This is a genomic window from Undibacterium sp. MH2W (genome assembly GCF_049340215.1).
Taxonomy (GTDB): Bacteria; Pseudomonadota; Gammaproteobacteria; order Burkholderiales; family Burkholderiaceae_D; genus Undibacterium.
In genome coordinates, this window is the sequence record NZ_JBMPPA010000003.1 from 229,965 (window position 1) to 460,650 (window position 230,686).

General features: G+C 47.0%; 196 protein-coding genes, 2 tRNA genes, 2 pseudogenes and 1 CRISPR repeat array (2 of these 201 only partly in view). Of the genes and pseudogenes, 104 read left to right on the forward strand and 96 right to left on the reverse strand.

The window, feature by feature from the left end; translation table 11 throughout:
• Positions 1-247, reverse strand: the 5' portion of a protein-coding gene (locus ACO0K2_RS09025) for a hypothetical protein (RefSeq protein WP_423017900.1). The gene continues 98 nt to the left of window position 1, outside the view; 247 of the gene's 345 nt are visible here — the first part of the coding sequence; it begins with the start codon at positions 245-247; its stop codon lies off the left edge, out of view.
• A gap of 619 nt (positions 248-866) precedes the next feature.
• Between ACO0K2_RS09025 and ACO0K2_RS09030 the strand changes: the two genes are divergently transcribed.
• Positions 867-3,107, forward strand: coding sequence for a hypothetical protein (locus ACO0K2_RS09030; protein ID WP_423017902.1), 2,241 nt, complete (start codon positions 867-869; stop codon positions 3,105-3,107).
• Positions 3,108-3,185: 78 nt separating this feature from the next.
• Here the strand turns inward: ACO0K2_RS09030 and ACO0K2_RS09035 are convergent, their stop codons facing one another.
• The 3 genes from ACO0K2_RS09035 to kbl all read right to left on the reverse strand — a co-directional run bounded on the left by ACO0K2_RS09035 (position 3,186) and on the right by kbl (position 6,878).
• A complete protein-coding gene (locus ACO0K2_RS09035; protein WP_423017904.1) occupies positions 3,186-4,568 on the reverse strand; it encodes an L-serine ammonia-lyase in 1,383 nt (460 codons plus the stop codon).
• A gap of 79 nt (positions 4,569-4,647) precedes the next feature.
• The gene (locus tag ACO0K2_RS09040) at positions 4,648-5,619 is read right to left on the reverse strand and encodes an NAD-dependent epimerase/dehydratase family protein (RefSeq protein WP_423017906.1); all 972 of its coding nucleotides are present in this window, start codon (positions 5,617-5,619) and stop codon (positions 4,648-4,650) included.
• Between the two features lie 53 nt (positions 5,620-5,672).
• Positions 5,673-6,878: a glycine C-acetyltransferase gene (kbl, locus tag ACO0K2_RS09045; protein ID WP_423017908.1), complete on the reverse strand. Its 1,206-nt coding sequence runs from the start codon at positions 6,876-6,878 to the stop codon at positions 5,673-5,675.
• Positions 6,879-7,024: 146 nt separating this feature from the next.
• On the opposite strand from kbl, the gene ACO0K2_RS09050 reads away from it, so the two are divergent.
• The 6 genes from ACO0K2_RS09050 (at position 7,025) to ACO0K2_RS09075 (ending at position 14,255) form a co-directional block, all read left to right on the forward strand.
• Positions 7,025-7,597: a helix-turn-helix domain-containing protein gene (locus ACO0K2_RS09050; protein ID WP_423017910.1), complete on the forward strand. Its 573-nt coding sequence runs from the start codon at positions 7,025-7,027 to the stop codon at positions 7,595-7,597.
• 252 nt (positions 7,598-7,849) lie between these two features.
• Positions 7,850-10,156 (forward strand): FdhF/YdeP family oxidoreductase, encoded by a 2,307-nt coding sequence (locus ACO0K2_RS09055; RefSeq protein ID WP_423017912.1) that lies wholly within the window; start codon positions 7,850-7,852, stop codon positions 10,154-10,156.
• A 6-nt stretch (positions 10,157-10,162) separates the two neighbouring features.
• A complete protein-coding gene (locus ACO0K2_RS09060; protein WP_423017914.1) occupies positions 10,163-10,465 on the forward strand; it encodes a hypothetical protein in 303 nt (100 codons plus the stop codon).
• Between the two features lie 3 nt (positions 10,466-10,468).
• On the forward strand, positions 10,469-11,368 hold the full coding sequence (fdhD, locus tag ACO0K2_RS09065; RefSeq protein ID WP_423017916.1) for a formate dehydrogenase accessory sulfurtransferase FdhD: 900 nt from the start codon (positions 10,469-10,471) through the stop codon (positions 11,366-11,368).
• A gap of 109 nt (positions 11,369-11,477) precedes the next feature.
• On the forward strand, positions 11,478-12,938 hold the full coding sequence (gene thrC, locus ACO0K2_RS09070; protein WP_423017918.1) for a threonine synthase: 1,461 nt from the start codon (positions 11,478-11,480) through the stop codon (positions 12,936-12,938).
• A gap of 117 nt (positions 12,939-13,055) precedes the next feature.
• A complete protein-coding gene (locus ACO0K2_RS09075) occupies positions 13,056-14,255 on the forward strand; it encodes a hypothetical protein (protein WP_423017920.1) in 1,200 nt (399 codons plus the stop codon).
• A gap of 86 nt (positions 14,256-14,341) precedes the next feature.
• Here the strand turns inward: ACO0K2_RS09075 and ACO0K2_RS09080 are convergent, their stop codons facing one another.
• Both ACO0K2_RS09080 and ACO0K2_RS09085 read right to left on the reverse strand, forming a co-directional pair.
• The gene (locus ACO0K2_RS09080; RefSeq protein WP_423017922.1) at positions 14,342-16,036 is read right to left on the reverse strand and encodes an AMP-binding protein; all 1,695 of its coding nucleotides are present in this window, start codon (positions 16,034-16,036) and stop codon (positions 14,342-14,344) included.
• A gap of 150 nt (positions 16,037-16,186) precedes the next feature.
• Complete coding sequence (locus ACO0K2_RS09085; RefSeq protein WP_423018472.1) at positions 16,187-17,089, reverse strand: EamA family transporter; 903 nt, start codon at positions 17,087-17,089, stop codon at positions 16,187-16,189.
• 238 nt (positions 17,090-17,327) lie between these two features.
• Here ACO0K2_RS09085 and ACO0K2_RS09090 point away from each other — a divergent pair, with 238 nt between their 5' ends.
• From ACO0K2_RS09090 to ACO0K2_RS09110, 5 genes are all read left to right on the forward strand, one after another.
• The gene (locus tag ACO0K2_RS09090; protein ID WP_423017924.1) at positions 17,328-18,203 is read left to right on the forward strand and encodes a PhzF family phenazine biosynthesis protein; all 876 of its coding nucleotides are present in this window, start codon (positions 17,328-17,330) and stop codon (positions 18,201-18,203) included.
• 131 nt (positions 18,204-18,334) lie between these two features.
• Positions 18,335-19,450 carry a bifunctional 3,4-dihydroxy-2-butanone-4-phosphate synthase/GTP cyclohydrolase II gene (gene ribBA, locus ACO0K2_RS09095; protein WP_423017926.1) on the forward strand — a complete coding sequence of 372 codons (1,116 nt, stop codon included), beginning with the start codon at positions 18,335-18,337 and terminating at the stop codon, positions 19,448-19,450.
• A 139-nt stretch (positions 19,451-19,589) separates the two neighbouring features.
• Positions 19,590-20,087 (forward strand): 6,7-dimethyl-8-ribityllumazine synthase, encoded by a 498-nt coding sequence (ribH, locus tag ACO0K2_RS09100; protein ID WP_423018474.1) that lies wholly within the window; start codon positions 19,590-19,592, stop codon positions 20,085-20,087.
• Between the two features lie 142 nt (positions 20,088-20,229).
• Positions 20,230-20,691: a transcription antitermination factor NusB gene (gene nusB / locus ACO0K2_RS09105; RefSeq protein WP_423017928.1), complete on the forward strand. Its 462-nt coding sequence runs from the start codon at positions 20,230-20,232 to the stop codon at positions 20,689-20,691.
• A gap of 120 nt (positions 20,692-20,811) precedes the next feature.
• Positions 20,812-21,981 (forward strand): pyridoxal phosphate-dependent aminotransferase, encoded by a 1,170-nt coding sequence (locus tag ACO0K2_RS09110; protein ID WP_423017930.1) that lies wholly within the window; start codon positions 20,812-20,814, stop codon positions 21,979-21,981.
• A gap of 121 nt (positions 21,982-22,102) precedes the next feature.
• Here the strand turns inward: ACO0K2_RS09110 and ACO0K2_RS09115 are convergent, their stop codons facing one another.
• Positions 22,103-23,035: a transglycosylase SLT domain-containing protein gene (locus ACO0K2_RS09115; RefSeq protein ID WP_423017933.1), complete on the reverse strand. Its 933-nt coding sequence runs from the start codon at positions 23,033-23,035 to the stop codon at positions 22,103-22,105.
• 483 nt (positions 23,036-23,518) lie between these two features.
• Between ACO0K2_RS09115 and ubiD the strand changes: the two genes are divergently transcribed.
• Complete coding sequence (ubiD, locus tag ACO0K2_RS09120) at positions 23,519-25,003, forward strand: 4-hydroxy-3-polyprenylbenzoate decarboxylase (RefSeq protein WP_423018476.1); 1,485 nt, start codon at positions 23,519-23,521, stop codon at positions 25,001-25,003.
• 137 nt (positions 25,004-25,140) lie between these two features.
• On the opposite strand, the gene ACO0K2_RS09125 is transcribed toward ubiD, so the two are convergent.
• From ACO0K2_RS09125 to ACO0K2_RS09155, 7 genes are all read right to left on the reverse strand, one after another.
• Positions 25,141-25,914 carry a peptidylprolyl isomerase gene (locus tag ACO0K2_RS09125; protein ID WP_423017935.1) on the reverse strand — a complete coding sequence of 258 codons (774 nt, stop codon included), beginning with the start codon at positions 25,912-25,914 and terminating at the stop codon, positions 25,141-25,143.
• Between the two features lie 50 nt (positions 25,915-25,964).
• Positions 25,965-26,237 (reverse strand): BolA family protein, encoded by a 273-nt coding sequence (locus ACO0K2_RS09130; RefSeq protein ID WP_423017937.1) that lies wholly within the window; start codon positions 26,235-26,237, stop codon positions 25,965-25,967.
• Positions 26,237-26,857: a septation protein A gene (locus tag ACO0K2_RS09135; protein ID WP_423017939.1), complete on the reverse strand. Its 621-nt coding sequence runs from the start codon at positions 26,855-26,857 to the stop codon at positions 26,237-26,239. The genes ACO0K2_RS09130 and ACO0K2_RS09135 overlap by 1 nt, the downstream gene beginning before the upstream one ends.
• Before the next feature lie 172 nt (positions 26,858-27,029).
• Positions 27,030-28,532 (reverse strand): protein adenylyltransferase SelO, encoded by a 1,503-nt coding sequence (locus tag ACO0K2_RS09140; protein WP_423017941.1) that lies wholly within the window; start codon positions 28,530-28,532, stop codon positions 27,030-27,032.
• Positions 28,533-28,747: 215 nt separating this feature from the next.
• Positions 28,748-30,610: a chemotaxis protein CheA gene (locus ACO0K2_RS09145; protein WP_423017943.1), complete on the reverse strand. Its 1,863-nt coding sequence runs from the start codon at positions 30,608-30,610 to the stop codon at positions 28,748-28,750.
• A complete protein-coding gene (locus ACO0K2_RS09150) occupies positions 30,610-31,374 on the reverse strand; it encodes a protein phosphatase CheZ (RefSeq protein ID WP_423017945.1) in 765 nt (254 codons plus the stop codon). Before ACO0K2_RS09150 ends, ACO0K2_RS09145 begins: the two co-directional genes overlap by 1 nt.
• Before the next feature lie 244 nt (positions 31,375-31,618).
• Positions 31,619-32,101 carry a putative toxin-antitoxin system toxin component, PIN family gene (locus ACO0K2_RS09155; protein ID WP_423017947.1) on the reverse strand — a complete coding sequence of 161 codons (483 nt, stop codon included), beginning with the start codon at positions 32,099-32,101 and terminating at the stop codon, positions 31,619-31,621.
• A 23-nt stretch (positions 32,102-32,124) separates the two neighbouring features.
• On the opposite strand from ACO0K2_RS09155, the gene yaaA reads away from it, so the two are divergent.
• A complete protein-coding gene (gene yaaA / locus ACO0K2_RS09160; protein ID WP_423017949.1) occupies positions 32,125-32,898 on the forward strand; it encodes a peroxide stress protein YaaA in 774 nt (257 codons plus the stop codon).
• A gap of 81 nt (positions 32,899-32,979) precedes the next feature.
• Here yaaA and ACO0K2_RS09165 read toward each other — a convergent pair whose 3' ends face one another.
• Entirely contained in the window at positions 32,980-33,783 is an 804-nt protein-coding gene (locus tag ACO0K2_RS09165) for an outer membrane protein assembly factor BamD (RefSeq protein ID WP_423017951.1), read from the reverse strand.
• 43 nt (positions 33,784-33,826) lie between these two features.
• On the opposite strand from ACO0K2_RS09165, the gene ACO0K2_RS09170 reads away from it, so the two are divergent.
• The 6 genes from ACO0K2_RS09170 to rimO all read left to right on the forward strand — a co-directional run bounded on the left by ACO0K2_RS09170 (position 33,827) and on the right by rimO (position 40,908).
• Positions 33,827-34,867: an RluA family pseudouridine synthase gene (locus ACO0K2_RS09170; RefSeq protein WP_423017953.1), complete on the forward strand. Its 1,041-nt coding sequence runs from the start codon at positions 33,827-33,829 to the stop codon at positions 34,865-34,867.
• 5 nt (positions 34,868-34,872) lie between these two features.
• Positions 34,873-35,667: a peptidoglycan editing factor PgeF gene (gene pgeF, locus ACO0K2_RS09175; protein WP_423017955.1), complete on the forward strand. Its 795-nt coding sequence runs from the start codon at positions 34,873-34,875 to the stop codon at positions 35,665-35,667.
• Between the two features lie 329 nt (positions 35,668-35,996).
• Entirely contained in the window at positions 35,997-37,718 is a 1,722-nt protein-coding gene (gene phaC / locus ACO0K2_RS09180) for a class I poly(R)-hydroxyalkanoic acid synthase (RefSeq protein WP_423017957.1), read from the forward strand.
• A gap of 43 nt (positions 37,719-37,761) precedes the next feature.
• On the forward strand, positions 37,762-38,502 hold the full coding sequence (locus ACO0K2_RS09185) for a 3-ketoacyl-ACP reductase (RefSeq protein WP_423017959.1): 741 nt from the start codon (positions 37,762-37,764) through the stop codon (positions 38,500-38,502).
• A gap of 333 nt (positions 38,503-38,835) precedes the next feature.
• On the forward strand, positions 38,836-39,393 hold the full coding sequence (phaR, locus tag ACO0K2_RS09190) for a polyhydroxyalkanoate synthesis repressor PhaR (RefSeq protein ID WP_423017961.1): 558 nt from the start codon (positions 38,836-38,838) through the stop codon (positions 39,391-39,393).
• A 132-nt stretch (positions 39,394-39,525) separates the two neighbouring features.
• Complete coding sequence (gene rimO, locus ACO0K2_RS09195; RefSeq protein WP_423017963.1) at positions 39,526-40,908, forward strand: 30S ribosomal protein S12 methylthiotransferase RimO; 1,383 nt, start codon at positions 39,526-39,528, stop codon at positions 40,906-40,908.
• A gap of 98 nt (positions 40,909-41,006) precedes the next feature.
• Here rimO and ACO0K2_RS09200 read toward each other — a convergent pair whose 3' ends face one another.
• From ACO0K2_RS09200 to ACO0K2_RS09215, 4 genes are all read right to left on the reverse strand, one after another.
• A complete protein-coding gene (locus ACO0K2_RS09200; RefSeq protein WP_423018479.1) occupies positions 41,007-43,109 on the reverse strand; it encodes a RelA/SpoT family protein in 2,103 nt (700 codons plus the stop codon).
• A gap of 265 nt (positions 43,110-43,374) precedes the next feature.
• Positions 43,375-43,578: a DNA-directed RNA polymerase subunit omega gene (gene rpoZ, locus ACO0K2_RS09205; RefSeq protein ID WP_423017965.1), complete on the reverse strand. Its 204-nt coding sequence runs from the start codon at positions 43,576-43,578 to the stop codon at positions 43,375-43,377.
• A gap of 30 nt (positions 43,579-43,608) precedes the next feature.
• On the reverse strand, positions 43,609-44,253 hold the full coding sequence (gmk, locus tag ACO0K2_RS09210) for a guanylate kinase (protein ID WP_423017967.1): 645 nt from the start codon (positions 44,251-44,253) through the stop codon (positions 43,609-43,611).
• A gap of 118 nt (positions 44,254-44,371) precedes the next feature.
• Positions 44,372-45,289 (reverse strand): YicC/YloC family endoribonuclease, encoded by a 918-nt coding sequence (locus ACO0K2_RS09215; RefSeq protein WP_423017969.1) that lies wholly within the window; start codon positions 45,287-45,289, stop codon positions 44,372-44,374.
• Between the two features lie 136 nt (positions 45,290-45,425).
• On the opposite strand from ACO0K2_RS09215, the gene ACO0K2_RS09220 reads away from it, so the two are divergent.
• The 24 genes and pseudogenes from ACO0K2_RS09220 to ACO0K2_RS09335 form a co-directional block, all read left to right on the forward strand.
• Positions 45,426-46,436, forward strand: a complete 1,011-nt coding sequence (locus tag ACO0K2_RS09220; protein WP_423017971.1) for a serine/threonine protein kinase — start codon at positions 45,426-45,428, stop codon at positions 46,434-46,436.
• A gap of 109 nt (positions 46,437-46,545) precedes the next feature.
• Positions 46,546-47,487, forward strand: coding sequence for a PP2C family protein-serine/threonine phosphatase (locus tag ACO0K2_RS09225; protein ID WP_423017973.1), 942 nt, complete (start codon positions 46,546-46,548; stop codon positions 47,485-47,487).
• 4 nt (positions 47,488-47,491) lie between these two features.
• Positions 47,492-48,229, forward strand: coding sequence for a ribonuclease PH (gene rph / locus ACO0K2_RS09230; protein WP_423017974.1), 738 nt, complete (start codon positions 47,492-47,494; stop codon positions 48,227-48,229).
• Positions 48,230-48,240: 11 nt separating this feature from the next.
• Positions 48,241-48,825, forward strand: a complete 585-nt coding sequence (gene rdgB, locus ACO0K2_RS09235; protein ID WP_423018481.1) for an RdgB/HAM1 family non-canonical purine NTP pyrophosphatase — start codon at positions 48,241-48,243, stop codon at positions 48,823-48,825.
• Positions 48,822-50,099 (forward strand): radical SAM family heme chaperone HemW, encoded by a 1,278-nt coding sequence (gene hemW / locus ACO0K2_RS09240; protein ID WP_423017976.1) that lies wholly within the window; start codon positions 48,822-48,824, stop codon positions 50,097-50,099. The genes rdgB and hemW overlap by 4 nt, the downstream gene beginning before the upstream one ends.
• A 164-nt stretch (positions 50,100-50,263) precedes the next feature.
• Positions 50,264-51,457: an EAL and HDOD domain-containing protein gene (locus ACO0K2_RS09245; protein WP_423017978.1), complete on the forward strand. Its 1,194-nt coding sequence runs from the start codon at positions 50,264-50,266 to the stop codon at positions 51,455-51,457.
• Positions 51,457-53,478, forward strand: a complete 2,022-nt coding sequence (locus ACO0K2_RS09250; protein WP_423017980.1) for a putative bifunctional diguanylate cyclase/phosphodiesterase — start codon at positions 51,457-51,459, stop codon at positions 53,476-53,478. The genes ACO0K2_RS09245 and ACO0K2_RS09250 overlap by 1 nt, the downstream gene beginning before the upstream one ends.
• A gap of 53 nt (positions 53,479-53,531) precedes the next feature.
• Positions 53,532-53,621 (forward strand) — tRNA-Ser (locus ACO0K2_RS09255).
• 164 nt (positions 53,622-53,785) lie between these two features.
• Complete coding sequence (locus tag ACO0K2_RS09260) at positions 53,786-55,051, forward strand: tyrosine-type recombinase/integrase (protein ID WP_423017982.1); 1,266 nt, start codon at positions 53,786-53,788, stop codon at positions 55,049-55,051.
• A 131-nt stretch (positions 55,052-55,182) separates the two neighbouring features.
• A complete protein-coding gene (locus ACO0K2_RS09265; RefSeq protein WP_423017984.1) occupies positions 55,183-56,082 on the forward strand; it encodes a hypothetical protein in 900 nt (299 codons plus the stop codon).
• Positions 56,083-56,251: 169 nt separating this feature from the next.
• Positions 56,252-56,488, forward strand: a complete 237-nt coding sequence (locus ACO0K2_RS09270) for a helix-turn-helix transcriptional regulator (RefSeq protein ID WP_423017987.1) — start codon at positions 56,252-56,254, stop codon at positions 56,486-56,488.
• Positions 56,489-56,585: 97 nt separating this feature from the next.
• Positions 56,586-59,003, forward strand: a complete 2,418-nt coding sequence (locus ACO0K2_RS09275) for a DUF3987 domain-containing protein (RefSeq protein ID WP_423017989.1) — start codon at positions 56,586-56,588, stop codon at positions 59,001-59,003.
• A gap of 2 nt (positions 59,004-59,005) precedes the next feature.
• A complete protein-coding gene (locus ACO0K2_RS09280) occupies positions 59,006-59,425 on the forward strand; it encodes a hypothetical protein (RefSeq protein WP_423017991.1) in 420 nt (139 codons plus the stop codon).
• Positions 59,415-60,011 (forward strand): hypothetical protein, encoded by a 597-nt coding sequence (locus tag ACO0K2_RS09285; protein ID WP_423017992.1) that lies wholly within the window; start codon positions 59,415-59,417, stop codon positions 60,009-60,011. The genes ACO0K2_RS09280 and ACO0K2_RS09285 overlap by 11 nt, the downstream gene beginning before the upstream one ends.
• Before the next feature lie 425 nt (positions 60,012-60,436).
• Positions 60,437-63,208, forward strand: a complete 2,772-nt coding sequence (gene cas3 / locus ACO0K2_RS09290; RefSeq protein ID WP_423017994.1) for a CRISPR-associated helicase Cas3' — start codon at positions 60,437-60,439, stop codon at positions 63,206-63,208.
• Between the two features lie 2 nt (positions 63,209-63,210).
• Positions 63,211-64,860 carry a type I-E CRISPR-associated protein Cse1/CasA gene (gene casA / locus ACO0K2_RS09295; RefSeq protein ID WP_423017996.1) on the forward strand — a complete coding sequence of 550 codons (1,650 nt, stop codon included), beginning with the start codon at positions 63,211-63,213 and terminating at the stop codon, positions 64,858-64,860.
• Positions 64,861-65,007: 147 nt separating this feature from the next.
• Complete coding sequence (gene casB, locus ACO0K2_RS09300; RefSeq protein WP_423017998.1) at positions 65,008-65,523, forward strand: type I-E CRISPR-associated protein Cse2/CasB; 516 nt, start codon at positions 65,008-65,010, stop codon at positions 65,521-65,523.
• 46 nt (positions 65,524-65,569) lie between these two features.
• Entirely contained in the window at positions 65,570-66,625 is a 1,056-nt protein-coding gene (gene cas7e / locus ACO0K2_RS09305) for a type I-E CRISPR-associated protein Cas7/Cse4/CasC (protein WP_423018000.1), read from the forward strand.
• 3 nt (positions 66,626-66,628) lie between these two features.
• Entirely contained in the window at positions 66,629-67,390 is a 762-nt protein-coding gene (gene cas5e, locus ACO0K2_RS09310; RefSeq protein WP_423018002.1) for a type I-E CRISPR-associated protein Cas5/CasD, read from the forward strand.
• Positions 67,391-67,395: 5 nt separating this feature from the next.
• Positions 67,396-68,097, forward strand: a complete 702-nt coding sequence (cas6e, locus tag ACO0K2_RS09315) for a type I-E CRISPR-associated protein Cas6/Cse3/CasE (RefSeq protein ID WP_423018004.1) — start codon at positions 67,396-67,398, stop codon at positions 68,095-68,097.
• 3 nt (positions 68,098-68,100) lie between these two features.
• The gene (cas1e, locus tag ACO0K2_RS09320; protein ID WP_423018006.1) at positions 68,101-69,012 is read left to right on the forward strand and encodes a type I-E CRISPR-associated endonuclease Cas1e; all 912 of its coding nucleotides are present in this window, start codon (positions 68,101-68,103) and stop codon (positions 69,010-69,012) included.
• Positions 68,993-69,295, forward strand: a complete 303-nt coding sequence (gene cas2e, locus ACO0K2_RS09325) for a type I-E CRISPR-associated endoribonuclease Cas2e (protein ID WP_423018008.1) — start codon at positions 68,993-68,995, stop codon at positions 69,293-69,295. The genes cas1e and cas2e overlap by 20 nt, the downstream gene beginning before the upstream one ends.
• Positions 69,296-69,395: 100 nt before the next feature.
• Positions 69,396-71,804: direct repeats of the CRISPR family, unit length 29 nt; unit sequence GTGTTCCCCATGCCCATGGGGATGAACCG.
• Between the two features lie 95 nt (positions 71,805-71,899).
• Positions 71,900-72,028 (forward strand): hypothetical protein, encoded by a 129-nt coding sequence (locus ACO0K2_RS09330; protein ID WP_423018010.1) that lies wholly within the window; start codon positions 71,900-71,902, stop codon positions 72,026-72,028.
• A gap of 1,838 nt (positions 72,029-73,866) precedes the next feature.
• Positions 73,867-74,229, forward strand: a pseudogene (locus ACO0K2_RS09335) (Arm DNA-binding domain-containing protein); the annotation flags it as partial.
• Positions 74,230-74,875: 646 nt separating this feature from the next.
• Here the strand turns inward: ACO0K2_RS09335 and ACO0K2_RS09340 are convergent.
• Both ACO0K2_RS09340 and ACO0K2_RS09345 read right to left on the reverse strand, forming a co-directional pair.
• A complete protein-coding gene (locus ACO0K2_RS09340) occupies positions 74,876-76,372 on the reverse strand; it encodes an ATP-binding protein (protein ID WP_423018012.1) in 1,497 nt (498 codons plus the stop codon).
• 351 nt (positions 76,373-76,723) lie between these two features.
• The gene (locus tag ACO0K2_RS09345; RefSeq protein WP_423018014.1) at positions 76,724-77,581 is read right to left on the reverse strand and encodes a hypothetical protein; all 858 of its coding nucleotides are present in this window, start codon (positions 77,579-77,581) and stop codon (positions 76,724-76,726) included.
• A 414-nt stretch (positions 77,582-77,995) separates the two neighbouring features.
• Between ACO0K2_RS09345 and ACO0K2_RS09350 the strand changes: the two genes are divergently transcribed.
• Positions 77,996-78,640 (forward strand): GNAT family N-acetyltransferase, encoded by a 645-nt coding sequence (locus ACO0K2_RS09350; RefSeq protein WP_423018016.1) that lies wholly within the window; start codon positions 77,996-77,998, stop codon positions 78,638-78,640.
• A 10-nt stretch (positions 78,641-78,650) separates the two neighbouring features.
• On the opposite strand, the gene ACO0K2_RS09355 is transcribed toward ACO0K2_RS09350, so the two are convergent.
• A complete protein-coding gene (locus ACO0K2_RS09355) occupies positions 78,651-79,079 on the reverse strand; it encodes a (R)-mandelonitrile lyase (protein WP_423018018.1) in 429 nt (142 codons plus the stop codon).
• 64 nt (positions 79,080-79,143) lie between these two features.
• Positions 79,144-80,202, reverse strand: a complete 1,059-nt coding sequence (locus ACO0K2_RS09360; protein ID WP_423018020.1) for an alpha/beta hydrolase — start codon at positions 80,200-80,202, stop codon at positions 79,144-79,146.
• Positions 80,203-80,477: 275 nt separating this feature from the next.
• Here ACO0K2_RS09360 and ACO0K2_RS09365 point away from each other — a divergent pair, with 275 nt between their 5' ends.
• Positions 80,478-81,386: a LysR family transcriptional regulator gene (locus ACO0K2_RS09365; protein ID WP_423018022.1), complete on the forward strand. Its 909-nt coding sequence runs from the start codon at positions 80,478-80,480 to the stop codon at positions 81,384-81,386.
• Positions 81,387-81,401: 15 nt separating this feature from the next.
• Here the strand turns inward: ACO0K2_RS09365 and ACO0K2_RS09370 are convergent, their stop codons facing one another.
• The gene (locus ACO0K2_RS09370) at positions 81,402-82,361 is read right to left on the reverse strand and encodes an alpha/beta hydrolase (RefSeq protein WP_423018024.1); all 960 of its coding nucleotides are present in this window, start codon (positions 82,359-82,361) and stop codon (positions 81,402-81,404) included.
• A gap of 341 nt (positions 82,362-82,702) precedes the next feature.
• Between ACO0K2_RS09370 and ACO0K2_RS09375 the strand changes: the two genes are divergently transcribed.
• A complete protein-coding gene (locus tag ACO0K2_RS09375) occupies positions 82,703-85,924 on the forward strand; it encodes a PAS domain S-box protein (protein WP_423018026.1) in 3,222 nt (1,073 codons plus the stop codon).
• Positions 85,925-86,195: 271 nt separating this feature from the next.
• Here ACO0K2_RS09375 and ACO0K2_RS09380 read toward each other — a convergent pair whose 3' ends face one another.
• Positions 86,196-87,131 (reverse strand): LysR family transcriptional regulator, encoded by a 936-nt coding sequence (locus ACO0K2_RS09380; RefSeq protein WP_423018028.1) that lies wholly within the window; start codon positions 87,129-87,131, stop codon positions 86,196-86,198.
• A 210-nt stretch (positions 87,132-87,341) separates the two neighbouring features.
• On the opposite strand from ACO0K2_RS09380, the gene ACO0K2_RS09385 reads away from it, so the two are divergent.
• Positions 87,342-88,331, forward strand: a complete 990-nt coding sequence (locus ACO0K2_RS09385; RefSeq protein WP_423018030.1) for an MBL fold metallo-hydrolase — start codon at positions 87,342-87,344, stop codon at positions 88,329-88,331.
• Between the two features lie 92 nt (positions 88,332-88,423).
• Here the strand turns inward: ACO0K2_RS09385 and ACO0K2_RS09390 are convergent, their stop codons facing one another.
• Positions 88,424-90,100, reverse strand: a complete 1,677-nt coding sequence (locus ACO0K2_RS09390) for an alkaline phosphatase family protein (protein ID WP_423018032.1) — start codon at positions 90,098-90,100, stop codon at positions 88,424-88,426.
• A gap of 442 nt (positions 90,101-90,542) precedes the next feature.
• On the opposite strand from ACO0K2_RS09390, the gene ACO0K2_RS09395 reads away from it, so the two are divergent.
• Both ACO0K2_RS09395 and ACO0K2_RS09400 read left to right on the forward strand, forming a co-directional pair.
• Positions 90,543-91,181, forward strand: coding sequence for an NAD(P)H-dependent oxidoreductase (locus ACO0K2_RS09395; RefSeq protein WP_423018034.1), 639 nt, complete (start codon positions 90,543-90,545; stop codon positions 91,179-91,181).
• A gap of 223 nt (positions 91,182-91,404) precedes the next feature.
• Positions 91,405-92,151 (forward strand): zinc-dependent peptidase, encoded by a 747-nt coding sequence (locus ACO0K2_RS09400; protein ID WP_423018036.1) that lies wholly within the window; start codon positions 91,405-91,407, stop codon positions 92,149-92,151.
• Positions 92,152-92,220: 69 nt separating this feature from the next.
• Here ACO0K2_RS09400 and ACO0K2_RS09405 read toward each other — a convergent pair whose 3' ends face one another.
• From ACO0K2_RS09405 to dapC, 7 genes are all read right to left on the reverse strand, one after another.
• Positions 92,221-94,209 (reverse strand): ATP-binding cassette domain-containing protein, encoded by a 1,989-nt coding sequence (locus ACO0K2_RS09405; RefSeq protein ID WP_423018038.1) that lies wholly within the window; start codon positions 94,207-94,209, stop codon positions 92,221-92,223.
• Positions 94,210-94,375: 166 nt separating this feature from the next.
• Positions 94,376-95,278: a 50S ribosomal protein L3 N(5)-glutamine methyltransferase gene (gene prmB, locus ACO0K2_RS09410; protein ID WP_423018040.1), complete on the reverse strand. Its 903-nt coding sequence runs from the start codon at positions 95,276-95,278 to the stop codon at positions 94,376-94,378.
• Positions 95,279-95,300: 22 nt separating this feature from the next.
• Complete coding sequence (dapE, locus tag ACO0K2_RS09415; protein ID WP_423018042.1) at positions 95,301-96,428, reverse strand: succinyl-diaminopimelate desuccinylase; 1,128 nt, start codon at positions 96,426-96,428, stop codon at positions 95,301-95,303.
• The gene (locus ACO0K2_RS09420; RefSeq protein WP_423018044.1) at positions 96,425-96,817 is read right to left on the reverse strand and encodes an arsenate reductase; all 393 of its coding nucleotides are present in this window, start codon (positions 96,815-96,817) and stop codon (positions 96,425-96,427) included. The genes dapE and ACO0K2_RS09420 overlap by 4 nt, the downstream gene beginning before the upstream one ends.
• A gap of 29 nt (positions 96,818-96,846) precedes the next feature.
• The gene (locus tag ACO0K2_RS09425; protein WP_423018046.1) at positions 96,847-97,989 is read right to left on the reverse strand and encodes a PilT/PilU family type 4a pilus ATPase; all 1,143 of its coding nucleotides are present in this window, start codon (positions 97,987-97,989) and stop codon (positions 96,847-96,849) included.
• Positions 97,990-98,056: 67 nt separating this feature from the next.
• Positions 98,057-98,884: a 2,3,4,5-tetrahydropyridine-2,6-dicarboxylate N-succinyltransferase gene (gene dapD, locus ACO0K2_RS09430; RefSeq protein ID WP_423018048.1), complete on the reverse strand. Its 828-nt coding sequence runs from the start codon at positions 98,882-98,884 to the stop codon at positions 98,057-98,059.
• Positions 98,885-99,098: 214 nt separating this feature from the next.
• The gene (gene dapC / locus ACO0K2_RS09435; protein WP_423018050.1) at positions 99,099-100,322 is read right to left on the reverse strand and encodes a succinyldiaminopimelate transaminase; all 1,224 of its coding nucleotides are present in this window, start codon (positions 100,320-100,322) and stop codon (positions 99,099-99,101) included.
• A 503-nt stretch (positions 100,323-100,825) separates the two neighbouring features.
• Here dapC and ACO0K2_RS09440 point away from each other — a divergent pair.
• From ACO0K2_RS09440 to def, 6 genes are all read left to right on the forward strand, one after another.
• Complete coding sequence (locus ACO0K2_RS09440; protein WP_423018052.1) at positions 100,826-101,428, forward strand: hypothetical protein; 603 nt, start codon at positions 100,826-100,828, stop codon at positions 101,426-101,428.
• A 308-nt stretch (positions 101,429-101,736) separates the two neighbouring features.
• Positions 101,737-105,261 (forward strand): chromosome segregation protein SMC, encoded by a 3,525-nt coding sequence (gene smc / locus ACO0K2_RS09445; RefSeq protein WP_423018054.1) that lies wholly within the window; start codon positions 101,737-101,739, stop codon positions 105,259-105,261.
• Positions 105,258-106,436 (forward strand): cell division protein ZipA C-terminal FtsZ-binding domain-containing protein, encoded by a 1,179-nt coding sequence (locus ACO0K2_RS09450; protein WP_423018056.1) that lies wholly within the window; start codon positions 105,258-105,260, stop codon positions 106,434-106,436. The genes smc and ACO0K2_RS09450 overlap by 4 nt, the downstream gene beginning before the upstream one ends.
• 12 nt (positions 106,437-106,448) lie before the next feature.
• On the forward strand, positions 106,449-108,836 hold the full coding sequence (gene ligA, locus ACO0K2_RS09455) for an NAD-dependent DNA ligase LigA (RefSeq protein WP_423018058.1): 2,388 nt from the start codon (positions 106,449-106,451) through the stop codon (positions 108,834-108,836).
• 3 nt (positions 108,837-108,839) lie between these two features.
• Positions 108,840-109,715 carry a UTP--glucose-1-phosphate uridylyltransferase GalU gene (gene galU / locus ACO0K2_RS09460; RefSeq protein ID WP_423018060.1) on the forward strand — a complete coding sequence of 292 codons (876 nt, stop codon included), beginning with the start codon at positions 108,840-108,842 and terminating at the stop codon, positions 109,713-109,715.
• Positions 109,716-109,884: 169 nt separating this feature from the next.
• A complete protein-coding gene (gene def / locus ACO0K2_RS09465; RefSeq protein WP_423018062.1) occupies positions 109,885-110,382 on the forward strand; it encodes a peptide deformylase in 498 nt (165 codons plus the stop codon).
• Between the two features lie 124 nt (positions 110,383-110,506).
• Here the strand turns inward: def and ACO0K2_RS09470 are convergent, their stop codons facing one another.
• The 3 genes from ACO0K2_RS09470 to map form a co-directional block, all read right to left on the reverse strand.
• Complete coding sequence (locus ACO0K2_RS09470) at positions 110,507-111,253, reverse strand: pseudouridine synthase (RefSeq protein WP_423018064.1); 747 nt, start codon at positions 111,251-111,253, stop codon at positions 110,507-110,509.
• Between the two features lie 166 nt (positions 111,254-111,419).
• Positions 111,420-113,969, reverse strand: coding sequence for a [protein-PII] uridylyltransferase (locus ACO0K2_RS09475; RefSeq protein ID WP_423018066.1), 2,550 nt, complete (start codon positions 113,967-113,969; stop codon positions 111,420-111,422).
• Between the two features lie 15 nt (positions 113,970-113,984).
• Positions 113,985-114,803, reverse strand: a complete 819-nt coding sequence (gene map, locus ACO0K2_RS09480) for a type I methionyl aminopeptidase (protein ID WP_423018068.1) — start codon at positions 114,801-114,803, stop codon at positions 113,985-113,987.
• Positions 114,804-115,143: 340 nt separating this feature from the next.
• On the opposite strand from map, the gene rpsB reads away from it, so the two are divergent.
• The 19 genes from rpsB (at position 115,144) to ACO0K2_RS09575 (ending at position 136,129) form a co-directional block, all read left to right on the forward strand.
• Positions 115,144-115,890 (forward strand): 30S ribosomal protein S2, encoded by a 747-nt coding sequence (gene rpsB / locus ACO0K2_RS09485; RefSeq protein WP_423018070.1) that lies wholly within the window; start codon positions 115,144-115,146, stop codon positions 115,888-115,890.
• 136 nt (positions 115,891-116,026) lie between these two features.
• A complete protein-coding gene (tsf, locus tag ACO0K2_RS09490) occupies positions 116,027-116,908 on the forward strand; it encodes a translation elongation factor Ts (RefSeq protein WP_423018071.1) in 882 nt (293 codons plus the stop codon).
• Positions 116,909-117,201: 293 nt separating this feature from the next.
• Entirely contained in the window at positions 117,202-117,918 is a 717-nt protein-coding gene (gene pyrH / locus ACO0K2_RS09495; RefSeq protein WP_423018073.1) for a UMP kinase, read from the forward strand.
• Positions 117,919-118,001: 83 nt separating this feature from the next.
• Positions 118,002-118,562, forward strand: a complete 561-nt coding sequence (gene frr / locus ACO0K2_RS09500) for a ribosome recycling factor (protein ID WP_423018075.1) — start codon at positions 118,002-118,004, stop codon at positions 118,560-118,562.
• Between the two features lie 366 nt (positions 118,563-118,928).
• Positions 118,929-119,744, forward strand: coding sequence for a phosphatidate cytidylyltransferase (locus ACO0K2_RS09505; protein ID WP_423018077.1), 816 nt, complete (start codon positions 118,929-118,931; stop codon positions 119,742-119,744).
• A 22-nt stretch (positions 119,745-119,766) separates the two neighbouring features.
• Positions 119,767-120,939, forward strand: coding sequence for a 1-deoxy-D-xylulose-5-phosphate reductoisomerase (ispC, locus tag ACO0K2_RS09510; RefSeq protein WP_423018483.1), 1,173 nt, complete (start codon positions 119,767-119,769; stop codon positions 120,937-120,939).
• Positions 120,939-122,333 carry an RIP metalloprotease RseP gene (gene rseP, locus ACO0K2_RS09515; RefSeq protein ID WP_423018079.1) on the forward strand — a complete coding sequence of 465 codons (1,395 nt, stop codon included), beginning with the start codon at positions 120,939-120,941 and terminating at the stop codon, positions 122,331-122,333. Before ispC ends, rseP begins: the two co-directional genes overlap by 1 nt.
• 69 nt (positions 122,334-122,402) lie before the next feature.
• Positions 122,403-124,757: an outer membrane protein assembly factor BamA gene (gene bamA / locus ACO0K2_RS09520; protein ID WP_423018081.1), complete on the forward strand. Its 2,355-nt coding sequence runs from the start codon at positions 122,403-122,405 to the stop codon at positions 124,755-124,757.
• A gap of 92 nt (positions 124,758-124,849) precedes the next feature.
• Entirely contained in the window at positions 124,850-125,326 is a 477-nt protein-coding gene (locus ACO0K2_RS09525) for an OmpH family outer membrane protein (protein WP_423018485.1), read from the forward strand.
• 3 nt (positions 125,327-125,329) lie between these two features.
• Complete coding sequence (gene lpxD, locus ACO0K2_RS09530) at positions 125,330-126,391, forward strand: UDP-3-O-(3-hydroxymyristoyl)glucosamine N-acyltransferase (RefSeq protein ID WP_423018083.1); 1,062 nt, start codon at positions 125,330-125,332, stop codon at positions 126,389-126,391.
• Positions 126,388-126,852 (forward strand): 3-hydroxyacyl-ACP dehydratase FabZ, encoded by a 465-nt coding sequence (fabZ, locus tag ACO0K2_RS09535; protein WP_423018085.1) that lies wholly within the window; start codon positions 126,388-126,390, stop codon positions 126,850-126,852. Before lpxD ends, fabZ begins: the two co-directional genes overlap by 4 nt.
• Positions 126,852-127,640, forward strand: a complete 789-nt coding sequence (lpxA, locus tag ACO0K2_RS09540) for an acyl-ACP--UDP-N-acetylglucosamine O-acyltransferase (protein WP_423018087.1) — start codon at positions 126,852-126,854, stop codon at positions 127,638-127,640. The genes fabZ and lpxA overlap by 1 nt, the downstream gene beginning before the upstream one ends.
• Before the next feature lie 7 nt (positions 127,641-127,647).
• Positions 127,648-128,817, forward strand: a complete 1,170-nt coding sequence (lpxB, locus tag ACO0K2_RS09545; protein ID WP_423018089.1) for a lipid-A-disaccharide synthase — start codon at positions 127,648-127,650, stop codon at positions 128,815-128,817.
• Between the two features lie 107 nt (positions 128,818-128,924).
• Entirely contained in the window at positions 128,925-129,704 is a 780-nt protein-coding gene (locus ACO0K2_RS09550; protein ID WP_423018091.1) for a TatD family hydrolase, read from the forward strand.
• A gap of 105 nt (positions 129,705-129,809) precedes the next feature.
• Entirely contained in the window at positions 129,810-130,508 is a 699-nt protein-coding gene (locus ACO0K2_RS09555) for an ankyrin repeat domain-containing protein (protein WP_423018093.1), read from the forward strand.
• A 426-nt stretch (positions 130,509-130,934) separates the two neighbouring features.
• Positions 130,935-132,668, forward strand: coding sequence for an ABC transporter permease (locus ACO0K2_RS09560; protein ID WP_423018095.1), 1,734 nt, complete (start codon positions 130,935-130,937; stop codon positions 132,666-132,668).
• 99 nt (positions 132,669-132,767) lie between these two features.
• Complete coding sequence (locus ACO0K2_RS09565) at positions 132,768-134,072, forward strand: nitrate/sulfonate/bicarbonate ABC transporter ATP-binding protein (protein WP_423018097.1); 1,305 nt, start codon at positions 132,768-132,770, stop codon at positions 134,070-134,072.
• A 281-nt stretch (positions 134,073-134,353) separates the two neighbouring features.
• Positions 134,354-135,409 carry a transglutaminase domain-containing protein gene (locus ACO0K2_RS09570; protein ID WP_423018099.1) on the forward strand — a complete coding sequence of 352 codons (1,056 nt, stop codon included), beginning with the start codon at positions 134,354-134,356 and terminating at the stop codon, positions 135,407-135,409.
• A 51-nt stretch (positions 135,410-135,460) separates the two neighbouring features.
• Entirely contained in the window at positions 135,461-136,129 is a 669-nt protein-coding gene (locus ACO0K2_RS09575; RefSeq protein ID WP_423018101.1) for a thiol:disulfide interchange protein DsbA/DsbL, read from the forward strand.
• Between the two features lie 55 nt (positions 136,130-136,184).
• Here ACO0K2_RS09575 and ACO0K2_RS09580 read toward each other — a convergent pair whose 3' ends face one another.
• The 4 genes from ACO0K2_RS09580 to imuA are packed head-to-tail and all read right to left on the reverse strand — an operon-like array spanning position 136,185 to position 143,088.
• Positions 136,185-137,435 (reverse strand): MFS transporter, encoded by a 1,251-nt coding sequence (locus ACO0K2_RS09580; RefSeq protein WP_423018103.1) that lies wholly within the window; start codon positions 137,433-137,435, stop codon positions 136,185-136,187.
• 44 nt (positions 137,436-137,479) lie between these two features.
• A complete protein-coding gene (locus ACO0K2_RS09585) occupies positions 137,480-140,689 on the reverse strand; it encodes an error-prone DNA polymerase (protein ID WP_423018105.1) in 3,210 nt (1,069 codons plus the stop codon).
• Between the two features lie 48 nt (positions 140,690-140,737).
• Positions 140,738-142,276, reverse strand: coding sequence for a Y-family DNA polymerase (locus ACO0K2_RS09590; protein ID WP_423018107.1), 1,539 nt, complete (start codon positions 142,274-142,276; stop codon positions 140,738-140,740).
• A 50-nt stretch (positions 142,277-142,326) separates the two neighbouring features.
• Complete coding sequence (imuA, locus tag ACO0K2_RS09595) at positions 142,327-143,088, reverse strand: translesion DNA synthesis-associated protein ImuA (RefSeq protein ID WP_423018109.1); 762 nt, start codon at positions 143,086-143,088, stop codon at positions 142,327-142,329.
• 310 nt (positions 143,089-143,398) lie between these two features.
• Here imuA and ACO0K2_RS09600 point away from each other — a divergent pair, with 310 nt between their 5' ends.
• Positions 143,399-143,626: a hypothetical protein gene (locus tag ACO0K2_RS09600; protein WP_423018111.1), complete on the forward strand. Its 228-nt coding sequence runs from the start codon at positions 143,399-143,401 to the stop codon at positions 143,624-143,626.
• A gap of 74 nt (positions 143,627-143,700) precedes the next feature.
• On the opposite strand, the gene ACO0K2_RS09605 is transcribed toward ACO0K2_RS09600, so the two are convergent.
• Complete coding sequence (locus ACO0K2_RS09605) at positions 143,701-144,327, reverse strand: 4'-phosphopantetheinyl transferase family protein (protein ID WP_423018113.1); 627 nt, start codon at positions 144,325-144,327, stop codon at positions 143,701-143,703.
• Between the two features lie 20 nt (positions 144,328-144,347).
• A complete protein-coding gene (locus tag ACO0K2_RS09610; protein ID WP_423018115.1) occupies positions 144,348-148,394 on the reverse strand; it encodes a Pls/PosA family non-ribosomal peptide synthetase in 4,047 nt (1,348 codons plus the stop codon).
• Between the two features lie 522 nt (positions 148,395-148,916).
• Between ACO0K2_RS09610 and ACO0K2_RS09615 the strand changes: the two genes are divergently transcribed.
• The 3 genes from ACO0K2_RS09615 to ACO0K2_RS09625 all read left to right on the forward strand — a co-directional run bounded on the left by ACO0K2_RS09615 (position 148,917) and on the right by ACO0K2_RS09625 (position 151,096).
• Entirely contained in the window at positions 148,917-149,369 is a 453-nt protein-coding gene (locus tag ACO0K2_RS09615; RefSeq protein WP_423018117.1) for a cache domain-containing protein, read from the forward strand.
• A gap of 233 nt (positions 149,370-149,602) precedes the next feature.
• The gene (locus tag ACO0K2_RS09620; protein ID WP_423018119.1) at positions 149,603-150,178 is read left to right on the forward strand and encodes an OmpA family protein; all 576 of its coding nucleotides are present in this window, start codon (positions 149,603-149,605) and stop codon (positions 150,176-150,178) included.
• Between the two features lie 9 nt (positions 150,179-150,187).
• Positions 150,188-151,096 carry a patatin-like phospholipase family protein gene (locus ACO0K2_RS09625; RefSeq protein WP_423018121.1) on the forward strand — a complete coding sequence of 303 codons (909 nt, stop codon included), beginning with the start codon at positions 150,188-150,190 and terminating at the stop codon, positions 151,094-151,096.
• Positions 151,097-151,301: 205 nt separating this feature from the next.
• On the opposite strand, the gene ACO0K2_RS09630 is transcribed toward ACO0K2_RS09625, so the two are convergent.
• From ACO0K2_RS09630 to ACO0K2_RS09660, 7 genes are all read right to left on the reverse strand, one after another.
• Positions 151,302-152,435, reverse strand: a complete 1,134-nt coding sequence (locus ACO0K2_RS09630) for an MBOAT family O-acyltransferase (RefSeq protein ID WP_423018123.1) — start codon at positions 152,433-152,435, stop codon at positions 151,302-151,304.
• Positions 152,435-153,295, reverse strand: a complete 861-nt coding sequence (locus tag ACO0K2_RS09635; protein ID WP_423018125.1) for a hypothetical protein — start codon at positions 153,293-153,295, stop codon at positions 152,435-152,437. Before ACO0K2_RS09635 ends, ACO0K2_RS09630 begins: the two co-directional genes overlap by 1 nt.
• Positions 153,288-154,595, reverse strand: coding sequence for an AMP-binding protein (locus ACO0K2_RS09640; protein ID WP_423018487.1), 1,308 nt, complete (start codon positions 154,593-154,595; stop codon positions 153,288-153,290). Before ACO0K2_RS09640 ends, ACO0K2_RS09635 begins: the two co-directional genes overlap by 8 nt.
• Positions 154,544-155,101 (reverse strand): AMP-binding protein, encoded by a 558-nt coding sequence (locus ACO0K2_RS09645; RefSeq protein ID WP_423018127.1) that lies wholly within the window; start codon positions 155,099-155,101, stop codon positions 154,544-154,546. The genes ACO0K2_RS09640 and ACO0K2_RS09645 overlap by 52 nt, the downstream gene beginning before the upstream one ends.
• The gene (locus tag ACO0K2_RS09650) at positions 155,098-157,779 is read right to left on the reverse strand and encodes a class I adenylate-forming enzyme family protein (protein ID WP_423018129.1); all 2,682 of its coding nucleotides are present in this window, start codon (positions 157,777-157,779) and stop codon (positions 155,098-155,100) included. Before ACO0K2_RS09650 ends, ACO0K2_RS09645 begins: the two co-directional genes overlap by 4 nt.
• Before the next feature lie 585 nt (positions 157,780-158,364).
• Positions 158,365-159,546, reverse strand: a complete 1,182-nt coding sequence (locus ACO0K2_RS09655; protein ID WP_423018131.1) for a fatty acid desaturase family protein — start codon at positions 159,544-159,546, stop codon at positions 158,365-158,367.
• A gap of 18 nt (positions 159,547-159,564) precedes the next feature.
• Positions 159,565-160,638, reverse strand: coding sequence for a ferredoxin reductase (locus tag ACO0K2_RS09660; protein WP_423018133.1), 1,074 nt, complete (start codon positions 160,636-160,638; stop codon positions 159,565-159,567).
• 154 nt (positions 160,639-160,792) lie between these two features.
• Here ACO0K2_RS09660 and fabR point away from each other — a divergent pair, with 154 nt between their 5' ends.
• The 3 genes from fabR (at position 160,793) to ACO0K2_RS09675 (ending at position 164,531) form a co-directional block, all read left to right on the forward strand.
• Positions 160,793-161,446, forward strand: a complete 654-nt coding sequence (gene fabR, locus ACO0K2_RS09665; RefSeq protein ID WP_423018134.1) for an HTH-type transcriptional repressor FabR — start codon at positions 160,793-160,795, stop codon at positions 161,444-161,446.
• A 309-nt stretch (positions 161,447-161,755) separates the two neighbouring features.
• Positions 161,756-162,733: a sensor domain-containing diguanylate cyclase gene (locus ACO0K2_RS09670; protein ID WP_423018136.1), complete on the forward strand. Its 978-nt coding sequence runs from the start codon at positions 161,756-161,758 to the stop codon at positions 162,731-162,733.
• A 97-nt stretch (positions 162,734-162,830) separates the two neighbouring features.
• On the forward strand, positions 162,831-164,531 hold the full coding sequence (locus ACO0K2_RS09675; RefSeq protein WP_423018489.1) for a methyl-accepting chemotaxis protein: 1,701 nt from the start codon (positions 162,831-162,833) through the stop codon (positions 164,529-164,531).
• A 201-nt stretch (positions 164,532-164,732) separates the two neighbouring features.
• Here the strand turns inward: ACO0K2_RS09675 and ACO0K2_RS09680 are convergent, their stop codons facing one another.
• Both ACO0K2_RS09680 and ACO0K2_RS09685 read right to left on the reverse strand, forming a co-directional pair.
• Entirely contained in the window at positions 164,733-165,041 is a 309-nt protein-coding gene (locus tag ACO0K2_RS09680; protein WP_423018138.1) for a hypothetical protein, read from the reverse strand.
• A gap of 470 nt (positions 165,042-165,511) precedes the next feature.
• Positions 165,512-165,588, reverse strand: a tRNA-Pro gene (locus tag ACO0K2_RS09685).
• Positions 165,589-165,833: 245 nt separating this feature from the next.
• Between ACO0K2_RS09685 and ACO0K2_RS09690 the strand changes: the two genes are divergently transcribed.
• Both ACO0K2_RS09690 and ACO0K2_RS09695 read left to right on the forward strand, forming a co-directional pair.
• Positions 165,834-166,970, forward strand: coding sequence for a M14 family metallopeptidase (locus ACO0K2_RS09690; RefSeq protein WP_423018140.1), 1,137 nt, complete (start codon positions 165,834-165,836; stop codon positions 166,968-166,970).
• A gap of 188 nt (positions 166,971-167,158) precedes the next feature.
• Positions 167,159-167,623: a CYTH domain-containing protein gene (locus ACO0K2_RS09695; RefSeq protein ID WP_423018142.1), complete on the forward strand. Its 465-nt coding sequence runs from the start codon at positions 167,159-167,161 to the stop codon at positions 167,621-167,623.
• A 106-nt stretch (positions 167,624-167,729) separates the two neighbouring features.
• On the opposite strand, the gene ACO0K2_RS09700 is transcribed toward ACO0K2_RS09695, so the two are convergent.
• The 7 genes from ACO0K2_RS09700 to ACO0K2_RS09730 all read right to left on the reverse strand — a co-directional run bounded on the left by ACO0K2_RS09700 (position 167,730) and on the right by ACO0K2_RS09730 (position 174,946).
• Positions 167,730-169,019 carry an MFS transporter gene (locus tag ACO0K2_RS09700; RefSeq protein WP_423018144.1) on the reverse strand — a complete coding sequence of 430 codons (1,290 nt, stop codon included), beginning with the start codon at positions 169,017-169,019 and terminating at the stop codon, positions 167,730-167,732.
• Positions 169,020-169,343: 324 nt separating this feature from the next.
• The gene (locus ACO0K2_RS09705; protein WP_423018146.1) at positions 169,344-169,796 is read right to left on the reverse strand and encodes a MaoC family dehydratase; all 453 of its coding nucleotides are present in this window, start codon (positions 169,794-169,796) and stop codon (positions 169,344-169,346) included.
• A 9-nt stretch (positions 169,797-169,805) separates the two neighbouring features.
• The gene (locus tag ACO0K2_RS09710) at positions 169,806-170,270 is read right to left on the reverse strand and encodes a MaoC family dehydratase (RefSeq protein ID WP_423018148.1); all 465 of its coding nucleotides are present in this window, start codon (positions 170,268-170,270) and stop codon (positions 169,806-169,808) included.
• A 64-nt stretch (positions 170,271-170,334) separates the two neighbouring features.
• Positions 170,335-171,474, reverse strand: coding sequence for an acyl-CoA dehydrogenase family protein (locus ACO0K2_RS09715; RefSeq protein ID WP_423018150.1), 1,140 nt, complete (start codon positions 171,472-171,474; stop codon positions 170,335-170,337).
• Between the two features lie 10 nt (positions 171,475-171,484).
• Complete coding sequence (locus ACO0K2_RS09720) at positions 171,485-172,675, reverse strand: acyl-CoA dehydrogenase family protein (protein ID WP_423018152.1); 1,191 nt, start codon at positions 172,673-172,675, stop codon at positions 171,485-171,487.
• Positions 172,676-172,934: 259 nt separating this feature from the next.
• Positions 172,935-174,161, reverse strand: a complete 1,227-nt coding sequence (locus tag ACO0K2_RS09725) for a DUF2863 family protein (protein ID WP_423018154.1) — start codon at positions 174,159-174,161, stop codon at positions 172,935-172,937.
• Positions 174,162-174,253: 92 nt separating this feature from the next.
• A complete protein-coding gene (locus ACO0K2_RS09730; RefSeq protein WP_423018491.1) occupies positions 174,254-174,946 on the reverse strand; it encodes a glutathione binding-like protein in 693 nt (230 codons plus the stop codon).
• Positions 174,947-175,072: 126 nt separating this feature from the next.
• Here ACO0K2_RS09730 and ACO0K2_RS09735 point away from each other — a divergent pair, with 126 nt between their 5' ends.
• Entirely contained in the window at positions 175,073-175,999 is a 927-nt protein-coding gene (locus tag ACO0K2_RS09735) for a DMT family transporter (RefSeq protein WP_423018155.1), read from the forward strand.
• 32 nt (positions 176,000-176,031) lie between these two features.
• Here the strand turns inward: ACO0K2_RS09735 and ACO0K2_RS09740 are convergent, their stop codons facing one another.
• The 4 genes from ACO0K2_RS09740 to mfd form a co-directional block, all read right to left on the reverse strand.
• The gene (locus ACO0K2_RS09740; RefSeq protein ID WP_423018157.1) at positions 176,032-177,291 is read right to left on the reverse strand and encodes an acyl-CoA dehydrogenase family protein; all 1,260 of its coding nucleotides are present in this window, start codon (positions 177,289-177,291) and stop codon (positions 176,032-176,034) included.
• 119 nt (positions 177,292-177,410) lie between these two features.
• Positions 177,411-178,487 (reverse strand): phosphotransferase, encoded by a 1,077-nt coding sequence (locus ACO0K2_RS09745; protein WP_423018159.1) that lies wholly within the window; start codon positions 178,485-178,487, stop codon positions 177,411-177,413.
• Between the two features lie 186 nt (positions 178,488-178,673).
• On the reverse strand, positions 178,674-179,534 hold the full coding sequence (gene serB / locus ACO0K2_RS09750; protein ID WP_423018161.1) for a phosphoserine phosphatase SerB: 861 nt from the start codon (positions 179,532-179,534) through the stop codon (positions 178,674-178,676).
• 56 nt (positions 179,535-179,590) lie between these two features.
• Positions 179,591-183,022, reverse strand: a complete 3,432-nt coding sequence (mfd, locus tag ACO0K2_RS09755; protein ID WP_423018163.1) for a transcription-repair coupling factor — start codon at positions 183,020-183,022, stop codon at positions 179,591-179,593.
• A 128-nt stretch (positions 183,023-183,150) separates the two neighbouring features.
• On the opposite strand from mfd, the gene ispD reads away from it, so the two are divergent.
• The 3 genes from ispD (at position 183,151) to ACO0K2_RS09770 (ending at position 184,793) form a co-directional block, all read left to right on the forward strand.
• On the forward strand, positions 183,151-183,843 hold the full coding sequence (gene ispD / locus ACO0K2_RS09760; protein ID WP_423018165.1) for a 2-C-methyl-D-erythritol 4-phosphate cytidylyltransferase: 693 nt from the start codon (positions 183,151-183,153) through the stop codon (positions 183,841-183,843).
• 75 nt (positions 183,844-183,918) lie between these two features.
• Positions 183,919-184,428 carry a 2-C-methyl-D-erythritol 2,4-cyclodiphosphate synthase gene (ispF, locus tag ACO0K2_RS09765; RefSeq protein WP_423018167.1) on the forward strand — a complete coding sequence of 170 codons (510 nt, stop codon included), beginning with the start codon at positions 183,919-183,921 and terminating at the stop codon, positions 184,426-184,428.
• Between the two features lie 92 nt (positions 184,429-184,520).
• On the forward strand, positions 184,521-184,793 hold the full coding sequence (locus tag ACO0K2_RS09770) for a DUF4404 family protein (RefSeq protein ID WP_423018169.1): 273 nt from the start codon (positions 184,521-184,523) through the stop codon (positions 184,791-184,793).
• Between the two features lie 143 nt (positions 184,794-184,936).
• On the opposite strand, the gene ACO0K2_RS09775 is transcribed toward ACO0K2_RS09770, so the two are convergent.
• The gene (locus tag ACO0K2_RS09775) at positions 184,937-185,680 is read right to left on the reverse strand and encodes a hypothetical protein (protein ID WP_423018171.1); all 744 of its coding nucleotides are present in this window, start codon (positions 185,678-185,680) and stop codon (positions 184,937-184,939) included.
• A 482-nt stretch (positions 185,681-186,162) separates the two neighbouring features.
• On the opposite strand from ACO0K2_RS09775, the gene ACO0K2_RS09780 reads away from it, so the two are divergent.
• The gene (locus tag ACO0K2_RS09780; protein ID WP_423018172.1) at positions 186,163-186,684 is read left to right on the forward strand and encodes a hypothetical protein; all 522 of its coding nucleotides are present in this window, start codon (positions 186,163-186,165) and stop codon (positions 186,682-186,684) included.
• A gap of 27 nt (positions 186,685-186,711) precedes the next feature.
• Positions 186,712-187,146 carry a hypothetical protein gene (locus tag ACO0K2_RS09785; RefSeq protein WP_423018174.1) on the forward strand — a complete coding sequence of 145 codons (435 nt, stop codon included), beginning with the start codon at positions 186,712-186,714 and terminating at the stop codon, positions 187,144-187,146.
• Positions 187,147-187,969: 823 nt separating this feature from the next.
• On the opposite strand, the gene ACO0K2_RS09790 is transcribed toward ACO0K2_RS09785, so the two are convergent.
• Positions 187,970-188,416 (reverse strand): hypothetical protein, encoded by a 447-nt coding sequence (locus ACO0K2_RS09790; protein ID WP_423018176.1) that lies wholly within the window; start codon positions 188,414-188,416, stop codon positions 187,970-187,972.
• A 316-nt stretch (positions 188,417-188,732) separates the two neighbouring features.
• Here ACO0K2_RS09790 and ACO0K2_RS09795 point away from each other — a divergent pair, with 316 nt between their 5' ends.
• Positions 188,733-189,287 carry a GbsR/MarR family transcriptional regulator gene (locus ACO0K2_RS09795; RefSeq protein WP_423018178.1) on the forward strand — a complete coding sequence of 185 codons (555 nt, stop codon included), beginning with the start codon at positions 188,733-188,735 and terminating at the stop codon, positions 189,285-189,287.
• Between the two features lie 84 nt (positions 189,288-189,371).
• Here ACO0K2_RS09795 and ACO0K2_RS09800 read toward each other — a convergent pair whose 3' ends face one another.
• Positions 189,372-189,539, reverse strand: a complete 168-nt coding sequence (locus ACO0K2_RS09800; protein WP_423018180.1) for a DUF2474 family protein — start codon at positions 189,537-189,539, stop codon at positions 189,372-189,374.
• A complete protein-coding gene (locus ACO0K2_RS09805) occupies positions 189,526-189,900 on the reverse strand; it encodes a cytochrome d ubiquinol oxidase subunit II (protein ID WP_423018182.1) in 375 nt (124 codons plus the stop codon). Before ACO0K2_RS09805 ends, ACO0K2_RS09800 begins: the two co-directional genes overlap by 14 nt.
• A gap of 155 nt (positions 189,901-190,055) precedes the next feature.
• Here ACO0K2_RS09805 and ACO0K2_RS09810 point away from each other — a divergent pair, with 155 nt between their 5' ends.
• The 4 genes from ACO0K2_RS09810 (at position 190,056) to ACO0K2_RS09825 (ending at position 193,457) form a co-directional block, all read left to right on the forward strand.
• A complete protein-coding gene (locus tag ACO0K2_RS09810; RefSeq protein ID WP_423018184.1) occupies positions 190,056-191,411 on the forward strand; it encodes a site-specific integrase in 1,356 nt (451 codons plus the stop codon).
• A gap of 35 nt (positions 191,412-191,446) precedes the next feature.
• Complete coding sequence (locus tag ACO0K2_RS09815; protein ID WP_423018186.1) at positions 191,447-191,857, forward strand: H-NS family nucleoid-associated regulatory protein; 411 nt, start codon at positions 191,447-191,449, stop codon at positions 191,855-191,857.
• Between the two features lie 48 nt (positions 191,858-191,905).
• Positions 191,906-192,739 carry a DUF4344 domain-containing metallopeptidase gene (locus tag ACO0K2_RS09820; RefSeq protein WP_423018188.1) on the forward strand — a complete coding sequence of 278 codons (834 nt, stop codon included), beginning with the start codon at positions 191,906-191,908 and terminating at the stop codon, positions 192,737-192,739.
• A gap of 154 nt (positions 192,740-192,893) precedes the next feature.
• Entirely contained in the window at positions 192,894-193,457 is a 564-nt protein-coding gene (locus ACO0K2_RS09825; RefSeq protein WP_423018190.1) for a hypothetical protein, read from the forward strand.
• Between the two features lie 439 nt (positions 193,458-193,896).
• On the opposite strand, the gene ACO0K2_RS09830 is transcribed toward ACO0K2_RS09825, so the two are convergent.
• Entirely contained in the window at positions 193,897-194,280 is a 384-nt protein-coding gene (locus ACO0K2_RS09830; RefSeq protein ID WP_423018192.1) for a hypothetical protein, read from the reverse strand.
• A gap of 505 nt (positions 194,281-194,785) precedes the next feature.
• On the opposite strand from ACO0K2_RS09830, the gene ACO0K2_RS09835 reads away from it, so the two are divergent.
• Together ACO0K2_RS09835 and ACO0K2_RS09840 are read left to right on the forward strand one after the other, a co-directional pair.
• Positions 194,786-195,226 (forward strand): plasmid mobilization protein, encoded by a 441-nt coding sequence (locus ACO0K2_RS09835; RefSeq protein ID WP_423018194.1) that lies wholly within the window; start codon positions 194,786-194,788, stop codon positions 195,224-195,226.
• 12 nt (positions 195,227-195,238) lie between these two features.
• Positions 195,239-196,843 (forward strand): hypothetical protein, encoded by a 1,605-nt coding sequence (locus ACO0K2_RS09840; protein ID WP_423018196.1) that lies wholly within the window; start codon positions 195,239-195,241, stop codon positions 196,841-196,843.
• 315 nt (positions 196,844-197,158) lie between these two features.
• Here ACO0K2_RS09840 and cydB read toward each other — a convergent pair.
• The 3 genes and pseudogenes from cydB to ACO0K2_RS09855 all read right to left on the reverse strand — a co-directional run.
• A pseudogene (gene cydB / locus ACO0K2_RS09845) lies at positions 197,159-197,803 on the reverse strand (cytochrome d ubiquinol oxidase subunit II); the annotation flags it as partial.
• A 5-nt stretch (positions 197,804-197,808) separates the two neighbouring features.
• Positions 197,809-199,245: a cytochrome ubiquinol oxidase subunit I gene (locus ACO0K2_RS09850; protein ID WP_423018198.1), complete on the reverse strand. Its 1,437-nt coding sequence runs from the start codon at positions 199,243-199,245 to the stop codon at positions 197,809-197,811.
• 142 nt (positions 199,246-199,387) lie between these two features.
• Positions 199,388-199,789, reverse strand: a complete 402-nt coding sequence (locus ACO0K2_RS09855) for a DUF2946 family protein (protein WP_423018200.1) — start codon at positions 199,787-199,789, stop codon at positions 199,388-199,390.
• Between the two features lie 236 nt (positions 199,790-200,025).
• Between ACO0K2_RS09855 and ACO0K2_RS09860 the strand changes: the two genes are divergently transcribed.
• Together ACO0K2_RS09860 and ACO0K2_RS09865 are read left to right on the forward strand one after the other, a co-directional pair.
• Positions 200,026-200,166 carry a hypothetical protein gene (locus ACO0K2_RS09860; protein WP_423018202.1) on the forward strand — a complete coding sequence of 47 codons (141 nt, stop codon included), beginning with the start codon at positions 200,026-200,028 and terminating at the stop codon, positions 200,164-200,166.
• Between the two features lie 146 nt (positions 200,167-200,312).
• Positions 200,313-201,788, forward strand: a complete 1,476-nt coding sequence (locus tag ACO0K2_RS09865) for a pyridoxal phosphate-dependent decarboxylase family protein (RefSeq protein ID WP_423018204.1) — start codon at positions 200,313-200,315, stop codon at positions 201,786-201,788.
• Positions 201,789-201,881: 93 nt separating this feature from the next.
• Here the strand turns inward: ACO0K2_RS09865 and ppsA are convergent, their stop codons facing one another.
• Positions 201,882-204,299 (reverse strand): phosphoenolpyruvate synthase, encoded by a 2,418-nt coding sequence (gene ppsA, locus ACO0K2_RS09870; RefSeq protein ID WP_423018206.1) that lies wholly within the window; start codon positions 204,297-204,299, stop codon positions 201,882-201,884.
• A 333-nt stretch (positions 204,300-204,632) separates the two neighbouring features.
• Between ppsA and ppsR the strand changes: the two genes are divergently transcribed.
• A complete protein-coding gene (gene ppsR, locus ACO0K2_RS09875; RefSeq protein ID WP_423018208.1) occupies positions 204,633-205,481 on the forward strand; it encodes a posphoenolpyruvate synthetase regulatory kinase/phosphorylase PpsR in 849 nt (282 codons plus the stop codon).
• Between the two features lie 141 nt (positions 205,482-205,622).
• On the opposite strand, the gene ACO0K2_RS09880 is transcribed toward ppsR, so the two are convergent.
• The 16 genes from ACO0K2_RS09880 to ACO0K2_RS09955 all read right to left on the reverse strand — a co-directional run bounded on the left by ACO0K2_RS09880 (position 205,623) and on the right by ACO0K2_RS09955 (position 218,450).
• Positions 205,623-206,411: a TrmH family RNA methyltransferase gene (locus tag ACO0K2_RS09880; protein WP_423018210.1), complete on the reverse strand. Its 789-nt coding sequence runs from the start codon at positions 206,409-206,411 to the stop codon at positions 205,623-205,625.
• Entirely contained in the window at positions 206,408-207,004 is a 597-nt protein-coding gene (gene rnhB, locus ACO0K2_RS09885; protein WP_423018212.1) for a ribonuclease HII, read from the reverse strand. Before rnhB ends, ACO0K2_RS09880 begins: the two co-directional genes overlap by 4 nt.
• A 1-nt stretch (position 207,005) precedes the next feature.
• Positions 207,006-207,257, reverse strand: coding sequence for a glutaredoxin family protein (locus ACO0K2_RS09890; RefSeq protein ID WP_423018214.1), 252 nt, complete (start codon positions 207,255-207,257; stop codon positions 207,006-207,008).
• A gap of 146 nt (positions 207,258-207,403) precedes the next feature.
• Positions 207,404-208,873: a DegQ family serine endoprotease gene (locus ACO0K2_RS09895; protein WP_423018216.1), complete on the reverse strand. Its 1,470-nt coding sequence runs from the start codon at positions 208,871-208,873 to the stop codon at positions 207,404-207,406.
• A gap of 42 nt (positions 208,874-208,915) precedes the next feature.
• Positions 208,916-209,905, reverse strand: a complete 990-nt coding sequence (locus tag ACO0K2_RS09900; RefSeq protein WP_423018218.1) for a MucB/RseB C-terminal domain-containing protein — start codon at positions 209,903-209,905, stop codon at positions 208,916-208,918.
• Between the two features lie 32 nt (positions 209,906-209,937).
• Positions 209,938-210,609, reverse strand: coding sequence for a sigma-E factor negative regulatory protein (locus ACO0K2_RS09905; RefSeq protein ID WP_423018220.1), 672 nt, complete (start codon positions 210,607-210,609; stop codon positions 209,938-209,940).
• Between the two features lie 54 nt (positions 210,610-210,663).
• Complete coding sequence (gene rpoE / locus ACO0K2_RS09910) at positions 210,664-211,266, reverse strand: RNA polymerase sigma factor RpoE (protein WP_423018222.1); 603 nt, start codon at positions 211,264-211,266, stop codon at positions 210,664-210,666.
• Between the two features lie 143 nt (positions 211,267-211,409).
• Positions 211,410-211,862 carry a protein YgfX gene (locus tag ACO0K2_RS09915; protein WP_423018224.1) on the reverse strand — a complete coding sequence of 151 codons (453 nt, stop codon included), beginning with the start codon at positions 211,860-211,862 and terminating at the stop codon, positions 211,410-211,412.
• Between the two features lie 68 nt (positions 211,863-211,930).
• Positions 211,931-213,172, reverse strand: a complete 1,242-nt coding sequence (gene fabF / locus ACO0K2_RS09920; RefSeq protein ID WP_423018226.1) for a beta-ketoacyl-ACP synthase II — start codon at positions 213,170-213,172, stop codon at positions 211,931-211,933.
• A gap of 35 nt (positions 213,173-213,207) precedes the next feature.
• Complete coding sequence (gene acpP, locus ACO0K2_RS09925; RefSeq protein ID WP_422988606.1) at positions 213,208-213,447, reverse strand: acyl carrier protein; 240 nt, start codon at positions 213,445-213,447, stop codon at positions 213,208-213,210.
• A 151-nt stretch (positions 213,448-213,598) separates the two neighbouring features.
• Complete coding sequence (gene fabG / locus ACO0K2_RS09930; RefSeq protein WP_423018228.1) at positions 213,599-214,351, reverse strand: 3-oxoacyl-ACP reductase FabG; 753 nt, start codon at positions 214,349-214,351, stop codon at positions 213,599-213,601.
• Positions 214,348-215,280 carry an ACP S-malonyltransferase gene (gene fabD / locus ACO0K2_RS09935; RefSeq protein WP_423018230.1) on the reverse strand — a complete coding sequence of 311 codons (933 nt, stop codon included), beginning with the start codon at positions 215,278-215,280 and terminating at the stop codon, positions 214,348-214,350. The genes fabG and fabD overlap by 4 nt, the downstream gene beginning before the upstream one ends.
• Positions 215,281-215,310: 30 nt before the next feature.
• Complete coding sequence (locus ACO0K2_RS09940; RefSeq protein WP_423018232.1) at positions 215,311-216,297, reverse strand: beta-ketoacyl-ACP synthase III; 987 nt, start codon at positions 216,295-216,297, stop codon at positions 215,311-215,313.
• Positions 216,294-217,370, reverse strand: a complete 1,077-nt coding sequence (gene plsX / locus ACO0K2_RS09945) for a phosphate acyltransferase PlsX (protein ID WP_423018234.1) — start codon at positions 217,368-217,370, stop codon at positions 216,294-216,296. The genes ACO0K2_RS09940 and plsX overlap by 4 nt, the downstream gene beginning before the upstream one ends.
• 248 nt (positions 217,371-217,618) lie before the next feature.
• Positions 217,619-217,801 (reverse strand): 50S ribosomal protein L32, encoded by a 183-nt coding sequence (gene rpmF / locus ACO0K2_RS09950; protein WP_162018712.1) that lies wholly within the window; start codon positions 217,799-217,801, stop codon positions 217,619-217,621.
• A gap of 124 nt (positions 217,802-217,925) precedes the next feature.
• On the reverse strand, positions 217,926-218,450 hold the full coding sequence (locus ACO0K2_RS09955) for a YceD family protein (protein WP_423018236.1): 525 nt from the start codon (positions 218,448-218,450) through the stop codon (positions 217,926-217,928).
• Between the two features lie 139 nt (positions 218,451-218,589).
• On the opposite strand from ACO0K2_RS09955, the gene ACO0K2_RS09960 reads away from it, so the two are divergent.
• The 3 genes from ACO0K2_RS09960 to ACO0K2_RS09970 all read left to right on the forward strand — a co-directional run bounded on the left by ACO0K2_RS09960 (position 218,590) and on the right by ACO0K2_RS09970 (position 221,306).
• Positions 218,590-219,207, forward strand: coding sequence for a Maf-like protein (locus tag ACO0K2_RS09960; protein ID WP_423018238.1), 618 nt, complete (start codon positions 218,590-218,592; stop codon positions 219,205-219,207).
• 98 nt (positions 219,208-219,305) lie between these two features.
• On the forward strand, positions 219,306-220,061 hold the full coding sequence (locus ACO0K2_RS09965; protein ID WP_423018240.1) for an SAM-dependent methyltransferase: 756 nt from the start codon (positions 219,306-219,308) through the stop codon (positions 220,059-220,061).
• Between the two features lie 84 nt (positions 220,062-220,145).
• Positions 220,146-221,306, forward strand: a complete 1,161-nt coding sequence (locus ACO0K2_RS09970) for an iron-containing alcohol dehydrogenase (protein WP_423018242.1) — start codon at positions 220,146-220,148, stop codon at positions 221,304-221,306.
• Between the two features lie 86 nt (positions 221,307-221,392).
• Here the strand turns inward: ACO0K2_RS09970 and ACO0K2_RS09975 are convergent, their stop codons facing one another.
• The 5 genes from ACO0K2_RS09975 to ACO0K2_RS09995 all read right to left on the reverse strand — a co-directional run bounded on the left by ACO0K2_RS09975 (position 221,393) and on the right by ACO0K2_RS09995 (position 225,031).
• Complete coding sequence (locus tag ACO0K2_RS09975) at positions 221,393-222,616, reverse strand: hypothetical protein (protein WP_423018244.1); 1,224 nt, start codon at positions 222,614-222,616, stop codon at positions 221,393-221,395.
• A gap of 91 nt (positions 222,617-222,707) precedes the next feature.
• On the reverse strand, positions 222,708-223,466 hold the full coding sequence (locus ACO0K2_RS09980) for a hypothetical protein (RefSeq protein WP_423018246.1): 759 nt from the start codon (positions 223,464-223,466) through the stop codon (positions 222,708-222,710).
• 8 nt (positions 223,467-223,474) lie between these two features.
• Positions 223,475-224,071, reverse strand: coding sequence for a hypothetical protein (locus ACO0K2_RS09985; RefSeq protein WP_423018247.1), 597 nt, complete (start codon positions 224,069-224,071; stop codon positions 223,475-223,477).
• Positions 224,068-224,346 carry a DnaJ domain-containing protein gene (locus tag ACO0K2_RS09990; protein WP_423018249.1) on the reverse strand — a complete coding sequence of 93 codons (279 nt, stop codon included), beginning with the start codon at positions 224,344-224,346 and terminating at the stop codon, positions 224,068-224,070. Before ACO0K2_RS09990 ends, ACO0K2_RS09985 begins: the two co-directional genes overlap by 4 nt.
• A gap of 205 nt (positions 224,347-224,551) precedes the next feature.
• On the reverse strand, positions 224,552-225,031 hold the full coding sequence (locus ACO0K2_RS09995; protein WP_423018251.1) for an FKBP-type peptidyl-prolyl cis-trans isomerase: 480 nt from the start codon (positions 225,029-225,031) through the stop codon (positions 224,552-224,554).
• A 301-nt stretch (positions 225,032-225,332) separates the two neighbouring features.
• On the opposite strand from ACO0K2_RS09995, the gene ACO0K2_RS10000 reads away from it, so the two are divergent.
• Positions 225,333-225,908, forward strand: a complete 576-nt coding sequence (locus tag ACO0K2_RS10000; RefSeq protein WP_423018253.1) for an SAM-dependent methyltransferase — start codon at positions 225,333-225,335, stop codon at positions 225,906-225,908.
• A gap of 52 nt (positions 225,909-225,960) precedes the next feature.
• On the opposite strand, the gene ACO0K2_RS10005 is transcribed toward ACO0K2_RS10000, so the two are convergent.
• The 4 genes in view from ACO0K2_RS10005 to ACO0K2_RS10020 are tightly spaced (at most 23 nt apart) and all read right to left on the reverse strand, a layout consistent with a single transcriptional unit that may run on beyond the window.
• Positions 225,961-226,422 (reverse strand): type IV pilin protein, encoded by a 462-nt coding sequence (locus tag ACO0K2_RS10005; RefSeq protein ID WP_423018255.1) that lies wholly within the window; start codon positions 226,420-226,422, stop codon positions 225,961-225,963.
• 23 nt (positions 226,423-226,445) lie between these two features.
• The gene (locus ACO0K2_RS10010) at positions 226,446-229,847 is read right to left on the reverse strand and encodes a PilC/PilY family type IV pilus protein (RefSeq protein ID WP_423018257.1); all 3,402 of its coding nucleotides are present in this window, start codon (positions 229,845-229,847) and stop codon (positions 226,446-226,448) included.
• A gap of 16 nt (positions 229,848-229,863) precedes the next feature.
• Positions 229,864-230,526: a pilus assembly PilX family protein gene (locus tag ACO0K2_RS10015; RefSeq protein ID WP_423018259.1), complete on the reverse strand. Its 663-nt coding sequence runs from the start codon at positions 230,524-230,526 to the stop codon at positions 229,864-229,866.
• Between the two features lie 5 nt (positions 230,527-230,531).
• On the reverse strand, positions 230,532-230,686 hold the final stretch of the coding sequence (locus ACO0K2_RS10020) for a PilW family protein (protein WP_423018261.1). The gene runs 739 nt beyond the window's last position; the window shows 155 of its 894 coding nt (coding positions 740-894); its start codon lies beyond the right edge, outside the window; it ends in the stop codon at positions 230,532-230,534.

Below are 230,686 nucleotides of genomic sequence, written 5' to 3' on the forward strand. Positions count from 1 at the left end.
TTGACTGCATCAGAATTTGCAAATGGACAGACGCACGATCAACGCCACTACGATCCCACGTGTAGGCTACTGGCTGCTGGTTTTCGCTACTGGTTGTCGGTACTTGGGGTGTTTCAGGTAGATTTTTCTCTTGCTGGCCTTGCGGGATCGACAGAGAGGCGGTCGCACAAGCATTATCAAAATAAGAGGCAGATAACACCAATAAAGCGGTAGTGATGAGGCCAGAAAATGTTGATCTGATGTGCATGATTGCCTGCGTTTTTAAATGTATGAGCGACTAAATTCAGAGAGCGTAGCAAGGTGATTGCTGTGTTGTTGAACGCACTCTCTATCCCTGAAATTGAGCAATCTTTAACTTCGTCCTCTACTAAAAGACTTAAGCTAAAAGAGCATGTTTTCCGTGTTAATTCGTGGCGGTACGCCAGATTTTACTATCAACCTGATTGTTTGCAAGGTTTTGTTCAGGTTTAAGACCATTTTCTTAGGTTACTTGGCTTGCACTTAAGTCATCTTTTGGTCGTTTGTCCATCGGACTTCTCCACACAGTGGTCGTTTCGCTTGTATTGACAGTGTTTTAACTGTTTTTTTCAACTGTTTGTTTCTTAGGCGTACTGTAATCCTGCAAAGGTGGCAAGTCGATCCTTATGCGATGAAATGCGTTAATGATGGGATGAAAATATCCAAAATGGGCTTGTAATGCAGTTAGTCCCGTCTTTTCAAGCATTTGATTGTATGGGGTGACGCTAAAATAGTCGTGGAGTTAGCCGATGGCTGTTGCCCAGACGTGGTGTGGCAATCTGTCTTATCATTTTGATCATTGACGTTCTGATTGTGAACGCTTCGTTCAATTCTACCGAAGGATATCAATGCAATTACCTTTCCGTTTATCGCTTTTCTTGCCGCTATGGTTGATGAGTCTGCCGGCGCATGCCCAATTGCAGGTATGGGGCGATTATCCTCCTGTGCCGAGGGCGGAAGCGGAGGGCGTTCAAACGGGTCTTCAAGATCTCCGTCAGATCGATCCTTTGCGCGCGTTAGAACGGTTCAATGATACCCAGGTGCAGATATGGCTGAAAAAGCAGAACGGAGTGACCGACCGCGTGCTCTCAGGCGTGCAGGGTATCCAAGCATTAGCGACCCGGCTCCGGGAACTCGATAGTGCTGAAAAACTCCAGCGACAACATCAGGAAAAAAACGTTTCCATGATGTCTGGCACCACAACGCCGCTTGCCGCATCGCATCGTAGACCGTCTTTCAAGCCGTCAAAAGAGGCACCCGTTGAATTCCGAACGAAAGAAGCATTGTTTTATACCTATAGCGGTGCCGACAAACGCATTCGTCTCATAAAACAAAACCTGTCGATCGGCAGCGAGCAGGTGATTTACCTTACTAATGCAGGTGAACGTGTTGCGCAACTGCTCGTGTCGCCCGATATGAAAAAGATAGGGATGTTGATTGCGCAGAGTGATGGCGCGATGTCGGTACGTTTTGTGCGCATGGAGAATGGTGAACTCTTGCCTGACGGCATTCATGCACTGGTAGTCGATGAGCCAGACGATGTCAGTCTGCAGTGGAATGGTGACAGCAACGCATTACTGTACAGTCGCAACGTCCACGTCGGAGAATTCAAGAAATCTGAAATATGGATGCACGAGCTGGATAAACCGGAGAAGTTTGACCGCGCCATTATTGGTGTTGATCTACGAGCGAGCACGGTCCAGGCATTGAAATTACAACCTTCTGAGAGTGTATCGCTGAGCAGTATCATAGGGACTTCCTTGGTCATGCTTTCAATCGCACCTGCTGATGAGGGCTCAAAACGGTATTTTTATACGCCACAATCGGATCTCAAGGGGCTCGCGACAAAATGGAAACCCATCGCTGTGCCAGCCGATAAGCTACAAGCGGTCGCGCAAGTCGGTGATGCCTTGTTCCTCTTGTCGAACAAAAAAAGCCAGCAAGGCGAGATCCTGAAATTGCCGCTAAGTAGCTCAGCAACGCAGTTGCAGCTCAATGAGGCTAAAGAGCTGATCAAGTCGGGGAATGAAAAGATTCGCGAATTGATTGCGACAAAAAGTAGCTTGTATTGGACCACGGAAGCAAATGGGGTCAATAAGCTATTCAGATTCGATGTGAATAGTGGTGCGACAGAAGAAGTGCGCCTGCCAGTAAAAGGGAAACTGAGTCACCTTGCTGCAGACGTCGCCACAGATCGTCTTTCTTTTGAACTTGCTGCGCTCGATGCTGTGGTAAGTATTTATGCGGTCGATGCGCAGGGAAAAATCACAGATCTGACGCCAGTCAAGCCAGAGCAAGCTGTTGCGAGCTCAACTGCTTCCTCGTCATCCAAGTCGGATACAGAGGCCAATAAACGGCCTTCTGTGTTGCATAAGGAATTGTCTGTTCCACTGGCGGACGGCAGTGCATTACGTGTCAGACTCAGTACTCAACTGGGAGTGGAGCCGGGTGGCGAACATCCTGTCTTGCTCCGTGTGTCAACAATCGACGTACCGAACGATGATATTTATGCGCAAGTATGGGCAGAGCAACATGGGATTGTCGTTGATATGACCTTACGAACACCCTCTGTGAAAAAAGAGACGAAGGCGATTGACCCTGCTGATGATGTCGTTTCAGTGGCGAACTTTTTGGTTACTCAGCATTATGCGACACCTAAAACCTTGGTCGCCGAAGAACTATCGGTCGGTAATAGCGCATTGATCAGAGCAGTGATGAAACAACCAGCATTATTTGCAGCCGTTTCTATTCATGACGTTGCGAGTGAGATGCCGATTGAAAAACGCAAACTGCAAGCAATGAAGCCAACCACCTCGAAAACACCGTATAACGACTTGCGTGCAGGTGTTGCCTATCCAGCGATCTACCTGACAGCCAATGAGGCAACGACGTCGCCGCCGGCGTGGATGTCTGCCAAACTTGCAGCCGCACTGCAAATTCTTTCTACGAACAAAAATAAACCGATTTTGTTGAAGACGTTTTCGTCCACCAATCCAGATGATGCGATACAGCGAACGGCGTATCGTTGGGGATTTTTCTTCTGGCAGCTTGGTGAGAAAAAATGGATGCTATCACCTAGTAACGAATAATCACATAGATAGGTAAAGCAGATACAGTTGACAAGGTACGCGCATTGCTCGCGTACCTTGCATTATTTTGAGTTGAAATCAGCAGGCGGCGTAGTTGACTGTGACAACGTGGATTGCCAATCCACCCAGCGACGTTTCTTTATATTTTGCCTGCATGTCATGCCCCGTTTGACGCATAGTCTCAATGGCATCATCGAGTGTGACTTTGTGGGTGCCATCACTCCGTAACGAGAGCGATGCTGCGGTAATTGCTTTGACCGCTCCCATGCCATTGCGCTCAATACATGGAATTTGTACTAAACCGCCAATTGGGTCGCATGTCATACCAAGATGGTGTTCGATACCGATTTCGGCGGCGGCTTCAATTTGTTCGTTGCTGCCACCGAGTGCCGCAGTGAGCCCGGCTGCTGCCATGGCACAGGCAACGCCAACTTCCCCTTGGCAACCAATTTCCGCACCGGAAATCGATGCATTTTTTTTGCACAGCATACCGATCGCTGATGCCGCTAATAAAAAGTTTCTGATGCCTTGCTGGGGATTGGTGGGTTTGCAGTCCTCTGCATAATAGCGTAGCACAGCAGGAATAATGCCTGCCGCGCCGTTGGTTGGTGCAGTAACCACACGACCACCTGCCGCATTTTCTTCATTGACTGCCATTGCATACAAGCTGACGCGATGTAAGCCATCATGAGGTAATACATCCGCTGTTTCGTTGGCGGTACGCCATAATTTTGCCGCTCGGCGTTGTACGTGAAGACCACCGGGTAATTCGCCCGTTAATTGCAAACCGCGGGAAATGCAGTTTTTCATGACTTCCCAGATCTTGTCGAGGCCCGCATTCAATTCATCATCTGTGCAATGCGTGATCTCATTGGCGCGCAACATAGTCGTGATCGACAATCCGGTTCGCCGTCCGTGGGCCAATAGATCTGCCATCGTCGAGAAGGGGAAAGGGACCTTTTTATTTCCATCATCTTTGACGATTGTAGGTTGCCCGAGCTCGTCGGCGGAATAAATGAAACCGCCACCAGTGGAGTAATAGGCTTGTTCTTCGGTTGTGCCGTCATCGTAAGTCATGATAAATTTCATGCCATTGGGATGTCCGGGCAGTACTTCTTGCTTGTGCCAAAGAATATCGATTGCTGGGTCAAAAGTGACAGGGTACTCGCCGAGTAAATGCATCTGGCGTGTGCTGCTCAGGTTGGCAAGCTTTTCTTCTACCGTTTCAGGTGCGACGTCTTGTGGTGTTTCTCCCATGAGGCCGAGCATGACAGCTTTGTCGGTTGCATGGCCTGTGCCTGTTAACGCGAGAGAACCATAGAGTGCGACTTGCACTTTTTTCGCGTGAGGAAGCTGTTTGCATTCAAGCAAAAAACGACGAGCCGCTAACATGGGACCCACCGTATGGGAGCTCGATGGACCCACGCCTATTTTAAATAAATCGAATACACGCATGTCCATCGTTTGTTCCTCTTTGTCTCTGTTTTTATTGTAAATCAATGAATTTGAATCGCAGCGGCATGGTTGCCTTGATCGTCCGTTAGGCTGCTTTATTGAGCTCCTTCGCTTCGACACGGACGTTTTTCAACATGTCCGATACCAAGTGCGCTAAGCCAACTTGCGCTTCCCAACCCCAATCGGCACGGGCTTGGCTATCATCGAGGCTTTGCGGCCATGAAGCAGCAATCGCCTGACGACTATCAGGTGCGTAGTGTATTTCAAATGCAGGCAAATTTTGTTTGATTGCAGCAGCTAATTCCCGCGGATTAAAACTTAAACCAGCGACATTGTACGAAGAACGTATAGAAAGTTTGGTTGCTGGCGCATCCATCAGGGAAATCGTGGCACGAATGGCGTCTGGCATGTAAATCATTGGCAATGTTGTTTCCGCTTCCAAGAAGCAGTTGTACGTTTCGCCACGTAAAGCTGCATGGAAAATGGCGATCGCGTAATCCGTGGTACCGCCACCTGGTGGTGATTTAAAGCTGATGATGCCTGGGTAACGAATACTTCTGACATCTACACCATATTTTTCATAGTAATACTCGCACAGACGTTCGCCCGCTAATTTGCTGATGCCGTAGATGGTGCTTGGGTCCATCACTGTATATTGCGGTGTGTTGACGGCAGGTGTGTTAGGACCAAATGCGGCAATCGAAGATGGCCAAAATACTTTCAACGGTTTCCCAGCTTCCTTACGAACGCGAGCGAGTTCGAGAATGTTGAGTAAGCCATCCATGTTCAGCTCCCAGGCTTTTAATGGTGCTTTTTCGCCGGTTGCTGATAGCAATGCTGCGAGTTGATACACTTGTGTTACTTCATATTGTTCAACCACGTCGGCAATACGTTGCGCATTGAGAACGTCAATGACCTCGTAGATCGCAGCGCCATACAGGCTTTTTGGCGTAATGTCCGCCGCAATCACATTGGCTGCGCCATGCTGAAGCGCGAGTGCTTCGACGAGCTCACTACCGATTTGGCCGTTCGCGCCGATGACTAAAATTTTTTCCATGTTCATTCCTGATGATTCTTGATAATTCTTGATAATTCGTTGCTGCATTCAAATTACTTGATCAAGCCCAGTTCGCGACCTGCTTGAGCAAAAGCGGCGAGGGCGGTGTTGAGTTGGTCGATACTGTGCGCAGCGGACAATTGCACGCGTACACGCGCCTGACCCATCGGTACCACGGGATAAAAGAATCCAGTAACAAAGACACCTAATTCATAGAGACGTGCTGCGAATTGTTGTGCAATGGGTGCGTCAAACAACATGACAGGGACGACAGGGTGCGTGCCTGGCTTGATCGTGAAGCCAAGTGCCACAATCTCGCGACGGAAATGTTCCGTATTGGCATGGAGACGATCACGTAATTCTGTTGATGAAGATAAACGCTGCAGCACCGAGAGTGATGCGCCAGCAATCGATGGTGCCAAGGTGTTAGAGAACAAATAAGGGCGTGATTTTTGACGCAATGTGTCGATGACTTCTTTGCGTCCAGCGGTAAAACCACCCATAGCACCACCGAGCGCTTTGCCCAATGTGCCAGTGATGATGTCGATTTTACCCATCACATGATGGTGCTCGTGTGTTCCGCGACCAGTTGCACCCATAAAACCGGAGGCATGGCATTCGTCGATCATGACTAATGCGTCGTATTTCTCTGCTAATGCGCAAATTTTATCTAGCTGAGCGATCGTGCCGTCCATTGAAAACACGCCGTCAGTCACAATAATGCGATGACGCTTATCGGCTGCCGCTTGCAATTGTGTCTCTAGATCCGCCATATCATTGTGCGCATAGCGGAAGCGCGCTGCCTTACAAAGGCGAATCCCGTCGATGATCGATGCGTGATTCAATGCGTCAGAAATAATGGCATCGTTCTCATCAAATAATGGCTCAAAGACACCGCCATTGGCATCAAATGCCGCTGCGTACAGGATGCAATCTTCTGTACCTAGGAAAGTCGCAATTGCGTGTTCCAATTGCTTATGGACGGTTTGTGTGCCGCAGATAAAGCGGACCGACGACAGGCCATAACCAAATTTTTCCGTCGCCTCGATAGACGCTTGCACCATGGATTCATCGCCTGACAAACCCAGATAGTTGTTCGCGCACAAATTGATGAGTGTACGGCCGTCATCACAAACAACTTCAGCACCTTGGCGGGAGGCAATAATGCGTTCTTTTTTGAACAATCCCTGATCGCGCAACTGATCGAGATTTCCCGCAAGCTTATTGATAAATTGTTGTCTTGACGTCGTTGCGCTCATGTTGATCTCCGGAGTGTAGGTGTCTGAACTATCTGCTGTTACACTAATGTCAGAAAGTTTCAATCATTCTTGAATATTCGATATTTAGAACTAAAATTCGATATATCGAATATTAATCTTACTTTTTTAACGGTGCAATAGTCTTTATGAAAAAAGTTTTGTCCAATACGCCGCCGGAAGTGGGCGCGACTTTGCAAAAAATGCGTCTGGAGCGGGGACTGACGTTGGAGGATTTATCTCGAACAGCGGGTGTTTCTAAATCAATGCTGTCACAAATTGAAAGAGAGAAAGCAAATCCGACGATTGCCGTTACATGGCGCTTGGCGAACGCGCTAGGGGTGTCTATTGCAGAATTGTTATCGTCCGAAGGGCCAAAACTCGATGATATTCGCATTTTAGAAGCACACGAGACACCGACGCTACCCGGTGAACACGCTGGATACACGCTGCGGATATTGGGCCCGATGGAGTTGGCTGGAAAATATGAATGGTATGAAGTCACATTGGCACCAGGTGGTGCCTTGGTGTCGAATTCGCATGATCCAGGTGCGGTGGAGCACTTGACTGTGTTGCATGGCAGTATTGAAGTGGAAGTGGAGGCAAGTCGTAAAAAAGTGAAGGTTGGTGCAACAGCGCGCTACGATGCGGATAAGAACCATGCCATTCGCAACACTGGTAAAACAGAAGCAAAAGCATTGTTGGTCGTTATTCACCGCTAGTCGCCGAAAGTAAGCTCAAGATCTGCGCCGTCTGGTTCGCCATTGCGGGTTTGCTTGTCGTGGAAGGCGGCGTTGTTACATCTACTCACAAATATCCGTCGAGTGAACAGTGAATTTTGATGTTGTCTGTATTGCACTTTTATCCTATTCCGTCCATGATCATCGTCAAATCCAAAAGTGAGACGATGGCGTGAATAAAAGCCTGTCACGAGGCTGCTATCACGGTAAAAGAGAAGGGTAAAAGAATAAGCAATGAGTAAAAAGACGATTGAAATCTATGACCGTCCTGCGGGTGGTTGGGGGGCATTGAAAAGCGTTGCTCAGCAGATTTTTGAGCAGGGTATTCCCGCAAAAGGGGTGCGCACCTTGTTTGCCGCTAATCAGCCTGACGGGTTTGATTGTCCCGGCTGCGCATGGCCCGATGCGGACCATACATCGACGTTTGAGTTTTGTGAAAACGGTGCAAAGGCAGTTGCTGCCGAATCAACAGGACGCCGCGCGACGCCGGACTTGTTTGCAAAAATGTCGGTAACCAAGCTTGCCGAGCAGACAGATCATTGGCTGGAAGGGCAGGGGCGATTAACCCATCCGCTCCGCTATGATCCCGCAACAGATCATTACAAACCGCTATCATGGGATGCCGCGTTTGAGATCATTGCGACGCATCTCAATGCACTTCCTTCGCCAAACGATGCGATATTTTATACATCTGGCAGAACCAGCAATGAAGCTGCCTTTCTGTATCAATTGTTTGTGCGCGAGTTTGGTACGAATAACTTTCCTGACTGCTCTAACATGTGTCATGAGCCGTCTGGCTATGCGATGCGCGAAGCCGTCGGTGTTGGGAAAGGAACGGTGCTGCTTGAGGATTTTCAACACGCCGATGCCATTTTTATCTTCGGTCAAAATCCAGGAACAAATCACCCTCGCATGTTAGGAGAGTTGCGGGCGGCGTCAAAACGGGGCGCGGCCATCGTCTCTTTTAATCCTCTACGTGAGCGTGGTCTAGAGAAGTTTCAAAATCCTCAAGATATGAAAGAAATGCTATCGGGGCAATCAACGGTCATTTCTTCACAATACCTGCAAGTCAAGATCGGCGGGGATCTCGCTGCGGTCAAAGGCATCATCAAATACGTACTTGAACAAGATTTGCTCGCGCAGCAGCAAGGACAGCCTCGCTTACTTGACACCGAGTTCATCGCGTCACATACCGCAGGTTTTGATGCGTTTGCCGATGATGTGTTAGCAGAACCATGGGAGACGATCACTGCTGGGTCGGGCTTGAGTCGAGAGCAAATTGAAGCCGCTGCAACGACGTATCTTCGTGCCGAAAAAGTGATCGCGTGTTGGGGGATGGGGATTACGCAGCACAAGCATGCCGTAGCGACGATACGCATGATTAGCAATTTATTGCTTATTCGTGGTCATATTGGTCGTCTGGGTGCGGGGCTTTGCCCTGTCAGGGGACACAGCAACGTGCAGGGTGACCGTACGATGGGTATCGACGAAAAACCGAAAGCGGAATTTTTAAAACGTTTAGGCGCTGTCTTTGATTTCAATCCACCTCAAGAGCATGGTTATGACACCATCGGTGCTATTGAAGCGATGCTTGCATCATCCGATAAAGTGTTCTTCGCTTTAGGCGGCAATTTTGCCGTGGCGGCTCCGGATACTGCGGTTACCGAACGCGCTTTGCGTCACTGTGCGTTGACGGTGCATGTGACAACGAAACTTAATCGTAGCCATCTGGTGCATGGGCGCGATGCGTTGATTCTGCCTTGTTTAGGTCGAACGGAAATTGATATGCAGGCATCCGGACCCCAAGCTGTCACGGTGGAGGATTCCATGAGTATGGTGCATTTGTCGTCCGGCATTAATCCTCCCGCCTCGCCGGATTTGCTCTCAGAACCGATGATCATTGCCCGTCTTGCGTCTGCAACACTCAAGCATAGAAGTCGTACTGATTGGATGGGAATGGTGGCGCATTATGATGTGATTCGTGACAAGATTGCGGATGTGTTTCCACAGTTTGCGAACTTTAATGCAAGGGTGCATGTACCTGGTGGATTCCATTTGCGTAACACAGCACGCGAGCGTGTCTGGAATACACCAACACGAAAAGCGAATTTTTTTGCTTTCCCTCTACCAGTCAATGCGTCTCCATCGCACACAGCGCAATCGCTGTCGTCACCGGTATTTACCTTGGCAACGATTCGATCACATGATCAATACAACACAACAATCTATGGTCTCAATGACCGCTACCGCGGCGTTTTTGGAGAACGCCGTGTGTTGTTCATCCATGAAAGGGATATTACCGAGCTTGGTATGCAGGCAGGTGATTGGGTTGATATATCGAGTATCAGTGATGACCCCGTGAAACGGTGCGTGAAGCGCTTTATGCTGGTCGCCTATGATATTCCTCGGGGGTGTTTGGCGGCCTATTTTCCAGAAACAAATGGCTTGGTTCCTTTATCGAGTTATGCTGATTTTGCAAGAACGCCGACCTCAAAGTCGATTCCTGTGGTGTTGTCACCGCACCATCCTGAGACACCGTGAGCGACGATGGCAACAACGATTCTTGAGATCTTGGCAAATGACCCAGCGCTGATGCCGTTGGTCGAAGGAGTCGTACGCGAGTTAGCATTATGTTCAGAGCCTGTGTCGGCGCTGAAGGTCAGCAAGCGTCTTGGTGTCAGGATGAGTACTTTGCTGCGCTGCCTTGCTTTTCTGGGAGATGGTAATATTGGCGGGTATCCAGCCTTGGGATGGGTCGTGTCGCAGCAAGACGGTGATCGTTTATTGTTGCGTCTGAGCCGCCAAGGACAGCTGGTTTTCGAAGAAATCGCTAATAACCGGAATCATTGAGTCATGAAGTTACCTACAGCGACAACGTCCGATGTCCCTTCAGAGGCGGGCGGGGAGCCACACGTTGCCATCGCCATTACTAACGTTGATATTGAGCGGCATTCTTTTTCCTCTCAGGATGCAGTTGTTGAATCTGACGTGGTGTCTCAGGAGGTACCGATTGCGTTGGTATTTAATGGGATATCCCACGCGGTCATGATGGCAAGTCCCATTGATCTTGAAGATTTTGCTTATGGTTTCGCGCTCTCTGAAAACATTGTCGATTCTCTCGCACAAATTTACGATATGGAAGTCGTGCAGTCGGCCGCCGACGAGGGTGGTCAAGCCGTGGGCGTTGAAGTGCATCTGCAGATTGCGCAAGCTTGTTTCATGAGACTGAAGGAAAAGCGTCGTACATTGTCCGGCCCGACGGGATGTGGTTTATGTGGCATTGAGAGCTTGCAAGCGCTCGATCTTACGGCTGGTTCTTGTCAATCGATACCGACAACCTTAACGATCACAAAATCAGTGTTGCAGCGCGCCTTTGCACACATCAATGAAAAACAGGTGATTAATGCAATGACTGGATCCATGCATGCGGCAGCGTGGGTGGATTTGCAAGGTGATATTGTCTTGCTGCGCGAAGATGTGGGGCGTCATAATGCATTGGATAAACTCATCGGTGCTATCGCACAAAGGAAAGCACTTGCTGATCGTGCAGGGTTCGTCATTATGAGCAGTCGTGCCAGTTATGAATTGGTACAGAAGTGCGCTCGGGCCGGCGTTTCGGTGCTGGCGACGGTGTCAGCACCAACGAGTCTGGCAATTTCAATGGCGCGTGATGCCGGAATTTGTCTCATTGGGTTTGTGCGACGCACTGGTTTTGTCGTCTATACTCATCCAGATCGCCTTATTGCCGAATGAAACTCGCAATTTAATAGGATTGCGCCGAATTTGCGTTGGTTTTGAGGCCTTAAGGACGATATAATAGAGAGAATATTCGACTTTCACCTTCATTCTTCTCTGTCATCTTATGCAATACGCTTCTACACGCGGGCATACCGCAGCGCAGTCTTTTTCTGAAATCTTGTTAGGTGGTCTGGCGCCGGACGGTGGCTTGTATTTACCGCAAGTGTACCCTCAAGTTACTCACGAAGAACTCAACGAATGGCGCACGCTGTCTTATGCTGATCTTGCATTTGCAGTGTTGAGCAAATTTGCGACCGATATTCCAGCCGCAGATTTAAAAGCAATTACAGATAAAACGTACACCGCCGCTGTTTACCGCAATGCCCGTGCTGGCGAGGATGCAGCGCAAATTACGCCGTTGCGCACCCTTGAATCAACAGCTGACCGCACATTGGTATTGCAGGCGCTTTCAAACGGACCCACATTAGCATTTAAAGATATGGCAATGCAGTTGCTGGGTAACTTGTTTGAATATACCTTAGCGAAAAATAATGCAGAGTTAAATATTTTTGGTGCCACCTCGGGTGATACTGGTAGCGCGGCAGAATATGCCATGCGTGGCAAGAAGGGCATCCGTGTTTTTATGCTATCACCGCATAAAAAAATGAGCGCGTTCCAAACAGCGCAGATGTTCAGTTTGCAAGATCCTAATATTTTTAACATCGCCGTCGAAGGTGTGTTCGATGATTGCCAAGATATGGTGAAGGCCGTATCCAATGATCTAGCCTTCAAACAGTATCAAAAAATCGGCACCGTCAACTCCATCAACTGGGCGCGCGTAGTGGCTCAAGTGGTGTACTACTTCCGGGGCTATCTGAGTGCAACGACTGACAATAGTCAACGTGTCTCATTTACGGTTCCTTCTGGCAATTTTGGTAATATTTGTGCCGGACACATCGCTCGTATGATGGGACTGCCGATTGCTAAGCTGGTTGTGGCGACGAACGAGAACGACGTGTTAGACGAATTTTTCCGGACAGGGATCTATCGCGTTCGTAAGTCCGCTGAGACCTGGCATACGACAAGCCCATCGATGGATATTTCTAAAGCCTCTAATTTTGAGCGTTTTATTTTTGATTTACTTGATGGTGATGCTGCGCGTGTAAAAGCCTTGTTCAATAAGGTGGAAAAAGAAGGGGGCTTTGATTTATCTGGTCAGCCAGGTAGTGATGGCGATGAATTTAAAAAAGTCGCTCAATTTGGTTTTGTGTCTGGCAAATCAGTTCATGCCGATCGCTTACAAACAATCAGAGCCGTCGAAAAGCAATACGGCATCACCATCGATACCCATACGGCAGATGGCATCAAAGTCGCACTGGAACATGTGGAGCCAGGAATTCCAATGATTGTGTTGGAGACCGCATTGCCTGCTAAATTTAATGAAACCATTAAAGAAGCCCTGGGGCGCGACGCTGAACGTCCAGCAGGGTTTGAAGCAATTGAATCGCTGCCGCAGCGTTTTGAGGTCATGTCAACCGATGTCGCGACGATGAAGGCATTCATCGCAGAAAAAACGGGACTCTAAATTAATCTTCGTGTTATCGATTAGACGAATCACGAAAAAAGGGCGACAGTGGTCGCCTTTTTTTATTTTTAAGTTATTTCCATGCATAATGCCTCATCCCCTCGACAACAGGTTGCCATGAATTTTCCGTCTTACCCCATCGTTTTTCGCACACCTGTCTGGCAACGCTTGGTGATTATTTGCGTTGGCATTTTCCTCTGCTTTGTGGGTGCGGTGATGCTCACTCTGTTGCGCCATGATAGTGGTGTCGGCCTCATCGTTGGGTTGGTCATCCTTATCCTTGGCGTAGTATTGCCGCTTTTATCCATCACATCTAGACTGGAGCTGTATCACGATAGGATTGCGCAGTCGAGCGCGTTTGGGCAGCGAGAATTGTATCGTCATGACATCGACGGTTATCGTCGTCGCATCGTCAAAAACGCCACAATGATCGATGTGATGCCACTCCATCAGAGCCAAAAGAAAATCACTGTTTCCAAGCCTTTCTCGACTGATCCACAATTTATTTCATGGTTGATGGACTTACGTAATCTCGACGAGATCGATGAACGCTTGGCGCAACAAGAGATAGCACATGATGTTGATCTGGGAGCTACGCCGGAAGAGCGCATGTTGACGCTTAAAAATTGGCGCCGTACGCTCAATGTTGTTGGCTATGGATTTATTGCGCTCAGCATCGGCATGTTTTTTCTGCCCGTGCCATCGTCCATGTTGATACTTTTTCTGCTCAGCGGCCCGTGGCTGTGTATCGGACTACTTGCAAAGTCGCGCCACTTTACCTTAATTGAATTGGATAAAGTGAATTTGCTGCGTAAATTGAATTTGCAGCCACTGATGATGTTTTCATCGGTCAGTTTTTACATGCTTTTGCTTGGCATTCGTCCGGGTTTGGCGACTTTTCCGCTGCATTGGCAAAAACCGCTGATCATGGGCTTAACGGGCGGTTTATCGATGCTTTTCTTGGTGATCTGCTTATCGCGTGGTGCCAAGCTCACGTGGACAGGGATCTTCGGATTTTTCCCATCATTGGTGATCTATGCGGGTGGGGCCGTTATTTTGCTCAATACCACGCTCGATCATCATGAAGCAACACGCTATGAGCTCGTGGTCGTCGGGAAACACATGACAACCGGAAAAGGCGCGGCGAATTATCTTGACGTGAGAAGTAGAGATGAAACCTATCGGGGTGACACCTCATTCAAGGTTTCACGTTCCGCCTATGACGCTACTCCAATAGGCAACAGCGTCTGTGCCAGCATTCATCCGGGTACTTTTCACATGCCATGGGAAAACCTGGTGCCGTGCGACACGCCTTAATTTCTTAGCGGAGCACCGTTTGTGCAGTTCCACTCCTACTAATACAGGAGTGGAATGTTTTACGATTACGGCTCAAAGTCGCTCTTCTAGGCAGTTTTGCTTTCTTCTAGATTGAGTAGCTCTCGCATCATTTCACGCATCTTAAATTTCTGCACTTTTCCTGTGATGGTCATCGGAAATGCATCAACAAAACGGAGATAGCGAGGGATCTTGTAATGCGCGATTTGACCTTGGCAAAACGTACGGATGTCTTGCTCCGTCACTTGTTCACCAGGTCGCACAATGATGAGCGCACATAATTCCTCACCGTATTTTTTATCCGGAACACCAATCACCTGCACATCTTGAATTTGAGGGTGACGATATAAGAATTCTTCGATCTCACGTGGATAGACGTTCTCACCACCACGAATCACCATGTCCTTCATGCGACCAACGATATTAACGTAACCTTCATCATCCATCGTAGCAAGATCACCTGTATGCATCCAGCCCTCGGTATCGATCGCTTCCGCTGTCTTTGCTGGGTCGCCCCAGTAGCCCTTCATGACCGAATAGCCTAAGGTGCACAGTTCGCCAGTTTCTCCCCTCGGTACCACATTGCCTGTATTTGGATCGACGATTTTGACTTGTAAATGCGGTTGCACCTGACCGACGGTGGAGACGCGTTTTTCTAATGAGGTTTCAACATTACTTTGACAACTAACAGGACTGGTTTCGGTCATGCCGTAGGCAATCGTGATTTCGCTGATGTGCATATCTCGAACGACACGTTTCATCACTTCGATGGGGCATGGTGAACCCGCCATGATGCCGGTGCGCAGCGTGGATAAATCGAATTCTGCAAAACGAGGGTGGTCGAGCTCGGCGATAAACATTGTTGGCACACCGTGTAGACCCGTACATTGTTCGTTTTGCACAGCCTCTAACACCAGCAAGGGATCAAAAGAGGCGTTCGGGAAAACGATGCAAGCACCGTGTGTGAGGCATGCGAGATTGCCTAAGACCATCCCGAAGCAATGGTAAAGCGGAACCGGAATGCATAAGCGATCGTGCTCTGTGAGGTGCATTGCTTCCCCAACAAAGAAACCATTATTCAGAATATTGCGGTGAGTAAGTGTCGCCCCTTTGGGGAACCCCGTCGTGCCACTAGTAAATTGAATATTGATCGCATCGTCATTTTTCAATGAAGCACCAATGGTTGTGAGGCGCGTATCGCTTGGTGATCCACGTTGCATCAAATCCGCAAAACGAAGCATGCCAGTTACCTCTTGTTCGCCCAAGTGGATCACCATTTTTAATGCAGGGAGTCGCGCCGCAGTTAAGTGGCCTACTGCGCATTGAGATAATTCGGGTGCTAATTCATTGATCATTCCAAGGTAATTACTTCCCTTGAAATCGCACATGGTGATAAGCGCTTTACAACCTACTTTATTTAACGCGTATTCCAATTCGGAGACGCGATAGGCGGGATTGATATTAACGAGGATGACGCCAATTTTCGCTGTTGCAAGTTGCGTCAATAGCCATGGTGCGTTGTTATTAGACCAGATCGCCAATCGGTCACCCACTTCGAGACCTGATTCAAGCAATGCACTCGCTAAGCGATTTGATTCTTGTTGCAATTCACGGTAACTCCAGCGAATGCCCTCATGACACGAAACCAGTGCAGGACGCTCTGGGTAGCGTTCTACCATGCCGTCAAAAAAATGTCCTAACGACTGCTCGATGAGGGGTTGTTCGGTACTACCTATGTCAATGCTTAAACGCGGTGTTTGCATGCAAGTGTCCCTTTGCAAAAGTCAGTAATAACAAGTTCTGTTGGTAAGGCTTTCGTTGTTCAATGGTGGAATCATTCCATCATATGCGAAGTTATTTTACGTAGATATACCGATGTCGCTTTCTCGTCGTTTTGCGAGTGCTGGAGCCTTCTAGGGATGTGCTTTGATATTCATCATGGCATTCCATAACTTCAGACCAAACACATTGACCAATAAACCTCCCATGACAACCATGGCACCGATGACCTGTAAAAACGTTAGCGCTTCTCCTAAAATTACCCATGCCGTTGTGAGTCCCACGACGGGCACAAGCAGGGTCAAGGGGGCGACGGTATGCGTCGGCAACGCGGAAAGCAGCTTGCCCCATAAGGTGTACCCAATCAGGGTGGCAGCAAACGCAAGATAAGCCAGCGACAATGCCGACGGTAAGGTCATGTGCCGAAGACTAAAGGCAATGGCGTCTTCGCCTTCAAAATAGAAAGAAAGAGCAAAAAAGGGGAGGATAGGGACAAGGGCACTCCACGATACCAAGCTGAGTACCGCCGTTGGACCGATCTTTTTATTGATCACGTTACCCGTGGCCCAAGAAGCCGCCGCGCATAGGGTCAACAAAAAACCGATGAGCGTTACATGGCTGCCTGTTTGATGAATACTGATACTCCCCAATAGCGCCAGTCCTAGGCTCGCGATCAGCATGCCGATGAGATTGCTTGTACGTAATCTGTCGCCAAAGACCATTGCTGATAGCCCAACAGTAAAAAATGCTTGTGACTGCAACACAAGCGACGCCAGTCCCGCTGGCATGCCGAGAGACATTGCAGAAAATAAAAAAGCAAACTGTCCGAGACTAATCGTGAGCGCATAAGTCACCAGCAGTTTCCAAGGCACTGTTGGCCTTGGGATAAAGAAAATCGACGGAATCGCCACAAGCGAAAACCGCAACCCACCCATCAACAACGGAGGAATGCCTTTTAAACCAATCTTGATCACGACAAAGTTCATCCCCCATAAAAGAACGACGATAAGGGCGGTCATGAGGTGGCGTGGGGTCAGGGTTTGCTCGGACATTGTTGATTGTTTTCGATGGTGTTGGATGGTCTTAGCTTACCAGTGATCTGTCGTCGCAGTCTGCGTCCCTTGTTTTTTTGTCCGATCGTTATTGCTGGGGCAAACGGCATTTTTCTGTATTGTGAACTGAAAACTTGACGCGAAACTTTCAATGTTGGCGATATGGCAAATAAAATCGTCATACAATGCGTCCTTGTCAAACATTTGGCGTCAAACTACCCCCATGGATCTGAAAAGAACTTTTCCTTACCGTCTTTTGAATGTATTTGCTGAGTCTGTCTTCGGTGGTAATCCTCTCTGCGTCGTTGAGCGGGCGGAGGGGTTATCTGACGAAGAAATGCAGGCATTAGCATTGCAATTTAATTTGTCTGAAACCTGCTTTATTCTTCCCTCAGAAAAAGCCACGGCGAGGATGCGTATTTTTACCCCCGAGACAGAAATGGCGTTTGCCGGACATCCAAGTATCGGAACGGCGTCTGTCGTTCAAGCGTTATTCCAAACGGGAGATGCATTGACACTCGAATGTCAGGCTGGAATTGTTCCGTTACACCTCAACGATGGGATATGGACGTTTGCAGCGCCGAAGGCCCCACAAGTGGCCCCTTGCCAGATCAGTAGCGCCGAACTGGCACCGATGCTTGGTTTGTCGAGGGAAGATATAGCGGGAGAGCCTCTTTGGATCAATACGGGATCTGACCAATTGCTTATACCGCTGGTGAGCGTTGATGCGGTTCATCGGGCAAAATTAAATAGTCACCTGATGGATAAGTGGCCGAAAAGTAGCCTTGGGCGACAAACGGGATATGTCTTTGCGATAACAGAAGGGACGTCGCCAAGCACGTCGGCAGTTCAGGTGACGGCGAGATACTTTTTTGTTCGTCATGGTGGCTGTGGAGAAGATCCAGCAACGGGATCTGCCTGCGCCAATTTGGGTGGCTGGTGGTTGCATCATCACCGTGCTATTCCCGTCAAAATGACGGTAACGCAGGGTGTTCAAATGAAACGCCCAAGTCAGCTTTATCTCGAATTGCTGAGTAATAAGACCATACAAGTCGGGGGTAAAGTGATAGAAATTGGGCGCGGCATGATCCAAATCTAGGAAAAACGCTTTAAAAGAACAGAAAGCACGGGAAGTGTAGGGCGAAATCCTTTAAAATAACGGCTTCTTTCAAATGCAGTTGGCAGTGCTCGTGCAAAGCACTTGAGCAAAGACCCTTCAGGATACCCCCTATGAGCATGTCTAATACCCAAGAAATCGTCGCAGAGCTGCGGGCTGGCCGCATGGTCATTCTGGTTGACGAGGAAGATCGTGAGAATGAAGGCGACCTGATTATGGCCGCCGAGTTCGTGACACCTGAGGCCATTAATTTTATGGCAAAGTTTGGTCGCGGACTGATTTGTCTGACCTTAACCGAAGAACGCTGCGATGAGTTAAATCTCGCGATGATGACGACACGTAATGGTACGTCGTTTGGTACCAACTTTACGGTGTCGATCGAAGCAGCTGAAGGCGTAACGACAGGGATCTCAGCAGCCGACCGTGCGCGGACAGTGCAGGTTGCTGTTAATAAAAAGTCAACGGCGAATGATATCGTCCAGCCAGGTCACGTGTTCCCTTTAAAGGCGCAAAAAGGCGGCGTGTTAATGCGCGCTGGTCATACTGAGGCGGGCTGTGATCTGGCAGAGCTGGCTGGTTTAACACCGGCTTCCGTGATCTGCGAGATCATGAAAGACGACGGCACGATGGCACGTTTGCCGGATCTGATCGAATTTGCCAAAGAACATCAATTAAAAATCGGTACGATTGCCGATTTAATTCACTATCGCAGCCAAACTGAGAGTATTGTTGATCGTGTCGCAGAACGCGAAATGCAAACAGTACACGGTAGTTTTAAAGCAGTGGTATATCGTGACAAGCCGAGTGGTTCGGCACACTTGGCATTAATTCATGGCGCTATTTCGCCAGAAAAAGAAGCCTTGGTCCGCGTTCACCAGCCTGTGTCGATTTTAGATTTGCTCGAAAGCAAAGCGACCACCCATTCATGGAACATTGCTGCTGCAATGCAAGCTGTGCAAGCCGCAGAATCGGGCGTGATTGTTTTATTAAATTGCGAAGAAACGGCTGAGCAGATGTTTGACCAGTTTAAGGCGCTGAATGCACCTGAAACAAAGCCGGTCGGACGTGCTGCTAGCATGGATTTGCGCAACTACGGCATTGGTGCGCAGATTTTGAAAGATGTTGGCGTCGGTAAAATGAAATTGCTGGCAAATCCACGTAAGATGCCATCGATGATGGGATTTAATCTGGAGGTCGTTGGCTACCTCGATAAGCCTTGCAATCAATAAGAAGCTTGCTTATTGAAACTTTGGCATTGCACTTTGCATTGATAGCATGACATCGCTGCGGTGCATGCCGTTTCAATTGAATAAAAATACACATAATTTTGAATAGAATGAGGCGCACGAGCGCAGAAGAGAGAATATGATGACAGTTGGACACTACGAATCAAATCTGGATGGCGCAGGTGTACGTATCGGTATCGTACAGGCACGCTTTAACGAAACAGTTGGCAATGGCCTCTTGTCTGCGTGTTTGGCGGAACTGACACGTCTTGGTGTCATGAACGAGGACATCCTCCATGTGACGGTACCTGGTGCGTTAGAAGTACCTCTGGCGCTGCAAAAATTAGCAGAAACCAATCAGTTTGATGCCTTGATCGCTCTTGGCGCAGTGATTCGTGGTGAAACTTACCACTTTGAGTTGGTATCGAACGAATCTGGTGCTGGTATTACACGTGTTGGTCTGGATGCAGGCATTCCGATTGCTAACGCCATCTTGACGACCGAGAACGATGAGCAGGCAGAAGTGCGTATGCATGAAAAAGGCGCTGACGCTGCACGTGTGGCAGTAGAAATGGCGAATTTGACGCTGGCGCTGGAGGAATTGGCGGAAGCGACAGAGGATGTCGACTACGACGCCTAAATCAGGGTAGCATCTTGCTGAGTGAGAGGTTCCACCACTCGGCAATGATGATGAAAAACGCAAGCGCGAACCGTTCTCAAGATTTAGCGAAGTCGGCGCAAAGTAGTTATGCTTGCAGGAAATAATTTAGTAAGAGAAAACAATGAATAATAAAACGCAACACGCCAATCCAAGTAAAAGCCGCTCGCCGCGCCACCGCGCCCGCGAATTCGCGCTGCAGGGTCTCTATCAGTGGTTGCTCAATAACGAAGATTCTGGTGTGATTGACGCGCATATTCGTCAGGCGCACGGATTTGATAAAGCTGATCGCGAGCATTTTGATGCGTTATTGCACGGCGCCATCAATCATTCCATCGCACTTCGCGAAGAATTCGTTCCTTTGATCGATCGTGGCATTCAAGAATTATCACCGATTGAGCATGCAGCATTGCTGATCGGTGCCTATGAATTAAAAAATCATATTGAAATTCCCTACCGCGTCGTCATCAATGAAGCTGTTGAATTGACTAAATCATTCGGTGGTATCGACGGACACAAATACGTCAATGGTGTACTGGATAAGCTAGCCGTCAAGCTGCGTCCACAAGAGGTTGGTGCGAAATAAACCGCGCCGTCCTCGCAGTTCTGTATCACAGACGATACCGCCTTTTTTCTTTGAGAAAACTGGCGGTTTTTTTATCAATATTGATTGTCGCCTTGTACCACTGGTGACTAAGAAATGCTTATGGAAAATCAACTCGCCTCACGTTTAGATCACATCGCACCGTTTCACGTTATGGAGTTAATGAAAATGGCCGCCGCCCTTGAGTCGGAAGGACGTCATTTGATTCATATGGGAATTGGAGAGCCGGACTTTACTGCACCACAACAAGTCATCGATGCAGCAGCAAAGGCGATGGCGGATGGTCGACTTCAATATACGTCAGCATTGGGGGTGCCCGCATTACGTGAAGCGATTTCAGCACATTATCGCGATCAATTCGGGGTCCATGTGCCTGCGTCGCGTATTGTTGTGACCGCCGGTGCGTCAGCGGCACTGCTGTTGGCATGTGCGGCGCTGGTGGAAGCCGGTAGTGAAGTGCTGATGCCAGATCCGTCTTACCCATGCAATCGACATTTCGTCGCTGCATTTGAAGGGCAGGCGAGGCTGGTGGCAAGTGGTCCTACACACCGTTTTCAATTATCGGATGATATGGTGCGTGACAACTGGACAGAAAAGACCGCTGGCGTTTTACTTGCTTCGCCATCCAACCCAACCGGTACCTCGATCGAGCGTGGTGAGTTGAAAAAAATTATCGCTAGTGTCAAAGAGCGTGGTGGTTTTACGATCGTGGACGAGATTTATCAGGGGCTTTCTTATGATGCTGCGCCATTTTCTGCGCTGTCATTAGATGACGATGTCGTTGTGATTAATAGCTTCAGTAAATATTTTAATATGACCGGGTGGCGACTGGGGTGGCTCGTCATCCCAGAGCGCATGGTGCCAGCGCTTGAGAAGTTGGCGCAAAACCTCTTTATTTGCCCATCGTCTGTGGCGCAGTATGCCGCGCTGGCTTGCTTTTCTCCGGATGTAATCGCAATCTATGAGCAACGAAAAGCAGAGTTTAAACGTCGTCGTGACTTTATCGTGCCTGCACTCCGAGAATTAGGATTTGGGATCCCTGTCATGCCTGATGGTGCTTTTTACGTTTATGCCGATTGCTCACGATTCACAGAGGATGCGGACGCGTTTGCCAAACAGGTCTTAACAGATGTTGGTGTTGTCATTGTTCCGGGTCTCGATTTTGGGCCCGCCACAGCCACATCATATGTACGTTTGTCGTATGCCAACTCATTTGAGAATCTTCAGGAGGCTGTCGCTCGTCTGAGAAAATTTCTGCTTGCAAGGGGATGACGCCAGTAACATCGGACTCGATCAGTTGTTGTCTGTATTGAGGATGTAAAAAAAGCTGCCATGACGTGATGTCGTGGCAGCTTTTTATATGACGTTGATGACGAGGGCTATTGAGGGTCCATCAAAGAGCGGCAACTTGATCTTTTGATTCCGTCTTCAGTTTTGCCTCATTAGGGTCATTTCTGATAACAGGAACAGCAGGATGTGCGGCTGGTGCTGTCGTAACGGGGTTAGCAAACACGGTCGGCACGTTTTTTCCAGCTGATACGTCTTTTAAACGTTTGTACTCAGTCATGACACGTGTGCCGTAACCTGCATCGTTGTCAAAGGCGCCTGCGCCGACATACAGTTTTAGACCCGCTTCGACCGATCCAGCGCGAGAGACGTAATCCTTGAGGATTAAGGCACCGACTTTGATGTTGGCGACTGGGTTGAGTGCGGCTTTGATGCCACCCATGTCTTCAAATTTTTCTTGATGCACTTTTGACATCACTTGCATCAATCCTTGTGCGCCGACAGGGCTTTCTGCGAAAGGATTTAAACCCGATTCAATGGCCATGACGGACAAAATCAGCAGCGGGTCGAGTTTGATATCCTTGGCTGTCAGATAAGCAGCTGAAACCAGCATGTTTGTCGCATCTGTGGCAACGCGATAGCGCTTAGAAAGCCAGTTTGTTACCCATTGCTGTTGGCGTTGTGTGCCGACCAATTTAAGATCGTCTTCACTTGTGCTCGCGGTGCGGATCGTCGCAGGTTGTGCGGCTTGATTTGGTGCTTGCATCAGCATTGCCAGGCTTGGTGGCGGTACTTCAGCTTCAGCCAGTTGTTCTGGCTCTGCAAACGGGGATAAATTTTTAAATTTATCTGCTAACTCTGGTTTGATAAACATCAGTGTTAGTAAGACGATGGCTGTGACGCCTGTCATTACCAGCAAGTGGCGCAAAATTGTGATGAAGCCACTTGTTGTATCACGTGCAACTGCATTGAGCGCAGCGCGTTTTTGTTCAGCGGATAATCCGCTTTGTTGTACAGCTAAAATAAAACGTTGAATCATGTAACCTCCTGAATCATCGCGATGTACGTACCTAAACTCAAGCGACATACAAAAACTACTTCACGAATCAGAAACATCGTCCTCGTCGCATGGCGCGATCTGAAGACGCCGGAGTTATTTATCTGTTTAAGTTCGTCACACTTGGTACTGGAGCCTCCAGCGATAAATAACTTTTTTTCGGGTGAAGGCAGACGCCTTTTGAAAACAATCCTTACAATGTCATGTGGGGCCCGATCCCCGTGAATGATGTTACCGTTATTGGTGAGACCCTCTTCGCACTTAAGGCGGTTGAACCCTACGTCTCTTCATCAAGTTGGGCGAATTGTAGGGGCGGTTTTATATCACGTCAATACTATCAAAATGAAATATCATTACTTTTAAATATAAAGAATTGCCTGGTTTCACATCAAAGTTCAATAAAATCAAATACTTAGATAAAAAAGCTTCACTAACTAGTTTAGACATACGAAAACGAGAAAAATGATTAAATATTCCGATTTGAGAGATTTTATTTCTCAATTGCAAGAGATGAATGAACTAAAGCAGATTGATATTCAGGTTTCTCCGCATCTAGAGATGACTGAGATCTGCGATCGCACTCTACGTGCCGAAGGACCTGCCCTGTTATTTAATAAACCGACAGGACATTCCATCCCTGTTTTAGGAAATTTATTCGGCACGCCGCGTCGTGTGGCGCTGGGAATGGGGGCTGATAATGTCACGGAGTTACGGCAGATTGGACATCTTTTATCTGCACTGAAAGAGCCAGAACCACCGAAAGGATTTAAAGATATTCTCGGTATGGGAAGCTTGGTCAAAGCAGTGTGGGATATGGCACCCAAAGAGTTACGTGGTGCGAAATGTCAAGAAATTGTCTGGGAAGGAAATGATGTTGATTTGGCGCGCTTGCCTATTCAGCACTGCTGGCCTGGTGACATCGCACCTTTGATTACCTGGGGCTTGGTTATTACGAAAGGGCCTAATAAGAAGCGACAGAATCTAGGTATTTATCGTCAGCAGGTGTTAGGGCGAAATAAAGTGATTATGCGTTGGTTGGCGCATCGCGGAGGCGCGTTAGATTTTCGTGAGCACTGCATCGTGAATAAAGGGAAACCGTACCCCATCGCAGTCGCATTGGGTGCTGATCCAGCAACGATCTTGGGTGCTGTCACACCGGTCCCTGATAGTTTGTCTGAATACCAGTTCGCTGGTTTATTGCGCGGAAGTCGCACTGAGCTTGTGAAGGCTATCGGGAGCGAGTTACGCATTCCAGCGTCGGCCGAGATTGTTTTGGAAGGGCATATTTATCCTGACGAGTCCCATCCGACCGGCTATGAACATGCCTTAGAGGGGCCGTACGGTGACCATACTGGATACTACAATGAGCAAGATTGGTTTCCTGTATTTACCATCGATCGTATTACGATGCGTCGTGACCCGATTTATCACTCAACGTACACAGGCAAACCACCTGATGAGCCTGCAGTGCTGGGGGTTGCATTAAATGAGGTGTTCATTCCTCTTTTGCAAAAACAATTTAGTGAGATTACTGATTTTTATTTGCCCCCTGAAGGATGTAGTTACCGCATGGCGGTCGTGCAGATGAAAAAGTCATATCCCGGCCATGCCAAGCGGGTCATGTTTGGTGTGTGGAGTTTTCTGCGCCAATTCATGTACACCAAATTTATTGTCGTGGTCGATGAAGACGTGAATATTCGCGACTGGAAAGAGGTGATCTGGGCGATTACGACACGTGTTGATCCTAGCCGTGATACCACGTTGGTCGATAACACACCGATCGATTACCTTGATTTTGCGTCGCCGGTGAGTGGCTTGGGGAGCAAAATGGGGATTGATGCGACAAATAAGTGGCCCGGTGAGACGGATAGAGAGTGGGGAACGACGATTGTGATGAGTGATGAGGTAAAAGGGCGGATAGACGCGCTTTGGCCCGATTTGGGCTTGTAAAACTTGTGCAGGGCAAGAGAAGTGACATTGCCCTGCCTACTTTTTGCGCACCAAAGTAAAAAGGGTGTACGTCTAACAACGTACACCCTTTTTTATTCAGCGAATCAGCTTCATTAGATCAGCTTCACTGAGTCAGCTTATTTGATTGTCGCTTTTTTCAACAATGCTTGTTGATAGTTTTGTACTTTTTGCTGTTGCAAACCATCGATAATTTGTGGTTTTACTTCTTCCAGCGTAGGGAATTTCAATGGGCGAACATCATCCAACTTGATGACGTGGAAGCCAAATTGGGTTTTCACAGGTGTTTCTGTGAATTGACCTTTTTGCAGTGCAACCATTGCCTCAGAGAACTGAGGAACGAAAGTGGCTGGTGTTGCCCAATCAAGATCGCCGCCTTTTGTTGCAGAACCAGTGTCTTTGGACTGTTTTGCCAGTTCTTCGAATTTAGCGCCTGCTTTCAACTTGGAAATGATGACTTTTGCGTCGTCTTCTTTGTCGACCAGAATATGGTAAGCGTGGTATTCCTTGTCGCCAGCTTGTGCTTTTGCTTTGTCGTATTCCGCTTGGATTTCAGCGTCTGTTACTGGGTTTTTCTTGATGTGTTCGATCATCAATGCGCGAATCAACAGAGATTGGCGTGCGATTTCTAACTGGTTTTTGACTTCTGGATTAGATGCTAAGCCGGATTTTTCAGCTTCTTGCATCAACACTTCGCGACTGATCAGTTCTTGTTTTACTTTAGCGCGAAGGTCTGGGGTGTCTTGTTGGCCTTGGGATGTCAATTGTTTGACAAGTGCATCAACGCGAGAAGAAGGAATGGCTTTACCATTCACTACAGCGAGATTTTGGGCCATTGCTGGCAAAGCAGTTGCAAGAAGTGCTACCAGCAAAAGAGCAGGTTTAAAAGTCATTGTCTGTTCCTAAATAACAAAATAAAAAAAACGGATTGTAAGTAAACTGCTTAGGTCGGTATCTCTGACGGTGCCAACGCGACAATTGCTAGCGCGTGAACTTCCGTGTGCATCATATCGCCAATGGCATCATACACCAGTCGATGACGAGAAATGCGATTTAACCCCTCAAAATCGTGAGAAATTATTTTCAAATTGTAATGCCCCCCTCCAGATGCGGCGCCAGCGTGTCCTGCGTGTGCTGCGGAATCGTCTTGAAGCTCGCACACCAAGGGTTTTAGGGCAAGTGTCAGTCGTGATTGCAGTTGATCTAAGCGCGACATTATGGCGTCTCCTCCATGTATTTTGATAAAAACAAACTTTGCACAACGATAAACGCTGGCGTAATCCCCACCATGGAAATCAGTTTAAAGTTGGCCCAGGTATCAGTCGAAAATTGAAACGCAACATAAATGTTGAGTAAGCCCATAACGAAAAAGTACCCAGCCCAAGCAAGACTCAAATTACTCCAAACCTGTTCTGGTAACTTGACTTGCGCCTCCATGACGGTACGAATCAGGTTTTTCTTGAAAACAAACTGTGCAAGTACAAATGCACCACAGTAGCACCAGTACAAAACCGTGGGTTTCCATTTGATGAACGTATCACTATGGAAGTAGATGGTTGCACCACCAAAGACCATGATGATAATGAAGGAGATCCACAACATAGCGTCCACTTTTTTTCGTCTGATCAGCAATGAAGAGATCTGAACGATCGAGGCAATTAATGTGACGGCCGTTGCGATCAATATTGGTGCTAAAGCCGGATCGCTGATGCCACCGGACACAAAACTTGAGAGGTATTTTTCCACCAGAGACTGCGCGGCGGGAACGTGTCCTTCGCCCCACTTGAAAGTCACGAAAAACAGAATTACTGGAAATAAATCAAAAAGAAATTTCATTCAATGCAGACGTCGTTGATGAGTTAAATAGCGAATTGGGTTGCTGGCGTGTGTGACCAGCGACCTCACTGACGCCGCACAACTGAGCGTCGCAGATGGTACACAATATTCTGATGTACGTCATGTGTTGATGCCTAGTTTTTAGCGGACGTTAGTGAGGTTTTGTGAACATTTATGATGAACAACTAACTTCGAGGTGCTTTGCCCAGTCAGGAGGTAGTGCTGCATAGGCTTCGTGTTCTGGTTGTTCATCAAAGGGTTTCTCTAATATGGCTAATAATTTGGCTATTTCAGAAAAATCTTTGTTTTGCGCCTTTTCGATCGCATTTTGGGCTAAATAGTTCCTTAAAATATATTTCGGATTGGTCGCCCGCATCCTCGCATGCCGATCGGATGCATCACTTGATTCCAAGTTGAGCCGCTCTCTATATCGTTCTAACCATGCTTTTAATGCTTCTCTGTCAATAAAGAGATCGAGTAGGGCGTTATCGTTCGTCGTCGAATGATTGTCAACGGCAGATAATGCGCGGAAACTTAGCGTGAAGTCGGCATGATTATTTTGCAATAACGTAAAGAAGTCATCTGTGAGCGCTTTGTCTGTCTCGTGGGGCGTGATGAACCCGAATTTCTTGCGTATCAACTCGGCCCACTTTGTCGTAAAACTTTTCGCATAGTTTGCCAGCGCCGCTTGCGTGTCTTCAACTGAGCCGATTAGTGGCAGTAGCGCCTGTCCAAGCGCATGTAGGTTCCAGTTACCGACGCTGGGTTGATTTCTGTATGAGTAGCGGCCTTGTTGGTCTGTGTGATTGCAGATGTGGTTCTCGTCGAATGCTTCCATGAAGCCAAAAGGACCGTAATCGATCGTTAATCCCAGAATCGACATATTGTCTGTGTTCATGACGCCATGCATAAACCCAACTGATTGCCACTGAGCCATCAATTCTGCGGTACGAAGGCTGATGGCCGCCAGTAACTGCTGATAAGGGTTGTCGGTGTCGTTGCATTCTGGGTAATAATGTTCAATGACAAAGTCAGCTAATGTCTTCAGGTCTTCATGGCGTCGGTTGTAATACCAGTGTTCAAACGAGCCAAATCGGATAAAGCTAGGGGCGAGACGGGTGACGACTGCCGTGGTTTCTGGTGCTTCACGGAAGACGTAATGATCAGAACCAGTCACGCACAATGCTCTTGAGGTGGGGATGCCCAGCGCATGCATCGCTTCGGAGCACAAAAATTCCCGAATTGACGATCTGAGAATAGCGCGTCCGTCTCCCGATCGAGAATACGGAGTGGGACCGGCTCCTTTGAGTTGAACCTCCAGTCGTTGCTGGTTTTTGTCGATGGCATCACCCAAGAGGATCGCGCGACCATCACCGAGTTGTCCCGCCCACACACCAAACTGATGTCCCGAGTAGACGCTCGCTAAGGGGGATGCCGTTGCTGGGACAAGGCTGCCGGTCAACAATCCAATAACGTCAGAGCGATCAAATTGCATTGGCGAGATGTGGAGCGCCTCAGCCTGTGCGACGCTCAGACCTACAAGATACGGTGAGGGAAGCGGCGTGGGCTGTAAATACGTATAAAAAGCAGGTGGAAGCGCGGCAAAACGACTCGTTTTTAAAAAAGTGTCGATGTCCAAGGCGTCGTCTGAAATCAAAGGTGTTGTTGCTGACATGGGAACGAGTTCTGAGTGAGAATGGCGTTCATTCTGCCAGAGTATGTCAACTTGTGTTGTCCAGCCCCATCGTTTGAAAAAAACATGGGTAAATCAGGGCAATGCTACGCACTCTTGTTGGCGATATCCGCTTTCTTAATGGGCTGTCGCTGCCAAAGAAAAAGGGCTTATTCCTTCCGAAATAAACCCTTTTTAGATGACGTTTTCGCTGATGCTTAATTTGTCATGAGTTCACGCACTTTACAGCCATCAATGAGGAAAGATAGGCTGATCACAAGAACGAGCTCACCCTCAGCAGAGCGCGCCGTACCAGTAATCCCTGGCGTGCTGATGCAAGTCAGAGGTTTAATCACGAGATCGGCAGTGCCATCAACAGAGTCGACCGACAAAATGTAAGGGTTCGGCGCTGCGATAACAATACCAACGCGTTCTGATGATGGAGAATAACCCAGTGTTTTACCCAGCGATTTGATCGGTAACGGACGACCCAGATCCCGCAGGACAGGCTGACCACCCACGCTTTCAAATGTTTCCGGGAGCTCGACCACACGTTGCACAGTTGCCATTGGCAAGGCGAGAGACGCACCGTCGGTACGAACGACCATGGTTGGTACAATGGACAATTCGATTGGCAGTCGAATCAAGAACGTTGTTCCTTTTCCGAGTTCTGAGGCGATACGAATTGCCCCGCGATGGCGCTCCACGGCTGTTTTGACCACGTCCATGCCGACGCCACGTCCGGACACGCTCGATGCCACTTCTTTTGTTGAGAAACCAGGCAGGAAAACCAGCTGGAAGGCCTCATCATCGGTGCGCGCATCGTGAGAATTGATCAAGCCTTTTGAAATCGCTTTATCGCGGAGTCGCTGTGCGTCCATGCCTTTACCGTCGTCAGAGACTTCGATCATGACGCTGCTGGCTTCTTGCCAAGCCTTCAAAGAGATGGTTGCGCGTGGGGACTTATTGGCAATGAGACGCTCTTCGGATGTCTCAATACCGTGATCAAGTGCGTTACGAAGCATGTGGACCAACGGATCATATAGGCTGTCAACCACAACACGATCAACCTCAGTCTCAGCACCTGTGATGTTCAGATCAACATCTTTACCCAAGTCACGTGCTAATTCACGCACCAATCGGGGAAACTTTTGAAACAAGCGACCAACAGGCTGCATGCGAGTCGCCAGTGTGGCGCGTTGCAGTTCGGTGGAGTATCGCGATGCGCGCGTCAGTGTCTCTGTCAGTGCAGCCATTAATGGAGCAGCTTGGCCTTCAAATTTGAATTGACCGAGTTTTTCCAGGAGCACTGCCGCTTGGTTCGCTGCTTGTACTGATTCGCCCGCGACCTCAAGCAAGACATTGAGTTTCACGGCATCAATACGAATGCTTTCTTCTTTTACCGGTGCATTTTGTTTAATGTCAGCATTAGAGAGCGACGTTTTCACTGCTTCGGTCTCTTCGCGGACACTCGCCGGCATCGGTGCACTTTCAAAAACCGGCGCCGCCTTGACTTCGGGTAGTGTCCCTGGAGGTGTTACGGCACGGTAATAGGCTTCCCAGTCGACATTGTCATTTTGTTCTTGAGCGGGCGCTGCGAGTGCTGCAGTGACAGCGGCAGCAACCGGTGCGGCAGGTGCAGGTGCTGGTGCTTTTGCGGGATTGGCTGCAGGCTCTGCGGATTTTTTGCTAACGCCTTTACTTTCGATCGCATCGGTCAGCATGGTTTCCAACGATTTTGGCATCGTTGAGAGCTGCTCAGGTGGAACGCCGTTGTTGAGCGCTGTTAATTGGTCTGCGACAAACCCGCTTGCTTCGAGTGCAGCTTCAATTGCTTCCGGTGTGACAGCCACTTGTCCGGTTCGCAATGCATCAAATAAATTTTCCGTCAGGTGGCATGCAGAGACCATCGCGGTCAGGTTCATAAAACCTGCGCCGCCTTTAATGGTATGAAACGACCTGAAGACCGCATTGAGCGTATTCATGTCGCCAGGGTTGCGCTCAAGTGAGAGCAGATGTTCTTCTACATTTGTCGCCAGATCGAGCGCCTCGACGACAAATTCTTTGAGCATGTCATCCATTAGAAACCCAAGCTATCAAGAAGATTATCGACGTCATCCTGTTCCAGTGCTGCATTAGGAACGGATGGCCCCTCCATCAATTCTACTGCTTTCTCTTTTAAGTCTGACGGTGCGTTGTCGAGCAAGATTTGCGCTAACTCCCGTTCAACCGTTTTATTAATTGCGACTACTTTTTTGATTAATTGACCTGTCAGATCCTGGAAGTCCTGCGCCATCATAATATCAAGGAGGCGCGCTTTTTCGGCATCTGTGGCGCTCATCACAATATTGGCAAAGGCTTTTGAGTCTGCAGCGAGGGCTTTGAACTCATCGATGCTGAGTTTGCCCGCGAAGAGGTCATCCCAACGGGCATCCATGCTTTTGGCTTTTTTTGCCAACTCATCTTGCTCAGGCATGCCGAGATCTGTCGCGTTCAATACTTTATTAGCCGCCTGTTCGGTCAGAGTAGCGACGTACTCGAGACGGTCTTTTGCGTCAGCAACCTGGATAGCGACATCTGACAAGGACCGATCGTAGCCAAGTTGACGCATCGAATCGTGCAACATGCGAACGACGTTACCGAGCCGATCAAACATTGGCTTCGTAGCATCTTCGTCAGTATTGTGGGGGTTAAGCTTTGCTAGGGGTTCGCCGACGGCTGCAGAAGTATCGGCGACTGCTTCTTGAGCAGATTGGGCAATCGGTGCGGGGGCTGCAGTTGTTTCTTGGCGTTGGGTTGCCATCTCTTCAAACAATGCATCCAGATCATCTGCTGAATCGGTCATAGTTCTTCATTCTCCATAATCGCTGTGACTTTTGTGCATTTTTCCACAAATATCATGGTCTGTCGTTACTTCTAAGCAAAAAAAGTGAGAAAAGGTGATCTCAAGAGTGGTTTTTAAAGCAACGGAGATTTTGAAATTTTATTTTCATTAACCTATGACATTCTTTTTCATCGAATGTGCAAATTGGGTCTCGCTCTATACTAGCAGGACTTTCGGAAAGAGTAACCTATGCTTTTAAAAATTGTCATTCTTTTGATTGATTAAATACAGTTTGAGGTGAATTTCCATCGTCGTTCGCCAGAAAAGCCTCAGGGGTCAACACACTAAACAAGCCAAGTTTGCGAATTCTTTTCGCCAGTTTAAGCAGAGCTTTGTCCTTCGTAATTAAAAAATGAGATTCTGTGTCTCGTGCGATTTCGAGAAATTTCTGGTCGTCTTTATCTGTGCAAATCGGCAATTTGATCTCGGCGCGAGACTCGGGAGAAACACACTCAATATAGTGATCGTGTTGTATTTTGATACTCTCAACGTTTTCCGCCGTGATTGGTAAGTGCGGATATTTCAGAACAGCGAGCCATTCATCCCTACATTCAGGGCGAGTAAACGCTTTCAAACTGCCATTTTGCAGCCCTGCAAGCAGTCGCTCCCAACGTGGATCCTGAAAAACAAATAAATCGAGGCAAACATTGGTGTCAAGGATGATGCGCTTAGGTATGATGGAGTTCATTATGTTTTAAGAAGTCAATAACTATGCTCATTGTATTATCTCCAGCAAAAAGTCTCGATTATGAAACACCAGTCAGTTCAACTATTTTTACCCACCCAGAATTTTTAGACGACGCCGAGCAGCTTGTCGGTGTCGCCAACCAGCTCTCAGCAGCGGATTTAAGTGCGCTGATGGATATTTCTGCCGATCTTGCGGAACTGAATGTTACGCGATTTAAAGAATGGAAAAAAAAGCCAAGAAGTAAAAAAAATAGGCAGGCCATTTTTGCTTTTAATGGCGATGTGTACGAGGGACTTCGGGCATCAAGCCTGACAGAGACGCAACTCGATTATCTACAGACAAATTTGAGAATATTATCGGGATTATATGGTGCCTTACGACCCTTTGATATCTTGCAGCCTTACCGGCTCGAAATGGGAACGGCGCTGGCTAACCCGCGGGGTAAAAATTTGTATGCTTTTTGGGGCGAGAAGGTCACTGATGCGCTCAATCGACAATTAAAGAGGACTGGGGCAGGGACCTTGTTGAATCTGGCGTCAGAAGAATATTTTAAGGTTGTGAAGCCAGTGTTGTTAAATGGCACAGTAGTGACTCCCATTTTTCAAGACTGGAAAAACGGCAAATACAAAATCATCTCGTTTTATGCCAAACGCGCGCGGGGATTGATGGCGCGCTACTGTGCTGAACATGCCATTACACATGTTCAGGATATCAAAGCATTTGATATCGAGCAGTATGCGTTTTGCGAAGAAGAGTCTGATGACAAACACTGGGTGTTTCGTCGCCGCATTGAGTGAGTTGGCGGGTTTGTTTCGCAATGAACGTGCACATAAAAAACCGATCAATTGATCGGTTTTTCTTTGTTGGCGTCACTTCATTTACCAGATTTTCCACCAAGCGCTTTTGTTTTTTTCAATTCCTGTCACAAAGCTGCTGTTCGGGAAATTTTTGACTAAGACGCGGTTGGCATCGTCGCGAAGGTCTGTCATGCCCATCGCATTGTAGGCTTTAACGAGAATAAACAGCGCTTCTTCGTTTGCTGGTGCGTCAGGATATTCCTTGATTGACGATTGAGCACGATTTGCAGCTGCCAGATAGGCCCCGCGGCGCATATAATAGCGGGCGACGTGAACGTCGTATTGAGCCAGTGCATTGACCAGGTATTTCATGCGTGCTAACGCATCCGGCGTATACTTACTGTCTGGGAACTGCGTTACTAACTGTTTGAAGGCGTCGAATGAGTCTCGTGATGCCTTTGGATCGCGTTCAGTGATGTCTTGGCGTGCAATGAAATTCAAGATGCCAAGCTGATCATTGAAATTAATCAATCCACGCAAGTAGTACATGTAGTCAACGTTGGGATGATTTGGGTGCAGCTTGATAAAACGTTCAACCGCAGCCAGTGCCTGCGCCTGGTCGCCTTGTTTGTAGTAAGCGTAAGCAGTGTCCATTTGCGCTTGCTGCGCGTAGGTACCAAAAGGAAAGCGTGATTCCAATTTTTCGTAGTACTGGACCGCTTTTTCGTAGCCGCCATTAGAGAGTTCGTCTTTTGCTTCAGCGTATAATTTTGATGCTGACCATGTTTTGGTCTCATCAGCTTTGTCACCAAAAACACCGCAGCCGCCCAATGTAAGCGACGCGGCCAGAGCCAAGACCAGCAATTTCAAAGATTTAATGTGCATAAATGTGTGCGTAAGCATGAAAACAATTTACGGATTATAGCCGATGACAAAAAATGTGAAACCAACTACAACAGTGATTTTGTCAGATTCTGACCTTGACACAGAAGCAGAAGTAGTGAACGAGGATGGAGATATCGATGAAGAGTATGTTTCTGACGTCGATCATATCGAATTAAAACTGACTTCCGCTGCGTGTGGTGAACGTTTAGACAAGACAATCTCTAAACTGGTTCCCCAATATTCGAGAAGTCGTATCCAGCAATGGATAGAAAACGGTTTCGTCACTGTGGATGGTGTACCGGGGCGTGGAAAAATGACCATGCTTGGGGATGAAAAAATCGTTATCGTTCCTCAGGCCGCCCCAGATGAGGGCGCTTATGAACCGGAAGACATCGCGCTCGACGTCGTCTACGAGGACGACTCACTGATCGTCATCAATAAACCAGCCGGTATGGTTGTGCATCCCGCGGCTGGCAACTGGACTGGGACGTTGCTCAATGCCTTATTGTTCCGTTGGCCTCATCTCATGGGAGTGCCTCGTGCCGGGATTGTGCACCGATTAGATAAAGACACGTCTGGCCTGATGGTCGTGGCAAAAACATTAGTCGCGCACACCGACCTCGTTAGACAACTGCAAGATCGTAGTGTTAAGCGCGAATACTATGCCTTGGTGTGGGGCACGCCAAATGTATCCGGCACGGTCGATGCGCCAATGGCCCGCCACCCGCGGGACCGGATCAAAATGGCGGTGTCACGCAGTGTGTTAGCAAAGCCAGCCGTGACGCATTTTCAGCGCATTGCGACGGGGATGTTAGAAAAATTTCCGAATAGCCTTGTCGCGTGTCAGTTGGAAACCGGTCGGACACATCAGATTCGTGTTCATATGCTATCACTCGGCTTTCCGCTGGTTGGCGATCCTTTGTACGGAAAGCAACATCTAGCACGGTTCTTCCCGCGTCAGGCATTGCAAGCACGTAAGCTCGGCTTAATCCACCCTGAGACTGGCGAGCATGTCGAGTGGGAAGTCCCGGTTGCCGCTGATTTTCAGGCGTTGATCGCACAATCTGGTATTTCATTGCCATGATGAACATGAATCCTCCTGCGCCAATCGCCGTGTTGCAACCAGATTGGCAAGGGTTGTCAAGCCAAGTTAAAGCCTTTGCGACCTTGCGCTCAGGTGGCGTCAGTACCGGTGTGTATGGTGGTCCGGCAGGGCTGAATGGATTGAATCTAGGGGATCATGTCGGTGATGATCCTCTTGCCGTGGAGGCAAATCGCCAGAGGGTGAATGCGTTATTACCTTCTGATGTCATATTCTTATCACAAGTTCATGGCACTCTTGTCGTTGATGGCACGCAATTACGTCCAGGTGTTTGCGCTGATGCGGTGGTTACTTCGATGCCGGGCGTGGTTTGTGCAGTGCTGACAGCGGATTGTTTGCCGGTGCTTTTCAGTGATGCTGAGGGGCGTGTCGTCGGCGCGGCCCATGCCGGCTGGCGCGGCTTGGCAGCAGGTATCCTAGAAAATACCGTCAACGAAATGCGGTCGCGCGGTGCGCAAAATATTTCTGCATGGATGGGCGCAGCGATTGGTCCGCAAAAGTTTGAGGTGGGTCAAGATGTTTATGATGTTTTCACCGCACAAGACGGTGAGGCGGCGCGTTTTTTTGTTAAAATATCATCAAATGATGTGAACGGTTTGCAACAAAAATATGTCGCTGACATCTACCAACTTGCTCGTCTTGCGTTAAGTAAAGTGGGGGTGGTGAATGTTGTTGGTGGGGAATATTGCACAGTGAGTGATGCGCAGAAATTTTATTCGTATCGCAGGGACAAAGAGACTGGCAGGATGGCCAGTCTGATCTGGATTGAACCGACTGCCTAAACCGGCAATCTCATAATTTTTTGTGTAGCAGAACTATCATTCATTTGTTTTTTTGCAGTGCAGCTAAATTTTCAGCGCGTTGCCGCTTGCGCTGTGCGGCGCGCATCAGGTATAAAAGTATCGTGAGTGGGAAAACACAGTAGAAGACGAAAGTCATTACCCCTGCGACGATGGATGTTTCCGTGATGGCCATCAGCAGTACGACGTAGACCCATGCAATAGCAACAATGTACATAAAAGATAGTTGGAAGTAATCGAAGTTTCCGTCATTTTAAAGCATGAAAGCTAAAAATTAATCCGAAACGTTACGCGAAAATCAGGAGGCACGCATGAAGACTTTTGATCCTCAAGCTATGTACTCCGAATGGATGTCACAGCTAGTGAATCACACCCCTTGGCAGGATTGGATGAAGCCTGCCACTTCTGTTGCAGAATTGCCGGTCCTTGATGTTTTGAGGGAGGCTGGTGCAACAATCAATCCGACGGTATTGACGCAATTGCAGACTGACTACATTCGTGAATTTGGTCAGCTTTGGCAAGACTTTGCGGTATCGAAGTTACCTGAACTCAAAGATAAGCGTTTTTCATCGGGCGACTGGCATAACCACGCGATGCATTCATACAGCGCGGCAAGTTATTTGCTCAATGCGCGGTTTTTGATGTCTTTGGCAGAGTCTGTTGAGGCACCAGCAAAAATAAAACAAAAGATTAGTTTTGCGGTGCAGCAAATGATCGACGCCTTGTCGCCAGCCAACTTTTTGGTGACGAATCCAGAAGCGCAATCCAAACTCATCGAAACAAAAGGCGAAAGTCTTGCAAAGGGCATTACGCAGATGCTTGCTGATATGCAAAAAGGGCGTATCAGTCAAACAGACGAAACGGCGTTTGAGGTCGGTAAAAACGTAGCGACGACCGAAGGTGTTGTGGTCTTTGAAAACCGTTTATTTCAACTGATTCAATACACGCCACTGACCAAAACCGTTCACCAACGTCCGTTGTTGATGGTTCCGCCGTGCATCAATAAATTTTACATCCTCGATTTACAACCAGAAAACTCTGTCGTGCGATATGCCGTTGAGCAGGGGCATACCGTGTTCCTCGTTTCTTGGGCGAACCCAGATGCGAGTATGGGAGATGTGACGTGGGACGATTACGTTGAGCAAGGTGCAATAAAAGCCCTTGAGGTGGCGCGTGCCATCAGCAAGCAAGACAAGGTCAACGCATTCGGCTTTTGCGTTGGTGGGACTATTATCTCCACCGCACTTGCCGTTCTTGCTGAGCGAGGCATTCATCCAGTGAGTAGCCTCACGCTATTAACCGCGTTACTCGATTTCTCGAACACGGGTGTGTTAGATGTGTTCGTTGATGAGATGCAAGTGTCCATGCGCGAGAAGACAATCGGTAGTGGCGGTTTGCTACCTGGCCGAGATTTGGCAAGTACTTTTTCTAGTCTCCGTGCCAACGATCTCGTGTGGAACTATGTGCAGTCGAATTACTTGAAGGGCGAGGCACCACCGCCGTTTGACCTTTTATATTGGAACGCAGATAGCACCAATTTACCTGGTCCGATGTTTTGCTGGTACTTACGTAATACCTATCTCGAAAATAAACTCAAAGAACCTGGTGCATTAACGGTGGCAGGAAATAAAGTCGATCTCGGCAAAATCGATGCACCCGTATTTGTCTATGGCTCACGTGAGGATCATATTGTGCCGTGGCAGGCAGCGTTCGCGTCAACAAAGCTGCTCAATCCACAAGGTAAAAACAAAAACACCTTCGTTTTAGGGGCTTCTGGGCATATTGCTGGTGTCGTTAATCCACCTGCAAAGAAAAAACGAAGCTATTGGACCAATCCTGCTGCCGTTGGTAAAGATGCCGAGAACTGGTTTTCTGGTGCCACCGAGACGCCGGGAAGCTGGTGGCCTGTCTGGGCCGAATTTTTGGCGGAGCATGGTGGTCGCATGGTGAAAGCGCCAACGACTGCAGGTAATAAAGATTTTGTTCCTACTGAGGCGGCGCCGGGTCGTTACGTCAAGGTAAGAGCGGATTAAACGTTGTTGTTTTGGGTTTTATATTAAAAACAGGAGAAACAGTATGGCGAAGCGTATTGCGTATGTAACTGGCGGCATGGGTGGAATCGGAACTCCAATTTGCAGACGTTTGTGCAAAGATGGCTACACAGTTGTTGCTGGATGTGGCCCAAATTCAACCCGTAAAGATAAATGGCTGGCGGACATGCGTGCGGAAGGTCTTGATATCCATGCTTCCGAAGGTAACGTGTCTGACTGGGAATCAACGAAAGCTGCCTTTGATAAAGTGAAAGCAGAAATCGGTGAAATTGATGTGTTAGTCAACAATGCAGGTATCACCCGTGATGGTCAGTTCCGTAAAATGAGTAAAGCGGATTGGGATGCTGTGATGGACACCAATCTGAATTCCTTGTTTAACGTGACCAAGCAAGTTATCGAGGGCATGGTCGACCGTGGTTGGGGACGTATCATTAATATTTCTTCCGTGAACGGTCAAAAAGGACAGTTCGGTCAGACGAACTATTCGACTGCGAAGGCTGGTATTCATGGATTTAGTATGGCATTAGCGCAGGAAGTTGCGACAAAAGGCGTCACTGTCAATACCGTGTCACCAGGTTATGTCGGTACAGATATGGTGAAAGCGATTCGCCCAGACGTACTGGAAAAAATCGTGAGTGGTATTCCTGTGAAGCGTCTCGCAGAACCAGAGGAAATCGCTTCGATCGTTGCTTGGATCGCGTCTGACGAAGGTGGTTACGCAACGGGCTCTGATTTCTCAATTAACGGCGGTTTGCACATGGGTTAATGGCGTGGAGGTCTTCATGACCTCTGTTCTTTGTCTTCTGATTGTCCGTATTTTGCGACTGAACATTGCAATTAAGTAAGTTTGGCTCCGCTTAATTGTGATGTTTTGATGATTTTTTTCTGCAATGCAGTAAAATGAGTTCACTAGGATGTCGAACATCTTAGTGAACGATAAAATTGCGGTTACAAAAAACAACGCAATCCAAAAAAAGGGGACAAACAAATTCGGTGTTTAAAGTAATTTGAACACCACGTTTGCTTGAGTGAGTCTGTGCTTTGACCATTGTCTGTAATATGGCTAGGCAAGATGTCGAAGTTATCAATTGAGATTTCAATGAATAGCGCAAAAAAAACCACGCAGCATTTGATCAAAAAATATCCAAACCGCCGCTTGTATGACACACAAACCAGCAGCTACATTACACTGGTCGATGTAAAGCAGTTTGTGCTCGACAATGACGACTTTGCGGTCATTGATGCTAAAACCGGTGAGGACTTGACACGCAGCATCCTGCTGCAAATCATTCTCGAGGAAGAGGCGGGTGGTACACCCATGTTCTCAAGCGTCGTCCTGTCGCAGATCATTCGCTATTACGGTCATGCAATGCAAGGCATGATGGGTAATTATCTCGAAAAGAACGTCCAAGCGTTTATCGATATTCAGAATAAGCTGGCTGAGAATTCTAAAGGGATCTACGAAGGCAAGCCTTTCAGTCCTGAAATGTGGACGCAGTTTATGAACGTCCAAGGGCCAATGATGCAAGGAATGATGGGTAATTACATCGAACAGAGTAAGAATTTGTTTGTGCAGATGCAGGAGCAAATGCAGAGTCAAGCAAAAAATATTTTTAACGTGTTCCCATTCAATCCAGAAGACGTCAATAAAAAATAATTATAAATAAACAATTAATCGAGTTAAGCTGCTGATTTTTCAGGAAATTTCACTGAAGCTGAAGCAAGTCAGCTTGTCAAAGGGTACAATAGCGGCTTCGCTTTTGTACCTTTTTGTTTTTACGCACCCTCTATGTCTATTACTGAAATTCGCCGCCAAGAAACTGCCGCATCACCCAAAGTGGGATTTGTCTCCCTCGGTTGCCCTAAGGCTTTAGTTGATTCTGAACAAATTTTGACGCAGTTACGCGCAGAAGGGTATGACACTGCTAAATCCTACGACGGCGCGGATTTGGTGATCGTCAACACATGTGGTTTTATTGATGCAGCGGTGCAGGAATCCCTCGATGCCATTGGTGAGGCGCTCGCAGAAAACGGCAAAGTCATCGTAACAGGATGTTTGGGTGCCAAAAAAGATGCCGAAGGTAAGGACATGATTCAGTCCATTCACCCGAAGGTGCTAGAAGTGACCGGTCCGCACGCCGTGGGTGAAGTGATGGCTGCTGTGCATAAACATCTGCCAAAGCCCCATGAGCCATTTATTGATCTGGTGCCAGCGCAGGGTGTCAAACTCACGCCGAAGCATTATGCGTATTTAAAAATATCCGAAGGTTGCAACCATCGTTGTAGTTTTTGCATTATCCCGTCGATGCGCGGTGATTTGGTCTCACGTCCGATTGCTGATGTCATGCTAGAAGCAGAAAATCTGTTCAAAGCAGGGGTAAAAGAGTTATTGGTGATCTCTCAGGATACCAGTGCATATGGCGTTGATGTGAAATTCCGCACAGGCTTTTGGAATGGTAAGCCAGTTAAAACGCACATGACGCAGTTGGTTGAGGCGCTCGGTGAATTGGCGAAGCAGTATGACGCTTGGGTACGTTTGCACTACGTTTACCCTTACCCACACGTCGATCAGATTATTCCGTTCATGAACAATGGACATGTCCTGCCTTACCTCGATGTGCCGCTTCAACACGCCCATCCAGACGTGCTCAAGCGGATGAAACGTCCAGCAAGTGGTGAGAAGAACATTGAGCGGATTAAAGCGTGGCGCGAAATGTGCCCTGAAATTACCATCCGCTCTACGTTTATCGCCGGCTTCCCAGGAGAGACAGAAGAAGAGTTTGAGTACATGCTCGACTTTTTAAAAGAAGCGCAAATCGATCGTTTGGGATGTTTTGCTTACTCACCGGTTGAAGGCGCGACGGCAAATGAGATCGAAGGGCAGTTGCCTGATGACGTTAGGGAAGATCGTCGCCGCCGCGTGATGGAATTGCAGGAAGGAATTTCAAAGCAGCGCTTGCAAGCCAAAGTAGGTAAGACAGTGCGTGTGTTGATTGATAGCCTTGATCGTAGTGGCGGTGTTGGCCGTAGCTCTGCGGATGCCCCTGAGATTGATGGTGTTGTCTATGTGAAGCCACCTTTTGAGCCACACCGTAAGTTAAAAGTCGGTGAATTTGTTGACGTGAAAATTACCGCAGCAGACGCCCATGACTTATGGGGTGAGGCATTGTAATTCATAGTCGCGCCGCAATCAGGCAAATAAAAAGGAGAGTTTGACTCTCCTTTTTTTATTGATCAGCGATTCAATGAGGCCACCCCCAAGGGGGAAAATTATCCGCGTTCTCGTGCGATGCGGTTAACGCCATTGAGGTGTTTAATATTCCGCATGATTCTTGCAAGGTGCGCTCGGTCTTCGACCTGGATCGTGAAATGAATGTGCGTCATGTCATTGGCGTCCCCATCTTCCATATTGACATGGGAGATATTGGCTTCTGACTCGCCGATTTCTGCGGCGATACGTGCCAACGCGCCACGCTCGTTCGTGACTGTTACTTCGATACGAGTATCAAAACTGCGATTAACCTCATCGCCCCACGTCACGTCAATCCAGCGATCTGGTTCTTTGATGTGGAGACGCTTTGCATGTTCGCAATCATCGGTATGTACAACGAGACCTTGGTCACGTTTTAACTGGCCAACGATACCATCGCCCGGAATCGGCAAACAGCAAGGGGCAAGTTGGACTGACAAGCCTTCACTACCGTAAATAATGACAGGATCTGGTTTGTATTGATGCTTGTCGCCGAACTGCTGAAATGGAATCGACGACGAGTCATCTTCCACCAGATCGAGAATATGTCGTGCGACCAACGGTGCCATGCGCTTGCCGATACCGATGTCGGTATAAATCTCTTCCATTGTTTTTGCAGTGGACTCATTGAGTAACTTATCAATGAGGGGCAAGGGCAACTCGGGATTGAGGTTGACAGCCACCAATGCTTGCGCCAATAACTGTTTTCCGAGTTCTGTGGATTCGTTGAGGTTGATGGTGCGCAGGTAATGCCGAATCGCAGAGCGAGCTTTTCCTGTACGGACATAGGTCAACCAATTCGGCGTCGGACGAGAATTAGGTGACGTCACGATCTCAACGATGTCGCCATTTTTTAATTCAGACCGCAAAGGCACGGGCTCGTGATTGATTCTGGTGGCAATCGCTTGGTCGCCAATATCTGTATGAATGCTATACGCAAAATCGAGTGCTGTTGCACCACGCGGCAACGCGATAATTTTCGATTTTGGCGTGAAGACGTATACAGAGTCCGGGAATAAATCGACTTTGACGTGCTCTAGGAATTCTGCGGAGTCACCGGTTTGCTTTTGGATGTCTAAGAGAGATTGCAACCACGCGTGAGTACGCTGCTGCAAATCAGTCAGGCTACCTTCTTCGTTTTTGTACAGCCAATGCGCCGCCACGCCAGATTCGGCAACGCGGTGCATTTCCTGTGTGCGGATTTGAAATTCAACCGGTGTTCCATAAGGGCCAATCAATGTGGTGTGCAGGGACTGGTACCCATTGGTTTTTGGAATGGCAATGTAATCTTTAAACTTGCCGGGCATCGGCTTGAAAAGGGCGTGCAAGGAGCCCAAGGCATAATAGCTCTCACGGAAGTCATCAACAACCACCCGGAACCCGTACACGTCCAACACTTGAGAAAAGCTCAGGTGTTTGTCGTGCATTTTGCGGTAAATGCCATACAAGGTCTTTTCACGACCGTAGACTTCTGCTTTGATTCCAGCTTGCTTGAGCGTCTCTTTGACTGCTTCAAGAATTTTATTGACCACTTCGCGGCGATTGCCGCGTGCTGCTTTGACCGCTTTAGATAAAGTGCGGTAGCGCATCGGGTACAAATGAGAAAAAGCGAGATCTTGCAGTTCGCGATAGATATTATTGAGGCCTAATCGATGTGCAATCGGCACATAGACATCCATCGTTTCGCGGGAAATTCGACGTTTTTTCTCGGGGGACATCACGCCCAGCGTACGCATATTGTGCAAGCGATCAGCGAGCTTCACGAGAATGACACGGACATCGCGCGCCATTGCCAGCAGCATTTTGCGGAAATTCTCCGCCTGTGCCTCAATCTGGCTTTGGAATTCAATCTTTTCTAATTTGGACAGACCATCGACGAGCGTTGCCACTGGCGCACCAAAACGTTCGATCAGTTCTTCTTTTTTTACGTCCTGATCTTCCATGACGTCGTGCAAAAGTGCAGCCATGATGGCTTGCACATCGAGCTTCCAATCAGCGCATATTTCAGCGACAGCGATGGGGTGTGAAATGTAAGGCTCGCCTGATTTGCGTACTTGGCCCAGATGCATTTCATCTGAAAACCGATAAGCCTCTTTGACCAATTTGAGATCGCTGGCCGACATGTACTCCGCCAAGCGTGCACTGAGGCCTGTTGTCGATGCAACGCCAATTGTTGGAGGTTTGATGCGCGCAGTCGGTGTTTCACCGGAAATAATCGGGTGTTTCTTTTGCGCTGCTTTGAGTGGCTCATTGCTTTGCTTTTCGGGCGCAGCAACAGTCGGGCTTGTAGGAAGTTCAGCCGGGTGGTCTTTTAGAGTTGGAATAGTTTCCGTAACGCTCATTCTGCTACTCCCGGCCGATATAGGTGATGCTTCGGTCGCAATGCTATTACACTGGCACTTTTTTCAACATTTCAACACCGATTTTACCTTGAGCGATTTCGCGCAAAGCGGTCACGGTTGGTTTGTCTTTTGATTCAACTTTTGGTGTATGGCCTTGCAGCAACTGACGTGCACGGTAAGTTGCACACAATGTTAACTGAAAACGGTTAGGGATTTGCTTTAATGCATCTTCAATGGTAATACGTGCCATGTTTTTTCCTAAATACGGTAATACGTTGAATTAATTGGGGTTGGCATGGATGCCAAGCTGGGCAAACAGTTCGCTATTGCGTGTTGCCTGCTGCGTAAATCTGCAGCGTGTTGCTTTTACGATGGCGTTGAGTTCTGCCAGCGCGTTTGCAAAGTCTTGGTTAATAATAACATACTCGAACTCTGGAGAGTGCGCCATTTCGCCACCAGCGGCCAAAATACGTCGAGTAATAATATGGGGCTCGTCTTGACCGCGTTTTTTTAATCGTTCTTCAAGTGCAGGAATCGATGGTGGCAGAATAAAGATGCCAACGGCACCTGGAAACTGTTTGCGCACTTGCTGCGCGCCTTGCCAGTCGATTTCTAGCAATACATCGGTACCTGCGAGCATTTGTTGCTCGATCAGAATACGCGATGTGCCATAGTAATTGCCGTGTACCTCGGCAGACTCTAAAAACTCACCTTGTGCTTTTCGTTTCAAAAAGTCTTCTGGTGTCGTGAAATGGTATTCCCGACCGTTTTCTTCGCCCGGACGAGGAGCGCGGGTGGTGAACGAAATCGAGAGTTTGATCTGTGGCTCTTGGGCCAACAAGGCATTCACGAGGGTGGACTTGCCGGCCCCAGATGGTGCGGCGACAATGAAGAGACTACCTGCAGTAGAAGTAATTGGGTTCATTATCTGGCCTTTATGAAGTGAGTGAATGCGTGTGCGTCAGAGGCAAATCGGAAACCTACCCAATTTTCAACTTGCCATCTGAAAAAAATATCGCGGGAGTATAAGCAAATGTCTGACCTTATTCAAGGTTTTGCACTTGCTCCCGCATTTGTTCGATCAACAATTTCAATTCCATCGACGCATCGGCGAGTTCTTTTAATGCTGCTTTAGAGCCCAAGGTGTTGGCTTCGCGATTTAACTCTTGCATCATAAAATCAAGACGCTTGCCAACTTGGCCGCCTTTTTTGATGATATGTCGCGTCTCGGTCAGGTGCGCGGACAAGCGGGCAAGTTCTTCCGCAACGTCGATGCGAATGCCGTAGACGGTGACCTCTTGGCGAATGCGATCCAGCGCTTCTTCGCGGGTGATGGTCTGTGTGGCGGTATTGTTGGTAGTAGCAGAGGTCAATCCTAGCGCTTCTTCAAGGCGAGTGATGGCTTTTTGCTGAAATTGTTGCAGCACTTGGGGCAGCAGTGGTTTGATTTTTTCGACAATCACATCCATCGCATCGACGCATTGCAGTAGCACTTGCGCCAATGCAGCACCTTCACGCTCGCGGCTGACGATAAATGCATCCAGCGTTGTATTAATCGTGCTTGTGATGCTATTTTGCAAATTATCGGCGTTGATTTCGGCTTCTTCGATGATGCCAGGCCAGCAGAGTACATCGCTAGTCGTCAGAGGGCTGGCCGTCGGGAATTTTTCGTGGACTTGTGTTTGAAATAAAGCAAGTTGATCCAGCAGTTTGGCATTGAGTGCTTTTGTATTTGTTTCAGTTGTTTTTTTTCCAAAACTAAAACGACACTCGACCTTGCCTCGGACAACGCGACGAGAGATCGCATCGCGGAACAGCGATTCCACGGAGCGAAAATCGTCGTTGATGCGAAATTGTAAATCCAGAAAGCGTGAATTGACGCTCTTGATCTCAATCGTTAATGTGCCTGACTCTGTTTCGAGGGTGCTGGTTGCATAACCAGTCATGCTGTAAATACTCAAGGTAAATCCTTTTAAGGTAATGCGTCGTATTGTCTTTGGGCCAAAGGCACTAAATTAGTTGATGCAAAGCAGGATATTCTTTACAAATACCACAATTATCAACACAATCACTTCTGTATAAAGGATTGGAAGATCAATGGCTGCACAAAATAATGCTCCTTTGCCAGATGGCTTGGAGATCGCTGGATATCGCATTGTAAAGAAAATTGCGTCCGGTGGCTTTAGTATTGTCTATCTTGCTTCAGATGAAGATGGAAATGCTGTTGCGATTAAAGAATATTTGCCAAGCTCTCTGGCTTTGCGCCAGCAAGGAGAGCTGGTTCCTGCTATCTCAAGCGAAAATTTGCCGATTTATCGTATCGGATTAAAGTGTTTTTTTGAAGAGGGACGGGCGTTAGCCAGGATTTCGCATCCAAACGTTGTCAGCGTTGTCAATTTTTTTCGCGCCAACGAGACCGTTTACATGGTGATGGCCTATGAATCTGGGCGATCACTACAAGAGCATATTTTAAGACGTCGCGATAAGGGCGAAAAGCCGCTCGTTTCCGAGCGTTTTATCCGACGTATGTTTAATCAGGTCATGAATGGCTTGCGTGAGGTGCATACCAACAAGCTGCTTCATTTAGACTTGAAGCCCGCCAATATTTATCTCCGTCTCGATGGGACGCCCATTCTGCTCGATTTTGGTGCTGCGCGGCAGACGCTCAAGACGGACATACCAAAACTTTATCCAATGTATACGCCTGGATTCGCTGCGCCTGAGTTGTATCAGAAAAACGGCAATCTCGGACCATGGACCGATATCTATAGCATTGGTGCCTCGATTTTTGCGTGTATGATTGGAGCTCCACCGCAGCCTTCCGATCAACGTCGGGTGAACGACAAGATGGAATCGCATTACAGAAAGCTTGAGGGGATGTACTCCGCGGAGCTGATTGACGTCGTCCGGTGGTGTTTAAAGTTAGATCCTCTGGAGCGGCCACAGAGTGTGTTTGCGCTACAGAAAGCGTTGGCAACGAAAGTGCAGCCGCAGCCAGAATTGAGTGTGTTAGAAAAAGCGAAGTTAAAGATCACGAATCTGTTCTCAAAGAAAAGTGATCGGCAGTCTGCTGATAATACGACGATACAAGAAAATACAGTGGGCTAAACTATAGCCCTGAATAACGAGAGTGGAGACGAAGGCAGCGAGATGATGTTCTGATCGCTTGCAATGATTTCATCGCCATATTTATCAATTCAAAGAAGTTACACTGTTCATGCGTTTTTCCGTTTATCAAGAGAGTCATATTGGTGGTCGTAAGATCAACCAGGATCGCATGGGTTATAGTTTTACCCGAGATGCTATTTTGCTATTGCTGGCAGATGGTATGGGTGGCCATATCATGGGCGAGATGGCTGCTGCGATCGCCATGCAGACGATCGGTTCGTTATTTCAACAACAAGCACACCCGACGGTAGGGCGTCCTGAGCGTTTTCTTGAAGATAGTTTTCTCGCTGCGCACCAAGAAATTCATCGTTATCGCACCATTAACAATTTACCTGAGACACCCCGAACAACGATCGTTGCCTGCTTGATCCAGAATGGGTATGCCTATTGGGCCCATTGCGGTGATTCGCGTCTTTATTGGATGCGGCAAGGGCAAATTTTATTACGTACAAAAGATCACTCGCGGCTTGAAACACTGATTGCGCAAGGCAAAGTTGATCCTTCAGAACGGCATACCCACCCTGATCGTAATAAACTGTTTAATTGTCTCGGTGCTCCTAATTCTCCGATTGTGGAGTTGTCGCGCCGCGCTGCGTTGCAGCCTGGGGATATTATTTTGCTATGCTCTGATGGATTCTGGTCGATGTTACCCGACCATATGCTAGCCCAGCGACTCCACGAACACACTATCGTCAGGGCGATTCCAGAATTGATCCGTTCTGCTGTGAGTATTGCCGGTAAAACAAGTGATAACACAACAGCGTTGGCAATGATGTGGGAAGGGGATGATCGCCTCGAAGACGGCTCGATCATTACGACTAACACCTTGCCAGTGGGCTCTATTACGACAACAATCCAGGCACCGCTCGACGCTGATACCGTGGCAGACAGTGGTGAACAGGATATTTTTAACGATGCAGAAATTGAAAAGGCGATTGCTGAAATCCGCAACGCAATTCATAAGTCATCCCGTATTACTTCTAAAAATTAAATTTATGTCAACTATTATGCGCCCGAGCGGTCGTACCGCTGATTCTCTTCGTCCCGTGGTTATTAGTCGCCACTTTACAAAACATGCTGAAGGTTCTGTACTCATTGAGTTTGGCGACACACGGGTGATTTGCACGGCAAGTATTGAAGACAAGGTGCCCGGGTTTTTAAAGGGTAAGGGACAAGGGTGGCTGACGGCGGAATATGGCATGCTGCCACGTTCGACGCATACCCGCATGGATCGTGAAGCCGCAAAAGGGAAACAATCGGGTCGCACACAAGAAATCCAACGTTTAATTGGTCGTTCTTTGCGCGCCGCCTTTGATTTAGAAGCATTTGGCGAGCGGACGCTGCATCTTGACTGCGACGTCATCCAAGCCGATGGTGGTACCCGGACTGCCGCGATCACAGGTGCCATGGTTGCTGCGTATGATGCTTTTTCCCAATTGGTGAATAAGGGCGTTATTAGTAAAGTGCCAGTGAAGCATTTCGTTGCGGCGATTTCGGTTGGCGTTTTCCAAGGCTTGCCAGTGCTTGACTTGGATTATCCAGAAGATTCTGCCTGCGACACAGACATGAACGTAGTTATGACTGATGAAGGGCACTTTGTTGAAGTTCAGGGCACGGCAGAAGGTGTTGCCTTTGATCGTGCAACCATGAATCAACTGTTAGATTTGGCAGAGCAGGGGATCAACGATCTCATCGCTCTGCAGAAGCAAGTGCTTGGTTTGTTGGATGTTTAAGTAGGAAAATGATGACAAAAAAAATCGTTCTTGCCTCCAATAATCAGGGTAAATTGAAAGAGTTCCGTCAAATTCTGGCGCCCCTAGCCATTAGCCTGCATGCACAAGCTGAATTTGATGTTCCTGAAGCGGAAGAGCCCTTTCATACGTTTATCGAGAACGCACTGACCAAAGCACGGCACGCATCTAGATTGATTGGCTTACCTGCACTTGCTGATGATTCGGGTATTTGCGTCAATGCGCTCAACGGGGCACCGGGCGTGCTCTCAGCCCGTTTTGCTGGTGAGCCGAAGTCAGATCAACGTAACAACCAAAAACTCGTTGAAGCCCTTGCCAGTCACAGCGATAAGTCTGCGTATTACTATTGTGTGCTCGTTTTTGTACGCTCTGCGGATGATCCGCAGCCAGTGATCGCTGATGGCGTTTGGAAGGGAGAGATAATCGACCAGCCGCGTGGAGAAAATGGCTTTGGTTACGATCCGCACTTTTTGATCCCTGCGTTGCAGAAAACGGTCGCTGAATTAGACGCGACTGAAAAGAATCAATTGTCCCACCGTGGACAGGCATTACGTGTGTTGTTTGAGAAGTTGCAATGATTCCGATTAAACCAGTTTCTATTCACGCCAACGCGACATCCCCCAGCAAACCATCGCCTGATTTATCAACCATTCCTCAGGACGTTGCCGGTAAATTTCTCGCGCCGGGCAAACTCAACCTCACGGTATTACCGCCATTGGCACTCTATGTGCATTTCCCTTGGTGTGTGAGGAAGTGTCCATATTGCGATTTCAATTCCCATGAGGTGAAAGGTAGCTTCGATGAAGATGCCTACCTTCGTGCATTGCGTGCTGACCTGGAGTCGGCATTGCCAATGATTTGGGGCAGAAAGATTTACTCGATTTTTATTGGCGGTGGGACGCCTAGCCTGATGTCAGCGGCGGGACTGGATCGCTTGATGTCAGACCTTCGCACGTTGTTGCCGATTGATGGTGCAGCGGAAATCACGATGGAAGCGAATCCCGGTACCTTTGAAATGGAAAAGTTCCGCTCTTACAGACAGAGTGGAATCAATCGTTTATCCATCGGTATTCAGAGTTTTCATTCTGGGCACTTGGCCTCGCTCGGTCGGATTCATAACGGCGATGAAGCAAGGCGTGCGATTGAGATCGCACAAACGCACTTCGATAATTTTAATCTCGACCTTATGTTTGCATTGCCTGGGCAGTCATTAGCACAGGTCAAGACAGATGTTGAGACCGCTTTATCGTTTGCGCCACCGCATTTGTCCTTGTACCACCTGACGCTGGAACCTAATACCTATTTCGCAAAATTTCCGCCTGCCATTCCTGATGATGATTTGAGTGCCGAAATGCAGGATCTCATTCATGAAAAAATGGCCGGCGAGGGCTACCGGAACTACGAAGTGTCAGCCTATGCCCGCCAAGGACATGAGTCGCGACACAACCAGAATTACTGGAATTTTGGTGATTATTTGGGTATCGGTGCTGGTGCGCATTCTAAATTATCGTTCCCGCATCGGATCGTCCGGCAGGCGCGATATAAACAGCCAAAAGCGTTTATGGATGCGGCACTTGCAGGCAATGCAGTGCAAGAGTCCAACGAAATCGCAGCACATGATTTACCATTTGAGTTTATGTTAAACGCGCTGCGATTGAATCAAGGTTTTGCAGTCAATTTGTTTCAGGAGCGGACCGGGTTATTGATCAACAGCATTGAAAAAGAGTTGTCCGAAGCCGAACGCAAGGGATTGCTGACGCGCGATCATCAAACTATCGCACCAACAGAACGTGGGCGTATGTTTTTGAATGACTTGCAGCAGATTTTTTTGCGTGATGAGGAAGAGAAATAACAACTAAAACTGTTCCATCAACGATATAACAGTGTACAGTTATTGTCTCAGGAGATTGTTTGAAAGAAACATCCACTTTGTGGTGCAATGACGCAAAGATCTTGAGCAATATAGTTTAAAACAAGAACGTGTTTAGACCGTCAATCGCCATTGTAGAATAAAAAATGATAATGAAAGAATTTGGGGTTACTACTTTTTTACCCGTCATGAACGGCTTGCAGAAGCTCACTGCAATTCAACCGGACTTTGGATCGGTGCCAGTCAGCCAAGTGGTTGCGACATTGCAATCTTGGAGAGAAAAAGAGTTTTTTGATGCGCTAGGTGGTGTGTCTTGGATGATCACAGTCAACGACCTGCAGGCACTTCCTACCGACCTGCACACGCGCATTCCAGCCGCCAAATTTTTCTTGTGCATCCCCGAATCCATCTGCGCTGCGAAAGACAATCAATCTTTATTAAAGCACTTTGCAACCAATGGTTTTAAGATTCTGACCGATGATTTTGCCTCATCATTAGAACTAGCGTGGAGTGATACCAAAGTTTTCGCGATGGACGCAAGTAAAGCCTTACCGTTCTTTGCAAAATCTTGGACGACCCGTCTCAGTAGCGGCCAGCATCTCGCTAAAAACATCGGCAATGCTGCATCGTTAGACCAAGCGATACAAGCCGGTTTTAAAATGTTCTCCGGTGAGTATGCATTTAACCCACCAGTGGCCAATAGATCCTCTGATGGCACGGTTCGCACTCGACTATTAAAGCTCCTGAGTCTCGTCTCGCGTGATGCGGACTCTCACGAGCTCGAAGAGTTGTTTAGACAAGACCCAAGTTTGTCCTTCATGTTATTTAAACTGGTGAGCTCGGCTGCTTTTGCGCAGACAGTGCGAGTGACGAGCTTTGGTCAGGCAATTAATTTATTGGGACGTCGGCAGTTGCAGCGTTGGTTGCAGCTCTTGCTCTATACGCGCCCCAATGATTCGGTGGGCGCGCTGAACCCATTGATGCCACGCGCCGCCTTCCGCGCAGCAATGATGGAAGCTTTATGCCAAAAACAAGGTGGCAATAAAGACGAGCAAGACGCAGCGTTCATGGTGGGAATGTTCTCATTGCTGGATAAACTCTTTGGTAGTGGCTTACAAGAAGTGTTACACCCTCTGAATCTGAAAGACGAAGTCGTTGCGGCACTATTGCATCGCACGGGTTCTTTAGGTAGCCAATTACGCCTTGTTGAACTTGCTGACCGTCCACACACCGTCGAGATCGAGACAGCGATGAAACGCGCAGAAATTACCTTTGAAACTTTCGAAGATAGCCTTTTCCAGGCATATGTTTGGGTTAATCAGGTTTGCCGGGAAGCTTAATGACTTACATGGTTTCGGCGTTAAATGATATTGATTTTGGTGTGTCCTTAAGTGAGGCGATTTTAAGCTTTGACGGTGACGCTCTTGAAGTCGAAATTAATCGTTTAATTCGAAATTTTTTAAAGCATGATGCATTGCGCTTTGAGCGGTCGTCTTCCTCCGTATCGACGGGGGAGACCGATTTCACATGCCCGATCTCTGCTGACACTTACTATGTGCTCTCTGGCAAAAACGGCCGGTACGACGAATCCGATCTCCATCACCTTAATTTTTTAGCAGGAATGACGGCGCGTCTTTTTAAGTTGCGCCAAGATGTGGATCAAAAACACGCACTGAATCTCCGTGAGCACATGCTGCAAACACAGATTCTGGATCAGATTCATGAGTCAGTCATCATCATGGATTTGGCTGGTTTTATTCTGAGCTGGAATCGTGGCGCAGAAAAAATGTTCGGCTATGCCGCTAGCGAAGTTCTTGGTCGTAATATTTTATTTTTATACGAAGACGAAGAAGAGAACGGACAGGGCAAGGATATTCTCGATGATTTTCTGACCAATGGCGCCAATGAGATGGAAGTGCGCCGTCGGCGGAAAAACGGCGATGTCTTCTGGGCGAGTTTAACTTTATCGGTGATCGCAGGCTTAGATTCACAGCCAGTAGGTATCGTTGGTTATCTGAGCGATATTACCCATCGCAAAGAAGCAGAAGAAAAAATCAACCAACTTGCTTATTTCGATACCCTGACTAAGTTGCCAAACAGAAGTCTGTATATCCAATTGGTCGATAAATCGTTGCAGCTCGCACAGCGCAAGCAAATGCAATCTGCGCTATTGTTTATCGACCTCAATCGTTTCAAACCGATCAACGATATGCTGGGTCATCGTGTGGGCGATATGCTCCTTGTTGATGTCGCCCAACGGCTAAAAAGTGTCTTGCGTGATCAAGATATCGTCGCACGATTGGGCAGCGATGAATTCTCCGTAACTCTGCCAGAGATCGCCACGCATTCGGATGCGAGTTTAGTTGCGCAAAAAATTCTCGACTCCCTTGAGGCCGTGTTTTCCGTTGAAAGCCACGATCTGCGTATATCCGCAAGCATTGGTATCAGTATTTTTCCTGCCGATGGACAAGATGCCGATTCACTCCTGCAAAGCGCCGACATTGCCATGTTTCAGGCCAAAAAAACGGGCCATTCACTGACCGGCAATTACGCATTCTATGATCAGGCAGTGAACGTCCATATCGCAGAAAAATTATTCTTTGAATCGGCGATACGCAAAGCATTAAAAGACAATGAATTTTTTCTCCAATACCAACCTAAAATCGACGTCCATTCCCAACGATTAATCAGCGTGGAAGCGCTGCTGCGTTGGAAGCATCCAGAGCGAGGTTTGATTCCACCGGTCGAGTTTATTGGTGTGGCAGAAGAGTCTGGTTTGATTCAAGAAATCGACACATGGGTGCTGCACACCGCATGCAAACAGGCCAAGCAATGGCAGGAACAAGGATTGCCGACCTTTAAGGTGGCAGTCAACTTGTCCGCACGCGACTTCACCGAAGCCTTGCCGCAGCAAATTGCCTATGTCTTACATCAGTACCAAATCTCACCGCACTGGTTAGAACTCGAAATCACTGAGAGTATGCTGATGCAAAATGTCGAGGGCGTTATTTCGATCATGAAACAAATCGTCTCCCTCGATGTGAGCCTTGCTCTAGACGATTTTGGAACAGGCTACTCCAGTCTTTCCTACCTCAAGCGATTCCCCATCACATCGCTCAAAATCGACCGTTCATTCGTTCAAGGCATCCCCAACGATGCCAATGACTGTGCCATCGCCAGTGCCATCATCATGATGGCCCGTCAACTCAATCTCAATGTCGTCGCCGAAGGCGTCGAGACGCAAGCGCAACTCGACTACCTCAAAAATGCCGGCTGTAATGAAATCCAAGGCTATCTGTTCTCCCGCCCCGTCAGCCCAGAAGCCATCCCCGTGCTGTTAAATACACCATTTTCTCTGTGAATTGCGCCTCAGCACTTGTCTGGCATGCGAACTCAAGCTATAATGTAAGGCTTGGAAGGTTGGCAGAGCGGTTGAATGCACCAGTCTTGAAAACTGGCGAGGTGTTATAGCCTTCGTGAGTTCGAATCTCACACCTTCCGCCAAGAATGTCGCAAACTTTAGCAAAGTTTGCCTAGAAACCCCTAAGAAATCAAACACTTAGGGGTTTTTTTACGTCAGTAGTGCCTAAGTTTGCCCATTGACAACCACACTTTTTGCACCCATCCTTGCATCCATATACATAGTGATACAAAACCATGGATGCAAAATGCCAAAACTAGCTACTCCACTCACGGACATTCAAGTTCGAAATGCAAAGCCAAAGGATAAATCTTATTCTTTAGCTGATGGAAACAACCTCTCCCTCGAAATAATGCCGAATGGTAAAAAACGCTGGCGTATGGCTTATCGGCAGGCTAACGGGAAAAATAATCGCTTAACATTTGGTGAGTACCCGATTGTCTCGTTAGCCGAAGCAAGGGAGAAATGTCTCGCCGCCCGAAAATTGCTTAGCGAAGGCACTGATCCAGCCAAAGACCGAGACGACAAAAAGCGGACGGCGAATATAGTAGCAGCCAATACGTTTGAAGTGATCGCAAGGGAGTGGCATAAGAAAAAAGCTGAAAGTGCCTGGCAACCGCAGACTTCTGAACAGAATATAAAGGCGATGGAGAGGGACTTATTTCCTCAGATTGGCAAGCTTCCCATTTCAGAAATAGAGACGCCACTGATGCTCGAAGTATTGCAGCAAGTAGAAAAACGCGGTGCGTTAGAGGTAACAAAGCGCATCGCTGCTCTAGCTAGCGGTGTATTCCGGTATGCGATTGTCAAAGGGCTTAGAAAGTATGACCCGATACCTGCCTTAAAAGATCATTTGAAGCCAAGGACAAAAGGACATCATGCTGCGATTACCGTAGCTGAACTTCCGGCGTTGTTAAAGGCTATCGGTAAAAATGAGGGGCGTATGTACCCGCCCAATCGAATTGTTTTACGCCTGATGCTACTTACCTTCGTTCGAACCAGTGAGTTGATAGAAACACCTTGGAGCGAAATTGATCTTGAGAATGAAAAATGGGTAATCCCATGGCGACGAATGAAGATGGGAGCGAAGCGAATTAACCCCCGCATGGTCGACCATAATCCATTTTTGCCCCGTCAAGGATGGGAGATGTTGAGGGAGTTGCACGAATATACCGGCGGAAGCAAGTACCTATTTCCGAATCGTCGCGATCATGAAAAGCCGTTAAGCAACGGCATGATCTTGCAAGCTTTGAAGCGAATGGGGTATGGCGGGCAGATGACTGGCCATGGTTTCAGATCTCTTGGTAAAGGCGTTTTGAAAACGCTGAAATATCCAATCGACCGAATAGAGCGGCAACTATCACATGCTTCGGGAGAAGCTTATGGTGGCGCATACGATCGTGAAGAATTCTTAGAAGAAAGGAGAGAAATGATGCAGCATTATGCTGATTATTTGGAGCAAATTGAGCGTGGTAATGTGATTATTGCTTCATTTGAAAAAAACGCTGCTTAAACGAATCGCATCAAAACATTGCTTTGCTTTTAGGTTACGCAAATTAATCATGTCTACTAGATTCTTGGAAAAAAGCAGTAGCCTTTTCTGCTTCTGACATGATTCTCATATAAAAGGGTGTAGAGGAATGAATGACATCAACCATTAAGGGGCATTTAACTTTTAGCGAATTGTTGGCTCACTGGCAAATTGATAAAACTGATTTATTTCATCTTGTAGCTGATAAAAGGTTATTTCCTTCGATATTTTTATTCGGAATGTATGACGTCTTTGAATCAAGTGATCAGAAACCTCGCTGGTCATTAGTCGCTAAGGAACATGATTATTTGGAATGGACCCGTTACCAAATACAAAGTGAATTCGACGAGAATTTTCGGGCTACAGAAGTAAATGGATATTACTACTTACGTTTTCAGCGACAGGTTCCGTTTGAACTTGCTGCATACCACGTTAGAGAGGAGCGCCCATCGACTGAGTGGGGTGGCAGAATGTGGCGATTGGACGAACGCATTTATTTTAATTGTGGAGATGATGAAATAGGCGAATTTGGTTATGTTGTATTTCTTAACGAGGAAGTTGAAAGATTTGAGCGGGAAAATGTTAATTTATTTGTAGCTAAAAGTAATCAAAATTACGACCAAAGGATTTCTATTGAGCTAGCAGATACCGAGCTTAGGGAAAGGCTGCTTCAAACGGAGAGTTTGCTAAAAAATGCTCAAATTGAAATTGAAGAGCAAAGAAAATTATTAGCAAATGCTAGCCTTGTTTCGCTTATACCTGATGATCATCATATGAGGCCACCAGAGTTAATTGCAGCGAATAAGCTCTGGATGAAAGCAAGTAAAGATCCTAACCGTTTCAATAACGGAAAATCGGTAAAGAAAAACCTTCTGACGATTTTAGATACCTTCCCGGAGTATGCGGAATTCGAGAATGGAACAAAAGAGAGAATTTGCACTGTTGCTAATTGGAATAAGGGCGGTGGAGCACCTACGATTATTTCAAATCTCCCGGCAAATTCATCTGAATAATAGACATTTTGGTGCACTTCCGAATATACATATTCTACAACTGTCCTAGTTGTTAAATTAATCAGTTAGGTGAGTTTTCTTAACTCACCTAACTATTTTTTATCCTTGCAGATAATTATCTTTGTCAGACCCCGCCATGCCTCGGCGGTAACGTTCAAAGATACGCAAGATGAAAAATCAACTTAACTTAGTCCCCAATCAAACTCTTCCAGTCGATGGCATGAGCCGTTGGAATCAAATTGCTCCTTTCGCGCCAATGTGCAGGGAAAAATTCCGTCAGCTTGTGAAGGCTGGCCGTGCTCCTCAGCCAATCAAATTCTCAGAGCGTTGCACTGCATACTCAAATCGTGAATTACACAAATTTTTTGCTGACCCCTTAAATTACAAAGTGGAGGTGAGTAAATGAAAGGGTGTCTTTTATCGCTTTTGCTTTTTTGGGAAGTTAACCCAGATCTCAGGCTTTTTGCTTCCGTTGCGGTTTTCATTTCATTGCGGGGTGGCATGTGGGTTTAGCAATTTCAGAACGTGCTTTTGGCATTATGGATGCTATGGCTGCGCAACAACTTAAACCATCAGAAATTATTTGCGATGGTAACTTGCACCGATTCTCTACATCTGAAGATAAAGGCACCTCAAAGAGTGGGTGGTATGTTTTATATGATGATGGGTGTATTGCTGCTGGCGCTTATGGTGACTGGCGTAAGGGAATTTCAGAAAAATGGTGTAGTCGGAGTAAAGATCAAGTAAGCCCTGATACATGGATGCGTTACACAGAACTCGTACAGCAAGCTAAGGCGCAAGCAGATGAGGAACGGATGCGAGCGCAAGATGCGGCTGCAAAATCAAGTTTAGAGATATGGGAGATGGCAAAACCAGCGCCAGCATCGAACCCATATTGTTTGAGTAAAGGGATCAATCCGTTTGGTGCTCGGGAGCTCGCTGATAAGACCTTATTAGTACCCATACGCGATGAGTTTGGTCGCCTGACTAGCTTGCAATTTATTACCCCTGACGGAATCAAACGCTTTAAAACTGACGGGAAAATTAAAGGCTGCTATCACGGCTTTGGTGGCAAACCGAATTCTAAAATATTGATATGTGAAGGCTTTGCTACAGGAGCTAGCTTGCATGAGGCTACGGGTTTACCCGTTGCCGTCGCGTTCAATGCTGGAAACTTGGAGGCAGTGACTTCGGTTCTGCGTGCAAAGCTTGGTCCCGAAATTACGATCATTATCTGTGCCGATAATGACAAAGCTACAGAATTGAAAACTGGGAAAAACACTGGGGTTCTTGCCGCCACTGCAGCAGCTCTTTCAGCGTCTGCCCACTTTGCAGTTCCGAAGTTTCAAAATGAGGGTGATAAATTTACGGACTTTAATGATCTTCATATCTCAGAAGGTCTGAATTCGGTGAGGGCTTTAATCGAAAAAGTCAATGATGACTGTGTTTGGCCACTACCCGAAAAATTAATTCGGAGCGCTGCGGAGGTACCGTATCCGGTTGACGTTTTACCTGAAGTTATCATGAACGCAGTGAAGGAGGTCCAGGGGTTTACGAAGGCACCAATCGCTATGGTTGCGTGTTCAGCAATGGCTAATCTTAGCCTTGCGGCACAGGCGCATTATGACGTTCAAAGGGCTGAAAAATTAACTGGTCCCATCAGCTTATATTTTTTAGTTATTGCAGAAAGTGGTGAACGCAAATCTACTTGCGATGGAATATTCAGTAAGGCTATTCGTGAATATGAAAATCAGCAACAACTGGACGCAAAACTAGTAGTACGTGAATTTAATGCGGAAAAAGCCATATGGGATGCTACTCGGTCAGGTCTGCTCGAAGCCATTAAGCACGAAGCTAAAAGTAAAAAATCCGATGCAGTTGTCTTAAGGCAATTGGAGCATGATTTGGTAAAACATGAGTTGACTGAACTGGAAGTTCCGCGCGTACCTCGCCTTATTTACTCTGACTTTACTCCCGAAGCGTTAACCTATGCCTTGGGTACCAGGTGGCCGTCAGGCGGCGTGATTTCGTCTGAAGCAGGAGCAGTTTTTGGGAGTCATGGGATGGGAAAAGATTCTCAGTTACGCACTCTTGCTAACTTGAATCAGCTATGGGATGCAACAAAGCTTACATTCGATCGTCGGGGTGAGTCCTATATCGTCGATGGCGCGCGTTTAACGATGTCTCTTCAAGTGCAAGAGTCAGCATTACTTGATTTTATTAACCGGACAGGAACACTCGCACGTGGTACAGGTTTTTTGGCGCGGTTTTTGATGGCCCATCCAGAGTCAACTCAAGGCACAAGATTGTTTAGTGAGCCGCCAAAAGAGATGCCTGCATTGAGCAAATTTCATCAGGAAATTAATCGTATCTTGCAAGTGTCTGTGCCAATCAACGAGAGTGGCGGCTTGGATACTGCAATGCTGTCTCTTTCGCCCGAGGCAAAAGCGGCATGGATTAAATTTCATGACGAAATTGAGACAGCATTAGGGGTGGGTGGCGAACTTCAAGACATACGAGACGTAGCGAGCAAAATAGCAGATAACGCGGCAAGGATAGCTGCACTTTTTCATATAGTTGATGGCGGCTTAGGTGGGATCTGTATGACCCATTTTGAATCGGCAAGCGTAATCGCTGCCTGGCACTTAAATGAGGCACTGAGATTTTTGGGTGAACTTACTTTGCCCGAGGAGTTGGCGGATGCAGCAAAGTTGGATGATTGGTTGCTTAAATACTGTAAGGAAAATAATGTCAATAAGATATCGACTCGCATCATGTCCCAATTTGCACCTTACAAATTACGAAACAAGGCAAAGCGAGATAGCGCCCTCAAGGAGCTTATTAATCATGCGCGTATCAGCTTGGTTCAAAATGGGAAGAAACAAGAGGTTCGAGTCAACCCACATCTGTTAGAGGCTTGATCATGGCACTGGTAGATCTTATGAGGAAAGGTTTCTTGAGCTCCGCTAATGCTACAGCTGCTACATCTGCTACATATAAAATTTTCGAATTAAAACCTGAAGCGAAAGTAGCAGAGGTAGCAGTAGCAAATCCAGTATCCATGACAAAAATACTTATTAAAGGCCAACAGATTCCAACGAAATCAGAATTACTGGCTCGACTACGTGTTGACTTGGCAATGTTAGATATAGCTGAAGGATACCCGTTAAATGAGATCGGTCGCACCTTAAATCTGGCCTTCGTATTTATTCGCGATGATCATTTGCCGTTTAATGATGCAATGAATTTAGCGGCCGAGATCGTAGTTCATTGCCCAATGGCTGAATGCGAATTGGACTATGAGGATGTATTAAATCTGTGGAGAGAAGGTAATGAAAAATGAATTGCACAATAAATTAGCTGGCGCTGGTAGTCAATATATATGGAATTCTGTCATGACTGATGATCGCAATGAAAGAATGAGTTATCTTGAGGCATCTATAGCCTTAAATATGATGCGTCGTAATGCAGAAAATGCGTGTGAGTTGTTAGATATATGTAATAGCGAGATTGAGAATCATCGCGTGATTATTAAAAACCTTAAAGGTTGTTGCGGCCTATTTTATACGAGTTGGATCGCAGAATTAGAGCTTAACATCGGGAGATTACGTGATCATGCAAATCAAATGAGGAATTCTCTTCTTCAATGTGGGTTGCTTTTGATCGATTTTGCTCCATTGTTTGACGAAAATACGACGTTAAATCAGCGCTGTAAGCTCCTTAACGTTGATATTGCTGATCGATCTACGCTAACGGAATCTGACGGCTTACTCAACATTATTTTCGTATATGGATTGGAGGACTCAGCGGCACGTCGAGGAGCTATCTTTAATACCGGAGTTATGTCAAGGGCCCTAAATTTGATATTTCACGATTTTTCGGAATGTATTAGAGGGGCACCTATGCTTGTTTCACAATTCACTGGTTAAGTTTATTTTTCAATGCGGTGCTATTTGAGTTAAAAGAAGCATCGTCGACTTTGCAAATCTAGGGTGCACAAGGCATGCTTTTCTGCGTACCTACGTTGCACCAACAAAACGTACTTTTGTCAATTTATTGTCTTTGTTTTTCTTAGTTTGGCACATGACGAAATAAGAGTTTTCCCAGCAGGGTGCCATAAATTATTGTGGCAGGGGGTAAATAAGTTATTAATCGGCATGCAACTATCGATCGACTGAAATAAATTTTTCTACTTGAAAATTGCAGCTTCAGGGACACTTGGTTTAGTAAATAATTCAATATTGACAAATATCATTATTGCAATTAGATTGGAGGTCGCTAGTTAGTTGTTCTTATTTCAAATAAGGAAGGACTAGCACGTACATAAAAATACAAATTGATAGAGTTTAGTTAAATGACAGACGGATCTGGTCAGTATTTCCATTATTGGGGTAAAGCTAAACCCTCATCATTGTGTTGCCGCAAATACCATTTGTTAGTATTCCATTCATTGGACGTGGCAGCCGTAGGTGTCATCTACCTAAGAAATTCTCAAAATCTTCTTAAAGCAGCTAGCAAATTATTGAATTGCTCAGAGTCAGCATTTTTAGAGTGGGCAGCTTTTTTTCTAGCTTTGCATGATCTTGGAAAATTCAGTGAGGCATTTCAGTCGCAACGTGAGGATCTGATAGCGATTTTGCAGCATCGGCGCGCTAATCCTGGGAAAATATATTCCGAGCGTCATGACTCATTGGGCTTTTGGCTATGGGATGACGATCTAGTCGAGGACGAGATATTAACTAAAATTGGCATTGATAATTCTTCGCGCACTCAACGAGGATTGCGAAGCTGGATGCAGGCAGTTACTGGGCATCATGGTATGCCACCAAAAGCAAATGGTAAGGTAAATTCGTTTTTTCTCAGGAGTGATAAGCAGGCTGCTGCTAATTTTGTGCAGTCAATGGCAAGCCTTCTATTAAGCGAAGAATCAAAGCATATTCCTACTCAAACAAAAGCTGATTTTGAAACAAATAGTCATATGCTGTCCTGGTGGTTTGCTGGCTTGACCGTGCTTGCTGATTGGCTAGGGTCTAATACAAAGTTCTTTCCTTACCAGCAGCAGGTTCAAGACTTAGATTCCTACTGGCAAGTAGCAAAGGATAAGGCGGAAATCGCACTAGCACAATCGGGTGTGTTACCTGCCGCAGTTAGGCCAGGGAAAAAGATACGAGACTTTTTCACGTATATAGATGAGCCATCACCATTACAGCATTGGGCAGCTACGGTAACCATTCCGCAGTCTCCGCAAATTTATTTACTAGAAGACGTAACTGGCGCAGGTAAAACAGAGGCGGCGCTCATGCTGGCTTATCGCTTAATGGCGCAAGGTGCGGCAGAGGGTTTTTTTATTGGGTTGCCGACGATGGCAACAGCGAATGCCATGTATCATCGGATCGCAGATGTCTACAGGAAGCTTTTTGAGGGAAATGCGAACTTAACGTTGGCACATGGTTTCAAAACTTTGGTCGATAAATTTGCTATTTCTGTTTTACCTGAGGACGAATCTGAGAATGATCCTACTCAGTCAGATGAAACAGCTTCTGCCCGTTGCACGGCATGGTTGGCAGATCACACCAAGCGGGCTCTACTCGCATCTGCAGGTGTTGGCACAATTGATCAGGCATTACTTGCTGTTCTACATAGCAAGCACCAGTCTTTGCGTTTACTCGGTTTGTATAACAAAGTATTGATCATCGACGAGGTTCATGCTTGCGACGCCTATATGCAAGGCGTATTAGAAGTGCTGCTGAATTTTCATGCGCGTACAAATGGTTCTGTGATTTTGCTTTCCGCCACTTTGCCGGCAGACATGAAGCAGAGCTTGATCAGCGCTTATGCCAGAGGACGTAATCAAACAAGCATTCCGCTTGTCAACTCCATCGATTATCCGTTAGCGACTTGTTGGTATGACGGTCAGGCGAGGCTCAGTGAAACCGCGCTTTCCTCGCGGGCGAATGTCTCTCGGACGGTACAGGTACATTACGAATCCGATATTGATACTATTTACGCACATGTTGATGCTGCTTTAAGGCAAGGGCAATGTGTAGGATGGATTCGTAATACGGTCGCTGATGCAATGGCAGCTTACGAGCGGTTTTCAGTCAACGTTCCGTCAGACAAAATTACCTTATTTCACGCTCGCTTTTCTTTGCAGGACAGGCTAAACAAAGAAGCTCAGGTATTGCATTCTTTCGGCGGGGAAAGTACACCTGAAGACAGGCAAGGTCGCTTGATGATAGCAACTCAGGTCGCAGAACAGTCGCTGGACGTGGATTTCGATATTCTCATCACTGACCTTGCACCGATAGACCGCATACTTCAAAGAGCAGGGCGCTTGCAACGTCATTTACGTGATGCGCAGGGTAGGCGCATCACCGAAGTGGATGCAAAGGATGGTCGCCCCGCTGCATGCTTATGGGTATTCGCACCTGCATGGACAGTGCAGCCCAAAGCAGACTGGTATGGCGCTGTATTTAAAACCGGCCAATACGTATATAAAAACCATGGGCAATTATGGCTCAGTGCACAGGTTTTACAGAAAGGCTGCTTTACGATGCCAACTGATGCGCGGAGGATGATTGAGCAGGTTTTTTCGAAAGATACCGTATTGCCCACGTCACTGACGGTTAGTTCCTTAAAGGCGCAAGGCCAGCATATGTCAGAAGCCAGTCTGGCTCAGCAAAACACCCTCAAAATATCGGCAGGTTACCAGCGCGGAGATATCGGCGATTGGTGGAGTGAAGCCAAAACACCCTCTCGTCTTGGCGAAGAAACGACAGAGATCATGTTGGCAAAATGGGCCGGCAATAAGCTGGAGCCATGGGCGAGTGGCGTCTGGTCATACAGTATGGTGAAGGTCGCAGCACGCTTATTGGCGCGGATTGACCCGCCTTCAGAACCTTTTGCGCGCACAGCTTATGACCGATTACAAAAAACTTTGCCGGGTGAGGGGAAATGGTGTGGCTTATTAGCTTTGTCGCAGCAAACCGATGCTGTATGGAAAGGGCAGGCATGGACAGCGGCAAATGAAAAGTTGGGGAGAAAAGCAGAGCTGCTGACCTGGCTGTATGACGAAAATTTTGGATTGCGGATAGAGAAAGTTCAAAAGGGAGAAATAGACGAATGAATTTGTTGGAAGAAAAATGGCTGCCAGTTCGCCGCAAGACTGGCTACATTGACTGGATCGCGCCTTGTCAGATAGTTGAGGACGATATCCTTGCCTTTGCTGCTAACCGGTCTGATTTTAATGGTGCACTGGCACAAATGATGGTTGGTCTGCTGCAGACAACTTCGCCCGTAAATACTGAGGGAGATTGGGAAGATTTTGTCGATTCGCCGCCAAATACTGATTTGCTGAAAAAATGGTTTGCCCCCGTTTCTGATGCCTTTATCCTGGATGGCGATGGCGCACGCTTTATGCAGGATTTTAGTTTGGCAGCGGGTACAGAATGTGCGATAGACGCACTATTGATTGATGCCGCTGGTGGCTCGACGATTGATAAAAATACCGATCACTTTGTTAAGCGCCACATTTTTAATGCGATGTGCCCGCATTGTGCCGCAACTGCCTTGATGACCTTGCAAACTAATGCGCCAGCCGGCGGTGCAGGAAACCGTACCAGCTTACGTGGCGGTGGCCCGTTGACCACGCTTGTGGTGGCGAGGCCCTCGCGCAGCCTGTGGCACGACTTGTGGCTGAACGTAAAGCCGCAAAGCCTTTTTTTGGAGCAGGGCGGCGATGCACAGAAAACAGCAGCCCACTTCACATTTCCATGGCTGGCTGATATCACCAAAATTCAGATTGCAGGTGGGGAGACTCAGCCGCTGCAAACCCATCCTCATCATGTGTTCTGGGCCATGCCTCGCCGCATCCGCCTTGATTTTGCGAGTGCCCAGACGGGGCAGTGCGATATATGTAAGCGTGAATCGACTAAACTGATACATCGTTATCTGACCAGGCCGCAGGGTTTGAATTACAAAGGGCCATGGCACCATCCATTTTCACCCTACTATGAGACAAAGGAAGGCTGGTTGCCCGTGCATCCGCAGCCCGATGGATTCAGCTATAAACATTGGTTGTCCTGGGTGGTGGGCACTTCGCACAATAAAAAAAATGTGCAGGCAGCAAGTATCGTGAATTATGTTGAACGGCAGCGCCGGAATAAAACGGGAGCTTTGCGTTTATGGGTGTTTGGCTATGACATGGATAACATGAAACCACGCTGTTGGTATGAAACCCGGTTTCCTTTATATCGGCTTAGTGATTGCGATCGAGCTACCCAGAAGAATTTTCATGATTTTGTCAAACGTCTGATTGAATCAGCAGAGCAGGCTATTTTTTACTTACGTCAGGCGGTCAAGCAGGCTTGGTTTGGGGACAGCGATTTGCGGGGCGATTTAAGTTTCGTGGATAAAGCTTTTTGGGATGGTACTGAGCCAGATTTTTATCGCAATCTGGAAAAATTGATCCGGCAAGCACATTCTGAAAATGGTATCAATGAAGACGACAGTCATTTCCTCATCAGTTTTGGCGAGGAATGGCTTAGCGTGTTAGCTAAAAAATCTTTGCACTTATTTAACGTTGATATTGTTGGTGCAGGCGCCATCGCACAACAAAATCCACGGCGAATTGCAGAAGCCTATAAAGGTCTGGAAAGAAATTTATCTGGTAAAGCGATCAAAACAATTCTGCAGATTCCAATAGCGAATCAATCAGAAGACCCGGGCAAGCAGGGCAAATCAGGCAGCGTGAAAAAAAATCCAAAAACAAAGAAGTAACAGGTAAGCAGAGAGTGAAAGTTTGGCAGCACCGTTTATACCAATTTATACCAATTGAAAGTGAATGACGGTGACGTGCTTTGGTCTGATCGGTGCTCAATTATTGACCATTTTACAAACGGAATCGTATTTGCAGGAGTATTAACTATGCAAGAAAAAATCAGTTTCAGTCCTGAGAGTCATTTAGGGCAGACGTTGCATCAATGGTGGGTTGACCTGAAAGATGACCGTGCCAGCCGTGCCATGCTGCGTCGTTGTTCCACATTAGATGAAGTGAGTCTGAGTCCGGCTTATGGGCGTTTTTATCGTTTCATGCTTGCACATCGCTGGCCTGCTGAATCGACAAGCACGCAAAAAGATAAATTAGCCGCTATTGCGAGTTTATTGGCGCATGTGATAACTGATGATCAGGACGCCGTTGCGGTAAGGATGTCAGTCTTGGCAGGTGATAAACCCTTGGTTTCAGAACTTCGATTCCGGGGCTTGTTGAAAATTGACGATATGGATGTGGATGATTTATTCGTCAGTTTGCGCCGTACGCTTCCGCTGATCAAAAATCAGGTGAATGTTTATCAGTTGGCTCACGATATCTACTGGTGGGATGACATCACAAAAAAACGGTGGGCATATGACTACCGCTGGCCTGTCAAACAAAATGCTTAATCCCCGAAGTTATTTGCGAACAACATATCAATATCAAGGAAAAAACATGTCCCGTTATATTCAATTACATATCCTGACCAGCTTCCCACCATCCAATCTGAACCGTGATGATACCGGTCGCCCAAAAACAGCTGTGGTGGGAGACTCTGCACGCTTGCGTATTTCTTCGCAAAGCCTCAAGCGTGCCTGGCGTACTTCAGATATTTTTGAGTCTGTCTTGAAAGGACATATCGGGACTCGCACTAAAGAAATGGGGGTGCATGTCCATCAGACTCTCGCAAAGCAAGGTGTCAGCGAAAAAAATGCGCGCGAATGGGCAAAAGCCATAGCCAGCCAATTCGGAAAACTAAAAGCAGACAAAAAGAATGAAGGGAATGAAGACCTGCATGTTGAGCAACTGGTGCACTTCAATCCTGAGGAAGAACAGGCGATCGCCACCTTAGTGGATAAACTGGTGGCAACTCAGGAAGCGCCCACCGACGAAGAACTGAAATTATTGCGCAAGCAGCATAGCGCCGCCGATATCGCCATGTTCGGTCGTATGCTGGCTGCATCGCCAGCTTTTAATACAGAGGCAGCGGTGCAGGTCGCTCATGCGATCACTGTACACAAAGCAGCCATTGAGGATGATTATTTTACGGCTGTTGATGATCTGAATAAGGGCGAGACAGACCAAGGTGCTGCGCATATCGGTGAAACCGGGTTTGGCGCAGGGGTATTTTATTTGTACCTTTGCATTGACCGCGCCTTGCTATTAAAAAATCTGGGAGGCGATACAGAATTGACACAGCAGGCACTCAAGGCATTGCTGCATGCTGTCACCAAAGTATCACCGACTGGCAAACAAAATAGTTTTGCCTCAAGAGCCTACGCTGGGTATGTACTCGCTGAAAAAGGCGATCAACAGCCCCGTTCACTGGTGCAGGCTTTTCTCAAGCCAGTGAAAGACCCTGATACCTTAAACCGTGCAGTGACTGAATTGAACCGGCAGCGTAATAACTTTAATACCGTGTACGGCGACTGTGCTGATGCCGTAAAGGAATTCAATGTAGAAGCAGGAACAGGCAGCCTGAGCGAAGTTGCTGAATTTATTGTTGAGTAAATCATGGAGACTTTGATTTTTCAGCTGCAAGGTACCATGGCGGCCTGGGGGGGAGTGGCTGTCGGCGAGTATCGCCCCAGCGCGGATTACCCAGGTCAATCCGCCATCTATGGTTTGCTGGCTGCTGCGTTGGGCATAGACAGGAATGATCATGCGGCGCACATGGCTTTGTGTAATAACTATCGTGTCGCGATTGGTGTAGTGAGTACCGGTCGACTATTGCGTGATTACCATACCGCGCAAGTCCCCAGCCGCACGGACCTAAAAAAGCGGCCACATGCCACGCGTCGTGATGAATTGTCGTTGCCCAAACAAGACCTCAACACGATTTTATCCACCCGTGATTATCGTCAGGATGCTTCTGTCCTGGTTGCAGTTCAGGCAAATGCAGACGCGCCTTACGCATTAGTCCAGTTGGCGGAAGCATTGAAGAAGCCCAGATATATGCTCTATCTGGGACGCAAATCCTGTCCTGTTGCCGCACCTCTGCATCCTTGTATTTTAGATGTGTCAACAGTTGCAACTGCTTTATCCACTTATCAGCTACAACTGGTGACACTGTGGCAGGCAAGCTCAGTATCGCCTCCTGCGGGCAATGAGATCACTATTCAAAAAATTGTCTGGGGAGATGATTTTGGCGTGGATGATTTAGCGACGATGGGGGTGCTGCGTGACTTCAGTATCACCCGCAAAGATCAACTGATCACCCGCCAGGGTTGGCTATTTGCAGATAGAAGCGAACACATCGCCTTAATGAAGGAATGAGTCCCATGTATTTTAGTGTAATTACCCCTGTGAACTTGCGACAGGCTGCGTATGAAATGGCGCAGTCAGCAGCCTACGCCGAACATCAATGGCTATGGAAATTTTTTCCCAGCAATCAGGATCAGCAACGCGATTTTATTTTTCGTCGCTATGATCAGGAAGTGACGCCCCGCTTTTATATCGTCTCAAAGCGTGAGCCTGTTGCGTTTAGTGATATATGGCAAGTACAGAGCCAGCCTTACGCTCCGCAATTATCAGATGGCCAGCATTTATCGTTTCAATTGCGTGCTAATCCAGTTGTCACCAAAACAAACGACAAAGGTAAACCTCAGCGACATGATGTTGTCATAGATGCCAAGAAGCGTTTTCTGCTTGAGCATGGACTGACTGAAGATGCGACGTGGCGAGATTTGAAGCAAGACGAAGGTAAGCCTCTGCTTTACGATTTGACACAGCAAACTTGTCTCGATTGGCTGCAAAGTCGTTCAGACCGCCTCGGCTTCAGCATCGTCGCGGCGAATGTTAATGCCTACCAGCAGCACAGGGCGGATAAGCGAGAGATCCGTTTTAGCACCGTGGATTTTTCCGGGGAATTGATCGTTACTGACCATGAACTATTTCAGCACACGCTTTTTCACGGTATTGGGCATGCCAAAGCATTTGGCTGTGGTTTGCTTCTCGTGAAAAAGCTGAAAATTGAAAGTTGATTGATGCTTCCACCATTAAAGCCCATTCCAATTAAAGAGCGGCTATCCGTTCTGTACGTCGAAAAATGTCAGCTCGACGTACTCGACGGCGCCTTTGTGGCGGTAGACGTTACAGGTGTGCGTATGCACATCCCGGTTGGTGGCGTTGCTTGCCTGATGCTGGAGCCGGGTGTCCGCGTCTCTCATTCAGCCTGCGCGCTGGCTGCACGTGTTGGCACCTTACTGGTATGGATAGGGGAAGGGGGCGTAAGGGTCTATTCATCGGGGCAGCCGGGTGGTGCACGTGCTGATCGCTTGCTGTATCAGGCAAAACTTGCGCTTGATGACGATGCGCGCCTGAAAGTAGTCAGAGCGATGTACAAATTACGTTTTGGTGAAGAACCCCCACAACGACGCAGCGTAGAACAACTGCGTGGCATCGAAGGTGCCAGAGTAAGGGCATCTTATCAACTGCTTGCCCAGCAGTATGGGGTAGATTGGAAAGCGCGCAATTATGACCGTCAGGATTGGGATGCTGCAGATATACCCAATCGCTGTCTTTCTGCTGCGACTTCGTGTTTGTATGGCGTGACAGAAGCAGCGGTTCTTGCTGCCGGTTATGCACCTGCAATTGGCTTTATCCATAGCGGTAAGCCGCTCTCGTTTGTCTACGATATTGCCGATTTATATAAATTTGATACCGTAGTTCCGATCGCATTTAGCGTCGCTGCCAAGCCTGGCCAGAATCTCGAACGTGAGGTGAGGATCCGCTGCCGCGATGCATTTCGACAAAGCAGGCTACTCGAACGTATTATTCCGGATATAGAAACCATTCTTTCTGAGGGTGGGCTTACTCCTCCAGAATTACCTGAAGAATCTATTGCTCCTGCAATTCCTAACCCAGAGAGTATCGGCGATGTTGGTCATCGTTCTTGAAAATGCGCCGCCACGTTTGCGTGGCAGGCTAGCTATCTGGTTGCTGGAAATTCGTGCCGGTGTGTATGTTGGCAATTACTCCCGACGTCTTCGCGAACACATCTGGGATCAGGTCACCGAAGGAATCGAAGAAGGGAATGCAGTCATGGCCTGGCGCACCAACAATGAAGCCGGATTCGATTTTGTCACAACAGGCAGCAACAGACGAATACCTGTTGAAATGGATGGTACAAAACTCGTTTCATTTTTACCTGAACTAAGTGACGTAAATCGTCAAAATTAAGTAAGTCAGCGATCTTTAAAAATTCAGAAAAACGCAGAAAAAAATCGGTAGAATTGCGGAGGTCTTTTTTATCCTTAATAATCAATCGATTATATTTGGTGTGTTCCCCATGCCCATGGGGATGAACCGCGCAAAACGCCACCACGTAAAGCGAATGGACAGTGTTCCCCATGCCCATGGGGATGAACCGTATGGCGAGCAAATTACTCAGAAAGTGGTAAGGTGTTCCCCATGCCCATGGGGATGAACCGTCGGCGCACCACCTTCGCCCACCCAGTAAGCAGTGTTCCCCATGCCCATGGGGATGAACCCTGGCCGAACGGGACGACTATCGGTTCAATGGTGTGTTCCCCATGCCCATGGGGATGAACCGTCGTCATTACTCCCGAAATGGTCGGCCAGTCGGTGTTCCCCATGCCCATGGGGATGAACCGAGTATTGTTTTAATTCATCGAGAATTTTTAACGTGTTCCCCATGCCCATGGGGATGAACCGGGCGGCAAATTTCCGCACACGATCCCGCTGCCGTGTTCCCCATGCCCATGGGGATGAACCGCCGCCTTCGATGGCTTCGAATACCAGCGAAGCGTGTTCCCCATGCCCATGGGGATGAACCGATATATCCGACACACACCACGAAAGTGAGGACGTGTTCCCCATGCCCATGGGGATGAACCGTCTAACATCTTTGAAATCCGCATCGCCCTCGAGTGTTCCCCATGCCCATGGGGATGAACCGTCTTAAATATTGGAAAAAGCTTTACGGGAATTGTGTTCCCCATGCCCATGGGGATGAACCGACCTCCTACGCTCATTCCAGCAGTGAAGTGCAGTGTTCCCCATGCCCATGGGGATGAACCGTTTGGGCTTCCATATTGGACAAATAACGTATCTGTGTTCCCCATGCCCATGGGGATGAACCGCATGTGCTGTCGTATGGTTTGCGCCTAGATATGTGTTCCCCATGCCCATGGGGATGAACCGGTCGGCGCGGCTTATCACCTTGGTGATATTCCGTGTTCCCCATGCCCATGGGGATGAACCGCTCCTTCTTTAGTTTTTGCCAGTTGTTAAACTGTGTTCCCCATGCCCATGGGGATGAACCGCCGCTTACGGTTTTAGCTTTATCGAGGTATTCGTGTTCCCCATGCCCATGGGGATGAACCGGTATCGCTAATTCGTTGTAGTCTTCAGCACGTGTGTTCCCCATGCCCATGGGGATGAACCGAGATAAGTAAATTTGCTCTAATCTTAGGGACTGTGTTCCCCATGCCCATGGGGATGAACCAGAAACTGAGTCATTAACAACGGTTCGGCACAAGTGTTCCCCATGCCCATGGGGATGAACCGCCACCGCCCCCGCTGAGATTGTTTTGATTGCTGTGTTCCCCATGCCCATGGGGATGAACCGGCGCGAACGACAACGCCCCGCCCCCGCCGATTGTGTTCCCCATGCCCATGGGGATGAACCGACGCGCTACCCGAACGAAGCGCAGGCGCGCAAGTGTTCCCCATGCCCATGGGGATGAACCGTCGTCATCGTTCGTCGTGATCCATTGGTCGCCGTGTTCCCCATGCCCATGGGGATGAACCGCCTGGCGATACATCGCGGCCAGTGTGACCCCAGTGTTCCCCATGCCCATGGGGATGAACCGCAGATAACACCGCCTTGCTCGTTCCTGGGCTTGTGTTCCCCATGCCCATGGGGATGAACCTATCTGTTGCAGGTTCTACAGCTATTGATGGTAGTGTTCCCCATGCCCATGGGGATGAACCGCCTTTATGAGGCGAATGTAAATGCTATCCGGTGTGTTCCCCATGCCCATGGGGATGAACCGAGAAATGCAACATTTCTTCTGATTACGCTGTAGTGTTCCCCATGCCCATGGGGATGAACCGAAACTGTAGCAATGATTGCAGATACTGCTTTCGTGTTCCCCATGCCCATGGGGATGAACCGCTAACTCGTTGACAGTGAACGACCAAACAGGGGTGTTCCCCATGCCCATGGGGATGAACCGGGATGATGCCCATGCTTCAATGTGACTTTTTAGTGTTCCCCATGCCCATGGGGATGAACCGACCGCATCGGTCTTGTAACGATCAAGGGCGAAGTGTTCCCCATGCCCATGGGGATGAACCGACATACAAAGATGTCGGAGGGGTGCTGACGTAGTGTTCCCCATGCCCATGGGGATGAACCGCGAGACGCACCGACGCGCACGTTGCATAACCTGTGTTCCCCATACCCATGGGGATGAACCGAGTCCGCAGGCAGTTGCTGAGGTTCGCAAAGAGTGTTCCCCATGCCCATGGGGATGTACCGTTCGGGGCGTTCTTCAGATCAGAGGTCAAGAAGTGTTCCCCATGCCCATGGGGATGAACCGATTGTCAGTCGCCTTCTGTTCGTGAGCAACGAGTGTTCCCCATGCCCATGGGGATGAACCGGAGGTTTTGAGTACGCGGGATGATGCGGAAAAGTGTTCCCCATGCCGATGGGGATGAACCGCCGGAGCGGATACCGAGGCTTCTACTGGAGACGATTGTGCCATCGTCAGTAAGGCGGAAGCGGATATAGTAGTTGAGCAGGTGCGGAAGTTTGTGATGGACGAGGGTGACGCTGCTGGAATCAACATCGTAGGCAACTTCTACGACCTGCCGAAATCTGTTATCGATCAAGCGATTGAGGAGAAGGCTAAAGAATCCATCATCGGTGCCGCTACTGGTAATTAAATTTACCTGGTACTCGATGAGCATTCTACGGCTAAAAGCTCGAGGAAAAGCTCTTTCACGAATTCTAAGGACATATTGGCTTCAAAAATCTGTTGGGTAATGATCTCGAAAGGATGCTAAAAATGGTAGCGAGATTCGTTTAGGATAGGGCCATATTGATGTTGGTTCCTTCACCAAAAGCCAAGATAGAGCTACCTTTATTGCAACGATGTGGATGATGTACTCGCTCGGACTTCTCTCGCCTTTTCTAACGGCGTTAAATCTGTCCCGCTCGTAGCCATCAAAACTCTTAATGTTCTGCCAGTCTCGGTTATAGACCAAGCAATCAAGAGGAAAGGAGATAATTCTATCGATGGTGTCTCGTTCGGTAGTAAAGCATATGTTAACTTAGACGGGATTTGGTTGCCAAACAACTTAAGAGCTTTCTATTTCACGAATTTACGCATGAAGTTTTGTCTTGCCTGGCCGGTGGTAACTCTGAACTTCAAATGAATCGATTATTTATGTCTGCTGGTTGTTGGAGCAGCATGAAGGAAATCGAAGCATCATTCTATTAGCGCTTGCAATGAGATTGTCGGGCGAATTGAATGCAAATGTCTGCTTTTAAGCCAATTCTTCGGTAGCTAAAGGAATAGACGAGTGACTCAGTATCCGATTCTAAACTTGGATAAATAAATTTATTGCAATAATAAGACAATGGTGCGCAAAGTATGTTTTGCTTGCGCACCTTCTGCGCACCTTCTGCGCACCTTCTGCGCACCTTCTGCGCACTTTCTGCGCACTTTCAACTGAGTCCCTTCAAATTTCTTAAGGAGTCATTAGATTACATATTTGCACGCACTGAGGTGAATCGGGTTTCTAGGATTTATACTATTGCCCTTGAATGGAGGGTTAAATTTGGAATTGCCGTCGCTGCAGGGTCTTCCAACAAACAAGCGCTGTCTCTCTCTGGTAGTTTCATTAATACTTTGAGGAATTTAGTTAAGCCAATTAGCGAATACAATCGAAGATGTTATTAAACAGAAACATAAAACAATGAGAATGTTAATAAAGGCAGGTTTAGTAGCATTTCTGTTGTCGTTGGTCCTGATATTTGTGGCGGCATTCGGGACCGAAGCCAAAGGTGTGGTCTTTGGTATAGGATGTGAAACGATGATAGCCGCTTACTTCTTTATATTGCTAGAAAATTATCTGTCCGGAAGACCTGTACGAACAAGGGGTGGAGTTGTGAGTCCAAATGATTCCCCTTGGACTTATCGGGTCATTTATTTTTTCTATTTTCGATGGGAGCGATCGCTATATTGGTCTTTGCGAGTTCGTTTCTAATTTGTACCAAATAGAGACCAAGTTACGCTCGTCGGTTTTCTACAAACCTATATGCGTATGTCTAGGGTAACCAAATTTCTTTGACTGGTCGGCTCGCGTTAAGTCTAGCAGTATATTGAGTACATTTAGGATCGTGAGAGAGTAGCTAGATGAGGGGGTTTTGCCCACGGTTGCCAACTTATGACAATTATTTTTGCATCCATGTATGCACCCATAATAAATATTTTTTTTTCGAGAGCCTTTATTCATAAGGGTCTTGAAGTGTTGTTCGATTCCCACACCTCCAAGAACATACTCAAAGCTCTCAAACTTTGAGCAAATAACCCGCGATTTCCCAGTGAATACGCGGGTTTTTTGTTTCCTAATGCTTTTTAGTGTCCATTGGCATCCAAACTTTTTGTTGGTAATCTTGTTGGTACATTAAATACCAACAAAATAGATACCAACAAAATGCCTAAACTCGCTACGCCTAGCAATGACATTAAAGTCAAAAATGCCAAGCCCAAGATAAACTTTACAAATTAAGTGAAGCCGGTGGCCTGCATCTGTTGGTGAATCCAGATGGCAACAAATACTGGCGTCTTGCTTATCGATTTGATCCCAAGCAAAAGACGCTGGCGCTAGGCGTTTATCCCGTTGTGACCCTCAAGGACGCTCGTGAGAAGACCCTGGCTGCTCGCAAACTCTTGGATGCTGGTATCGACCCAGCTAAAGATCGTGATCAGAAGCGAAATATCGCCAATGCCACCTCAGTCAATACCTTTGAGAAAATTGCACGTGAATGGCATCAACGGAAAGATGAAGTAGATTTTTATCGCGCCGACAAGTGGATTTGCTTATCGGGCGGATGGCTGTCTTGGGCAATATGCGCGTAGCTATGTGAGCATCGACTAGCTAGCAAACGATACTAAATTCAATTTTGACCTGCCAAATGACAGAAAGTACTTCGGTCTTTGAGCTAACATTATTCCTGTTCTATGGGGTAAAAGACATTATTTAATTCTATAGATTGAGATCATTGATTTCGTAAATGCAATCAATTCCGGACATGAACATTGCGTTGATTATTGTGCGCGCTTTTTGCTTAAGGTTGGTGATGAAAAGCGCACGGTTAATGGCGAACCAAACATTCCAGGAGAGGATTGTCGCACGGTTATTTGAATAATGGACTTAATAAAAACAGTACTAAACAACCATGAAAACGTCACTCCGAATGTACAGGTTTTAGACGCGATTTTGAAACCAAAATTGCTCGATCAACTCAAAAGTTGAATACAAGATAAATATTATATGTTGTGGACCGAAGAGACCTATGTCTTGTGGGCGCGGTGGTTTATTCGTTTTTATGGCTTGCGTCACCTGGCAGAAATGAGGGCTCCCGAAGTCAACTAGCGCGGACGCAAACCGCCAATTCTGCTTAGAAGCATGCAAACGCTCCAAGCTGCATTCTCAGACAATGATACTCGGTCGAACGCTCGTACTTCCTGATAGCCTGATAACTATGATTAGAAAATGATTTATTTATTTGATTATTTTTGATTCTTTGAGTTCAACAGCTGCATGCGAAATTCGGCTACTGTACGCATCCCAACCTCCTTTACAAAGAAAGAAATTTTTCCCTACTACATAGGTATACAAACTGCACGGCATGAATTCAAATTTAATATTTTTGTATACTTTCGTAGCTGAAACGGTGCGCGATGTAACTCTAAAATGTTCTTTGAGTGCCGTGTTTTTTTCTGCAAGCTCGACACAATTTTCTAGTTCATCGGCGTGGATGAAAGGGCGATCTGACCATTTCACCTCCACTGCCCAACTTGGCGTTTGGGTTATTGTATCCAAATAGACAATGTCGACTTCACCGTTTTTCCACTGTGCATAATATAAAGTAGCTCTATCGTTATGCTGCCATTGGCTAAAGATGGCAGTTTCTGCCAGTGGTCCCATATCCGAGCTGTCTGCATCGATGGGGCCAAAAAGGGCGGCGCGCATCGAAGGATTTGTCAGGTAGACCTTAAAACTCATGGCACGTTTAAAACGCTTGGCGTTTTGATCGATGCGTTCAATTCTTTTAATCAAAAATGCTGCTTCCAGATATTCCAGATAACGGCCTATTGTATTTTTTGCTACGTTAGAATTTTTCGATAGGGTATCTAAAGAAATCTCGCGACCAGTGTTGTAGGCCAGCGTGGTAAAAAGGCGATTTAGTTCCTGGATATCGCTGATGCCATACAGACTGGGCAAGTCACGCAACAGTACTTTGTCGATGATGTCACCGCGGATAAACTGTTGTGGGTTTTCACGTATAGTTTCGCTGAAAACGGCTTCTGGGTAGCCGCCAAAGTTGAGGTAGTTTAAAAACTCTTCATTAAGAGCGTCAATTTTGTCAGATTCATAGCAATTGCTCGGGTCATTTACTTTCTCAATAAGTTCTGACTCTCTATCAATAAAACGCAGGTATTCAGCAAAGGTCAGCGGTGGCAATACGAAATTACTGAAGCGGCCAGCACCAGACTCGTTACTCTTTAATTTCAAGGCAGCGGCAGCTGAGCCGGTGACTACAAATTTGTAATCGGGGTAAGAGTCGACTAAAGATTTTAAATGGATTTCCCAGTCTTTGAGGTACTGTACTTCATCAAAAAAGATGTAGAGTTTGGTTTCTTTTTGATGATCAAATTCCGCATTAAAAACATTGAGCAAGCGTTCTAATGCCATGCCAGTATAGAGTGGTGTTTCTAGTGACAGGTAGAGGATATGATTGCCCGACACATCCGATTGCATCAGCTCTTGAATCGCATGATAAACCATGACCGTCTTACCCACTCGGCGCGGCCCCATCAAGACGACTGCGCGATTGATGCTGCTATCGGCGACCAGCCCCATAAATTCTGGAAAGTAGTCGCGCTTTGGTAGCTTGCTGAAGCGATTATCGATCCCAGCACCTTTTTTCCACCATGGGTTATCAAAATGTAAGCGTTTTAAGACGTCTTTCTCTGCGATGGCGAATACGGGTTCCATAAGAATGCCTCCAATTAAGATTAACCGATTGATCTTAATTGTAGCACTTTCAAAAACAAGATCAATCGATTGATCTTGTTTTTATTTTGCACCATATATTTTTTGAATATGTCGTACGTTACGATTCTTTTTCATTGTTCTTTGATTCCATCTCCATTTGCGTCGTCGTGATCATGCCATTGGGCGCGTACGCCGCTGTAGGCGTCGCGGTTGGGGGTGTGGTAGCGGTGTTTGTGGCCATCGCGGCGGTGTAGGGTGATGGTGGGTAGTGCTTGTCCTTTGCGGTTCGTGGCTTTTCCAATCAGTGGGAAAAGAAGCGCATCTTTTTTGATCGTTGCTACTGCATCTGCTCTATTGGCTGTTTTCTTTGTTGCGAACAGCAGGAAAAGAAGCGCTAGCAGACTCGTTTAAGTACTCTGCGTCGAAGCCGTTGATCAATTCATTAAATACAGTGAAGCCGAGCGGTTGTTTAGACTTTTCAACATAGTCTAAAAGATTTTGTACACCACAGGTTGGCACACAATTCCACGCTGAGCCGCGGCGATGTTCAATTCTAATTGAGACGGTATTGAAATTTTTAAAGTAATAAGCCATTGGTTTGAAACTTGGGTCCCACAAAGTCCCGACTGAGCGGCTTGCATGATAGTTCCCAGTAAGGATAAGTATTTTCTCCCGACTATTTTTGTTTATCGAGGATTGAACAAGATTGGCCATTGACTCATCATAATTCGCTTCTTGTTGGTGTGGTGCAAACGCAATCACACGTAATTGTTTGGTCACCTTGGCTAATACTCGGCTCATTTCGATCAGACTGAGAACGGCTTGACTTGAACGACCGTCATGGCGATTAGATGTCCAAAATGGACTGTTAAGCATTTTTTCAAGCTCGTCCTTTGTGCCATTCCCATGCATATACGTATCTAATCGTGCTTGCTCATTACTGGGAATTTCGACCCCCAGTAGGACAGTATGGCCTTTTGTTAGCAAGTCGCATAAAACGTCAGTAACGAGTTTTGGGCTTTCTTGAGTTCCATGTATCTCACCAAAAAAAATTACCTGTGCCGCGTCAAACACCGAAGGAATTGCGACTTTGTCTTCGCATTGACTATCTCGTTCTTTTACGGGTGAAGGTTCTCTGACTGCATCGGCATGAGCCGATAGGGAAAATGACAATGCGACAATCGTAATACAATATGCAATTAGATTCATTGAGTATGCCAACTTAGTAAAACCATCGAAAATAAATCGTCTGAAGCCATTGAACAGGCGAATAAATTCATTCCGTCTCCGCCCGATAAAAGTTGTTGCTGCGTTAGTTTTATATTGAAATGTGTGGCGTTTAAAAATCACATTTACCTTATTATGAATTTTACACGTAGGTCTCATTCCGATTGCACTCAACGCTATAAATTTTCAAACGCTGTACGAATTTTGCATTCAAGTAATGTGAATGTAACGCTGGGGTATTTTCTTGAATTGCCATGTTTTATAAGCCGTATTACTGACAAGGTTCTTTCGGACACGTCTCAATCGTAGATGACGAGAAACGGTGTTTTGACAGGCTTGGCAGTGTTTCGAAATTCCAATTCCAATATAATCCCCCACCAACGAGACACCAACCACATGCATCAACCCACCACGTCCATCAACACCACCAAAATTCACGACATAAAGCCGAAAGAAAATACAATGACCTTGAAAGAAGAAACCCTTACAAACAGATTAATCCTTTATCGTCCAAGAGCTGAGCATCTGTCTGCGGTCTATGAAATTCATGCTGATCCCAGAACGAATGTGTTTAATCCTCGGGGTGCGATCGATGATGTGGGTGAGGCGTCTGCAATGCTTGCGCATTGGCAATCTGAGTGGGAAGAGAAGCAGTGGGGATATTGGACTATTGCATTGAACACGGCACCGGATCGCATTATTGGTGTGGGTGGCATTTCGAGCCGGCCGCGATTTGGCGGGCATGATTTGGTGGAGCGTCTTCACCGTCAACAGGCTGCCAATTTATATTTTCGTTTGCGGCCAGAGGCTTGGGGTTCTGGGTACGCGAACGAAATGGCCAATGCGGCTCTGAATCTGGCTTTTCAACAAATTGGTCTTCAAGCTGTGTTGGGACTGACTCGTGAAACGAATACGTCGTCGAGGCGGGCACTTGAGCGTCTTGGCATGACGATGGTTGAAACCGGTTCGCCTGACCATGAACTGGGCGCGCAAGTGGTTTATGCAATCGATGCGGCGACGTATTCTAAACAAACTTCTTAGCCCATTCCCGCTAACATTGATGCGCGTCCTCAGGGCTTGTTGGACCAACGAAGTATTCCTCGTCAGTCACCTTGTCCATCCACACGACAGCAACGCCATCCAATGCTTCTTGCACGGCGATGTGGGTCATGGCGGTTGTGGGCGTGGCACCGTGCCAGTGCTTGTGACCGGGTGGGCACCAGATCACGTCACCGGCGCGGATTTCGACGATGGGACCGCCTTCGCATTGTGTCCAGCCACAACCTGCTGTCACGATAAGCGTTTGTCCGAGAGGGTGGGTGTGCCATGCAGAGCGAGCACCTGGTTCGAAGGTGACGCTGGCGCACGATGTGCGTGCGGGGGCGGGTGGGGTGCTCAGCATTTCGATCCGAACTTGTCCGGTGAAAGCGGATTCCGGACCTTTGATCGAGGGTATCATTGACGGGCGCTTGAGTTCCATGTTGTTTCTCCGATGGTGGTGATGTGGTGCTGTCGTGACTTTTAAATCGTTATTTTTTTCATCGTTATTTCAAGTTCTTTTTGAAGAAGGACTCGAGCCGATCAATTGGGATTTTTTTCGCTTCATTGTCATAGAGGTCAACGTGGTTGGCATGAGGAACAATAAGGAGCTCTTTGTCGTTGCTGCCAACAGCTTTGAACGCGTCTTCCGAAAAGTAGCGAGAGTGCGCGTTTTCACCGGCAACGATGAGGATAGGGATACTGATTTCATTGGCATAGCTTAATAGTGGCATATTCATGAAGGAGAGTGGCATCGTGGTGTTCCATGCACTCGTCGAGTTAATAGAACGTTCGTGGTAGCCGCGCGGTAGACGGTAGTAATCAAAAAATTCTTTCAGTACGGGATGCGGATTCTCAGGCAATGTTTCTGGCAAGCCGCGATCAAATGCAATGACGTGTCCTTCTTGATCCACATAGATGTCATGATTGGAGCGGGCGATAGTGCCGCTTTCGACGTCTTTCCAGCGTTGTGCATTGAGATACTTGAGAACCGCACGGCGATCAGCCGTGGAATAGCGGTCTTTACCTTCACCAACCCCGTGTCCCATGGCACGGCTCATGTCGTACATGACGCTGGTTGCCACTGCATGAACGCGCGTATCGGCTGCAGCCGCGTTTAATGCCATACCGCCCCAACCACAAATGCCGAGAAGGCCGATACGATTTCTGTCGACTTCTTTTTGTGTACCCAGAAAATCGACGGCGGCACTGAAATCTTCGGTATTGATTTCTGGGGATGCGAGATTCCTTGGCATGCCGCCGCTTTCGCCGGTGTAAGACGGATCGAATGCCAGGGTCATAAAGCCACGTTCGGCGAGTGTTTGAGCGTACAGTCCGCTGGACTGTTCTTTGACGGCACCAAAAGGCCCACCAACCGCGATCGCGGCAAGGCTATGGATCTCAGAGTTTTTAGGGACATACAGGTCGGCAACGAGTGTGATGCCGTAACGGTTCTTGAATGTGACTTTGCGGTGATCGATGCGCGTGCTCAGTGGGAAGGTTTTATCCCATTTGTCGGTGATGCTGATTGGATCATTCGGATTGGTGCTTTGTGAATAGCTCATGGTAGATACTCCAATGAAAGTGAGAGTAAGTAATAAACGCGAGGCGATTGTTTTGATCTTGTTTCTTTGAGTGGTCATGGATGAACTCCCATTGCGGCGCGCTAATGCCTTGCTGTTGTAGTAGATAAATCATTGCGTTTTGTATTCTAATGAGCGTGAATTTGTATGAATAGACGGTAAAAATAGATAAGATTCATGTGTTGAAGTTATGAATCGATTGATCCTATCGAGGAATATACTGAGCTTATTTCTGCCGTTAACAGGGGTGAAAGCGGATGACCTACCGAGAAAATTACAACGATTTATATGTGTTTATGCTCGTGGCTCGCGAGGGAAGCTTTACGAAAGCAGCGGCAAAGCTGGGCATTGCCCAATCAGGTGTGAGCCGCACGGTCAGTGATTTGGAAGCCCGTTTTGGGGTGCAACTGCTCACCAGAACGACGCGCAAGTTATCGCTCACGAAGGCAGGGGAGCAACTTTTTCAGACGACGCAAGCGAGCTTTCAGGTGCTAGATGCAGGTGTGTCGACGTTGGCGCATTTCCGAGATACGCCTTCAGGCACCGTGCGGATCAATGCAAGTCAACATGCCATCGATACGATACTCTTGCCGAAGCTGAAGGTGTTTCAGCAGCGTTATCCGGATATTCGATTGGAACTCATTAGTGAGAATCGGTTCGTCGATATTATTGAGGAGCAGTTTGATGCAGGGATCCGATTGGGAAGTGATGTGGGTGAGGGCATGATCGCCGTACCGATTGCATCGCCGATGGTGATGGTAGTGGTTGCGACTGGCGAACATTTTCAGCGCTATGGATTTCCGTCGACACCGCATGATCTCGATGTGCATCCTTGCATCGCTTATCAGTTCAAAGATGGGAGTACCTACGATTGGGAGTTTGTGATCGATGGAAAAACCTTCAAACACAAACCCGTCGGGCAGTGGGTGTTTTCTGATACCTACATGGAAGTTGCGGCTGCGCGAGAAGGCTTGGGATTGGCTTATGTCCCCGAGAGTCTCGTTACCCAAGATATCGAACATGGACGGCTGATATGTGTCTTGAAGTCTTTTAGCATTCGCTTATCGGGTTTGTATTTGTATTACCCTCATCGTAATGTCTCACCTGCATTACGCGCCGTGATCGATACATTGCGGATGCCAGATAGCCATTTCCCCATTGTTTAACTGGTTGTTGCTTCGCTACTTGTTGGAGCCAGCGCGTATCAAAAATTGTAGCGGTAACGCCAATCGCTTTGACCAATCATCCTCATCATGCTTCATGCCGGGGAAAACTTGGGTGATGAAGTGTTCATCATCGTAACCTTTATCACGCACGATAAGATCAACAAAAGACTGCGGCACTTGGTATAGCGCATCAAGTGTCTCCGTTCCATGATCCATGTAGATGCGGTGATGCGCTGGATCTGGAAGATGATGTTGAAGATAATTAAAAAAAGCTAACGGGATCGCTGCGTTTGCTGTAAATGTTCCTGGCCAATGCGTTGATAAGCATGCCGCGCCGCCGAATACGGATGGGTATTCACTCATGGCATAAATTGATATCAATCCACCCATGCTCGAACCCATGATAAGCGTGTGATCGCGATCTGGCATCGTGGAGTACGTTTTATCGATGTATGGCTTCAGTTCTTCCACCAAAAAACGTAAATAACGGTCCGCACGGGGTTGGCCGTCGAGTGCCTTTTCGATCAACTGCTTGCGTAGCGGCTCGTCTAAATAAGTGAGTGCTTTTTCCGGGAAGTATTCACTATGACGCAACGGCGCGATGTTCCAGATACCGACAATAATCGTATTCGGTAGCGCACCACTGGATAGAAGCTGATCGACTGCACGGTCGACATGCCACGCTTTTTTGTTCCATGTGATCGCGGCATCGTAAAGCATCTGTCCATCATGCATGTAAAGAACGTTGTAGCGTTGATGTTGATCGTAATGAGGTGGAAGCCAAACATCGATATTTCGCGCATTGACGAACTGCGACTGAAACAACGCAATGCGATCAATCTTGCCGGAAGTGACGGTGGGGATACTTGATTCGTCCGCTTGCTTACCCATGTTCGCCGCCATCGATGGGGCACCATAGCCTATCAAACCAGCAATCGACAGCACGATGAACGGCAATCTCAACCATGTGCGCATTGTTTTATCTCCGATATCTTTTTAAAAATGGACGAACGTTCTTTTTTAAGCGCCTCTTGTGGGCAGCGAGTCGATTTTATGTCACTTTTGAGCGATTGAATATGAAATGCAACATCCTTCATCACAATTTGATAAAACGAAATTCATCTCCTATATTGATATTTATGCAAAATAGTATTTTGCATTGGTGTGCATGCTGCTTCCGATTACGATGATTCTTTCCATTCATTTTTTTCGCAAAATGATCTCTGCGGCGGGGATGGCTCCGCGGAAGGCACCCATGTTGGTTATCTAGTGTGTTTTCCCGTGAGTGTTTTAATCACAATAAGTGAGTGATGACCATGCCGACTTCAGTACGACCGACTTACTCATCAACCTTTGCTGACTTCGATGTTGATATTGTGGCAATGTTTGATCGCAAGCTAAGGCACACCTACGTCAATTCGACGATTGAGCATTACACGGGGATAAAGCCGCAAGACTTTGTTGGCAAAACGAATGTGGAGCTCGGTATGCCCCCTGATCTCGTGAGACAGTGGGATGCTGCATTGAAGCATGTGTTTAATACAGGTGAATCACGGGATATTACGTTCACGTTTCCGGGGATTGATGGTAGCCGTGATTTTCATACGCGTTTGATTGCAGAGCGAGAATCTTCGGGCGAAGTTTCTTCTGTGATCTCTTTTGCGCGTGATATCACTGAAGCAGAGATGGTGTACGGGGCGGCCTCGACACATAAATACGAGTCTGAACTTATTCAGGCGATTCTCGATTCTGTCGATGACGCGGTCATTGGAAAAACAATCGATGGCATCGTCACTAGCTGGAATGGATCCGCAGAGGCGATGTTTGGTTATCGAGCAGAAGAGATGCTTGGTCGCTCCATACTGCGTTTATTTCCCCCTGATCGTGTGAACGAAGAGAAATTTATCCTTGAGCGGTTACATTACGGGGAAAAAATCGATCACTTCGATACGGTACGAGTGCACAAATCGGGACGATTGATTCATGTCACTGTAACGACCACGCCGATCCGTAATAGCGACGGTAAAATTATCGGCGCGTGCAAAATCGTCAAAGATGTGACACCGCTGGTCATCGAGCGTCAACGATTGCACATGGCGTTATCAGCGAGCAATAACGCCATGTGGGATTGGGATCTAACGACCGGTCTACTTTTTCCTTCCGATCAATTTCTCGCGGTGACGCGGTGTTCTGGTAACGTCGATACACACGATTTTAATTTCTTCAAACAAACAATTCATCCTGACGATGTGGCGCAGACGTTAAAAGCGATGTATGCCTACCTTGAAGGGGATGAAGAGCGCGTTGAGCTTGATTATCGCTTAGCAACGACACCGGGCGAGCCTGAAGTATGGGTCACCACACATGCCAAGATCGTAGAGCGCGATGCGCAGGGAAGACCAACACGCTTAGTCGGTACCATCACCGATACGACGCATAGCCGACGAATGCATGCGGATCTTGTTGATCGCGAGCAGCGATTATCTCGGGTCATCGAGGGATCAGATCAGGGGTATTGGGATTGGAATATCCAAACAAATTCTCTCAATGTCAGCGCGCGCTGGGCGGAAATGTTGGGCTACCAACTCAATGAGATGGATTTAGCGGATGGCGGATATGAGAAGTATTTCCATCCGGAAGATTTAGTGGTTGTGATGGAAACCGTGCTGAAGCATTTGCAAGGTAAATTGCCGTATCTTGAGCATGAACTGCGTTGCTTGACGAAATGCGGGCAGTGGCGCTGGGTCTTGACGCGTGGAAGGGTCGTTGAGTGGGATGAATACGGTAATCCGCTCATGCTCTCTGGAACACATACCGATGTGCATGCGCGCAGAAAACTCGAAATGGCCAAAAGAGAGGCCGCGACGGTCTTTGAGAATAGTTATGACGGTATTATTGTTGTCAGTCCGAAAGGGCTGATCACCCGCACTAATCCTTCATTTACCCGTATTACTGGCTATAAAGAGATGGAAGTGGTCGGCAAGTCTTACAGAATGCTGTTTTCTGAACCCCAAAGCCACCGGTTTTATGATGAGTTGAAAGCGTCTTTGGCGAACAATAAATACTGGACTGGCGAAATTTGGAGTCGTAAAAAAGACAGGCAACCTTATCCCGCCTTGCTTTCGATTTCAAGCGTGGTGGATGATCGAAATCATATCGAGCATTACATTGGCATTTTTTCCGACATCAGTCGTATCAAAGAACACGAAGCTGAGTTAGATCGTGTTGCCCATTATGATCCACTCACCGGGACACCAAATCGCCGCTTATTGTCTGATCGTTTGGAGCAATCAATTTTAAGGGCAGATCGTCATAACAATACGCTGGCCGTTTGTTACATCGATCTCGATGGCTTTAAGTACGTCAACGATCACTATGGCCATAAAGCCGGCGATGATCTTTTGGTTGCCATTGTCAATAATCTCAAAAATGTCTTGAGAGCGGAAGATACCTTATCGCGCCTTGGTGGCGATGAGTTTGTGCTCTTGATTAACGATTGCGGGTCACCTGCTGAGTGTTCCATTATCTTAGAACGGATTTTGGCAACGATTCAGCTCCCTGTCACTGTCGATGATGTCGTGTTGACCGTGTCCGGAAGTATTGGTGTCAGCTTATATCCCCATGATCATTCGGATGCCGATTCTTTACTCAGACATGCGGATCAGGCGATGTATCGTGCGAAAGAGGGCGGTCGTAACCGCTATCACTTATTCGATCCAGACAGCGACCACAAAGCACAGCAACAAAGGGAGATCATTAGTCGCATGGGAAGCGCTCTGACCGACAAAGAACTCGAATTGTACTTTCAGCCTAAGGTTGATTTAACAACGGGTGCAGTGGTTGGCGCAGAAGCATTGATTCGCTGGCGGCATCCAGAACTTGGGCTGTTGAGTCCTGCTGCGTTTTTACCTCAAATTGAAGGCAGTACCGCTGAATATCCCATCGGAAAATGGGTGATCGCTGATGCGCTCGATAAGATGGGACAATGGATAGCACAAGGATTCCCATTGAAAGTGAGCGTTAATGTGGGCGCCAATCAACTGATGCATCCTGATTTCCTTGATGATTTACGGCAGCTCATAGCAATGCATCCCGAAGTGCCCGCAGAATTTTTAGAGCTCGAAGTATTGGAGAGTGTTTCCATCAGTGATATGCCACGCACTGTGCAGATATTGGGTGAGTGCCACAATATGGGCGTCAAACTGGCATTGGATGATTTCGGGACTGGCTATTCATCGTTAACTTATTTACGCAAACTGCCAGTGGATACACTGAAAATTGACCAGAGCTTTGTACGCGATATGCTGACCGATCAAGAGGATTATGGCATTGTCACGGCAGTGATTAGCCTTGCTGGTGCCTTTAATCGACAAGTGATTGCTGAAGGTGTCGAAACACTAGCGCATGGTGCCGCGCTGCTCCGGATTGGTTGTCAGCTGGTGCAAGGCTTTGGGATAGCGCGACCTATGCCTGCTGAGGATATTGTTGCTTGGACTGAACGATGGGCAAAACAGAAACGGTGGGAAACACTTTCTTGATCAATCCGCAACCATCGTTGGATGGATCGTTTGTCTCACTTATGACGCCAAGCCCAACGCCGCTAAGGTAGCGATGATTGTTTCGGCGATGCTTTCGGTCATGGTTTCTGGGGTGGTGCGCTGTGATTGCATAGGACGTCTTTCTTATCACTGAGTCGATGGCATTTGTATTTGTAGCTTTCGCTGTCATTGACATCATGCCTGAAAGACGTTGATAGATAAAATAAATTGTTTTTATTCAATCGATAGTATTTTTATCGTCTTTACCCATTTATGCAAATCCGAGTGCACGGTCCCAGACGGGTGGTGTACCAAATTCTTGTCGCAGGTGATTGATAAACAACTGGGCTTTCGCCGCATGTGATCGTCCAGGCAATCGTACAGCATGAATCCCTGCATTTGATTTATGAGCGGCTTTTTGAATGGCGGGTAGTTCGCTCTCGAACAAGATCTTCAGTTTTCCCGCCGCGACCATATCGCTCACAATAAAGCTGGCAAGGTGGATGATTCCCATCCCAGCAACGGCCGCTTGCATCAATGCTTCTACATCGTCAGAGCGGAAACTCCCTTTGACGGCAAGCGCCTTGTTTTGATTAAATCCGTTGAAAAACCACTCATAAGGCAAGTGCCGAGTCGTTTTTTTGAGGCAGTTATGATGCACCAGATCTAGAGGGGTCTCTGGAATGCCATGCCGTTCTAGATAAGCAGGGCTGGCGCAAGCAAGACGGTTCAACGGTGCAAGTTTGGTGGCGATCAAATCGCTGTCAGGTAGCGTGCCAATCCGTATTGCAACGTCTAGGCGCTGCTCCGCAAGATCAATCACTTGGTCGCTCAAGTGAAGATCAATCTCCATGAGGGGGTATTGTTTTAAAAAGCTTGATACTGCCGGGGTCAGATAGCGTCGTCCAAAGGCAGCAGGCGCTGTGACACTCAAGAGGCCACGTGGATCCGCACGTAAGGCGGATAACTCATCTTTGGCATCATCCAGCTCCGAGATCATGCTTTTTGCGCGTGGCAAGAAACGTTCGCCAGCATCAGTTAGAATGATTGCGCGCGATGTGCGATGGAAGAGTTTCGTGGCGAGGCTTGCTTCGAGTGCGTCAATTTTTCTGGCGACAGAAGAGACTGCAATACCCCGCTGTTGGGCGACTTTGGAGAGATTGCCGGTTTGTGACACCTCAAGAAAAATCCTTAGATCATCTAACATTGCTCGCGCTCACTGTGATTGGGTCGTGGAATCTGTTTCAAATTGTGTTTTTGACGCTTGATTATTGGTTTTATCTTAGCGTAATTCGCAAAATGGTTTTGCAAATTACCTTATTGTTCAATTTTTAGCAATCTATAAAATAAAACGGTGGTTAAAATGGGGGTGGTAATCTCCCATAACCTTTCCTTTGTTACCAAAGACTGAAAGAAAATGATGAAAAATAAAGCCTTCATGAAGTTAGCAATTGCTGCAGCGTTATCAACATCGGTTGCTGTTGGTACGTTCTATTCAACAGGCGCACTGGCTGCTGCGCCAATGGCAAAAGTACCAGCGCCAGGTTTTTTCCGCTTTACACTCGGTGATTTCGAAGTGACTGCCTTGAGCGATGGCACAGTGGATTTGCCAGTGGATCAGTTACTCAAGCAAGCACCAGAGAAAACTAAAAAAGAATTGGCAAGTGCGTATCTGAACGTGCCAACGGAGACATCCGTCAATGCCTACCTGATCAACACCGGTAGCAAGCTCATTTTGGTTGATAGTGGTGCAGGCGCGTTGTTTGGCCCAACCCTTGGCAAGTTGCTCGCCAATCTGACAGCTTCCGGCTATAAGGCCTCTGATGTCGATGAAATTTACATCACCCACATGCATCCAGATCACGTCGGTGGTTTGATGCAAGATGGTAAGTTGGCTTTTCCTAATGCCGTCGTACGCGCGGATGAACGCGAATCTGACTACTGGCTGAGCGATGCTAATCTGGCGAAAGCACCAGAAGGCAATAAAGGTTTTTTCCAAGGCGCCATGGCCTCTTTGAAACCGTATGTTGAAGCGAAGCATTACAAACCATTTAAGTCCAATGGTGAGTTGACGCCAGGCATTACTTCCTACTCCAGCTACGGTCACACAGAAGGACACACGTCTTATGTAGTTGAAAGTCACGGTAAAAAAATGGTGATTGCTGGCGATTTGATTCACGTTGGCGCAGTTCAATTTAATCATCCGCAAGTGACGATCGGCTTTGACACGACACCAGAAGCAGCGATGAAGTCCCGTTTCCGTGTATTTGATGAAGCCGCAAAAGAAGGTGATATCGTTGCAGCAGCACATATCCCGTTCCCTGGTCTCGGTCATCTGCGCGTGGTTGGTTCCGGCGCAACGAAATCCTACCAGTGGACACCGCTGAACTATACGCAGCCACGTTAATCGTAGAGGCGCGTTAAGCCCGTTTAGAGCAATAACAAAAAAACCGCGTGAATCGCTTCACGCGGTTTTTTTATGGGGCAAATCCAATATTGTTACTTCAGTGCCTCGCTCAAAATACGTCCTTCTGAACCTGAAGGCGGGCGGATTTTAAGTACTTGCGACAATGTTGGTGCAATATCGACTACCTCGGCGTAGTTTGTGTAATTGCCTGGTTTGATCCAATTTTTACCCATGACCATCAGCGGAACATTGGTGTCATACGAGTAAGGAGAACCATGTGATGTACCGTGATTGCCACTACCAAAATACCAGTATTGTTTCGTCACTAGCATGATGTCACCAGAGATTTGGCGATTCCATGCACGCTGCATCAATTTAGCGATACGTGTGTCGGGCAATGCACCTTGTTCCAATTGAGTGCGGGTGAAAGCGTTGGCAATGCCCGGATAGGTCAGCAAGAAGCGCGCTGCGGCGTTTTCTACCTCTTCACGCTTCAGATTCTTTTGCGCAATCAATGGATAGTCGAGCAAGACCAATGGGCTAGACCATTTGATCGCTAACTTGTCGCTACCAAATTGCTGGTTTAACTGCTTGTTCAGCGCAGACATCATGTCTTTGCTGTTGATACGCTGCGCATCACGTTTGATGGATTGCGAGAATTCTGGCGTATTTGGAAAACCATGATCCGCTGTCAGAAGAATGACGGTGTTATCGAGTCCGACGCGCTTGTCCAAATAGGTGAAGAAGTTCGCTAACAAACGATCTAGACGTTGTAAATGATCATGCGACATGCGGCTTTCGGGGCCAAAAGCATGATTAACGTAATCATGGCTGGATAAACTAATACCCAAAATGTCTGTAACGCCCGCTGGGTTTTTACCAAGGTTTTCACCTTCAACGGCGGCGCGTGCGAAGTCCAACGTCATTTCATCGACGAAAGGACTTGTCATCAACTTGCCGTAGTATTCTGCGTCAGGTTTGCCTGATTTACTTTCGTATTTGAACGGGAAGCGGTCTTTGGCGTCGCTAATGATTGCATCATCCGCATCATGGATGTACGCAGCGTCAGAAAGTAATGGTTTCCATTCCTGACCGTAGAAGCGGTCTTGTGGATGTTTGGAATGATATTCCTGAACCCAACTTGGATGGCTTTGTAAGTAAAAGCTGGTACTTGCAAAATCACCTGTTTTTTTCATGTAGATATAAGGTGTGCCAGCACGACCCGCCAACAGAATCGCACCGCGATCTTTACCAGAGACAGTGATCACTTTTGATTGATTTCCTGTTGCATAGCGAAGCTCATCGCCGACAGTACTGACTCTCAAATTGGTTGGCGCTGTACCATCATCCGGCTTGGTTTCTTCGCCGATATAGCGATAGTTGGTATCTTGCGTGCAATACATGCTTTCGTGGCTTGTGGTGTCAATCCATTCGTTGGCGATGATGCCATGTTGATAGGGATAGGCACCGGTAAGAACAGCAGAGTGGCCGACGGCAGTCACTGTCACGCCGTGTGCTTGGTGTGCATCGCTAAACCACGCTCCTTGATCCAATAAACGACGGAATCCACCCTGTGTGTATTGATCGCGATAACGCATCACTTGTTCTTGGGGCAAGCCATCAACGACTAACACAACAACAAGCTTTGGCTGAGCAGGTTTTTCAACGGCGAGGGCTGGTTGGGTGACCAAGCCTGTCGCCAATACCATACTGCTGATAAACATGAGCCGACGCAAAGGCCGAATGGAGGAAATGATTTTTTTTGTCATTGGAGTGTCAGTAAAAACAGGTTATAGGATGATGGCTAGAACACGTCTTTTCTCGTGGCGCACATCAAGGCGACTGCCGACGAAAAGCTAAAAATAGCAACACCGCAATCATATAGGAGAAATATTTCAAATTGATGAGCGTTGCGCCAGCTTCGTGCGATTGTGGTCAATTTTTTCTCATACTCGTCTTTTTCAAGTTACCCTGGCGGTAAATAGCGGGGTGTTCAGCGATATCGGGAGTAAAGAAAGAGGGATAAAAATGTGCTGATAAAAAATTAAACATTTCACAATAAAAGCATGTCCCTGCAAGAAATGAAATGTCCTGTTATAGTGTCATTGCGATCAACATACAAACTAGCTTGTATGTTTATGTAGAAGCTATTCGATCTCCGAAAGCTTGATTGCCCGATTTTTTTTATTAACCTTATCAAGGATAATGTAAATGAGCGATTTAATTCAAAAGTTGCAATGGCGTTACGCCACCAAAAAATTCAATCCATCCAAAGTTGTTCCACAAGAAAAACTGGACAAGATCTTGGAAGCGATTCGTCTGACAGCAACATCCAGCGGTTTGCAGCCATATGAAGTGTTGGTTGTGTCAAACAAAGAAATCCGCGAAAAAATCAAACCAGTTGCTTGGAATCAAGGTCAAATTACTGACGCCTCACATTTGCTGGTCTTCGCTGCGTGGGATAACTACACAGCAGAACGTATCAATAAAATGTTCGATCTGACCAATGATGTGCGTGGTTTCAAAAACGAAGGTTGGGAAAACTACCGCAACATGTTGTTGAGCACCTACCCAACCCGTGACGCTGAAGTGAACTTCCAACATGCAGCACGTCAAGCTTACATCGCTCTCGGTACGGCACTGGTTGCTGCTGCTGAAGAACAAGTCGACAGCACACCAATGGAAGGTTTTGATCCAGCAGCAGTGGATGAAATCCTAGGCTTGCGCGCGAAAGGCTTGCGTAGCGTTGTGATCCTGCCTTTGGGTTACCGTGAAGCAGAGGGTGACTGGCTGGTGAACTTGAAGAAAGTACGCCGTCCTTCGGACGATTTTATTTCTGAAGTGAAATGAGGCCTGAATTGAAGATGATGTAATTTCATCTTTCAACCGAGTCGAACAATAAAAACTGCCTTTTTTAAGGCAGTTTTTTTTCGCGTGATTCTTTCATTGGCGAGCATTGACTTTGATGCCTTCGGTCCCATGTGTCACTCATGAATGATATTTGGGCTGCCTCTCTATGATCTGGTTACTTCTTATCGTTGTTGCAGTGGTATTCGCCTTCGAGATGCCGCGGATGAGATTACGTTATGTCTTAAAGAAGGCATTCCCTTTGCCGTATTCGCGGATTTTACGAAAAAATCTACCTGAATATGCGCGGATGCCTACAGACTTACAAATGCAACTGAAGCGTCGGATCAGACAATTTCTATTTCAAAAGACATTTGTTGGGTGCGGCGGTGTCGAGATCACCGATGAGATCCGCGTCACGATCGCCGGCAAGGCGTGTATGTTGCTGTTAAATCGGCCGAGCGACGTCTATCCCAAACTGACGCATATTCTGGTTTACCCCTCCGCCTTTGTCGCTCCACGTCAGCAAATGCTCAGTGGTGGCGTCGTGACGCACACAAACCAAGGATTAAGTGGAGAGTCTTGGAGTGATGGACGCGTGATTTTGGCGTGGGATCAGGTATTGCAAGGTGGACACAATGCCATGCATGGCCAAGATGTTGTGATGCATGAATTTGCGCATCAATTGGATAGTGAAACGGGGCAAACGAATGGCGCACCGTTACTAAGTAGCGCTGCGGCTTACCGCGCTTGGTCGCAAGTTATGGAGAAAGAATACGAAGCATTATTGCAGGCAATTCAACACCATCATCACACCGTCATCGATCCGTATGGTGCGACGAATCCGGCAGAATTTTTTGCCGTCTCCACCGAAGCATTTTTTAAGAAAAGCAAAGAGCTCGCACAACATCATCCAGCGCTGTATGAGCAGCTCAGGAGCTTTTATCAGGTAGAACCGAGAGATTGGGTGTAGGCGTCAGATATTGCGCGACGAAGTAGTTGTCTTCGTCGCGCTTATTGGGAGGGCGATGACGCTGTGGTGTTACTCGACCGCTTCTAAAAACTCTTGCTGTTCAAGCCAGTCTGCCTCAGTAGAATCAAGCTCTTTCACGACGTAAGCCTGATCCATCAGCAAGCTTTTAAGCTTTTCTTTATTGGCGTCACTGTAGATATCACTATCTTCCAATTGGGCATCAATTGCTGCTTTCTTCGCGTTCAGTTTTGCCATTTGCTCTTCGAGCCGTTTGATCCGCGTTTCTATCGGCTTGCGCAAATTAGCAAGACGTTGGCGTTCATCGGCATCCCGTTTACGCTGCTCTTTATCATCGATCTTGGTGGCGGGGACGGGCTTTGCTTGTGGCAGGGCAGCTTCTTTTGCTTTTGTCTTCTCTGGCAAAGAAGGGCTCGCTTCTTTTTCTAATTTGTTTTTAAACAGCCAATCTTTGTAATCATCCAAATCGCCGTCAAACGGTTGCAACTTGCCGTCGGCCACGATGATAAATTGATCCGTTGTTGCTCGGAGCAAATGACGATCATGGGAGACAACGACCAAGGTGCCTTCAAATTGCGCTAAGGCTTCTGTGAGTGCTTCTCGCGTTTCTAAATCCAAATGGTTGGTCGGTTCATCGAGTAACAGCAAGTTCGGACGCTGCCATACGATCATCGCCAATGCCAAACGCGCCTTTTCGCCGCCTGAGAATGGTTTAATGGGGCTTGTTACCATCGTGCCGGGGAAATTAAATCCACCTAAGAAGTTACGCAATTCTTGCTCGCGGACAGTAGGGGCGATGTGCGCAAGATGCCATAGCGGTGATTCATCGTGGCGAAGCATCTCCACTTGGTGCTGCGCAAAATAACCGATCGACAAGCCCTTGCCTGTTTGCATGACGCCAGACAGAGGAGGGATGTCGCCGACGATGGTTTTGATGAGCGTTGATTTACCGGCGCCATTGACACCCAACAAGCCAATACGTTGACCAATTTGGAGAGAAAATTTGACGTCGTTAACAATCCGACGTTCGGTGAAGCTGTGATCCGTTTCAGATTCAATACGGTAGCCGCAATCAACATCTTCCATGACCAGCATCGGATTAGGTGCACTCAGTGGCTCGCGGAATTCAAAAGAAAACTCAGCGGCGGCTCGTAATGGTGCCAACTCTTCCATTTTCGCCAAGGCTTTAATCCGACTTTGCGCTTGTTTGGCTTTGGAGGCCTTCGCAGCAAAACGGCTAATGAAGGATTCTAAATGCGCGCGTTTGCGGTTTTGCTTTTCAATTGTGCCAGCAGCAAGGATTAATTGTGCAGCACGTTGACGTTCAAATGCTGAATAGTTACCAGAATAACGTTTAAGTTTGCGTTCATCGATATGCACAATCACGTTCGCAACACCATCAAGAAAATCGCGATCATGGGAAATGATAATCAGTGTGCCTGCATAGCGTTTGAGCCAGTCTTCCAACCAAATGATGGCATCCAAATCCAGATGGTTTGTCGGTTCATCGAGCAGCAATAAGTCTGATTTGCACATCAACGCTTGGGCAAGGTTGAGACGCATACGCCAACCACCCGAAAAGCTAGCGACAGGGCGCTCAAGTTGATCAAGTTGGAAACCGAGACCAATCAATAATTGCTCGGCGCGAGAACGCACCGTATAGGCATCTGCGTCGGCCATTGCACCATAGAGATCGCCAATGGCGATACCGTTTTCGTAGCTCTCTGGTTCCGCCTCAAGTGCAGCTAATTGCGCTTCTAATTTACGCAACGTTACGTCGCCATCAATCGCATAATCAATGGCTGAACGTTCGAGTGGTGGCGTTTCTTGCGCGACGTGCGCCAATTGCCATTTTGCTGGGAATTCGATGCTACCCTGATCTGGATGCAGTTCCCCGCGTAGCATGGCAAACAGGCTGGACTTACCCGCACCGTTAGAGCCGATTAGACCAATTTTATCGCCGGGGTTAAGTGTGACATCGACGCTGTCAAATAACGGCTTGGTGCCGCGGGCGAGGATGACTTGCTGCAAACGTATCATATAAACTTAAAAATGAGGGGGTATTTCGCTTCTTGCCACGAAGGTAGGCAATCAGTAAGCGGCTCTGACAGATTTTCTGTAGGAAGATATGTCAATAAAAAACGGGCAAATGCGTTCTTTGCCCGTATTACTTCAGTATTGCAATGATGGTCGTAATTTTACATGGTTATGCAGCAAAATTCGCTAAATCCCGTGCTTCGACCAAAAATACCATGTCATCACCAGCGCTGGTGGAGAGCCAAGTCATGTTCAAATCAGGGAATGCCGCTTCAGTAAACGCGCGTTCATTACCAATTTCGACCATCAACAAGCCATCTTCCGTTAAGCGCTGAGCTGCACCTGCGACGATTTTTCGTACGAGATCCATGCCATCTTCACCACCCGCAAGCGCGATTTGAGGCTCGTGCAGGTATTCTTGTGGCAGTTTTGCCATGGAACCTGAATTGACGTAGGGTGGGTTGGTGATAATTAAATCATATTTCTTGTCAGGAACATTGGTGTATAAGTCGGATTCAATGAGTGTGATCCGGTCTTCCAATTCATACGTCGCCACATTGCGTTTAGCAACCTCTAAGGCATCTTTGGAGATGTCAACGGTATCGACATGGGCAAATTGGAACATATCCGCCAACATAATTGGCAAGCAACCTGAGCCAGTGCAGAGCTCAAGGATGTTGCTGATACCGTCCGGGTCGGTGACCCATGGTGAAAAATGTTCTGGAATAAGTTCAGCGATAAACGAACGTGGCACGATGACGCGCTCGTCGACATAGAAATTATATGTGCCAAGCCACGCTTCGTTGGTGATATACGACGCTGGGACGCGGTCTGTGGCCCGACGTTCGATCACACGTAAAACAGCATCGATCTCGTTGGTGAGCAATTTTGCGTCCAAAAAAGGATCGATTTTGTCCAAGGGCAAACTTAATGTGTGCAAAATCAAATAGGCAGCTTCATCAAGCGCATTGGCACTACCGTGGCCAAAAAAGAGCTTTTCTTTGTTAAAGCGAGTGACTGCATAACGCAGCAAGTCGCGAATCGTAATGAAAGTGGTTGCAGGTGTTGTCATAGTGCATTTCCTCGTCAGCAAATTAAGTCAGCAGATTTTCTAATGTGCGACGGTAGATATTTTTAAGTGGATCGATATATTTGACTTCAATATGTTCATCGATCTTATGAATGCTAGCGTTCGGTGGGCCAAATTCCACGACTTGCGGACAAATCTTCGCGATAAAACGGCCATCAGAGGTACCACCAGTCGTCGACAATTCTGTGTCGATACCTGTCTCAGCGCGAATTGCTGAGGCGAGAGCATCACTCAATTGTCCCTTGGGGGTTAAGAAAGGATGACCACCAATTGTCCACTTCAAATCGTACTGAAGCTGATGTTTGTCGAGAATGGCGTGGACACGTTGTTGCAAGCTCTCTGCAGTGCTCGCTGTACAAAAACGGAAATTGAAGTCAATGACTGCATCTCCCGGGATCACATTTGATGCGCCTGTTCCTGAGTGGATGTTCGACATTTGCCACGAGGTCGGCAAATAATACTCATTTCCTTCGTCCCATACTTCAGCGACCAATTCGGCCATCGCAGGCGCAAAGAGATGGATCGGATTTTTGGCAAGTTGCGGGTACGCGATATGACCTTGAACGCCTTTGATCGTTAATTTGCCGGACATGGTGCCACGACGACCATTCTTGATCGTGTCACCGAGCGCGTCGACTGATGTGGGCTCACCGACGATGCAGTAGTCGAGCTGTTCGCCACGTTCTTTCAGTTGGTTACAAACCACGACGGTGCCATCAGTCGCTGGTCCTTCTTCGTCGCTGGTGATCAGAAAACCAATTGAACCGTTGTGGTTCGGGTGTGCAGCAACAAATTCCTCGGTGGCGACGACAAATGCTGCAATCGATGTTTTCATATCGGCGGCACCACGACCAAACAACTTACCGTCGCGATGTGTTGGCGTGAATGGGGCAGATTGCCATTGTGCGACCGGACCTGTCGGTACCACGTCGGTATGCCCCGCAAAGACGACAAGCGGTTGTGCCGTGCCACGGCGTGCCCACAAGTTGGTGACATCACCAGACTGGATCGTTTCGCAGGTAAAGCCCAATGGCTCCAGCAACGAAATCAGCGTGCGTTGGCAGCCTTTATCTTCTGGTGTGACAGAGTCAAGGGCGATCAATTGCTCTGTCAGGGCAAGCGTTTTACTCATGTTAATGTGCCGAAAATAGTTTGAAACTGATCTGCTGAAAAGCCAACAGACACATGTTGAACCCCGCCATTCTTCTCAATTTGCAAGACAGGGCGTTTGACGATCGATGGTTGAGCAAGGATCAATGCGATCGCATTTGTTCGATCGCTAGCGGATGCTTTTTGTTCATCCGTCAGTGCGCGCCAGGTTGTTCCTTTGCGGTTGATCAGTGTTTCAAGCGGTACGTATTGCAACCACTGCTCGATAACCGAGCTGGTTAAGCCTTGCTTTTTAAAATCATGGAACAAAAAATCGTGCCCTTGCTCTTGGAGCCAAGTACGTGATTTTTTTACGGTATCGCAGTTCGGAATACCAAATACGATGATCTGTCGTGACGATAACGCAGTCATTAAATACCTATAGATATACAGTGTTACGGTTATACGTTTAACGTAAATTCAGTAAACGACGCCTCTTCTTTTGCGTCGGGCTCTGGCTCCGGTGGAGGAGCCATTCCTGAAGCCGCTTCGTTATTGAGCAACCATAAAAGATTATTCGCAGAGTCAGCGTTGGCCAGACCCTCTTCTTTCGTAATCAGACCATCTCTGATCAGATTCATGAGCGCACGTTCAAATGTTTGTGAGCCTGGTGACAAGCTTTTTTCAATGGCTTCTTTAATCTGAAAGATATCACCTTGCTCGATCAACTCAGAGACATAGCGCGTGTTGAGCATGATTTCAACCGCAGGGCAACGACCACCATCGACTGAGCGAATTAAGCGCTGAGAAATGATAGCGCGCACCGATGATGCCAAATCAAGCAGTAAGGCAGTGCGGTTTTCCATCGGGAAAAAGCTGATGATACGGTTCAATGCTTGATAACTATTGTTAGCATGCAAAGTTGCAAGGACGAGATGCCCAGACTGTGCGTAGGCAATCGCTGCAATCATTGTTTCTAAGTCACGGATCTCACCAATTAAAATACAGTCGGGCGCCTGACGCAGAGAGTTCTTCAACGCCGTTTTCAGGCTTTCTGAGTCAGTACCGATTTCCCGTTGGTTGACGATCGATTTTTTACTACGGAACAAATATTCAATCGGATCTTCCAAAGTCAAAATGTGGCCCGTTTTGACTTCATTCCGGTAGTCCAGCATGGAGGCAATCGTGGTTGACTTGCCTGAGCCTGTTGCGCCGACGACCAGAATCAATCCCCGTTTTTCCATGATGAGTTCTGACATCACAGGAGGAAGATTGAGCGAATCGAGTTTAGGAATATCGCCCGGAATAAAACGAAATACGGCTGATATAGAGCCACGCTGACGGAATGCCGACAAACGGAAACGCCCAATACCTGCCGCGCCGATACCGATATTGAGTTCATTTTCACGAGCGAGCACTTCCATATCCTCTGGAGCAACAACTTCACTCAATAGTGCAAAAATATTGGCCTGATCCATTTTCTGTTGATTAATTGGCAGAAGGTTGCCATTAATTTTCAGATGGACGGGCGAATTCATTGCGAAAAACATGTCCGAAGCACGTTTTTCTTTCATGAGTAGGAATAATCGCTCCATCGCTGCCATAGTGCTTCCTTTGAAAACAAATCTCTGTATTGAATTGGTGTGACGATTCAGTGCAAGTGTTAAAACCTTAAGCGCCGCGCAGGAGTTCGTTAATACTTGTTTTGGAGCGTGTTTGTGCATCGACACGTTTAACGATCACTGCACAGTACAAGCTATATTTGCCGTCAGCAGAAGGTAAGCTACCAGACACAACAACGGAACCGGATGGCACGCGACCATAACTGACTTCGCCAGTGGCACGGTCATAAATTTTTGTTGATTGACCGATGTAGACGCCCATCGAAATCACTGAATTCTCTTCAACGATGACGCCTTCAACGATTTCCGAACGCGCGCCGATGAAGCAGTTATCTTCAATGATGGTTGGATTTGCTTGCATTGGCTCCAAAACGCCACCGATACCTACGCCACCGGAGAGGTGGACATTTTTACCGATTTGCGCGCAAGAACCGACTGTAGCCCACGTGTCGACCATGGCGCCTTCATCGACGTATGCGCCGATGTTGACGTAGGAAGGCATCAAAACGACATTTTTTGCGATAAAGCTGCCACGACGTGCGACTGCTGGTGGGACGACGCGGAAGCCGCCTTTCGCGAAATCTTCGGCGGTGTAATTTGCAAATTTTGTGGGCACTTTGTCGAAGAATTGCATGTGATCGCCAGATGGCATGCAGATATTATCTTCGAGGCGGAATGACAACAATACGGCCTTTTTAACCCATTGATTAACGTGCCATGCACCATCGATTTTCTGTGCGACACGCAAACTGCCGCTATCTAATTCGCTCAGTACATGCGCAACGGCTTCGCGCACTTCGGCTGGCGCGGATTTTGGAGAAAAGTTGGCACGGTCTTCCCAAGCTTGGTCGATAATTTGCTGTAATTGTTGAGTCATGGTGGTTCTTTTTAATTGAAATTAATTTCGTGAAGGTATGTCCGGAACTGCTTAAAAGACTTGCTTTGCACTTGTGATGCTATGTTGCAAGATATTATGTGGATGGCATGTTGTTGTCATCCACAATTTTTGGTTATTTCAGGCAATCCGGTGAATTTAGAGTATTAAAGACAAACTTTTTTGAAAAATACAATCGCTATTGGTTGATCTTTGATTAATTTGACAACTCTTTGCAGAATTGAACAATACGTTGCGCGGCTTCGAGGCATTCATCAACCTCAGCAACAAGCGCCATCCGGATTCTGTTCTCACCGGGATTGATACCATGGGCTTCTCGCGCCAAATAACTGCCAGGAAGAACGGTGACATGGTATTTTTCATACAGCTGTTTCGCAAATTCTGTATCGCTAATACCATTGAGATGATCTACTTTTGCCCACAGATAAAACGCGGCATCTGGCAATTTCACATCCAATACTTCTTCTAATAGTGGAGTAATCTGGGCAAATTTTTTGACGTACTTGGCACGATTTTCTTCGACGTGTGTTTCGTCATTCCATGCATCAATAGACGCTGCTTGAATCACGGGGCTCATCGCGCTGCCATGGTACGTGCGGTATAGCAGGAAGTTTTTGATGATTTCTGCGTCACCAGCCACAAAACCAGATCGCATGCCAGGGACATTGGAGCGCTTCGATAAACTGGACAGGGTGATCAACCGAGGGAAATGGGTTCTTCCCAGCTGCTGGGCCGCTTGCAGGCTACCAAGAGGGGCTTCTTCTTGGAAATAGATTTCTGAGTAGCATTCATCGGCAGCGATGACAAATCCATAGCGATCGGATAGATCAAATAATTCTTTCCAATCTTCAAGCGTTAAGACCGCGCCTGTTGGATTTCCTGGGGAGCAAACGAAGAGCAGTTGCACGCGTTGCCAAATTTCCTCTGGGATGCTGCTGTAGTCTGGGGCGAAATTCCGCGCGGGATCAGAGTTTGCAAAATAGGGCTCTGCACCGGCTAAGTAAGCAGCTCCCTCATAAATCTGATAAAACGGATTCGGACACAAAATTAACGGTGCCCCAGCGGTGGAATCGTTGGTATTAATGATGGTTTGTGCAAGTGCAAACAGCGCTTCACGTGAACCATTGACTGGCAAAATTTGTGTCGCTGGATTCGGTGCCGGAATTGCATAGCGGCGCGCAATCCACTGTGAAATAGATTGGCGAAGTGCTTCAGATCCAGAGGTAGCGGGGTAGCTTGCAAGCCCATCTAAGTGATCGACCAATGATTGCTTAATGAAGGCAGGTGTTGGATGCTTTGGTTCACCGATACCGAGGCTGATGGGGCTGTATGCAGGGTTGGGTGTTACACCAGCGAACAAACGTTTCAGTTTTTCGAAGGGGTAGGGTTGTAATTTCGTCAGATGAGGGTGAAAAGCCATTTTTAATTTTCTATCTGTTTTGTCTGCGCGCGCGTCACCGGCAGTGAATGAGTTGAACCAATGATTACACCGTCATTATAGCTCTACCGAGATTCTTAAGAGCGGGCGTTTCAATGGAAAGCTCGAACAAAGTTTGGTCAATGCGATACCTTGTCTGATTTACTTCCTATTTCGATTGAAAAAACAGCGAAATCTCTCAAATCAGGTGCGCGTATGGCGATCGATATCCTTGGGGTAGAGTGTTGACCTCTCAGTTGTTGCAGTGAATCTACAACTTGATACATAGGCGTGCAAAAGCTTTACAACTGCGTTCTTTTGCCTGCTTTTTCGATCGATTACTATGTTGACTATTTTGCTTACATTCGGCTAGCTTGGGGTAAAATTGCTGCCGAGAAGAGTTTATAGACGAATTGCAAAGATACGTTAATACTCATTTTGCAATTTTCAGGCGCGAAGTCTGCGTTCAAATCGACATCGAAATTAAGTGGTTTAAAAAAGAGGACATGATGAATAAGTTGAAAACACTGTTGGTGAGTTCCGTAGTGGGTGTTGTGATTGCAGGTTGTGGCGGTACTTCGTCCGCGCCGATTGGTGGTACGTTAAAAGGCTTGTCAAGCGGCTCCACCGTGCAATTGTTGAACAACGGGATCAACCCAATCGTGTTAAGTGCTAACGGTTTCTTCACCTTCCCGGTGACTATTTCTGCTGGCGGTAGTTACGTCGTGACCGTTGGAACGCAGCCTGTAGGTGAGGCGTGCAACGTGACCAATGGTGTTGGTGTCGTTGATTCGAATGGCTCTTCTGTGTCAAACATCGTCGTCAACTGTGTTGCTAGCACGAACAGTAACAATATCGTTATTGGAAACCTCTCAGGGCTGCCAACAGGTGATTTCGTCACATTGACCAATACGTCGACAAGTGGAACGGATACGCTCACATTGAATGTGAATGGTGATTTTGCTTTCCCAACGGCAGTGGTGACTGGTGATACCTACAGCGTTAAATTACAAAGCGAGACATCAGGACTCAATTGTACTTTGGCAAACACCACTGGTACGATTCCAAAAACAGGTCCAATCACAAAAGTGCAGGTATCCTGTAGTTAATCTCGTGAACCATGGGGTGTGGCCGCGCTGGCAAGTCTGACTTCGGGTGAGGTCTGTGCTGGTGTTGGCTCGTCCCTATTGCACATCTCTCATTGACGTTTTTCCGTTGAGTCTCGCCTTTTGGTTGGATATAAGTTTTTGTTGCACGTTTTTTGGCTTTTCTTGGGCGATGCGGTGTCGTAAGTGTCATAAATTTGCTGTTCAAATGGTATGATGCAAAGATACTAGCCAAGGTTCTATTCTGCGCTGTGTCACTCTGTGAGGCGTGTGAGTAGATATGATTGCAAAAGATAATTAAATTTCATTAAGTGCGATTAACTTCTATTAAATTGTCGGGATTCAAATCTTTTGTTGATCCCACTCATTTTCAGGTTCCAGGGCAACTGGTCGGTGTAGTTGGACCGAATGGTTGCGGAAAATCCAACATCATCGATGCGGTGAGATGGGTGCTGGGCGAATCAAAAGCGTCCGAACTGCGCGGCGAGTCCATGCAGGACGTGATCTTTAATGGTTCAACGCACAGAAAGCCGGCGGGACGCTCATCAGTTGAGCTCGTATTTGATAATAGCCTCGGCAAAGCTGCAGGGCAGTGGAGTCAATATGGTGAGATCGCCGTCAAACGTACGCTGACACGTGACGGTACTTCCACGTACTACATTAACGGACAACCAGTCCGTCGCCGTGATATTCAGGATATTTTCTTAGGTACAGGTCTTGGTCCTCGCGCTTATGCGATTATTGGTCAAGGCATGATTTCTCGCATCATTGAAGCCCGCCCTGAAGAGTTGCGTATCTTCTTGGAGGAAGCCGCAGGCGTCTCCCGGTATAAAGAGCGACGCCGTGAAACAGAAAATCGCATTCACGATACCCATGAAAACTTAGTTCGTGTTGACGATATTTTGCGCGAGTTAAATAGTAATCTCGAAAAACTTGAAGCGCAGGCGGTGGTGGCGAATAAGTTCCACGAGCTGCAATCTGACCAAGAAGAAAAACAAAAATTACTGTGGCTCTTGCGCAAAAAAGAAGCAGCGAACGAGCAGCAAAAGTATTTTGCAGAAATCGAAAAGACACAACTCGACCTCGAAGAGCATACAGCGAAATTACGCCATATTGAGCTTGAGCTCGAGCAAATGCGACAAGCGCATTATGCTGTTGGCGATCGCATGCACCAGGCACAAGGAAATCTGTATCAGACCAACGCAGAGATCGGCAGTCTTGAAGCGCAAATTAAATTTGTGATTGAATCGCGCTCTCGTTTACAGTCTCAATTGCATTCGCTTACAGCACAGCGAGAACAATGGCAGACACAGAGCCATCACCTGCAAGACGAATTAGCCGAAGCGGAAATCCACGTTGAAGAACTGGCGATGCGTGCTGAACAGGCACAAGAAATTGCACACTCACACGCTGATACGTTGCCTGCGTTGGAACAAGCGTGGCGGGAATCGCAGCTCAAAACAACCGAGTCGCGTGCGAAGATCATGCAAATGCAGCAGCAGATCGAGCTTGAGTCTGCGCATCAGCGTAACGCGTCAAATATTCTGAATTCCTTAGCCTCGCGCAAAGAACGTTTGCAGCAAGAGAAGCAAGGACTGGCATTACCCGATTCTACGCATCTGGAAAATCTTGGCTTTCAGCTTGAAGAAAAGAAACAGGTGCTCGAAGAGCTGTCTCTTCAACTAGAAGAGGCACAAGAACAACTACCGCTGCTCGAAGAAGAGCGCAAAACGGCGCAAACGCAAGTCAATCAAGATACCTCAGAACTGGCACAGTTAGAGGCGCGTCTTCTGGCATTGAAGCAATTACAGGAAAAAGTCCAGACACAAGGCAAAGTTCAGCCTTGGCTGGAAAAACATGAGCTCGGCGGATTGCCAAAGCTGTGGCAAAAGTTGCAAATCGAAGCAGGCTGGGAAACGGCGCTGGAGTCTGTGCTTCGTGAACGCACAGCCTCACTTGAAATGTCAAATTTGGATTGGGCGAAGGCATTTTTCAGCGATGCGCCACCCGCAAAGCTGGCCGTCTACAGCCCACAAATTCACGCCGAGCAAGCGGCACCCGTTCCTGGCTTAAAGCCGTTCGTGAGTCTATTGCAGTTGAACGACGCTGGCGTGCGTAGCCTGATGCAAGATTGGCTTCATCAGATTTATGTTGCCGACGACGTGACAGCCGCATTTGTTGATCGTAGTAAGTTACCAGTCGGCGCTTCTTTTGTGACGCGCCAAGGCCATGTGATCTCGCGCTCAAGCGTTCGTTTTTACGCCTCTGATTCCGAGCAAGATGGCGTGCTCGGTCGTCAGCAAGAAATCGACAATATCGGCAAGCAATGCCGGGCGAAGCAGTTACTGGCAGATGAAGCGAAAACGCGTGCTGTCAGAGCCGAAGCGGCCTATGCGCAGGCAAACCAGCAGTTGCAAGAGCTGCGCCAACGTGTTTCAACAATGACGCAAACGAATCATAGTTTGCAAATCGAGTACATGAAGCTGGCCGAAGTGCAGACGCGATTTAATCAGCGTAGCTCCCAAATTGGAAACGATCTTGCAGAGATCGCGGCACAGGAAGCAGAACAACATCAAATTCGCGCTGAATCTGAGCAGAAATTCGAGCAGTTAGACATCGAACTCGCGGAGTTGCAAGAGTCCCATGAGGATGGTCAGACTGCCTATCTCGAAAAAGAGCAGATACTGAACAACGCGCGCCAACGTCTGCGCGAGTTAGAACTTGCCGCGCAAGAAGCTGCTTTCGCCGAGAAATCTCATCGTAGCAAGATGGAAGAGATGCGTCGAAACATCGCAACGGCGCTAGAGCAATCGGCACAGTTGTTCGCCAGTATGCAGCAAGGTCAACTGGAGCTTGAATCCATGAATGACCAAACGGCACAAGCTGGGCTACAAGATCTATTGGATAAGCGTACTGAACAAGAACGCGCTCTCGCCGATGCGCGACACGAGCTCGATCAACTCACGCAGCAATTGCGTCAGTTTGAAGACAGTAAAACGCAAACGGAACGTGGTTTGCAGCCGCAACGGGATCGCATCGTCGAGTTGCAATTGAAAGAGCAAGCTGCACGCCTCTCGCAAGAGCAATATGCTGAGCAATTACGTAATTTCGAAGTCGACGAAGAGAAGCTGTCCGAAAAACTGCATGCCGATTTGAAGCCGTCCTACCTGCAAGGCGAGGTGACGCGCCTCACCAACGCGATTGCCGCTTTGGGTGCTGTGAATATGGCGGCGCTTGACGAATTAGCGCAAGCGAAAGAACGCAAGACCTTCCTCGATTCGCAACACGCTGACTTAACCGAGGCAATCACGACACTGCAGGACGCGATTCATAAGATTGACATCGAAACGCGTGAGTTATTACAAGATACTTTTGACAAGGTTAATCATCACTTTGCCGAATTGTTCCCGATCCTATTTGGTGGTGGTCAGGCAAAGTTAATCATGACGGGCGATGAGATTCTGGATTCTGGTGTGCAAGTGATGGCACAGCCGCCAGGCAAGAAAAACGCAACGATTCATTTGTTGTCGGGTGGTGAAAAAGCACTGACGGCAACGGCACTTGTGTTTTCGATGTTCCAGCTCAATCCAGCGCCATTCTGTTTGCTCGACGAGGTTGATGCCCCACTCGATGATTCAAATACCGAGCGCTTCTGCAAGATGGTGAAGCGTATGTCGTCGAATACCCAATTTTTATTTATCTCCCACAACAAGATTGCAATGGAAATGGCACAGCAACTCATTGGTGTCACCATGCAAGAGCAGGGGGTTTCTCGAATTGTGGCGGTGGACATGGAGTCCGCTGTCAATTTTGCTACTGAGGTTCAAGCGGCATGACCGATTTTCAAATAAGTTTATTAATCGCTGGCGGCACTATTCTCGTCGGTGTCGTTATTTTTAACAAATGGCAGGAATACAAAGCAAAGAAGACAGTGGAAAACGCGTTTTCGGATGGGCATGATGACGTACTGCTCCACCCTGATGCGCCTGCGAGCGTTGTACAAAGGCACGAGCCCGTATTTGATGATGCAGCGTTGGTAGAGCCAGCAGTTAAACGTGACGCCACACCTGTTCAAAAAGACCGTGCAGCAACAAATGAGTCGGCAGGTGCTGCGGTCACGGATTCACTTGGCTTGGAGGCGGATGAGGCAACTCATGCGATGGATTCTGATGCTGTGCAGGATGAAGAGGTGTCGACTCCGCCGGTGACGCACGTTCGTGAATTGCCCGTGGATGAATTAATCGATTGCGTGATTCCCTTAGAGTTTGACACGCCCATTCGTGGCGAGAAAATTCTTGGCGAAATCGCCGAGCTCAAGTATGTCGGAAAAAAACCAGTTCATTTTATCGGACAAAGTGTCGACGGCTCTCAAGATGTGATTTCGATTGGCGGCGCATATACGACGCTTTTTGCAGGAATTCAAATGGTGAGTCGCAGTGGACCGCTCAATGAATTAGAGTACTCTGAATTCATCATGAAACTCAGAGGCATTGCAGATAACCTCAATGCCCATCCTGACATTCCAGACATGAACAAAATCATCGTTCATGCGCGTGAACTCCATCAGTTTGTTGCCGAGCACGATGCGCAATTGAGTGTGAACGTCTCTTCCAACGGCGCACCGTGGGCACTCAACACCTTACTCGCTGCACTAGAGAAAATGGGCTTTGATCAGCGCCCTGATGGTCGCTTGATGATGCCGGACGGGGATGGTGGCAGTCTCTTTACCTTATCAACTAACGTGGATGTGAGTGAAGTGATGACCTCGCGCCTGACGTTGCTGTTGGATGTGCCATGTGTTGCACCTTCGCGTGATAGTTTTGGTGCGATGGCGGCGTGTGCACGATCATTGGCAACTCGTCTTGGCGGTACAGTTGTAGATGATGGAAATCAGCCAATTTCTAAAGCGGCTCTCGATGAAATCGCTCTGCAGGTCAATGAATTTTATGGTGCAATGGCCGAAGCACAAATTCCCGCCGGCTCTGTCCGTGCCCAACGCCTGTTCAGTTAAGTTCTCTGAGTCATGCAAAACGATTTATTTGATGACGGCAGCTTAGCTGCCGGGCATGTCCTTTCATCGGACGAACGACGCGCGCAATACCTACGCGCCGAGCTTGAGCGCCATAGTCACGCCTATTACGTGCTTGATGCGCCAAGCATTCCCGATAGCGAATACGATAAATTATTCCTAGAGCTACAGCGGTTAGAAGAGGCAAATCCAGCTCTGAGAACCCCCGATTCCCCCACATTGCGTGTCGGTGGTGCACCATTGGCTGAATTCGGTCAAGTGCAGCACGCTGTTCCGATGTTATCGCTTAACAATGCATTTGAAGATGAAGACATCCACGCGTTCGATCGCAGAGTCAGTGAGGGGCTGAACGACACCAGCGGCATTGAGTACGCCATCGATCTTAAATTTGACGGCTTGGCGATCAACTTACGCTATATCAACGGGATTTTTCATCAAGCAGCGACCCGCGGTGATGGTTTTGTTGGTGAAGATGTTACGGAGAATATCCGAACGATTCGTAGCATCCCGTTGCGTCTGAATACACCAAATCCACCATCCGTACTTGATGTTCGCGGAGAAGTGTTGATGTTTAAAGCTGATTTTGCTCGGCTGAATCAACGTCAACGCGATGCGGGTGCGAAAGAGTTTGCCAATCCACGCAATGCCGCAGCAGGTAGTTTGCGACAACTGGATTCAAAAACGACTGCCCAGCGACGTTTGCGTTTTTTTGCTTACGGGATTGGCTCCCTGGAAGGTGCGCAAAAACCTGATTCTCATCGAGCGCTGCTCAATTGGTATAGGGAGATGGGTATTCCTGTCTGCGATGAACATGCCGTCGTCACGGGTGCGACTGGATTACTTGCATTTTATCGTCAGATTCAGGTTAAACGACCGACACTGGCTTACGAAATTGACGGCGTCGTTTATAAGGTCAATGATTTTGCGCAGCAGGACGAGTTGGGCTTTGTCTCTCGCGCGCCGCGTTTTGCCATTGCCCATAAGTTTCCTGCTGAAGAAGCGATGACGGTTGTCCAAGGAATTGATATTCAAGTGGGTCGTACTGGTGCGCTGACGCCTGTTGCTCGCCTTGCGCCGGTATTTGTAGGTGGCGTCACGATTACTAATGCCACATTGCATAATGAAGATGAGATTCGCCGTAAGGATGTGCGTATTGGCGATACTGTCATTGTCCGTCGTGCTGGCGACGTGATTCCCGAGGTGTTGGCGATCGTCCCTGAACGTCGTCCAGATCCCGCACCTGCGCCATTTGAGATGCTAAAACAATGTCCGGTATGTGGCTCTCATGTTGTGCGGGAAGAAGGGGAAGCGATTGCACGTTGTACGGGCGGTTGGTTCTGTTCTGCACAACGTAAAGAAGCACTACGTCACTTTGCAGCACGTAAGATGATGGATATTGACGGTCTTGGTGAACGCTATATCGAAAACTTAGTTGATTTTGATTATGTGCGTAGCATTGCCGATCTATATTGTTTAAAGTTGGACGATTTACTCGACATGAAGCGTCGCGCAGACGAGCGCGAGGGCGTGACTCCTGAGACAGTTTTGCAAGGGAAAATCGCGACGAAATGGGCAGAAAATTTAATCGAGGCAATTCATGCAAGTAAGCAGCCTCCAATTGAGCGGCTCTTGTTTGCCCTGGGTATTCGGCATGTCGGCGAGTCCACTGCAAAGACACTCGCTGAATGGTTGGGGAGCCTTGCTCTCATTCGTCGCGCACCCGTCAGCTTATTCCGTGTGTTGCCAGATATTGGCCCCGCCGTTGCGGAAGCCATTGCTGATTTCTTTTCTGAGGAAAAAAATCAACTCGCATTAGATGCCTTGTTAGCCGCAGGAGTCGTACCGCAAGGCGAACATTTACCTTCTGCAAAGTTGTTACCGAAGTTGGATATCGCAGTACTCTTAGCTGCACTGGCAATTCCAAAGCTGACGCCCACACGTTGTAAGCAATTGCAGGATCGCGGTACGACCTTGTCGATGCTTGTCGAGATGGCGGGTGGCGGTTTCATGCAATCTGGATTGCCGGCGGATGTGAATTCGGCGTTGCAGGACTGGTTGTCGGTATCGGCGAATATAGACCATGTGCGTCAATTAGATGCGTTGCGTACTGAATTAGTCGGTAAAATCCCAGCAGTCGTTGAATCCGAGGGCGTGCTCTCGGGTAAAACCTTCGTGTTAACCGGCACACTGCCAACACTTAGCCGTGATGAGGCGAGTGCAATGATCGAGGCGGCGGGTGGTAAGGTCTCAGGTTCTGTCTCAAAAAAAACGAGTTATGTTGTTGCTGGTGAAGAAGCTGGCAGCAAGTTATTAAAAGCGCAGGAATTAGGTGTCCCTATCTTAACGGAAGCAGATTTGCTTCAACTTTGTCTTCGGAGCTGAAAAATGAGAAAAATTACAAAAGCGGTGTTCCCAGTCGCAGGTTTGGGGAGTCGCTTTCTTCCTGCAACCAAAGCACAACCAAAGGAGATGTTGCCGATTGTTGATAAGCCATTGATTCAATATGCGGTGGAAGAAGCGGTTGAAGCAGGTATCACCGAAATGGTGTTTATCACGGGTCGTAACAAGCGGGCGATTGAAGATCACTTTGATAAAGCATATGAATTAGAGAGTGAACTTGAGGCTGCAGGTAAAGAGGCTTTACTGGATTTAGTTCGTAATGTCATTCCTAAAAATATCAATTGCATTTACATTCGCCAACCTGCCGCACTTGGTTTGGGGCACGCGGTATTATGCGCTCGTCCAGTAATTGGCGATGATCCATTTGCTGTGTTGTTGGCAGATGACTTGATGGATGCAGATCCAGGTGCAGCGTCTGTTATGGCGCAAATGGCAAGGCAGTATGAGCAAGAGGGTGGAAGTATCATCGCGGTGCAGGACGTGCCGCGTGAATTCACACGTCAATACGGTATCGTCAGTGGTGCTGCATACAAAGATCGCCTAGAACGTGTTCAAGCGATTGTTGAAAAGCCGATGCCAGATGTCGCACCATCTACACTGGCTGTGGTTGGTCGTTATATTTTATCCGGTCGTATTTTTTCTTATCTCGAGAATTTGGGAAAAGGCTCTGGTGGCGAGATTCAATTGACGGATGGTATCGCCGCTATGCTGAAGGATTTTCCGGTCTATGCGTATCGCTCTGAAGCAACCCGCTACGATTGTGGCTCCAAACTTGGCTATTTGAAAGCAAGCGTTGCGTTAGGATTGAAGCACAAAGAAACCAGTGCAGAATTTTCTGAATTTTTAAACGGGTTGAAATAATCGTTTTATCGGTGCTGAGTGCGACCTAGTCGGTTAGTACTGATCGTGAAGCGACGTTGTAAAATGCGGTACAGATAAGCTATCTGGCCGCATTTTTTTCGTTGTACGCTCTCAGAATTGTGACGAGCACCAGCAATAGAACGTTGACGGAGGAGAAAGGAACAATGCAATGATTCATCCGATTTTAAAGATGGGCGACGACCGATTACTGCGTGTGGCGCAAAAAGTAACCACCTTCGATACGCCTGAGTTGCACCAATTGATTGCCGATATGTTCGAAACCATGGTTGATGCCAATGGCGTCGGCCTTGCTGCCCCTCAAATCGGGGTTGATCTTCAAATCGTGGTCTTCGGATTTGACGATAATCCACGTTATCCTGACGCACCAGCAGTGCCTCGGACAGTATTGATTAATCCAGTATTAACGCCCTTATCGGATTTGCAAGAAGATGGGTCGGAAGGGTGCCTGTCTGTTCCTGGAATGCGTGGTCAAGTTCCACGCTGGACCAGCCTGCGATATCAAGGTGTTGATCAGTTTGGAACCCTAATTGAGCGCGAGGTAGATGGATTTCACGCGCGGGTGGTGCAACATGAATGTGACCATTTAAACGGGATTTTATATCCGATGCGCATCAAAGACATGACGCAGTTTGGATTTGTTGAATAGGCCTGACGCAAAACGACGACGGTCGTTATTGATTGCGATAGAGTGGATGAGATGATGTTGTGGGGCGAGTGATGCAGACGATCACTGAACCAAATCAGCATCGTCTGCATCCTTATGCTTGCGATTAAAACAGCTCGTCTTCGCGCATGTAGCGCCACTGTCCTTCAGGCAAATTGCCTAGCCTTACTTTGCCGATACGCACCCGTTTGAGTCCTAGAACTTTCAAACCGACCATTTCGCACATCCGGCGGATTTGACGTTTTTTACCTTCACGTAAAATAAAATTAAGCTGGTCTTCGTTTTGCCAAGTGACCTTTGCTGGCAGCAATTTTTTGCCATCTAAACTGAGGCCGTGATTTAAGCGGCGCAGCTCATGATCTGGCAATTTTCCACCAGGGATATAGTGGACGCGGACGAGGTATTCTTTCTCAACGACTGTGTTTTCACCAATCAGATGTTTTGCCACGCGTCCATCCTGCGTTAAGACAAGTAGCCCTACAGAGTCGATATCGAGTCGACCAGCCGGTACGAGACTGCGCAGTTGAGTGGGATGAAAGACAGTATCGACCTTATCTTCGGACCAGCGGTTTTCAGGCTTGATGAGAGCAACGGCTGGTGTATAGCCGTCTTCCGCCTGGCCACTGACGTAACCAACCGGCTTATTAATCAAAATCGTGACACGCTTTGATTGTTCCGCGGCAGCCTGGCGCTCTACCGTTACTTTTTGGTGGGGGAGTACTTTACTGCCGAGTTCGCTGATGATTTTGCCATCAACGCGGACCCATCCTCGCGCTATCCATTCATCCGCCTCACGGCGTGAGCACAATCCTAGCTCGGACATGCGTTTCGAAAGTCTCACTAAATCTGTCATTTGTATCTGTCTATCTTTCTATCAATGTATCTATGTTTCTATGTATATCTTCGTATCGACATTTTCTTTTTTACGCTCTCAACCGCTGTCGACGTTGACGAAATGAAGCGTCAGTTATCCGTGGTGTATTGTTGGCGTGGCGATTAATCGCACACAAGAAAATACCCTAAACACGAAGCGCATCAAGTAAATCCGTCTCGAATTGAATCTGCGTTCGTGCTACCTGTAATGCTGGACCATCGACAATAAAGACGTCTTCCACCCGTTCGCCCAGCGTCATAATTTTTGCGGTGTGCAGATTAATTTTGTATTTGGTCAGCACTTCGGCAATCGCATACAGCAAGCCATTTTTGTCGTTGGCAGAAATGGATAGCAAGAAGTATTGTCCTTTGTCGTCAGGGCGTAAATCTACGGTCGGCACAATCGGAAAGCTACGCGACATCCGAGACAAGCGTCCCTTGTTGGGTGGTGATAAGGGCGTTTGCTTCGCCAGAATCGCACTGAGTTCGTGCTCAACCAAGTTAATGATGTCGCGGTATTGATGGGCAAATGAAGGCTCTGTCACCATAAAGGTATCCAGCGCATACCCGTTTTTGCTTGTATGAATCTTGGCATCTAAAATGCCGAAATTTTTACTATCAAAATAATTGCAAATACGTGCAAACAAGTCTGGCTGATCTTTCACATAGACCGTGACTTGCAAGCCTTCACCAATGGGCGATAAGCGGCATTTCACAACGGGTGTCGGGCTATCGATCTTGTCGTGTAAAACACGGGTTTGCCACGCAATGTCCGAGGCGTCATGACGCAAAAAGTACGCCACATCCAGTTGCTGCCAAAAGCGTTCATGTGCATCCGGCGCGATACCAATCAATCGTAACGCTTTCAGCGCTTCTTCTTGGCGATTTTTAAGCTCTCGATCTTTCGACGGTGCTTCGCCGCCGAGAACGCGCAAAGTCATTTTATACAGGTCTTCGAGCAGCTTACCTTTCCAGCCGTTCCATACCTTTGGACTCGTACCTCGGATATCGGCGACAGTTAGCAAGTAAAGTGCTGTCAGGTGGCGTTCGTCTTTGACCAGACGGGCGAAGTCTTTAACGACGTCCGGATCAGACAAATCTTGCTTCTGGGCGACGTGCGACATCGTCAGGTGGTTTTGGACCAGGAAAACGATGAGTTCTGAGTTGGCGCGGTTTAATCCGTGGTCATAGCAGAATTTCTTCGCATCAGACATGCCGAGCAATGAGTGGTCACCGCCGCGCCCTTTAGCGATATCATGAAACAGCGCTGCGATATACAGTACCCACGGCTGTGTAAAATTCGCCATTAACTGACTACAGAAGGGGTATTCGTGCGCATGTTCGGGCATCGTAAAACGACGGATGTTACGAACCACCATCAAAATATGCTGATCTACCGTGTAAGCATGAAATAAATCATGTTGCATTTGCCCGATAATGCGACGGAAATTCGGCAAGTAACGTCCCAAGATACTCATTTGATTCATGCGGCGTAGCGCATGAGTGATCCCTTGAGGCGATTGCAGAATTTGTAGGAAGAGGGCGCGGTTGAAAATATCATGGCGGAATTCCGCATCGATTAACAAACGAGCATGCCACAACGCACGAGAGGTCCGCGCGGTCATCCCTTTCAACTCAGGATGCTTTGCCATCAGCAAAAATACTTCCAGTAAAGCAGATGGAGACACTTCAAAGGTGTCGTCACGTGCAATATCAATGAAACCGTTTACTTCGTTGAACCGTTCATTGATTGGTCGCGGCACAGAGGGTTGCGGGAACAAGACTGCTTCGATATTTTGCAACAAAATCAGATTGAGCTGCGTTACCGCTTTGGCCGCCCAATAATACCGCTGCATTAAATATTCACTAGCGCGCCGAGATTCGGTGGTTTTAAAACCGAAGGACTCAGCGATCGGCGTTTGAACATCAAAAATGAGGCGATCTTCGCGGCGTCCGGCGTGAATGTGCAGACGAATACGGATATCCTTAAATGCACGTTCGTTCCGTTTTAGCTGCCGACCCTCAGTGTCGGTAATCAGACCACGGTCGGCCAGTTCCCGCCAAGAATTACCAAGATTTGCTGCTTTTGCGACCCATAAAATAACCTGAAGATCGCGCAGGCCACCAGGACTCTCTTTGCAGTTCGGTTCGAGGCTGTAAGGTGTATCTTCGTATTTAACGTGACGTTGGCGGAGCTCAAGTAATTTTTCTTGAAAGAACTTTTGAGGGTTCATTGCTTCGGCGTAACGTTCTTGCAGCTCCCAAAACAACTTCCGGCTGCCCGTAATCAACCTCGCCTCAAGCAGGCTCGTTTGCACCGTAATATCTGCGGCTGCTTCTTGCAAACATTCTTCGACCGTGCGAATGCTATGTCCGATGTCGAGCCCAATATCCCAGAAGAGTTGCACAAGGCTCTCTAGCTTCTCACGATCCGCTTGCTCAGGGGTCTTATGGAGAAGGATGAGTACGTCGACATCAGACTGAGGAAATAGTTCGCCTCGACCATAACCACCGACCGCAACCAAAGAGAATTCTTTCGGCAACTGAAAGTGCTTCCAGACTTTTTCAAGAACATGGTCGACGTTTCGGCATAAATCGTGCAGCAGTTGCTCTGCTTTATGGTGCTCGGTGAATGCTTTAATCACCGCTGCCTGATTGGCCTTGATTTCTTCTTTGAATGCGAGGGCGGGTAGCATTGTGCAGTCAGTGGCTTATGAAGCTTGGTTGAGTTTGATGAACGCTGGAATTGGTGGGTAGCCGGCAGAAAGTGTCAGCACTTCATAGCCAGTTTCTGTCACCAACACAGTATGTTCCCATTGCGCGGAGAGACTTCTGTCTTTGGTGCGAATGGTCCATCCATCACCCATTTCGCGAATTTCGCGACGACCTGCATTAATCATTGGCTCAACGGTAAAAACCATGCCGGCTTCTAAGCGTTCCATCGTGCCTGGCTTACCGTAATGCATTACTTGTGGCGCTTCATGGAAAATTTTACCGATACCGTGGCCGCAGAATTCACGCACGACGCTGTAACCTGCTTTTTCTGCGTGCTGTTGAATCACATGACCGATATCACCTAAATGCGCACCTGGTTTGATTTTGTCGATCCCAAGCCACATGCATTCGTAAGTAATTTCGCTTAAGCGCTTGCTCAAGATGGATGGTTCGCCGACCAAGAACATGCGGCTAGTGTCGCCGTGATAGCCGTCTTTAATGACGGTAATATCGAGGTTAACGGAGTCGCCACTTTTCAACACTTTGTCGCCTGGAATGCCATGGCAGATCACATCATTGACAGAGGTGCAGATTGCTTTTGGGTAGGGGGTATATCCTGGTGGGCAATAATTGAGCGGCGCAGGGATTGTGCCCTGTACGTTCACCATGTATTCGTGACACAAGCGGTCTAATTCACCTGTCGTGACGCCAACTTTAACAAACGGGGTAATGTAATCGAGGACTTCAGAGGCGAGTTTGCCGGCAATGCGCATGCCTGCGATATCTTCGGCGGTTTTGATTGAGATGGATTCCATAGTTCTTCTTCTTGATAATGACGCCCGCTGCCATCGTTAAGTCGGCGTTACACTGAATCAACAGTTTGTAAGGGCAAGCAAGGCGCTAAATATAAAAATTGCCAGAGGCTACTAAAAACAGAATTATAGACGAGGAAACAGGTCCCCGCAGTGTTCGGTGAAAGAACTTGCTTGAGAAAGTTCATTGTTTCATAGTAGAATAGATGGTTAGCTTACAAACGAATACAAATTCATTGCAAGTTAATTAAATTCTTATCAATCGAATCCGGTCGAAAAGGGTGTCTTTAGATATGTATCCGAAGATCACTGGCTGGATTCAAGACCTAACCCTGGAGTTATTATGTCTGTAACAATGCGTGAAATGCTGGAAGCTGGTGTGCACTTTGGTCACCAAACTCGTTTTTGGAATCCAAAAATGGCGCCGTACATTTTCGGTCACCGCAACAAAATTCATATCGTTAACTTGGAAAAGACATTGTCTATGTACCAAGAAGCGATGAAGTACATCCGTCAATTGTCCGCTAACCGTGGCACAGTATTGTTGGTTGGTACAAAGCGTCAATCTCGTGAAATCATCGCTGCAGAAGCTCAACGCGCAGGTATGCCTTTCGTTGATCAGCGTTGGTTGGGTGGTATGCTGACAAACTTCAAAACAGTAAAAACATCAATCAAGCGCTTGAAAGACATGGAAGTTGCGATTGAAGACGGTTCTGTTGAGAAGTTGTCCAAAAAAGAAGCGTTGATGTTCCAACGTGAAATGATCAAGCTGCAAAAATCGATCGGCGGTATCAAAGATATGGGCGGTATTCCTGATGCAATTTTCGTGGTTGACGTTGGTTACCACAAAGGTGCAATCACTGAAGCTGCTAAATTGGGTATCCCAGTGATCGGCGTAGTTGATACTAACCATTCTCCAGAAGGCGTTGCTTACATCATTCCTGGTAATGATGACTCTTCTAAAGCAATTTCTTTGTACGCTCGTGGCGTAGCTGACGCGATCCTCGAAGGCCGTGCAAACGCGGTTAACGAAGTTCTGGAAGCTGTTAAGCCAGGCTCTGATGAGTTTGTAGAAGTTGAACAAGCGTAATAGTTTGTTTATGTAAATACGTCTTGAATTGCTTCGGTAATTCAAGACAAAAAAATGGGGCAACTGTCGTTCGCCCTTTTTTTTAAACAAAATTTGATGAATGTGCTGTTTCAGCACTACTGATTAGGAGAATGACATGGCAGCGATTACAGCAGCTTTAGTTGGTGCTTTGCGTGCAAAGACTGATGCACCAATGATGGAATGCAAAAAGGCTTTGACAGAAGCTGATGGTGATATGGATCGTGCGGAAGAGATTCTGCGTGTAAAACTGGGTAGCAAAGCATCCAAGGCAGCTTCCCGTGTTACTGCAGAAGGCGTTGTTGCTTCTTACATCTCCGGTAACGTTGGTGCATTGGTTGAAGTTAACTGCGAAACTGACTTCGTTACTAAAAATGACGACTTCCTGGCAATGGCGAACACAGTTGCAAAACTGATCGCTGAACACAACCCAGCAGATATCGCTGCATTGGGCGCTTTGCCACTCGATGGCAAAACAGTGGAAGAAGTACGTGCTGCACTGGTTGGTAAAATTGGTGAAAACATGTCTTTCCGTCGCTTTGCTCGCTTTGAAACGCCAGCAAAGTTGGTTTCTTACCTGCACGGCACACGTATCGGCGTTATCGTTGAATTCGACGGTGCTGATGAGCAAGTAGGTAAAGACGTTGCGATGCACATTGCTGCGATGAAACCAGTTTCCCTGTCTACTGAGCAAGTGCCTGCAGATTTGATCGCTAAAGAGCGTTCAGTTGCAGAGCAAAAAGCAGCAGAATCAGGCAAACCAGCTGATATCGTTGCAAAAATGGTAGAAGGTTCTGTTCAGAAGTTCTTGAAAGAAGTTTCCTTGTTCAATCAGCCTTTCGTTAAAAACGACAAGCAAACTGTTGAGCAAATGCTGAAGTCTGTTAATTCTTCTGTTAAAGCATTCACTATGTATGTTGTTGGTGAAGGTATTGAGAAGAAGGTTGATGATTTCGCTGCTGAAGTTGCTGCGCAAGTGGCAGCAGCAAAGCAAGCATAATCAGGCGTTATTCGAAACGGGCCGAAAGGCCCGTTTTTTTAAGCCTAGAGGAAATAAATTGCGTAGAGTTAATGTATCTTGAATCATTCTTAAGCAGTGTTTTTCTGTGGTGTCGTGAATGTGATGTATGTTGTTTCAAATAAGAACGATGTAGTTTGTTTATTCGTTGTAGATGTAAGGTGAAAGCCTACAGCCCAAACCCGTGTGGCTATAAGGCAGAGTGAGCAAACTAAATCAGTTTTTGATTTCCCAGATTTATTGTGTTTATTTAACTTTCCAGAAGGAGTCCTATCATGACAAAACCTGCTTACAAGCGCGTGCTCTTGAAGCTCTCTGGCGAAGCCTTGATGGGCGACGACCCATTTGGCATTAATCGCGCTACCATTGAACGCATGGTGGCCGACGTAGCAGAAATTTCCCGCTTAGGCGTGGAATTGGCCATTGTGATCGGTGGCGGTAATATTTTCCGTGGTGTTGCTCCTGGTGCGCAAGGCATGGATCGCGCAACGGCTGACTATATGGGTATGTTGGCAACGGTGATGAATTCACTGGCGTTAGCTGATGCAATGCGTCAGATTGGTATCACTGCACGTGTGATGTCCGCGATTGCTATCGATCAGGTGGTGGAGCCTTACGTTCGTCCAAAAGCCTTGCAGTATCTTGAAGAGGGTAAGGTTGTTGTATTCGCTGCAGGTACAGGCAACCCATTCTTTACGACCGATACAGCGGCTGCGCTGCGTGGTTCTGAGATTGGCGCTGAGATCGTGTTAAAAGCGACGAAAGTTGATGGTGTGTACACGGCAGATCCGAAAAAAGATCCGAGTGCAACACGCTTCTCGACGATTTCTTTTGATGAGGCGATCTCTCGTCATTTGCAAGTGATGGATGCAACTGCATTTGCGTTGTGTCGCGATCAGAAGTTGCCGATCAAAGTTTTCTCGATCGTTAAGCCTGGTGCGTTAAAGAATGTCATTATGGGTGAAGACGAAGGCACACTTGTACACGTATAATGCACCGTTTCTGAAGTTGTGAATTAATTTTGATCAGGATCTTTTTAGTCTAAAGATCGTGTAATGATGTACTGGAGGACAGAATGGCAGTAGCAGACGTTAAAAAAAATAGCGAACAAAGAATGCAGAAGTCCATCGAGACGCTGAAAAATGATCTCGCTAAAGTGCGTACAGGTCGTGCGCATACCGGTATTCTTGACCATGTAATGGTTGATTATTATGGTGCACCAACGAACATCACCCAAGTGGCGAATGTGACGCTGATTGATGCGCGCACCATTGGTGTTCAGCCATGGGAAAAGAAAATGTTGAGCGCAATTGAAAAAGCAATTCGCGACTCTGATCTCGGTTTGAATCCATCAAGCCAAGGCGACATGATTCGTGTACCAACACCACCTCTGACAGAAGAGCGTCGTAAAGAGATGGTGAAGTTGGTAAAAACAGAAGGCGAGGGCGCAAAAATCGCGATCCGCAATATCCGTCGCGATGCTAATGAATCGCTCAAGAAAATGTTGAAAGACAAAGAATGCTCGGAAGATGATGAGCGTCGTGCACAAGACGATATCCAAAAACTGACAGACAAGTTCGTTGCTGAAGTGGATAAATTATTGCTCGAGAAAGAAAAAGAAGTGTTGACGGTATAAATCCGCTCGCGCATCGATCGCTTGGTACAATATTGTGCAAATAGCACAACTTTGTTTACTTAAAAAACGCACCTCCTTGTAAAAAAACTTTTTATTTTTGCAAGGTGTGTGTGTTTTTTTGTTTCTGGCGTTTGAAATAGGTTGAGTTAAACGTTTGTTGGTTTCTTTCGATCAGCCATGTTACTTAGCGCTTCATTATGTATGACGAATGGTGCGTTGAACGACCAATCTGAACCAAGTATGTCGAGGTGATACTCCGGTCAATGTGGCGACGATGAAATGCCATTGGTATCGGTCACAGACAGAAAATAAAATCGACGTTTTAACAAATTAATTACCAAGTTCTCATCTGATAGAAAGTCGTTGATGTTACAGACTCGCATAATTACCGCATTGATTTTATTGGCGATCTTGTTGCCCATCCTTTACGTTGGCAACTTTTATGCATTCTCTGTCGTTGTCGTGCTATTTTTTGCGGCAGCAATATGGGAATGCCAGCGACTGTTTAAAAAGCCGGGTCCAATTGTGATGACGGTCATCTGGACAGTCTTTTTTGGGTACTTGCTGTTCCACCTTGATAGTTTTTCTACGCCGTTACTTTTCGCCTTGTGCGTTGCATTTTGGTTGCTACGACTCACACCATTGTTAGCGAAGGGATTGCCTGGCTTTGGGTTTTCGAATGGCCTATTAAGCACCTTATATGGCATCGCCATCTTCGGTTGCTTCATTGCGATTGCCGTTTTATTCAAGCGTTCACCTCTTTATCTATTGTCTGTGATGGCCTTAGTGTGGGTGGCTGATATTGGTGCTTACTTTGCGGGCAAAGCCTTCGGAAAACACAAGCTCGCACCGTCTATTTCACCTGGAAAATCGTGGGAAGGCGCTATCGGCGGGTGGGTGGCGGTACTGTTGATTGCCGGCGGTTCGACTCTCATTCCACAGTTACAGGATACATTTGCTGCTCAGTTATTGATGCGCAAAGGCATTGTCATCTCTGCAGTGCTGTTGAGCCTTATTTCTGCTGCCAGTGTCGTGGGAGACTTGTTTGAATCGATGCTTAAACGTCGTGCTGGGATGAAGGATAGCAGTCATTTGCTGCCTGGTCATGGCGGTGTGTTGGATAGAATCGACGCGTTAATCCCTGTATTGCCGCTGGCTGTCCTTTTAGATTTATGGCGTTAAACGAATGAATAATATGGATAACATGCAACGCGTTTGCATCCTAGGATCGACTGGTTCTATCGGCGTATCGACATTAGACGTCATTGCACGTCATCCTGATCGGTATCGTGTCTTTGCATTGACGGCGCATACACAAATTGAGAAGTTGGCAGAACAATGCCAGCGTTTTCTGCCGGAAGTGGCGGTTGTTGGCACAGTGGAAGCAGCCAACGGTTTACGCCAATTGCTCGTGGAGCGTGGCTTAGCCTCAATTCAGATTGAGTTTGGACCACAAGCGTTATGTGATGTGGCCTCTGCACCTGGCTGTGATAGCGTCATGGCAGCCATTGTCGGGGCTGCAGGTTTGCCGGCCTCACTCGCGGCTGCCCAAGCAGGTAAAAAAGTACTTCTCGCCAATAAAGAAGCCTTGGTGATGTCAGGCAGCTTGTTTATGAATGCAATCAAGTCGACAGGCGCAGCGCTGTTGCCGATTGATAGTGAACATAATGCTATTTTTCAATGCTTGCCTGCACATTTTGATGGCGATAGAAAAAAGCATGGCGTACGCAAGATTTTGCTCACTGCTTCGGGCGGTCCATTTTTACATCGCGATGTACAAACACTGTGCGTGGTAACGCCAGAAGAGGCCGTCGCACATCCTAACTGGGTCATGGGGCGTAAAATTTCCATTGATTCAGCAACCATGATGAATAAAGGTCTCGAGGTCATCGAGGCGCATTGGTTGTTCTCCGTTCCGGCCGACGATATTGATGTAGTGATTCATCCGCAAAGCGTGATTCATTCCATGGTTTCCTACAACGATGGATCGGTACTGGCGCAATTAGGTAATCCCGATATGCGAACACCGATTGCGTACGGCCTTGCTTATCCAGAGCGTATTGATTCTGGCGTCGAACCACTCGACTTGGTGAAGGTAGGTAAGCTTAATTTTGAAGCGCCTGATTTCCATCGTTTCCCTTGTTTGCGTCTTGCATACCAAGCGCTCAGAGCAGAGGGATCAGCGCCGACGATTCTCAACGCTAGTAACGAGATCGCCGTACAAGCATTTTTAGACCGTCGGATTAGTTTTGACCGGATCGCTCAGGTAATTGAGCAGTGTCTTGAGAAGATGCCTTCTACTCCTGTCACTGACTTAGAGAGCATCCTTGCAGCTGACGCCCATGCCCGTCAAATCGCTTTAAGCTTGATTCAATAATGCAACTCATTCAGACGATTATTGCGTTTCTTGTCGCCCTAGGTAGCTTGGTAACGATCCATGAATTTGGGCATTACCTTGCTGCCCGCCTATGTGGCGTGAAAGTGCTGCGTTTTTCCGTTGGTATGGGGCGGGTTGTTTTTTCGCGCCGGTTTGGTAAAGACCAGACAGAGTGGGCAATTTCCATGTTGCCACTCGGTGGCTATGTAAAAATGCTTGATGTCCGTGAGCAGGGGGCTGACCAGATTTCTGCCGAGGATCTTCCTCGAGAGTTTTGTCGCCAATCTGTCTGGAAGCGCATTATTATCGTTGCCGCTGGTCCGGTTGCTAACTTTTTATTAGCGATCGCCTTGTATGCAGGCTTATTTTTGCATGGGATTCCTGAACCAATTGCAAAAATCAGAGTCCCATCTGTAAATTCGACGGCCTACCATGCTGGTTTAAGGCATGGTGACCTGATTTTGAGCATCAATGGCAAGCCTATTCACAGCTGGGGTGATGCCCAATGGGAGTTAATGCAGCGCGCTTTGGCAAAAGATAAGGTCGCTGAATTAGTTGTCGAGCGTAGTAAAGATCTTTCGAATACAGATGCCTTGAATGGTCAGTTAGACGAACATGTTGATCGTGTTGTTGACTTGCCGTTGGAGGAATTGACTGCGAAAGACTTGGAGTCTGATTTTTTATCAAAATTAGGTTTTTCACTTGCAAGACCACCAGCAGTGCTCGGGATGATTATTGACGGTGGTCGTGCGCAAGCAGCGGGGCTTCAGGAAGGTGATGTGATTTTGGCGATCGATCATGTGCCAGTACTTGATGGGCTCGCCTTTACTGAGTTAGTCAATGCATCGCCGGACAAACCGCTTCAATTGCATGTTTTTAGACGTCAGCAGGAATTTGATGTGATTGCCACGCCAGAATCTGAATTGGCGAATGGCAAGAAGGTAGGGCGTTTGAAGGTGCAGATGATGCTGGTGCCCGAAATGACTGTGGTACAGAGTGGGCTGTCGGATGCTTTGTTAAAAGCAGGGCAAAAGACGTGGGATACCAGCATGATGAGTTTGAGCATGCTAGGAAAAATGGTGGTTGGTGAAGTTTCCATCAAGAATGTTACTGGTCCCCTGACCATCGCAGATTACGCTGGGAAAACATCGAGATCTGGGCTGATTAGCTATCTCAGTTTTATGGCTTTGATCAGTATCAGCCTTGGCGTGATGAATTTGCTGCCTATACCTGTGTTAGATGGCGGGCATTTGTTGTATTATTCGCTGGAAGTTTTGACAGGGAAACCTGTGTCAGCGCGTTTTGGCGAAATTGCGCAACGTGCCGGTTTGGCATTGTTGATGACAATCATGGCAGTAGCTTTTTTTAATGACATAGTCAGACTGATGTCATAATAGTCGGCTTGATGACAAAAACTCATTCCAGATAGCAATATTGAGAGTATTGAAAGAACTTTATACCCAATGAAATTACATATCGAGCATTTTACTTTGCCTAATTTTCGTCGTCATTCAGTGGCTTTAGCCGCATTGGCTTTATGTTCTGGTAGCGCATTTGCGATTCAACCATTTACAGTAAAAGATATTCGCGTAGAAGGATTGCAGAGAACGGAAGCTGGTACTGTGTTTAGCTATCTGCCTGTGAAAGTAGGCGAAGTGTTCGATGATGCTAAGAGTACGACAGCGATCAAATCCTTATACGCGACTGGTTTTTTTAAAGATATTCAAATCGAAGAGCAAGATGGCGTATTGGTTGTGTTGCTGGAAGAGCGTCCAACGATTGCTGGTGTCGATTTTACGGGTACAAAAGAATTTGAAAAAGACGCCTTAATTAAGGCGTTGAAAGACATCGGCGTCGGCGAGTCGAAGATTTTCGACAAGGCAACAGCTGATCGCGCCGAGCAAGAGTTGAAAAAACAATACTTGTCTAAAGGTCTGTACGGTATGCAGATCACGACGACGATTACCCCGATCGAGCGTAACCGCGTGAAGGTGTTATTTGCCGTTGATGAAGGTGAAGTTGCAAAAATTGCGCAAATTAAAATTATCGGTAATAAAGCTTTTTCCGATGGCGAACTGCGTGATGTGATGGCGTTAAATACGCCGACATGGTTCTCTTGGTACACCAAAGCGGATCAATATTCGAAACAGAAACTTTCTGGTGATATCGAGGCTATCCGGTCGTTTTATCAGAACCGTGGCTATCTCGAGATGCAGATTCTCTCTAGCCAAATTGCGATTACCACCGACAAAAAAGAAATTTATATCACCATCAATCTCTATGAAGGTGATAAATACACGGTTTCTGACGTGAAGTTAGAAGGCGAAATGTTTGGTCGTGAAGACGAGTTGGCATCGTTGATGTTACTCAAGAAAAACGATGTCTACAATGCGGCGCGATTAACAGAAAGTACAAAGCGTATTTCTGAACGTTTGGGGAATTTCGGTTACGCGTTTGCCAACGTTAATGCGAATCCTATTCTCGATAAAGAAAAGAAAGAAGTCGCCTTCACCGTATCCGTTGATCCAGGGAAACGTGTTTATGTTCGCCGCATCAACCTTGCTGGTAATACGCGCACGCGGGATGAAGTTATTCGCCGAGAATTCCGTCAGTTTGAAGGTTCCTGGTACGACGGTGAGAAAATTAAAGCGTCTCGTGATCGCGTAGAGCGACTCAGTTACTTTAGTGATGTAAAACTGGAAACGCCTGAAGTGGCGACCAGCGCTGATGAAGTCGATGTGAGCCTGACGGTGACTGAGAAACCAACAGGTAATCTGACTTTTGGTGCGGGCTATTCCAATGCTGAAAAATTAACGCTCACTGGTTCGATTTCACAAGCTAATGCGTTTGGTAGTGGTGATACGATCGGCATTGAGATGAATACCAGCCGCATTAACAGAACGATCGCCTTATCTCATTACGATCCGTACTTCACAGATGATGGTATCAGTCGCAGTATGGACGTTTATCTGCGTACGACTCGTCCAACGGTGGGCAGTATTGGTGACTACAAAGTACAGACAACCGGCGGCAACGTGCGTTTTGGTGTACCTTTCTCCGAAGTCGATACGGTCTTCTTTGGCCTCGGCGCTGAGCGCACCAAGGTTGATACGTTCTACCTGAGCAGCCCATCCCGCTACCTGAAATACGTGGCGACCTACGGGACAAACGTGGTAAAGGATCCTACCGATCCGTTATATGGCGTTGGTTCAGCTACAACCAATTCTTTCCCATTTACTATCGCATGGCAGCGCGATAGCCGGGATAGCGTGATGACGCCATCGGTAGGTCGTTATCAACGTGTCAATCTTGAGCTTGCGACAATCGGTGATATGAAATACTACCGTGCAATTTATAACGCACAGTACTTCAAGCCTGTTTATCGCTCCGTCGTGCTCGCGTTAAATGGTGAGTTTGATTACGGCCATGGTCTCGGTGGCAATCCTTATCCAATCTTTAAGAACTTCTACGCTGGTGGTATTGGTTCGGTACGTGGATATGAGCCATCGTCCCTTGGTACAAAAGATCCAAATGGCGACTCCCTCGGTGGTGCTAGCCGCGTGATTGGTAATGTAGAATTACAAGTGCCATTCCCTGGCGCTGATAAATCACTGCGCTGGTTCACTTTCCTCGATGGTGGTCAAGTATTTGATGAAGGTCAGAAGATGCAAACAAAAGATTTGCGTTTTGCAACTGGTATCGGTATTAGTTGGATTTCGCCAGTTGGACCACTGAAATTGAGTTTTGGTCATGCTTTGAATGCAAAACCTGAGGACAAGAAGCAGACCTTCCAATTCCAGATGGGTACTGGGTTTTAATTAGTAACGCTGACGTTTAGCGTGCTTTAGTTCGAGTTACGGAGATTATTTTGATTCAACATATCACCCCGTCCAAATTGTTTCTTCGTTTGATGGTTTGTGCGGCCTGTTTCATGGGCGCTCACCATGCTGTTGCCCAAGATTCTCGCGTGGCAATTTTTGATTCTCAACGCGTCATTCGTGAGTCCGCGCCAGCAAAAGCTGCTGAGGCGAAGATCGAACAAGAATTTTCCAAGCGCGGAAAAGAATTGCAAGACATGTCCGCCAAAATTAAAACAATGGCAGAGAAGCTAGATAAAGACTCTCCGGTACTCTCAGAGTCGGAGCGTATTAAACGTCAACGCGAACTGACTGACCTCGATCAAGACTTTAAACGCAAACAACGTATCTTCAATGAAGATTTGAGTCAGCGTAAGAATGAGGAAATCGCAGCATTGGTTGATCGTGCGGTAAAAGCGGTCAAGCAAATTGCGGAGGCTGAAAAATACGACATCGTGTTGCAAGATGCTGTTTATTCAAATCCTCGCGTTGATATTACCGACAAGGTTCTTAAAGCACTCGCTAAATAAATAATGACCACGACGAGCACTCGGCTGGGAGAATTGGTCGATCGCTTCGGTGGTCAATTAATTGGATCTCCCGATATTACGGTGAATGGCATTGCTCCATTGAGCGATGCCGATCAGTATTCGATTACGTTTCTTTCGAACGCTAAACTGCGCCATCAGGCGTCAGCCACGCGTGCGGCTGCTTTGATTCTGACGGAGTCAGACTACGCGCTTGTTTCGAAAGACTACGCTGGAGCGTGCATTATTGCTCCCAACCCCTACGTTTATTTTGCACACGCAGCGCAGTATTTCGCGTCGTTAGTGGCAATTCCTCCGGAGCTTGGCGTGCATCCCACTGCGTGGGTGAGCCCACATGCGGTCGTAGCGGCCTCTGCGAGCATCGGCCCGCACGTCAGCATTGACGCGGAGGCGGTGATCGGTGAAGGCGCAGTGATCAAGGCAGGCGCGGTGATTGGTCGAGGGGTAACAATTGGCGATCAGACATTGTTGCATGCCAATGTCACCGTCTATGATTATTGTATCGTCGGCGCACATTGCATTATTCACTCTGGCGCTGTGATTGGTGCGGATGGGTTCGGTTTTGCGAATGAGCGCGGGCGATGGGTAAAAATTCCTCAAACGGGTCGCGTTGTGATTGGTGATCGGGTGGAAATTGGCGCGAACACAAGTATTGATCGCGGCGCGCTCGCTGATACCATTATTGAAAACGGCGTGATCCTCGATAACCAAATCCAAATCGGACACAACTGTCACATCGGCGAAAATACGGCAATGGCAGGGTGCGTAGGTGTTGCTGGTAGTGCAAAGATTGGTAAAAATTGTACTTTTGGCGGCGCAGCGATGGTGCTAGGCCACTTGACGATCGTCGATAACGTTCACGTTTCGTCTGCTAGCATGGTTTCTAGATCTATTTTAGAACCAGGACAATACACAGGCTTCTATCCTTTGGCGAAAAATGCTGATTGGGAAAAATCAGCCGCGATTGTAAGAAATCTCTCTGGCATGCGGGAGAAAATTCGGCAGCTGGAAAAAACTATTAAAACTTTGACTGAAAAATCATCATGAAAAAAACACTCAACATCAACGAAATTAAAGAATATCTGCCGCATCGTTACCCGATGTTGCTCGTTGACCGCGTATTGGATTGGGAAGACGGGAAAACAATTACCGCCATCAAAAACGTGACCGCCAATGAAGAGTTTTTTAATGGTCATTTTCCCAATAAACCAGTGATGCCTGGTGTGTTGATGATTGAAGCATTAGCGCAAACAGCCGCGTTGCTCTCCTTTTTGTCCATGGGACAAAAGCCTGACGATAAAACGATTGTCTACTTCTTGGGTATCGACGGTGCGCGCTTCAAACGTCCGGTAGAGCCAGGTGATCAACTGAAAATGGAAGTAGAGATCCTGAAGGTGGCCCGTGGTATCTGGAAATACAAAGCAAAAGGTACCGTTGACGGTCAACTTGCATTAGAAGGCGAGTTGATGTGCACTATGCGCAAAACTGATGACAATGCGGAGAAATAATGTCAATCCATCCAAGCGCCCTGATTGATCCAAAGGCAAACCTCGATAGTTCGGTCGAAGTAGGGCCATACGCTATTATTGGTCCTCATGTCAGCATCGGTGCTGGGACAAAAGTGGGGCCACATGTGGTGATTTCTGGCCATACAACCATTGGCAAAGAGAATGATTTTCATGCTTTTTCGTCGATTGGCGGCCCTCCACAAGATAAAAAGTATGCGGGCGAAGTCACCTATCTTGAGATTGGTGATCGCAATCTTGTGCGCGAGTTTTGTACCTTTAATTGCGGCACGGTACAGGACCGCGGTATTACTCGGGTGGGAAGTGACAATTGGTTTTTAGCTTATGTGCATATCGCGCATGATTGCACTGTCGGTAACCATACGATTTTCTCAAATAATGCCGCATTAGCCGGACACGTCGAAATCGGTGACTGGGTCATTATGAGTGGTTTCTCGGCGGTACATCAATTCTGCAAAATTGGTGCACATGCGTTTGTTGGGATGAATACAAGCCTAACGCAAGATGTTCCTCCTTTTGTTTTGCTTTCCGGCAATCCAGCGGTCGCACACGGCGTGAATCTCGAGGGGTTGAAGCGCCGTGGATTTGATCGCGAGCAGTTAAATGCGATCCGCCACGCGTATAAAACTCTCTATAAATCTGGTCTGACATTGGATGAGGCAAAAGCTGCCTTAGATGAGCAGGTGAGTGCGTTGCCAGAAAATGTTGGTGTGCATGTGAAGTCGATGCGCCAATTCCTTGATACCTCAACACGAGGCATTGTCCGTTAAGGCTCCCATGAATGCATTGAACCGGCCGATTGTTTCTATGGTCGCTGGGGAGACATCCGGCGATATGTTAGCTGCGCGGCTCTTATCAGGTCTACGGCCGCGCCTACCCGACTCATTGATCCATGGTATCGGTGGGCCTCGGATGGCGGAACATGGATTTGTCAGTGACTTTCCGATGGATAAGTTATCCGTACGTGGCTTGTTTGAAGTACTTGTCCATTATCGCGAAATCAGTGGTATCCGTAAGCAATTAACACAGCAGTTATTGCAGGAGAAGCCAGATGTGTTTATCGGTGTTGATGCGCCTGATTTCAATCTGGATATGGAGATCACGCTTAAGCAAGCGGGAATTCCGACTATGCATTACATTAGCCCATCCATTTGGGCTTGGCGCGGTGGACGTATCAAAAAAATTGCCGCTGCTGTTTCACACATGCTGGTCGTTTTTCCCTTTGAAGAACAGATTTATCGTGATGCGGGCATCCCTGCGACCTACGTAGGTCATCCACTGGCGCAGGTTATTCCGGTGGAAGTGGATACCCAGGCCGCACGCGATGAGTTGGGACTTGACCCCCGATTCAAAGTCGTCGCCATTCTTCCTGGTAGTCGTATTTCTGAAATTAAATACAATACCGAAGCGTTTATCCGAACCGCCAAATTGCTCTTAGAGCGCGATCCGCATTTGCAGATCGTGGTGCCCATGGCAGGTAATAAGCAACGTAGTTATTACATCAAGTTGGTGGTAGCAGCGAAGTTGGAAGGTGTGCCTGTTTTGTTGATCGATGGACGATCCCACACAGCGATTGCGGCAGCGGATGCTGTTTTGGTCGCTTCTGGTACAGCGTCGTTGGAAGTGGCTTTGTTTAAAAAGCCGATGGTCATTGCTTACAAGATGATGGAAGCCTCTTGGCAGATTCTGAAACATATGGGATATCAGCCTTGGATAGGATTGCCTAACATCTTAGAGCGCGAATTTGTGGTGCCGGAATTTCTGCAGTCTGCAGCGACGCCAAAGGCGATGGCAGATGCACTTTGGGAGCAATTGAATAACGATCGTTTGCAAACAGAGTTAAAAGAACGATTCACAGCGATGCACCATACTTTGCTGCGTGATACAGCGAATCTGTCGGCGCAAGCTGTGATGGATGTGATTGCACAGCACAAGGCGTCTCGATGACATACAATGCGCTAACGTCGAGTGCTTTTGTGATGTAATTTTTGATCTAATTTGTTTGTTTCATAATGGCAGCTCAGGCTGCCATTTAACTTTTGTTTGGTGTCATTATGTACGTCGATTCCCATTGCCATATTAACTTCCCTGAGCTCGCAGAGCGGATGCCTGAGGTGCTTCAGAAAATGGCCGATAACGGCGTCACGCACGCGCTCTGTGTCTCCGTTGATCTACCTGATTTCCCTCAGGTACTGGCATTAGCGGAAACCTATCCACACATTTTTGCTTCAGTGGGTGTCCATCCAGATTATGAAGAAACACCAGAACCCACGGCAGAACAATTAGTGGAATTAGCGCGCCATCCTAAAATTATCGCGATTGGTGAGACTGGTCTTGATTACTTTCGTCTCAAAGGCGACCTAGAATGGCAGAGAGCGCGTTTTCGTCAACACATACGCGCCTCTCGCATCAGTCGAAAGCCTTTAATCATTCACACACGAGCTGCGTCAGAAGATACCATCCGCATCCTTCAGGAAGAGGGGGCAGGTGTGGAGCAGGGTGGCGTTGCCGGTGTCATGCATTGTTTTACCGAGTCGTTGGAAGTTGCACAAGCTGCGATTGAGATGGGATTTTATATTTCGTTTTCTGGCATCGTGACTTTCAAAAGCGCGAAGGACTTGCAAGCAGTGGCCAAGGCAGTACCGTTAGATCGTATCTTAATCGAAACAGACTCTCCCTATCTTGCGCCAGTGCCGTTCCGTGGCAAAACGAATGAGCCCGGATTTGTACGTCATGTGGGGGAATTTCTGGCAGATCTCCGCGGCATTTCTGTGCAGGAAGTACAAAAAGTGACGACGGAGAATTTCTTTCGACTATTTAGCTTTGCTGCTTAATTGAAGCTGAATAGGCATTGCGTTTTCATTGAATTTCTGCTCCGTTTTCATGTGGTTATTGTATCTACAATGACACTGTGAGATGACACTGCGAGGACAAATATCATGACAATACATTCTTGGTGTGTATGCAAAGTACGGTTACTTGGCCGCATGTTAGCGTCTCTGTTTTTTATCCTGATGCAGATGGTGTTCGTTGGGTCTACCTCAGCACAATCCAGTGTCGATGATGATCTGATTTTTGCTGTGAAATTCAATGATGCACCTTCCGTATCGCATTTGATTGAACAAGGCGCTAACGCAAGGATCACTGAACCGTTGCGTGGGGAAACCTTGTTGATGATAGCGATCAGAGAAGGTTCGATGCGTGTCGTTGACGTATTGCTTGCGGCGCGGGATGTTCATCTTGAAGCACGCGCCAAAAACGGTGATACCGCACTAATGATTGCTAGCTTTTTAGGGAAATCGGCCGTCGTTAAAAAACTGGTGGCAGCAGGTGCAGAGGTGAATCAGCCAGGGTGGGCTGCGGTGCATTATGCGGCGGCGAGTGGTGATGTCGAGACCTTACGTTTTTTGCTCGACAATGCAGCGTATATTGACAGCGAGTCCCCCAATAAAACAACTCCGCTCATGTTGGCAATTCGGTCGGGAAAATACGACACCGCACAATATTTATTAGAGTCTGGTGCAGACATACACCTTAAAAATGACGCAGGTATGACTGCACTCGATTTTGCGATGGAATCAGAGAGAAAAGACCTGATTTCGTTGTTAAATGAGCGACTAACGATGGGCGAAAAATAGGTTTTTGCCTCCGCTGATTTTGCATTCATTTTAAGCGCCATCTAAGGCTAAAAATATATCATTTATTTTGCATCGCATCATATTGTGGACAGGTCTATCCCTGTGTTAAAGTGCGGGCTTCTTCATATCGGAGTTCATTCTGTGGATGGTTATAGTTGTCGATCACACGTCGACTTCAACACGGCAATGTAACCGCAGATTTCCTGCAGCTACCTTGCCGTCTGGCGGGTAGTAGTTCTTGCAGCTTTCGCTGATTTTCTACCCAGTTTGTTTGTTTCGATCTGACCATAAAAAAGTGCCATGATGGCCTGAGGTATCGTCAGAGAGAGTTATCCCAGCGCTGATGACAATGTGTCAAAGGCCGAGGAGGTAGTTTGTTGCGCATTAATTTTATTTTGATGAAACGCCCGCTGCGAGGTGGTCACCATGTTTGAACTGTTCAAGCTCCAACCGCGGGATGAGATGGCCGACGACAAAGGGCCTAACCGTTGGGACTGGGCACTACTGCCTTTAATCCTAGCCCTGTTTAGTATTTTTGCTTTTGCAGCAATGCAGATGAGTCGTCCGTTCTCAGTGGGCGAAGCATTGCAAGTCTCGCTCGATCCCTTCTACTTACCTTACTACCTGCTGCGCACGATTCTGCGTATGTTCACGGCGCTTGGTTTTTCATTGCTTTTCAGTCTTGCTTTTGCAGCGATTGCAGTGAAATATGCAGCGGCCGAAAAGATCATGATTCCCGCACTGGATATTTTGCAGTCGGTACCTATTTTGGGTTTTCAGGCGATTGCGATCGCCCCTTTTATTGCGCTTTTTCCAGGCAATCTTCTTGGTGTTGAGTGCGCCGCGATTTTTGCGATTTTTACCTCGCAAGCATGGAACATGGCGTTTAGTTTGTACCAATCCATGCGAACCGTGCCATCTGAGTTACAAGAGGCTGCACACATTTTCCGATTATCAGGTTGGCAGCGTTTTTGGCGTCTTGAGTTGCCGTTCGCGATGCCGGGATTATTGTGGAATATGATGATGTCGATGTCCGGCGGGTGGTTTTTCTTGGTGGCGGCGGAAGCCATTTCGGTCGCTGGGCAAGATATTAAATTGCCCGGTATCGGCTCGTATATTGCTGTGGCCATTGAGGCAAAGGATGGTCATGCCATCGCGTGGGCAATTGGTGCCATGCTGACCGGTATTTTGCTTTACGATCAATTATTTTTCCGCCCCTTACTTGCATGGGCTGATAAATTCCGTTTTGAGGAATCACAGGGTGAAACGTCGCAGCAATCTTGGTTGTTGGATTGGATGCGTAACAGTAGCTGGGTGCGGTCGTGGACAGAAGACTTTTGGTCTTTCCTCAGCCGTGGTTTGGGCTGGTTTAGTGTGACATATGATGGCACGTCTGAACGTGCAATGAAAAAACCAATGAGCCCCCTATGGTCCAGAATATGGGATGGTGTTCTGACGGTCGTTACCTTACTGGCTATTTTCCGACTCATTAGCTTTATTCATAGCGATGTCGGCATGAGTGAGGTGCTCCACGTGATCGGTCTGGCGATGATTACGCTGGTTCGTGTGATGTTGTTGATCGGTCTCGCTTCCTTGGTGTGGGTGCCGGTCTCTGTCTGGATTGGATTGCGTCCTCAATACTCACAAAAAGTACAGGCGGTGGCGCAGTTTTTAGCTGCTTTCCCAGTCAATTTGATGTTCCCGTTGGTGGTGTTCGCGATGGTCACCTTTAAACTGACTCCGAATATCTGGCTAAGTCCGTTAATGGTGTTTGGTACGCAGTGGTATATCCTCTTTAACGTCGTTGCGGGTGCAGCAACCATTCCTAACGAGCTCCGTCTTGCCGCTGATAACCTCGGCTTAAAAGGCTGGTTGAAATGGAAGCGCGTGTATTTGCCAGCTATTTTCCCTAGTTACATCACCGGTGCCATCACGGCGAGTGGCGGCTCTTGGAATGCGAGTATCGTTGCCGAATACGTCACGTGGGGTAAAACGACGTTGGTTGCCGATGGCCTTGGTAGTTACATTAAGCAAATGACCGAAACGGGTGATTTTCATCGTATTGCATTAGGGATCGGCATCATGTGTATTTTTGTGACCTTGCTGAACCGTTTTTTCTGGCGTAAGTTGTATTTGTTGGCAGAAGATCATATTCGTTAATAGGGATTGAATGATCGGTATTCAATGGTCGTGTTCATTGATAGAAACTCACTGATCGCACCTTATTGAACGTCATTGGAATGTGTCTGAAAGAAAAAGATGACTCAAAATTTATTGATAGACCTTAATCAGGTCGCTAAGTCCTTCAAAGCAACAGATGGCAAATCACGTTTAATCCTCGATAAAGTTGATTTTCAACTGAAAGAAGGAGAGATCGTTGCCTTATTGGGTAAATCAGGATCAGGTAAATCGACGCTGTTGCGTATTATGGCTGGCTTAATTCCTGCTGATAAAGGCAAGGTCGCCTATCGTGATAAAGCGATTTTTGGTCCCGTGGCTGGCGTTGCGATGGTGTTTCAGTCTTTTGCCTTGTTTCCTTGGCTGACGGTGCAGCAAAACGTTGAATTGGGTCTTGAGGCACAAGGCGTGCCTGCTGATGAGCGCGAAGAGCGTGCTGATGCGGTGCTTGAGCTCATTGGTTTGGCTGGTTTCGGCGGCGCGCTGCCACGAGAATTATCTGGCGGGATGAAGCAACGTGTTGGTATCGCTCGCGCTTTGGTGACCAATCCTGATATTTTATTGATGGATGAGGCGTTTTCGGCACTGGACGTGTTGACAGGTGAAACACTGCGTAACGACATGCTGGAATTGTGGGATGAAAATAAAATCTCCACTAAAGGTATTTTGATCGTTTCGCACAACATCGAAGAAGCCGTTGTTATGGCGGACCGGATTATCATTCTATCAAGTGATCCAGGCACGATTCGTTGCGAAGTCAAAATTGATTTGCCACGACCACGAAACGTCGAATCTGCTGAAGTCCGCGCACTGATCGATGAAGTGTATGGTTTGATGACGATGCGCACCACGCATGAGGCAAGTTCCGAAGTGCCAAGTTCTAAACACTTGGGCTACCGCTTGCCAGATACCGATGTCAGCCGTATCGAAGCGATTTTGGATATGGTGGCAGAGGCACCATACAATGGTCGCGCCGACTTGCCGCAATTGGCGGAAGAAGCCGAGTTGTCCGATGAAGAACTCTTCCCAACTTATGAGGCTTTAAGCTTGCTGGGTTTTGCGATGCTGGAAAAGGGCGATATTATCCTTACGCCGTTGGGTCGGAAGTACTTCGAGGCGGATCAAGCGCAGAAACAAGAATTGTTTGGCGAACAGTTGCTCATGCACGTTCCACTGGCGGCGCATATCCGTCGCAAGCTCGAGGTGGAAGTCAACGGCAGCTTGTCTGAGCAACCGTTGTTAGAGTTGTTAGAAGAGTTCCTGAAAGCCGACGAAGCGAAACGTGTGCTTGAAGTGGCGATTGAGTGGGGACGTTATGGTGAAGTGTATGAGTACGATTACCACACAGGTCGTCTGAAACTTCCTGAAGAAGAGACAGAAGAGTAATCACATCAGATTCAGGGTATCTTGTTTTGATTGCCTGAGTCCATTTTGTGAGTACCTTTGAATGGCAGCCCCAAGTTGGCTGCCATTTTTATTATCTCAATAATAACGTTTTCGCATATTTTTTAGCAAAATCGTCGCAAAATGTGTCTGATTGTTTGACGTCCGGTTTGTGTTGAGATCATACTTGATCTCACGCAACATTATGCTGACTTGTCATGGGTAATGAACGTTGATCAGTCGGCATGTGTTCTCTGTTTCTTTTCAGTTCTTGCGGTGCTGCTATGAGCTTCTCCATTGATTTTGAACGGATATTCGTCACCCGATTGGTGTTGATGTGCGCGCTGATGTCGGGGTTGTTCGCTGCTTTTGGAACGGTGTCTGCACATGACCTCAGCAAGCAGCAGCTTGCCATGATCGACAAGCATGCCTTGGCTGCGCCACCCGAAGTCGAGTCTGACCGAAAAGCGCTCGTTGCTTATCTCATTGAAGGACTACATACCGATAGCGAGAAAGCAAGGGCCATTTATCGTTGGATCACAGATCGAATTTCGTATGATGCGGCGGCATTCTTATCTGACCGTATTGACGATATGAGCGTCGATGATGTGATGAAAAAACGCATGAGCGTTTGCTTTGGGTTTTCAAATTTGTTTGAAAAAATGGCCAAAGATGCTGGGCTGGAAGTTAAAAGTATTACTGGCTATGCAAAAGCGTACGGCACGTCGCAGGGACAACATTTTGATAAGCCCAACCATGCTTGGAACGCAATTCGTATCAATGGAAGTTGGTTCTTAATTGATTCTACTTGGGGTGCTGGCTATATCAAAAATGGTGAATTTAAAAAAGAATTATCCGAAGCCTTCTTTTTGACGCCGCCAGAACAATTTGTTTTCAGTCATTTTCCCGTCGATGAGCAATGGCAATTACAAAGAACATCTCATCTATCCCAGCGTGAATTTGAGTCTTTGCCACAAATCGAGCCCACATTTTTTCATACGAGTATTTCACCCATTGATGCTTGGGAGGCATTAAAAAGTCCGGAATTCTCAGGTAGTTTTGTTCATACGTTTGAATTGCCGTATCATCTCGTCTCTATTTTGCAAGCGCCTGTGATGTATCGCCTGAGGGTTGATCGTCACTATACGTTTAAAATTAATGCTGAGATTTTTGAGAAAATGGCGTTAGTACAAGCGGATCACTGGCAAGAGATGGATAAAGAAGGCGATGCGTTCTCTTTCAACTATCATTCACCGTACCAGGGACAATTGTTGGTCGTTGGTAAAAAATTTGATTCAGACCAATATACCGCGATCCTCGCTTACGATCTCGCACCTTAGTTGGCATCGTTCAGTAAGACGCCTTTAACACTGATTTAAAAAAGGATCACAATGCGTTTTGTTCGTTTTGCTTTATTGACGTTGGCTTTGATTGCTTCTACTGCAGGCGCCTCGCCGGTGAGCCCTGTCAAAGGAGTCGACTACGTTGCGTTGAAAGTGCCGCAAGAGACAAAAGCGGCGCCGGGTAAGGTGGAGGTAATTGAGTTTTTCATGTATCACTGTCCTGCGTGCAATGCAACAGAAGTAGAAATTGCGGAGTGGTTGAAAAAGCAGGGTGATAAGGTTGAATTCCGACGGATTCATTTGCCGTATGATGGCCCCAACGATCCGGAAGCCCATTTATTTTTGACGCTGCAGGCACTTGGGCTTGAGCAGAGCATGCATGCAAAGGTTTTAAAAACTTGGCATATCGATCATCTACGCTTAAAAACGGATCAGGACAACATTGACTGGGCTGTCGCTAATGGCATCGATAAAACGAAATTCGTCGACGCGTATCAATCTTTTTCTGTGACGTCTGCGCGTATGCGGCTTCCCAAACTCTCTGAAAATTATGAAGTGGAAAATACGCCGACGTTTATCGTGAATGGTCGATATTTAACGAATCCTGTATTGCTGTCGGCAAGTAATCCGAAGATGAATCGTGATCAAGTAACGCAAGCCACCTTTCAGGTAATTGATGCCTTAGTGGCTAATGTGATCAAAGAGCGTTCTAAATAATCACTGTATTTGATAAGACATCGATGATCTCAGCAATGATCTCTATCGCATGTCTTTATCGCGATAATTCTTTGTTGACCATCCACGCCAATGGCAACGTCAATAGGACAAATAGCGCGACGCACTGCATCGCTAGCATGATACCTGTGTGATCACCTAACCAGCCAAAAAACAGAGGCGATAAAGCGCTACCACCAATGGTGCCGGTGTAAAACAGAGCAAAGGCTCTTGATCGATGGTGAATAGGCACAAGCTCTGGAACACTGCCATATAGCACCGACGATGTGCCATTGAGCGCCAATCCAATGGCAGGTAAGGTAATCAGGGCGTATGTGAGTGGTAGATAGAGGATGCAGAAGATAACAAGTGCAGTGAGAATTTCTGTGATCCACACCGTTTTCAGCATGCCAATGCGCCGTCCTAAATAACCACAGACGAGTTTTCCAGCCGCACCACCGACAAACAATAGTGATAACGCGAGTCCGATGGTTGCGGTGGTTGCGCCTTTGTTTTTGAGCACGAAAGGGAGAAAGGTGAGGAATCCCATCCGTGTTGCAGAATCAATGACGCCTGTTGCCAGCAATGCCTGAAAGCCTTTGCTGTAGTGCTGTGTAGAAGGTAGGGCTGTTGCGTCAGTGGGTGGTAAGTGTACGGATGGCGTAGGTCGACGCTCCTGAATGACCCAAGCTAACCAAGCTGCCGTCGCTAATCCAAAGATTCCAACCATCGTCACGCTCTGTTGCCAGCTCCACCAACTTAAAGCGAGACCGACTGCCGCTGGAAGTGCCATTTTCCCAATATCACCCGCAAAATTATAGGTGGCAAGCGCCGATCGGGAACGTGATTTATCTTCATCGTAGGCATCAGCGACCAGAGATGAGGCGAGTGGATGCTGTGTACTCGCGCCGATTCCCGCTAAAGCAAGTGCCGCAATAAGGCCAATGAGTGTCGTCGTTTGTCCTGCTAGTAGATACGCGATACCAGCCAGTGCTGTACCGGCAACAAGCAAGGTCTTTTTACCGTAGTGCTCAGAAAATTTGCTTGCCTGCATTTGAAAGCTCGCCATACAGCCGGCGTAAATGCCACGCATGAGCCCCGCAATGGCGTAGCTGATACCAAACTGACTCTGCCAAATGGGTAAAAGGACGTAAATTAAATCGGTTAAACCATCGTGTACGGCGTGGGCAGTCGATGCTGCAGTCAGTGCTTGGCGTTGTTGCTTATTTTGTTGCTTATTTTGTTGCACTTGCTCTGGATCCGGCTTGTTGGCGGGAACATGTTGTGTTGGGCTGGATGCGGAGTTCAAGTGCCGTCCTTCAGTCAGATGTGCGCATAATACATATTTTTATTTTAACAAAAATTTCGACTACTCACGTCTAAGTTGCCAAGAAGATGTGATAAATCCACTAAGCGTTTCGCGAGTAAATGGCATACGTCATGTTCTCGCTGCCATATCCCATACACGCCCAAAAGGCTAGATCCCAGCAATTCTTTTCTTTGTTGTTCAACTAACGCTGGCCAGACTAGAACATTGACTGAACCCGTTTCATCTTCCAAGGTAACGAACATGACACCATTCGCAGTGCCAGGTCGTTGTCTGACAGTAACGATGCCGCATCCTCGTGCAAACTGACCTTGTTGAAAGGTATGAAGCATGGTTGCAGGTAAAAATCGCTTTGCTAGTAATTGTTTGCGTAAGAGGGCGAGTGGATGACGTTGCAAAGTCAGACCTGTACTTTGGTAATCACTCATGATTTCCTGTGCTTCCGTGGGAGGAGAGAGCACTGGAGACACTTCTTGCAGTGATGTATTGTGCAGTAAATCGCGATCAGGCATAGCACCAACAGCAGACCATAATGCCCGCCGCCTGTGACCTGCGAGTGTCAGCAGAGCATTGCCGGCGGCAAGAACGTGTAAATCATGGCGATTAAGTTCAGCGCGTTTGGCAAGATCGGCGACGTCAGCAAAGATGCCTTCTGTGCGTGCATATTGAATCCGTATCGCGGCATCTCGTGACATACCATTGAGCAGCGACATCCCTAAACGTACTGCGGGTTGTATTGAACCGGTAAATGCGTTGATGTGCGTGTCTGGATCATGGGGCTCTAGCGTGGAATCCCATGTGCTATACATGACATCAATAGGGCGGATCTGCACGTCGTGTCTTTTTGCGTCCTGGATCAATTGCGATGGCGAATAAAATCCCATTGGCTGCGAATTGAGTAGGGAACACAAGAAAACAGCAGGCTCGTGACGCTTTATCCAACTGCTGACATAAGCCAGAATCGCAAAGCTGGCCGCATGACTTTCAGGGAAACCGTAGTCGCCAAATCCTTTCATTTGCTCAAAAATACCTTCGGCGAATTCGAGGGTGTAATTATTTTTTACCATCGCGTTAACAATGCGATCATGATAAGCATCGAGCCCCCCTTTACGTTTCCACGCTGCCATGGCACGACGTAGGCCATCTGCTTCACCTGCTGTAAAGTCCGCAGCAAGCATTGCAATTTGCATCACCTGTTCCTGAAAAATCGGTATGCCGAGTGTTCTCCCTAATGCTTTTTGCATAGCAGGGTCTTGATGGACCTCAACGCGCTCCAGTCCTTGGCGACGACGCAGGTAAGGGTGCACCATACCGCCTTGAATTGGTCCCGGTCGTACAATAGCAACCTGTACGACGAGATCATAAAACTGGCGAGGACGAAGACGCGGAAGCATACTCATTTGGGCTCGTGACTCAATTTGAAATACGCCAACCGTGTCAGCACGACAAAGCATGTCATAAGTCGCTTTATCTTCTCGCGGAATATCCTGCATTCGGCTAGGTCTACCTGGGAGATTTTTCATTAAATCTAACGCTCGCTTGAGTGCCGAGAGCATTCCCAATGCCAAAATATCGACTTTGAGTAATCCCAATGACTCTAGGTCATCCTTATCCCATTGAATAACGCGACGATCTTTCATGGCGGCATTTTCGATAGGAACTAACCTCGATAACTTCCCCCGCGCAATCACAAAACCACCGCTATGTTGCGACAGGTGGCGCGGAAAACGGAGCAACTGCGTCGCAAGGCTTGCCCATTGTTGTGCCTGCGTTGAGCTGGTGTCGAGTCCGCATTCTGTGAACCGTCCAAGCAGGTCATGCTTACTATCAAACCAGTGATGTGATTTCGCTGCCATGTCGATGAAGGCTTCATCCATCCCTAAGGCTTTTCCCGTTTCACGCAAAGCGCCACGTGGGCGATAGGTGTGCACCGCTGCGGCAAGTGCTGCGCGATGAGGGCCATATTTTTTATAGATGTATTGGATGACTTCTTCGCGACGCTGGTGTTCAAAATCCACATCAATATCTGGTGGTTCGCCGCGTTCTTTAGAAATGAAGCGTTCAAATAACAGACTATTAACCTCAGGGTTGACCTCGGTAATGTATAAGCAATAGCAAACAACGGAATTGGCAGCGGAGCCTCGGCCTTGGCAAAGGATTCCTTGTTGACGTGCAAATTTTACGATGTCGTGTACTGTTAAAAAGTAGGCTTCATAGGCAAGTTCATTAATGAGATGTAGTTCGTGCTCAATTGTTTTTATCAGTTGCTCTGAAATACCTTGAGGATATCGAAGCGCAGCACCAGCATAGACCTCGCTACGAAGATAGCTCGCTGGTGTGAGTCCTTTGGGGATGACTTCTTCAGGATATTCATAGCGTAATTCATCAAGTGAAAAATGGCATCGACTGGCGATGTTGATGGTTTCTGCTAAGGTCTCTGGTGGATAAATATTCGCCAGTCGTAGTCGTGAACGCAGATGTTGCTCTGCATTCGCAGCCAAAGCATAACCGCATTCAGCGACTGGTTTTCCTAATCGAATGGCTGTTAATGTGTCTTGTAATGGCTTACGTGAGCGTACATGCATCAGAACATGACCCAGAGCGACGACTGGCAGTTCATATTCTGTAGCGATATGTGTGATGCCTTGTTGGTGATAGTAATCGCCTGACTTGAGCAATAAATTCAAGCCTATCCACAGTCTTCCAGAAAAGAGGGAGGCGCACCAACGTACTTGCGATGCCAATAGGCCAGTTTGAACTGGATACTCTGGGACCAGAATCAAGAGACAGTCCGGAAGTCCTGCGAGATGTTCATAGCCGGTGGGTGGCGTACTTAGGTCTTCATGAGTCAGCAAGTAGCTTCCTTTGCTGCAACGACTACGCCCTAGTGTGATTAGTTCAGATAAATTGCCATATCCTTCCCGGTTCGTTGCGATGGCAATGAGAGTAAGGGTGGGATGTTGATCGTCCCTTGACGTGAGTTTGAAATACGTCCCAACGAGATACGTCAGTTGCTGTATCTTCGCTTCATCGTGTGCGCGAACAATACCGGCGAACGAACATTCATCGGTGATTGCCAGTGCTTGATAGCCGAGTTGCGCTGCGCGTTTGACGAGTTCTTCTGCATGCGATGCACCATGCAGAAAACTAAAATTGGATAAACAGAATAGCTCTGCATAGTCGGGCAAAAGACTGCTCGCCAACGTTTTATTGAGAGGCTTATTCAGAGAATGCATGATTGCTTGAAGTCAAAATGAGCGATAAACGAGCGATAAAGGTGGGGTTTAACCGAAAATGCCGTGTAAGAACCAAAGAGGCTCCGCAAGGTCGGTAGGTGATGCACGCTCACGGTAAATCCAGTAACGTACATCCTCTTTGCTGATGGCGACAAAGTAGTCTCGAACCTGTGTCTGATCACTCCACCATCCGGCCTCTATTCGTTCGGCTGGTGAGATCAGCGTTAATTCCGAGCCAAAGTAAGGTTTATGTCGTCGAACCTCGAGTGCGATTGCTTGTACAAGCAGCCATGTTGGCCTGAGCGGTAGCGATTGAGGTAACGATGGCATTGATAGAGCGGATGGACGGGATGCCATTGAGGTGGTCATTACCGATACCCATTGATTGGCGAATTCAGGGCGATGATCTTCCTGAAAACAGGGAAGCAAGACCTGATCTGCACCAAGTCGCGCAACCAATAGCGTCAATAAATGCTGAAGATCTGCCGGATTCATGACGGTCTCTGGAAACAAAGAGTCGCTTGACTGCGCCCGAGGTAGCGTTTCTGGAGCGCGAAGAGAGAGGCTGATAACGGCCGCGGACAGCTGTAGATGGGCTATTTTTTCTTTGAACAGCGGTAGCAGATTGGCCTCTTGCCACGTGGCGACGGCCAAATGAATATCCAAGAGACTTGGTGGCACCGCCTGACGTCCACGCTCATGATGCAACTCAAGATGTACATGTTTGACAGCTAGTTGATGCGCGTTCAGCCACCCCAATAGTTGCGTTAACAAACTACGGCTATAAACGAACAATGTATCCGTATTGTCTGTACGATCTGGTAATTCCGTTTTGGCGATAAATTCATGGTCTGCAACCACCCAGATGTGCGGTGGTGATGTGAGCGAATAAGCAAGATCGAGTTCTGCCAATAAACCTTTACCACATCGTCTTTGCAACCCCGCGCGTGGTAACGCTCTGAGGTCTGACAGACGATGGCAGGCGAGTCCTTGTAAGAACTCTTGGTATTGAGCTGATGCCATGAGTAAATGGACGGACAGACGGTCAATGGCAGATGAAAGATGCGTAGATCGCAAGCAAGATTGTCCCTGACGACCACCCTGTGCAGCATTTCTGGCAAAGAGCCAGGCTGCTTTTGCGGTCGGTGCGCAGCCGATGGTCGTGCTGTATCCGAGCGCACGGAGAGTGGCTCTTATCTGGCGACGCAATGCGGCGAGGCCTCCGAATAGCCGAATGCTGGCACCAATATCAAGCACAATACTAGCGTCCTCAGCAATGCTGACCTGGGGTGTATATCGGAGTAAGGCGAGGGCTGCTGCCGATAAAGCGGCTGTTTCACGAGTGCTATCCTGATGAAGAAACTGGACTTCAGGAAGCAACATTTGTACACCACCACGTCGCATACCAAGGCGTACCCCTGCTAAGGCCGCCGTGGACGACATCGCAATCACACGATTTTGCTTCAATACAACGACAGCGGAAGAGGGTAATGCATGCTCCCAGCAAGGAACAAAAGCTTCTAGTTCAATGAATGGCAGATGGACCGCAATCCAGGTCGTATTGGCTGTTTCTGTACGCAATGTCATTGTTAACTCTGCTAAAAGCGTGACCGTGTAGGGCGAGAAAAGCGTGCAATTTACGAGGCAGCGATCGAGGATCGTCGATCTTGCCGGCGCGCGCCAAAGGGCATCTCCGCCATTGGTTGCAACATGGGTTGTTGTATAGGTTGTATTGCGCGGTTTGATAAATAGGGGTGTTCATTCACATATAAAAACAGCGGTCCGTCGTTATTTGCTCCTCGACGCTTCAAAATATTGACCTGCATTCCAGAGGTTTTTGGCATAAGCGCGATCCTTAAGACAGCCGGTGAAGGGGATTGCGCAGCGTGCATTGGACGGATGATAAAAAACAAGGTTTGTGATTTTTGCGCCATAAGATGTAGACGCCGCAATACATCGGTATTGACTTGCTTTTGCCACAGTAGCAAAGCGCCACAGCTACCATTTTTCAAAATTTGTTCAGCCGCCCATAGATGGTCTTTATGCTTCGTTCCAGCAATCCAGAGGAGTGAAACGGCGCTGTCTCTTCCTCGTTGAAACGCGGATGCAAATGGGACATACGGTGGCGCAAGCAAAACGACTGGACGGCGATCCAGTTGCGCTAATGCGGGCATTAATAAATTTAATTCTGCGGTGCCAAATTGATCAATCAGGATTTCAATCAGTTGCCCCAGCGGCCACCCTGCATTGGGTAGTTCTTGATTTAATGCCACATAGCCGGTGTGAATGGTTGCCCCCATATCGTGGGCTAATTGTGACGCGCGCCAGATACCTGGATACCGGCTTTCCAGTCCATGCTGTCTGTGAGTGCGGTCAGTTGGTAAATGAAGTTGAGTCATTTTGAAGTTAAATACTGATTAAATATACAGTATATTGTTTGCGGACTAAAACTTCAAAAAGAATTTTTATAAAATGCGATCAATGGCTGCAAAACCAATACCAGTAAGGGTTTTAATGTTTTTACTATTCATTTATCGAAAGCAATAGGGTGTGCGGAATCAGCAACATTTATGTAACTACTGATTGCATGTACAGTGTTTTGTGTTAAAGTCTGTTTCAAGGACAAACGATAATCTGAATGAAGATAAGAAGTTCTCAATGATGTCCTGAATGATATTTTTGTATTATCAACCGACACGGAGATTCACTATGGCACACCTCGATACTGCATTTGATACACGATTTAGTTTGCAATTTGCACCGACTTCTTTTTTGATGCGTTTAGGTCGTCGGGAAATATTTGTTTGTCGTGATTTTCGTCAGCGTGCTTACCATGTTAATCCTGTTATCGATTGCTCGACTGGGGTACAAGCAGGGCACCTAGAGATTTTGTTTTGCAAAAAATGGCTGATTATCTTATCGAAAGCAAACTGGTAATGGAATGCATCACCACTGCCGGCAACGCGCATTTTTCAAGTAAAAATATGTGCCGAAGGTGATGAGTCCGATGATTAGGCGAAATCGGTAGTGCCAGAAATAGCAAGGCTCGCGGTGTACTCGGGCACTGTATTGATAGAAAAAGTACGGATATTGCTGAGTTGAGATCGATATGCTGCTTGAATCTGATTCTCATACTCAGTCAGTCCAAGCCCTGCACATTTGAGTGACGCTTCCAGTTGCGTCCAGTATTGTGAGAAACGTTGTGCTTGAAGCGATAGGGGAGTGGCGATCAGCGAAGCAGTGTGTTGGTCGCCCAAATAGACCCCTGCAAGGTCTTGCCAGTCGTCGGGTAGTGTCGTCCGCATCAAATCGACGCCAATTTGACCGAGACGACTGATCGCTGCCACAGAGATACCTGTCTCGTGGCTGGTGGAAATCTGTAGATCCATATCGCGAACAACGGTTCTGATACCTTGTCCGATGACGCTGATCAAACGTAGGTCGTGCGCTGCGATATCCAATGCAGCGGATAAAAATTCCGTCACAACGAGTCTTAGGTGCTGCCTAGCGGCATCGCGCAGCATCGATGTTGGGGTTTGCGTCCCAATGACAATAATTTTCTCTGATGCAAAATATTTCAATGCCGTTTGTGCCTCATGAGGCCACATCAACAAGGAAAAATGCGCAGGTATTGTCATCAGAACGCCATACGATGAGTTTATATTCCAGTCATTGCTGCTGGACAGCCTCGCCAATGAGACTTTGCAGGAATAAATTCACCTTTCATCACCAAAGTCAGCGCACCGAGGGTGGCATCGTTGCCAACTTCTGCACCATATAACACAGAGCTTCGTGCGCCCATATACACACGCTCGCCGATGACGACATGATCCACTTTCATCACACGATCTTCAAATAAATGGGTCTGAGGACAAGCAAGTGCATTAATTTCGGTATGATCGCCGATGCTCACGCAGTCAAACTCAGTAATATCCGTCGTGTCCATATAGACCCCCTTACCAATCCGACAGCCAAGCAAATTAAACGCAACAGGAAGCCAAGGTGTGCCGCGTAAGTACCGCATGAAATTCGGGATAGCGATCCCCTCATACAAGTTGGTAATGCCCTCTGAGAGCCAAACAAACGGTGTCCACATCGGCATACTGGCTTTTTTGTAGCGATAAATTAACAACCATTTCAGCACCAACACAAATCCAAAACTACCAATGCCGTAGAACAGTCCTGCCACCAACAAGTACACAAACACTTCCATCCACCGATCATCGCCAGCCAGCGGCATCAGATTGAGTACAACGGTGTAACCAACCGCAATCACGATCGCATGCGGTGCAATAATGCGGAATGTTTCGACTAAACCGCGGCCAATCCGCCTTGCTATAGACGGTTTAAAGGTCAAATTCTCCGGAAAACCTTTGGTCTCTTCACGCGCCGGAAGGTGGATTGGGGGCGATCCTAACCACGTATCACCTGCATGGATTTGCGCATTCGAAGGCGCACAACTATGTACACCAATTAATACATTCTCTGGCAGGATAGTGCCATCCGGGATATACGCACCGTTACCCACAAAGCTACGACGTGAAATCACGGTTGGCTGCATCTGCATCCACCCAGCATCAATTTCCTCATCGCCAAGTAGCACCGCATCAGCGATGAAAGTTTCATCTCCGAGCGTCAGCATATCGGGAACGACGCCCAGAGCGGTCGAAATTTCCGCTCCTTTGCCCACCTTCGCGCCCAGCAGTCGATACCAAAACGGCGCATAGACCGTAGCATAAATACCGTGCAGTACATGCAAGCTTGATTCTTGGATCTGATTCACGAGCCATTTTTGGCAATACGTATTGCCGTGTACTTGGTACAGACCTGGTTTAAGTCTTGGTAAAATAAACCACCGAATTCCAGCCGAGAGTAACGCAGTACAAATAATCAAAATTGCCGTCGCAGGGAACGCCAATATGAAATATTTGCCTAGTTGGAACGGTATCGAGCTACTTTGCAACCATGGGAAAGTGTCGGCATTGTCAAACCAGTCAATAATGACAAAACTCGGGAATACCGGCACAAAAAACAAGGAGCCGATCAACAAGGTGCCAAAGATAAAAAATACCGTCTCACAGATTGATCGTAAGCGAGATAAATGAGGGCGAGGCGGCAAGCAGTGCGGGTCAAATGCGCTCACATCTTTTGCTGGCGAGCCTTTCCATATACGCCCAGCAGGCACTGTCTTGCCATCCGCTAATGCAGACTGACCATCTAGGTGTGCACTGGCCTCAAGTACGACATTGCCTTCTAAAACAGAATACGACCCGACGTAAGCATTCTCTTGTAGGGTAATCGTGCCAAGAATGAGTTCACCGTGCTGCACACGTGCATTTTCGAGATTCACAGCACTACCAATGCTCACGCCATCGGCAATCGTCAGCATATCCGGCGCTCTCAGCGTGATCGATCCAATCGTCACATCTTTACCGACTTTGGCACCCAATGCGCGTAACCATAATGGATATAACGAAGAACCGCTCAGCATATACGTAGGCGCGGCTTCTAAGAGGCGGTCTGACAACCACCAACGGAAATAGGTGAACCCCCACAAAGGATACCTGCCGGGTTGTAAACGACCAGCAATAAGCCATTTGCCACCGATCGCGATACCAAATTCAGCCAACGTCAGCAGTAAAAAGGTGGCAACCGAGAGAAGAATCGCTCTGTAATTCGAGTCGTCAGGATCACCAGTCAAGAAGTGATAAGTAAAAAATGGCGCCAGCCACTGTACCATCCGAATAGCGACCAGCCACGGAATCACCACTGCCTGCGCTGCGCCACACAGCCAGCGTTTCCAGGTCGGCGGAGGTGTCCACGTGGCCTCCGTTGCATGCGCCTGGTCTTGAGCAACACCGGCTACTTCCAACAGCTCAGCGATTTTACCGATACTGCGCTGCTGATAGATATCTGCAATTTTAAAATACGCAAAGCGGCTATTTTTTCGTAATAAGGAGACGAGTTTTGCCGCCATCAGTGAATGGCCGCCAAGATCAGCAAAGAAATCTAAATCACGTCGGATAGGTTGACCAGGAAATAAACGATTGAGCGCTTCAAATAAGCATTCTTCCGTTTCACTTGAAGCGCAATCGGAATCGCCGCTCGTGACAACCTTCGATAGAGGCATCTTCTTGAGCGTATTTCGGTCGATTTTTCCAGAGGTAAGCCGAGGCACCTCCGTCATGAACTCAAACCGAGAAGGAACCATATACGGCGGCAGCACTTGAGACAACTGCGAACGTAAGATTGCCTTTAATTCTGTATCGGAAGGGATCGTTCCTGAAGCAGTGAAGGAGGCATCATCACGGGCAATAAACGCCATGATTTGATCGATCTCATCTTCTTTTCTCAGGATGACCGCGACGGTTCCGACGCCGCTCTGTTGAGCGAGGACCGCTTCAATCTCACCGAGCTCCACACGAAATCCGCGGATCTTCACCTGATCATCGGCACGACCTAGGCACTGAATACTGCCATCAGCCTGAATACAAGCGAGGTCACCAGTACGGTATAAACGCCGATCAATGTCGCTCATCGACCATGGGTTCACCAAAAATTTCTCTGCTGTCAGGTCTGGCCGACCTAAATAGCCAATAGCGACACCTGGTCCAGAGATACAGAGTTCTCCCGTTTCACCGAGAGGTAACAAACGTAACCCATTCTCGACATCGGTCGCCACGACCATCATTGAATAGTTTGGTAAAGGGGTGCCGATCGTGACTGGCGCATTCGCATGCAAAGGAGCAAGGCTTGCTGATACCGTGGCTTCTGTCGGTCCATAAGTGTTGAACATCTGGCGACCAGCGCGAGTGAAACGATTCACCAGCGATTCCGGACACATTTCCCCGCCCAGATTAATCAGTCGAAGACTTGCCACGTCCTGTGAAAATAAGGCGAGTAACGTTGGCACTGCATGCAATACTGTGATCTGATTCTTTTCAAGCGCAACAGGTAAGGCGTCTGGATCGGCAGTGATTTCTTTTGGTGCGATCCACAGCGTCGCTCCAACAAGATAACTGATCCAAATTTCCTCAAATGACATATCAAACGCCACAGAAAACCCTTGATACACCTTATCAGATGCACACACCCCTAAAACGGCGTTTTCAGAACGCAAAAAATGGCAAATGCTGGCATGGTTGACCACGATGCCTTTGGGTTTTCCCGTTGAGCCAGAGGTATAAATGACATAGGCAGGGGCGAGGGGGTCTGCTGTTTCTCTTTTGTGTAAAACAGTTTGCTTCTCAGCACGAATCGATTCCGCGATCCATATTTGGCAGGATAAATCTTTGCATAGATCATTGTTTGATGCCGCAGTCAGCAAACCAACTGCCTGCGCGTCTTCGAGACAGACTGCAATACGTTCGATCGGCGTATCGGCATCAAAGGGAAGCCATGCCGCCCCCGTCTTTGCAATGCCGGCCTGCATCACTAATAAGTCGATTCCTCGGGGCAACCAAAGTCCGACAATGTGTCCAGACCGAACCCCCTGATGCATCAGGGCCGATGCGATCTGATCAGCACGTTCGTTGAGTGTACGGTAGGTGATGCGTTCGCCCTGACATTCCAATGCGATCTTTTCAGGGTACTGAAGAGCGGTGTTTTCAAGCAGGTCGGCGAGAATTTCGTCACGGATTAGATCGGAATTGCGGTCGCCATATAAGACGTGGGGGTTCAACGGAGTGCTACTTAACAAAGACATAAATCGCTATGAGAGCCTGTAATATTATTATTTTCATTTGCCCGTATTTTCTCACGAGATGCGAAGTCAACAGGATAATTTTTTTTGCATCCGAGAAACTCAAAACCCTCTACAACAAATCTTTTCGCAATGAATGGTGATTACGTGAAAGGAGAATGCAATGGACGCCAATTATTACACGAAATGATACGAATAATGCAACGTTTAGGCACCGCTACGCGCTTTATTGTACCCAATGATCAACAAGGTCTATTTTCTTGTCATGATAGAAATTGATCAACAACCCAGTTTATCGGTTCGTTCAAGATACGCACGAGTTCGACGACAGGGAAAGCCGATGCCATGATTAGAAATAACAACGATGAATAACAACAATTTCCTGTTATAAATTCAAATTATTGCTAATATAAAAATGTTACCAGCAGCACGTATTTCTAACCTTTCAGTATCAATTACCTTTCCATTGTCATTATTACTTTAGATTATTACCGTCGTATTTACTCACCTATATGGAGATGTAAGATGAAAACACTATTTCGCTTAATGGCAATGTTTCTTCTATTGACCTCAGCATCTACCTTTGCAGCCGATGTCCCTGAAGATGCGATTGCTATGGTAGACAAAGGGTTATCGTATATCGAGAAAAACGGTAAAGAAAACTTGATAAACGAAATTAAAAATAAGAATCCCGATTTCATTAAAGGGGATATTTATTTGTACGTACGCGGCATCGATGGTGTCATTCTTGCGCATCCATTCAATCCGAAACTCGTTGGCAAGAATATGCTCGAATTGCCCGATGCAGACGGCAAACTCTATCGGAAAGACATCGTCAACCTCGCAAAGACCAAAGGGAAAGGCTGGGTTGACTATCGCTACAATAATCCGGTGTCTAAAGAGATAGAAAACAAGTCGACCTATGTCTATCGGACTGGTGACATTATTCTTGAAGCTGGCATTTATAAAGGCAAGTAGACCTATACCGAGAGAGCATCATCATCTCAGGTTCATAACGACTTATCTTCTACCGCATGACTTATGTCGTGCGGTTAATGCCGTCGCTTTGTGAAATTGGTAGTGTGTCTGACATCAAAAATTTCACAAATTTTGCAATGTTGTCATTGAATGAAAACGATTGTCACGCCTCGATTTTTCGAATCAACTGTTATGAAATAATTGAACTTCGTTCATCTCAGACATGATCACGCATGAAAAAAATCGTTACTTCCTTGCTCTCTGTAGGGCTCGCATTGAGCCTTGTCGCATGTAGTACAACACCGGTACCTAACACCAACACGCCAGTCATCCCCATCGCGCAAATCGATCGGGGTGTTCAAATTGTATTGCCAGATAACGTTCTTTTTGAGAGCGGAAAAGCGGATGTGAATCTGGCAGTCTCTCGTCCTTACCTTGAACGTATTGCTTATTTACTGACAACGAAAACATCGAAAGTCGTTTCCGTTGAAGGACATACAGATAACGTCGGATCTGCCGCATTCAATCAAAAACTCTCAGAGCAACGTGCTGCCGCAGTAAAAAAGGTACTGATCGATTTGAAAGTACCCGATGAACGTATGACGACGCAGGGATTCTCTTTCACTCATCCTGTTGCCTCAAACGCGACGGAAGATGGACGCAAATTCAATCGTCGCACTGAAATCATTATTCTCGATGAAAAAGTAGAAACGATCACACAAGGTGAAGCGCCGAATACATTTGAAACTGCATTCAGTCGCCTCAAGAGCATGGTCGATCAAGGCATTTTGCAGCCCTCAGAGAAATAGGATAGGAACATGGAAACACAATTGAAGCGTCGCTTGATGCTTGCCATGGGGGCTAGCCTGCCATTTGTCGCGTCCGCAACACAAAAAAACACGAGCGACATCGCTGCCTCGAAACCAACTCCCATCGCACCTTCCCATCCGATAAAAATTGGACTGGCCCTCGGAGGTGGATCTGCGAGAGGCTTTGCACACATTGGTGTGATCCAAGCGCTTGAGAAACATAAAATTCGCCCAGATCTGGTCGTTGGCACCAGTGCTGGTAGCATTATTGGCGCGTTTTATGCCGCAGGTTTTACAGGCGCTCAGATGGAAGAAGTCGCGCTTAAGCTCAAGGATATCGAAGTCATTGACTTATCAGTCGGATCCAAGCGCGGAATGGTTGTTGGAACGGCTCTGCAAAATGTAGTGAATCAATATATGCAGTCGAGACCCATCGAGTCTTTCCCCATTCCTTTTTGTGCGGTAGCGACCAATCTCATCTCAGGCAAAGCGGCTCTTTTCCGGACAGGCAATCCTGGCTTCGCTGTCCGCGCTTCGTGCAGTATGCCTGGCGTATTTATTCCAGCAAGGCAGGGAAGTGATGAGTTTGTTGACGGCGGACTTATTAGCCCTTTACCAGTGAACGAAGCCAAAAAATTAGGCGCCACTTATGTGATTGCCGTCGATGTGAGTGCACAAACAGATAATACCAACCTGCACGGCATGTTTGAGTTACTCATGCAATCTTTTGACATCATGGGGCAATCCTTAATCCGAATGGAGTCAGAAAAAGCCGATATGCTGATCCATCCCGATCTAAAAAAATTCTCAAGCACCGACTTTCAGGCGCGTAAAGAATTAATCGCGGCCGGTTATCAGGCTGGACTGCAAGCGATCCCTCAAATAAAAGAGGCGTTAGCACTCATGAGTCAATCATAGCGTCATTATGTCGTTTCTGAGGGAAATAGCATGACCTCCAAGGAAATAACTTTTCCTCAAACACCTTATACATTGAGGTAACGAAATCCTTCTTCCACTAAATTCCACTCAAGAAGAACTAAAAAAACCATGACGGCATAAATAAATGCCGTGATGAAGATCGCGAGTCTTTGAGGGAGATATCTTAAGAAAAATGAATACATGATTATTCGCCAGTGAAACGTCGGATCGTCTGTAACAAGGTGTCAAGATCGTGACTTCGAGTAATTGCAAAACTCAGCACAACGAAATTAAATGTCAGTAAGACCGATGCTACATCTCCAATGCGGCGTATGAGTAGGTTTTCAGACCAACTGATAGACGATGTGAGCTTCTGCCAGTTTTGCCATACGAAAATTCCTATCCCATGATAAGTGCCCCACAAGAGATAGCGAGATGAGCATTCGTGCCACAATCCAAGCACAATCATCGCTACCAAAGAAGACACGCCAGCGCTACGGGTCGAGGCATAAATAGGAAAGCTCACATGGTCACGACACCAGCCTGAGACGGATGCGTGCCAATTTCGCCAAAACTCGGCGATATTTTTAGCAAAAAACGGATACTGAAAATTCTCAGGCAGCCGAATGCCAAGAAGCAGTCCAAATCCGATCGCTATATCGCTATAGCCGGAAAATTTAGCATATAGCGAAAAACCATATTGAAGACACTCAAGATAAAAGCGAAAAAAACTTGGCGCAAACGTACTCAATAATTGATTGCATTTCACTCCAAAAATATAACTACCAATAATCACAATCTTAAAGTAACCGAGCACAAAACGCTCAATACCAATTGACATTAAATTGCTGTCGAATCGAGACCTTCTTACTTCGCGCTCAAAATCGGCGTAATTCTGGAAAGGACCTAGAAGTAAAGTCGGTGGAAAAAACAAATAAGCACAATACTCCCCGAAACGCGGTTTCGTACTGGTTGAGGGTGCTATCACTAAAACACAATGAAGTATCCGTAAAGAAAAAAACGCTGCACCAAGCCAGGGTACAAACGAAAATTCACTCTGCTCCTTGAACGAACCTTTTAACAACTCTCTAAAAATCAACAGTGCGAAAAATATTGCAATGGCTGATCCATAGATAACAAGCTTGCTACGTTGATGACGAATAAGCCCATAACTCAAGATCGTTAGCCCAGCACAAAAAAGGGCAGAGAGAGGCGCAAGCCAAGCGAGACAACTTAATGCGCATGCGGCAGCAGCATAATGACGAATGGACCGTGGCAACAACCAGTAAAAACCAGTACAAATCACAACCGTTAAAAGAAAAAAAGGACCAAGCAACATTAATGAACCTTCTTACTTAACAGGGTTTGTAGTCGATAAGCAAGTTGTGGGGCAAATTGATCTCGTCCAAACTGCGCCATATGCGCCTCATCTTGGCAATAGGCGAACTGACCTGTTGGCGCAGGAAAGTGCCAATACTCCGCACCACTCTCCAGCGCTAACTTTTGTAATGCAACCCTCCGTCTGACCAGCATATCACCTAGTCCATGTTCGAGTTCGGGCGCCCTTGGTATATCAACCAAAACAACTTGGGTTCCAGACGCCTGAATTCGCTTTATCCACGTTGCTGCGCTCGCAAAGATACCCGGGTCGCTATTGATGATTTCAGCATATTCTTGTTTACTTCCGTGCGAATTCGTTAAACATTCTGGACGAAACGTATCACTCATTTTGGGTTTAAATAGATGCGCATCGAGTCTTCCTTTTATTTTATAACGCATATCTTCGACAAATTGAGCGAAGGGGGTTTCTTGGCTCAATTCTCCCTCGTGTAATAATAAGATGGCTGGATGATACTCAATAATCAGAGGCGCTGACTGCTCTATACCTTTCCAGGAGCGCACAGGGATTTCACATCGAACCCATGCCATATTTGTAAGCGAGGCAGTAAAGGAATGAATCGGATCCGTACCGTGAACAAGTAATGAGGTGCCAATAGCCAAAACAAGTGGTTTTTGTTTCTCGTTCAACGCCGGATAATCTGATAAGCAGCTATGGAGTAAATAAACGCCTTTGTTTGACACTGGCTGATTTCTGGTAAAAAAGCAAAGCGAAGCCAACGCAACGACACTAATTAGTATTGCCACCATCCATATCGTCAACGGAGGTGGACGCGAGGTATCAACAAGACGGTCAGCCACGTTTTTTTGCTTTTCTAATGATGTCAATCGCAGCACCAATATGTGTAATGCCCGTAATATCGCGTTCGTCTAGGACAATATCGAAATGATTTTCTAGAGCACTGACAAACTCGATATGAGCAAGCGAATCCCACCCAACGGTATTATCTGGCCCCGACGTCAGCTTGAGCTCGTTCACCCCCAACCGGAATATCTGTTGCGCGATCATTAAGACCTGGTCAGCATCAGCCTTATCCGCATCGATCGATGACCCTTCATTGATACATAGTGCACGTAACGTCTCCAGCCGCACTTTACCTGAGGGACCATACGGTAATGCCTTCAAAAAAATGAATTTTCGTGGCAATTTATAGGGAGGTAAGTATGAACGGCAGAATTCCAGAAGCTGCGATTCCGTTGGATGCGTACCCGCTGCTGGCACCACTGCAGAAACGACAATCGATTCCCACTCGGCATGCGGCAAACCGAGCGTAGCAACCGACATCACGTCTGGGTGACGGCTCAATACATCGTCCACTTCTTCAGGGTGAATATTGTGTCCACCGCATACAATGATGTTTTTGACGCGACCTGCAAAATGTAAAAAACCATCAGCGTCACTCCATACAAGATCACCAGTATGAAGCCAGCCATTTTTAATAGTTGCCGCCGTTGAGGCTGGATCGAGATAATAGCCGGACATCAAGTGATCGCCTTGAATAAGCAATTCTCCAGTCTCGTTTTGTTTCACATCCTCGCCATTTTCATCGATGATCCGCACCACACAATCGACAGGTTTGCCAAGAGTGCCAAGCTTTCGCGTAGCCTCTGTAGGACCTGAAAAAATACCGCCCGCGACCGTTTCTGTCAGACCGTAGGTATTAACGACCACCACTTGAAACTGCTCTTCAAACTGCCGCCATAGCGTTTCTTCCAGATGACCAGCCGTGGAAATAATATGTTTAAATCCAGCGTGTGCAAAACTGTCTTGTTGCCGCGCTCCCAAACGAAGCATTAACGCTAGCATCGTCGGCACTACAACGAGATGACTAATGGACTCGGCGTAAATCAGGTCAAGAAACCGTGGTATCGTCACTGGGCTAAATGCCAACGGCCGCAGAAGCGTCGCGCCAGAAAAAATCGCAACCAATGGGCCTTGTACCATTCCATCAGCATGATGAAGTGGCAACGTGTTCAAAATGCGTGATGTCGGGACGTAACTGTGCTGGCGTTGTAAAGTACCCAAGTGCGTTGCTAATGCTTTATAGCTTAACTGAACCGCTTTGGGGATGCTGGTGGATCCAGACGTAAAAAAATCAATGCAATTTCTGCGTCTTTAAAAATTACAGGTGGCGCTATGCTAGTCACTGCATCTAGTTCATGAAAAAAGCCGCTATCAGAACGTTGTTGGCGAGAGAGTAAGCGTTTTAGTAAAGCGCCTTTTTGCGGAGCAGGTTCTGCTTCGATAGCCCATGTGGGGCAGGAAAGCGCCCATCGTTGCGCGAGTTGTTGATCCACAACCGCACAGTGGGGTTGAAAACGGTCAACCAGATCGCTTGCTGCCACTTGAGGCAAGTCTGTATCCATTAGCATCGGAACGACGCCCATGCTCATCGCACCCAATACAATGCATAGCAATTGTCGTTCATCTGTCACCCCAAGCAATAGTTGATGGCCAGGTTTGAGCCCTTTTTGCATCAGGAGTGTTCTTACTGCGGATAACCTTATATTGAGTTCACCATAGGTCATTCCACCATGCGCAGTAACAAGTGCAAGTTTGTTGGTGGGTTGAAGAGCAATATGGGTTGTCCAATTAAAAGACGTCATTCTTCGATTTCCATTAATTCTTTACGTAGCGCTACTTTGGCAATTTTTCCATTGGCGACACGAGGAAGTGATTCAACCAGATGAAATTCATCGGGGCAAAAATGTATATTGAGACGTGCACTTAACCACGGTTTAAATCGGGTTAACCAATCCTCAGTTTGCAGAGACTTCGTGATTATCCATGCGTGAAGTCGTGGTCCGGTCAACGTCATTTCACCAATGACGGCAGCTTCAGAGACATCTTCATGGGCACACAACACTTCCTCAATAACGGCTGGGTAAACAGCAACACCGTGCCGCGTCTTAAACATGTCGTCGGTTCTTCCAATGAGAATGCAATGCCCATTCTCGATACGCGCTAAGTCACCTGTTCTTAACCAACCATCGTGAAATTTCTTCGCACTCGCTTCCGTGTCGTCAAAATATTCAAGCATTAATTGGTTGCTGTAAATCTCAAGGTGACCAATAGTTTTAGGATCGTCGATAACATCCCCATCGTCATCTACCAATCTGAGATGCGCATTCACTGGAACACCAATGTCTGCGTCGCATGTCCGCTCCATCTCAGGCTTGATCGCGAGGCATACGCCTCCGGTTTCCGTGAGGCCATAATAGGAGTACACAGGAACCCCGAGTTTAGTTTCTGCTGCCTTTTGAATTTCTAATCGGAGGACGTTACCCGTACAAAGAATTTGTCTCAAAGGGCCAAATGCTAATGGTGATCGCACGGCTGCGACAAGGTTGAGAAATGCGGGCACCACTGAAAGCACCGAAATCCCATGCTGCCGACACGCCGCTGCTGCCGTCGTAGGGTGGCTAAATTGCGCCGAATCCACTGTGGCCAAGGTTGCGCCAGAAAGGAAAGGTAATAAACATGTGTTCCTCAGGCCGCTCATGGTGTGTAAACCACCAGGGCAACATAACACGTCTGATTTTTGGATACCGTACGTACTTGTCAGAGCCAAAGAGCCTCTAAATAGTGCTCCGTGACTCAATACGACAGCTTTTGGTTTTCCAGTACTTCCGGAGGTAAAGATCACCGCTGCAGCCTTGTTTTCTGCACCAATTTCATTTAATTCATCATCGGGGAATGCCTCTGATCCATTCCCGATCCATTCACTTAACCGATCGCCGATGAAAAAAGAGGATGTATCTGTAAGTAGCGGCAAACAGCGCATTGCCGGCACCCCCGATTCGTCCCTCATATCATCCAAGAACAATGTAGGCTGAAGTCGGTCAATTAACTGCTCAACATCACCGCGGGGCATCAATGGATCCACGGGTGCAATCACTGCACCACAAAGCCACACCGCCCAGACAGCCAACACTGCCTCTGCATGGCATTGGGATTGCATTAATACATATTGCCCCTTACTTAATCCAAGTGACTGGAACAATCGTGCCATTGCACACACAACGTCTTTAACATCACCAAAATAAAAAACGGAACCATCATCAGACCGAAGGACTTCGCGATCACGATAATGATTTTCAAGGCGACTCCAAAGATGAGCAAAGCATTGATCGTTAAGTCGCGGCATGATGAAGCGATCAGCGTAAAACGCTTGTAACTGCCCCATTTGCTCACCGATAGGCAAGGTGATCAGTAATTCCGACTTGTATAAGGCATCTGCTTCACTCTTGAGTTGATCGAGGTCCATTTTTAGACGATCGGCAATGTCCTGCCATGTTGCGCCTGTTTCCGCCCACGTCCATATTTTTATCTGCAAGGAAGTGAGCTGATGCGGGAGCACTTGCTCCAACCGCTCCGCATAGCATGGATGACGACGCAGCAACTCAAACGCACGTTCATTGTTAATCGAAATAGTGCCGTTCGTTTTATCCACTTGAACCAATGATTGGCGAATGGGGCGCTCATTTTCAATCAACGCATTCGACCACGGTTTTACGACAATCTCTGCCGGAGACTGATTAAAAATGGCAACCAACCCATTGTAATGTGACGTGTTTGCCTGATCGATGAGAGCAGTCGGCTGCTCAAGGTTGAACAGCGCTTTTTCACTCATCACATAAGCGATGCGGTGATCTTTTTGAAGTACTTTTGCAAAGTACGCTTTATAGGATTCGCCATGTAATTGCAGTCCTCCTCGTTCAAAAAAAGGATCAGGCTGGCTATTCGACAAATGTATGTGTGGAAAAATGATCGTGCCTGAGTCGGACACCGTTCGCAAACAATCCGACAGAAAGGGTTGAAGTGTGTATCTATGCAAAGAATCGAGTGCATGGATAAATGCGAATGACTTATCCTTAAACGGCAATCCGCGGCTCGGATCTGCAAAAATAATATCCCAGTTCGACAATCGGTTTTCTTTTGAGAGCCAATAGGCATAACCTTCATACCCAAGAACGCCCAGATTTCCTTCCCACATGGAGATGACTTGCTGCTCTGGGAACAAGCCTGCTAGCAATGCGCCAGAAAAACCAGTCCTACACCATGTATCAAGAATAATGTCGCCTGGTTTGAGATACTTTTTGATTTCGTCAAACAAGGGGAAAAGCGCACGCGTGCTTTCATTAAATGGTTGAAAAGAAGCATACGAGTCATACGATTTTCCTGCGGCTGAACGTAGAACATCACCGTAGGTTTGTAATCGTGGAAGAAGGCGCGCTTCTAATTGCTGAAGAAAATCAAGGGTCGGCTTTTCTACGCAAAGCATTTGATGCGCGGTGTACGCAAATCCGGAAAGGACAGGAAATCCAATGGAGCAACAGGGGCAACGTAAGACACCATAATCAATGTCAGACGGCGTGCCGTTTAAGATGTCGCACTCTAGGGCTACTCTGCAACTTCCACAGACTATTTGTGAGGCAAAGGCTAATTTCACGATTAATATAGTTGCACTTGATTACAGGACTTGCATGTCGACAGACAAAACAAGCGGTTTAGCACCAATAATTTTGTTATTTTTATAAAATTCTTTTGAGTGCACCCATTATATGAAACAATTGTTAATATTTGTTACTCGGAAAGTATATTTTTGTTTCTTTATATAAAAAATTCATGTCGGTGTAACATTTTTTATGTAGAAATCTTCTGATGGAATCGACTTGAGTAACCACCAAGCTTGACAAGCTAATGCGTAGCGTTGCACCCGTACTTTGTAATAACAGTGCAGTGTTGATGAGAAGATCGTGGGATCGAAAACTTGGGGGAGGTAAGCCCAGCAAGCACTAACGCGGCATGCCAGGAGCCCAAGCCTGAGGTGCGATGGGGTTGCGTTCAGGCTTGGGGGTGAAAATTATCAGATAGAAGCAGGCTTATCCGTACTGCTACGAATCGGCTGTACACGCTTCGGTGGTGCGCTATCCAAGTAAGGGCTGTAGCCAGGGAAGCTCATGCGAATGATGCGCAACACCGTCGTGCCGAATTGGCGCGTGAGCGAGCCAGTGTTGTAGGGGAGACGGTATTTTTCGCACAACGCACGCACACGCGGTGCAACTTCGCCGTAGCGATTGCTTGGCATGTCAGGAAACAGATGGTGCTCGATTTGGTGGCTCAGGTTACCGCTCATGATATGAAATAACGAACCCCCTTTAATATTGCATGAGCCGAGTAATTGACGAACATACCAATGTGCGCGTGTTTCGTTCTCAACATCTGCTTTCGTAAACACGTGCACATCCATTGGGAAGTGCCCGCAGAAAATAATCAGATACGTCCATAAATTACGCACGATATTGGCTATGGCGTTCGCACCGGCAACATAAAAAAAGAAGGGGCCGGCCAGTACTGGGAATAACAAATAATCTTTACGTGCTTGTCGCAGGATCTTGGCACGTGTGCGCAGCCACATTGGGCGCAACGACGACCATTTCATTCTCCCCTGAATGACACGCCCCAATTCCAGCTCTTGAATAGCGATGCCCCATTCAAAGAAAATAGCCAATAACAGCGCCCACAATGGATTCCCAAGATTAAATGGTTTCCAACGTTGACCTGAAAATAAGCGCAACAAGCCATAACCCGCGACGTCAGCATCTTTGCCGAGCACGTTTGTCCACGTATGGTGCTTCACATTGTGCGCATGCTTCCACTGGTCGGATGGGCAAACGTGATCCCATTCCCAAGTGTTCGATTGAATATCTGGATCGCGTAGCCAATCCCATTGAGCGTGCAGGATGTTGTGTCCAATCTCCATATTTTCGAGAATCTTTGCGGAACCCAACATCAAGATGCCAAGGATCATGACTGGCCAGAACATTGACCAGCTCGCCAGGGCATGACCCCACCGTGGAAGGAATGCCAGACTGGCGTAGATACCCAGTCGGCCGCTTATTTCCAGCCAACGGTGAACTTTCAGTAAACGTCTCACATACCGTGCATCGCGCTCGCCGCGGTCAGCCATAACTTCATTGCGAATAGCTTCAATTTCAGCGCCAAAGGCGTCAATATCAGAAGGAGTAAGATGTGATGGAATAGGCATAGAATTTTCGATCAATAATTACAGTGCGAGTTCGACGTCGCCGACGGCGCTACAGACACACACCTGTACGGTGTCGCCCGGTTCAGCAATGAGGGTCCCATTACGCATGTCACGCACACAGCCACTCACTAGTTTGGTGTCGCAGCCGTGGCAGATCCCCATGCGACAACCATGTTTAGGATTGAGGCCGATATCCTCCGCGATACGTAGCAGGGTATTGATGCCATCGGAAGATGCCTCGGCGGCACTTTTCTTAAAAATAACGCGACCGGGTGTTGCTGCATCGGAGGTTTTTGCAATCGGCGCATGAAAACGCTCTACATGCAGCTTATCCGCCAGACCTGCTTTGGCCCAGTGCGCTTCAACTGCTTCGATGAGACCAGTTGGGCCGCAAACCCACACCTCACGCTCACGCCAGTCAGGGCAAGATGCTTCCAATTGCTCAATGTTGAAATGAGATGCACCCGTTTGCGTGTAATAGCGAGAAAGCTGGTAATGCTTCTGTGTAGCAACGAGTGTGTCTAGCTCTTGGCCAAAAATGACATCGCGCTGATGGGGAGCGTAATGAATGTGTACTGTATCCGGAATCACTTCGTATTCCTGCGCATAGTTACGCAGCATACTCATAATCGGAGTGATACCACTGCCGCCAGTGATAAATAACGGGTGCACCGGCATTGATTCTGGCAGAACGAACTCTCCTTGTGGTTCGCCAAGTGGGAGGTATTGTCCCACTTGTACTTGCCGAATTAAATGTTCAGATACACGACCACCTGGGACTGCTTTCACTGTGACTGTAATACAGCCATCCTCGCGACCAGGCGCTGAAGAAATGGAATAGGTTCTGGTGTGCCGCTGGCCGCCGATGGCCACGCCCAGACGTACAAACTGTCCAGCACGATGGGTGCGCCAGTTAGTACCGGGACGGAGGGTGAGGGTGGAACAGTCTACCGTTTCTGCGCGCACATCTTCAACACGCGCCATCAATGCATGAGTAGTCCACAGCGGATTCACAAGCTCAACATAATGCGAATGCCGCAAGGGGTAAGCAAGCATATCCGCGAAGCGCGCCAGGGAGGCTCTAATGGTCATGGTATCGCAAATAATAAAAACGAATCATATTGTGTACACTTGTACACATCAAGTCAAGTGTAGTGTAACGAAAAATGTCATTAACCCCTCAATCAGTGCGTGATAGCATAAAATCAGGGTGTAAAATAATGATACACATGTACACAAGGATTCCATGAGTCAGCTCGAAATCGAAGAAACGACAGGCCGGACTGAAAGAAAAACAGGCACTCGCAAGGCGTTGTTGCAGGCAGCAATGACGCTCGTTGGTGAAGGTCGTAGCTTTACGAGCCTGGGATTGCGCGAAATCGCTCGTCAAGCTGGCGTCGTACCAAATGCGTTTTATCGCCATTTCCGAAATACGGACGAATTAGGCTTAGAGCTTGTCGTCGAAACTGGCATCACCCTCAGACGTTTGCTACGAGAGGCCCGTCAAATCGATCCCTCCCGTGGTTCGATGCTGCGCCGTTCTGTGCGCGTCTACCTCGACTACGTCAAAGCAAACCGGCTGCAATTCCAATTTATCGCCTCGGAACGTGCTGGAGGTAGCAGGATACTCCGTTTGGCCATTCGGACTGATGTCACGCACTTTACAAACGAAATGGCACAAGATATGCGCGCCATTGGGCAATACAACGATCTGCCCACACCACGCCTACAGATGGTATGCGGACTCATTGTCATGACGATGCTCGCGGCCGCGACCGATATCCTCGACCTCCCTCCAGGCCAACCTTTGCTCGAAGCTGAAATGGAAGAAAATTTCGTTCAGCAGCTTCATGTCATATTACTAGGTGCTTCGCATTGGCATGAAAAGGGTGGGCGATAGCCCCCATGTCAACCAGTCTCACCTTCACTAACAGATCACTCCCAGTCTTTTTTGGACGACGCCTGAAATTTTATAGAATTTGTATTAAGCTTCTTGTACGCTGAACAAAATGTTTGCGTCTTTGTTACACGCCTCGTGGAGAGAACCATTCGACCATTGCGCTTGGTTGTCCAGCTTTAATGACGATATAGACGATATAGCACGATCAAAGCCATTTCTCTTCGAAAGTCCACATGCTTTGATTGAAAGAAAAGCGCATTAAAAGCCATCGGATCATTTATGCAGTAATCGCAATCTTAGGGGAATAAGATGACTGTATTGGAAACGCCAGCAAATGAGGCCGGACGTCTTTTGGCTCTGCGGAGCTTAGAGATCCTCGACACCCCGCCAGAAGAGCGATTTGATCGCATAACGCGGATGGCAAGACGTATTTTTGGGGTTCCGATCGCTTTGGTGAGTTTGGTCGACGAAAGCCGGCAATGGTTCAAATCGTGTGATGGTCTGTCGATCAGAGAGGCCGACCGAAAGGGATCATTTTGTTCTCAGGCTATTCTGCAGCGTAACACCTACATTATTGAAGATGCAAAAACAGATCCTAATTTTCAAAATAATCCTTTCGTCGTCGGAGAGCCGTATATCCGATTTTATGCTGGCCATCCTTTAAGAGCGCCCAATGGTGAGGCTCTAGGAACGCTGTGCGTGATGGACTCCGAGCCACGTCAATTAACTCGCGAAGATATTGAGATGCTGACCGATTTGGCGAGCATTGTTGAGCGCGAATTGATTGCGATACAGTTATCCCTGATCGATGAAATGACAAGGATATCAAATAGGAGAGGCTTCTTCCTGTTGTCGAAATACAGCCTTGAGATTTGCAGACGCCAACTGCTCCCTGCTAGCCTCGTTTTTCTCGACTTAAATAAATTTAAGCATATCAATGACACGTATGGTCACAAAGAAGGCGACAACGTTCTCATTTTATTTGCCGACAAAATGCGGCAATCATTCAGAAGCTCAGATATCTTCGCGAGATTAGGAGGGGACGAGTTTGTTGTACTTTTAACGAACATCAAGCCCGACGAAGTTCAAGATCTCATCCAGCGCTTCAAACACTCGCTCAAAGAAAGCACGATCCAACTTGGACTAACGTACAACGTTGATTTTTCTTTTGGTATCGCTGCTTTTGACCCTGTTAAGCACGCCAATATAGACGCTTTAATCGAAGAAGCCGACCAAGCAATGTATTTAAATAAAACACTAAATGGATCGAGCGGGATAACGAAATAAACTTCTCAGTAGGATCTGTAAGTAGAGACGCGCTCTGTACTGTGTGTCAGTAATAAAAGCCGAATTAACCCTAACTTAACTGGTGCACACTATGAATATGTCGAACCTGACGGTAAGAACGAGAATACTTACGGGATATATCGTCATGCTGGTTTTTCTTGTAATGACAGCAGCATGTGGCCTCTACGGCATGGCAGAGTCAAACGATCGGCTTCAACATGTAACGGAAGAAAATGCCGTGAAGATGGTTTTACTGGAGGATATGTCAAATTCAATCCACGTCATCTCGCGTGTGATTCGCTCGTTAGCATTGATTAGCGATCAAGCGACGTATGACCGTGAATACGCAAAAATTGCCTTAGCGCGACAAGAATACGATAAAGCATCCGGTGAACTGCAAAAGATGCCCTTGGATAAAAAAGGTCAGGACTTTATGACCGAAATTAACAAGAATAGAGACGAGACAAGGCCAAAAAATAATAAATTTCTCGAGATGGTAAAAACAGACAGAGAAAATAGTGTCGACTACTTATTGAAAGAAGCCAATCCAGCCACTGCAATCTGGCAAAACAATATCCATGACTTCATCAAATTGCAACGCGAGTTAAATCATCTCGATGAAATTGCAGCAGCTGACGCCTACAGCAATTCGCGCCGGCTTATTCTTATATTTTCGATGACCGCGATTTTATTGTCTATCGCTTTGGCCTCGCTGATTACCCGTTCTATTCTCGGTCAACTTGGCGTTGAACCACTTGATGCGAACGACATTGCAGCACAAATTGCGACAGGCAACTTAACAGTTCACATCGACGCCAAAAAAGCGAAAGAAGATAGCCTCATCATCGCAATCAAAACCATGCGAGACAAACTTGCTGAAATTGTGACGAAAGTAAAACAGGGCGCTGAAACAATTTCCACAGCCGCCGGAGAAATCTCGGCAGGGAACATGGATCTATCATCTCGCTCGGAATCGCAGGCAAGTGCGATCGAAGAAACGGCTGCCTCGATGGAAGAACTCACATCGACAGTAAAACAAAATGCAGACAACGCTCGCCAAGCCAATCAACTAGCAACGTCTGCCTCTGATGTCGCTGTTAAAGGTGGATTAATCGTGGGCGACGTGATCGAAACAATGAGTGCCATCAGCGAGTCGTCGAAAAAAATCGTCGACATCATTAGCGTCATTGACGGCATTGCGTTTCAAACCAATATTTTGGCACTGAACGCCGCCGTAGAAGCGGCTCGTGCTGGCGAACAAGGACGTGGTTTTGCCGTGGTCGCAAGCGAAGTCCGTAACTTAGCACAGCGTAGTGCGACAGCCGCAAAGGAAATCAAGACGCTGATTTCAGACACTGTAGAAAAAGTAGCCGTCGGTACGAAGATGGTCGATGCTGCAGGACAAACCATTAATGACGTTGTTGTGAGCGTTCGTAAAGTCTCCGACGTTATCACTGAAATTACAGCCGCCAGCCAAGAGCAAACAGCAGGCATCAATCAAATCCACCAAGCAATTACTCAAATGGATGATGCAACACAACAAAATGCAGCATTAGTTGAAGAGGCCGCTGCCGCCTCTCAGGCACTCAATGAACAAGCAATTGCGCTTGGAACCTTGGTCGATTCATTTAGAGTGGATCAGACTTGGGAGACGACGCCAAAAGCAGGTAATACGAAAAAAATGGCAAGTGCAGTTGTACATCGACTTCAAGCTACACCAAGCAGTATCGGGCGAAATGATAGGGCGTCATTAAACCGCAAGAAAGATCTTGTTATCACTAACACTAATATGGAATAGGACAGCAGACCAAGGCGAGGCGTTGTATGACTTTCTGTGTGAAAGGTATGCTCAGTTTCGCCCGACACTCGTAAGCCTTGGTCTAACAATCAAGTTTCATTACTGTATAGCTTGCAGCGATTTACGTGCCAATGTAGCTCTTGGCGTTCATTGCTGCGAGCGCCACTGCATGCACATCATCGTCGGCGAAATTAACGTCAATTATAGGTCGGTCATATTGATGCTAGTGCCGTCACTCATCACCCAAATACAACCGTGCTTACCGCAGTTAAGATGCATCACTCGCGTAACAGGGGCACTCGTCATTTTATTTATGTTATCAATGCGCTCCTGATAATTCGATTCAAATCCCTCTACGATTTGCCAATCGCGGTCGTACACCAAGCCATCGAGAAGTAAGCTAAAAATACCACCAATGGATTCCCTTGGAATGTGATAGTAGGTTTCGTGCTCAACAAGTTCCTTTCTACCAAACAATTTGAGGAGGTACTTTTTCAAGAATATACGCATAGGAGGTCTTATCGAAGAGTGGCTTAGAATGTTCATGTCGACATGTTGAGCTGCCATATCGAGTGAAGAAGGAAATGATGCAATAGAGTATCAATAAAGATGCATTCTTTGCAATAAATATTCGTAAGTCAATTCACCATGTAAATCGATTGGAGGTACGTCGTGCTTGATCTATTCAATTCTCAACGGATCTGGGTTGCGAAAGATTCTGACATACATACTTTGAATCCTCGCATGTAGCACGTGATCACCCGCCAGCGCAGATGATGACGACGCGAATGGTTAGTAGTGGCATGGCGAATTTCTCTCAAGTAAAGAAGAAACTTGGAATTTGCGTTGTTTAATGTGCGAGCCAGAAGAACGCTGAGGGGGAAATGCTGATACAGAAAACTGCAAGGGTAAATGTTGGGGTAAATCCGCCAATAAGCAAAAAGGCCAATCTACTGATTGGCCTAAGTCTTTGATTTTATTGGTCGGGACGGTGTGATTCGAACACACGACCCCATGCACCCCATGCATGTACGCTACCAGGCTGCGCTACGCCCCGACGAGCCAATAATTATAGTGCATAAAAGCCATTTTTACCATGCCTGCCGGTTGATGGCGTACGGAGATGCCTTATCTGAAAAAAAATATTGATTTTATTTGGGAAAATGTGACTAAAATATTTTCATATTTCATCGAAAACGGTGAAAATACAGATCTGAAGTGATCGTGAATAGATGAACTGGGTTGACCATCCGGCCCTAAATAGTCGGTAACGTACGCGTGTAAAACATATTATTGGATATTATGACAATTAAAATTAGCCAAAATTTCGATGCTGGCGCCATCGACGTTGTGAACGCAGAGCAGGCGGGGGAGATCACGCTGAATTTGCGTAAGGATTCGCATGCAGATATCTGGCAGTGGTTTTATTTCCGTTTGCAGGGTGCACGTGGACAGCAAGCTGTGATGCGCATTCTGAACGCTGGTAAGGCAACGTACGCAAAAGGATGGGAAAATTACCGTGCGGTAGCGAGCTATGACCGTGAAACCTGGTTCCGCGTTGATACTGAATTTGATGGCGAAGTCATGACGATTCGCCATACGCCAGAGTGCGATAGTGTGTATTACGCTTATTTTGAGCCGTATAGCTGGGAGCGCCATCTGGCGTTGTTGGGAAGTGTCGAACATTCACCATTAGCGCGTGTTGTTGATCTTGGTAATACCGTCGACGGCCGAGATTTAAATATGGTCGTGGTAGGGGATCCCGATGCAGAGAAAAAAGTGTGGATTATTGCCCGTCAACACCCCGGTGAGACGATGGCAGAGTGGTTGGTGGAAGGCGTGCTCGATGCATTGTTAGATCCATCCAACCCTATCGCACGTCGCATTCTTGACCACGCTGTGTTGTACATCGTCCCTAATATGAATCCAGACGGCGCATATCGTGGCAATTTAAGAACTAATGCCGCTGGCGCTAACTTGAACCGCGAATGGATGACGCCGTCCTTAGAGACGAGCCCAGAAGTTTTCCACGTGAAAAATAAAATTCACGAAACGGGCTGTGATTTGTTCCTCGATATTCACGGCGATGAAGCCTTACCATACGTGTTTGTGGCGGGCAGCGAAATGTTGGAAGGTTTCACTGAGCAGCAAGCGAAGGAACAACAGATTTTTGTGGATAGTTTCTGTGCGGCGAGCCCTGATTTCCAGACCAAAATTGGTTATGCTGCTTCAAAATACAATGAAGACGTCTTGAAATTAGCGTCTAAGTATATCGGACATACATTCAAGTGCGTATCGTTGACATTGGAACTGCCGTTTAAAGATAACGATAACCTGCCAGATGCCGAAGTAGGTTGGAATGGTGCACGGAGTGCAAAATTAGGTGAGGCGATGCTTCAACCTATTCTGACATCGCTAATCGCCTCCACTAACAAGTAAAGGTGATCGGCCTTGATGCTCACTGAGTATCAAGGTGACTTCTGCGATGTATGTGGTGCTAGTGATGCATGTCGGGGTGCTGAGCCTATCAGCACCCTTTTTTATTGCTATCGTTACCTTGTTAGATCAGATTGAAACTTTCTGTCCGCTCACGCATACTTGCTGCAAAAACGGACAAAGGAAAAACGATGGGCGTCGAAATCGAACGAAAATTCTTGGTACGAAATAACGACTGGAAAACAGCGGCGACCGGCAGCTATTTAAAACAGGGTTATATCAGTTCAACCCCTGGAAAAATTGTCCGGGTGCGGATCGAGGGTGACACCGCGACCTTAACGATCAAAGGACTTTCAATAGGGCTGACTTGTGGCGAGTGGAATTATTCGATTCCATTGACCGAAGCGCAAGAATTATTAGAAACGGTATGTCAGCAACCTTTAATCGAAAAAACGCGTTATCGCTTACCAATGGGGGATTTAACGTGGGAGATCGATGAATTTTTAGGGGTTAATGCTGGCTTGGTGGTAGCAGAAATCGAATTACCTTCCGAGGAGTTTCTATTCGATCATCCGGAGTGGCTTGGCGAGGATGTCAGCCATGATCGGCGGTATGCCAATGCCAATTTACTGGCGCATCCGTTTAAGGATTGGTGACCCCCAACACAGCAATACACTGTTAACAAAAATGAGATCTGTCTTTATTCAAAGAAGCAGATCTCTTTTTTTATTCTCGAATTCGCTGAATAAGGAAGGTCTTGAATTAAGCTGCGTTCACACCACGATGCGCAGCTTTGCGATATAAAATCAGCGTCGCAACCAATCCACATACTGCGGCAAACGACATCCACAAGCCAGGAGCTGCTTTGTCGCTTGTGACTTCAATTAACCAAGTCGCAATTGCCGGAGTGAACCCACCAAAAATGGCAGTAGCGAGACTATATGCCAACGAAAATCCTGCCGTTCTCACCTCCACTGGCATAACTTCTGTTAACGCAACAACCATCGCGCCGTTGTAGCTTGCGTACAAGAAGGAAAGCCATAATTCAGCGATCAGCATTTTTTCAAATGAAGGGCTACCAGTCAGCCAACTCACCACTGGGTAAGCAGTTAAGATCGTGAGGGTAGTAAAGGCAATTAACAGCGGTTTACGACCGATTTTATCGGAGAGACTACCCATGATCGGGAGCCAGATGAAGTTCGAAACACCAACACAGAGCGTCACGATCAAACTATCTGTCGTTGTTAATTTAAGGACGCTTTTACCGAAAGTTGGTGTGTAGACGGTGATAAGGTAAAACGAAACCGTCGTCATAGAAACCAGCAACATGCCGCAAATGACCAAGCCCCAGTTTTTTAACATGGATTGGAAAATTTCGCGTGCGTTGGGTCGGTGTTTGCGCTGCATGAATTCTTCAGTCTCTTGTAAAGAGCGACGAATCACGAACAGCACTGGAACAATCATGCAACCGATAAAAAACGGAATACGCCAGCCCCATTGAGCAACTTCTTCTGTCGGTAACATCTTATTGAGGGTGTAACCAATGGCTGCAGCGAATATAATCGCGACTTGCTGACTCGCTGACTGCCAACTCACATAAAATCCCTTGCGACCAGGCGTCGCCATTTCGGCGAGATACACCGATACACCGCCCAGCTCGACACCGGCAGAAAATCCTTGCAATAATCGACCCAGCAACACCAAGAAGGGTGCGAGGTAGCCAATCGTATTGAACCCAGGTACACACGCAATAAGGATTGTACCCAATGCCATCAGCGCCAGCGTAACAATCAAACCTTGGCGGCGACCAACGCGGTCAACATAGGCACCTAAAAAAATCGCTCCCAAAGGACGCATCAAAAATCCTGCGCCAAAGGTCATGAACGTCAGCATCAGCGACGCGAACTCGTCACCAGCAGGGAAGAATGCTTTCGAAATATAAGTGGCGTAGAAACCAAACAGGAAAAAATCAAACATTTCCATGAAGTTGCCGCTGGTCACACGCAAAACAGTGGCTAGTTTAGAGCTGGGTTGAGCTGAGGAGGTCGTCATAGTTGTCATTTTAATGAATGAAAAACGAAGCATTCAACAATCAACTCTTCATCAAAGATGTGATTGAACGCTTTTTACTTTTGCGAAAAATGTGCGATGGGTTTAAAAATGGGTTTTTCGCAACAAATTAACGCTGCCGAAGTATATAGTGTCCTGCGATTTTCAGTGTATCAGCCAAAAGGGGAACTTCACAAGAGACGGTGCAACAGCATCTCGCCAACAATACAACTGTGGAGGGGGAAAGTTGGTATAGCGAGCTGGGTGGTCGCTATACCTTGGCGAATGATGTGTGCGTTGTTGATGCGGGGGGGGGTGTTGTCGGAATTAATAACAACGAGAAACAGATTCAGCAACGCAGACCGGTTTATCGGTTCCTTCACGTTCAATGCTGACTTCCCACGTCATTTGGGCGCCATCTTTGATATCTTCGACATTGAGAAGTTTAATATGTGCACGCAAACGGCTTCCAACAGGCACCGGTGCCGGAAATCTCACCTTATTGAGGCCATAATTGACGCCCATTTTGACGTAAGTCAGGTGCATGGCCTTCTGCATTAATGCTGGCAACAACGACAGCGTGAGAAAACCATGCGCAATCGGAGCCCCAAAAGGAGATTCTTTGTTTGCACGCTCGACATCGATATGAATCCATTGATGATCACCAGTGGCTTCAGCGAACATATTGACGCGTTCTTGACTGATCTGAATCCAGTCTGATGATGCGACGTGCTGACCTATCAAGGCTTTCAGTTCATCGACACTATGAATTTCACGCATGATCTCTCCTTAGGCTTGTGGTCGGCGGCCGAACATACCCATGCCGTGGATAGTGCAGACGACTTGACCGTGTTGATTAACGGCCTTCCACAACGTGTTGATCACCCCGCGGTCAGGTTTAGAAGTGGACGGCTTACTTCCTGTTGTCTCTGCAGTGACGGTGAGGGTGTCACCAGGTCGAACAGGTAACAACCAGCGCACTTCGTCCAAGCCTGGTGAGCCCATGCTGGATGAGTCTGCAAGAAATCCATCAACGACCAAGCGCATGATCATGCTGCATGTATGCCATCCACTGGCGATCACGTTCCCAAAGATGGAATTTTTTGCTGCTTCTTTATCAATATGAAATGATTGCGGATCAAATTGCGTTGCAAATGCGATGATTTCTTCTTCAGTCACCGTACGTTGACCCAGCTCGATGATTTGACCAGGAACGAAATCTTCAAAGTACCAAGTAAATTTTTTATCTGTCATGACCATCTCCAATCAGAAAAAATCCCGGCGCGTTTCTGAAGCGGGCCGGGATTACATAGAAGTGTTATGCGCTGACTTTGAAATCAGGTTGTGAGACAAAACGGGCTAAATGATGATCGGTGTCACCAAACGATAGCTCAATCATCGTCAGACGTTTGAACATATGTGCCACCGGAAGCTCGTTGGTAACGCCCATACCACCATGCAGTTGTACCGCTTGTTGACCGATATACTTGGCAGCTTGTCCAATACGTGCTTTTGCAGCGGACAGAGTGCGCCTTCTTTCTTCCGTGTCCTCAGAGGCCACCTTCACCGCAGCGAGCGTTGCCATGGAGCGCGCTTGTTCCATTTCCATGAACATTTCTGCCATGCGATGTTGCAAGACCTGAAATTTCCCGATGGGCACACCGAACTGTTGGCGTGTCTTCAAGTAATCGAGAGTTGCGGCCGTAATCGCCTCCATGAGTCCAATCGCTTCGGAGCACAGTAACGATACGCCGTAATCAGCAGTTGCATCTAAAAGATCCCAACCATTGCTTTCGTTGCCGAGTTGATAGATGCGGCTTACCTGCACCTCATCAAATCGAATATCTGCTGCGCGATAGCCGTCGATGGTTCGGTAGTCGGTACGGTGAATGCCATCACTTGAGGCATCCACTAAAAACAAATGAATGCCAGATTTATCGCGTTGATTACCGCTTGATCTCGCAGACACAATCAACATATCGGCTTGCGCACCGTGGAGAACGACTGTTTTTGTTCCGTTGATCACAAACCCATCGTGATGTGGCGTTGCTGTCGTGGTGATATCGAAGAGGTCATGGCGAGATTGTTTCTCACTGAGCGCCACGGCTAATTGCTTTTCACCTGAAGCGATCTGCTCCAGCACGTCGAAATGTGCTTTTGATTTCTTCAAGAATTCAGCACCAAGGACGGTTGCAAAATATGGCTCCACGATCAAACCACGCCCAAGCTCTTGCATCACCACCATCATATCAACGGCAGATCCATTAAATCCGCCTTGATCTTCGGGGATGGGGAGGGCAGTCGCACCGAGCTCAACTAATTCAGACCACGCTTTTTTGGAAACGCCTTCGGCAGAAGAAATAATGTGCTTGCGCTGCTCAAAGCCGTAATCTTTCTCTGCCCAGCGGCGGATAGCTTCAGCGAATTGTTGTTGTTCTTGCGTTAAATTAAAGTCCATTGCCGTGTCCTCACAGTCCTAAGATCATTTGGGTGATGATATTTTTCTGAATCTCGTTTGAACCACCATAAATGGATGTTTTACGGTAGTTGAAGTAGTACGACGCGAGTGGTGCGGCATCGTCATCATTAACAAGACTTTGATCAGTTTCACCTTCAAGGAATGCGGGATCAAAAGGCAAACCATAAGGCCCCACCGCTTCGAGCATCAACTCGGTGAGACGTTGTTGGATTTCAGTCCCTTTAATTTTAAGCAAAGATGCTTCTGGACCTGGACGACCGCTGTCTTGCGAAATAACGCGAAGGACAGTGATTTCTAAGGCCATGAGTTCAATCTCAAGACTAGCGACTTTATTGGCGAACACAGGATCGTCAATCAAAGGCTTCCCATTTTTTTGGTGTTCGCCAGCAATACGTTTTAAGAATAAGAGCTCCCGTTTAGCGCGCCCAACAGCAGCGATATTCGTGCGCTCGTGACCTAAAAGATATTTCGCATAGGTCCAGCCTTTGTTTTCTTCACCGATCAAATTCTGCACTGGCACCTTGACGTTATCGAAGAATACTTCGTTCACTTCATGGTCTTCATCGAGCATGATAATAGGACGTACCGTGATGCCCGGCGTCTTCATATCGATCAGTAAAAAAGAAATGCCTTCTTGTTTGCGCGCATTCGGATCGGTACGCACTAAGCAGAAGATCATATCTGCATGCTGCGCCAGGGTTGTCCACGTTTTTTGACCATTGACGATGTAATAGTCACCCTCGCGTTCCGCACGAGTTTTAAGGGAAGCGAGATCGGAACCAGAGCCTGGTTCAGAGTACCCTTGGCACCACCAGTCGTCGCAATTCAAGATACGGGGCAGGTAATAGTCTTTTTGCGCTTGATTACCGAACGCCATAATCACGGGCGCCACCATATTTACGCCAAATGGCAAAATCGGTGGTGTGCCAGCGCGTGCACATTCTTCTTCAAAGATATGACGTTGGGTCGGTGTCCATCCAGTGCCGCCGTACTCCGTCGGCCATCCGGTCGCTACCCATCCTTGTTTTGCCAGAATTTTGTGCCAACGCACGTATTCTTCACGGGCTAAGCGTTTGTGGTTGCGCACCTTGTGTTGCAGATCGGCGGGGAGGTGTGTTTCGAGGTAGTTACGTACGTGATCGCGGAATGCCAGATCTTCCGCTGTGTAGTTTAAATCCATATTGTCTCCTGAAATAAATGCCACCGAGATGGCAACTTGCGAGAAACACTGCGAGGTAACGACATCATTCCTGCTTGTTATTGTTTGTTTCTTACAAGGGTAAAACAAAAAAGCACGACCGTTCAAAACTATTGTACAACGGATTTTAATTTAGGGGAGATTCATCTGTCATGTTGATGCGAGGCTGCCAACAAAAAGTCTCGTTATCTTCTACACATGAAGATGAACGAGACTTAACGAAGGACTCTTTGAGGACGCATTAATGGAAATGTGCTGTCCCTGGGGTAGGGGCATCCTCTGGCATTTCTGTATGTACTAGTTCTGCTTCGCGGTCTGCAAACAGTGGCGTGCCGCAGTCATCACAGAACTCCATCGCGAAAATCTCCTCCAATGGCATGATGTTGGAGATACCGCACTCTGTCAGGACGTCGGGGATGTCTCCGTTGATTTTGCCGTTATCATCCATCCCCATGGCGGCAAGCTGGTCTTCGGCCTGATACAGTGGCCACACCACGCCATAGATGACTTCTGGCATATCAACGAGGCAGAAACTAATTCTAAATTCATCGATTTGCCCGGGAGTCTCCTGCACACCACACGCCGCAATGACCACTTCTAGTTCGGCTGGCTCTTTGCCAAGCGTTTGCGTCAAATAAAAGACTGCTGATCGGATAGAGGCTGGACGAATTTTGATATCCGCCTCGCGACACGCTGTGTAGTAAGCCTCCGGCAATAGCAGATCGATGCCACAACCGGGTAGCAAATTTTTCAGCAGTGGCGACGCTTGACGCTGCCATTCCTCCAGGGATGCGTTTTTGGATTTGGTACAGTCGTAGGGGGCCTCAAGCGTTTGCCACTGAAAGAGCGGTGCATGAACCGGCACAACCACCACACCAAGCAAATACCGGATATCCGCTAAAAATGGGACTGTTTGTGCCCGTTCTGCTTCGATCGGGGGAGGATTGTTTTTGATCATCGCTAAGGCTTGCCGTTCAAGCAATGCAAACGTCTCGCAATGGTTGCGCGGTAATTGATCAATCGAATATAAACTTGGCAGAAGGCGCAATTGCGCTTCGTTTGCAAGTAAATTCGTTGCTAACTGCGCCGTCAATGAGACGAGAATATCGCTTGGAATGGTGCCAGAGGCAATTTCAAATCGCGTCCACGCGAGAATCGGTGCCGCGAGCAACAGCGCAAAATACTGCTGGCCCTGCACGTCAAATGTGGCGGAGGTGCTGATCGTCTCTAAGGTTTCGACCAACACTTCATACCCGTTAGGGTGTGCCGCAAACAGGTTCTCAGCAGCCGCATCGAGAATTTCTTGGTGATGCTGTTTCAGGTTTTTTGCTACGTAGCCATCTAATTTTTCTTGCCATGCCAAGTCTTCAACACGACTTGCGGATTGTGCGACTGCTAAGGATAAATTAACCAGTCGTTGACTTTCTGCCGCCAGTTTTAATCGATTTCGCTTGAGAGGTCGGCGCATAAAGTTCTCTGTCAGATGTTGATGAAAATCCGTCACAAACAAGGCTGGCGCGTTTCATCGATTCATACGCGCACAGCCCTAGGGTACGCCACTTACCTTTTTTGATATTGATTATTGCCGAATAGATTACTTTTGGCTTTATCGTCTGTCAGTGGCTTGCGCAAATCCGCTAGGACTTTCACGCCACGTTCCACGGCGGGCCGGGCACTGATTTCATCGAACCAACGCTTCGCGTGGGGAAAATCTGCCCAATCAATGCCTTGGTTTGCAAAAGAACGCGTCCATGGGAATGTCGCGATATCAGCAATCGTGTATTCATCACCAGCGAGGTACGCTGTCTTTGCAAGCTGACGATCAATCACGCCGTAGAGGCGCTTGGCTTCATTCGTATAGCGATCGTAGGCGTAGTCGATCTTCGTCGGCGCATAAATCCGAAAGTGGTGCGCCTGACCAAGCATCGGACCAACACCGCCCATTTGAAACATCAACCACTGCAGTGTATTGAATTTATCGCGATCTGAGTTGCCGAGGAATAAGCCCGTTTTTCCGGCTAAATAAACCAGAATCGCGCCTGACTCAAATAAAGAAATCGGTTGACCATCGGGACCATCCGAATCCACGATGGCTGGAATTTTATTGTTTGGGGAAATCGACAGAAATTCAGAACTGAATTGATCACCCGCGCCGATATCAATGGGAATCGCGCGATAATCCAGACCACACTCTTCGAGCATAATGTGAACTTTGTGGCCATTAGGTGTCGGCCAGGAATAAACATCGATCATCATCGTCCTCTTTAAAAGGTGAATAAAAAGACAGAATCCCATTATGCAGAGATTTTGATTATTTTGCAGGCTTTACTCACATCATAGAATTTTTTTTAGCGCTATGTTTCAGGCTACTATGGCGTAATGACGACAACTTCTTATCCCTCACCACGATTACCGCGATTGCGTATGCGTTCTTTTGCTGCGCTGCATCTCGCCGTCTTGTTGTTTGGCGCTGCCGGCGTCTTAGGTAAATATCTCACGATGACGGCATTGACGCTGGTCTTTGGCCGCACCTTGTTTGCGTCATTGGTGTTGCTGCCATTTGTGCGGTGGAACGTGATACGACGCCCTGGAAGCACGATGAAGCTGTTTCTGAGTGGTGCGCTTCTGGCCGTGCATTGGCTGACTTTTTTCGCATCCCTGACTTATGCACCTGTCGCTTTCGGTTTGATGGGCTTCGCTACATTTCCGGTGTTTGTCGCGTTACTAGAGCCTTGGTTATTCGGTCAAGGTCGACGGCGGCAAGATATGGTCATGGCGATCTTCGTCGTCAGCGGTTTGATTGTGATGATGAGCGATACCCGTTGGGAGGATGGATCTCCACAGGCGCTGCTGGTCGGGATGCTATCGGGATTATCGTTTGCGTTATTGACCTTAACAAACAGAAAGCAATCGCAATCAATGTCGGCGGTAGAGATTGCCTTTTTACAAAACAGCGTTGCCTGCCTCGTGTTAACGCCCTTTATCCTTTACCAAGGCGAACTGACGCATATCAGTGTGAGCGGTTGGGGGTTGCTTGCGATATTGGGTATCGTCTTTACTGCGCTGTCGCATAGTCTCTTTGCATTTAGCTTAAAACAACTATCGGCAAGTTTAGTGAGTGTGACCGCGGCACTGGAGCCAGTTTATGGGATGGTGCTTGCCTATTTAGTGCTAGGAGAGACAATCTCTGTCAGGGGCATCATGGGGGCAACGATCGTCATCGCGACAACAACTTGTGCGAGCTATTTCAGCACAAGAGGCCACGAAGGAGCCTCTGTAACGGTGGACACCGATCGGCAGAAATAAAAAAACGGTGAAAAATCACCGTTTTTTTATCTTCACGACCTTGTAATTGGCAATCCAAGGTCTTCATTCAAGCTGATATGTTTCGCCAACTCTAACTTGGCGATGGCATTCCGATGCACCTCATCAGGTCCATCCGCCAGCCGAAGCGTGCGGTTGCCTGCCCATTGTGCCGCCAAGGGGAAATCACCCGACACCCCACCCGCGCCATGGGCTTGAATCGCCCAATCTAACACTTGCTGTGTGACGTTCGGTGCCAGCACTTTGATCATCGCAATTTCAGCCTGTGCGTGTTTATTACCAACCGTGTCCATCATATATGCGGCCTTGAGGGTCAGCAGCCGCGCTGTATCGATTTGAATCCTTGATTCAGCAATGCGCTCACGCCAGATGCTTTGTTCTGAGATTTTCTTACCAAAGGCCGTGCGACTATTCAACCGCTTACACATGAGCTCTAAAGCGCGTTCAGCAACGCCAATTGCGCGCATGCAGTGGTGAATACGACCAGGTCCTAAGCGACCCTGAGCGATTTCAAACCCACGACCTTCGCCAAGCAAAATATTACTTGCTGGCACACGAACGTTTTCAAATAAAATCTCACAATGGCCATGTGGTGCATCATCGTAACCAAAAACGGGCAGGGGACGTTTGACGGTAATGCCAGGCGTTTTAGCATCCACCAGAATCATCGATTGTTGCGAGTGACGAGCGGCATGAAAGTCCGTTTTACCCATCAAAATGTAGACAGCGCAGCGCGGATCGCCGGCGCCAGAAATCCACCATTTGTGTCCATTAATGACGTAATGGTCGCCATCGCGGTCGATCCGGGTTTCAATATTTGTTGCATCAGAAGAAGCAACTCCGGGTTCTGTCATCGCAAACGCGGAGCGAATTTCACCGCGCAATAAAGGCTCCAGCCACTGCTTTTTGTGTTCTTCGGTACCGTAACGTTCAATGGTTTCCATGTTACCCGTATCAGGTGCCGAGCAATTGAACACTTCTGGCGCCCAACTCACACGTCCCATGATTTCACACAAAGGCGCATAGTCGAGGTTCGACAATCCCTCTGGCGCACGTACTGATTTGGGCAAAAACAAGTTCCATAAGCCTTGTTCGCGGGCCTTTGGCTTTAGGTCCTCGATGATTTGAGTGGCAAGCCAACGGTTTCCTTTTTCTGATCCGTTACGATCAATTTCTTCTTTATAGGCTTTTTCGTTTGGATAAATATGTTCATCCATAAACCGTAACAACTTAGCCTGTAAGGTTTTGCAGCGTTCTGAGTATTCGAATTCCATATTGTCTCCGGTAAGGTCGTAGATCTTGGTCGATCTTTTTTTATAAAAACGATGAAAATGAAATAGCTACAATCAATAATTGAAGTCTTGCGTAAGAGGTTAGACCTTAAACGTTCCTATCAGCGCATTGTTTTGCTGACGTAACTCCAGCCTAATTCAGCCATAGGTCGGGCAGCTTCGCCAGATTTTTTCGCTTGTGCGCTGGAGGCAGTACCATCCACATAGCGCTTCATAATACCTTGCAAAATACCCGCCATGCGGAACAAGTTATACGCCAAATAGAAATTGAAATCTTCAGAACGGATGGTTTTACCTGTCCGCTCGCAATACTTAGCAATGTATTCTTCTTCGCTCGGAATCCCTAGTGCTTGATAGTCGATACCTTTAATGCCGCGAAATTGTCCTGGTGTGACATGCCAGCTCATGCAGTGATAAGAAAAATCCGCCAAAGGATGTCCAAGTGTCGACAATTCCCAATCCAAGATCGCCAGAATACGTGGTTCCGTCGGATGGAACATCATATTGTCGAGGCGATAGTCGCCATGAACAATACTGGTGTCATCGCCAGCAGGGATGTGATGGGGTAACCAAGCAATCAGATTATCCATCGCCTCAATTTTTTCTGTTTCTGAAGCGCGGTACTGTTTCGTCCAACGGTCGATCTGACGCGCAAAGTAATTTCCGGGTTTTCCGTAATCAGCAAGCCCAATAGCGGCGTAGTCAATAGTATGAAGCTGGGCAATGACCCGATTCATCTCGTCATAAATTGCGGCTCGCTCAGTGGGCGTCATGCCGGGAAGTGATTGATCCCACAACACCCGTCCATCAACAAATTCCATGATGTAAAACGCGCGACCAATGACATTTTCATCGGCACAAAGCGCATATTGTTTTGCTGCTGGAAAACCGGCTTTATTTAAAGCATCCATCACTTTGAACTCGCGTTCAATGGCATGGGCAGAAGGGAGAAGTTTCGCTACGGGTCCGGGTTTAGCACGCATCACATAATGCTGATTTCCGGCGCTGAGTTTGAAGGTAGGGTTCGATTGGCCACCCTTAAATTGGGTTACGACTAATTGATCCGCCATCGCAGCATCAAAACCATCGACATGCTGCCGCATATAGTCTGCTAACGTGCCGATATCAAATTTTTGACGCTCTGCGACCGGCATGGTCCCCATAAATTCTTCAAACATCGATGTCTCCTCGCATTGTTGCGTATGGTAGGTGATAGCGCCCCGGCCTCGTTGGGCAAGGTGGTCAATCTATTTTAACTCATATAATCGAACGTCCGTACTATTTTATTTTACACTGGTAGGAACGAAAAAAAATAGCTACCAATCAGTGTTTGGTAGCTATTTTTGTCAGTCATTGGACCGATCCTATTGCATCAGAGGCAGAAGTCCATCCAGCCCCACAAAGTTCAATGCCACATCAGCCTGTGCGCGTACCACCGGTTTTGCTCTAAACGCCACCGATAAACCAGAAATGTCCATCATTTTCAGGTCGTTTGCACCGTCGCCCATGACAATTGCTTGGCGCGTCGAGATACCTAATTCGGCACAAACACGCTCCACTGTACGTTGCTTCTCAGTCGCATCCACGATGGTACCAACGACCTTGCCAGTGAGCTTTCCATCTTCGATTTCAAGAACGTTCGCATGGCTATAATCAAGATGAAGCTGTGATTTCATGCGATCTGTGAAGAAGGTGAACCCACCCGAGACCAACAGCGTCTTTAAACCCGCAGCTTGCACGGCCTTGAGCATCGAAGCCGCTCCCAGCGACAATTGAAGGCGCTCATCGAACACCCGCTGCAACGCACTCGCATCGAGACCTTTGAGCAGCGCAACCCGACGTGTCAGGCTTTCTTGAAACTCTAACTCACCTCGCATCGCCGCCTCAGTAATTTCAGACACTTGCGCCTTGAGACCTTGCATATCCGCGATCTCATCAATGCATTCGATGGTGATCAACGTGGAATCCATATCCATCGCCACGAGTTTAAAATCGCTGAGGGAAAGTGGCGAGGGGAGAGCGGTCACATCCCATTGCATTCCAAAACAGAGCGACTGAATCTCTACCCAGCTTTCTGTCGTGACTGTGGCATGGTCAAGTCTTAATGCTTTGTCGTTGATCATTGTCACCTCGGTGCATTGCGCCATATCGAGCAATTGGAGAAAGACGTGATGCTGTTGATCAATCGGAAGTAAAGACTGAATGGTGATCTGTTGAGTAGTCATGGGTTGCTAACGTTAGGCAAATAAAATTCAAATTCAATGACGTTGATACGGTGAAGTTATTGGAGCGCACGCAAAGTGGACTTAATCTGCGCAACCCGACTAGCAAGATCTGGCATGGCTGCGGTGATACGCAACTTGTCCTGACCATTGAGTCTGATATGCTTGTTTTTTTGCACTAATTCAATGATGCGCATAGCATCGATTGGTGGTTGCGGTTCAAATTGCAAACTGGCTGCTTCGCTATGTACATCGATTTTAATGATGCCGAGCGGTTTCGCAGCCACGCGCAAGCGGTGCGTCTCCAGCAATGATTGCACCTGCTCTGGCAATTTACCAAAACGATCGATCATTTCTTCTTGCATATCATCAATGGCGTTTGCTTTCGTACAATTCGCAAGACGTTTGTAGATCGATAAGCGTTCATGGACATCACCACAAAAATCGTTCGGCAATAAGGCAGGAATATGTAAATTAATTTCTGTCGTCGTTGCCAGAGGAGCAGCAAGATCCGGCTCTTTACCGTTTTTCAGCGATCTCACAGCTTCATTGAGCATATCGGAATACATCTGGAAGCCGATTTCATGCATTTCGCCTGATTGATTATCACCCAACACTTCACCCGCGCCACGAATTTCCAGATCATGCATTGCTAGATAAAAGCCGCTGCCCAGTTCTTCCATCTGTTGAATTGCTTCTAAACGACGGTTTGCTTGCTTGGTTAAACCCTGTACGTCGTGCACGAGCAAATAGGCATAGGCCTGGTGATGTGATCGACCAACGCGACCGCGCAACTGGTGTAATTGTGCCAAACCAAATTTATCGGCACGATGCATGATGATGGTATTGGCGGTTGGTACGTCGATCCCGGTTTCGATGATCGTCGTGCATAGCAAGATATTATGACGCTGCGCCACAAAGTCCCGCATCACTTTTTCCAAATCACGTTCATGCATTTGGCCATGCGCGACAACAACCCGCGCTTCTGGCAATAAGGCTTCGAGCATTGCCTTGCGGTTTTCAATAGTTTCTACCTCGTTATGCAGGAAATAGACCTGTCCACCACGTTTGAGCTCCCGCAGACATGCTTCGCGGATGACCGAGTTATCTTCACTTCGAACAAAAGTTTTGATCGCAAGGCGCTTTTGCGGCGCGGTCGCAATAATAGAAAAATCCCGCAAACCTTCCAATGCCATACCCAGGGTACGCGGAATAGGTGTCGCCGTTAAGGTCAGTACGTCCACTTCAGCACGTAGCGACTTTAAAGCCTCTTTCTGACGAACGCCGAAACGATGTTCCTCATCAATAATCACAAGACCCAAACGAGAAAACTTTACGTCGTCCGATAGCAATTTATGGGTGCCAATGACGATATCGACCGTGCCGTCACCCATGCCTTTGATTGCTGCATTAATCTCTTTTCCTGAGCGGAAGCGGGACAATTCGGCGATTTTGACCGGCCAATTCGCGAAGCGATCAGCAAACGTTTGTGCATGCTGCTCTGCAAGGAGGGTCGTTGGGGCGAGGATCGCCACCTGTTTTCCTCCCATCACTGCAACAAACGCTGCGCGCAATGCCACTTCGGTCTTACCAAAGCCTACGTCACCACAAATCAAGCGGTCCATCGGCTTTCCAGAAGTCATGTCACCAATCACGGCATTGATCGCTGCAGCCTGATCCGGGGTTTCGTCAAAGCCAAAACTCTCAGCAAAGGCTTCATAGTCCTTAGCGGAATATTCAAATGCATGGCCTTGGCGCGCCGCACGTCGGGCATACAGATTGAGTAGCTCCGCGGCAGTATCACGAATTTGCTGTGCAGCTTTTTTCTTCGCTTTTTCCCACTGACCAGAACCCAGCGTATGCAAAGGAGCGTCATCAGGTGAAGCACCTGAATAACGAGAGATCACATGCAACTGCGCAACAGGCACATACAGCTTTGTTTCTTTCGCATATTCTAGATGCAAAAATTCCGTATCACCTTCACCGAGATCCATGCTGATGAGGCCCATGTAACGGCCAATCCCGTGATTGCTGTGCACGACCGGATCCCCAATCTTGAGCTCCGACAGGTCGCGCACCATGTGCTCCACTTGCGTGACAGCCTCTTGTTTTTTACGACCAATTCGCTTGCCGCTTCCCGCATAAAGCTCAGCCTCCGTCACAAAGGCAATACCCTCATTGAGAATGAAACCTGCATGGAGCGGTGCGACCCCCAGCATGACCTTAGCATTCGCAGTGAGAAAATCGGTGTAACCCTCACAGAGGGTCAGCGGAATAGCGTATTCGTTAAAGTATTGCTGTAATGTCTCGCGACGCCCAAGCGTTTCGGCGCAAATCATCACGCGCTTATCGGTCTGCAACAAGAAAGAGCGCAAGTTAATCAGTGGATCATCTGCGCGACGATTCACTGCAATATCAGGTAAAAATACAGAAATGTCAGACGCTTCTGCGGTCTTTTCTGTCGCGGCAATCACCCAACGCGCCTGTGGTTTCAGTGCAGCAAAAAAGTCTTCATCGCGCAAAAAGACGGTCTCAGGCGTTAAAACGGGCCTTTCCCGATCTGCTTTCAGAAATTGATACCGAGAACGGGTATCAACCCAAAACCGTTGAATGGCTTCATCAATATTACCCACCAAAGCAAAGTGCGGATTGGGTGGCAGGTAGTCGAATAGGGTAGCCGCTTGTTCAAAAAACAGTGGCAAATAGTATTCAATCCCAGCAGAAGCGATGCCGTTACCGATATCTTTGTAAATGGATGAGCGAGAAGGATCACCTTCAAACGTTTCGCGCCAACGACTGCGAAACGCAGCGCGGGCCGGCTCATCCATTGGGAACTCACGCCCCGGCAGCAGACGCACCTCCGGGACTGGGTACAGCGAGCGCTGGGTGTCTGCATCAAAGGTACGGATGGTTTCGATCGTGTCGCCGAATAAATCCAAGCGATAGGGCAGTGCAGATCCCATCGGAAAGAGATCAATGAGGCCGCCACGCACAGAATATTCACCAGGCGACATCACTTGGCTCACATGGCTATAACCTGCCAGCGTTAATTGCGACTTTAATTTTGCTTCATCAAGGGTATCGCCTTTTTTGAAGAAAAAAGTATAAGCGGCCAAGAAGGAGGGCGGTGCCATCCGTAACAGTCCCGTTGTTGCTGGGGCTAAAAGTACATCGCAATTGCCATTTTGGATCTCATGCAAGCTCGCAAGCCGCTCCGACACCAAATCTTGATGCGGCGAAAACGCATCGTAAGGCAGTGTTTCCCAATCCGGCAGTAAATGACAACGAAGTTCTGGATTAAACCAAGGCATTTCATCCCGTAACCTTTGCGCATCCCCAGGATTGGCGACGAAGACCGTCAACATTCGCTTTTCCGCTTTGAGTGCCGTTGCCGCTTGCGACAATGCGAAGGCGTCCGCGGAACCATGTAATGTGGGAAGGGCCAGTCTGTGGCCAGGTTTTGCTAAAGATTTCTTGAAATCGAATGACATCGCGGCTGAAAAAGGAAGATACCGTAAAACCAGCTGAAGGAACCGCGTACAGAATGAAATACGCGGTTAAAATGAGGGCTTATTATAAACGAATGGGCTACTGTCTTCAGAATGCCGCAAAAGATTGTATGCACGAACACACTGAACAAGCTTCGCCAACGCCTCGTTATGTGGCCCTCATCCCCGCTGCAGGGGTTGGAAGTCGGATGGGAAGTCTTACTCCCAAACAATATTTGATTGTTAACGGCAAGTCGATTTTGCAACACACCGTCGACGCATTTCTTCGCTTTCAAGCAATTTCGCACACCTATGTCGTCGTCAGTCCTGAGGATGGCTTCGTTGATGATTTATTAGCAGATGCAGAAGGCTTAACTGTTTTAAAGTGCGGTGGAGCAACACGAAGAGACTCCGTGAGACAAGGTTTGCAAGCTATTTCATCTAACGTTGACATTAAAGACTGGGTGCTGGTTCATGATGCGGCCCGCCCAGGATTAACGTCGGCTTTATTAGAAAAATTACTCGCAGAAGTAGGGGGCCATGAGGTTGGTGGGCTGCTTGCGATGCCCGTCGTCGACACGGTCAAACGGGTCCATGAAGGTAAAGTAGAAACAATACCCCGAGAGGGCTTGTGGCTGGCCCAAACACCGCAGATGTTTCGTTTTCAATTGTTATGCGACGCCTTAGATGCGGCACATCAGGTCACCGACGAAGCGAGCGCCATTGAAGCGGCGGGGCATTGCCCGCTGCTCATTGAAGGACATGTCTGTAATTTAAAAGTGACCATTCCAGCAGATTTGGAACAAATTAAACGCTACTTGTAATGCATTGGCAAAGCACCGTGGTGTGTTTTGCCTTATTAGAAAACAATTCAGTTGTAGAACCATCAGAGAATACTTATGAAAAATAAATTACCGCCATTTCGAATCGGACAAGGGTACGATTGCCACGCGCTCGTCGCGGGAAGAAAACTCATTATTGGTGGCGTCGATATTCCACATAAAACAGGTTTGTTGGGTCATTCAGACGCCGATGTCTTACTTCACGCGATTACGGATGCTATTTTTGGATCAGCAGCACTTGGCGATATCGGGCGTCATTTTCCAGACACAGATCCCCGTTTTTCTGGCGCTGATTCGAGAGTATTGTTACGTGAGGCAGCCAAACGACTACGCGAAGCTGGCTATGACATCGGCAACCTCGATGCCACCATCATTGCACAAGCCCCTAAAATGGCACCGCACATCCCCAGCATGGTGCGGCATATTGCCGAAGACCTTGACGTTGATGTTTCCCAAGTCAATATCAAAGCAAAAACAAACGAGAAACTTGGATATTTAGGGCGTGAAGAGGGGATTGCAGCTGAAGCCGTCGTGCTGGTTTTTAAAGCGGACGAAGTGACTGCATAACAATTGACATCTAACAACAAATTGTTGCCAGTTCCGACCTATACTGATCAACAGTAAATCGGCATATCCATACCGATCATGAAAGGAATAGGATGAATCGCGATCACGTAAAACAATTGTTGACGCAGTTGCATGCTGAACTATCGGATACCGTTGAGGTCGACGGTGAGCTAAAGACCTTGCTCCAAGACCTTAATACCGATATTCATCATGTACTTACCGCTGATCAGGCTAAAGACGATCCCGTCTATACCGCCTTAAGTGAACGCTCGGTTGCGTTATCAGCAAAATTTGCAGCAGAACACCCAACGCTTGAGCCGGTATTGCGCGAGTTAGGGTCGATGCTCGCAAAAATGGGGATCTAATCGCCGCTGTATTCAATCAAGCGGCAATGACAGGCCAGCTTCGAAAGAAGCTGCGCTATGTCGACACCCAACAATCGATGGCGAAGAAACGTCGATATTATGTTGAACAGTTCTTCGCCACATCGATGCATTTCACTCTTCAATTACGCCTTGGTGTTCACCACATTCCCCGAACTACCTGCATTTTGCAAATCACTCTCCAACGACTGCAAAAAACTCGTCAACGATGAGCTACTTGAGCTACTACTGGAAATACCCAGTGAGCTAAGCAAAGTCTGAAAACTTTGTTGAAGCGCTGTATCGGTTGAGCTAGTGGAACTCGTCGACGTAGTAGAGGTATCAGACGTGCCAGAGGTACTTGTCGACGAGGAAGAACTTGACGAACTAGCGCTAGATAGCTCTGAGATCAGACTTTTTAAATCCGCTTCTAATCTTCCCGGACCACCATGATGCCCATAGCCTGATGTGGACGAAGTGCTAGAAGTGCCCGATGTCGATGAGACACTGTTACTGCTGTCACTCGTCGAGTCCGACTGACTATCACTGGACTGCGATGACTGCGCATGAAGTGCCGACATCAAACTTTGCATAAAGGTAGCCAGCGCCTGCGCAGGATCTGTCGTCGTTGTACTTGATGTTGAACCGTCTGTCGATGAGCTAGAGCTAGAGGAAGAACTTGTGCCAGACGTTGAGCTCGTTTGACTTGATACGCCTAACTGAGAGAGTGCTTTCGTTATCGCATCAAGCAGTCCTCCACCAGGCGGCGGTGAAGGTGGCGCATCGCTAATATCGTTACTCGATGAAGAACTCGTCGTCTGATTGCTCGAACTGAGCTTACTGAGGTGCGCAATAGAAAAGCTGTTGCTCGCGAGGGAACTAATGCTCATTTTTAATCTCCTAAAGTGAATCGATCAAAGTCAGGCGAAGAACATGAAAACGCTCGCTGCCTGAGCCAACATTTCCAAAATGCTCTTTGGACAAGCTATTCTCAATCGACCACTTGTAAAGAAGGGTGGTGAATGCGTAAAGTTAAGTAAAGATAGCGCCCTTGATCTTGCATAGACGCTTTATTTAAATCTAGATTTTTTTTGATCGGTGGAATAGGAGGGGAAATGTCACCCTAATCATTGATTTGTGATTTCTATGCCCGGATCTCTTTCTCACTCTTTTTTAAATATTTTCGTATTGACCCTCATAAAATTTCCACAAAGTAATATAAAAATGTTAATTTAAGCAAATTGCGATTCGCTCCAAATTTTCTTCCTTATACTGCATTTCATCTCGACAAACATCGAGATAGAAAGAGGCTCATGTAAGGACATGCGCATACCTCATTATTGGTCAGTCACATTATCGAATTGGAGTAAGTATGGGATTTGGTTTAGGGAATTTATTGGAAGAGGTCATCGGTGGCGCGAACCCGGTTGAACATCAATTCGATCAGATCGCTCAAGGTGCACCTGCCGCTTTACTCAGTCAAGGATTGGCATCGATGTTCCATTCCGATCAGACGCCACCTTTTGCACAAATGGCTGCCCAATTGTTTGGGCAAGCCACATCGGATCAGCAAGCCGGCATGCTCAATCATTTGCTGACTGCAATGGGACCTCAGGTAATCAGTGCCATCCAGAATGGCTCAGCGGGCTCTGTTTTGAGTGATGTCGTCGCTCAACTCGGCGGCGCCACTGGCACCATCACACCCCAGCAAGCTGCTCAGATTTCACCAGAACAAGTACAAGCCTTAGCGCAACACGCGCATGAACTCGCTCCGGGCATTGTCGACCAGATGAGCGACTTTTATGCCCAACATGCAGGATTGATAAAGACGCTCGGCGGAGCGGCTTTGACAATAGCGTTGTCCAAAATGGCCGACGTTCAAAAAAGTAGTTAATTAACTTAACCAAGAGAGAGTGTGAAAATGAAAATCAAATCAATGTTGTTGGCATGCGTATTTTCCGTGACTGGCTCAGTCGCATTCATGCACGCTGCAAGCGCAGCCGATGCAACAGCACCGGTCTCAGCGACATGCAACGACGGCACGAGCTACTCAGGCACCAGCAAAAAAGGCGCATGCTCTGGCCACAAAGGCGTTAAAGAATGGAGCGCTCCAGCTGCTGCAGCACCAGCAGCCGAAGCCAAACCGGCAGCACCAGCTGCACCTGCAGCACCGGCCGCAGCCGCGCCAGCTGCAGGCGGCGGCGCAGGTAAAGTATGGGTCAATACAAAAACCAAAGTTTACCATTGCGAAGGCAACGCTTTTTATGGCAAAACCAAAGAAGGTTCTTACATGACTGAAGCCGAAGCCAAAGCAGCCGGCAACCGCGCTGACCACGGCAAAGCTTGCAGCAAGTAAGCACATAAGCTGAAAAGATAGACGTGTCGACGATCGTTGAATTAACGGATCAATTTGACGACGTTGGCTCGGGTAAGCTGGCTTAAGTTGCAGCTTTATAATGGACGTCGATGGGCGTCCATTTTTACATGGCACTGCATGTGCGTCATATGTTTGAATAAATGAGATTAGTTAGATGAATAACGACGGTTTGATTGGTGATTATTATCGGCGTGCGATCGTTGTGGGGTGCTAGAAAAATATATACTGCTTTTCGTATAATTTATATTATGTCAAATTGATGTTTTTAGTTTTATTATGACACCTAAGAAAATCCTACCAAACCAAAGCATTCTCATTTCGCAGAGATCCGCCTTCTTTTTACAGAAGCTAAAAAAGCGAAAGCCAATAATAATGCAGAGCAAATTGAGATAATCACCAAGTGCTCACGGATGTCTCGAGAACTCATTTCGATACGCGTTGAATTAAAGAGTAACTCTTGCGGTAGCTTTACACGAATCTTGTCAGTTGACGAATCTGAATAGTGCGAAAATAACTTTGCAGGATGAGCTCGTGCGAAATGAATTGAATCAACGTACTCAAAGAACTGCTGACAAGAATTATTAACGCATGAATCAACACAAAAATTCCGCAAATTGCCAGCGGGTATTTTTACACACTCAGATAACTGCATAACGACAATAAGAAATAGAGAAAATTAGACAATAATCCACTTATTTTAGTGTTGTCAAATGTTCTATCGTTGGTATTACATTTGATTACTTTGCAGAAGTTCAATCAAAGCAAGTGTGTTGAGTTGGTCGCAAAAACGAGATTGATTGTTTCACCCTAAAAAACCTCTCACCCATTCTTCAGCCTCACGCAACGTTCTAAACCACATAAAAGGTCGCTGGGCTTGCTCAAATTTTTTAGTGACATGTGGTAGGACGACGAACGCGTCTTTGATTTCTGGGCTGATCACCCAGGCGGTGGCTAATGGCGCATGGCCGGTGGATTTACGCTCTAACAGAACTGCACCGAATTCATCAATGGTGGCCGATGACATAAGCATGCTGTGGTGAAAGACGGCGATCTCAACGAATGGACCTTGGCTGTTGAGATCGGCATATAAGTCGGCGTTCAGTGAACGCAACGACGCAAAAAATTCGCGGTTGAACGGGCCTTTGAGCTCGAGGCGAATAAGGTTTCCCTCTGGCCAGACGGTGATCGCACCATGTGGCTTAAAACGTGAGCACTGACGATCCTGTTCAGATTGAGACTTTCCCAACATACAAACCTCGTGGAAGCATGTTTTTCAAGCGAGCGAGTCTCAGTTTACTCCCGTTTTTAAGAAAGCGACGTGATTCGGCCTTAAAAGTCACCAAGTGGAGTTGTTGAACAACATCACGATCAAAACCGATTAAAGCTCACCGCGCATCGACGACCATGCGCGCCTCCCCTCCTCGGTCATCATCGCATGTTGATTTTTTGCACCATTGTTGGTGTCGAGCATGGAAGGAATATTAAACAAACCTATGCGTCGGCAGATATAAATTGGCAAAGTGCTTATAATAAGTTCCCTATTTCCATTGAGAGAACAGTGAATTATGTCGGCACTTATTGAGTCTTTTGTTGCTCATTTCGGTGAAATGGGGAGCCGCTGGGGCATTAACAGAACAGTCGGGCAGGTCTACGCCCTGCTTTTCATCTCCGAGGAAGCATTGCATGCGGAAGATATCGCCGAAAAATTATCCATTTCTCGCTCCAATGTCAGTATGAGCTTGAAAGAGCTCGAAAGTTGGCAAATTGTGCGCCTTATTCGGATACCAGGTGATCGGCGCGAGTATTACACCTCGCTCGAAAACGTTTGGGATATTTTCCAAGCGATTGCTGCTGAACGCCGGAGAAGAGAGATTGAGCCGACGTTATCGATGCTACGACAGTCGTTGATTGCGGAGGCGGAAACTGACGCGGACGCATATGCGCAAAAGCGTATTCGTGAGATGCACGAGTTGGCTGACTTAGCGAATAATTGGTTTGATGAGCTTCAACGTTTATCTCCTGAGTCCTTGATGCAACTGATGCGCTTGGGACGCAAGGTTAACAAACTTCTGCTCATCAAAGATCGCGCCAAAGCGAGCATAACTGGCAAAGAACTTTAACGCCCCAGCGTTAACACTGGGGCAATTTCTCAGATGGTTTCGAGGTAGTTCGAGGGCAGTCCTACCTCAAGCTTTAGATCATCATTAATGCATTCCAAGTGAGTGCATCATCCAACGCATCGCGCCTGCCACCACGCCTAATGCACCGACGCTCAGCACCCAAATAAAGCCTAGCCAGCCAAGTCGGCGGAACCAAATGGTCCATACCTCTTTCCTTCTTGGCGGCTGTTTTATGGTATCAATGGTATCCATGGCCGACCTTCACTTTCCCGCGGAAAACGAAATAAGACCACGCGGTATATCCAAGAATAAAGGGCAACATAAATAGCGTACCAACCAGTGCAAACCCTTGGCTCTGCGGCGGTGAGGCTGCAGCCCAAATCGAGATGTGGGGTGGAATGATATTGGGCCAAATACTGATTGCTAAACCGGTGTAGCCAATAAAAACAATCCCTAATGCTGACATAAATGAACCATGGTGGGGGTTTTCACTACGAATGTTATAACGTAATCGCCAGACAAAAAAGCAAACCAATATCGGCACTGGAACAAAATAATAGACAGTCGGCGCGCTAAACCAAAGTGGAATGACACTATGGTTAACCAAAAGCAACCGCCACCAAGAGCAATAATTTCTGTCATTTTTCTCTCCTAAGTCCTTGTTTTACAAGGGTTCACAGCCTTTTCAGAACAAAAACACCCTATGGCAATCATTGGTTGTTCACTGTAAAATTCACCTATCAAACAACCAATTTTTAGAGGCCAACAGTGGCAAGTTCACCAGTCAGAGGCATACAAGAAATCCAATGGACACGACGAGATGGCACCGTTGGAACTGCCTACCGCGTAAGGATAACCCGTAAAGACTTTAAGGGTCAGAGATCAAAAGTTTTTGATGACTTCAATGAAGCAAAAGAATATTTAACTCTTTCAAAAACTGTTCGAGGAAAAAGATTAATTTATTCAGTTGAACAGACCGAAGAGGAGAAATATATATTAGATAACGAGAATAAAAACAATTTTACTTTTGAGTATTTCACAAGGTTGTATATTCGGGATTACATTGAAACAAAACCCTCTACAACCGAACTTCAAAAAAGATCAAAAGCAAATATTATTTCATTCTTCAATACCATTTTAAGAACCTCAATTCTTGATAGATCTAGCACTTATCAAGAAAAAGAAGAATTAGGCATTGGCAATCCAGAAAATCCAATTTATAAGTTTTTTGGAACTTATGACATTAGGAAAATTAATCCTATTGATATAAATAACTACATTAGAACAAGAAAAAGAATGAATATGAAGCCCATAAGCATTCAAAGAGAAATCACTCAAATTTCTAATGTATTCAACAAGGTTAAATATTTCTCTGAATTTCTGGAAGGTTTAAAAAATCCTTGTCGTGATTACGATAGAGATTTGATTAAAAATAACTCACTGAAAAGAGAGCGATTTTTATCAGACGAAGAAATCAAATTTGTATTTGACGACTTCAAAAATTATAGCAATCCAGAGCTTTACCAAATATGTAATTTGTCTTTAATAACCTCAATGCGAAGAAGTGAAGTTATCACTTTAAAGCAAGAGCAGGTTAAAGAAAATTACATTCAACTCACTCATACAAAATCTGGAAAACCTCGAAAGGTTTATCTTACAAAAGAAGCTCAGGAATTTTTAGCCACACTAAAACCGAAAACAAAAGACGGTCGATTCTTCACCTATACGATCACAGGTTTTGATCGAATTTTTAGGGCTCAAGTTTTAAGATTAAAACTTGATTTAAAGTTTCACGATTTTAGAAAAACCTCAATTTCAAGAACACTTTCAAAAGCTGACGGCAATAGTCTGCTTGTTGCAAATATTTTGGGTTTTTCTTCAGTTAGAAAATTTGATGAACTGCATGTAAAAAATCGTTTAATGACCACAGATACACAATTAGGAGCATTGCGTACTTTTGGACATGACAATCCAGATATTACAAATAAACACTATTTAACCCCCATTTTAGATGATGTTCATAAAATAAAGAGGCTTTCACTTCTGAAAGAAAAACAACAATTAAAAACCATATCAGAAGAAGAGAAAAATGAACTTCTTAATTTATTGCTTGAACTCACATAATTAAATTCAAAAACCCTTTTTAAAAAATTGATACAATGACCACTTTAACCACAACCACCAGCAAGAAAGCTAAACCAATGGCAACTACATATCTTGACCTTAAAGCGCAGATCAAAGCTTTGGAAGAGCAAGCCGAAGAACTTCGTAAAAATGAATTGACTTCTGTTATTGAAGATATGAAATTAAAAATTTCAGAATACGGAATTAGTGCAGAGGAATTAGGTTTTACTGTAAAGCCAATTACGATCTACACCGAAAAACCAATTAGCCAAAAAATTGCAGAAGCAACCAGCGATAAGAAGCCCGTAGAGCCAAAATATGCAGGTCCTGACCGTAAGACATGGTCAGGTCGCGGAATCGCTCCTAAATGGGTTTCTGAGCACATTGCTACAGGTGGAAAGAAAGAAGACTTCTTGATTGTGAAACAAAATGAAGCACTAGAATAAAAATTCATATTCAGAAAAGCAAAAAGCATATTACACATAGGGAGCAAAATGTTTAATCGCATATTCGCCGCAGCAATACTAATTCTTTGTTGCATTTCATCCCACGCACAATCACAACTACCTTTTGCCGAGTTACTTTGGAAAGGACAAGCAGTTCCATTTTACGGAAACGCACAAACCCAAAGACAAGGGCAAATTCTAGAAGCTGTACGGCGTTCAAATTTAGCTGAACGGATGGTATCTGTTGTCAATAACTCTGTTCGATTACATCATAATTTGGGGATAGGATTTACATCATGTGGAAATCCAAATGCTTTTTTTGATAGATCAAAATCAGCTATTGTTTTTTGCCTTGAAATGGTTGAATTAATTGCTGATCTCGCGAAAGAAGATGAAGAAATAGCGATGAAATTGGATAAAACTGAATTTGCAAGAACAATTGATGGAGCAATTTGGGGTATATTTTTCCATGAACTTGGTCATGCAGTTATCGGTGTGAACAATGTCCCTGTTACCGGTCGAGAAGAAGATGTGGCAGATCAATTCGCAGTTTTTTATGCAGTCAATTTTATTGAGCCTCAAAATATTCCGGTAATTCTTCCAACCATTTGGCTTTTTAGACTAATGGAAAGAAAATCTGACATAGCATCCGCAAATCAAGATCAATTGAAAAGACTAATGTCAGATGAACATAGTCTTGACATGCAAAGAGTCTTTAATTTGGCGTGTTGGGCTTATGGCGCCAACTCTTCGAGAGGAGCAGTGGCAGCAAATTTTGTAAAACTTCCTCAAGAACGTGGTGCTCGCTGCCCCAATGAATGGGCGACTGTTGACTATGGGTTGCGGAGTCGATTTAAAAAATACTTCAGAAATCAACGATAAACACAACCCACAATAGAATAAATAATGGGACTCGCAAGAGTCCTTTTTTTTCGCCTATAAAAAAACAAACCCCATTTTTTAGGTGGGGCTTGATTTTTTCGGATAACCTGTTTTAATAATTAGTGACGAAACCAAAATAAAAAATAGGAACCCTATGTCTACTAATATAAATAATAAATCCAGTATTGTCAATAACTCAAATGAAGAATTTAATTATTTCACCTTAAATAAAAAAGTTTTCAATGAATTGATACTAATCCCAAGACCAAAAAGTAATTTATTTCAAATAATGGTTCACCTTGCTTGCAAAGTCACTTATAAAAATGGTCTTGTTGGCGTTCATAGTGAAATTTATAAATCAGGTCTAGCAAAAGAGTTAGGAATAGATAAAAGCGACATAACAGGATACCTAAAACAACTTGAAGATTTAAAATTCATTAAAATATTCAACACTACCCCACTTGTTTTGCAAGTTTTAGAAGTTCCACAGGCACCAACTTTTAACGATATTAAAGCAGTATTACTATATATCCATATAAACCCACAGCAATTTAATTTTCATAGAAATTTGAAGAGAAGAACAGTATTCTTTGAAACTTTCAAGGAATACAATTCTCAAATTCTCGTAGAAAAAATTAAAAAATCTATAGTTCCAGAGGATCACCCAAGCAATCCAACTACCGAAGAAATAGAAGACATTTTTGGCTTCAATGAGTAATCCCCGAAAGGGGATTTTTTACGGCCTCATATAAGTAAAAAAATCATAAGTCAACGTTTAGAAAAATCCACCCCACCCCTTCAACCCACCCCCACAGGGATTGATTTAAAAGGCTTCACGTCATGCCGTTGAACCCCTTCACCCCACCCCCTTAATTTTTCAACCCACCCTCATAGCGATTGATTAACAAGCCTTTAGACTATGTCTTCCCACCCCTTTTCGTATGTTTGATAAAGAATGTTTGACATTCTGCACCTTGTGTCAATCATACTTCTATTCAATACATACCATTCAGTAAATATATATTAGACATTACTAACATAGAATTAAAAATAATTTCCCAGCGCGAAAATTTACACATATAAATTAAAAGCCACTCATTGAGTGGCTTTTTTTATTTCGGAAGGACACGGCGAGCGGTCCCCTTTTCACTACGTGATTAACTATTCGAAAAATTACTCCATTGGTCATCGAGAATTTTTTCTTCCTTCTGATCTGAATTGCAATTTAATTCAACCAGATCAATCATAGTTGCTTCAATTTCTTTTCCATGTGAATTAGAAAGCTGAATTAATTTTTCATACACTTCTTCGCCAAGAATTTTTTTTAATATTGTAAGTTTTTGCTTTTTTTCTTTTTCAATGAAAATATCAACAGCATTTCTTACGACCATAGACATATTTAAACCATTTAGATCAACATGCTCTTTATTCAAATATTCAACTTGGTCAACTCTTAAAAAGACAGAAATTTTTACGTGCTCTTTTTCAAATTTACTTTTTATTTTTTCTTTTATGATTTTTTCTTGCTCTAAATTTTCCATAAATTCTCCTTGAATGCAATTTAATAATAACAACTCAAAAAGAAAGAACAAGATTAAAAGGCTATCGACCTCGGATTAAAGAAGACAGGAACCTTTTGTCTTCGACACTTCCTAAAATATCTAAAAAATCAATCGGATTAAAGAAGATAGAAAATATTATTTAATCAGACAACACAAAAAGCAAGAGGATTAAATCAGATACGAACCTTTTGTCTTCGACACTTTTAAAAAATATCTAAAAAATCAGTCGGATTGAAGAAGATTAATTATTTGTTTTTTGTCTTCTTAAATCAGCTATCGACTTTTTTAAAGACTATTTACAATCACAAATAAAACCTTATGATTAAAACAAGAAGAAAAATTAGTTTCAAGCAAGGCTACTAGCTGATACGGGCTAAAATAATTTTCAATTATTTTTCCCTTTCAGTTAGATTTTTCTGGGGTTCCCCCAGTCCCCTTTTAAGGAATTAATCAAAAACAGAAGAGATTAAATCAGAGATAAATTATGGAAGAGAATAATAAAAATATATGTAAGCCAAAAATAAAGTCAGGCAGAACCAACGACGATCACACTTACAAAAGAACATACAGCCTAGATATTAAATTAAGTCCATACGAGAAGGAATTGATTGAAAATAAATACGATCAAGCAGGCTTCAATTCAATGTCTTCTTATGTCAGACATTGCATTTTTGACGGAACGGAAGAAAGGATTGATAATTTTTTGAGTGAAAGATTTAATTTCAAAATCTTACAGCAACCATTTTTGACCGAACTAAATCGAATCGGAAGCAATGCCAACCAGTTAGCCAGAAAAGTAAATTCAAATAAATTTATCACCAAAGAGGATAAGGTTTTTATAACCAATCAACTCGATTTATTCATTGGCGATATAAAAGCGATTAAAGATTTGATTGAATCTCAAACTGATAGTCATAAAAAATAAGAAGGTATTTTTATGGCTGTAATGAGTTTCAACAAATATTCTAAATCAATAATGAGTGCTGTAAATTATTTTGAGTCTGATAAAGATCACACCAACACCATTAGAAAATTTAAGCCTATCCCAGTCATTGGGGATAGAGATCGCATTGAAAAACTCGAAAAGTTAGCCAAAGAATCTGGAATTGAAAACACACACACTTCTTTAACAATTTCTTTTCGTGATAATGAATTCTCTGAATTTAAAAATCCAGATGGTTCCTATGATCAAGAAAAATTGATCCCAGCAATGAGAGAAATTATTAAAGATTTTCGTGAAACTTGGTTTCCAGGAATGAAGAACGATGAAAATTTTGCCGACTTCTGGAATGTTCACACTGACAAAGGAAACATTGAATTAAATTGTGCCTTCTTAAAAATGGAATTAACCACAGGGAAGGCATTTAATCCTTTTCCACCTGGTGAGCTTAACAAAGATATGAGAGATTGCTATGTTGATCTACTCAATGACAAATTTGGATTTGATAGAGTGGTAAGAAATCCGTTTTCAATTTCTCATAATGATATGGAATTGAAAGACATACAGAATCCAAGCGAAACAGCCAAAAGATTTAAAGAAGTTATTAAGCCAAAAAAGAATGAAATCCAAAAATTTCTAACCAGTCAAATTCTTGACCATAAAATTAATTCAAGAGAAGAATTGATTGAAACTTTACAGCAACATGGTGAAGTAAAATTCCTGGACAAAGAAGAAGATAAAACAAGATATAACTATATTTCATTTATCCCAGAAGGATCAGAAAAAGCCATTCGCCTTGATGGCCCTATGTTCAAGAAAAATGTAGATTTTAATGAATTAAGAACCGAGTACAAAAACAATGTAGCAATGGAGAAAAATGATTCATTGAAGCAGTTATCAAATGAAGAAAGAACTTCAAAAATTGAGAAGTTGAACAAGCACAAGGAAATTCAGAAGGGTTTCAATGAAAAATTAAAAGGTTCAGGTGTTAAAAAAATTAAGAAGAACACTGGTAGAAAATATTTACCCAAGAATAAGCAGTCCAAGACTGTAAAAAATGTCAAGAATAAAAATTCTAATGATAGTCAGGTTAAGCAACAACCTAAACAACCACAATCAGCAGAAGAACAACCTGACTATGTAAAAATTAACACAGAGAAAAGAATCAAAGAAGAAAAGGTTTCTTTAAAAACTGATGAAGCTCAGGTCAAACAGGATAATAAAGATCAGGTTAAAAGCAAACCTACTGATCCTATAATAATTAAAAATAGCGACAATAAAAAATCCAAGCCTGAAAGTTCCAAACCTTCAATATCTGCTTTTGGCCAAGTAGCTACAAACTCAAATGCTTCATTGTTAACGGTTCAGATCAATCAAGTCTTATTTTCAAAATTAAGTCTTGAATTACAAATCGGCAGTTTGAGTATTTACAAAGAATCCGATATTAAGAAAATTTTTGAACTCAAACAAAAAATTGCTGAACTAGAACAGCAGATCGCTACTTTAAAAGCGAAACAAGAACAAGCAATTGAAGCAGAGCTTATAAACCAAAATGCCAATAGGTTTAAAAATAGTAATAGCTCTATGAAATTGAGAGTTTGATTCCTACTTCATTTCTATGAATGGATCATTCACAGAAATAAAGCAGGCCCATTTAAAACCACCCCATACAAGCGATTTAAACGGTCATAGAGCCGTTTTCCCCGTAGGGTGAGGGTCTATCTATGGACCAGCTCGTCTGGGTCCTTCTAACTCGTGAGGTCCTTGGGGACCGGCACCAGCCAAGGGGACATGCACAGTGAAAAATTCACCAATTGAACAACCAATAAAAAAGAGCCAATAAAATTGGCTCCTTATAGATCAAAGACTTATCTTTGTTTTGTTGCGATAAAACTACATAACTAGGTTTATAGACACCAAAGGCGTCCATACCGTAACGACCAGAATGGCAATAGAAATTAGCACGGTCAGTGGTTTGGTTAGGCGCAGCATTCGTTCTTGTAGTTCACCTTCGGTCTTGATGATGAGCCAGGTACTTCCGAGTAATGCGTAGACGATCAGTACACCGAACCCGCAAATCAGTGGAAATGGACGAACAAAATCCCACGTGCCACCAACGTACTCCATACCATTCATAGGAATGCCATCAACGTAAGCACCCAGTGCCACCCCCTGAAAATAAGCCGCGCAGATAGAACCAACAATAAAGGCCTTATCCCAGAGATGTCGCTCATGGTCTTTGGCTTTAAACCTGAATTCAAAGGCAACGCCACGAAATATTAATCCGAGCAACATCAGTATTAAAGGCATATACAAAGCAGTCAGTAATACGGAATAGGCGACCGGAAATGCAGCCAATAACGCCGCACCGCCCAAGACAAGCCACGTTTCATTTCCATCCCAAACAGGTGCCACCGTATTCATCATCACATCACGATCATCGCTATGTTTGACAAACGGAAAAAGAATGCCGATACCAAGATCAAAGCCATCCATCACGATGTACATAAAAACGCCGAAAAAGATAATCACGGCCCAGATAATTGAAAGATCGATACCCATGATGATTAACTCCATTGATCTGGGTTGTGAACAAATGCCATGTCTTCGTTTGTCGCTGACAGAGGGCGGCTTGCCGTATGGTTTTTACCCGCACCACCAACAGGATGTGCTTCATCCTCGTAGGCTTGTGGTCCTTTTTTGATCAAACGCAGCATGTAAGTAATGCCGATTCCAAAGACAGGAAAATACACCGCCATAAAAAGTCCTAACGATAATGCCAATGCTTCAGGCGGATGCGCCGAAGCTGCGTCGGATGTTCTGAGTAATCCATACACCACCCATGGCTGACGCCCAATTTCGGTTGTCATCCATCCAGCAAGAATGGCAATCAAACCTGAGGGGCCCATGGCAACCAAGGCACGATGCAACCATGGCGACGTGAACATGCGCCCTCTCCATCGAGCCCAACTCGCCCACAACCCCAACGCGATCATGGCGATGCCAAGTCCAACCATCACACGGAAGCTAAAGAACAGAATGGTGGCGTTGGGACGGTCCTCTTTGGGAAACGTGGCGAGACCACGAATATCCCCCTCAAGACTATGGGTGAGAATCAGACTACCAAGTTGCGGAATCGCCAATTCATAGTGATTTTTCTCTTGCTCCATGTCAGGGATTGCAAACAAAATCAATGGCAATCCTTTCTCTTGCGCATCGCTTTGCCAATGTCCTTCTAAAGCAGCGATTTTTGCAGGCTGATATTGCAGGGTATTGAGTCCGTGGGCATCGCCTATCAATGCCTGAATCGGAGCAACAATGACGAGCATCCATACCGCCATCGATAACATTTTGCGGTTAGCAGGGTTATCGTTTTTGCGGAGTAAATGCCATGCCGCGCTTGCGGCAACAAGACTTGCTGTCGCTAAAAAAGCTGCAACACCCATATGAAGTAAGCGATAAGGAAATGAAGGATTAAAGATAATCGCTAACCAGTCAGTCGGCACCACAGCGCCGTTGACAATCGCGTACCCTTGGGGTGTTTGCATCCAACTATTCGAAGCGAGAATCCACGTTGCCGAAATCAGCGTCCCCAGTGCCACCATACAGGTAGCAAAGAAATGTAATGCACGCCCTACCCGATCCCAGCCAAACAACATCACACCGAGAAAGCCGGCCTCTAAGAAGAAAGCGGTCAAGACTTCATAGGCGAGTAATGGTCCAGTAACACTGCCAGCAAAGCGAGAAAAACCTCCCCAATTCGTCCCAAACTCGTATGCCATGACGAGCCCCGAGACAACACCCATGCCAAAATTCACCGAAAAAATCTTAATCCAGAAATGATACAAGTCCCGATAGACTTGTTTGCCGGTACGAAGCCAACGATACTCCAGAACGGCAAGATAACTCGCCAGTCCAATCGTGATCGCTGGAAAAATGATGTGGAATGAGACAGTGAACCCAAACTGAATTCGTGCCAATTCCATCGCAGAAAAGCCAAACATAATGAACTCCAGAAAATGCTACTTTTTTCTATCGGACGCACCGCGCCCCACCTCCGTCGCATCAAAGGACGGAAGCAACTGGATAGAAACTTGTTACTGTTTGAATAGTGATACCGAGAGATAAAGCACGAACAGAACGCGCTTAGCCGGTCATTGAACCCACGGTTGGAGGGGCACGAACATGCGGTCTTCCCCAAGGAATAGCCTTAACTAGAAAGAATTCGAGATCACGACCTCTGAGCCTAATCGGAGAGCGCGCAACGAATTCACTCAGCGCATTGGAAAGCGGGAAGAAAAGCTGCTCGCTGTGAACATAACAAAGGTGGCAATGCTCGCCCGCATGGTTACTTGGCAGCGTTGGAGAGTTAAAACGAGACTGTGCTTGTGTTTGATCCGTTGATGCGCGGGACGTGCAAATATCTTGAATCAAGCGATCGCCGTTCGCCGATACGCCACCAGAAACATGACGAAGACTCCCCCCTACCACCATACATAGCATCAGTATGGTCGTGATCCAGCGAGACAATTTTTGGGAAAGGCGCATAGCGGTTGGTATTACAAGTAATTCTCATCGATACGGACGATGACTCATCGCTATCTTCCCTTGGAAACTCGTCGTCTGACGATGAATCTCTTTGGTCGATTTTTAGATTTTGTCAATTCCGTCAATTTCAATTTTCCAAACTTTCAGTAATTACTGAATTTTCGAAATTATACGTTGTTTTATATAAAGCTGCAGACGCTGACGCGCCTTGAGATCTCCCTCTTTTTTGAGGAGTTATGGTGAGATCAAAGTCGACCGAAGACACTGCTATTCGGCACACGCCGTTTGTTTATCTGCAACAGCAAATTTTTAACGTTGTCGTTAATTTCTTGTTCGGTCTGAATCAGTACGATACGTTGAGGGACTTAGCGACGTGAAAAAGCACGAGCGATTTATTCGCAGCTGTTGCTTTCACATCGTTATTAACATTCCTGACGTTGCCCGTGCGATGCGGTTTTCTCGCGCGATATTGCAATGTCGAACTTTCGGACAATAGCCTCTCTTACAGAAGGAATCTCTCGTTATGGCAAGCACTCTTGATTACAGCATGGAAGAATTTGAATCAATCTTGCAGAAGACAAATAAAATTATTTTAAAGAAGTATGAACAGAGTGCTGCGCAGCCAGGCTTTTGTAGCTCAAAACAGAAGGACATCGAAGAACTATTTAATGAGCCTCTACCTCGCCAAGGAATGGATCCACTTGCCTTACTTGATACGGTAGAGCAAAACGTTTTTGCCAACGCAAACGGAAACTTTGGTCCCAACATGTATGGGTATGTCATCTCTGGAGGCAATCAGATGTCGAGCGTTGCCGATTTTTTGGCCTCGACGATCAATCAAAATGTCGCGAAATGGCACATGTCACCTGCGATGACAGAGATCGAGAAGCGCGTCGTTAAATGGACTGCAGAGATGATCGGTTATACGCCTGAGGCTGGGGGCGTGATGGTCAGCGGAGGCTCTGCAGCGACCCTTGCCGGACTCACCGTCGCCAGAAATATTTTCTTTAGAAAACTCCATATCAATCAACGAGGTCTGTTTGGAATTAAACCGTTCACCGTATATTGCTCGACAGAGACCCACAATTGTACGGATAAGAGTGTCTCTTTACTCGGCATTGGCACCGATCAGCTACGCCGGATCCGCGTCAATGACGACTTCACTATTAATCTCAATGCACTTGAAAGCCAGATTCGTGCAGATATAGCCTCAGGCTACACGCCTTTTTGTATCATTGGTAATGCCGGTACCGTGAATACTGGCGCCATCGATGATTTGGAAGGATTGGCAGCGATCGCAAAAAAACATGACCTCTGGTTTCACATTGATGGCGCTTACGGCGGATTTGCCGCTTCACTACCAGATCTGAAGCCAAAATATAACGGTATGCAACTAGCTGATTCTATTGGCATTGATTACCACAAGTGGTTGTATCAGCCTTTTGAAGTGGGATGCACGTTGGTTCGTGATTGGAGTCAATTGCGTGAGGCGTATTTTAAGCGTGCAGAATATTTAGATAACTCATTAGAAGGGAAAGATGAAAGAACCGAGTTTAACGAGCATTATTTTCAGCTATCACGAAATGCAAAGGCGTTTAAGGTTTGGATGTCCCTCAAAGCCTATGGCTTCGAACAAATGCAAGCCATGATGCAAAAGGATATCAAACTCGCTCGCCACCTCGAGAGCCTCATTGATACTTCGGATGATTTTGAACTTAAGTCGAAAAGCGATCTTGGTATTGTGTGCTTTCGCTATATTGGCGTTAATTTAGAGCCTAACGCGATCACCGAAATTAATCAAAAGCTGATCATGGCGCTAGAGACCGATGGGCGAATTTTCATCACAGGCACGACGTTAAAAGACGAATTTGTTTTACGTGCTTGCATCATTAACCATCGAAAATGCGAGGCTTCTATTGAGTTTCTCATCAGTACTATTCGGGAAGTTGCTGAAAAATTGATGAACTTAGAGCCAGTGCAAGCGGCATGTTGCGCTTAAAGCAAACGCTTCGTTAAAAACAAAAAACGAGATGGAATAACCCATCTCGTTTTTCTATTTTTCGTCTACGTCGACAACAGCGTTACGTATTCGTTATTTACTTACCGCTGCCAGTTTCTGCCATGTATCAACAACAGAATCAGGATTGAGGGAGATCGATTCAATACCTTCTTTCATCAACCATTCAGCAAAGTCCGGATGATCGGATGGCCCTTGACCGCAAATACCAACGTACTTACCTAATTTCGTACAAGCAGCAATGACTTTTGACAGCAAAGCACGTACCGCAGGATCGCGCTCATCAAAGTCGGCTGCCAACAATTCCATACCGGAATCGCGATCCAAACCGAGCGTCAATTGCGTCAAATCGTTAGAGCCAATAGAGAAGCCGTCGAAATGTTGTAAGAACTCTTCGGCGAGAATCGCATTTGATGGCACTTCGCACATCATGATCAAACGCAAACCGTTTTCACCGCGCTTCAGACCATTTTTCGCCAACAAATTAACCACTTTTTCTGCTTGACCCAATGTGCGAACGAACGGCACCATGATCTCGACGTTGGTCAGGCCCATGTCATTACGGACACGTTTCATTGCCTGGCATTCCATTTCAAAGGATTCCGCAAAATCAGCTGCTAAGTAACGTGCAGCACCGCGGAAGCCCAACATTGGGTTTTCTTCATCAGGTTCGTAACGGGAGCCACCGATCAGTTTTTTGTATTCGTTTGATTTGAAATCGGACAAACGAACAATCACTTTCTTAGGCCAGAACGCAGCAGCAATCGTCGCCACGCCCTCCGCTAATTTGTCGACGTAGAAAGCACGTGGAGAAGCGTGACCACGAGCAACAGATTCAACAGCTTTTTTCAAATCAGGGTCGATATTCGGGTATTCCAGAATCGCTTTTGGATGCACACCAATGTTGTTATTGATGATGAATTCCAAACGTGCCAAGCCCACGCCTTCGTTTGGTACCGACTGGAAATCGAACGCTAACTGTGGATTACCCACGTTGAGCATGATCTTCAATGGCAATTTTGGCAGCTCGCCACGGATTTCTTCTGTGACTTCTGTTTCTAACAGACCGTCATAAATCTTACCCTCATCGCCTTCTGCGCAAGACACAGTCACCAATGTGCCGTCTTTCAACGCATCTGTCGCATCGCCGCAACCAACCACCGCAGGCACGCCCAGTTCACGCGCGATAATCGCAGCGTGGCAGGTACGTCCACCACGGTTCGTCACAATCGCCGCAGCGCGCTTCATGACGGGTTCCCAGTTAGGATCTGTCATATCGGCAACGAGAACGTCACCTGGCTGTACGCGTTCCATTTCAGATGGATCATTGATCACACGTACACGACCTGCACCAATTTTTTGACCAATTGCGCGTCCGGATGCTAAAACGGTACCGCTGCCTTTGAGCTTGAAGCGTTGTTGCGCGTCGGTCGCTTTTTGTTGGGATTTCACTGTTTCAGGACGTGCTTGCAGGATGTAAAGTTTGCCATCGCGGCCATCTTTACCCCATTCGATGTCCATCGGACGACCGTAATGTTTTTCAATGATGACTGCGTACTTTGCCAGTTCAACCACTTCGGTGTCAGTCAATGAGTACCGGTTGCGCATTTCAACAGGCACGTCCACTGTTTTGACAGAGCGTCCTGCTTTTGCTTCACCCGTGAATTCCATTTTGATCAGTTTAGAACCGATATTGCGACGGATAACCGGCAATTTACCCAGTTCCAACATTGGCTTATGCACATAAAATTCGTCAGGGTTCACCGCACCCTGTACCACTGTTTCACCCAGGCCGTAGCTAGATGTGATGAAAACCACATCTTTGAAACCTGATTCTGTGTCGATCGTGAACATCACACCGGCAGCGCCCAAATCAGAGCGCACCATGCGTTGTACGCCAGCTGACAAAGCGACCTCTGCATGCGTAAAGCCTTTGTGAACGCGATAGGAAATTGCGCGATCATTATAGAGTGACGCAAAGACGTGTTTCATCGCCTCAAGCACGTTATCAATGCCAACAACGTTGAGGAATGTCTCTTGTTGTCCAGCGAACGATGCATCTGGCAAATCTTCTGCGGTCGCAGAAGAGCGAACGGCGAAAGACATTTCTGCCGTAGAGTCTGCTACTAATTTGTTGTAAAACTCTTCGATTTCTTTCTGCAGACGTGGTTGGAATGGCGTATCGATAATCCATTGACGAATTTCTGCACCCGCTTTCGCCAATTCTTTGACGTCGTCGATATTGAGATTTGCCAGACGATCAGCGATGCGCTGAGCCAATGGCAAGCCACCATGTTCGCTGTGGGATAAAAAATCACGGAAAGCTTGCGCTGTGGTAGCAAAGCCACCAGGAACGCGGACGCCTGCACTAGCGAGTTGACTGATCATTTCGCCTAAAGATGCATTTTTTCCGCCGACAGATTCAACATCCGTCATTCGTAAATGCTCAAACGAGGCAACGTAAGTTGCTTCAGTATTTGCTGCGTTGGACATAACAACCTCTTTTTTGATGGTAAGAAATCTGTACAAATCACTGCTTACTGCTTCGTCTATCGCTATTTTTTTGTTATTCTTGGTGCGAACGATGCATCACGTGCTGTTGCAGCATTTTACATTGTGTCATGCAGATTTTCCTCATGCGCGAGAAGAATTTAACTTCTTTTTTATTTCATCGATAGGTAAAAATCTTTCACGTGAAAACATGTTGTCTTTTTGCAATTCACGCTAGTGGTGTTGGTGTTAATTTTGCACACTACATGTTGCAACGTACGGCATAAGCCGCTATCCGAACAAGGCACTTCTCACTTACATAAATAACAACACACCATGCCAGACTCACACACATCTGCACTACCCAAAGCCAATCGCACCGTTTTCTTTGTCTCCGATGGCACCGGCATCACGGCAGAGACCTTCGGACACTCCGTATTGACGCAATTTGATCTTAAATTCCGACAAGTCCGCTTGCCATTTATTGATACCATCGAAAAAGCGCATGATGCCGTTCGCCGGATCAATGATGCATTTGAGCAAGACGGTGCAAGGCCCATTGTCTTTTCAACACTCGTTAAGACCGAATTAGCAACGATCGTCTTTAAATCCAAGGGACTGCACATGGATTTGATTCAGACGTTTGTCTCACCGCTTGAAAAAGAGTTGGGTGTGAAATCGACACATACAATCGGTCGCAGCCATAACATTGCGGATTCAGAAGAATATAAAAACCGTATCGAGGCGATTAACTTCTCCCTTGCCCACGATGACGGTCAGTCAAACAAGAACCTGTCGACAGCAGACGTGATTTTGGTAGGCGTTTCTCGCTCAGGAAAAACACCAACGAGCCTTTATCTGGCCATGCAATACGGCATCAAGGCCGCCAACTACCCGTTGATTCCGGACGATTTTGAACGCGGCAAGCTGCCTTCTGTTCTTCCTGAATTTAAAAGCAAAATGTTTGGCTTGAGCATTGCACCAGAGCGTTTATCAGAGATCAGAAACGAACGCCGTCCGGGGAGCAAATATGCTTCGATTGAAAATTGTCGTTATGAGGTCAACGAAGCCGAGGCAATGATGAAAAGAGAAGGAATTCGCTGGCTGTCGTCAACAGCAAAGTCGATCGAAGAAATCTCGACAACCATCCTTCAAGAAATCAAGGCAGATATTAAGATTTATTAATGTCAATCGCCTCTCTTTGCACGACATTTAGCTGGTACAAATAAAAAAACTGGGAGAACTTTCATTCTTCCAGTTTCCATTATTCCGGTTCTCCGCTAAGCCGATAGGCCAACTTCCTCAAACTGACCAGCCCTTCATGTTTCATTGCGCTAATTGCTGGCGGACTTGCTCAAAGAAGCAAATTGCCGCGCTCGCAGCTACATTGAGTGATTCAATTGCGGCTTGCTGAGGGATGGTGACGGTTTCTGTCGCCATAGACATCAGTTCCTCAGAAACACCCTGCCCTTCATGACCAAACAACCAGATCACCGGCTGATCGAGTTTTGACACATAAATCGTTTTTGTTGTGTGGGAGCTCGTCGCTAAAACGGGAATATTAACCTCCCCTAAAAGGCGAGCAAGATCGACGTTTTCATAAATGTTCAACAGAAAATGCGCGCCCATCCCCGCGCGCATCACTTTGGGCGACCACGCCAGCACCGTGCCAGGGCTGCAAAACACATTTTTCACACCGGCTGCAGCCGCACTACGCAAGATAGAACCAAGGTTTCCGGGGTCTTGCAAGTTATCAAGGGCCACCGATGTTTGATTAATATCCGCGGGCGGAATCAGTGCGGGAGTCGCAATCAGAAAAAGAATCCCGACGCCATTTTCAACTTGACTCAAGGGTTGATACAACGCATCGGGCAAGTGGATGGTCGCGACATTGCTCTTCCCACATTGTGCAATCAGCGCTGCGACTTCAGGATCTGCCAAGGCAGATTCGGAGACGACACACATCTCAGGCACACCACGGTGCTGAAAGAATGCTTCACAAAGGTGGACACCATCGAGCAAGGTGCGACCAGACTTACGCCTCGCTTGCGAGCTTGTAGCAAGTTGTTTGAGCTCTTTGTATTGCGCGTTATCACGCGAGGTAATCAATTTCATTTTAATAAAGCCTTTACAGGCGCATAGGATCGACGGTGAAACGGAGCAACGCCATGTTCGCGCAAACGCTCTAGGTGCAACGCGGTAGGATATCCTTTGTGTTGATCTAATGCATATTGAGGATATTGTTCGTGCAGCGCATAAAGCGCGTGATCTCGGGCTGTTTTTGCCAAAATGGAGGCTGCAGAAATGGCGGCAACCTTATCGTCGCCCTTCACGATCGCTTCGGACCGCACCGACATCACAGGACAACGGTTACCATCAATCAATGCAAGGGTTGGTGTGACTTGTAGGGCTTCAACGGCACGACGCATTGCTAACATGGTGGCTTGCAGAATATTGAGCTCGTCGATTTCCTGCTCAGAACACTCAGCGACCGCCCACGCCAAGGCATATTGCTTGATTTCAATGGCTAAAGCATCACGCTTTGCTTCCGTTAATTTTTTTGAATCTCTCAATCCAGCAATCGGTCTATTTGGGTCAAGAATGACAGCCGCCGCCATGACAGGACCAGCCAAAGGCCCCCGCCCTGCCTCATCGACGCCGCAGATAATCTCATTCTCGTGATCAAACAAACTCAAATTTTCTTGCATGTTATCCCTGAAAAAACGCCTTTAAAGCACTTGGATCTAAAAAATAGTGACAAATCTCTTGGCCCGCTTGTCCGGGCTTCGTGCCGATCAAAACGGGTACCAACTCATCGTAGAGGTCGACTAACTCAGGACTCGTATCGACATCGATCACTTCTACAGTAAACGAATACTCTGGCGTATATGCCTGTAGTTGCTCGAGCATATCGTCACATAGGTGGCAATAACTCCGTGAATAAAGCGTCAATGCAATCATGATGACTACCTCAATGAATAGGGGTGCAATTATAAGTGCTGTGACACTGTGATTGATCAAAAATGATCGAACGCCAAATAAAAAGCTGCTCCAGAGTTTCCTCCGGAGCAGCTTTATGCCGACTTTTGGAACAGCAGCGCTGGCGATTACTGCGCTTGTGGTTTCACTAAAATGAACTGAGAGATCTCACCACGGCGGACCAACAGGGCAACGGCTTTCTTTCCATCCAATTTCGCAACCATAGCATCAAATTGTTTGGCGTCTTTTACATCGACGTTATTCAATGTCAAAATAACATCGCCCGGCAACAGACCAACCGCTGCTGCAGGACCATCGACAGATTCAATCACAACACCACCGCTCGGCAAATCCTTTTTCTGAGCAGCATTGAGATCGGTCGCAGAAATACCTAATACATTGGCCTGCTTCGCTTTTTTACCCGCCTTTTGGGTCGCTTTGTCCGACTCCATTTCAACGACGGTAATCGGTAACTCTTTCAACGCTCCCTTGCGCCATATCGTAATGGCTGCTTTGGAACCTGGCTTGACGGCACCGACGATACGCGGCAAATCAGACGATTTTGTAATGGCCTGACCATTAAATTTCAAGATCACGTCACCATCTTGGATTCCAGCTTTTTCAGCGGGAGAACCAGGTTCGATACGCACGACTGCAGCACCTTCGGCTTTTGCCAAGCCAATGGACTCAGCAACTTCTTTTGAGACTTCACCGATTTGAACACCAATCCGACCACGAGTCACTTTACCAGCAGACTTCAATTGATCGGCAACTCGCATTGCTTCATCGATGGGCACCGCGAAAGAAATACCCATATAACCGCCTGAACGGCTGTAAATTTGTGAGTTGATGCCAATGACTTCCCCGCGCATGTTGATCAATGGTCCGCCAGAATTTCCGGGATTAACAGCAACGTCGGTTTGAATCAGTGCCAAGTATTCGCCAGTATCACGTGCCTTAGCGGAGATGATGCCAGCGGTTACCGTATTTTCCAACTCAAAAGGCGAACCAATCGCAATCACCCACTCGCCAGCACGAATCTTGTCTGAATCACCAATGGTTGCTTTAGGTAATTTTGTACCTTCAATTTTAATCAGCGCAACATCCGTGCGTTTATCAAGGCCAATCACCTTGGCTTTAAATTCGCGTTTGTCCGTTAATTTGACGTAGATATCAGAAGCACCATCTACCACGTGCGCATTCGTCAGAACGAAACCATCCTGAGAGATGATAAAACCTGAGCCTACACCGCGAGGTACCTCTTCTTGATCCTGAGGGACTGATTTACGATTTTTAGGCACGGGCGCCTGACGTGGCATTGGCATACCAAAGAACCGTTGGAAGAATTCTTGCATCTGCTGATCTTCCGCACTGCCATCGGCTTGCGATTGCTGTACTTTTTCAGTGGTACGGATGTTAACGACGGCGGGACCAACCTTATCGACCAGATCAGTGAAGTCTGGTAAACCAGCGACGACTGGAGCTGCTTGCGCCACTGGTGTTGCGCTTACCAATCCAGCGGAGGACATCGCCACACAGATACTGAGAACGACACTAGAGACCGTTTTTTTGGATGGAAAATGATTTGTTTTGTTCATGGTCTTACTCACTTTTGTTACGTGGATTATTACCTGAATGTGTTATTTAGGTTTGAACTCAATCGAATTCATTACTTGTCGAATCGCACTGGCTGGCACTTCACCCACAACGGTCAACCAGTAATCGCCTTGACGCTTCGTCATAATCGTCATTGCGCCTTGCTGGAGGCTGCCTTCTGAGCGTTGCTCCATGTTAGGTTCAATGAACACCGAGATCGCCGCCATACCATCAGAAAAAATCATCTGCACGACTTGATGGGACACAGGCGCTTTCTTACCAGGAACGGTGGAAGGTGGCGCTGTAATAACGCGTTTCAGTTCCTTGGTTTTGATGAATCCCGCAGGCAATGATTTAACGATCCAACCTGAACTGATATTGGACTGTACTGTCAGGTTTTCAATGTGCCATTGCGATAAATTTTGAAAACTTGGCTTGAGTTTATTCTTATCAACATCACCGAGTTTGAGCTGTGTGAAAGCAATTTGCTCAATAACCTCATCGTGGTTATTGATCGTCTGCGCGCGCAACAACAAGCCCGATTGCTTCTCGGTACAAAGACGGTAACCATAACGCCCGCCATCTTTCGGCGACATCAGGTAAGTTTGACATTCCAAGCCTGCCACACGACTTACTTCGCCTTTTTTAAACGTATAGAAGTCGGGTAACTGGGCAGCGTTATGTGCTAACAAAGCCGGAAAGACTTCTTGCGTCACATCTTTTTCGACTTGGATCGTTTTGCTATCAGGTAAGTAACAGGACACTTCGTCATTTTTACGAATGTACTCCCGAGAATTCCCGTCAAGGATTTCTAGCTTTTCAAGTTCACCATTCGCATCGACATGGTGGGTGATTTTCGACGTCCGGATTTGACTTGCTTGTTGATAGACAAAGGTCCCAGAATAATTCAATTTTTGCGGTGCGGACTGGATCATCTTGATCAGACTTTGCACTTCCAGCTTCTCGTCTGCAGCCGTGCCAGTTGGCGAGGCATAGACCACACCATGTACGAGGCCAAGCGAAAGGACTAACAAGGAAACTTGAAAACGATTACACCGCATAATGTTTATTTCTCCGATGCGGTTGTGGTTGTCGCTGGCGTGACATACTGCGCCGCATTACTAATGGCAGGTGAAAACCGTTGATGAGCAATTAAATAGCTATCAATACGAGGATCCCGCATCATTTCGACGGCAGCTTCTTTCTCAGGGGTGTTTGCCTGATTCTGATCGACAGATGCGACATCATTCGCGCTAGCAAGAACTTGGGTTTCGCTTGGCGCTGACGCCGACACTAATTGCACCTGAGAGGTCGCTGAATTCGCTTTGCTGATCTGCGTTGGGTTAAATTGCTCATGCCCCATTTGGGACAATTGAGGCCCGAAAACAAACGCAAAGACAGCCGCTGCGGTTGCCGTGGCGACGGTCAAGTACGTCTTTAAATAAGAGCGAACACCATGCGCAGATGATTTTTCAGGGGCGACTTTTACATGCTTTTCAGGCATCAAAATGACAGGCTCTGACGCGAATCTCTCGGAAAAACGCTGCATAAAATCAGGGCTCACGACCGTCGCCAGATCATCAGAACGCACCACGTCACCAATCGCATGATAGGTGTCCCATGCTTCCTTCTCAGTGTCGGAGAGCAGTTGTTGCAACACCAACTCTAGTTGGGCGTCATCTAGCTCGCCATCTACTAACGCTGATATTTTTTCGTGTTTAGAAGTATCGTTCATCATTTTTTTGCCGTGGGGTACTACAAGTTCTGTTCAAAATAATCGTGTCTACGTCATTTACCAGCGATGTTCTGAGGAGGTGCCGAGTATCGGGCGCAGACGTTCAGCGATCGCTTCTCGTGCTCGGAAAATCCTACTCCTCACGGTGCCAATGGGGCACAACATCACCTCTGCAATTTCATCGTAGCTCAAACCTTCAATCTCTCGCAGCGTGATGGCATTACGTAATTCTTCTGGCAGCGCCGACATTGCAGCGTTAACAGTCGCGGCGATCTGCTTACTTGCCAACAAAGATTCAGGGGTATTAATGTCCCGAAGACCATCCGCATCAGAAAAGCCCTCCGCATCTTCAACATCACTGTCAGTTGAAGTCGGCGCCCGTCTTCCTTGGTTCACAAGATAATTCTTCGCCGTATTAATCCCAATACGATAAAGCCATGTATAAAACGCTGCTTCGCCGCGGAAGTTAGGTAAGGCTCGGTAAGCTTTGATAAACGCTTCCTGCACAACGTCTTCAGCTTCAGCCTGATCGTAGACGAGCCGAGACACGAGCCTCATTAGTTTCCGTTGATATTTGGAAACTAGAAGCTCAAACGCTTTTTTATCACCGCGCTGCACGCGTTCGACCAGTATTTGATCTATCTCGCGCTCTGTCGTCACTCAATCATCCTGTTTTTTGCCAAAACATCATTTTATAAACAAATCCTGAGGCGAAATGCGAAAAAATCATCGCCACCTTGCTAGATAGAGTTGGTTGCGGCATTTAAGTTCCCACCAATGCCTCAATTCTTTACGAAAATACTTTACTGCCGCTGCCGTAACCACAACATGGCGACGCGTAATCGTTGAAAGCTTACTAAATCAGTGCAGTCTGGAAGCACGATAAGCGACATTTTTTTATCGTCTTCGCGGCGAAAATGCAACACCATCAACATAGGCCAGATAACGCAACCAGCACTAAGGATAAGCTGGTCGCTTCTGATTGTGCCATCTTTGCCATCAAGACGAATGCTAAGACTACCGTTTTCAGCCATCGTCAACAAGGTTTCTGAAAACGTATCACAGACGAATTTAGCGCGAACAACAAGAAAACCCGCGAAGATGATCGTTGCAATAGTTGCGGACAACAAAGTCACCTTGTCACCAATAAATGGTTCGATAAAAGCCCAGAAAGCCGCTACAGCAATGCAGACCATTGCATAAACCGCCACGCGTAATAGCTTTGACGGTTTTAAGGAAATAGAAAATGTCATCATAATAAAAAAAAGCACTCCGCTTCCTAAGAAACGAAGTGCCTTCTTTGTGTAGGCGAAGTTCGCCTAACTTATACTTTAGCAAAAATCAAAGTACCATTCGTTCCGCCGAAGCCAAACGAATTTTTCATTGCAAAATCAATCTTCATGTCTCTGGCTGTGTTTGCACAGTAATCCAGATCGCACTCAGGATCTTGATTGAAAATGTTGATTGTTGGAGGTGAAACTTGGTTATACACAGCTAATACTGTAAATAACGATTCCAAACCACCAGCACCACCTAACAAATGGCCAGTCATCGACTTCGTCGAATTGACGGTCAATTTGTAAGCGTAATCACCAAATGCCGCTTTGATTGCATCAGTCTCATTTTTATCGCCGAGCGGAGTGGATGTGCCGTGTGCATTCAGGTAATTAATCTGATCTGCATTGATCCCTGCGTTTTTCAACGCATTGACCATAGAACGACGAGGTCCGTCCATACTTGGAGATGTAATATGATAGGCGTCGCCGCTCATGCCAAAACCTGAAATCTCAGCATAGATCTTTGCACCACGTGCTTTTGCGTGTTCGTACTCTTCCAAGACCATGACACCGGCCCCTTCACCCAGCACAAAACCATCACGGTCTTTATCCCATGGACGCGATGCCGTTGTCGGGTCATCGTTTCTAGAAGATAAAGCACGTGCCGATGCGAAACCACCCAAGCCCAATGGCGAAATGGTTGACTCTGCACCGCCAGCGATCATCACGTCAGCATCACCGTACTCGATCATACGAGCAGCTGATCCTAAACAGTGTAAGCCGGTCGTACACGCCGTCACAATCGCCAAGTTAGGACCTTTCAGTCCAAATCTGATCGACAAGTGACCGGAAATCATATTAATGATAGACGCTGGAACAAAGAAAGGACTGATGCGGCGTGGACCACGCTCCATCAGCGTTTCTTTTGTTGCCTCGATCAGTGGTAGACCACCGATCCCGGAACCAACGATCACCCCGATTCGCTCGGAGTTCTCTTCGGTTACGGTCAAGCCGCTATCCTGAAACGCCTGCACCCCGGCAGCAATACCGTAGTGGATGAAGGTATCCATGTTACGGGCTTCTTTGGCCGGAATGTATTCCTCGACGTTGAAACCCTTCACTTCTCCAGCAAAGTGCGTGGAAAAAGCAGTTGCATCAAATTTGGTGATCGTAGAAATCCCAGACTGTCCACCTTTGATTGCCTCCCAAGCGGAAGCAACTGTATTGCCGACGGGTGAGATGCAACCCAATCCGGTTACGACGACACGACGTTTAAGCGAACGACTCAAGCGTTTCTCCTGGATTTGAAAACAAGGTAACTGAATTATGCCTTAACGTGTGCAGTAGCGTAATCAATTGCTTGTTGCACAGTTGTGATTTTTTCAGCCTGATCATCAGGGATTTCCATTTCGAATTCGTCTTCGAGGGCCATTACCAATTCAACTGTGTCTAAGGAATCAGCACCTAAATCGTCAACGAAAGAGGATTCAGTTTTGATGTCTGCTTCAGCAACACCCAGTTGTTCAGCAACAATTTTCTTAACGCGTTGTTCGATATCGGACATTTGTATCTCCAGTGAAAAAATCAAAAAATAAGGGCCTACAGAAAGTGCGCGCATTTTAGCAGGTTTGTACCTAAAAAAAGCAAGCACTAAATTTGCTGCAATAACTCCGGTTAAATTCGGCGAAATTGCTCGCAATTAACAACAAAAAAAACTACGCCAAATACATGCCGCCATTGACATGCAAGGTTGTACCTGTAATGTAACCAGCATCAGGCGATGCTAAAAACACTGTTGCCGCCGCAATATCCTCAGGACGCCCCAACTTCGCCATCGGAATTTGCACCAAGATGGCTGCTTTTTGCTCGTCTGTCAGTGCTTTGGTCATATCGGTATCAATAAAACCAGGCGCAATGCAGTTCACCGTGATATTGCGACTACCAATTTCTCTCGCCAAAGCACGACTCATGCCTGCCACACCTGCTTTTGCCGCAGCATAATTCATTTGACCAGGGTTGCCGGATGAACCAACCACAGACGTAATATTAATAATACGACCGTGCTTCGCTTTCATCATACCCCGCAACACAGCACGTGATAAACGAGCGACCGAATTCAGGTTGGTCGAGATCACGTTATCCCAATCCTCTTCCTTCATGCGCATTGCCAGTTGATCTTGGGTGATGCCTGCATTGTTGACCAGAATAGACAAGCTACCGAATTCTTTCTGGATTTCCTCCACTAAGGAGCCGCAACGCTCAACATCATTCACATTAAATGCCATCCCTTTACCGGCATCCGCGCCAACTTCGGCGAGATAGGCGGAAATAGCTTCTGCACCCGCTTCCGTTGTTGCCGTTCCAATCACTCTAGCACCTGCCGTTGCTAGCGCGATGGCAATCGCCTTACCAATACCGCGTGATGCGCCAGTAACAAGAGCGACTTGATTTGCTAGTGGTTTATTCATTTCAGGAGTTCCAATACTTTTTCTAAGCTTGCTGCATCAAATAAGGCCTCGCCAATCAAATCACCATGAATTCGTTTGGTTAAACCTGCCAAGACTTTACCAGGACCACACTCAACCACATGGGTAATCCCTGTTGCCTGCATTTCACGAATGGTCTCGACCCAGCGGACTGGGCTTGCTGCTTGGCGCACCAACGCATCTTTAATGGATGCGGGATCAAGCGCGATCGCAACGTCAACATTATTAATCAGTGGAATAGCTGGGGCTGAAAATGACACACCTGCAAGGTACTCGCGCAAGCGATCAGAGGCTGGCTTGAGTAAAGAAGAGTGGAATGGTGCGGAAACAGGCAATACTAAAGCACGTTTCGCGCCCTTTGCTTTGGCAATCTCACATGCCCGCTCAACAGCTGCTTTGGTACCAGCAATCACCACTTGCGCTGGCGCATTAAAATTCACGGCTTCAACAACGCCTTCACTTGCTGCTTCTTGACATGCCGCAGCCACATCTTCATCAGACAAACCAAGAATAGCCGCCATACCGCCCTGCCCGACAGGCACAGCCTCTTGCATCGCCTGCGCGCGAAAGCGAACGAGCGGCACAGCATCTTTAAATGCAATCACACCTGCTGCAACTAATGCAGAGTATTCACCAAGGCTATGGCCGGCAACCACTTTTGGCGCACGACCACCAGCAGCTATCCACGCACGATAACAAGCGACAGCCGCTGTCAACATCACAGGTTGAGTGTTCGTCGTTAAGTCCAACTCTTCTTTTGGACCTTCAGCAATCAATTTCGCTAAATCGACTTGCAAAGCGTCTGACGCTTCAGCGATAGTTTCTTGAACAACGGCGTTATCGGCAAAACCATTTAGCATCCCGATGGCCTGGGAACCCTGGCCAGGGAAAACAAATGCAAATTGGGTCATGTTTTTATGTCTCTCTTGGGTTATTTCAGTTTACATTTGAACAATGGCGGCACCCCAGGTAAATCCGCCACCAACACCTTCTAATAAAATCTTGTGCCCTGCCTGAACGCGACCATCACGAACCGCCTGATCCAAAGCCAAGGGAATCGATGCAGCCGACGTATTTCCGTGCTGATCAACGGTGACCACCAACTTTTCCATTGGAAGTCGCATTTTCTTTGCAGTGCTTTGCATGATGCGAATATTGGCCTGATGTGGAATCAACCAGTCAATATCTTCTGCTTGCAGACCAGCGAGTTCCAGTGCTTCGTTAGCCACTTTCTCTAAGACGGAAACGGCAAGTTTAAAGACGGCTTGTCCATCCATATGCAAGAAACCACTTCCAGCAATCGCATTGTTTTGAACTTGGCCCGGCACACACAAAATATCGGCATAACTACCATCAGCATGCAGTTTTGTGGACAACACGCCTGGCGTTTCTGAACGAGACATCACTACAGCACCCGCCCCATCGCCAAACAAGACGCAAGTAGTACGGTCTTGAAAATTGAGAATGCGAGAAAATACTTCTGCACCAATCACCAGCACGTTCTTGTGCGTGCCAGATTTAATCATGCTGTCAGCAATCGACATCGCATACATAAATCCACTACAGACCGCCTGCACATCCATCGCTGCCGCACCATTTTTGATTTCAAGCTTGTTTTGAACAATGCATGCAGTACTAGGAAACCCACCGATAAAATCAGGAGTCGAGGTCGCCAGAATGATCATATCAATGTCGTTCGGGTGCAATTTCGCCGCATCCAACGCTTGCTTTGCAGCCTCAACAGCAAGATCACTGGAATTGACGCCTTCGTCTGCATAGTGGCGAAAAGATATCCCACTACGAGAAACGATCCACTCATCGGAAGTTTCTATCCCTTGAGCAGCGAGTTGATCAGCTAAGTCTTGATTACTTACTTTTTTGGGTGGAAGGTAACTGCCAGTGCCAATAATTTTGCTAAAAAAAGTCATGCGATTTTCTGTGCTGTTTGGTCGTTATGGGTAGGCGCAACCGGGTCTGCCACCGGCATCAAAACCGCCATTGAAGAGGAAATCCGTTTTAACACATCATTTTTGGCCGCATCGAAGGCACGTTGAATTGCCCACTCATAGCTATATTTATCTGCACCGCCATGGCTTTTAAAGACGATACCGCGCAAGCCCAATAAGCTGCCACCATTGTAGTTTGACGGATTCATCGTGCGAGAAATGGATTTCAGCGCACCCCGCGCAATAATCGCGCCGAGTATATTGAGAGGATTGCTTTTAAATGCCTCAGTTAAGGTCGTCTTCACAAAGCGCCCCATGCCTTCAGCGGCCTTCAATGTGACGTTACCAACGAAGCCATCGCAAACGACAATGTCAGTTGTACCTTTGAAGATGTCATTTCCTTCGACATTGCCGTAGAAATTCAACAGACCGCGCTCATGGTCGGCGCGAAGTAACTGCGCCGTGCGTTTAACGACGTCATTCCCTTTGATATCTTCTTCGCCGACATTGAGCAAGCCGATACTTGGCTTTTCTCTACCCTCGAGCGCGGAAACCAAGACAGAACCCATAATAGCGAACTGATGCAAATGGACTGGCTCGCAATCAACATTGGCACCTAAATCGAGCATATAGGTCGGTTTATTTTTCTGGTTCGGCAACATGCCGAAAATCGCTGGGCGATCGACACCATGCATTGTTTTTAATACATAGCGAGAAACTGCCATCAACGCGCCTGTATTGCCAGCAGAGACGCATGCTTGCGCATGTCCGTCTTTCACCTGCGTCACGGCAACGCGCATTGAAGAGTCTTTTTTGCGACGGAGAGCGACTTCGATCGGATCATCCATCTCGACCATCTCTGACGCATGAATGACTTTAATTCTTGGATGCTGAGTCGCGTGATTTTTTTTCAGTTCAGCTTGAATTCGATCTTCAAGCCCTACCAATAGAAATTCGACATCGGGCTCACGATTCGCGAAGGCAACCGCTGCCGCCACGGTAACTACAGGTCCGTGATCGCCGCCCATGCAGTCAATGGAAATTTTTATTGTCATGTGGTGTTACGAAACTTCTATACGAAACAGCTAGTGTACCAAATTAGAGGACTTTTTCAGTTATTTTCATTGTTATTAAGTAATGAAATGAGAAAAAAACTGTGTTTTGGCTGAGTTCAATCAAAAAAATGGTCTGCAATCTCGCTTGATAAAGCGTTAAAACCTCACATCAACACGAAACGCAAGACGTAAAAAAAGCGGCGTCAAGTCAAAGACTCGCAACGCCGCTTTTTTACTAAAAAACGAGATTACTCGTCGTTTTTAGTTTTCAATACTTTACGACCACGGTAAAAGCCGTTTGGGCTGATGTGGTGGCGCAGATGTGTTTCACCTGTTGTTGGCTCGATACCTAACTGTGGTGCAGTCAGGAAATCGTGGGAACGGTGCATACCACGCTTGGATGGGGATTTTTTGTTTTGCTGAACTGCCATGATAACTCCTAATACTTCAAAAAATGTTTCTAAAAATTTACACACCTGGCTGAAGAGTGCGAACATCACCAACCAAGAATCCCTAACAATACTTCGACCTGAGTGTTTTTTCAGAATAATGCCACTAGGTACGCCCACTTATCTTCTTCAGCACAGCGAAAGGAGATACTTTTTCACTGCTTTCTGCGTCAACCCGTGCAGTAGAATCTGCTGAAGCCAATGGTACATCTGGGCATACTGCATGTTTGGGCGATTGGGGTATTGCGAGTAGCGCTTCATCTTCGATCAACGCGTTGACGTCGAATGTTTTGCTACCTACTACAACATCGACCTCGTCATCTTCTAGTAATGCGTCAATTTCATCGGCATTTTCTTCGTTTTTGGCGAGTATCAATACTGATTCTGAGTCAATTTCAAATGCAAATGGTGCAAGGCAACGCTGACAAACCAAATTTACACTGCCAGCGACCGTTAATCGTAGCTCTGCGTGACCTAATTTGTCTTTCCCACCAGACAAAGTCCAGTTCAACACACCCTCTGTGTTAGCACTTTCTTCTGAAAGACGGGTCAAATCTGCTACCGGAATACTGCCGGAACGCTGCTCTTCGAGCCGACAAAAGGTGAAGGCATCAATCACAAAAGCTTGCATAGGATTATTTGAACCCAGAAAACCTGCGATAATAACAGCACTCGCCCTTGTTAGTCAAAGGCTTAGATGCACTTTTTAGCCGAAAACAAGTCAAAAACGCAATTTACAGCAAAAGTTACTCCCAGATCAAGCTTCATCTATGAAAAATAGCCCTCCCAACCTGATTTTAGCGTCGAGTTCCCGTTATCGTGCCGAACTGTTAAGTCGCTTGCAGATCCCTTTTACTTCGATAGCGCCTGAGATTGACGAAACTCCGCGAGAAGGAGAATCTCCCCTGGCAACTTCGCTACGTTTAGCGCGTGAAAAGGCAGAAGCCATCGCCAAAACACATCACGACAAAGGCGCTGCGTTGATCATCGGCTCAGACCAAGTGGCGACACTGGACGGGATGCAAATTGGCAAACCAGGAAACCATGAAAACGCCCTCAAGCAATTGCAATTGATGCGTGGACGTGAAGTCATCTTCCATACGGCCTTATGCCTCCTTGATACCCGACCGATCGCTCCCATCCCACTGCAGATTCGAGAAATCAGGACAGTCGTGCATTTTCGGGACTTAAGCGATGCCGAACTCGATGCTTATCTACGCATTGAACACCCCTACGATTGCGCAGGAAGCGCGAAGAATGAAGCATTGGGTATCGCCATTCTTTCGTCGATCGAAAGCACCGACCCAACCGCGCTAACAGGACTTCCTCTGATTGCCCTAACGGATATGCTCCGCAACGCAGGCGTCGAATTTTTCAACAGGTCGTAAAAACCGCTATTTTTAGGTCAGCGACGTCATACACGTGAGAAAATAACTCCCTACTCTTTTTTCACTCGTCGCGACTTTTCGCATTTACATTCAAAATAATGACAATCGGTACACTCTTTCTTATTCCAAACACGCTCGGTTACTACGAAGGTCAGCAAGAAGGCCTGCTCGCAAAGATTATTCCCGACACCGTTCAGGCGATGACCGCGCAATTGAGCTATTTTGTTGCTGAAAATGCGAAGACGACACGCGCTTACTTAAAGTTCCTTGGACAATCCCATCCACTGAAACTGGCGATGCAAGACATTCAGATCAGTGAATTGAACGTCAATACACCAGAAAAAGCATTAGAAGGTCTGATACAACCCCTCTTACAAGGACGTGATGTAGGACTGATCTCTGAAGCAGGTGTTCCTGCTGTGGCTGATCCCGGCGCTAATTTGGTACGCCTCGCGCATCAAAAAGGGATCACCGTCCGCCCCCTCGTCGGACCCTCCTCGTTGTTACTTGGCCTAATGGGCAGCGGTTTGAATGGACAAAGTTTTGCGTTTCATGGCTACTTACCAACGGATGTGGCACTGAGAGCGAAGCGAATCAAAGAATTGGAAGATCGCTCCAAAAAAGAAAAACAGACACAATTACTGATCGAGACACCCTACCGCAATGCCGCCATGCTGGAAGCCTTAGCGAACACCTGTCACTCAGCGACACTCATTTGTGTTGCAACTGATCTCAGTCTACCAACTGAATCCATTCAGACGCGCTCAGCAAGCGATTGGAAGAAGCGTATCGCTGCGAGCCAACTGCCTGACTTCCACAAGAAACCGACGGTATTCTTGTTTCTTGCTGCTTAAAAACTTTCTAAAAATATCAAATTGTGAACGGTCGGTTAGTTTTTTAAATTTCAGCTACTATGTGTTTTTTGGAGGGAAATTCACATGCTCAACTTTGACTTTTATAATCCTACCCACATCCTTTTTGGCCAAGGCCGTATCGCTGATTTGAACAAGGTGATACCAGAAAACGCCAAGGTGTTAGTCCTGTATGGTGGTGGCAGCATTAAGCAGAATGGTGTTTTCGAAGAAGTGATCGCTGCGCTTGGCACACGCTCCGTAACAGAATTTACAGGCATTGAACCCAATCCAAGCTACGAAACGTTGATGAAAGCCGTCGACGTGATTAAGCAAGGTGGCATCGACTTTTTGCTAGCGGTGGGTGGTGGCTCCGTCATCGACGGTACAAAATTCATCGCAGCAGCCGCCCTCTTTGAAGGCGACGATCCATGGGCAATTCTTGAAAAGCGCGGTAGCAACGTCAAGAAAGCAATGCCATTCGGCAGCGTATTGACGCTACCAGCAACAGGATCGGAAATGAATGCCGGCGCCGTTGTCACTCGACAATCGATCAAAGCAAAAATGGCGTTTTCTAGCCCCCATTGCTATCCAAAGTTTTCAGTACTAGATCCAACAAAAACCTACACATTGCCAGCACGCCAAATTGGCAACGGCGCAGTCGATGCGTTTGTTCATGTGATGGAACAATACATGACCTATCCCGTGAATTCTCCTGTGCAGGATCGATTTGCTGAAGGTTTATTGCGCACATTGATCGAAGAAGGGCCGAAGGCGCTTGCCAATCCGCATGATTACGATGTGCGTGCGAACTTGATGTGGTGCGCAACCATGGCGCTCAATGGATTGATTTCTGTCGGCGTCCCTCAAGACTGGGCGACGCATATGATTGGCCATGAGTTAACGGCATTGCACGGCATCGATCATGCCCAAACCTTAGCTATTGTGTTGCCAAGCATGCTGCGTGTGCGCAAAGAAGCGAAACGCGCCAAGCTACTCCAGTATGCGGAGCGTGTCTGGGATGTGCGTGAAGGTGATGAAGACATTCGCATTGAGACTGCCATTAGCCGTACACAAGACTTCTTTGAGCAAATGGGCGTAAAAACGCGCTTGAGTGATTATAAGCTCGATGCAAGCAACATCAATCCTATCCTTGCTGCCCTAGAGACACATCGTATGGTCGCCCTTGGTGAAAAACGCGATGTAACGATCGACGTCAGCCGTCAGGTATTGGAATTAAGTCTATAAAAAGACGTCCCACTCTCCATAAAAAAATCCGGCATTTTGTTTGCCGGATTTTTTTTATAATCACCAGATCACACCGGATCCAAATTTCACTTTGAAGTCGATTTTTGTACATGGCAATGCAAAGCGAGGAAGCGCATCGCACCACTATAAGTCGTATCCCAATCGTCCATGATATAGGTGTCAGCCTCATCAACGAAATTCGCCCAATCCTCTAACAAGCCCTCCTGCTTTTCATGGGGCGCAGATTGTTTGATCCAAGCCACTGCAAGCTCATGGGGGAAACCGTCTTTTCTGAACTGCTTCACGATTGATTTTGCGACTTTTTCACTGATGGCTGTTTTTGGCGGAATACCTGCAGAAATACAGACAAACAAGGTCATCAATGAATCGACATCCGTCTTCCCTTTGGTCAGACGGCTCCACTCTTTCGATACTAACGCATCGTACTCAGACGTATCTTCAATTTCGTGATCACCGAGGTAGTATTTATCTTTGAGGCTAAACACTAAACGGTCTAACGATAATTTCTTGTCCTGCAACACAGGCAAATCGTGTTCTTTAATTTCCTCAATAATCCGCGTCACAATCGGCATGAACTTTTCAGGAATCTCCGATAAATCAACTTTCTCGATTGCTTTGTTTCGCTTTGCGGCTGGCATGGTACGAACGGCTTCCAAGAGCGTCGCAAATTCCAGTTGATTCGCAAGATTATCTTCTGGCGAGCCAAACATCATGACAAACAAAGCCGAGCGAATCACAGCGACCGCCTCCGCATCCTCTTCTTTCAAGCTTTCCCCTGAAATACCGAGGTAGTCACCAAACCAATAGCCAGCTTCAATTTCAAGGGCATTGAGTTGACGGTGCGTGAGTGTATTTCGGTACTCATGCGGCTTTTCTTTCAAAGACCACACTTCCAGAAAATCTTCAACGCGGCCTTTCGCTTCACGTCCCAGCAGTGCATACTCAGGTAAAGCAAACAATGCTTTCAATAACCCGGATCCACCACGTGATAAGGTGAGAAATGTGTTGTCCCGGATAAGTTTCGCAGCAACATCAAGATCGCCGCGAGACGTCTCGATGAGGTACAAACTCGACAGATTCACAATGCGTTTTCGCGCCGCTTCGATATCTGGGCGGAGATATTTACTACCAAACGTCTCCGCGATCTGCACCATGCCTTTGGGTGCTTCTGCTTCGATACTGGCGATTTTACTGCTTGGAATAATGGCGCGCTGCACACCGTGACGCAAAGCAGTTTCAAAAAAAGGACGGTTATCGATCAGGGCAATATCGTATTGGGACTCAGACATAGGATCTCTACTCGCGTTAAATTCAGCTAAAACAAATAAAAATGCAGAACGTCTCGAACGCTCTGCATCTCTTTACCACGACAGCAACAAATTACAAGGCTGACTCTTCGTCGTCGTCCTTATCGTCACCATCGTCGTTATTTTTAGGACGTTCATCCTCTTCCTCTTCCGACTCACCACCTTCAAGTTCATCTGATTGCAGATTCGCCAGATACGCCTTATAGCGTGCACGTAGTTTCATCAACACTTCACGGAAGATTTCTGGCAACTCGTATCGCAAAATATAGGTGACCTGCATCCAATCATGGTCCTCTAAATTCGCCATATCGAGCGGCGACGCAAGGCTTTCTGTGTCACGATCCAAATTCATGAGATCGTCTTCCTGCGCCTGTGTGCGGCCTTCGCCATATTCGTACAAATCGAACGTCGCATAGCGATAGAAATGCTCTACCATCTGAGTGCGATCAAGAAGGTAATCAACGAGCGCATCGTAGCCACCTTCAACTTCGGCGATTTCATACAAAAATTCAGCAGGATCGGAGCCCTCGCGGAAAATTACCGAGTTAATCATACCGCGCAGTTGCTCATGGGTTTGATCACCATATCGACGCTCCAGCACAACCGCCTGTGCGAACTGCTCTGGTGTTACAAGCAAATTCACCAACGATTCTTTCGAGGCATCGTATTCACGAATAATTGCCAGCAAATCTTTGGGTGGAAATTCGTCAAGCGCAGCAACGAGTGCTTTATCACCCTGCGTCTCAGCGATATTTGCCAAAGCAAACTCAGCACCTGCGATGTCACCCGCCAGGATCAGATTTTGTGCTTCAATTAATGCAGGTAAAGTCATTATTTTCCTTAATCTTTACGGTCAAAGCCCTGTTCAGCAAGCCAATCCGCGCCTGCTTCATCAAGATCATAATCATCACCATCATCACCGTCGTCGCGACCATGGCGTCCGTAATGACCGTCGAGATCACCGTTTTCTTTGAGCTCTTCGGCCTCGTCATTTGCTTCGCTATCTTCGTCGTCCTCTAAGGTGTTGGTAGCGCTGTGCTTACGCGCCTGCTGACCGCGATTGAGGTACTCAAGACCCGCTGCAATCACCATAAAGCGTTCACCACCCTCTTCCTTGAGCACAATTTTACTCAAAGGTTCAGCCCAAGGCTCAAGCCGCACGGCCGCTTGCAAACTTTTCCATGAAGGTAACTTTGACTCTTCTTTGGTACTCAATGTTTCCATCACCAAGGGATTGAGAAAAATAAATCCCGAATGAAACGCCGACGCCAACATCTCTGGATTACTCTCCATCATAGGCAATAACAGGGGCAGTTGCTCTGCTTTCTCCCGCAATCTTGCCTTGAGAATGATCTTGCCTTCTGAATCCGATTTTAAATCTTCAATTTCGGCGTTGTACACCGAGGTCAAGTCTTCAAAAAAACGTGACAATTTCACTTCAATACTCCTGATAAATAATGCTTCCAGACCTCAGTTGCTGTTTCTAGCGGAGAGTCTAGTAAGTTACGACGACGGTTTTCATCGTAAGCAGTGCGAGCTGCATCGTCCGACAAGATGTCATAGGCCTCTTTCACCGCGTGAAACTTTTCCGGCGCCAATTCTGATGTATTACGATCAGGATGAAACTCGGCGGCTTTCTGACGGAAGGCTTTCTTAATATCTGTTAAGGTCGCATTCGGTGCGATCCCCAGAATGACGTAATAATCTTTCATAGAATCTTTGAAAAAATTAACGGTATTCTGCGCTGCACTGACGCATTTGCCGCATTGATTAAGGGAAGAACTGCTATTTCACCGTATCAATATCTGCATTCTGCTTCATACAGCGATATGTGATGTGTGACATCGCCCGACCAACAATGATACGTTTCTCAATGACATTGATAAACAGTCTTGTCAGTCGGACGAAAAAGGACAATTAGTGCTGATGACCGTGTTCGCCGTGAACGTGGCCATGGACGATCTCTTCGTCGCTTGCTTCGCGAATGTTCAGAACTTCTGCGTCGAAGCGAATTGTCATGCCTGCCAACGGATGATTACCATCTACAGTGACGACGCCTGCATCAATCGCAGTGACGCGGAACTGCATTGTTTCTTCTGTTTCTGGATCGCGTGTTTCAAACATCATGCCGACTTCGATGTCTGGTGGAAACAACCCTACATCTTCTTGACGAACGAATTGCGGATCAAACTCGCCAAAGCCTTCTTCTGGCGTTAACGTCACCGAAACTTTATCACCGACGGCTTTGCCATCGAGTGCGGCTTCGACTGCTGGCAAAATATTGTCATAGCCACCATGCAAATAAACGATAGGGTCTTGGTTTTGATCAATGATGTCACCGTCGGCATTAAACATCGTGTAGTTAAGGCTGACAACTGAGTTGGGTGTGATTTGCATAATGGTAAATAAAATTTAAAGTGGGTTATTGAATGTGATCGATCATACACAATGGAACAAGACAACTTGATTTAAGGCGATTACCGCTTATTTGCCCGAGATGACAGCTTATTTCTATGCAGACTTCGTTTCATGGAATGCCGATTTCAACGTAATCACATTCAGAACTTGGACCCGTATTGTAGCAGAGCCAGTCATTTCTCTCATCTTTGGGCGAAGATCAAGAAAAAAAGACCCCTAAATCAAGGCAAACAAGGTATATTCCGCAACCTTTCACTCACCGACCAGATAGGAACCGCACATGCTCATCATTACAATTAAACAAGGTAAAGAAAAAGCAATTCTGGCCGGAGAGCCTTGGATCTACCTCTCAGCGATTGCGCGAATCGATGGCAGATTTGAAGAACGAATGAAAGTGGGAGGCACCGCGATGATCCGGTCATCCTCTGGGCAGTTCCTTGCCAAAGCGGCGTGGAGCCCTCAATCACAGATTCGCGCCAGAATCTGGACCCGCGACGAGAAGGAAGCCGTGGATCATGCAATGATAAAGCGGCGTGTTCAGCAGGCTCTGGCCAAACCTCGCCCCACCCCCGCTTCAGCATATGCGCCAATCCGACTTATCGATGGCGAAAAGGATTCTCTGCCGGGATTAATCGTTGATTATGTTGGTAGCAATCCTGGCTATTTGGTCTGCCAGTTTCAAGCGGCAGGTGTTGATGCATGGAAAGTAACAATCGTTAAGGCATTAATTGCCGAAACCGGTTGCCCCAACGTCTATGAGCATGCCGATCCCTTGATTCGGGCAGGAGAAGGACTACCTGCCTATTCTTCAGCATTGGCTGGAGAAGAGCCTCCATCCGAATTTGATATCGCTTAAGCCAAAAAAAAGCGCGGTAAAGAAACCGCGCCTTTTGAATTAACGACATTCACTACCAACATCCGACAGAGGCTGCCACCGCACCACTCGCGTTAGAGTTAGACTGGGTTCCTAAATAATCAAGGATATACGTTCCACACGCATCGGTCGCTTGTGTGCCGGTCGGCGCAACGTTAATCGTGTAGGTGGTAGTTGAATTACCAGCAGCAGGAAAACTCATTGTGTAATAGCTCGTATTACCAGACATGACGGCGACAGATGTCGCCCCCGCTGCCGCATTCAGACCCAACTTACTCATGTCTGTCGTATATGCGTTGTTGGTAGCAAAAAACTTTTCCTCACGAGCAGCCAGATCGAGTGCCGCATTTTTCGCGTCAATACGTCGGCCTTTCATAATGGACGTATTGTAAGCAGGTAGCGCCACTGCAGCGAGAATACCAACGACGGCAACTGCCACGATCAGCTCTAACAGCGTAAATCCCTTAGGTTGCTTCAATTGTCTATTTTTGTTCATCACGATCCTTTTCCCTCTTTTTATTAACGTAACTTAACCCATGTCATACGCTTCCCTGATGCTGCACCTGGCACATCACCTGGATTCGGGACGGCGACACCATTATTGGTTTGGGTAATAATAAACTGCTTTGTAATCGTACCAGTGGTACCGGTACTACCAGAGCTACCTGTTTTACTGGTCGAAGTAACAAATGTCGGCGTACCTGTACCACTTAAACCCAAACCAGCGATGACTGCACCTGAGGGCGCAGAGATACCAGCGTTTGCTGCTGCGGTCGCAAAATACGAAGAAACAGGCGCACCACCTGTATCAGGTGTAACTGCCATTGTAAATCCCGACGCCGGTTGCGTGTTACAACTCAATACCTGATTGACCGCTGGTATGGTCGTGTTGACAAACAAAAGTCCATTTTGAATGATCGGGTTGTAGATGATTTGTTCACCACTATTCGGCAAGGACATTTGCCAGCCAAACTGATTATTCGTGCCGCTCGAACAAGTTGTAGAACCCGACCAACACACTACATTTTGCGTCACAACACGGTAACCCGAGATAGCACCGGTACCGCCGCTGTAGTTCGTAATCGTCTGTGTTTGCAGATTACTTGTAGAAATAGTTTGCGGTGCAGTTAAGCTCGCATAATCGAGGGCACTGATCGCATTCCATCCACTCATATCCCAATCCCAGATGCCATACATCGCCTGCGTACCTGAGGCATACGTAGCACCGCTAGTGAGCGTTTGAGGATACTGCACACCTGTACCAAAGTTGATGATAACGCGTGCATTCCCTTTCGTTTGCTGAACGGTACTGACCATTAACTTCGTGGTAATTGGCTGCCCACTCGGTGTCGTAAAGAGTGGTTTTGAGCCCATCGCCCATTTAGAGGGATCACTATTCGTCAAATCTAAGCGCCAAATTTGTCCGTAAGCATCACCGGCATAAACGTAGTCCACAACGCCATCACTATCCAAATCCACTGGCGTTGTGTAGTCAATCCAGTTCATTGAGGTAGTGCTACCAGATTTCGTATCGAAATATCTGAAAGTAATGGCCCCCGTACCTTGATCAACCGACATCACAAAAATACCGGATGTTCCGTTAGCATTATTACGACCATTACCAAAGATAACGGCCCAGTTACCATCGTGGAGCAAGCGAACAACTGGCGTGCCATACTGGCTACCTAATTTGTTTTTGCACGCGGAATCGTTGACACAAGTAATGGTGGAAGAAGACCACTCGCCAAGAACAAGTTTAGACGCATTACTCTCCTGGAAAGTTGTTGGATCAGTGATATCTAATGCGTAGATAACACCGTTGCCAGCCGTATTAGCGTTACCAATCGCACCAGTTGCATTACCGCCCGCACCGAGGCCGCCGACCACCCATGTGTGCCAGTTGCTCGCATAGTACAAGCTACCAATACCTGGTGTCGCATCGACAAACGCGTTATGACCATAACTCGGGGAGGAGTAATCTAAGGATGTATTTGAAGTATGGATGCTATTGACGACTGCATTTGGGACGTACGCAATCATCTCTTTACCATCGTTCGGATTGCCGGCGCGGAAGCCGTGCAACATACCATCGTTCGCACCAACATAGACGATATTAGTGCGGTTGGCGTAACTTGTCGCGAAATTCAGATAAGAGCTGTATCCCGTCAACGCCTTACCAGTCAATGCATCGGTCGTTGGTAACACAGTCGGAACAGTCGGACCGCCAACCCACACAGGGCTCGAATTCACGATATCTCCCAAAACACCTGTTCTGGCGCGGTAAGGACCAACACCTGAAGAGTTAATCTCGTTGCTTCTATCACCACGCAAATAAGCAACCCTGTTCGTTCCCGTGTCAGAACCAGAGCCGGTGCCACCAATCGCAGCAGCTTGCGCTGTACTGAGACTACCATATTGGAATCCAATACCAGAGCTCGACGTAGGATTCCAGCTAAGCACTGTACGAGCACTGGAAGCCTGCGCAGTCGCCTGAGTTGCACCCGAAGAACAACCTGTCAAGACGCAATTTGCGTCCCAGTTGGGCGTGGTACTGATAGAGATATTCCCACTGCTATCCGTTAATAAGCTCGATGCGGTTAATTGCCCCCATGAATTGAGCGCGTGGTAAAACGCCAAATAAATTTGCGACCCAACCTGTACCTTTGCCGCTTGTTGAGTATTCGTACCCGCAGAATCTCCTGCAGTATTAATCTGTGCCGCCTTAAAGCAAGTAATCTCATGGACGTTCGTACCGCCACCGGTACCGGCCGTGAAGCCGAATAAGAACGTGGAAGGCAATGGTCCGTTGTTCGCCGTAATACTCTGGCTCGTAATAACTGGCGTTGTTGCTCCCCCATTGACGCTGTACGAAAGGCTCAATAATCCATCTTGGGTAATTTTTAACGCATAGGTGATAGGTGTTGCGGCACCGCGAGTCGAGGAATTCGACGTACTACTCTCCTGACTGAAAATCGGAGAATTCATCAGAGTCGGGCCGGTAATAATCGGATAATCAAGTACCGAAACATTGGTGTTCGACCAAGACTGGGAGCTCGAATTCCATTTCCAATATTTCCCAGTTGAGCAAGCGTAATAAACCCCTGCGTTCGGACGTGGAAGAGAGAATGTGCAGCGTCCATATCGATCAGAAGTAATGCAATATGAGGTAGAATCCGTTGCCAAACTCGACGGATACCAAGTGGGTTGCGCAGTTGAGAGTGACGGGTAATAGACGCTACCCGCTCCCCGCACCACAATCGACCCCGGAAGTGGACCGCTACCATCTGCAGTGGTATCTGATGGATTGGAAAAGTTACCATACTCATCAATCGCCACCGCCAAATATCCGCCGTCGGTACCATTATTTTGCGTTTTATTGTTCGAACAGCTATATCCCAAGCTACCACCGAAAGCACCAAGCACCATTTTTGATGCTGGACTAGTCAGCTTTGCACCATCCACCAAGAAAAATGCCATACCGTCCGCCCCCGAAGACTTGCCGGCGTTGTTTTGGTACGCATTGCCACCGTAGGTCACCGTGGTGAAAGTAACCTGAACACCCTGCGAAGTACCAAATGGCACGGTTGAGATGATCTGCCCTGTTCTTGAGGTATCGCTCGTTCCCCCATTCGTTAAGCGCAAAGCACCTTGCCCGACAGGATCAGGTAAGCTACCTGAAACACCCCCAACCTGGACGTTGCCTGTATTGACGTTCTTCGCTGTACATGCCGGGATTTGACTCGTTGACCCATCCCCTGCGGTTAAGCATGTGTCACCAAACGTTTGCCATTTCAGGGATTGTGAATTAGACGATGCCCCTGTGAGCGTATCACTCACGACCACTTGCGCACCAACACCAAACGACACAGATAATGCCGCAATTCCTGCAATAGAATAGAGACGAGATTTTCGCAACTTCATGATATTTACCTGTATGTCAATTATTGATTGGGTCTTGCCCGACATTACTAATTTTGCCACCCACCGTCACGGCATAAACGCTTTGTACGACGGAGGTAGCGTTATTACTTCCCCCAAAACCAACCGCTGTGACCGTGTACACATTGGTCGTGTTACCCCGTGAATCGATCACACGGTTCTGAAAGTTGATATAAATCCCTGGAGCTTGACTGTAATTAATGTCCGAATTCTTATAGGCATCTGTCGTTGTACCCCCACCTGCTTTCACGACCATTGGTGGTGGGGTGTAGCTCAATACTGCAGGCCAGGTGGAAGGATCACTTGGGGTCGCTAACGCACCAGAGCACACAAACATTGCAGATTGCGTCGTCACGGCAGTCGATTGCGAACTGGCGCATGGTCCACCAGTGGAAGGACGGCTTGTACCTTGCGTACCATTCACCAGCCACCACTCTCCGAACTCGAGGGCATTTTGTGCCGCCTGAAAAGCACGTTCTTTCTCTCTCGTGTTTCCTGCGATTTTTTGTTGCAAACCAAAACCGCGGAACATCGTTAAACCGATCAGCGTCAGAATCAGCAAGATCACCAACGCTGTAACTAAAGCAATGCCTCGATCTCGCCTTACGACCATCAGATTTGGGTTGCTAGAAAAATACTGACCAGTTTTCATCTTATTCATCAAGTTCATGTCACGTTCATCATGTAAATTGTATGCACAATTGGCTTTAACGTTACGGTGGGAGATCCCGTTGTTTGCACAACTGTATTTACAAATGTGAGAGTTGCCTGGACCGACTGCACGTACATCCAATTGAGCGGTGTCACCGCACCAAGTGTCC

Bases quoted from the DNA above. Each gene is read 5' to 3' on its own strand.
- imuA (WP_423018109.1), bottom strand. From the start codon at position 143,088: ATGACTCAACTTCATTTACCAACTGACCGCACTCACAGACAGCATGGA.
- ACO0K2_RS09270 (WP_423017987.1), top strand. From the start codon at position 56,252: ATGAAAAATCAACTTAACTTAGTCCCCAATCAAACTCTTCCAGTCGAT.
- lpxA (WP_423018087.1), top strand. From the start codon at position 126,852: ATGTCAATCCATCCAAGCGCCCTGATTGATCCAAAGGCAAACCTCGAT.
- ACO0K2_RS09170 (WP_423017953.1), top strand. From the start codon at position 33,827: ATGACAAAAAATGTGAAACCAACTACAACAGTGATTTTGTCAGATTCT.
- ACO0K2_RS10000 (WP_423018253.1), top strand. From the start codon at position 225,333: ATGCTCATCATTACAATTAAACAAGGTAAAGAAAAAGCAATTCTGGCC.
- ACO0K2_RS09655 (WP_423018131.1), bottom strand. From the start codon at position 159,546: ATGCCTATTCCATCACATCTTACTCCTTCTGATATTGACGCCTTTGGC.
- ACO0K2_RS09680 (WP_423018138.1), bottom strand. From the start codon at position 165,041: ATGCGTATATTCTTGAAAAAGTACCTCCTCAAATTGTTTGGTAGAAAG.
- bamA (WP_423018081.1), top strand. From the start codon at position 122,403: ATGAAATTACATATCGAGCATTTTACTTTGCCTAATTTTCGTCGTCAT.
- yaaA (WP_423017949.1), top strand. From the start codon at position 32,125: ATGCTCATTGTATTATCTCCAGCAAAAAGTCTCGATTATGAAACACCA.
- ACO0K2_RS10005 (WP_423018255.1), bottom strand. From the start codon at position 226,422: ATGAACAAAAATAGACAATTGAAGCAACCTAAGGGATTTACGCTGTTA.
- lpxB (WP_423018089.1), top strand. From the start codon at position 127,648: ATGAATGCATTGAACCGGCCGATTGTTTCTATGGTCGCTGGGGAGACA.
- rpoZ (WP_423017965.1), bottom strand. From the start codon at position 43,578: ATGGCACGTATTACCATTGAAGATGCATTAAAGCAAATCCCTAACCGT.
- ACO0K2_RS09695 (WP_423018142.1), top strand. From the start codon at position 167,159: ATGGGCGTCGAAATCGAACGAAAATTCTTGGTACGAAATAACGACTGG.
- casB (WP_423017998.1), top strand. From the start codon at position 65,008: ATGCAAGAAAAAATCAGTTTCAGTCCTGAGAGTCATTTAGGGCAGACG.
- ACO0K2_RS09340 (WP_423018012.1), bottom strand. From the start codon at position 76,372: ATGGAACCCGTATTCGCCATCGCAGAGAAAGACGTCTTAAAACGCTTA.
- cas5e (WP_423018002.1), top strand. From the start codon at position 66,629: ATGGAGACTTTGATTTTTCAGCTGCAAGGTACCATGGCGGCCTGGGGG.
- ACO0K2_RS09850 (WP_423018198.1), bottom strand. From the start codon at position 199,245: ATGTTTGGCTTTTCTGCGATGGAATTGGCACGAATTCAGTTTGGGTTC.
- ACO0K2_RS09720 (WP_423018152.1), bottom strand. From the start codon at position 172,675: ATGGATTTAAACTACACAGCGGAAGATCTGGCATTCCGCGATCACGTA.
- ACO0K2_RS09155 (WP_423017947.1), bottom strand. From the start codon at position 32,101: ATGAACTCCATCATACCTAAGCGCATCATCCTTGACACCAATGTTTGC.
- ACO0K2_RS09880 (WP_423018210.1), bottom strand. From the start codon at position 206,411: ATGAAATTGATTACCTCGCGTGATAACGCGCAATACAAAGAGCTCAAA.
- prmB (WP_423018040.1), bottom strand. From the start codon at position 95,278: ATGACAACACCTGCAACCACTTTCATTACGATTCGCGACTTGCTGCGT.
- ACO0K2_RS09795 (WP_423018178.1), top strand. From the start codon at position 188,733: ATGTCGGCACTTATTGAGTCTTTTGTTGCTCATTTCGGTGAAATGGGG.
- rph (WP_423017974.1), top strand. From the start codon at position 47,492: ATGTCAACTATTATGCGCCCGAGCGGTCGTACCGCTGATTCTCTTCGT.
- ACO0K2_RS09165 (WP_423017951.1), bottom strand. From the start codon at position 33,783: ATGCACATTAAATCTTTGAAATTGCTGGTCTTGGCTCTGGCCGCGTCG.
- map (WP_423018068.1), bottom strand. From the start codon at position 114,803: ATGGAATCCATCTCAATCAAAACCGCCGAAGATATCGCAGGCATGCGC.
- ACO0K2_RS09265 (WP_423017984.1), top strand. From the start codon at position 55,183: ATGACATCAACCATTAAGGGGCATTTAACTTTTAGCGAATTGTTGGCT.
- ACO0K2_RS09390 (WP_423018032.1), bottom strand. From the start codon at position 90,100: ATGACAAAAAAAATCATTTCCTCCATTCGGCCTTTGCGTCGGCTCATG.
- ppsR (WP_423018208.1), top strand. From the start codon at position 204,633: ATGCCAGACTCACACACATCTGCACTACCCAAAGCCAATCGCACCGTT.
- plsX (WP_423018234.1), bottom strand. From the start codon at position 217,370: ATGACAATAAAAATTTCCATTGACTGCATGGGCGGCGATCACGGACCT.
- ACO0K2_RS09575 (WP_423018101.1), top strand. From the start codon at position 135,461: ATGCGTTTTGTTCGTTTTGCTTTATTGACGTTGGCTTTGATTGCTTCT.
- ACO0K2_RS09565 (WP_423018097.1), top strand. From the start codon at position 132,768: ATGACTCAAAATTTATTGATAGACCTTAATCAGGTCGCTAAGTCCTTC.
- ACO0K2_RS09375 (WP_423018026.1), top strand. From the start codon at position 82,703: ATGCCGACTTCAGTACGACCGACTTACTCATCAACCTTTGCTGACTTC.
- mfd (WP_423018163.1), bottom strand. From the start codon at position 183,022: ATGTCATTCGATTTCAAGAAATCTTTAGCAAAACCTGGCCACAGACTG.
- cas1e (WP_423018006.1), top strand. From the start codon at position 68,101: ATGCTTCCACCATTAAAGCCCATTCCAATTAAAGAGCGGCTATCCGTT.
- ACO0K2_RS09970 (WP_423018242.1), top strand. From the start codon at position 220,146: ATGCTCAACTTTGACTTTTATAATCCTACCCACATCCTTTTTGGCCAA.
- ACO0K2_RS09820 (WP_423018188.1), top strand. From the start codon at position 191,906: ATGTTTAATCGCATATTCGCCGCAGCAATACTAATTCTTTGTTGCATT.
- ACO0K2_RS09730 (WP_423018491.1), bottom strand. From the start codon at position 174,946: ATGATCGATGTTTATTCCTGGCCGACACCTAATGGCCACAAAGTTCAC.
- ACO0K2_RS10015 (WP_423018259.1), bottom strand. From the start codon at position 230,526: ATGAATAAGATGAAAACTGGTCAGTATTTTTCTAGCAACCCAAATCTG.
- ACO0K2_RS09470 (WP_423018064.1), bottom strand. From the start codon at position 111,253: ATGACAGATTTAGTGAGACTTTCGAAACGCATGTCCGAGCTAGGATTG.
- ACO0K2_RS09560 (WP_423018095.1), top strand. From the start codon at position 130,935: ATGTTTGAACTGTTCAAGCTCCAACCGCGGGATGAGATGGCCGACGAC.
- ACO0K2_RS09280 (WP_423017991.1), top strand. From the start codon at position 59,006: ATGGCACTGGTAGATCTTATGAGGAAAGGTTTCTTGAGCTCCGCTAAT.
- ACO0K2_RS09710 (WP_423018148.1), bottom strand. From the start codon at position 170,270: ATGACAGATAAAAAATTTACTTGGTACTTTGAAGATTTCGTTCCTGGT.
- ligA (WP_423018058.1), top strand. From the start codon at position 106,449: ATGCAAAACGATTTATTTGATGACGGCAGCTTAGCTGCCGGGCATGTC.
- ACO0K2_RS09355 (WP_423018018.1), bottom strand. From the start codon at position 79,079: ATGGAACTCAAGCGCCCGTCAATGATACCCTCGATCAAAGGTCCGGAA.
- fdhD (WP_423017916.1), top strand. From the start codon at position 10,469: ATGAAGTTACCTACAGCGACAACGTCCGATGTCCCTTCAGAGGCGGGC.
- ACO0K2_RS09405 (WP_423018038.1), bottom strand. From the start codon at position 94,209: ATGATACGTTTGCAGCAAGTCATCCTCGCCCGCGGCACCAAGCCGTTA.
- ACO0K2_RS09630 (WP_423018123.1), bottom strand. From the start codon at position 152,435: ATGTTGCTTGGTCCTTTTTTTCTTTTAACGGTTGTGATTTGTACTGGT.
- kbl (WP_423017908.1), bottom strand. From the start codon at position 6,878: ATGAGCGCAACGACGTCAAGACAACAATTTATCAATAAGCTTGCGGGA.
- ACO0K2_RS09860 (WP_423018202.1), top strand. From the start codon at position 200,026: ATGGTGAGATCAAAGTCGACCGAAGACACTGCTATTCGGCACACGCCG.
- ACO0K2_RS09035 (WP_423017904.1), bottom strand. From the start codon at position 4,568: ATGGACATGCGTGTATTCGATTTATTTAAAATAGGCGTGGGTCCATCG.
- ACO0K2_RS09980 (WP_423018246.1), bottom strand. From the start codon at position 223,466: ATGACTTTACCTGCATTAATTGAAGCACAAAATCTGATCCTGGCGGGT.
- ACO0K2_RS09285 (WP_423017992.1), top strand. From the start codon at position 59,415: ATGAAAAATGAATTGCACAATAAATTAGCTGGCGCTGGTAGTCAATAT.
- rseP (WP_423018079.1), top strand. From the start codon at position 120,939: ATGCAACTCATTCAGACGATTATTGCGTTTCTTGTCGCCCTAGGTAGC.
- ACO0K2_RS09830 (WP_423018192.1), bottom strand. From the start codon at position 194,280: ATGGAAAATTTAGAGCAAGAAAAAATCATAAAAGAAAAAATAAAAAGT.
- ACO0K2_RS09400 (WP_423018036.1), top strand. From the start codon at position 91,405: ATGAGATTACGTTATGTCTTAAAGAAGGCATTCCCTTTGCCGTATTCG.
- ACO0K2_RS09650 (WP_423018129.1), bottom strand. From the start codon at position 157,779: ATGCTTTGCGTAGAAAAGCCGACCCTTGATTTTCTTCAGCAATTAGAA.
- ACO0K2_RS09150 (WP_423017945.1), bottom strand. From the start codon at position 31,374: ATGACCGATTCAGCAGATGATCTGGATGCATTGTTTGAAGAGATGGCA.
- ACO0K2_RS09115 (WP_423017933.1), bottom strand. From the start codon at position 23,035: ATGATTCAACGTTTTATTTTAGCTGTACAACAAAGCGGATTATCCGCT.
- ACO0K2_RS09715 (WP_423018150.1), bottom strand. From the start codon at position 171,474: ATGGACTTTAATTTAACGCAAGAACAACAACAATTCGCTGAAGCTATC.
- ACO0K2_RS09675 (WP_423018489.1), top strand. From the start codon at position 162,831: ATGTCGAACCTGACGGTAAGAACGAGAATACTTACGGGATATATCGTC.
- ACO0K2_RS09555 (WP_423018093.1), top strand. From the start codon at position 129,810: ATGACAATACATTCTTGGTGTGTATGCAAAGTACGGTTACTTGGCCGC.
- ACO0K2_RS09940 (WP_423018232.1), bottom strand. From the start codon at position 216,297: ATGACTTTTTTTAGCAAAATTATTGGCACTGGCAGTTACCTTCCACCC.
- ribBA (WP_423017926.1), top strand. From the start codon at position 18,335: ATGAGCATGTCTAATACCCAAGAAATCGTCGCAGAGCTGCGGGCTGGC.
- ACO0K2_RS09185 (WP_423017959.1), top strand. From the start codon at position 37,762: ATGGCGAAGCGTATTGCGTATGTAACTGGCGGCATGGGTGGAATCGGA.
- ACO0K2_RS09645 (WP_423018127.1), bottom strand. From the start codon at position 155,101: ATGACGTCTTTTAATTGGACAACCCATATTGCTCTTCAACCCACCAAC.
- ACO0K2_RS09825 (WP_423018190.1), top strand. From the start codon at position 192,894: ATGTCTACTAATATAAATAATAAATCCAGTATTGTCAATAACTCAAAT.
- dapC (WP_423018050.1), bottom strand. From the start codon at position 100,322: ATGGCTTTTCACCCTCATCTGACGAAATTACAACCCTACCCCTTCGAA.
- dapE (WP_423018042.1), bottom strand. From the start codon at position 96,428: ATGAGTAAAACGCTTGCCCTGACAGAGCAATTGATCGCCCTTGACTCT.
- ACO0K2_RS09125 (WP_423017935.1), bottom strand. From the start codon at position 25,914: ATGACTTTTAAACCTGCTCTTTTGCTGGTAGCACTTCTTGCAACTGCT.
- ACO0K2_RS09620 (WP_423018119.1), top strand. From the start codon at position 149,603: ATGAAAAAAATCGTTACTTCCTTGCTCTCTGTAGGGCTCGCATTGAGC.
- ACO0K2_RS09965 (WP_423018240.1), top strand. From the start codon at position 219,306: ATGACAATCGGTACACTCTTTCTTATTCCAAACACGCTCGGTTACTAC.
- ACO0K2_RS09800 (WP_423018180.1), bottom strand. From the start codon at position 189,539: ATGGATACCATTGATACCATAAAACAGCCGCCAAGAAGGAAAGAGGTA.
- ACO0K2_RS09350 (WP_423018016.1), top strand. From the start codon at position 77,996: ATGCATCAACCCACCACGTCCATCAACACCACCAAAATTCACGACATA.
- ACO0K2_RS09790 (WP_423018176.1), bottom strand. From the start codon at position 188,416: ATGTTGGGAAAGTCTCAATCTGAACAGGATCGTCAGTGCTCACGTTTT.
- pgeF (WP_423017955.1), top strand. From the start codon at position 34,873: ATGAATCCTCCTGCGCCAATCGCCGTGTTGCAACCAGATTGGCAAGGG.
- phaC (WP_423017957.1), top strand. From the start codon at position 35,997: ATGAAGACTTTTGATCCTCAAGCTATGTACTCCGAATGGATGTCACAG.
- ACO0K2_RS09690 (WP_423018140.1), top strand. From the start codon at position 165,834: ATGACAATTAAAATTAGCCAAAATTTCGATGCTGGCGCCATCGACGTT.
- hemW (WP_423017976.1), top strand. From the start codon at position 48,822: ATGATTCCGATTAAACCAGTTTCTATTCACGCCAACGCGACATCCCCC.
- ACO0K2_RS09245 (WP_423017978.1), top strand. From the start codon at position 50,264: ATGATAATGAAAGAATTTGGGGTTACTACTTTTTTACCCGTCATGAAC.
- ACO0K2_RS09975 (WP_423018244.1), bottom strand. From the start codon at position 222,616: ATGTCTGAGTCCCAATACGATATTGCCCTGATCGATAACCGTCCTTTT.
- ispF (WP_423018167.1), top strand. From the start codon at position 183,919: ATGAAAAATAAATTACCGCCATTTCGAATCGGACAAGGGTACGATTGC.
- ACO0K2_RS09110 (WP_423017930.1), top strand. From the start codon at position 20,812: ATGGAAAATCAACTCGCCTCACGTTTAGATCACATCGCACCGTTTCAC.
- ACO0K2_RS09890 (WP_423018214.1), bottom strand. From the start codon at position 207,257: ATGATTGCATTGACGCTTTATTCACGGAGTTATTGCCACCTATGTGAC.
- ACO0K2_RS09815 (WP_423018186.1), top strand. From the start codon at position 191,447: ATGACCACTTTAACCACAACCACCAGCAAGAAAGCTAAACCAATGGCA.
- ACO0K2_RS09475 (WP_423018066.1), bottom strand. From the start codon at position 113,969: ATGCTACCCGCCCTCGCATTCAAAGAAGAAATCAAGGCCAATCAGGCA.
- ACO0K2_RS09450 (WP_423018056.1), top strand. From the start codon at position 105,258: ATGACCGATTTTCAAATAAGTTTATTAATCGCTGGCGGCACTATTCTC.
- ACO0K2_RS09610 (WP_423018115.1), bottom strand. From the start codon at position 148,394: ATGTCTTTGTTAAGTAGCACTCCGTTGAACCCCCACGTCTTATATGGC.
- thrC (WP_423017918.1), top strand. From the start codon at position 11,478: ATGCAATACGCTTCTACACGCGGGCATACCGCAGCGCAGTCTTTTTCT.
- fabZ (WP_423018085.1), top strand. From the start codon at position 126,388: ATGAAAAAAACACTCAACATCAACGAAATTAAAGAATATCTGCCGCAT.
- ACO0K2_RS09420 (WP_423018044.1), bottom strand. From the start codon at position 96,817: ATGACTGCGTTATCGTCACGACAGATCATCGTATTTGGTATTCCGAAC.
- tsf (WP_423018071.1), top strand. From the start codon at position 116,027: ATGGCAGCGATTACAGCAGCTTTAGTTGGTGCTTTGCGTGCAAAGACT.
- ACO0K2_RS09590 (WP_423018107.1), bottom strand. From the start codon at position 142,276: ATGACATTGCGTACAGAAACAGCCAATACGACCTGGATTGCGGTCCAT.
- ACO0K2_RS10010 (WP_423018257.1), bottom strand. From the start codon at position 229,847: ATGAAGTTGCGAAAATCTCGTCTCTATTCTATTGCAGGAATTGCGGCA.
- ACO0K2_RS09570 (WP_423018099.1), top strand. From the start codon at position 134,354: ATGAGCTTCTCCATTGATTTTGAACGGATATTCGTCACCCGATTGGTG.
- def (WP_423018062.1), top strand. From the start codon at position 109,885: ATGATTCATCCGATTTTAAAGATGGGCGACGACCGATTACTGCGTGTG.
- fabD (WP_423018230.1), bottom strand. From the start codon at position 215,280: ATGACCCAATTTGCATTTGTTTTCCCTGGCCAGGGTTCCCAGGCCATC.
- cas2e (WP_423018008.1), top strand. From the start codon at position 68,993: ATGTTGGTCATCGTTCTTGAAAATGCGCCGCCACGTTTGCGTGGCAGG.
- ACO0K2_RS09330 (WP_423018010.1), top strand. From the start codon at position 71,900: ATGGACGAGGGTGACGCTGCTGGAATCAACATCGTAGGCAACTTCTAC.
- acpP (WP_422988606.1), bottom strand. From the start codon at position 213,447: ATGTCCGATATCGAACAACGCGTTAAGAAAATTGTTGCTGAACAACTG.
- frr (WP_423018075.1), top strand. From the start codon at position 118,002: ATGGCAGTAGCAGACGTTAAAAAAAATAGCGAACAAAGAATGCAGAAG.
- ACO0K2_RS09835 (WP_423018194.1), top strand. From the start codon at position 194,786: ATGGAAGAGAATAATAAAAATATATGTAAGCCAAAAATAAAGTCAGGC.
- pyrH (WP_423018073.1), top strand. From the start codon at position 117,202: ATGACAAAACCTGCTTACAAGCGCGTGCTCTTGAAGCTCTCTGGCGAA.
- gmk (WP_423017967.1), bottom strand. From the start codon at position 44,253: ATGAACCCAATTACTTCTACTGCAGGTAGTCTCTTCATTGTCGCCGCA.
- ACO0K2_RS09075 (WP_423017920.1), top strand. From the start codon at position 13,056: ATGAATTTTCCGTCTTACCCCATCGTTTTTCGCACACCTGTCTGGCAA.
- ACO0K2_RS09735 (WP_423018155.1), top strand. From the start codon at position 175,073: ATGACGACAACTTCTTATCCCTCACCACGATTACCGCGATTGCGTATG.
- ACO0K2_RS09145 (WP_423017943.1), bottom strand. From the start codon at position 30,610: ATGGATGACATGCTCAAAGAATTTGTCGTCGAGGCGCTCGATCTGGCG.
- ACO0K2_RS09220 (WP_423017971.1), top strand. From the start codon at position 45,426: ATGGCTGCACAAAATAATGCTCCTTTGCCAGATGGCTTGGAGATCGCT.
- ACO0K2_RS09780 (WP_423018172.1), top strand. From the start codon at position 186,163: ATGGGATTTGGTTTAGGGAATTTATTGGAAGAGGTCATCGGTGGCGCG.
- cas7e (WP_423018000.1), top strand. From the start codon at position 65,570: ATGTCCCGTTATATTCAATTACATATCCTGACCAGCTTCCCACCATCC.
- ACO0K2_RS09080 (WP_423017922.1), bottom strand. From the start codon at position 16,036: ATGCAAACACCGCGTTTAAGCATTGACATAGGTAGTACCGAACAACCC.
- ACO0K2_RS09855 (WP_423018200.1), bottom strand. From the start codon at position 199,789: ATGCGCCTTTCCCAAAAATTGTCTCGCTGGATCACGACCATACTGATG.
- ispC (WP_423018483.1), top strand. From the start codon at position 119,767: ATGCAACGCGTTTGCATCCTAGGATCGACTGGTTCTATCGGCGTATCG.
- ACO0K2_RS09440 (WP_423018052.1), top strand. From the start codon at position 100,826: ATGATGAATAAGTTGAAAACACTGTTGGTGAGTTCCGTAGTGGGTGTT.
- ACO0K2_RS09260 (WP_423017982.1), top strand. From the start codon at position 53,786: ATGCCAAAACTAGCTACTCCACTCACGGACATTCAAGTTCGAAATGCA.
- nusB (WP_423017928.1), top strand. From the start codon at position 20,230: ATGAATAATAAAACGCAACACGCCAATCCAAGTAAAAGCCGCTCGCCG.
- ACO0K2_RS09770 (WP_423018169.1), top strand. From the start codon at position 184,521: ATGAATCGCGATCACGTAAAACAATTGTTGACGCAGTTGCATGCTGAA.
- ACO0K2_RS09740 (WP_423018157.1), bottom strand. From the start codon at position 177,291: ATGGAATTCGAATACTCAGAACGCTGCAAAACCTTACAGGCTAAGTTG.
- rpmF (WP_162018712.1), bottom strand. From the start codon at position 217,801: ATGGCAGTTCAGCAAAACAAAAAATCCCCATCCAAGCGTGGTATGCAC.
- ACO0K2_RS09050 (WP_423017910.1), top strand. From the start codon at position 7,025: ATGAAAAAAGTTTTGTCCAATACGCCGCCGGAAGTGGGCGCGACTTTG.
- ACO0K2_RS09395 (WP_423018034.1), top strand. From the start codon at position 90,543: ATGAGCGATTTAATTCAAAAGTTGCAATGGCGTTACGCCACCAAAAAA.
- ACO0K2_RS09775 (WP_423018171.1), bottom strand. From the start codon at position 185,680: ATGAGCATTAGTTCCCTCGCGAGCAACAGCTTTTCTATTGCGCACCTC.
- fabR (WP_423018134.1), top strand. From the start codon at position 160,793: ATGAGTCAGCTCGAAATCGAAGAAACGACAGGCCGGACTGAAAGAAAA.
- rdgB (WP_423018481.1), top strand. From the start codon at position 48,241: ATGACAAAAAAAATCGTTCTTGCCTCCAATAATCAGGGTAAATTGAAA.
- ACO0K2_RS09200 (WP_423018479.1), bottom strand. From the start codon at position 43,109: ATGTCGGCCAGCGATCTCAAATTGGTCAAAGAGGCTTATCGGTTTTCA.
- ACO0K2_RS09670 (WP_423018136.1), top strand. From the start codon at position 161,756: ATGACTGTATTGGAAACGCCAGCAAATGAGGCCGGACGTCTTTTGGCT.
- serB (WP_423018161.1), bottom strand. From the start codon at position 179,534: ATGACTACTCAACAGATCACCATTCAGTCTTTACTTCCGATTGATCAA.
- ACO0K2_RS09525 (WP_423018485.1), top strand. From the start codon at position 124,850: ATGGTTTGTGCGGCCTGTTTCATGGGCGCTCACCATGCTGTTGCCCAA.
- ACO0K2_RS09225 (WP_423017973.1), top strand. From the start codon at position 46,546: ATGCGTTTTTCCGTTTATCAAGAGAGTCATATTGGTGGTCGTAAGATC.
- ACO0K2_RS09745 (WP_423018159.1), bottom strand. From the start codon at position 178,487: ATGTTTGAAGAATTTATGGGGACCATGCCGGTCGCAGAGCGTCAAAAA.
- ACO0K2_RS09040 (WP_423017906.1), bottom strand. From the start codon at position 5,619: ATGGAAAAAATTTTAGTCATCGGCGCGAACGGCCAAATCGGTAGTGAG.
- ACO0K2_RS09425 (WP_423018046.1), bottom strand. From the start codon at position 97,989: ATGGCAGCGATGGAGCGATTATTCCTACTCATGAAAGAAAAACGTGCT.
- ACO0K2_RS09360 (WP_423018020.1), bottom strand. From the start codon at position 80,202: ATGAGCTATTCACAAAGCACCAATCCGAATGATCCAATCAGCATCACC.
- ppsA (WP_423018206.1), bottom strand. From the start codon at position 204,299: ATGTCCAACGCAGCAAATACTGAAGCAACTTACGTTGCCTCGTTTGAG.
- ACO0K2_RS09955 (WP_423018236.1), bottom strand. From the start codon at position 218,450: ATGCAAGCTTTTGTGATTGATGCCTTCACCTTTTGTCGGCTCGAAGAG.
- ACO0K2_RS09785 (WP_423018174.1), top strand. From the start codon at position 186,712: ATGAAAATCAAATCAATGTTGTTGGCATGCGTATTTTCCGTGACTGGC.
- ACO0K2_RS09840 (WP_423018196.1), top strand. From the start codon at position 195,239: ATGGCTGTAATGAGTTTCAACAAATATTCTAAATCAATAATGAGTGCT.
- ACO0K2_RS09550 (WP_423018091.1), top strand. From the start codon at position 128,925: ATGTACGTCGATTCCCATTGCCATATTAACTTCCCTGAGCTCGCAGAG.
- ACO0K2_RS09250 (WP_423017980.1), top strand. From the start codon at position 51,457: ATGACTTACATGGTTTCGGCGTTAAATGATATTGATTTTGGTGTGTCC.
- ACO0K2_RS09865 (WP_423018204.1), top strand. From the start codon at position 200,313: ATGGCAAGCACTCTTGATTACAGCATGGAAGAATTTGAATCAATCTTG.
- ACO0K2_RS09090 (WP_423017924.1), top strand. From the start codon at position 17,328: ATGGATCTGAAAAGAACTTTTCCTTACCGTCTTTTGAATGTATTTGCT.
- ACO0K2_RS09625 (WP_423018121.1), top strand. From the start codon at position 150,188: ATGGAAACACAATTGAAGCGTCGCTTGATGCTTGCCATGGGGGCTAGC.
- ACO0K2_RS09135 (WP_423017939.1), bottom strand. From the start codon at position 26,857: ATGAAATTTCTTTTTGATTTATTTCCAGTAATTCTGTTTTTCGTGACT.
- ACO0K2_RS09385 (WP_423018030.1), top strand. From the start codon at position 87,342: ATGATGAAAAATAAAGCCTTCATGAAGTTAGCAATTGCTGCAGCGTTA.
- ACO0K2_RS09660 (WP_423018133.1), bottom strand. From the start codon at position 160,638: ATGACCATTAGAGCCTCCCTGGCGCGCTTCGCGGATATGCTTGCTTAC.
- ACO0K2_RS09895 (WP_423018216.1), bottom strand. From the start codon at position 208,873: ATGAACAAAACAAATCATTTTCCATCCAAAAAAACGGTCTCTAGTGTC.
- ACO0K2_RS09140 (WP_423017941.1), bottom strand. From the start codon at position 28,532: ATGTCAGCAACAACACCTTTGATTTCAGACGACGCCTTGGACATCGAC.
- rnhB (WP_423018212.1), bottom strand. From the start codon at position 207,004: ATGCAAGAAAATTTGAGTTTGTTTGATCACGAGAATGAGATTATCTGC.
- rimO (WP_423017963.1), top strand. From the start codon at position 39,526: ATGTCTATTACTGAAATTCGCCGCCAAGAAACTGCCGCATCACCCAAA.
- ACO0K2_RS09990 (WP_423018249.1), bottom strand. From the start codon at position 224,346: ATGAAAGATTATTACGTCATTCTGGGGATCGCACCGAATGCGACCTTA.
- ACO0K2_RS09600 (WP_423018111.1), top strand. From the start codon at position 143,399: ATGGCACACCTCGATACTGCATTTGATACACGATTTAGTTTGCAATTT.
- rpsB (WP_423018070.1), top strand. From the start codon at position 115,144: ATGTCTGTAACAATGCGTGAAATGCTGGAAGCTGGTGTGCACTTTGGT.
- ACO0K2_RS09380 (WP_423018028.1), bottom strand. From the start codon at position 87,131: ATGTTAGATGATCTAAGGATTTTTCTTGAGGTGTCACAAACCGGCAAT.
- fabG (WP_423018228.1), bottom strand. From the start codon at position 214,351: ATGAATAAACCACTAGCAAATCAAGTCGCTCTTGTTACTGGCGCATCA.
- dapD (WP_423018048.1), bottom strand. From the start codon at position 98,884: ATGACTCAACAATTACAGCAAATTATCGACCAAGCTTGGGAAGACCGT.
- cas6e (WP_423018004.1), top strand. From the start codon at position 67,396: ATGTATTTTAGTGTAATTACCCCTGTGAACTTGCGACAGGCTGCGTAT.
- ACO0K2_RS09915 (WP_423018224.1), bottom strand. From the start codon at position 211,862: ATGATGACATTTTCTATTTCCTTAAAACCGTCAAAGCTATTACGCGTG.
- ispD (WP_423018165.1), top strand. From the start codon at position 183,151: ATGCACGAACACACTGAACAAGCTTCGCCAACGCCTCGTTATGTGGCC.
- ACO0K2_RS09960 (WP_423018238.1), top strand. From the start codon at position 218,590: ATGAAAAATAGCCCTCCCAACCTGATTTTAGCGTCGAGTTCCCGTTAT.
- ACO0K2_RS09705 (WP_423018146.1), bottom strand. From the start codon at position 169,796: ATGCGTGAAATTCATAGTGTCGATGAACTGAAAGCCTTGATAGGTCAG.
- ACO0K2_RS09030 (WP_423017902.1), top strand. From the start codon at position 867: ATGCAATTACCTTTCCGTTTATCGCTTTTCTTGCCGCTATGGTTGATG.
- ACO0K2_RS09905 (WP_423018220.1), bottom strand. From the start codon at position 210,609: ATGATGAACGATACTTCTAAACACGAAAAAATATCAGCGTTAGTAGAT.
- ribH (WP_423018474.1), top strand. From the start codon at position 19,590: ATGACAGTTGGACACTACGAATCAAATCTGGATGGCGCAGGTGTACGT.
- lpxD (WP_423018083.1), top strand. From the start codon at position 125,330: ATGACCACGACGAGCACTCGGCTGGGAGAATTGGTCGATCGCTTCGGT.
- ACO0K2_RS09365 (WP_423018022.1), top strand. From the start codon at position 80,478: ATGACCTACCGAGAAAATTACAACGATTTATATGTGTTTATGCTCGTG.
- ACO0K2_RS09995 (WP_423018251.1), bottom strand. From the start codon at position 225,031: ATGCAAATCACACCCAACTCAGTTGTCAGCCTTAACTACACGATGTTT.
- ACO0K2_RS09055 (WP_423017912.1), top strand. From the start codon at position 7,850: ATGAGTAAAAAGACGATTGAAATCTATGACCGTCCTGCGGGTGGTTGG.
- ACO0K2_RS09505 (WP_423018077.1), top strand. From the start codon at position 118,929: ATGTTACAGACTCGCATAATTACCGCATTGATTTTATTGGCGATCTTG.
- phaR (WP_423017961.1), top strand. From the start codon at position 38,836: ATGAATAGCGCAAAAAAAACCACGCAGCATTTGATCAAAAAATATCCA.
- ACO0K2_RS09345 (WP_423018014.1), bottom strand. From the start codon at position 77,581: ATGAATCTAATTGCATATTGTATTACGATTGTCGCATTGTCATTTTCC.
- ACO0K2_RS09615 (WP_423018117.1), top strand. From the start codon at position 148,917: ATGAAAACACTATTTCGCTTAATGGCAATGTTTCTTCTATTGACCTCA.
- ACO0K2_RS09060 (WP_423017914.1), top strand. From the start codon at position 10,163: ATGGCAACAACGATTCTTGAGATCTTGGCAAATGACCCAGCGCTGATG.
- ACO0K2_RS09370 (WP_423018024.1), bottom strand. From the start codon at position 82,361: ATGCGCACATGGTTGAGATTGCCGTTCATCGTGCTGTCGATTGCTGGT.
- ACO0K2_RS09700 (WP_423018144.1), bottom strand. From the start codon at position 169,019: ATGACGACCTCCTCAGCTCAACCCAGCTCTAAACTAGCCACTGTTTTG.
- ACO0K2_RS09725 (WP_423018154.1), bottom strand. From the start codon at position 174,161: ATGCGCCGACCTCTCAAGCGAAATCGATTAAAACTGGCGGCAGAAAGT.
- cas3 (WP_423017994.1), top strand. From the start codon at position 60,437: ATGACAGACGGATCTGGTCAGTATTTCCATTATTGGGGTAAAGCTAAA.
- ACO0K2_RS09585 (WP_423018105.1), bottom strand. From the start codon at position 140,689: ATGCATTCTCTGAATAAGCCTCTCAATAAAACGTTGGCGAGCAGTCTT.
- ACO0K2_RS09605 (WP_423018113.1), bottom strand. From the start codon at position 144,327: ATGACAATACCTGCGCATTTTTCCTTGTTGATGTGGCCTCATGAGGCA.
- galU (WP_423018060.1), top strand. From the start codon at position 108,840: ATGAGAAAAATTACAAAAGCGGTGTTCCCAGTCGCAGGTTTGGGGAGT.
- ACO0K2_RS09130 (WP_423017937.1), bottom strand. From the start codon at position 26,237: ATGTCGCGCTTAGATCAACTGCAATCACGACTGACACTTGCCCTAAAA.